The following is a 192,829-nucleotide window of genomic DNA, read 5'->3' on the forward strand; positions in this document are numbered from 1 at the left end:
CGCTACGGCACGCCTGAACACTGGGTGAAGATCAACAACAAGCTGCGGTTGCTCGGTGAAGAAGACAAGCGCATCCATTTCTGGATCGTCAGTGACGATCCACGCTTTGAATACGGCGATCCCGATGCGCAGATCCGCACCTTTGCCCAAGGCCCCCTGGGTAAGCGCGACCTGACCTTGCCCCATCGGCACTACCCGGTGAAAGTGCTGGTGAGCCAGTTCCCGGCCAAGGACCAGCGTCCGCCGCTGCGCTTCATGATCGGCATCGACACCCAGACCTTCTACCAGACCCAGCATCGCCTGTTGGTGGCGCTGGTGAGCCTGGCGATTGTCGGTGTGCTCCTGGCTTCGTTGCTGGGCTACTGGGTCGCGCGCATCGGCCTCAAGCCGCTGATCAAGCTGTCCGATGAAGCCCGGCGCCTGGCCCCGCCCCGCCTGTCCGGGCGCTTGCAGCTATCGCCCTTGCCGCCGGAGCTGAGCCAGTTCGTCAGTTCCTTCAACGCCACCCTCGACCGGGTCGAACAGGCTTATTCGCGGCTGGAATCGTTCAATGCCGACGTCGCCCATGAATTACGCTCGCCCCTGACCAACCTGATCGGCCAGACCCAAGTGGCACTGACCCGGGGACGCTCGGCCGAACACTACTTCGAAGTACTGCAATCGAATCTCGAGGAGTTGGAGCGGCTGCGCTCGATCATCAACGACATGCTGTTCCTGGCCAGCGCAGACCAGGGCAGCAAGGCCACCAAGCTGACCAGCACCTCCCTGGCCGGCGAGGTGGCGACCACCCTCGACTACCTGGACTTCATTCTGGAAGATGCCCAGGTCCAGGTCCGGGTCAGCGGTGACGCCCAGGCCAGCATCGAGATCGCCCACCTGCGTCGGGCGCTGATCAACCTGCTGAGCAACGCCGTGCAGCACACCGCGCCAGGGCAAGTGATCGACGTGCGCATCGAAGCCCTTGGCGACCAGATCAGCCTCGCCGTCACCAATCCCGGCGAGCCGATTGCCGGCGAGCATCTGCCACGCCTGTTCGAACGCTTCTATCGCGTCGATGCCTCGCGCAGCAACAGTGGCGCCAACCATGGGCTGGGGCTGGCCATCGTCAAGGCCATTGCTCTGATGCATGGTGGCGATGTGTTTGTGCACAGCGACCAAGGCGCCAACACGTTCGGGATCCGCTTGCCAGCCTGAGACAGCCACAAGGCTCGATCTTTTCCTGCGTTGAATGCTGGGCGAAAGCCAACTCGATCAAAATCGACAGATCGCAGCCTTCGGCAGCTCCTACCCATTTATTGCGCAAACACTGATTGCCCGCCCTCACCGATCCAAGCACAATCAGCAAAAGGCCAGCATCTGGTTCATTGCCGGTTTGCAATCCTTTGGGACGGATCCCAGCCACATGACAATGCAGACATCGGACCCATGAGCGCGCGCAGTGCGACACCTGGCAACACCCCGCCTTCGATACGTTCCGAACGGGTACTCGTACTGGCCAGTTCGCTGGTTGTCGTTGCTATCCTGAGCATCGTGACTTTTCTGCTGATCCGCGAACATGCCGCCGCACAACAGGCAGCGACACGTGCGGCGACCAATATCGTGCAACTGATTGACGCCGATGTGTTGCGTAACGTGGAGCTCTACGACCTGTCGTTGCAAGGTCTGGTCGCTGCCGCCAAACGTGACGACCTGGAAGACGTTTCACCAGCGATTCGCCATCTGGCACTGTTCGACCGCGCCACCGCCGCCCCCTACAAAGGCGATATCCTGCTGCTGGACAAACGCGGCGATGTGATCGCTGACTCCGCCTCGATCACACCGCGCAAAGGCAACTATGCCGATCGGGAGTATTTCCAGTCCCATGTCCAAGATCCAAGCCCGGACATGATGATCAGCCGCCCGTTCCGCTCCAGAAGTCATGCGCAGGACTGGCGCATCAGTTTCAGCTATCGACTTAGCGACGAACGAGGCGAGTTCATGGGCGTGGCCGAGGCCGCGATGCGCCTAAATTACTTCAACCAATTGTTCAAGAGTCTGAACATCGGTCATGGCGGTACGGTCAACCTGGTCAGCCGCGACGGTATCCTCCTGGCACAAGAGCCCCCCTTGGCCGAAGACCTGACAGGCAAGGACTTCAGTCACCGACCGAATTTCATGCGGATCCTGCGCGAAGGCAATGGCAGTTTCACCAGCGTTTCCGGCCAGGATCAGAAGCCGCGCCTGTATACCTTTTCCCAAGTGGGCAACTTGCCTTTGATTGTCGTGGTGGCGCTCTCCTCTCAAGAGGTGTTCGCGTCATGGCAACGCACGGCATTGTTGGTCAGTGGCGCTACCGGCGCGCTGTGCATCGGTTTGCTCTGGCTCACCTGGCTGCTGCGCCGCGAATTGCGACGCCGCTACAGAGCTGAACGGGAATTGGCTCAACTGGCATCCGTCGACTCCCTTACAGGACTGGCCAACCGACGAACACTGGACGAGACGTTGCAACAGGAATGGCTGCGCGCCCAACGTTCGGGACAACCGTTGTCTGTCTTGATGATCGATGCGGATCACTTCAAGGCGTTCAATGATCGCCATGGTCATCAACGGGGTGACGAGGCCCTGCGAGCCTTGGCACAGTTGATCAGCAAACATGTTCGTCGCCCCGCCGACCTGGCGGCGCGCTACGGTGGTGAAGAGTTCTCGGTGGTGCTGCCGGAAACCACCACCGCCGGTGCATTCACCATGGCCCAGAACATTCGCGACGCGGTTGAACAGTTGCCACCGGTGATCGAGGGGGGAGCGCCGATGACGGTGAGTATCGGCATCGCCACTTGGGTAAACGGGCCGTATGGCGAGCTCCAGCAACTTTTGTTCGCCGCGGACAAGGCGCTGTACCAGGCTAAGGCCAGTGGGCGAAATCGTGTGGTTTGTGCGATGTGACGCTTTCCCTGTGGCTGTTCACTTAGTGTGTATATCCGTTGCTGCGATAACGGCTGCTGGCGGTTCCGCTCTTACAGCGGGTCACTTTCGAAAAGCGCGAAAGTAACCAAAGCGCTCCTGCCCCACCACTTGGTGCCTCGCCTAGGCTCGGCATGCCTGAACGAAGGCATTGCTCCGTGGGCCGCCGCGAAGGGCCATCCATGGCCCAGCGCGGCTATCCCGGCATCCATGCCGGGTTGCCCACTGCGCAATACCTTCGTTCAGCCAGCGTGGTTAACGGGGCGCCCGAGATCAACGTCCGCCACGAGGCGGCCTGATAGCCGACCTGGTTCTTGATGGGGACCGTATTTCTCCTGTGGGAGCGGGCTTGCTCGCGAAAGCAGTATCACAGTCGATGAAGATGTTGGATGTGCTGACCCCTTCGCGAGCAAGCCCGCTCCCACAGGGGGGCTGTGTTGGATATGAATTTTGTGTCCGCTGAAGATTGACTGTGGGAGCGAGCCTGCTCGCGATGGCGGTGGTTCAGTCACAGGGATGTTGGGCTTACTGGCCTCATCGCGAGCAGCCTCGCTCCCACAGGGGGGCTGTGTTGGATATGAATTTTGTGTCCACTGAAGATTGAATGTGGCAGCGAGCCTGCTCGCGATGGCGGTGGTTCAGTCACAGGGATGTTGGGCTTACTGGCCTCATCGCGAGCAGGCTCGCTCCCACAGGGGGGCTGTGTTGGGCATAAGTTTTGTGTTCACTGAAGATTGAATGTGGGAGCGGGCTTGCTCGCGAAGGCGGTGTATCAGCTTGCGGTGATGTTGGATGTGCTGGCCCCATCGCGAGCAAGCTTTGCTCCCACAGATCTGACAGGTGTATGACCAGGAGAGCCAGGTCGGCTGTTAGGCCGCCTCGCGGTGGACGTTGATCTCGGGCGCCCCGTTAACCACGCTGGCCGAACGCAGGCATTGCGCAGTGGGCAACCCGGCATGGATGCCGGGTTAGCCGCGCTGGGCCATGGATGGCCCTTCGCGGCGGGCCCACGGAGCAATGCCTTCGTTCAGGCATGCCGAGCCTAGGCGAGGCACCGAGTGGTGGGGCAAGAGCGTTTTGGTTACTTTTGACTGGGCCGGCTCCCGGGCTCTTCAAAAGTGACCCGCTGTAAGAGCGGAACCATAAGCCGCCGTTACCGCAGCAATGGATATACACACCAAAAAAAGCGCCCATAAAAAAAGGCCACCCAAAGGCAGCCTTCAAAAACTAGAGAGGTTTTTTGCTTACACGGCCGCAACAGGACGCATGTAAGAGATTGGCGCGGTGCTGGCGTCTTCGAACGTCACGACTTCCCAAGCATCTTTCTGCTCAATCAACTTGCGCAGCAGCTGGTTGTTCAGTGCATGGCCGGACTTGAAGCCCTTGAACTCACCAATCAGGCTATTGCCCAGCAGGTAGAGGTCGCCGATTGCATCGAGGATCTTGTGTTTGACGAATTCGTCTTCATAGCGAAGGCCGTCTTCGTTCAAGACACCATCGGAATCGACCACGATCGCGTTTTCAACACTGCCGCCGAGTGCGAGGTTGTGCTTGCGCAGGTACTCGATGTCACTCATGAAACCAAAGGTACGGGCGCGGCTGACTTCTTTTACGAACGAAGTGCTGGAAAAATCCACGCTTGCACTCTGGGTGCGGTCACGGAAAACCGGGTGATCGAAATCGATCTCGAAGCTCACCTTGAAACCTTCGAAAGGGACGAAAGTGGCGCGCTTGTCGCCATCTTCCACTGTCACTTCCCGCAAGATGCGGATGAACTTCTTGGCCGCGTCCTGTTCTTCCAGGCCAGCCGATTGAATCAGGAATACGAAGGGTCCGGCACTGCCATCCATGATCGGGACTTCGGACGCGGAGAGCTCGACGTAGGCGTTATCGATGCCCAGGCCAGCCATGGCCGAGAGCAAATGCTCCACCGTGTCCACTTTGGTGTCACCGTTGACCAGTGTGGTCGACATAGTGGTTTCACCAACGTTTTCCGCGCGAGCAGGAATCTGCACCACAGGGTCGAGGTCGGCACGACAAAACACAATGCCGGTATCGATAGGCGCGGGCTTGAGGGTCAGGTAGACCTTCTCGCCGGAGTGCAAGCCGACACCTGTGGCACGGATAATATTCTTCAGGGTGCGTTGTTTAATCATGGCATGGGCCGCTTCAGCGCAAATTGCGAACTGGTATCAACAAAGGCTGGCGATGATAGCAGACCAGACCTTTGCTGAACACCAATCACCCGTATCCCCCTGATACATTTCATCAATCGGCCTGACGACGCAGGAAAGCCGGGATGTCCAGGTAATCCAGATCGTCTTGCGGATTCATCTTCGCGGCAGTCGCAGCACCGGCCTGGGCCTGGTTGCGCATGACGGTCGGACGGTCCAGGTCACGGTAGTTCACCGCAGGTGCTTCCTGACGCGAAGCCACTTGTTGTTGCGGTTGCGAAGCCATGGAAGTGTGAACGGTGTTGTCGATGACCTTCACAGGCTTCTCGATTTTCGCGCCCAGACCCGTGGCAACCACGGTAACGTGCAACTCGTCGCGCATGTCCGGATCGATAACGGTACCGACCTTGACCATCGCGTGCTCGGAAGCGAAGGCTTCGATGATGCTACCCACGTCGGAGTACTCACCCAGGGACAGGTCAGGACCGGCGGTGATGTTCACCAGGATGCCGCGTGCACCTTGCAGGTTCACGTCTTCGAGCAACGGGTTGCGGATGGCCGCTTCGGTGGCCTCGCGTGCACGGTTCGGACCGCTGGCGCAGCCAGTGCCCATCATTGCCATGCCCATTTCGCTCATGACAGTCCGTACGTCGGCAAAGTCGACGTTGATCATGCCCGGACGCTTGATGATGTCGGAGATACCGCGAACGGCACCGGCCAGTACATCGTCAGCCTTGGCGAAAGCCGACAGCAGGCTTGCGTCTTTACCGAGGATGGTCAGCAGCTTCTCGTTGGGAATGGTGATCAACGAGTCGACGCTTTCAGACAGCAGACGGATACCTTCGTCGGCGATCTGCATACGCTTGCGGCCTTCGAAAGGGAACGGACGAGTCACCACCGCAACGGTGAGGATCCCCATTTCCTTGGCCACTTCGGCAATGATTGGCGCCGCACCGGTACCGGTGCCGCCGCCCATGCCCGTGGTAATGAACACCATGTTGGTGCCTTGCAGGACTTCTGCGATGCGCTCACGGTCTTCGAGAGCGGCCTGACGACCGACCTCAGGGTTGGCGCCGGCGCCCAGGCCTTTGGTCACGCCAGTGCCCAATTGCAGGATGGTCCGCGCGCCGATGGATTTCAGCGCCTGGGCATCAGTGTTGGCGCAGATGAATTCAACGCCTTCAATGTTGCTCTTGACCATGTGGTTGACAGCGTTGCCGCCGCCACCGCCGACACCGATTACTTTGATAACCGGGCTAGCGGGGATGTTGTCTACGAGTTCGAACATTTTCCCTCTCCTTTCATTCTCTAGTTTTTTCGCCTACTGCGTTTGCTGCGTCTTCCCGCGCCAAGCCTGAAACTTGCCGCTTGAAGCTTTGAAACTGTTTAAAAATTGCCTTTGACCCAAGCCTGGAGCCGCTCGAACAGCGGAGCCTTCGGCTCGTCGCTGCTGTAGCTGTCGCGGCTGCCAATGCCCGAAAACGAAATCCCGTCGGACTGTTTCTGCAAGCCGTACATCAACAGGCCCACGCCAGTGGAATAGATCGGGTTGCGGACCACGTCATCCAGGCCCTTGACGCCATGGGGCACGCCCAGGCGCACCGGCATGTGGAAAATCTCTTCGGCCAGCTCGACCGCGCCTTCCATCTTCGACGTACCGCCGGTCAGCACGATGCCGGCCGGGATCAGGTCTTCGTAGCCACTGCGACGCAGTTCGGCCTGGATCAGCGTGAACAGCTCGTCGTAACGCGGCTCGACCACTTCGGCCAGGGCCTGGCGCGACAGTTCGCGCGGTGGACGGTCGCCGACGCTTGGCACCTTGATGGTTTCGCCGGCACCGGCCAGCTTCGCCAGGGCGCAGGCGTAACGGATCTTGATTTCTTCGGCGTACTGGGTCGGGGTGCGCAACGCCATGGCGATGTCGTTGGTCACCTGGTCACCGGCAATCGGGATCACCGCCGTGTGGCGGATCGCGCCTTCGGTGAAGATCGCGATGTCGGTGGTGCCGCCGCCGATGTCCACCAGGCACACGCCCAGCTCTTTCTCGTCGTCGGTCAGCACCGAGTAGGCCGAAGCCAGTTGCTCGAGGATGATGTCGTCGATTTCCAGGCCGCAGCGGCGCACGCATTTCTCGATGTTCTGCGCAGCGTTCACCGCACAGGTCACCACGTGGACCTTGGCTTCCAGGCGCACGCCGGACATGCCCAGGGGCTCACGCACGCCTTCCTGGTTATCGATCACGTAATCCTGCGGCAGGGTGTGCAGCACACGCTGGTCGGCCGGAATCGCCACGGCCTGGGCCGCATCGAGCACGCGCTCAAGGTCGGCGGAGCTGACTTCACGATCACGAATCGCCACGATGCCGTGGGAGTTCAGGCTGCGGATGTGATTGCCCGCCACGCCGACGAACGCCGAGTGGATCCGGCAACCGGCCATCAGCTGCGCCTCTTCGATGGCGCGCTGGATCGATTGCACGGTGGACTCGATGTTCACCACCACGCCTTTTTTCAAGCCGCGGGACGGGTGTGTACCGATCCCGACGATGACCAGCGTGCCGTCGTCCGCGACTTCGCCTACCAGCGCCACCACCTTGGAAGTGCCGATATCAAGACCGACGATCATTTTCCCGCTTTGCACGTTTGCCATGGGTCCTGCCTCTTCTTAATTCTTCGCGACGGCGGGTTCGGCCGTCGTGGGCGCTACAGGTTCCCGCCAGCCAACAGCCAGGCCGTTGGCGTAGCGCAGATCGATGCGCGCAATGTTCGTAATCTGTTCTTTGAGCGTCTTGTCATAGATGGCGATGAAGCGGCGCATCTTTTCCACCAGGTTGCCGCGACCGAGCAACAGCTCGATGCCCGGCCCCGAGCTGCCCGCGCCAGTGGTCAGGAACCAACTGCCGCGCTCACGCAATTCCAGGCGCGCGATGGAGAAGCCCAACGGCCGCAACATCTGGCTCAACACCTGGTACTGCTGCATCACTTTCTGCTGGGCCCGCTGTGGGCCGAACAGTTGTGGCAAATGTTCATAGTTGGCCAGTTCCCGCGGCGTAAACGCCTGGCCCTGGTTGTTCAACAACGACTCGTCGCCCCAACGGGCCACCGGCAATTGTTCTTCCAGGCGGATCGACACCTGGTCAGGCCACACCCGCCGGACTTCGGCGTGGGCGATCCAAGGCATCTGTTCCAGCTCCGTGCGCATGCCCGCCAGGTCGATGGTGAAGAAACTCGACGCGACGAACGGGGCAATCCGCTGCTGCACGGCCTGCTGGCTGATGTAGCTCAGGTCACCCTGGACGTTGATCCGGGCGATCGGTCGGTCGGCATAAGGCAGCAACCGTTGCGCGCCTTCATACGTACCGAACCCCAGCGCCACCAGCAGCACAGGCCAGAACAAGCTCTTGAGAAAACCAAAATTGGCTTTCGGCAAGCGCGCCGACATCGGCTCTTTGGCCACCATTCGGCTGGCACCCCGCGGCACCGGCTTGCGACCGGGTGCGGATGGCTGATGACGAAGCGATGCGCCTTGCATGGCTTAACCTCTTGGCTCTTGATGGCCGACGCTGGCGGCCAGGATCGACAGCACCAGTTGCTGGAAATCCAGACCGGCGGCACGGGCCGCCATCGGCACCAGGCTGTGGTCGGTCATGCCCGGCGCGGTGTTGACTTCCAGGAACCAGAACTGCCCATCGGCGTCCTGCATCACGTCTGCCCGGCCCCAACCGGCGATACCCAGCGCCTCACAGGCCTTGGCCGTGAGGTCCATCAGTTGTTTTTCCTTGGCGGCGTCCAGCCCGCAGGGAATGCGGTACTGGGTATCGTTGGCGACGTACTTGGCGTCGTAGTCGTAGAACGTGTGGGGCGTGCCCAGCGCAATCGGGGGCAACACCTGGTCACGCAGGGTGGCGATGGTGAACTCGGGACCGGAAATCCATTGCTCGACCAACACTTGCGAATCGTAGGAACTGGCGTCTTTCCATGCCGCGGTCAACTCAGGCAGCGAATTCACTTTCGCCATGCCGATACTTGAACCTTCATGGGCCGGTTTGACGATCAAAGGGAAGCCCAGTTCCGTGGCCGCCGAAATACAATCGGCCTCGGACGCCAGCACGGCGTGGCGTGGCGTCGGAATGCCGAGGCTGTGCCAGACCTGCTTGGTGCGTAGCTTGTCCATCGCCAGGGCGGAGGCCAGGATGCCGCTGCCGGTGTAGGGAATGCCCAGGCATTCGAGCAGGCCTTGCATGCTGCCGTCTTCGCCACCGCGACCGTGCAGGATGATGAACGCGCGGTCGATCTTTTCGCTCAGCAGGCGCTGCAGGAAATCATCGCCCACGTCGATGCCGAATGCGTCGACACCGGCGTCTTGCAGGGCTTGCAGCACGGCGTTGCCGGACTTGAGGGACACCTCGCGCTCGGCGCTCTTGCCACCGAACAGCACGGCAACGCGGCCGAAGGCTTTCGGATCAAGGGTCGAGACCAGGTTGGCGTAGGCAGCAGTCATTTCAGTTTCCCCTCGCTGGCGGCCACGATTGCCCCGGCGAATAACGGACTGTTCAACAGTTTCGGGGCCAGGCCTCCGATGTCACCGGCACCCTGGCACAGCAGGATGTCGCCGGCGCGCAGCAGCGGCTTGACCAGCGGCGCGAGGTCCACGCCGCGTTCGATGTAGATCGGGTCCAACTGGCCGCGCTGGCGAATGCTGTGGCACAGCTGGCGGCTGTCGGCTCCCGGGATCGGCTCTTCACCGGCCGGATAGACTTCCATCAACAGCAGCACGTTGGCGTCGGCCAGCACCTGGACGAAATCGTCATACAGGTCGCGGGTGCGGCTGTAGCGGTGCGGCTGGTAGACCATCACCAGGCGGCGTTCCGGCCAGCCACCGCGCACGGCCTTGATCACTGCGGCGACTTCAGTCGGGTGGTGGCCGTAGTCGTCCACCAGCATCACGTTGCCGCCGTCCACCGGCAGTTCGCCGTAGACCTGGAAGCGTCGGCCCACACCCTGGAAGCCGGACAGGCCCTGGACGATGGCTTCATCGCTGACGCCTTCGTCGGTGGCGATGCAGATGGTCGCCAAGGCGTTCAGCACGTTGTGGTTGCCGGGCATGTTCACCGACACGTCCAACGGTTCGCGATCCGGGCGCAACACGGTGAAGAACGTCTGCATGCCCTGCTGGCGCACGTTGATGGCGCGTACGTCGGCGTCTTCGCCAAAGCCGTAGGTCACGGTCGGACGCTTGATCAGTGGCAAGATTTCGCGCACCACCGGATCGTCCAGGCACACCACCGCCAAACCGTAGAACGGCAGGTTGTGCAGGAACTCGACGAAGGTTTTCTTCAGTTTGTTGAAGTCACCGTCGTAGGTCGCCATGTGGTCGGCGTCGATGTTGGTGACCACGGCCACCAGCGGTTGCAGGTGCAGGAAACTCGCATCGCTCTCGTCGGCTTCGGCGATCAGGTAGCGGCTGGTGCCCAACTGGGCATTGGTGCCCGCGGCATTCAGACGGCCACCGATCACGAACGTCGGGTCCAGGCCACCGGCCGCGAACACCGAGGCGATCAGGCTGGTGGTGGTGGTCTTGCCGTGGGTACCGGCGACGGCGATGCCGTGGCGATAGCGCATCAGCTCAGCCAGCATCTCGGCCCGTGGTACCACGGGGATACGGCGCTCCAGGGCAGTGGCGACTTCCGGGTTGGAAGTGTTCACGGCACTGGAAACCACCAGCACGTCGGCATTGGCGGCGTTCTCGGCACGGTGGCCGATAAAGATCTGCGCGCCGAAGGACTCCAGGCGCTCGGTGACCGGGGAGGCCTTCAGGTCGGAACCCGAGACCTGGTAACCCAGGTTCAGCAGCACCTCGGCGATCCCGCACATGCCCACGCCGCCGATACCGACGAAGTGGATGCGGCGGATACGGCGCATTTCCGGTTGCGGCATGGCTTTGCGATTTTCAACCATGGGCCACCTCCAGGCAGGTATCGACCACTTGGGCCGTGGCATCGGGTTTGGCCAGCCGGCGTGCGGCGCGGGCCATGTCTTCAAGTCGTTGCGGCTGCATCAAAACCTCTGTCAGGCGGGCGGCAAGATCCGCGGCGCCAGTCGTTCTTTGCGGCATCAGGAAGGCAGCGCCTTCACGGGCCAAATAATCGGCGTTACGGGTCTGGTGATCGTCAATGGCGTGAGGCAAAGGCACGAGCATCGAGGGCAGACCGGCGGCAGCCAGTTCACTGACGGTCAGCGCGCCTGCGCGGCAGACCACCAGGTCGGCCCAGCCATAGGCTTGGGCCATGTCGTTGATGAAGGGCTGCACTTGCGCCTCGACGCCGGCGGCGCGGTAGCGCTCGGCAGTCACTTCATCGTGTTGTTTGCCGGCCTGGTGAAACACTTCCGGGCGCAGTTCAGGGGCGACCTGCGACAGGGCTTCGGGCAGCAATTTGTTCAACGGTTCTGCCCCCAGGCTTCCGCCCAGGACCAGCAAACGCGCCTTGCGTCCAGCCAGGGCTGGGCGCGGTGTATCGAAAAACAGCTCGGCACGCACCGGATTACCGGTGGTGCGGCGGCTGCCCGACAGGGTAAAGGTGTCGGGAAAGGCTTCACAGACCCGGGCGGCCAACGGCACCAGTAACCGATTGGCGGTACCGGCCACGGCGTTCTGCTCGTGGACGATCACCGGCACACCGGCCAGTTTTGCCGCAACGCCGCCAGGACCGGTCACATAACCACCAAAGCCCACCACGCACACCGGCCGCAAGCGACGGATGATCGCCCGTGCCTGCCAGATCGACTTGAGCAGCATCAGCGGCGCCTTGAGCAACGACAGCTTGCCCTTGCCCCGCAGGCCGCTGGCGTTGATCCGGTGCAGTTCGAGGCCAGCGCCAGGGACCAGTTCGTTCTCGATCCCCCGCGGCGTGCCCAGCCAATGCACGGTGTAGCCGCGTGCCTGGAACTCCCGGGCACAGGCCAGCGCCGGGAAGACATGCCCGCCGGTGCCGCCGGCCATGATCAGCACGTTAGCGCCCATGAGTCGGCTCCTCGGCGAAGTCGCTCTCCTGGAATTCCATCTCTTCGCTGCCCAAGTGGGTTCGACTCTCCCATTCGATGCGCAGCAACAGCCCGAGGCAGGCACAGCAGATCACCAGGGAACTGCCGCCATAACTGAGGAACGGCAGCGTCAGGCCCTTGGTCGGCAACAGGCCTACGTTCACGCCGATGTTGATCAGGAACTGGCCGATCCACAGGAACGACAGGCCATACGCCACGTAGGCGGCAAAGAACTGCTTGGCCTTCTCGGCCCACAAGCCGATGTACATTCCGCGTACGCAGACGAACACGAACAAGGCAACGGTGCACAAGGAGCCCACCACCCCCAGCTCTTCGGCCAGGACCGAGAACACGAAGTCGGTGTGGGCTTCCGGCAGGTAGAACTGCTTCTGCACGCTGTTGCCCAGGCCCACGCCCAGCCATTCGCCGCGACCGAAGGCAATCAGTGCCTGGGTCAATTGATAGCCGGAACCGAACTGGTCGGCCCACGGATCGGTAAAGGTGATCAGGCGCGCCATCCGATACGGTTGTGCCTGTACCAGCACCGTCACAGCCCCCACCGCCAGCGCGACCATCAGGGTAAAACGGAACAGCCCGACGCCACCCAGGAACAACATGGCCGCCGCCGCGCCCATCATCACCACCGTGGCGCCGAAGTCCGGCTCCATCAGCAGCAGGCCCGCCATCGGCAGCAACACGATGAACGGCTTGAAGAAACCCATCCAGCTCTCGCGCACTTCCTTCTGGCGACGCACCAGATAGCCGGCGAGGTAGATCACCACGAAGACCTTGGCGATCTCCGACGGCTGGACGTTGAAGAAGCTGAAGCCGATCCAGCGCATGGAGCCGTTGACCTCGCGGCCAATACCCGGCACCAGTACCATCACCAACAGGCCGAAGGCACCGAGCAGCATCAGCCAGCCGAGGCGTTGCCAGGTGGCGATCGGCACCATCATGGTGACGATGCAAGCGCCCAGGCCGATCACCAGGTAAATCAGGTGGCGGATCATGTGGTAAAGGGTGTTGCCCGACTGCACGGCGGCCACTTCCGACGACGCGGAGGTGATCATCACCAGGCCCAGGCCCAGCAAGGCCAGGCAACCGACTAGCATCGGGAAATCCAGGTCGATGCCACGCCCGGTAATCAACGGCGACGGATACGGCTTGATGATATTCATCAGGCTCATGCCAAGTCCTCCGCGGCCCGGGCGAACAACTGCCCGCGCTCTTCGTAGTTCTTGAACATGTCGAAACTGGCGCAGGCCGGTGACAGCAGCACCGCATCGCCCGGGTGTGCGAGTGCGCGGCATTGCTGCACCGCCTCGTCCAGCGAACCAACGCGAACCAGCGGCACCGCATCACCGAGGGCCTGGGCGATCAGTTCGCGGTCACGGCCCATCAGCACCACGGCACGGCAGTTGGCCGCCACCGGGTCGCGCAGGTCCTTGAAGTCGGCGCCCTTGCCGTCGCCGCCGGCGATCAGCACGAGCTTGCCTTCGATGTCCGCACCCAGCCCTTCGATGGCCGCCAGTGCGGCACCGACGTTGGTGGCCTTGGAGTCGTTGTACCAGGCCACGCCGTCCAGATCGCGCACCCACTGGCAGCGGTGTTCGAGACCGGCAAACGTGCGCAGGGCCGAGAGCATGGCGTCGAACGGCAGGCCGACCGCATGCCCCAGGGCCAACGCGGCCAGGGCATTGGCCTGGTTGTGGGCGCCACGAATCTTCAGTTCGCGCACCGGCATCAGGTTCTGGAATTCGAAGGCCAGGTATTTCTCGCCATTCTCTTCACGCAGCCCGAAGCCTTTGAAATCCGGTACGCCCAGACCGAAGGACCAGCACGGCATGCCCTCGCCCAGCAACGGACGGGTCAGGGCGTCCTGACGGTTGAACACCACTTGCCGGGCACCGCGGAAGATCCGGTGCTTGGCCAGGTGATACGCCGGCAGGCCGCTGTAGCGGTCCATGTGGTCTTCGCTGACGTTGAGCACGGTGGCCACTTCGGCGCCCAGGTGGTCGGTGGTCTCGAGCTGGAAGCTCGACAGTTCCATCACGTACAGCTCGACCTCGTCGCTGAGCAGGTCCAGCGCCGGGGTACCCAGGTTGCCGCCTACGGCGACGCGCTTGCCGGCCGCAGCGGCCATCTCGCCGACCAGGGTGGTGACGGTGCTCTTGGCATTGGAACCGCTGATGGCAACGATCGGCGCCTTGGCGTTACGCGCGAACAACTCGATGTCGCCGGACAATTTCACGCCACGGGCAGCGGCAGCCTGCAGGGCCGGAGTCGCCAGGGCCAGGCCGGGGCTCACGTAGAGCTCATCGGCGCGGCACAGGAACTCGACGTCCAGCTCGCCACAACGCACGTCCACCTGCGGATAGTCACGGCGCAGCGTGGCCAGCTCAGGCGGATTTTCCCGCGTATCGGCCACGGCAAACGACACGCCCCGGTTCGCCAGGAAGCGAACCAGGGACATGCCGCTCTTGCCGAGGCCGACAACGATGCGGAAGTGGTCAGAAGCGATCAGGGACACTCGTTCTACCTCAGCTTCAGGGTGGCAAGGCCGACCAGGACCAGAATCACGGTGATGATCCAGAAACGGACGATCACACGCGGCTCGGGCCAGCCCTTGAGTTCAAAGTGGTGGTGGATCGGCGCCATGCGGAATACGCGGCGGCCGGTCAATTTAAAGGACGCAACCTGAATGACGACTGACAGGGTCTCCATCACGAACACGCCGCCCATGATGAACAGGACGATTTCCTGGCGAACGATCACAGCGATGGTGCCCAGGGCCGCGCCCAGCGCCAGCGCGCCGACGTCGCCCATGAAGACTTGCGCCGGATAGGTGTTGAACCACAGGAAGCCCAGGCCGGCACCGATCAGCGCTCCGCAGAACACGATCAGCTCGCCCGCCCCCGGCACATAAGGGATCAGCAGGTATTCAGCGAATTTCACGTTACCCGACAGGTAGCAGAAGATCCCCAGCGCACCGCCGACCATCACCGTCGGCATGATCGCCAGGCCGTCGAGTCCGTCGGTGAGGTTGACCGCGTTGCTCGAACCGACGATCACCAGGTAGGTCAGCACGATGAAACCTGCGCCCAGCGGGATGCTGTAGTCCTTGAGCATCGGCAGGATCAGGGTGGTCTCCACCGGTGAGGCGGCGGTCATATAAAGGAAGATCGCCGCGCCGAGGCCGAATACCGACTGCCAGAAATACTTCCAGCGACTTGGCAGCCCACGGGAGTTCTTCTCGATGACCTTGCGATAGTCGTCGACCCAGCCGATGGCGCCGAATAACAAGGTCACGAGCAGCACGACCCAGACATACCGGTTCGCCAGGTCGGCCCAGAGCAAGGTGCTGATGCCGATGGACGAAAGGATCAGCGCGCCGCCCATGGTCGGGGTGCCGGATTTGGACAGGTGCGATTGCGGACCGTCGTTACGAACCGACTGGCCGATTTGCAGGTTCTGCAGGGTGCGGATCATCCACGGGCCCAGGAACAGCGACAACGACAACGCGGTCAGCACACCCAGGATCCCGCGCAGGGTCAGGTACTGGAAGACCGCGAAGCCTTTGTGAAACTGTTGCAGGTACTCCGCTAGCAGCAGCAGCATTAATGTTTCTCCGTGGAGGCGCCGCACAGCGCCGCGACGATGTTTTCCATCGCTGCGCTGCGTGAGCCCTTGATCAATAAGGTGGTGTTCGGGTCCTGCTCGGCGCCCAGGGCCTGGATCAGTTCGGCCTGAGTGGTGAAATGCCGTGCGTGCTCGCCAAACGCGGCGACTGCATGGGCCATCATCGGGCCGACCGCATACAGCGCGTCGACCTTGCCGCGCGCATAGGCACCGACGTCGTGATGCCCCTGTTGCGCCCACTCGCCCAGTTCACCGATATCCCCCAGCACCAATACGGTACGGCCGGAGAAACCGGCGAGGATATCCACGGCCGCGCACATGGACGACGGGTTGGCGTTATAGGTGTCGTCGATCACGCGCATGCCATTGCTGGCCAGTTGCGCGACGGAGCGCCCCTTGACGGGCTGCACGGCGTTCAACCCGGCGACGATGCCCGGCAGCGACACACCCAGCGCATAGGCGGCAGCCGCCGCGGCCAGGGCGTTGGCAACGTTATGGGTGCCGAGCAGGTTCAATTGCACCCGCTCGGCGCCATCCGGGCTGTGCAGGTTAAAGGCCGGGCAACCGCGAGCGTCGCGGTCCAGGTCACTGGCGTAGAAATTCGCGGCGAGGTTGCTCAGGGCAAAGGTCAGCACCTTGCGCTCGCCTGCCCGGGTCTTCCAGATTTCGAAAGCCTTGTCGTCGAGATTCAGCACGGCGACGCCATCGGCATCCAGCCCCTCGATGATCTCGCCCTTGGCCTCGACAATTTTTTCCGGGCCGCCGAACTCACCGACGTGGGCGGTCCCGGCATTGTTGAGTACCGCCACGTGGGGCTTGGTCATGCCCACGGTATAAGCGATCTCGCCGAGCCGCGAAGCCCCCAGCTCGATGACGGCGGCGCTGTGTTCCGGCGCCAGCTCCAGCAGGGTCAGCGGCACGCCGAGGTCGTTGTTCAGGTTGCCACGGGTCGCCAGCACCGGACCGCGGGTGCGCAGGATACTGGCAAGCATTTCCTTGACCGTGGTCTTGCCGCTGGAGCCGGTGATGGCCGCGACCGGGTTGCCATACGCCGCGCGGTTCAGCGCACCGAGCTGACCCAGGGCCTGGCGAGTGTCGTTGACAAGCAATTGCGGCAGCGTGCTGTTGCTCACTTCGCGCTCGACCAGGGCCGCGACCGCACCTTTGCCCGCGACTTCGTTCAAGTAATCGTGACCATCGAAACGCGGCCCAGCCAGGGCGACAAACAATTGCCCCGGCGTGATCGCCCGACTGTCGATGCTGACGCCGTTGAAGGTGGCGTCCGCGGCGATGAGGCGCGCATTCAGGGCGTTGGTCAGTTCGCTGAGTTTCAGGGCTTTAAGCATGGGCCACCTCCCACGCGGTCAGGGCGTGATCGGCTTCCACCAGATCGGAAAAAGCATGGCGTTCGCCGTTGATTTCCTGATAGTCCTCGTGGCCCTTGCCGGCCAGGACGATGACATCGTCCGCCGAGGCGCTGGCGATCAACTGGGCAATGGCCTGGCCGCGACCGGCAACGAAGGTGACGTTGTCCACAGCGGTAAAACCGGCGCGGATGTCGTCGAAAATCCGCTGTGGGTCTTCGGTACGAGGGTTGTCGTCGGTGACCAGCACGCCGTCTGCCAGCCGCTCCACGACTTCGGCCATCAATGGGCGTTTGCCGCGATCACGATCGCCACCGCAGCCGAACAGGCACAGCAACTTGCCCTTGGCGTGAGGACGCAGGGCCGTGAGAACCTTTTCCAACGCGTCTGGGGTATGGGCGTAATCGACCACCACCAGTGGTTGAATCCCACCGCCCAAACGCTGCATGCGACCGGCCGGGCCCTCGAGCTTCGGCAAGACCTTGAGAATTTCGTCCAGTGCGTAGTCCAGGCCGAGCAAGGCGCCGATGGCCGCCAATACGTTGCTCAGGTTGAAACGGCCGAGCAAGGTGCTGCGCAAATGGTGTTCGCCCTGGGGCGTGACCAGTGTGGCGCGCACGCCTTCGTCATTGAATTGCGCCTGGCGTACATAAAGGTAGGCGCTGGCATCTTCCAGGCTGTAGGTGATCAACCGCGACTCGCGTTTTTCGGCAGCCAGTTGCCGACCAAATTCGTCATCAAGATTGATGACCCGGCACTTCAGGTCATTCCAGGCAAACAGCCTGGCCTTGGCTTCGCCGTAGGCCTGCATGGTGCCGTGGTAATCCAGATGATCCCGGGACAGGTTGGTCAACACCGCGACATCGAACGCCAGGGCGGTCACACGGCCCTGATCCAAACCGTGGGAAGAGACTTCCATCGCAACGGCCTTGGCACCGGCCTTTTTCAGGTCCGCCAGGGTCGCTTGCACGGCAATCGGGTTCGGCGTGGTGTGCAGGCCACTTTCCAGTGCGCCATGGAAGCCGTTGCCCAAGGTGCCGACAATGCCGCAATGCTGGCCGAGCAGGTCCAGGGCCTGGGCCACCAGTTGGGTCACGCTGGTCTTGCCGTTGGTGCCGGTCACGCCCACCAGGTTCAGGTGGCGGCTCGGGTCGCCATAAAAACGCCCGGCAATGTCCGACAGCTGCGCCGCCAGGCCCTTGACCGGAATCAGCGGAACGTCGGTGATCGGCAACACGGTCGCGCCGTGCACTTCATACGCCACGGCAGCCGCGCCACGCTTCAGGGCGTCGGCGATATGGTCGCGACCATCGAAACGCGCACCCGGCACCGCCAGGAACAAGTCCCCGGCACGTACATTGCGGCTGTCCAGGGCCAGTTCGCGGATCAACAGATCGTGACCGGCGTGGGCAAAAATCTTGTTCAGGCTCAGGGACATCAGCCACGCCCTCCTTCGGCTTTCAGGGGAACGACCGGTGCGGTATTGGCCTGCTGGGTCGGTGGCAGGTTGTCCGGGGTAATGTTCATCAGGCGCAGGGTGCCGGACATCACTTTGCTGAACACCGGCGCCGAGACCAGGCCACCGAAGTAGCCCGCCTTGCTCGGTTCGTCGATGACCACCACGATGGCGTAGCGCGGGTCGCTCATTGGGCCGAAGCCGGCAAACAGCGAACGGTAGGAATTCTCGGCATAGCCTTTGGTGCCCACCGAGGTTTTACGGGCCGTACCCGATTTGCCTGCCACGTGATAGGCCGGGACCTGGGCGCGATAGACACCGCGCGGCGCTTCGATCACTTGTTGCAGCATGCCCTGCATGGTCTTGGCGACATTCTCCGGGATCACCTGGGTGGTCTGCGGCGCCTTGTCGGTCTTGATCAGGGTCAGCGGTGCCATCCGCCCGTTGTTCGCCAGCGCGGAAAACGCGTGGACCAACTGAATCGCGGTCACGGAAACACCGTAGCCGTAGGACAACGTGGCGGTTTCAGCCTTGCGCCAGTCGCGGTAGTTCGGCAGGTTACCGACACGCTCGCCCGGGAAGCCCAGGCCGGTGTCCTGGCCGAGGCCGATTTTCTGGGCCAGGCGATAGATCGTCTCACCGCCGATATCGAAGGCAATCTTGCTCATGCCGACGTTACTGGAATTGATCAGGATGCCGGTCAGGTCGAGCACAGGGCCTTCGGTCTTGGACACGTCACGAATGGTGTACTTGCCGATCTGCAGGGTGCCCGGATACACCTCGACGGTGTCGCTCGGTTTCCAGCGCCCGGTTTCCAGGGCCGCGGCCATGGACACGGCTTTCATGGTCGAACCGGGCTCGAACACGTCGATCATCGCGCGGTTGCGCATCATCGCCGGTTGCAGGTTGCGACGGTTGTTCGGGTTGTAGGTCGGCTGGTTGACCATCGCCAGGATCTCGCCGGTCTTCACGTCCATGATCACCAGGCTGCCGGCCTTGGCACCGTTCTCGACGATGGCATTGCGCAGTTCACGGTTGGCCAGGTATTGCAGGCGCAGGTCAATGGACAACGCCAAGGGCTTTCCGGCCTTGGCGTTTTTGGTGACTTGGACATCCTTGATCAGCCTGCCGCGCCGATCCTTGATGACCTGGCGCTTGCCGGCGACCCCGGCGAGCCATTCGTCATAGGCCAGTTCGACACCTTCGCGCCCTCGGTCATCAATGTCGGTAAATCCGACCATATGGGCCGTGACTTCACCGGCCGGGTAGAAACGCCGGAACTCTTCGATGCCGTAGACACCAGGCACTTTCAGATCGAGTACGCTCTGGCCTTGCTCGGGCGTCAACCCGCGCACCAGATAAATGAATTCCTTGCTGGCCTGGGCTTCGAGGCGCTCGGCCAGGGCCTTGGGATCCTGCCCGAGGGCAGCGGCCAGTGCTGGCCATTTTTCCTTGGCCTGCTGCATTTCCTTGGCGTTGGCCCACAAGGTGGTCACCGGGGTGCTCACGGCCAGGGGTTCGCCATTGCGGTCGGTGATCAAGCCACGGTGAGCCGGGATCGGAATATGCCGCACACTGCGGGCATCGCCCTGCCCCTTGAGGAAATCACGGTCGACGACCTGCAGGTCAATGATGCGCCATGAAATCGCCGCCACCATGATCCCGAGCAAGCCCAGGACCAGACGGAACCGCCACGGGAACAGCGCCCCTTCGAGTTTCATCATGGCGCCACCATCTGCACTTCGGCGGCGCCGGGAATGCGCATTTTCAGCTGCTCGGTGGCCAAGACTTCGATACGGCTATGGGCGGTCCAGGTGCTCTGCTCCAGGATCAACCGGCCCCACTCGGCCTGCGCCTTGTCGCGCACGCTCAGTTCGTTGTAGAGGGTATTGAGAAGCTGCCGGTTCCAGTGCGCGCTATAGGACACGGCGATGGCCGACACGAGCACGCCGATAAACAGCAGCAGCATGAAAAAGCTGCCGCCGGGCAGTGGCTTGGCGAAGAGCTTGCTCACCGCAACTTCTCCGCGACACGCATGACGGCGCTGCGGGCACGTGGGTTGGCCTTGAGTTCAGCCTCGGAGGCGAACTGCGCTTTGCCATGGATCTTGATTTTTGGCACGAAGGCTTCGAAACGCACCGGCAGGTTGCGCGGCAGGTTATCGGCTTCGCCCTTGGTAAGCTTGCGCATGAACAGCTTGACGATGCGGTCTTCCAGGGAATGGAAGCTGATCACCACCAGCCGACCGCCGATCTCCAGCGCATCAAGCGCCGCCTCAAGACCGACTTCGAGATCGCCCAACTCGTTATTGACGTGGATGCGCAAGCCCTGGAAAGCACGGGTCGCCGGGTTCTTGCCCTTTTCCCAGGCCGGATTGGCAACCTTCAGCACCTCGGCCAGGTCGCCGGTACGCTCGAATGGCTTGATATCGCGGCGTTCGACCACGGCACGGGCCATGCGGCCGGAGAAACGCTCTTCGCCGTACTCCTTGAAGACACGGGCGATTTCTTCCACCGGCGCGGTGTTGACGAATTCGGCGGCGCTGATGCCACGGGACGGGTCCATGCGCATGTCCAGCGGGCCGTCATTAAGAAAACTGAAGCCGCGCTCCGGGTCGTCCAGTTGCGGCGAAGACACGCCCAGGTCAAGCAGCACGCCACTGACCTTGCCGGCCAGGCCACGCTCGGCAACTTCCGAACCCAGCTCGGCAAAGCTGCGCTGCACAACGACAAAGCGGCCGTCTTCGGCCGCCAGCGCTTGCCCGGTGGCAATCGCTTGAGGATCCTTGTCGAACCCCAGCAACCGGCCGCCCGGACCGAGCTTGCTGAGAATCAACCGGCTATGTCCGCCACGCCCGAACGTGCCGTCCAGATAGCAGCCATCAGGACGTACGGCGAGAGCCTCGACGGCTTCGTCAAGCAGTACGGTGATGTGGTTAAAGCCGCTATCAATAGTCACAGGATCAAATCACGCAGTTCATCAGGCATGGCGCCCGGTTGTTGAATAGCAGCGAGGTCAGCGGCGGAAACCGCATTCCAGGCATCTTCGTCCCACAGCTGGAACTTGTTCAGTTGGCCCACCAGCATCGCGCGCTTGTCCAGCTTGGCGTATTCGCGCAGGCGCGGCGGCACCAGGAAACGACCGCTGCCATCGAGCTCGAGGTCGACGGCATTACCGATCAGCAAGCGTTGCAAACGGCGGTTTTCTTCACGCAGCGAAGGCAGTGCGCGCAGTTTGGTTTCGATGATTTCCCACTCATCGAGAGGGTAAACACACAAACATGGGTCAACGGCGTCGATCGTGACGATTAACTGCCCAGAACTTCGCGAAACGAGCTCGTCACGATACCGGCTCGGCATGGCGAGACGGCCTTTTGCATCGAGACTGATAGCGTTAGCTCCGCGAAACACGTCTGCGTTTCTCCACTTTTTGGCGTTTTACCTTCAAAAAAACCCACTTCATGCCACTTTCCGCCACTTGCGCACACTATAGGAATGCGCCTACCGCACCGTCAAGGCGCGGATTGAAGGAAAAGCCTTATAGATCGGAGATTTAGGAGCGTTTCAGGAGGGGTAACAAGAATCTGACGTAGGAAAATTCACCTCAACCCGAGGAAGCACAGGAGGCTGCGCGCACAAGTTAAAGTGATTTGTTAAGAGTAAGATTTTTTTGGTATTAGGAACTGCGTCTGCCAGTGATTCCGGCAGGGAGGGAAAAAGGTGGAGAGTCGATCTGTAAGCCGGGTTCTGTCTTGAACAGTCATTCGTCTACGATGGCCATCACTGGACATCTTTAGCAACCTACCCGGTCCCAGCGCGGGCCACGCCTTGGGACCCTATTTGGTCTTGCTCCAAGTGGGGTTTACCTAGCCACGAACTGTTGCCAGACGTGCGGTGCGCTCTTACCGCACCTTTTCACCCTTACCGGCGCCGAAGCGCTTAGGCGGTTATTTTCTGTGGCACTTTCCGTAGGCTCACGCCTCCCAGGCATTACCTGGCACTTCGCCCTATGGAGCCCGGACTTTCCTCCCCCCCCTAATTCTCATAGAGGGCAGCGACTGTCCGATCGACTCTCCGCCGCGAAGGTTAACGGTAGAGCGCTTGAAGAACAAGCGCTAAAAGCCCCGGGCCAGCACCGTGTCCCGGTTTCACTGGTCTTTCTGTTTTTCCAGTGCGATCTGATACAGCACATTCTTGCGCTCGCCGGTGATCTGCGCCGCAAGGGCGGCGGCGCGCTTGAGGGGCATTTCCTCGAGCAGCAGATTCAGGACGCGCATCGCTTCGCTGCTGACAGCGTCTTCACTTTCCGGGGCTGTCCACCCGGCCACCAGCACGACACACTCGCCGCGCTGCTGGTTGCTGTCGCTTTCGACAAACGCCCGCAGCTCGGCCAACGGCAAGCCCTTGAGGGTTTCGAAGGTCTTGGTCAACTCACGAGCCAACAGCGCCGGGCGCTCGGCGCCGAACACCAGCTCCATGTCCTGCAGGCATTCCAGGATGCGGTGCGGCGCCTCATAGAAGATCAGCGTGCGCGGCTCTTCCTTTATAGCCTCCAGGCGCGCCCGCCGCCCCACCGCCTTGGCCGGCAGGAAACCTTCGAAGATGAAACGGTCCGACGGCAAGCCTGCCGCCGACAGTGCCGCGATCAATGCACAAGCCCCCGGCACCGGCACCACGCTGATGCCCGCCGCACGGGCCTGGCGCACCAAATGATAGCCAGGATCGGAAATCAGCGGCGTACCCGCATCGGAAATCAGCGCGACGTTATCGCCCGCCAGCAGCCGGGTAATGAAACGACTGCCTTCGTCCCGCTCATTGTGCTCATGACAGGCCGCCAACGGCGTGGAGATGCCAAAATGCTGCAGCAGGCGCTGGGAGTGGCGCGTGTCTTCAGCTGCGATCAGCGCAACCTCCTGCAGGATTTTCAGCGCCCGGGCACTGATATCGTCCAGGTTGCCGATGGGCGTCGCCACCACATAAAGCGAGCCGGCAGCGGAATTCAAAGCACCTGGAGCAGTCAAAACGCGCACCTCATGATCGGTAAAAACCGCCATTGTAGCCTGTAGCGGCGGTCTCAGTTGCTCACATCAGCCATTGTGGCGAGGGGATTTATCCCCGCTGGGCGACGTTTCGCTAAATCCCCTCGCCACAGATTGAGTGCCGCCACCTAAGTGAACGACGTCTTTTGTGCTGCGCCGCACTCTTTGAAATACCTAAATTGATCGATTCACACCACTAACATCGCGCCCCGGCCAGTGCTTGGGTACAATTCGACGCTTATTTGATCTCGTATCAGGAACACTTACATGATCGCTTGCCTGCGGCTGCTCTCCGCCCTCTGCCTCGCTGCCCTCCTGGCGGCCTGCGCCAGCTCGCCCTCGTCCAGCCTTGGCGAACTCCCACGCACCCCGGATGCCAGTATCGAGCAGTTGCTCGAACAGGCCACTCAAAGCAAAAATCCGGAAAAAGCCGCCCTGCTGCGCCTGAGCGCTGCTGACCTGGCCTACCGCCAGGGCAATGCCGGCCAGTCCGCACAGATCCTGCAACAAGTGCCGATGGAGCAACTCAAGCCCGGCCAGCAGATTTTCGCCAGCACGCTGTCGGCTGAACTGGCGATGACCCGCAACCAGCCCAAGGCGGCACTGACCGCCCTGAGCCACCCAAGCCTGCAACACCTGAGCGAAATGCCGGTGGAGCAGCAGGTCCGTACCGGTACCATCCGCGCCCGCGCCCTGGAGGCCGATGGCCAGACCCTGGCCGCCGCCAAGGAGCGCATTTTCATCGCGCCCCTGCTGGAAAACGACGCTGCGGCAAAAAACCACGAAGCCATCTGGTCGCTGATCGCCTCGCTGCCCACCGACCAGTTGCAGCCAAGCTCCAACGACGACCTAGGCGGTTGGCTGAGCCTGGCCCAGGCCGTCAAGACCGCCGGCACCCTGGAACAACAGCAGGCGGCCATCGACCACTGGCGCGAACAGAACCCGAAGCACCCCGCCGCCCTGCAACTGCCGACACCCCTGGTCAAGCTCAAGGAACTGGCGAGCCAGCCGCTGAACAAGATCGCCCTGCTGCTGCCACAGAATGGCCCGTTGGCTGCGGTTGCCAAGGCCTTGCGCGAGGGCTTCATGGCCGCGCACTACCAGGCCCAGCAGGCCGGGCAGAAGCCGCCAAGCATCCAGTTCTACGACAGCTCCAGCCTGACCTCCATGGACGAGTTCTATCGCAAGGCCCAGGCCGATGGCGTGCAACTGGTAGTCGGACCGCTGGAAAAACCACTGGTCAAGCAGATCAGTACTCGCCCGCAACTGCCGATCACTACCCTGGCGCTGAACTACAGCGAAGGCGAGCAAGGGCCACCGCAACTGTTCCAGTTCGGCCTGGCACCGGAGGATGAAGCTCGCGAAGTCTCCCGCCGCGCCCGCGCCGATGGCCTGCATCGCGCCGCCGTCATGGTACCGAAGGGTGAATGGGGCGATCGCGTACTCAAAGCCTTCAGCCAGGACTGGCAGGCCAATGGCGGCACCATCATCGCAATCGAACGGGTCGACCAACCGGTCCAACTGGCCCAGCAGATCGCCGACATGTTCCAACTGCGCCAGAGCGAAGGTCGCGCCAAGAGCCTGCAAAGCACCGTTGGCACCACGGTCGCGGCCCAGCCGTCCCGTCGCCAGGACATCGAGTTCATCTTCCTGGCATCGACGCCGCAACAGGCCCAGCAGATCAAGCCGACCCTGAACTTCCAGTACGCTGGCGACGTGCCGGTCTACGCGACGTCTTCAGTGTTCAGCGCCAGCGGCGACCAGAATCAATATAACGACATGAGCGGTATCCGCTTCTGCGAAACCCCGTGGCTGCTCGACGCCAATGACCCGCTGCGCAAGCAGGTCACCGCCCAGTGGCCCCAGGCGGGCGGCAGCCTGGGTCGGTTGTACGCGATGGGTGCAGACGCCTATCGCCTGGCGCCGCGCCTGGGTCAGCTCAAGACGTTGCCGGACAGCCGAATCGAAGGCCTGTCGGGCAGCCTGGCAGTGTCTCCAACCCAGCGCGTACAGCGTCAACTGCCATGGGCCGAGTTCGTCAACGGCCAGGTGCAGCGGCTGCCGGATACCCAGCGCTGATGCCTGACCGATCACGCCAGCAAAGCGGACGGGATGCCGAGGGCCAGGCCCTCGCGCATCTCCAGCAACATGGCCTGCGGCTGGTGGCGCAGAACTGGTTGTGTAAACGCGGCGAGCTTGATCTGGTCATGCTTGACGGCGATACAGTAGTATTCGTCGAAGTCCGCTACAGAAAAAATACTCAATGGGGTGGCGCGCTCGACAGCATTGACGAGCGCAAGCGCCAGAAGCTGATTTTCGCCGCACAGTATTTTCTGCAACGCGAGTCTCGCTGGGCCGATCATCCCTGCCGCTTCGACGTGGTTGCCATCGACAGCAACGCCGCTCAGTTGAACTGGCTGCAGAACGCTTTCGACAGTTGAGCGCCCATACCGAGCCGGACACCTTCACCTAACTTTTTTGCTCTTTGCTTTGCGCGCCGCACATGTTTGTGCCGATAAGCCGCGCTACTTAAGGTCACACAGATGGACATGCAATCGCGAATTCGCCAGCTTTTTCAGGCCAGTATCGACACCAAGCAACAGGCGATGGACGTACTTGCACCGCACATCGAGCAAGCCAGCCAAGTGATGGTCAACGCCTTGCTCAACGAGGGCAAGATGCTTTCGTGCGGCAACGGCGGTTCGGCCGGCGACGCACAGCACTTCTCCTCGGAACTGCTCAACCGCTTCGAGCGCGAGCGCCCGAGCCTGCCAGCGATCGCCCTGACCACCGACAGCTCGACGATCACCTCAATCGCCAACGACTACAGCTACAACGAAATTTTCTCCAAACAGATCCGCGCCCTGGGCCAACCCGGCGATGTACTGCTGGCGATTTCCACCAGCGGCAACTCGGCCAATATTATTCAAGCGATCCAGGCCGCACATGATCGCGAAATGATTGTCGTAGCATTGACCGGTCGTGACGGCGGCGGCATGGCGTCCCTGCTCTTGCCAGAAGACGTCGAGATCCGCGTACCGGCCAATGTCACCGCACGTATCCAGGAAGTCCACCTGCTGGCGATCCACTGCCTTTGCGACTTGATCGACAGCCAACTGTTCGGGAGTGAAGAATGACCCCTAATCGCCTAGGCCTACTGGCCCTGACCCTGTGCCTCGGCATCAGCGGCTGCACATCGGTGGTTAACGCCAGCCGGGAAAAGCCGATTGAAGATGACCGCGGCACCCGCACCTTCGGCAGCAAGATCGACGACTCCCTGATTGAAACCAAGGTAGGCGTGAACATCGCCAAGGCCGACCCGGACCTGGACAACAACTCGCACATCGTCGTCACCAGCTTCAACGGCGTCGTACTGCTGGCCGGCCAGACCCCACGTGCCGACCTGAAGGCCAAGGCCGAACAGGAAGCCAGCGCCGTGCAACGGGTCAAGACCGTGCATAACGAACTGCAGGTCCTGCAACCCTCCTCGCTGCTGGCGCGCCAGAACGACGCCTGGCTGACCACCAAGATCAAGACCCAGATGCTCACTGACGCCAGCATTCCCGGCTCGCGCATCAAGGTTGTGACTGAGAATGGCATTGTCTATTTGCTGGGGTTGTTGACCAAGAAAGAGGCTGCGCAGGCGACCAACTTGGTGCAGGGTGTGTCTGGGGTGCAGAAAATCGTCAAGTTGTTTGAGTACATTGACTGATTTTTGAACTTCAGTTGCTCAAGAAAAACGGCGCTTCTTCTGAGACCGGGGGCGCCGTTTTTTTTGCTTCTTTTTTGGTGGGATCGATGTGTATATCCGTTGCTGCGGTAACGGCGGCTTAGGGTTCCGCTCTTACAGCGGGTCACTTTTGAAAAGCGCAAAAGTAACCAAAACGCTCCTGCCCCACCACTCGGCACCTCGCCCAGGCTCGGTGTGCCCTCACTCCGGCATTGCTCCGTGGGCCCGCAGCGAAGGGCCATCCATGGCCCAGCGCGGCTATCCCGGCATCCATGCCGGGATGCCCACTCCACAACACCTCCGTTCAGCCATCGTGGTTAACGGGGCGCCGAGATCAACGTCCACCGCGAGGCGGCCTAGTAGCCGACCTGGTTCTTGATGAGACCGCGTGCCTCCTGTGGGAATGAGGGTGGTGGGAGCGAGCTTGCTCGCGATGGCGGTGGTTCAGTCACATGGATGCTGGGCATGCCGGCCTCATCGCGAGCAAGCTCGCTCCCACAGGGGGGGCTGTGCTGGGTATAAATTTTGTGTCCGCTGGAGATTGAATGTGGGAGCGAGCTTGCTCGCGAAGGCGATGTGTCAGCTTGCGGTGATGTTGGATGTGCCGGCCTCTTCGCGAGCAAGCTTTGCTCCCACAGATCTAACGGGTGTACGACCGGGAGAGTCAGGTCGGCTGTTAGGCCGCCTCGCGGTGGACGTTGATCTCGGCGCCCCGTTAACCACGCTGGCCGAACGCAGGCATTGCGCAGTGGGCATCCCGGCATGGATGCCGGGATAGCCGCGCTGGGCCATGGATGGCCCTTCGCGGCGGGCCCACGGAGCAATGCCGGAGTGAGGGCACACCGAGCCTAGGCGAGGTGCCGAGTGGTGGGGCAGAAGCGCTTTGGTTACTTTCGCGCTTTTCGAAAGTGACTCGCCGTAAGGGCGAAACCGCCAGTAGCCGTTACCGCAGAAACGGATATACACACCAACCATGAAACAAAAAAAATGCCCACATCTCACGATACGGGCATTTTCTTAACCAAGTCACCAAGCTTTCAAACAGCCTGTATCTGGCACATATCTACCTACTTCACCACTTTCAAACTCGGCCGCCCGCTAGGACGCGGCGGCTCGTCATCCGGTGGTGGCAGATCATCATCCGGCTCGAACTCTTCCTCGCCATCGAGCGGCGCTTCCAGCTCAAACACCATGCCCTGGCCATTCTCCCGGGCATAAATCCCCAGGATCGCAGCAATAGGCACGTACAAAGTGTGCGGCACACCACCGAAGCGCCCTTCGAAGCTGACAGCATCATTATCCATGTGCAAGTGACGCACAGCGGCCGGCGACACGTTCAAGACAATTTGCCCGTCATTGGCAAAACCCTGCGGCACCTGCACCGACGGAAACTCGGCGTTGACCAGCATGTGCGGGGTGCAATCGTTGTCCACAATCCACTCGTAGAGCGCGCGGACCAGATAAGGTCGACTGGAGTTCATAGCGGCTCCCTAAGCCTTAGCGCATGTCACGTTCGACGCCAGACAGACTCGCCTGGAAAGCCTCACGCGCGAATTGGCGCTCCATATAATCAAGCAGCGGCTTGGCAGGCCGCGGCAGTTCGATACCCAGAATCGGCAAACGCCAGAGTATGGGCAATAGGCAGCAATCCACCAGACTTTGTTCCTCACTGAGGAAAAACGGCTTATCGACGAACAGTGGCGATACGCCTGTCAGGCTTTCACGCAATTCCTTGCGCGCGACGACCCGCGCCGGCTCCTTGGTCCGAGAATCCAGGATCAGATCCACCAACCCGCACCAGTCACGCTGGATGCGATGGATCAGCAAACGGCTGTTGGCACGCGCGACAGGGTACACCGGCAGTAAAGGTGGATGCGGATAACGCTCATCCAGATATTCCATCACCACGGTCGACTCCCACAACGCCAGGTCACGATCGACCAGCGTGGGCAGGCTGCCGTAAGGGTTCACCTCGATCAGCTTCGGCGGCTGACGACCCGCTTCAACGTAAATGATCTCGGCGCTGACACCCTTCTCTGCCAGTACGATGCGTACCCGGTGGGAATAGTGGTCGGCGGGGTCGGAGTAACAGGCCAACCGATTGGTCACGCCCATGGCGATCCTCCTCGCTTGTTGAAATTATCGAAAAACGGAAAAACGAGCGCGCCCAGAGGGCGTCTCCTGTAACACCTGGCGGGCCAGGCTCGTTACATTTCTAGAGACGCCCTTGGGCGCGCACGATTAACAGCAACGGCTTACAGCTTTATCAATGCACGTCTTTCCAGTATTCACGCTTGAGCAGGTAAGCGAATACGAAGAAGAACGCCAGGTACAGCAATACATAGGTACCGATGCGCTGATGCTCCAGCTTCACCGGGTTGGCCGAGTAGGCCAGGAAGGTCACCAGGTTCTTGACCTTCTCATCGAACTGCTCCGGGGTCAGGCTACCGGTGTTCGGCAATACAGTCAGCTGGTCGCAGGCTTCATGCGTCAAAGCGGTGCCGGTCAGCGGATCGAATTGCTTTTTACCGTCCTCAACGATCTGAACCTGTTTGCAGCCTACCACCTGGCGACCCTGGAGGCCGACCAGAACGTTAGGCATGCCGACGTTCGGGAAGACCTTGTTATTCACGCCCCATGGACGCGCAGGATCTTCGTAGAACGAACGCAGGTAACCATAAAGCCAGTCAGTCCCACGCACACGAGCGACCAGGGTCAGGTCCGGCGGCGCCGCACCGAACCAGGTCTTGGCGTCCGCAGGCTGCATGCCGATGGTCATGTGATCGCCCAGCTTGGCACCGGTGAACACCACTTTCTCGAGCATCAGCTCATGAGGAATGCCCAAGTCATCGGCAACGCGCTCGTAGCGCTGGAACTTGGCACTGTGGCAACCCATGCAGTAGTTGGCGAACGTACGTGCGCCGTCCTGCATGGCAGCTTTGTCGGAAACGTCGATGTCGACTTTTTCCAGCTCCGGACCAGCAGAGGTAGAAGCAAAGGACAGTGCAGGCATAGCCGCGAGAATCAGTACAGCAAATAGCTTTTTCATCAGCCAGTCACCCTTTCCGGAACCGGTTTGGTCTTCTCGAGCCTGGTGTAGAACGGCATCAGAATGAAGTAGGCAAAGTACAGGAAGGTGCAAACCTGCGACAGCAACGTGCGTCCCGGCGTCGGCGCCAGTACGCCCAGCACGCCGAGGATCACGAACGAGATGCAGAACACCACGAGCCAGATCTTGCTCAGCCAGCCCTTGTAGCGCATCGACTTGACGGGGCTGCGATCCAGCCACGGCAGGACGAACAGCACAGCGATGGCCGCGCCCATGGCGATAACGCCCAGCAGCTTGTCCGGGATCGCCCGCAGGATCGCGTAGAACGGCGTGAAGTACCAGACCGGGGCAATGTGCTCAGGGGTCTTGAAGGCGTTCGCCTGCTCGAAGTTCGGCTTCTCGAGGAAATAACCACCCATTTCCGGGAAGAAGAACACGATGGAGCAGAAGATGAACAGGAAGACCACCACGCCGACGATATCTTTCACGGTGTAGTACGGGTGGAAGGCGATGCCATCCAGCGGTACGCCGTTCTCGTCCTTGTGCTTCTTGATGTCCACGCCATCCGGGTTGTTCGAGCCGACTTCGTGCAAGGCCAGGATGTGCAACACCACCAGGCCGAGGATCACGATCGGCAGCGCGACCACGTGAAGGGCGAAGAAGCGGTTCAGGGTAATGCCCGAGATCAGGTAGTCACCACGAATCCACTGGGTCAGGTCGTCACCGATGACCGGGATCGCACCGAACAGCGAGATGATCACCTGGGCACCCCAGTAGGACATCTGGCCCCACGGCAGCAGGTAGCCCATGAAGGCCTCGGCCATCAGCGCCAGGTAGATCAGCATGCCGAAGACCCACACCAGCTCACGAGGCTTCTGGTACGAACCGTAGAGCAGGCCACGGAACATGTGCAGATAGACCACGATGAAGAACGCCGAAGCGCCAGTGGAGTGCAGCAGACGCAGGATCGAGCCGTACTCGACGTCGCGCATGATGTATTCGACGGAAGCAAACGCTTCTTCCGCCGACGGGGTGTAGCTCATGGTCAGCCAGACACCGGTAACGATCTGGTTGACCAGAACGAGCAGCGCCAGGGAGCCAAAGAAGTAGAAGAAGTTGAAGTTCTTCGGAGCGTAATACTTGCTGAGATGGTCTTCCCACATTTTGGTCGCGGGAAAGCGCGCATCAACCCAATCCATGAATTTGCTCATCACGCTTTCTCCGTATCGACGCCGATGACAATGATGTCGTCGGTCTCATAGGAATGCGGGGGAACTGGCAGGTTCAGAGGTGCAGGCTGCGACTTGTAGACGCGACCAGCCAGGTCGTAGTGGGAGCCGTGGCAAGGGCAGAAATAACCACCGACCCAGTCCTTGCCCAGATCGGCAGGAGCCACTTCAGGACGGAACGTTGGCGAGCAACCCAGGTGCGTACAGATCCCGATCAGCAGCAAAACCTCTGGCTTGATCGAACGCGTTTCAGGATTGACGTATTCCGGTTGGACCGAGTTCTTGGAGGAAGGATCGGACAACTGACCCTCGATCTTTTTCAGATTCCCCAGGATTTCCTCTGTACGGCGGACGATGAACACCGGCTGGCCGCGCCATTCAGCAATCATCTGCTGGCCTGGCTCGATCTTGCTGACATTCACTTTCACCGGTGCACCTGCGGCTTTCGCCTTGGCACTGGGAAACCATGACCCCACGAACGGGACCGCAGCCCCCACCGCTCCTGCAGCACCCACCACGGATGTGGCTGCTACCAGGAAGCGACGCCGGCCTGCATTCACGCCGTCATTGCTCATTCAGTCCTCTCCCATCAGCTTTGTGGCCTGTTAGATCAGGCGTCTACTAAGTAAAAATCTGAACTTATAAAAATTTTGCCGAATGGTAATGAAAAGCCCCAATTCTGACAAGGTAATTACCATGCGGCCAAACCGCCAAGCCTTGTAGTATAGGGGCTCTACGAATGTGGCAAGTTGTCACAGAGCAATTCTTTTGCCCATAAAAAAACGCCCAGCTCCGTGAGGAACTGGGCGCCTTTTGAAAGCGGAAGCGAAATTAACGCTTCGAGTACTGCGGACGCTTACGCGCTTTACGCAGACCGACTTTCTTACGTTCAACTTCGCGAGCATCGCGAGTTACGAAGCCGGCTTTGCGCAGAGCACCACGCAGAGTCTCGTCGTAATCCATCAGGGCGCGAGTGATGCCGTGGCGGATTGCGCCAGCTTGACCACTTACACCACCACCGATAACAGTGACGTAGATGTCGAATTTTTCGACGGTCTCGGTCAGTTCCAGCGGCTGACGAACTACCATGCGGGCAGTTTCGCGGCCGAAGAAGTTATCCAGGGAGCGGTTGTTGATGGAGATGTTACCAGTGCCCGGACGCAGGAAAACGCGTGCGGTTGCAGTCTTGCGACGGCCAGTGCCGTAATTTTGAGTCGCCGACATAATGAACTATTCCGTTAAAACTTCAGTTCTTGGGGCTGCTGAGCAGTATGAGGGTGAGCAGCGCCCGCATAAACCTTCAGCTTACGATACATGTCGCGACCCAGTGGGTTCTTAGGCAGCATGCCTTTAACCGCGGTCTCGATCACGCGCTCAGGGGCTTTGGCGATCAGCTTTTCAAAGTTGATCGACTTGATGCCGCCAGGAAAACCGGAGTGGGAGTAGTACATTTTGTCAGTGGTTTTAGCGCCAGTAACACGTACTTGCTCAGCGTTGATCACGACGATGTAGTCACCGGTGTCAACGTGAGGGGTGTACTCAGGCTTGTGCTTGCCACGCAGACGGCTCGCGATTTCGGTGGCCAGACGACCCAGGGTCTGACCAGCAGCGTCGACGACAAACCAGTCGCGCTTTACTGTTTCCGGTTTAGCAGTAAAAGTTTTCATTCTTTATAGCCTCAGGGGCCGCCCTGTAAATTAGACGGCGGATCTTACTGAATAGTGCGTACTTTGACAAGTCAAAGGCAGCCGGATACAGACGCTTTCGGGGGCTCGGGTCGGCGCGTCCGTTCAACGGCAAGATTCTTCGGCGGCGGCGCATCACTTCCACTGCAGAAAGAGGTGCGCAATTATGCAGATTGCGAAAAATATTTCAACCTGCTTTTATGATTGTTTTGCCCAAGGAGCTCCCGATGGACTATCGCCCGCTAGGCCGTACCGATCTGAACGTGAGTGCCCTGTGCCTCGGAACCATGACCTGGGGTGAGCAGAACAGCGAGGCCGAGGCCTTCGCCCAGATCGAACGCGCCAAGGCTGCCGGCATCAATTTCATCGACACCGCCGAGATGTACCCGGTGCCACCCAAGGCCGAAACCTACGCCACCACCGAGCGCTACATCGGCAATTACTTCAAGAGTCGCGGCGACCGTGCCGACTGGATCCTGGCGAGCAAGATCGCCGGCCCCGGCAATACCATCGACTACATCCGCGACAAGAACCTCAAGCACAACCGCCGCCACATCGTCGAAGCCGTGGACGCCAGCCTCAAGCGCCTGCAGACCGACTGGATCGATCTTTACCAGTTGCATTGGCCGGAGCGCAGCACCAACTTCTTTGGGCAACTGGGCTACCAGCACAAGGCCGACGAAACGTTCACCCCCCTGGAGGAAACCCTCGAAGCCCTGGACGAACAGGTTCGCGCCGGCAAGATCCGCCATATCGGCCTGTCCAACGAAACGCCGTGGGGCACCATGAAATTCCTCGCCCTGGCCGAGGCCCGTGGCTGGCCGCGGGCGGTGTCGATCCAGAACCCGTACAACCTGCTCAACCGCAGCTTCGAGATCGGCCTGTCGGAAATCGCCATTCGCGAGCAATGCGGCTTGCTGGCTTATTCGCCCCTGGCGTTCGGCTTTCTGTCGGGAAAATACGAAAACGGCGCACGGCCAGCCAAGGGCCGCCTGACGCTGTACAGCCGCTTCATGCGCTACTTCAACCCACAATCGGAAGCAGCATGCAGCCGGTATGTGGCCCTGGCCCGCGAACATGGCCTGGACCCGGCGCAGATGGCCCTGGCGTTCGTCACCCGGCAGCCGTTCGTGACCAGCAACATCATTGGCGCCACCACGCTGGAGCAACTGGACAGCAACATCGCCAGTTTCGAGCTGAAACTGTCGGATGAAGTGCTGGCGGGGATCGAGGCGATTCACAAGGATCAGCCGAACCCGGCGCCTTGATCCATAGGCCTCATCGCGAGCAAGCTCGCTCCCACATGGGTTCGATGTTGATCACAAAATAGCGATCGGACACAAATCCCCAGTGGGAGCGAGCTTGCTCGCGATAGCGGACCCAAGCTCACCACTGCATCAAAGCGACCGCGCAATGATCTCCTTCATGATCTCATTGGTCCCGGCATAGATCCGCTGCACCCGCGCATCCGCCCAAGCCCGGGCAATCGGGTATTCCCACATGAAGCCGTAGCCGCCATGCAACTGCACGCATTCGTCGAGCACCTTGCATTGCAGGTCAGTGCCCCAGTACTTGGCCATCGCCGCCGTCGGCACGTCCAGCTTGCCTTGCAGGTGCAATTCCAGGCAACGGTCGACGAAGACCCGGCCAATCTGGATTTCGGTGGCCATTTCCGCAAGCTTGAAGCGGGTGTTCTGGAAGTCCGCGATGGCTTTGCCGAACGCCTTGCGCTCGCGGGTGTAGTCCAGGGTCCATTGCAGCGCCGCTTCGGCCGAAGCCAGGCCGCCGATGGCGACGGTCAGACGCTCCTGGGGCAGCTCCTGCATCAAGTAGGCGAAGCCCATGCCGGCCTGCCCCAACAGGTTCTCCTTCGGCACGCGGACATCCTGGAAGAACAATTCCGACGTGTCCTGGGCCTTCATTCCGACTTTTTCCAGGCGCTTGCCCTTTTCAAAGCCCGGCGTGCCCGCCTCCACCAGGAACAGGCTGGTGCCCTTGGCGCCGGCCTTCGGATCGGTCTTGGCGACCACGATCACCAGGTCTGCCAGGAAACCATTGGTGATGAAGGTCTTCGAGCCGTTGATGACATATTCATCACCGTCCAGCACCGCCGTGGTCTTCACCCCTTGCAGGTCGGAACCAGCGCCCGGCTCGGTCATGGCGATGGCCGTGACCATTTCGCCGGACACCAGTTTCGGCAGGTACTTGTGTTTCAGCGCTTCACTGCCGTAATGCAGGATATACGGCGCAACAATGTCGGAATGCAGCGAGAAGCCGATCCCCGTCAGCCCCAGGCGCCCGATCTCCTCGATCACCACCGTGCTGTAGAGAAAATCTGCGTCCAGCCCCCCATAGGCTTCTGGAAGGTGCGAGCACAACATGCCCGCCTCCCCCGCTTTGTTCCAGAGTTGGCGATCGACATGCCCCTGTTTTTCCCACTGGCTGTGGTACGGCACGGCTTCTTTTTCGAGGAAGGTTCGTACGCTGTCGCGAAACAATTCGTGCTCGGGACTGAACAGTGTTCTTGGGATCATGGCGCACCTTTGGTTATTGTTGGGCGTGGTTATCCGACAGAGCCTAAGCCTGCGGGGTACGACAGGACACTGGACACATCCGACAAAAAATAAGACGATCCAGCCGTCTGTTGACCACTTTCCCCTATAAAAATAAAGATGAACTATGTCTATGCACGCCTCCACGCCCTTGCGGCGCGTCAGCATCCTGGCAGTCGACCGGGTCTTCGCCTCCACCCTCATGCAAGCCAAGGATTTTTTCCACCTGGCCAGCCTGCGCTATGGCAAACAACTGGGCCACGGCCTGACCCCGGCGTTTGAAACCCGGCTGGTCAGCCCCGATGGCAAACCGGTGAACAGCTTCAGCGACGTGATCATGCCGGTGGACGGTGGCCTGGAAAATACCGACGTCATCATCCTGCCGGCCTTCTGGGATGATTTCACCACCCTCTGCCAACGTTATCCCCAGGTCCTGCCCTGGCTGCGCGAACAACACGCGCGCGGCGCAGTACTCTGCGGCGAAGCCACCGGGGTATTCTGGCTGGCCGAGGCCGGGCTGCTCGATGGCAAGGAAGCCACCACCTACTGGCGTTTCTTCAACGCCTTCAAGGAACGCTTCCCCCAGGTATACCTGAACCAGGACAAGCACCTGACCGACGCCGACAACCTGTTCTGCGCTGGCGGCACGACCTCAGCCTGCGACCTCTACATTTACCTCATTGAACGCTTCTGCGGCGCCAACGTGGCCCAGGCCGTGGCGCGGGATATCCTGTATGAAGTGCAACGCAGCTATTCGCCTGGGCGGATCGGCTTCGGCGGACAGAAACTGCACCAGGACGTGATCATCCTGCAGATCCAGCAATGGCTCGAAGAGCACTTCGCCGATAAATTCCGCTTCGAGGACGTTGCCCGGGAACATGGCATGAGCATCCGCAATTTCATGCGCCGCTTCCAGACCGCCACGGGCGACAAACCGCTGCATTACCTGCAACGGCTGCGAATCGAAACCGCCAAGGGCCTGCTCTCCGGCAGCCGCAAGAGCATCAAGACCATCAGCTATGAAGTCGGCTACGACGACGCGAGCTTTTTCGCCCGGCTGTTCCGGCAACATACCGACCTGTCGCCGAACCAGTATCGACAGCAGTTTCAGCAGGCGGCGTAGCCCGAGGTCATGGCAAAAACCCACTGTGGGAGCTTGCTCGCGATGGCGGTGGTTCAGCAGCACTGATATTGACTGACACGACGCCATCGCGAGCAAGCTCGCTCCCACAGGGTCAGGTGGCGAAATCAGCAAATACAAAAGGCCTGCAATCGCAGGCCTTTTTTGTGTTTCGAATCCCCTACGGCTTATGCGCCCGCGCCAGGAATTCGTGGGACTGCATTTCCAGCAAGCGACTCAAGGTCCGCTGGAATTCGAAGGTCAAGCGACCGCCGGTGTAGAGGTCCTTGAGTTCGACTTCGGCCGAAATGATCAGCTTCACGTTACGGTCGTAGAACTCGTCGACCATATTGATGAAGCGACGGGCGATGTCGTCGGTGGTGACGCTCATCTGCTCGACGTTGCTCAGCAGCACGGCGTGGAAGATCTTGCCCAGTTCGATGTAGTCGTTCTGGCTGCGTGGGCCGTCGCACAGTTCGCGGAAGTCGAACCAGGCCACGTCATCGCACGTACGCACGGCGCGGATTTCGCGATTTTCGATGACCAATACATCATTTTCCACGGCCTGGGTGCATTCCGGCGTCAGGGCGCGAAAGCTCTTGCGCAGGCTCTCTTGGGCAGCGGCATCCAGTGGAAAGTGGAACAGCTCCGCTTGTTCGAGGTGACGCAGGCGGTAGTCGACGCCGCTGTCGACGTTGACGATTTCAGTGTGCTCTTTGATCAGCGCGATGGCCGGCAGGAAACGCGCCCGCTGCAGGCCGTCCTTGTACAGGCCGTCCGGCACGATGTTCGAGGTCGCGACCAGGGTCACGCCGTTCTTGAACAGCTCTTCCATCAAGGTGCCGAGGATCATGGCGTCGGTGATGTCGGAAACGAAGAACTCATCGAAGCAGATCACCCGGGTCTCGTCGGAGAACCGCTTGGCGATGATGGTCAGCGGGTTCTTCTCGCCGCCCAGGGTTTTCATTTCCTCGTGCACGCGCTTCATGAAGCGGTGGAAGTGCGTCCGTGTCTTCTCCTTGAACGGCAACGCTTCGAAGAAGGTGTCCACCAGGTAGGTCTTGCCACGGCCCACGCCGCCCCAGAAATACAGGCCCTTGACCGGAGCCTGGTCTTTTTTGCCGAACAGTTTGCCCAACAGGCCGGGCTTGTTGTTCGCCGCCGCGACCAGGTCGTCGTACAGGCGCTGCAAATGCCGCACCGCCGTTTCCTGGGCTGCGTCGTGGAAGAACTCCGGGCGTTTCAGATCAGCTTGATATCGTTCTAGGGGCGTCATATTCGTTAGCAAGGCAACAAAAACGGGCCGTCACTGTAGCGACGGCCCAGAGGAATGGCAATCGGCCCTTATTCGGGCCGATGGTCGGGTGACGTGCCGGGATCAGTCCTGGGCAGGGGTCAAGGCAACGCGCAACGCATCGACGGCGGCATCCCGCGCGGCGCTGTCGGCGAAAGCCGGGCTGTTCGCCACGCACTCGCCGTCGAGCCAAACGCTGAACCCCAGGTCGTCGCTTCGTACATCCAGCGGCTGGCCGGCTTGCAATTGCTTGGTAACCTGGCCGGCAGCCTTGCCATCGGCAAAGTTGCGCGACAGCAACAATTGCTCGCCGTCGGCGGACAGCAGTCGGAAGCGGAAACTGCCGTCGTCTTCGCGGAAGCTGACAAAGCGTGCAGCCTTGGCGGCTTTCTTCTTGGTGCTGGCGGCCACCTGGACCTGGCTGACAAACGAACGCAGGCCAACAGCCTCGCGCAGCTCGTTGAGGAACGGCGTTGCCACGGCCCGGGCTTTTTTCGCGCCCAGTTGCAGGATGTCTTCAAGGTCCGACGGACGCTCGATGAACTGGTGATAACGCTCACGCGCTTCACCCAGCTCGCTGTCGAGCAACTGGAACAGACGGTTCTTGGCTTCGCCCCAACCCAGGCCTTGCAGCAGTTCGCTGCGGAACTCCGCGGACTGTTCGGCAGTGGCGAAGGCCTGGAACAGGGTGAACAGGTGCGAATTGTCCGGATCCTTGGCTTCGCCCGGGGCACGGGAGTCGGTAACGATTCGCGAAATCGCGTCCTTCATGTCCTTGGCGCTGCTGAACAACGGGATGGTGTTGTCGTAGCTCTTGGACATCTTGCGGCCATCGAGGCCCGGCAGCGTGGCGACGCTTTCCTCGATCAGCGCCTCGGGCATGGTGAAGAACTCCTTGCCCTGGCCGAACAGGTGGTTGAAGCGCTGGCCGATGTCGCGGGCCATTTCCACGTGCTGGATCTGGTCGCGACCGACCGGCACCTTGTGGGCGTTGAACATCAGGATGTCGGCGGCCATCAACACCGGGTAGCTGTACAGCCCCATGGTGATGCCGGCGTCCGGGTCTTCACCGGCCTCGACGTTCTTGTCCACCGACGCCTTGTAGGCGTGGGCACGGTTGAGCAGGCCCTTGGCGGCGACGCAGGTCAGCAGCCAGGTCAGCTCCGGGATCTCGGGAATATCGGACTGGCGATAGAACGTCACGCGGTCCACATCCAGGCCGCCGGCCAGCCACGTGGCGGCGATTTCCAGGCGCGAACGCTGGATACGCAGCGGGTTATCGCACTTGATCAGGGCGTGGTAGTCGGCCAGGAAGTAGAACGAATCGGCGTTGCTGTCGCGGCTGGCGAGGATCGCCGGACGGATGGCGCCGGCATAGTTGCCCAGGTGCGGGGTGCCGGTGGTGGTGATGCCGGTCAGGATACGGGTACGCGTCGTCATGGGTTATCGCTTGTCAGACTGCTGTCAATTCGAGAGGCGCGGCAGGATCAGATCCTTGAGATCGGTCAGCTTGCCATGAAAAAAGTGTCCGCATTCTGCCACTTTCAGCAGCTCATGGGGGCGTTGGAGCGTGTCGGACCATTCGTAAACCAGCTGCGGATCGACCACTTCGTCGGTTTCCGGCTGGATCACGGTCAACTCGCCGCTCATCGGCAAGGGCGACTGCTCGTCCAGGCGCATCACCGCCGGGGCCACCATGAACAGGTGCTTGACCGGCTGGCCCTGGGCTTCCAGGCGCCCGCCCAGACTGGCGGCGACAAAACCGCCGAAGGAAAAACCGAACAGGGTCAGCGGCAATTGCGGGTATTTTTCCCGCAGCCATTGGGCGACAGCCTGGGCGTCGTCCACTTCGCCGGTGCCCATGTCATGAGTGCCGGCACTGGCACCCACGCCACGATAATTGAAACGCAACGTAACCAGGCCAGCATCGCGGGCAGTGCGTTGCAGGGTCGAGACCACTTTGTTGAGCATGGTCCCGCCCTGCACCGGGTTCGGGTGGCAGATCAGCGCCAGGCCACGGGGAGCCTCGCTGTCCAGGTACAAGGCTTCCAGTTGGCCCACAGGGCCATCGATGACTACAGGGGTTTCGCGCATAAGCAAGGGAAAGAACTCCGTGACCTCGAATTGGGTCGACTCGTCTAGCTAAAGTCTGTGCCTGGCATGATTGCGATGTTCTTCGCGGTATACAGCGCAGGTCCGAGCCGTTAACGTAAAGCAAAGCCGTTTATAGAGGAAGGACTCGTGGAACACTCGCTCTTAGTTTGGCTGTTGCCGACTCTTGCCCTGGTTGCCGGTGTCGCCATTGGATTCCTGCTTGCCCGACTGCTGCCCAACGCGGTGCCCAACAGCACGCAACGTCAGCTGGACGACATTCAGGAACGTTTCGACAGTTATCAGAATGAAGTGGTCACCCACTTCAACAGCACCGCGTCCCTGGTGAAAAAACTCACCCAGAGCTACCAGGAAGTCCAGGATCACTTGTCCGAGGGTGCCAATCGCCTGGCCCTGGACGAGCAGACTCGCCAACGCCTGTTGGCCGCCCTGCAAGCCGATTCGGCACAGACGCCACGGGAACGCCTGACCCCGCCAAAGGATCAGGAACCGCCCCGGGACTACGCCCCCAAGGCCCCGAATTCACCCGGCATGCTCGATGAGCATTACGGTTTGAAGAAGTAATCGCCAGGCAACACCTAAAAGCCCGCCCGATCACATGATCGGGCGGGCTTTTTATTGACTCAGGAGAATCCCCCCTGTGGGAGCTTGCTCGCGATGACGCTAGCACATCCAACATCGCCGGTTCAGACACACCGCTATCGCGAGCAGGCTCGCTCCCACATTTAAAGCAGGCTTAAGCCAACACTTCACCCGCCACCTGATCGATAGCCCCTTTGGTGATGTCGACGATCAGGTCCGCATCCTCGCGGGTCAGGATCAATGGTGGGGCGAAGCCCAGGATGTCGCCGTGTGGCATGGCGCGGGCGATCATGCCGCGTTCCAGGCAGGCGGCCGAGACCTTCGGGCCGACTTTGAGTGCAGGGTCGAACGCCGTGCGCTGTTCACGGTCGGCCATGAACTCCACCGCCGCCAGCATGCCGTCACCACGCACCTCGCCCACCAACGGATGACCTTCAAGGGTTTCACGCAGGCGACGATTCAGGTAGCCACCCACATCCTCGGCGTTGGCCGTGAGGTTTTCCCGTTCAAGAATGTCGAGGTTCGCCAGTGCCGCCGCGGCGCAAATCGGGTGCCCGGAATAGGTCCAGCCATGGCCCATGGCGCCTTCGGCCTGGGAGGCTTTTTCAATCACGCTCCAGACCTTTTCCCCGATGATCACTGCCGACAAGGGTGCATAGGCACTGGTCAGGCCTTTGGCGGTGGTGATCAGGTCCGGCTTCATGCCGTAACGCTGGCTGCCCATCTTCGAACCCAGGCGGCCGAACGCGCAGACCACTTCATCGGCAATCAGCAGCACGTCGTATTTTTTCAGCACGGCCTGGATCGCATCCCAATAACCGGCGGGCGGAACGATGATGCCCCCGGTGCCCATCAACGGCTCGCCAATGAACGCCGCCACGGTGTCCGGGCCTTCGGCGAGGATCATTTTTTCCAATTCATCGGCGCAATAGCGCACGAAGGCCGCTTCATCCATGCCCGCCGGGGCCTTGCGATACCAGTGCGGACACACCGTGTGCTTGACCCCTTCCACCGGCAGGTCGAAATGCTGGTGAAAGGTCGCAAGCCCCGTGAGGCTTCCGGTCATGATGCCCGAGCCATGGTAGCCACGGTCCCGTGAAATGATTTTCTTCTTCAGCGGCCGGCCCAATACGTTGTTGTAGTAGCGCACCAGCTTGACCTGGGTTTCGTTGGCATCGGAGCCGGACAAACCGTAATAGACCTTCTTCATCCCTTCCGGCGCCCAGTCCATGATGCGGCTGGACAGCTCGATGATCGCCTCGCTCGAATGGCCGACGTAGGTGTGGTAGTAGGCCAGTTCCTTGGCCTGTTTATAGATGGCGTCGGCCACCTCGGTGCGCCCATAACCGATGTTCACGCAGTAGAGGCCGGCAAAGGCATCGATGAACTCACGGCCTTCATGGTCGCGAATGCGAATGCCTGACGCACTCTTGATGATCCGGCCCTTGAGCGCGCCACTGGCGTGGTCGTGGGCGTGGGTCGAGGGGTGCATGAAATGCGCACGGTCTTGTTCGAACAGCGTGTTGAGTTCTTGGCTCATGCGGGCTCTCCTGGGAACTGGCCTTGATGGTGCAGGCAAAAATATTTGGTTTCGACAAAGGGCTCGAAGCCCTCGCTGCCACCCTCGCGACCGAGGCCCGAGGCTTTCATGCCACCGAAGGGAATCGGGTGGCCGGTGAACTTGACGCCGTTGACCGCGACCATGGCGTGATCGAGACGGCGGATCAGCGGATAAATGAGGTCCAGGCGGTTGGAACAAATATAGGCCGCCAACCCATACTCGGTGTCGTTGGCCATTTCGATGGCTTCGTCCAGGGTGTCGAACGGCATCACCCCGGCAATGGGCGCGAAGTTTTCTTCACGGTAGATGCGCATCTGCGGCGTGACGTCGGCCAGCACCGTGGGCTGATAAAACAATCCGCCCAAGGCATGGGCCTCACCGCCCACCAAGCGTTGAGCGCCAAGGGCCAGGGCATCGGCGACACGGTCAGCGGTCGCATCGAATGCCGCCTGATGCATCAACGGCCCGACCTCCACGTCCTGCTCCTGTTGATCGACCATGGCCGGCCCGACGCGCAAGGCGCGCACCGCGGCGGCGAAACGACTGAGAAACGCCTGGTAAACAGGGCGCTGGACCATGATCCGGTTAGCAGCACAACAGTCCTGGCCCGAGGTCTGGAATTTCGCCTCCACGGCGACTTTCACCGCCAAGGCCAGGTCGGCATCGGCGCAGACAATGAACGGTGCGTTGCCGCCCAACTCCAGCGCGACTTTCTTCACGTCATGGGCCGCCGCTTGCAGCACCAATTTGCCGACCCGGGTCGAGCCGGTGAAGCTCACCGAGCGTACGCGACGATCCTTGACCAGGGTTTCCATGGCCATTTGCGGCTCGCCCAATACCACGTTGAACACCCCGGCAGGAAAGCCTGCCTCTTCGGCCAGTTGCGCCAGGGCCAAGGCCGAGTAAGGCGTTTCGTGGGCCGGTTTGATCACCACGCTGCAACCGGCGGCCAGGGCAGCGGCGGCCTTGCGGGTGATCATCGCCGACGGGAAATTCCACGGCGTGAGCAGCGCGCAGACGCCCACTGGTTCCTTGATCGTACCCAGGTGTGCATTCGGGATATGGCTGGGAATGTTCTGACCGTACAGGCGCCGGGCTTCCTCGGCAAACCACGGGATGAAGCTGGCAGCGTAGGCGATTTCGCCACGGGACTCGGCCAACGGCTTGCCCTGTTCCAGGCTGAGAATGCGCGCGAGGTCTTCGCTGTGTTCGGTAATCAACGCCGCCCAGCGCCGCAGGATCGCGCCGCGAGTCTCCAGGCTCTGCTCGCGCCACGCCGGGAAGGCGCGATGCGCAGCGTCCACCGCCGCGACGATCTGCGGCTGATCCAGCATCGGCACATGGCCGATGACGGTGCGGGTGGCCGGGTTATGCACGGCCACACTGTGGCCGCTGTCGCTGTGGACCCAATGGCCGTCGATGTAGCAAAGCGCTTTGAACAGCAGCGGATGTTGGTAAGGCATGACGTTCACTCCAGAGCGTGTGCGTGAATCCATGCTAGGGCAGCGATGCTTGGGAAATTGGGGGTTTACCGTGGGTCAAACCCTGGTTTTTTTCTGAATCGAGGGCGGCAAACCGGGTTTTCTGCGGTGCTCAGGATGGTTCGGCCAGCTCCGCCGGCAAGGCACCGGCGGTCTTGATGGTCTTGGTAACGATGTAGGTGAAGTAGCGTTCGATACCGAGGTCTTCCAGCAGCAGCTGGTCGACGAAACGCTGGTAGGCATCGACGTCCGGCGCCTGGATCATCGCCAGGTAATCCACACCGCCGCCGGTGGCGTAACAGAACGCCACTTCTGGCGCGGCGATCATGCGCTGCTCGAAACGGCGCATGTCCTGGGCGGTGTGCCGGGCCAGGGTGATTTCCACCAGCACCTGCTGACGCTTGAACACAGCGCCCCAATCGATCTGCGCCCGATAGCCGATGATCAGGCCCGCCGCTTCGAGCTTGCGCACCCGCTCCCAGGCCGGGGTCACCGACAGGTTGATGGCCTCGGCCAGGCTCGACTTGGTCATCCGCCCGTCCTCGGCGAGGATCTGCAGGATTTTGAGGTCGTAGCGATCGAGCTTGTGCATGGGCCGGGGCTCTCCAGGCAATTCAGATATCACACCGCTTCCTGTGGCGAGGGAGCTTGCTCCCGCTGGGCCGCGCAGCGGCCCCAATCTCGGTTCCGTATTGGCGCAAGCCAAAAGCGACGACTGCTTCGCAGCCGAGCGGGAGCAAGCTCCCTCGCCACAGGGTGGTGTGTCAGTTGAGGGGCGGTATCAAGCCAACACATCCGCAATCACCGCCAAGGTATCGCCACACTGCACCAACCCGGGAAAGTGCCGGGCCGCCAGCAGGCCGCTGCGTGCGGCGCGGTATTCGACCGGGGCGACGCCGCTGCGAGTGGCGTCGTAGATGCGCGCCACCACTTCGCCCCGGGTCACGTGTTCCCCCAGGTCGCGGCACATTTCCAGCAAGCCGTCGTGTTCGCTGGCGATGAAACAACTGGCGTCCGGCATGTCGAGCACCAGCGAGGGCTGCAACTCGATCGTGCCCCGCAGGATGCCAGCGTGGATCAACAGGTTGCGCACCCCACGCTCGGCAATCGCCACGCTGCGGGCGGTCGACGAACCGCCGCCGCCCAGTTCGGTGGTGACGAACACCTTGCCTTGGGATTCGGCCGCCGTGTCGTACATCGCCCCGGCGTCCAGCTCCAGCATGCGCATGCAATACGGCGCGTTGAACGCCAGCATCCCGGCCTCGCAGCGCGCTTGCTGCTGTTTGTCCGGCAATACGTGGCAAGCGGCAAACGGCAGGAAATCCAGGGTCCGCCCGCCGGAATGAATGTCCAGGACAATGTCAGCCAAGGGCAGCAGAGTGCGATTGAAATAGTCGGCGATTTTCTCGGTAACGGTGCCGTCCGGCCTGCCGGGAAAACTGCGGTTCAGGTTGCCCTTGTCGATGGGCGAAGTCCGGCGTCCGGCGTGGAAGGCCGGGGTGTTCATGAACGGCACGATGATCACCCGCCCGCTCACGTCTTCAGCCGTCAGTTGCTGCGCCAGTTTGCTCAGGGCTACTGGGCCTTCGTATTCATCGCCGTGATTGCCACCGCTGAGCAGCGCCGTCGGACCGATGCCGCGCTGGATGACCGTGATGGGAATCATCACCGCGCCCCAGGCCGAATCGTCCCGCGAATACGGCAGTTTGAGAAAGCCGTGCTGCACGCCCTCGCGGGTGAAGTCAACCGTGGCGCTGATGGGATTATTGGGCAGATCGGGCATGGCTCAATCCTTCACGAACAATTGACGAGGCACGTCGCACAGCGTCTCGACGCCGGTCTCGGTGATCAGGATGCTCTCGGTGATTTCCAGGCCCCAATCGTCCATCCACAGCCCCGGCATGAAGTGGAAGGTCATGCCCGGCTGCAACACGCTGTTGTCGCCAGGACGCAGGCTCATGGTGCGCTCGCCCCAATCCGGCGGATAACTGATCCCGATGGGGTAGCCGCAACGGCTGTCCTTGTGAATGCCGAATTTCTCCAGCACCTTGAAAAACGCCACGGCGATGTCGCCGGTGGTGTTGCCCGGCTTAGCTGCGTCCAGGCCGGCGGCGATGCCCTCGACCACGGCTTTTTCGCCATCGAGGAAATGTTGCGGCGGCTTGCCCAGGTAAATGGTGCGCGACAACGGGCAGTGGTAACGCTTGTAGCAACCGGCGATTTCAAAGAAGGTGCCGGCGCCCTTTTCGAAGGGTGAATCATCCCAGGTCAGGTGCGGCGCACTGGCGTCGGCCCCGGTGGGCAACAGCGGCACGATGGCCGGGTAGTCGCCGCCATGGCCGTCGGCACCGAGGATGCCGCTGCTGTAGATCTCGGCCACCAGTTCGTTCTTGCGCATGCCCGGTTCGATGCGTTCCAGGATCCGGCTGTGCATGTTCTCGACGATGCGCGCGGCGATGCGCATGTAGGCGATTTCCTGGGGCGACTTGACCGCTCGCTGCCAGTTCACCAGGCCCACCGCGTCAACCAGTCTTGCCTGGGGCAAATGCTTTTGCAGCGACAGGTACGCAGCGGCGCTGAAGTAATAGTTGTCCATCTCCACGCCGATGGTCAGCGCGCCCCAGCCACGGGCGATGATCACCTCCCGGGACAGGTAGTCCATGGGGTGGCGCTCGCGGGACTGCACGTAGATGTCCGGGTAACCGACGATATTATCGGCCTGCATGAACACCGTGCGTTTGGCACCGTTGGCGTCCTGGCCGCGACCGAACCACACGGGCTCGCCCTCGAGCGCCAGCAGCACGCACTGGTGCACGTAGAACGACCACCCGTCATAGCCGGTGAGCCAGGCCATGTTCGACGGATCGGTGACCAGCAGCAGCTCCAGGCCCTGGGCCTGCATGGCCGCGCGAACCTTCGCCAGGCGTTGGGTGTATTCCTCCCGCTGAAACGGAAGATTGACGACGATCTCAGACATCCACCTGCCCTCTGTTCAATGACTTGTGCGAAAAATGATCTAGCGGCCGAACGCAAACCCCTTGCCCGCCGCCCGTGCCCGCTCGAACGCCAGGTTGGCGATGGCGGTGTCCTGGGCGCCGGTGCCGGTCAGGTCGCAAAGCGTCACTTGCGTCGCATCGGAACGCCCCAGCCGCTGCCCCGACAACACCTGACCCAACTCCGTCAACGCCAGTTCATCGCGAACGGTGCCGGCCACCAGGGCGTGGTGCAGCTCGCCGAGCACGCGGGTCTGGCTCAGGCGATCGGCGACATAGCAGTCGACGGCCGCCAGGGCTTGCGGGGAAATTTCATTCTTGTGTTCCGCATCCGAGCCCATCGCCGTGATGTGCAGGCCAGGATGCAAATGGCGGGCTTGGATCAACGGCTCGCGACTGGGTGTGCAGGTGATGGCGATATCCACGCCTTCCAGGGCATCGTCAAGGGAGGCGCATGGCGTGACGGCAAGCCCGGTGTCACGCGCCAGCTCCTGACTGAACGCCTTGGCCTTTTGCGCATCGCGCGCCCAGACCCGCACCTCGTCGATGGGCCGCACCAGGCGCAGTGCCTGAAGTTGCAACGCCGCCTGCTCGCCGGCACCGATCAGCGCGACGCTGCGGCTCTCCTCGCGAGACAGGCAACGCGCTGCCACCGCCCCCGCCGCAGCGGTGCGCACGGCGGTGAGGTAACCGTTGTCCAGCAGCAGGGCTTCCAGCAGGCCGGTGCGTGCCGAGAGCAGCATCATCATGCCGTTGAGACTGGGCAGGCCAAGCTTGGGGTTATCGAAAAAACCCGGGCTGACCTTGATGGCGAAGCGCTCCAGGCCCGGCAGGTAAGCGGTCTTCACATCCACTTCACCGTTGTACTCGGGAATGTCCAACCGCAGGATCGGCGGCATCGCCACGGCGGCGGTGGCCAGCAGTACGAAGGCCTGTTCGATGGCGTCGATGCTGGCCAGATCGAGGGCCACGCAACTGCGCAGGTCGGCTTCGCTCAATAGGGTGACTTCACTCATGACAGGCTCCGTTAGGGATTATCAGGCGTTGGCGCCAGCGATCACGCGGGCATGGTGTGCGGTGTCGACGTTGCGCCCGCTGACCACCAGGACAATGGGGCCGCGCGGCTCGACCAGGCCGTCGAGCAGCGCCGCGATGCCCACCACGGCAGCGCCTTCGAGCACCAGGCGTTCGTGGTGATAGGCGTGGCGGATGGCATTGGCGATAGAGACTTCCGAAAGCAGGTGTACGTCGTCGCTCAGTTGCCGGGTCATGGCGAAGGTGTAGCGGTTGTCCAGGCCGATGCCGCCACCGAGGGAGTCGGCCAGCGTCGGCAGTTCTTCGATGTCCACGGGCTTCCCGGCGGCGAGGCTGGCGTGCATCGCGGCACCGCGGGCCATGCTGATGCCGTGGACTTGAATCGCTGGATTGGCACTTTTGAGGGCCAGGGCAACTCCGGCGAACAGGCCGCCACCGGACAACGGCACCAGGACCTGGGCCACCTCCGGTTGCTGCTCGAGGATCTCCAGGCCGAGGGTGCCCTGCCCGGCGATGATCGCCGGGTGATCGAAGGGCGGCAAAAAGGTCGCGCCCTGCTCCCGGGCGATGCGCTCGGCCTCGCGCTGGGCATCGTCCTGGGACTGGCCGACGATGCACACCTCAGCGCCGAGGTCGCGAATCGCCTGCACCTTGTTGGCCGGCACCAGATGCGACAGGCAGACAATCGCCCTGACGCCCTGCTGTGACGCGGCATGGGCCAGCGCTCGGCCATGATTACCGGTCGACGCGGTGACCACGCCCCGGGCCTTTTGCTCGGGACTGAGTTGCGCGACGGCATTGCTCGCCCCGCGTAGCTTGAAGCTGCCGGTGATTTGCAGGGCCTCAAGCTTGAGGTACACCGCCACGCCCATCAACCGCGACAAACTCGGGGAATGCTCCATGGGCGTACGCCGCACCTGCGACTCGATGCGCTGGCGAGCGAGGTAAATGTCCTGAAGCTGCAACCCTGTCATGACTGCGTCCCGAGCGGATGTGTTGGGCGCAGTCTAAGAGGGCTGGATTGTGGTGATGAATGTACTAGGGCAATTTAGTGATGAAGTTCCAAAGTCACCACAAATCCCTTGTGGGAGCGAGCTTGCTCGCGATGGGGCCCTCACATTCAACATCTTTGCTGACTGCCGCACCGCTATCGCGAGCAAGCTCGCTCCCACAGGGAATGGTGTGGTGCATCAGAAATCATGAATCTGCGGGTACTGATTGAAGATCTGCCGCATGCCGATCAGCGCATGGCGCATTTCTTCGTCGCTGCATTCGGCGCCGACGCAGACCCGCACCGCGCGGGGCCTGGGGGTGCCGCGGACGGTGAAAGGGTCGGGCGAGGTCACGGCGATGTGCTTGTGCCGCAGCGCCCGCACCAGGCTGTCCACTTCCCAATGGGATGGAATCCCGATCCAGGCATTCAAGGCATGAGGGTGCTGGCCCAGCAGATGCTCGCCCATGTACTCGGTGACCATCGCCTGGCGCCCGGCCAGCAGTTGGCGTTGCAACTGCAGCAGCGACTCGGCACGGCCATCACGAATCCAGCGGGTGGCGATCTCCGAGACCATGGGCGTGGCCATCCAACTGTTGACCCGCAGGATGCTCTCGGTGCGCAAGGCCAGGCGCTTGGGCACCACCAGGTAGCCGGTACGCAAGCCCGTGAGGACCGACTTGGTCATGCTCGTGCAATAGAACGACAGCTCCGGCAGGTAATGGCTGATGGGCGGCGCCCGGCGCTCGTCCAGCAGCGGGCCGTACACATCGTCCTCGATAATGTGCACCCCGAAGCGTCGGGCGATCTCGGCGATTTCCCGCCGACGCGCGTCGGGCATCAGGCTGGTGGTGGGGTTGTTCAGGTTCGGTGTGCACACCAGCGCCGTGATGCGCTCGTTGCTGCACATGTCTTCGAAATGTTCGGGGTCGATGCCATAGCGGTCCATCTCCAGGCCCTTGAGGGTGAAGCCCAGCACCTGGGAATTGCCGATCACGCCGTGGTCGGTCAAGCCTTCGCAGAGCACCACGTCGTCGGGGCCCGCCAGCGAAGCGAGGGCCAGGAAAATCCCGTGGGCCGCGCCGTTGGTGATCAGCACATCGTTACGGTCGACTTTCAGCCCTTGCCGACCGATCCACTGCGCCGCCGCTTCGCGATGGGATTCGAAACCGGCGATGGGGCGAAACGCATGAATCCACGGCTGGTCTTCTTCAGTGCTCAGCGCCGCGCAGGTATCACGCCAGGCCTGATCATGCTCGCGGGTGTGCAGGATGCGGGTGATGGAAAAATCCACCAGCGCCCGCTCGGGGCTGTCGAGAATGTACGTCGCCACCCGGTCGCTCATGCGCCGCGAGACAAAACTGCCACGCCCGACCTCGCAGCGCACCAGTCCCTGGCGCTCCAACTCCTTATAGGCGTTGGTGACGGTCTGCACGCTGATGCCCATGGCGTCGGCCACCTGCCGTTGCGGCGGCAGGCGCTGGTCATTGGCCAGGCTGCCCTGCTCGATATCGTCGGCGATGGCCTGCACCAGAATCTTGTATTTGGATTCACCACTGCGGGCGAGGTCCAAGGCTGACTTCCACTTATCCATAACAGCTGCAACCGGCGTGTGTAGGGGTGCGCACAGCATTGCGCGGCCATCGCGGCAAAGCAATTGTCCTAGTGCAATGCAATCGATGCCGGGGCTTTTGTATGCTCGGTCCAAGGTCGTCACCCAGGCGGGCTCATCGCCCTGACAAAAAGCCGGATCGACCTGTACCGGCACCGTTCCCGATTCCAGGCCACGCCCGGATCCGCCGCTGTACGCTTTGCTCTTGTAACACTGCCTCCTACCACAGAGCCGTCAAACGACGGATCCACAAGAAACAGGAGATTTTATCGATGAGCAATTTTCTTCCCCGCACCTGCGCGCCCTTGCGTCGGCTCTTGTTGACCTGTGCCGTACTGGGCCTGGCCGGCGGCGTTCAAGCGGCCACCCTGGACACCATCAAAAGCACCAGCAGCATCCGGATCGGCTACGCCAACGAAACCCCGTTTGCCTTCACCGAAACCGACGGCACCGTCACCGGTGAGTCGCCGGAGATTGCCAAGATCATCTTCGCCAAGATGGGCATCAAGCAAGTCAATGGCGTGCTCACCGAATGGGGCTCATTGATTCCAGGCCTGCGCGCAGGTCGTTTCGACGTGATCGCCGCCGGCATGTACATCACCCCGGCGCGCTGCAAGCAAGTGTTGTTCACCGATCCGCAGTACCAGTTGCCCGATGCCTTGCTCGTGGCCAAGGGCAACCCGAAAAAACTCCACAGCTATGAAGACATCGCCAAGCAACCGGATGTGAAACTGGCAATCATGGCCGGCACGGTGAACCTGGCTTATGCCCGCGATTCCGGGGTCAAGGACGACCAGATCCTCCAGGTCCCCGACACCACCGCGCAATTGCAAGCCGTGCGTGCCGGACGCGCGGACGCTGCCGTCGGCACCCAACTGACCATGAAAGGCCTGGCCAGCAAGGGTGGCGACAAGGTGGAGGCAATGACCGAATTCAAGGACGACCCGTCCCACATCGGCTATGGCGCCCTGGCCTTCCGCCCCGAAGACAAAGACTTGCGCGATGCGGTCAATGCCGAGTTGAAAAAGTGGCTGGGCTCCGAAGAGCATCTCAAGACGGTTGCGCCATTCGGGTTCGACAAATCCAACGTAACCAGCAAGACCGCAGCCGAGCTCTGCGCTCAGTAGTCGCCAACAACTGGCGTGCCGAAACGGGCATGACGCGCGGTGCGTGATGCCTGTTCCCTGCTTCACCGGACATTGGGTTGAACCATGGGCGAATTACTTCCGTTATTGATACAAGGGGCCTGGGTCACGCTCCAGGTGACCTTCTTCGGCTCGCTGCTGGCCATCGTCGCGGCGGTGCTGGCAGCCCTCGGGCGACTCTCGCCGTGGCGAGCGTTGCGCTGGTTTTCCATCACCTACATCGAAGTGTTCCGTGGCACCTCGCTGCTGGTGCAGTTGTTCTGGCTGTTCTTCGTGCTGCCGCTGCCCCCCTTCAACGTTGAGCTGAGTCCATACGCCGTTGCGATTGTCGGCCTGGGCCTGCACATAGGCGCTTACGGGGCCGAGGTGATGCGCGGCGCCATCAGTTCAGTCGCCAAGGGCCAATACGAAGCCTGCACGGCGTTGAATTTCAGCGGCTTCACCCGCTTCAAGCGGATCATCCTGCCGCAGGCGTTGCTGGCGGCAATCCCACCGGGCACCAACCTGTTGATCGAGCTGCTGAAGAACACCTCGCTGGTGTCGCTGATCACCTTGTCGGACCTGAGCTTCCGGGCGCGGCAGTTGGATCAGGCGACCTTCCAGACCCTGGAGATCTTCAGCCTGGCCCTGGTGATGTATTTCATCCTCGCCCAGGCCATCAACTTCGGCATGCGCCACGTCGAACGACGACTGAGCCGGGGCCGGATGCGTGGAGGTCTGTCATGACGCTGTTCGATTGGTCCTACGCCGCACAAATCCTGCCGGACCTGCTGCGGGCATCGCTCAACACCGTGGGCATTACCCTGATCGGCTTCCTGATCGCGATTGTCCTGGGGCTGTTCCTGGCGATTGGCCGGCGCAGTCGCAAATTCTGGCTGTCGTGGCCGGCCACGGCGGTGATCGAGTTCATCCGCAGCACACCGCTGCTGATCCAGGTGTATTTCCTCTACTACGTACTGCCCAACTACGGCTTGAGCCTGACAGCCATGCAAGTCGGCATCCTCGGCATCGGCCTGCACTACGCCTGCTACATCGCCGAGGTCTATCGCAGTGGTCTCGACGCGGTGCCGCGGGCGCAGTGGGAAGCGGTGACGGCGTTGAACATCGCGCCGTACGACGCCTATCGCAACATCATCCTGCCCCAGGCGCTGCGTCCGATCGTACCGCCCCTGGGCAACTACCTGGTGGCAATGCTCAAGGACACGCCGGTGCTGTCGGCGATCACCGTGGTGGAAATCATGCAGCAGGCCAAGAACATCGGTTCCGAGAACTTTCGTTATCTGGAACCGATCACCATGGTCGGCCTGTTCTTCCTCGCCCTGAGCCTTGCCCTGGCTTATCTGGTACGGCGCCTTGAAACGCGCATGGAGCTACGCTAATGACTTTACCCCTGTCCACGCCCACCGATTTGTCCCGGCGCAGCACGCTGGCGTCGCAGCAGGAGGCCCCGGCCATGCAGATTCCGACACCGTCCCGGCCGATTGTGAGTTTCCAGGACGTGACCAAAAGCTATGGCAGTTTCACGGTGCTCGACCATCTGAACCTGGATGTCGCCCCCGGTGAAAAGGTCGCGATCATCGGCCCCAGCGGCTCGGGCAAGTCCACGCTGCTGCGGGTGTTGATGACCCTGGAAGGCATCGACCAGGGCCAGATTCGCGTCGAGGACGATTCCCTGACCCACATGCCCAACCGCAACGGCGTGCTGGTGCCGGCCAACGACCGACACATCCGCCGGGTGCGCGGCAAGATCGGCATGGTGTTCCAGAGTTTCAACCTGTTCCCCCACATGACCGCGCTGCAGAACGTGATCGAAGCGCCGGTGCAGGTGCTGGGCATGAACCCGAAAGAAGCCCGGGAGCGCGCCGCCGACCTGCTGGAACTGGTGGGGCTGGGCAACAAGCTCGACCATTACCCGTCGCAGTTGTCCGGCGGCCAGCAACAGCGGGTGGCGATAGCCCGGGCCCTGGCGATGCGGCCCAAGGTGATGCTGTTTGACGAAGTGACCTCGGCGCTCGACCCGGAGCTGTGCGGCGAGGTGCTGAACGTGATCCGCAAACTGGGGGCCGAACACAACCTGACGATGCTGATGGTGACCCACCAGATGGGTTTCGCCCGGGAGTTCGCCGACCGGGTGTGCTTCTTCTACAAAGGGCAGATCCACGAACAGGGCACCCCGGCGCAGATCTTCGAGCATCCGCAGCAGGAGCGTACGTGTGCGTTTCTCAGTGCGGTGAAAGAGGCGAATTGACCGCCATGTGAACACCTTTGTGGCGAGGAGACTTGTGGGAGCAAGGCTTGCCCGCGATGAAGGCGATGCGGTCTTTCAGAAAATCGAGGCGCCTGTTTCGCGAGCAAGCTTTGCTCCCACAAATTCCCTCACCACAAAGGGCGGCATCAGGCGGATAGAAACTGACAACCACAAAAAAAACGGGGGCCCTGTTTCCAGAGCCCCCGTTTCATTTACCGCCCAGCCGTTATGGGTACTGCTGGTAAGTCTGACCCTGCTGCGGTGCCTGCTGGTACTGCTGGCCGGGAATGGCCTTGAGGTTGACCTCGACACGACGGTTTTGCGCACGACCATTGACGTCGGCGTTGCTGGCCACCGGGTTGTCCGGGCCGGCGCCACGGGCCGAGAGATTGGCACCGCTCACGCCCTGGGATGTCAGGTAGGTCGCCACGCTCTGCGCACGACGCTGGGACAGGTCCATGTTGTGCTGGCGGCTGCCGGTGCTGTCGGTGTAGCCGACGATTTCGATCTGGTTCTGGTTGAACTCCTTGAGGGAGTTGGCCAGGTTGTTCAGCGGCTGGTAGAAGCTGGAGGCGATGTTCGCCGAGTCGGTGGCGAAGGTGATGTTGCCCGGCATGATCAGCTTGATCTGGTCGCCCTGACGCTGCACTTCAACGCCGGTATTGGCCATGCTCGCGCGCAGCTTCTTTTCCTGCTGGTCGGCGTAGTAGCCGTAACCGGCCGCGGAAGCCCCCACTACCGCTGCACCGATCAACGCACCCTTGCCACGGTTATCGTGACCGATGGCCGCACCAGCCAACGCCCCCGCCAGTGCACCGAGGCCGCCGTACTTGGCGGTTTTGCTCATGCCCGACGATTCGGTAGAGGCCTGGCCCTGGTTGTCATAGGGGTTAGGCGACGCACAGCCGGACAACAGGGCCACGGCAGTTGCGACAACGATCAAGCGACGCGAGGTGAACATGAAGATGCTCCTGGGTTTTCAGTCTGAATGCCAAAGTGTAGGCAATCGACTCTGGCAGGCGTTGGAACACGGCAATCGTTAAAAATTCCGTCGCGCTGCGTTGCGCTTCGCCCAACTGACCGATAAAAAACGGCATCCGGGCGAACGCCCCTCACCCCTGCGCCAGACAGCGACTCACGCCCCGGACAATCATCTCCACTTCCCGCCCATCGATCGTCAACGGCGGCAGCAGGCGGATGGTCTGGCCCCGAGTGATATTGATCAGCAGGCCGTGATCCCGGGCGGCGCAAAGGGCCAGGTCGCGGACCGGTTGCTTGAGTTCGATGCCGATCATCAAGCCCTGGCCGCGAATCGCCAAGACATTCGGATTGTCCGCCAACTCGGCCCGCAGCCGGTTCAGCAACTGTTCGCCCTGATGCCTGGCATTGTCCACCAGCGCTTGTTGCTCAATGATCTCCAGCACCGTGCAACCGACCCGACAGGCCAGCGGATTACCGCCAAAGGTGCTGCCATGGCTGCCAGGGGTAAACAGCTCGGCAGCCTTGCCCCGTGCCAGGCAGGCCCCAATGGGCACGCCGTTGCCCAGGCCTTTGGCGAGGGTCATGACGTCCGGCACGATGCCCTCGTGCTGGAACGCGAACCATTGGCCGGTACGACCGATACCGGTCTGAATCTCGTCGAGCATCAACAGCCAGGCGCGCCGGCTGCACAACTGCCGCAAGGCCTTGAGGTAACCCGGCGGGGCGATTTGCACACCGCTCTCGCCCTGGATCGGCTCCACCAGTACCGCGACGATGCGCTCGGCATGAGCCTGCTGGATCGCTTCCAACGCCGCGAGATCGCCGAACGGCACCTTGATGAAATCACCCGGCAAGCGGTTGTAGCCCAGCCGCACGGACGGACCGTCACTGGCGCACATCGTGCCCAATGTGCGCCCGTGGAACGCATTGTCCATGACCACCACCAACGGCTGCTCGATGCCCTTGTGCCAACCATAGAGGCGTGCCAGTTTCAGTGCGGTTTCGTTGGCCTCGGCGCCTGAGTTGTTGAAAAACGCCCGCTCCAGCCCCGACAGCTGAGTGAGCTTTTGCGCCAGGCGTTGCTGCCAATCGATTCTGTACAGGTTGGACGTGTGCAACAGCAGGCCGGCCTGCTCGCTGATGGCGGCCACCAACCGCGGGTGGGAGTGGCCGACATTGGTCACCGCCACGCCCGCCACCGCATCGAGGTATTCGCGGCCGTCCTGGTCCCACAGACGCGTCCCCAAGCCATGGGTGAAACTCAGCGCCAGGGGTTGATAAGTGGTCATCAGGCAGGCAGCGGTCATGGCATCAAGCTCCATTGAGTGGGTTTTTTCCAGTATGGTTAGCCACCAAGACTGGATAAACGCTGATTTACTTCAATCATTTAAAAGCTGAGCTTGATAATGGACTTGTTCCAGGCAATGACCGTTTACGTGAAGGTGGTGGAAGCCGGAAGCCTGACGGCCGCGGCCCAGGCGTGCGAAATGTCCACCACCATGGTGGGCAATCATCTTCGGGCGCTGGAGCAACGTCTCGGCGTGCGCCTGATCAACCGTACGACGCGGCGCCAGCGCCTGACCGAGTTCGGCTCGGCCTACTACCAACGCTGCCTGGAAGTACTGGGGCTGGTGGCCGACTCCGAACGCCTGGCCGAACAGACCCAGGGCGAACCCAGCGGCACCCTGCGTATCACCGCGCCACTGACCTTCGGCTCCGAACGCCTCGCGCCGGCCCTGGCCGAATTCAGCCAGCGCTTCGCCCAGGTCAAGCTCGACGTGGTGCTGACCAACCAGCGGCTGGACCTGCTCGAACATGGATTCGACGTCGCTATCCGCCTCGGCCATCCCGACCCGAAACTGATTGCCCGGCCGTTGCTGGACTACACCCTGACCATCTGCGCCTCCCCTGCCTACCTGGCTCGGCGCGGCACACCGGAAAAACCTGCGGACCTGCAGCAGCACGACTGCCTGTCGTTCGCCTATTCGGCAGCAGACGAATGGCGCTTCGCCCAGGATCATTGGCCGATCAACGGCCCGGAAGGCGAGATCAAGGTCCCGGTGAACGGGCCGATGCTGATCAACAGCTCCTCGGGCCTGCATCGCGCCGCCTTGGCCGGGATGGGCGTGGTGATGCTGCCCGATGCGCTGGTGGCCCAGGACCTGAAGGATGGACACCTGGTGACGTTGTTGCAGGGATACCAGTTGCCCCATCGCCCAATGAGCCTGATGTACGCGCAGGATCGCTACCGTTTGCCGAAACTGCGCAGTTTTGTCGAGTTCGCGCTGGAGAAATGGGGCAAACCCCCAACCCCAGCCGAATGATGTTGTGGACAAGCCCTTGTGCCCTGGCTTGGCTGGACGTCGCTACCCCGCTAGTGACCCCGCCCCCCATCAGCTACTCTTCCTCCTTGGACGAGCATTTTGATATCAAGGCTGATTGAGGAAACGACGATGGGAGATGCCTCGAACATCGACATGCTGCGGTTCGACCTGTCCGATCTGGACGAAGGCGTACTGCACACCATTCTGGAACTGGTCAGCGATGGCATCTGGGACTGGAATGCCAACACCGGCTTCGTCTACCGCAACCCCGGCTGGTACACGATGCTTGGCTACCTGCCTCATTCACTGGACAACACCGTGCTGACCTGGGAGAGCGTGATCCACCCAGATGACTATCCACGGGTCATGGCGTTGTTCGACGACTATCTGGAACAACGATCCCACGCCTACCAAGCCGAATACCGCTGCCGCACCTACGACGGTTCCTACATCTGGATCGAGGACCGCGGCTATGTGATCGCCCGCAACCCGGACGGCACGGTGGCGCGCATGATCGGCGCCCATCGCAGCATCGATGACAAGAAACGTCTATTCGAACAGCTGGAGCGGCGCAACAAATCCCTGGAAGCCATCATCGAAGAACGCACCTGCGAACTGTCCCGGGTCAACCATCAGTTACAGATCCAGCTCGACGAGAACCGCAGGCTTGCCGAAACCGATGCCCTGACCCGGGTCGCCAACCGTTATCGCCTGGACCAGGCGCTGCCGCTGGCCTGTGAGCGCGCACAGCGTTTCCGCGAGCCGTTATCACTGATCGCCATGGACGTCGACGACTTCAAGGACATCAATGATCGTTACGGCCACGCCTTCGGCGATGCGACGCTGGTGCAAGTGGTGCAGAGCGTCAAGCGCTGCGAGCGCGACGGCGATTTACTGGTGCGCTGGGGCGGCGACGAATTCATCATGATCTTGCCCAACACCACCCTGGCCGACGCTCGCCTGCTGGCGGAAAGCATTCGCCGGGGCCTGTCCGACCTGCTGCCGGTGGGCGACTTCCAGATCACCATGAGTTTTGGCGTGGTGCAGCGGTTCGAGGATGAACAGCAAGCGGCATTGCTGCACCGGGCGGACCAGGCGCTGTATCGCTCCAAGATGTCGGGCAAGAATGTGATTTGTGAATGAGCTCCGACCGTGACAACACCGCCCGCGTCCAATAGATTAGGCGACCGGAAAAAAGCTCAATGCCTTTCTCGCCTCATCCCGCTAACAGAAGTAGTGAAATTTCAATGTCCGATTCCAACACCGCTGAATCCGTAGTCACCCTGTCGTCCAAAGCGGAATACGAAAACTCCATCAATCTTTCACAGCATCTGCCCCAGGCCAAAACCATCAGCGAAATGGTCCTCGATGCGTTCCAGTCGAACCGCGAAAGCGACCAGATCCGTGAACTGCGCAACGCCATACGCCAGGCTCACGATGCCTTCGACGACGACAAGGCCTACGAACTGATGGGCCAGCTCAAACAACTCAAGGACGCTGAAGCCGCCGATTTCGCGGCCCTGGAAGACCTGAGCAGCCGCTTCCCGATCAGCCGCATCCTCTCCAGCTACAAGGACGACCCGTCGTTCCAGGAGCTGGTCTACGGCCTGGCCCTGAAAGTGCTGAACCAGACCCACCAGGCCATCAGCAACCCGAGCGGCAGCAAGGGCAAGGCCTCGCGGGCCAAGAAGGAAGCCGAAGTGTTTGTCATCAGCAAGGACGGCATCAGCGTCACCCTGCCCCTGCGCGCACCACGCTCCAAGCCGAACGTCGACCGCGAGGCCTTCGAGTTCCTGGGCTTCAACTTCGTCGGCGAAGGCGACGAGGCCGAGCTGGAAAGCGAAACCTTCCTGGACAACGACGGCACCGAACAGCCGGCCACCCGCAAAGGCATCGTCACCGCCCTGCAACAGCAAAAGGCATTCGACGGCTACAGCATCGCCCAGCAATAAGCCCATGTGGGAGCGAGCTTGCTCGCGATCGATCGTCCCCACGCTCCGCGTGGGAATGACTCCTCGGATGCTCCGCGTTCGGCTCTTGAGGGACGCAGAGCGTCCCAGGCTGCATTCCCACGCGGAGCGTAGGAACGATCCTCCGGGCAGTGGCCATTAAAAAGCCCCGCGCTTCTCTCGAAGGCGGGGCTGGTTTCATGGATAAGAGCTGATCAAACAGCACCAAGCCGTTCGACCATATCTGGAAACTTCTCGACCAGTTTGATCAACAAAGCCGCCTGGGCGTTAGGCTTGGATTTTTCCTGCTCCCAGTTCCTGAGTGTACCTGGACTGGTCCTGATGCTCTTGGCGAAAACGGCTTGAGACATGTGGAGCTTGTCGCGCAACGCCACGATTTCCTGGGCAGACACCTCGGGAACCGGTTTGTCTTCAATCGATATCTGGCGAAGGGTAATCTTGCCCTCCCGGTGAGCGGCCATCTCCTCGACGCCTTGCATCATCTCGGCAAACAGATCGCGCTTTTTCATAAGGTACCTCGTACTTTCAACTCAGCTTCTATGGCGCGCTTGAGCGTTTTCTCTTGCTCGGAAGTCAGGTTTTCCAGCTCATCCTTGTCATATATCGCAAACATCCAGAACTGACGATCGTTCATGAGCCAATAGTAAATAACGCGCAACCCGCCTCGCTTCCCTTTACCACGACGTTCATCAAACCAGCGCAGCTTACGAAAGCCGCCGGTACGTGGCATGACGTCACCAACCTCTGGATGCTGCAGCATATAGGACTGAAGCAGGCGATACTCATCATCAGTCAGGTAATGGCCAACCGTGTCGGTGAATGTAGTCGTTTCAAAAAATAGGGTACGCATGGCAGAAACTATAGGCAAATTGCGCATAGTTCAACAAACCATAATCTATTGCGACGAATGACAGCCAATCCACACCTCACCTCAACAAAAAGCCCCGCGCTTCTCTCGAAGGCGGGGCTTTTTTTGCAGCGTCTGAAGCTTAAGGCGCGTAGGTCAGCAGCAGCTCACTCGGCACTTTGAAGTCCAGGGACATCATGACGCTCAGGGCGGTGATGGTGAAGATCGAGAACACGAACAGCTTGCGTGCCCAGACCGTGTCATCCACCGCCTTGTAGCCGGTCCAGGCCATGTACAGCCAGTACATGCCCATGGCAGCGGCGACGGCGAGGTAGCTCATGCCGGCGTAGCCGCTGAAGGTCAGCATCAAGGTCGCCACCAGGAAGGCCAGGATGTAGAGCAGGATGTGCTTCTTGGCCACCCGGATACCGCGCTTGACCGGCAGCACCGGAATCGAAGCCGCCAGGTAGTCGTTGAAGCGGAAGATCGCGATGGCATAGGAATGCGGCATCTGCCACAGGCTGAACATCACCAGCAGCGTTAGCGCCGCCATGTCGAAGCTGTTGCTCACCGCTACGTAGCCGATCACTGGCGGCATCGCCCCCGACAGGCTGCCCACCAGCGTGCCGTGGACCGACTTGCGCTTGAGGTACAGGCTGTAGAGGCCGACGTAGATGACAAAACCGATCACCGCGAACAGCGCCGCCAACGGGTTGGCCACCCAATACAGCAGCGCCACGCCGGCCACGCCCAGCACCGTGGCGAATGCCAGGGCCAGTTGCACCGGAATCAGGCCCTGGACCAGCGCCCGATTCTTGGTGCGTTCCATCTTGATATCGATGTCACGGTCGATGCAGTTGTTGAACACGCAACCGGACGCCACCACCAGGGAAGTGCCGATCATCGCCGCCAGGAAGATGGCCAGATCGACATGCCCTTTCGAGGCCAGGAAAAACCCGCCTGCCACAGAAAGCACGTTACCGAAAATGATCCCCGGCTTGGTGATTTGGATAAAGTGCTTCAGGGACATCCGGACTTTCCTCAGTGCGCCATCATGTTGGTGTGGATGCTGAACATGATCCACAACGACAGGCCGACCAGCAGGACAATCACGATCGCGGCAAAGACAAACGCGACCACGTTGTTACGTTGGGCGGCGGAGCGATCCAGGTGCAGGAAGTACACCAGGTGCACCAGTACCTGAACCACGGCGAAGATCAGGATGATCCACAGGGTCAGGCTCTTGGGCAGCGACGGGTACATCACCAGGCCGAACGGGATGACGGTCAGGATCACCGACAGGATGAAGCCGATGGCGTAGGACTTGACGCTGCCGTGGCCGGCGTCATGGCCATCATGGGAATGTGCGTTAGCCATTTACAGGGTCCCCATCAGATAAACAACGGTGAATACGCAGATCCACACCACGTCCAGGAAGTGCCAGAACAGGCTCAGGCAGCTCAGGCGCGTCTTGTTGGTGGCAGTCAGGCCGTTTTTATGGACCTGGTACATCATGATCGCCATCCAGATCAGGCCGCTGGTCACGTGCAGGCCGTGGGTGCCGACCAGGGTGAAGAACCCGGACAGGAAGCCGCTGCGGCTTGGACCGTAGCCTTCGGCGATCAGGATATGGAACTCGTTGATCTCCATGGCGATAAAGCCGGCGCCCAGCAGGAAGGTCATGGCCAACCAGCCCAGCACCTGGGTTTTCTTGCCCTTGAACAACGCCAGCATGGCGAAGCCGTAGGTGATCGAGCTGAACAGCAGCAGCGCGGTTTCGCCCAGTACGTACGGCAGTTCAAAGATGTCGTGGCCCGACGGGCCACCGGCAACGTTGTTTACCAGCACCGCGTACACCGCGAAGATCGACGCAAACAGAATGCAGTCGGTCATCAGGTAGAGCCAGAAACCGAATACGGTCATCTCGCCCGAGTCGTGGTGATGGTCATCGTGCCCATGGTCATGACCATGGGCGTGTCCAACAGTGGTCACTAAATTCGACATGGTTTAAGCCTGTTCCAACGAGGTTTCAACACGGGTGGCGGTGGCGGGGACTTTCCCGGCCGCTACCAGGCGCTTGTGCTGCTCGGCTTCGATGCGCTCGATGACATCCACCGGCACCATGTAGCCCTGATCGTCACGGGCGGCATGGATAGTGAAGTACACGACAGTGCCAACCAGGCTGGCGATGGCCAGCCACCAGATGTGCCAGATCATTGCGAAACCGAACACGGTCAGCAGCGCGCCCATGACCACACCGGTAGCAGTGTTGTTGGGCATGTGGATCGGCTCGTACTTGGCCGGAGCCTGGTACGCAGTGCCGGCTTCCTTGGCTTCGGTGAACGGGTCGATGACGTCTGCCTTGGGCAGCACGGCGAAGTTGTAGAACGGCGGTGGCGAAGAGGTCGACCATTCCAGGGTGTGGGCATTCCACGGGTCGCCGTGTTCGCACATGTTCTCTGGCTTGTTGCGATCGCGCACGCTGACGTACAACTGGATCAACTGGCAGGCGATACCGACAGCGATCATCACCGCACCGAACATGGCGACGTACAGGTACGGCACCCACTCAGGGTTGGTGGTGGCGTTCAAGCGACGGGTCATGCCCATGAAGCCCAGTGCATAGAGCGGCATGAACGCGACGAAGAAGCCCGAGATCCAGAACCAGAACGCTGCCTTGCCCCAACCTTCGTGCAGCTTGAAGCCGAACGCTTTCGGGAAGTAGAAGGCGAAGCCGGCGATATAGCCAAACACCGCACCGCCGATGATCACGTTATGGAAGTGCGCGATCACGAACAGGCTGTTGTGCAGCACGAAGTCCGCACCCGGGATGGCCAGCAGTACGCCGGTCATGCCGCCGATGGCAAAGGTCACCATGAAACCCAGGGTCCACAGCACGTGGCTGGTGAAACGCAGGCGGCCCTGGTAAATGGTGAACAACCAGTTGAACAGCTTCACCCCGGTCGGGATCGAGATCAGCATGGTCGCCAGGCCGAAGAAGGCGTTGACGCTGGCCCCCGAGCCCATGGTGAAGAAGTGGTGCAGCCAGACCATGAAGCCCAGCACCGAGATCGCGCCGCTGGCGTAGATCATCGAGTGGTGGCCGAACAGTTTCTTGCCGGAGAAGGTCGAGATGACTTCAGAGAAAATCCCGAACGCCGGCAGGATCAGGATGTACACCTCAGGGTGACCCCAGGCCCAGAACAGGTTCACGTACATCATTGGATTGCCACCAAGTTCATTGGTGAAAATGTGGAAATCCATGTAGCGGTCAAGCGTCAGCAGGGCCAGGGTAGCGGTCAGGATCGGGAACGAAGCGACGATCAGGACGTTGGCCCAGGTGCAGGTCCAGGTGAAGATCGGCATGTCCATCAGCTTCATGCCCGGGGTACGCATTTTCAGCACGGTGGCGAGGAAGTTGACCCCCGTCAGCGTTGTCCCCAATCCAGATAGCTGTAGCGCCCAGATGTAGTAGTCCATGCCCACGCCCGGACTGTATTGCAGGCCCGACAGCGGTGGATAGGCAACCCAGCCGGTCTTGGCGAATTCGCCAACGCCCAGGGACAGGTTGATCAGCACCACGCCGGACACCAGCAGCCAGAAGCTCAGGGAGTTCAGGAACGGATAGGCAACGTCACGGGCGCCGATCTGCAGCGGCACTGCAAGGTTCATCAGGCCGGTGAAGAATGGCATCGCCATGAAGATGATCATGATCACACCGTGGGCGGTGAAGATCTGGTCATAGTGTTCAGGCGGCAGGTAGCCAGGCGAACCCTCGGTGGCCATGGCCAGCTGGGTACGCATCATGATGGCGTCGGCAAAACCGCGCAGCAGCATGACCATGGCGACGATGATGTACATCACGCCGATTTTCTTGTGGTCGACCGACGTCAGCCACTCGGTCCACAGGTAGGTCCACTTCTTGAAGTAAGTGATTCCCGCGAACAGCGCCAGGCCGCCGAGTGCGATGATGGCGAGGGTCACCATGACAATCGGCTCGTGGAACGGGATCGCTTCCCAACTTAATTTACCAAACATCGTTTACTCCTCTGCCCCGGCAGCTGAATGCGAGCTCATGTCCATCCCTTCCATGTTGTGAGCCACTTCCTTCTCTTTCTTCTCGTGGTGCATCGGCTTGCCCGGATTCATCCCTTCATACTTGTCGATGATGGTCTGGAACAGGTTCGGCGTGACCGACGAGTAGAGTTCGACTGGGTTGTTCTGGCTCGGCTTGGAAAGGGCTTCGTATTCAGCTTTTTCAAGCTGTTTAGGTGCCTTCTTCACATCGTTGACCCAGGCGTCGAAATCTTCCTGGGTCGTGGCGATTGCTTTGAACTTCATGCCGGTAAAGCCCGCGCCGCTGTAGTTGGCGGAGATACCGTCGAGTTCGGCGTTCTGGTTGGCGATCAGGTGCAGCTTGGTCTGCATGCCCGCCATCGCGTAGATCTGGCCACCCAGGCCCGGGATGAAGAACGAGTTCATCACGGTGTCGGAAGTGACCTTGAAGTTGATCGGCGTATGAGCCGGGAACACGATCTTGTTGACCGTGGCAATGCCTTGTTCCGGATAGATGAACAGCCACTTCCAGTCCATGGAGACCACTTCAATGGTGATCGGCTTGACATCGGACTCCAGCGGACGATACGGGTCCAGGGCGTGGGTCGACTTGTAGGTGATGTAACCCAGGGCAATGATGATCAGCACCGGAATGGTCCACACCGCCACTTCGATCTTGGTCGAATGCGACCACTTCGGCGTGTAGGTGGCCTGGGTATTGGTTGCGCGGTACTTCCAGGCGAACAGGAAGGTCATGACGATGACCGGCACAACGACCAGCAACATCAGCAGCGTGGCGGTGATGATCAGGTTTCGTTCATCCAGGCCGACCTGGCCCTTGGGATCGAGCAAGGTCATGTTGCAGCCTCCCAGCAGCAACGTGCCGAGCAGCGGCAACAAGCCTAGTAATCGGGGGTACCTGTTTTTACTCATCTCACGACCTCTAAAGCAGCTTGCGCAATGCAGTTGGGTTTTGATCGCCAACACTTCACCCTGCCAAGGGTTGGCATTTTCTTGGATTGAATAAGGGCTGCCCGTCGAACGTCAGAGGCTGTTCGACACATCCTGGGCCAGCAGTGAGTTCTTATTCGTTGGTCAAAGGCCTAGTTCAAGCCCAATTCCATTTGGTGCGGGTAGTTGGAGGCACCGACACCTTGGGGTCGCATGGGGCGCTGGCGCCCTTCGACCACTCTCGTGCTCAAGCTTGAGCCGGGTCGGAAAATCGGTGCGGGCGATTGTAGTGAGCTGAGGCGCTGTAGACCATGTCTCATCCCGAAATAATTTTTATCCGATCCGGCAACAATCTTTCGCCGATATTGCAACAAGCCAGCATGTTATCGAAATTCATTCTCAACAAGAACCCCAAAAAACGTAGGGCTACTACGCCCGATTTAGACAGCTCGGGGGGATCGAGAGGAGGTTTTTTACCCGGCAAGCGCCCAGTTTTCGGGGCCTCTGGCGCCTGACGCTTCGCTGTTAAAAATGCCTGCTGCAGGCGATACGCAGGTTGCGAAACCAGACGGTTTTTTATTACAGGAAGCAGCGCCTGATCGCCCTCGAAAAGGCTGAGCGACTCAAGATATGTGACAACATGTCGCACATTGTCGCAGCCTATTCTTGCCTCGGATCAAGGACGATCCGACTCCAGAGTGAAACGTAAAACGCCCCGGTTCTCCAGAAGAGAAACCGGGGCGTTTGATCAAGGTGTTTTAGCGAAGCTGTTTGCGGTTACGTGACACCAGCAATGGCACCAGCACCACGGTCAAGACGAAGGCCACCAGTGCCCACTGCGCCAGGGACAGACCCAGGATCGGTGGGTAGGGGGTGGAGCAAAAGCCATCGACCTGGAACCCCAGCGGGAAAATCTTTGCCAGCGGCAGGTCATCGACAATCGGTTGCAACACATCGATGCCGCAACTGACCGCAGGGAAGAACTGGGTGTACACGTGATGCCCGGCCACACCGGCACCGGCCAGGGCGCTGAGCACCACCAGGCCTTCGAAGATCGTCAGGCTGCGACGGGTGCGCATGGCGGCACCGATGAAGGCGAAGATCGCGATCAGCAACAGCGCATAGCGTTGCAGGATACACAGCGGGCACGGCGCCTCACCGAGGGCCACCTGCATGTACAGCGCACCGCCGATCAGCGCCAGGCAGATCAGCCCCAGTAGCACCAGATAGCGCCGCTCACGGCCTAAGCGCATCATTTCCTCACTCATTGCGTTTCCCTTTGTCTGCATGGATCGACGCGCAGCGCGGCGACACTCGCGCGCGGTCGGATGCCCGAAGTCTACACGCAGACCATGACAGTGAACGAGCAGCGGGCGTCGACATTGAAAGGGAAATAGAGCGCAAGAAGGTTAAGTGCGGATTAATTCTGGTCAGTTGGACCCGGGATGGACCTGCCGCCGCCATCGCGAGCAGGCTCGCTCCCACAGTTTTTTTGCGGTGTTCACAGGAATCGTGTCCACAGCAAACCCCTTGTGGGAGCGAGCCCGATCGCGATGAGACCAACCCGGTTTCCCGAGTTGGCCGCGACCTTATTCCAGCGCCGCCGCCGGCCCGAAGAACTCGTAGCGGCTCTGCTGGTCCGGCACGCCCAAGGCCTTGAGGTGGCGCTTGACGGCGCCCATGAAGCCCTTCGGCCCGAGGAAATAGGCGTCCAGGTCACGTTGCTGTGGCAGCCATTGCGCCAGTTGCTCCTGGCTCAACAGCCCCACCTTGTCGGCCGCCGGGCTCAAGCCGTCGTCTTCGTCGTAGCAGTAGAAGCGCTTGAGCTGCGGATGCCGCTTGGCCAGGTCATCGATCCAGTCGCGGAAGGCATGGGCACGGCCGTTGCGCGCGCAGTGAATGAAATGCACCGGCCGCTCGGTTTGCAGCGCCGCCTGCAACATGGACAGGGTCGGGGTGATGCCGACGCCACCACTGATCAGCACCAACGGTTTGTCGCTGGCCGTCAGGTAGAAATCCCCGCACGGCGGGAACAACTGGATGCGGCTGCCGACCTCGAAATGATGATGCAGGTGATTGGACACCCGCCCGCCCGGCTCGCGCTTGACGCTGATACGGTATTGACCATTGTCCGCCAGGGCCGACAATGAATAGTTGCGGCGCACTTCCTCGCCATCGAGCATGAGCTTCATGCCGATGTACTGGCCCGGCTCGGCCAACAGGATCGGGCCCTTGTCCGCCGGTTCAAAGTAAAACGAAGTGATCTCCGAGCTTTCCTGGACCTTGGCCGTCAGGATGAATTCACGCTCGCCACGCCAGCCGCCCGGGGCCTCGGCCTTTTTGTCGTACATGCCGGCTTCGGCGCCGATCAGGATATCGGCCAACTGGTTGTAGGCTGCGCCCCACGCTGCAATCACTTCGGGCGTGGCGATCTCTGTGCCCAGCACTTCGGCGATTGCCCGCAGCAGGCACGAACCGACAATCGGGTAATGTTCCGGCAGGATTTGCAGGGCAACGTGCTTGTTGACGATCTTCGCCACCAGGTCGCCCAATTGATCGAGCTGGTCAATGTGCCGCGCATACATCAACACACCGTTGGCCAAGGCCCGCGGTTGATCGCCACTGGCCTGGTGCGCCTGGTTGAACAGCGGGCGCACCTGCGGGTATTCGGACAGCATCATGCGATAGAAGTGAGTGATCAGCGCCTCACCACCGCTTTCAAGCAACGGAACGGTGGAGCGAATGATGGCGCGTTCTTCTCGACTGAGCATAGGGTGACTCCTGGCGTATGACCGATAACAGTTAGGCAAGTCTTATCAGTTTCCATGCCATAAATTTTTATCTTAAATATCAGCTAGTTAAAAACAATGTAGTCATATCGACACGGCCCACTTTATAGTCGTTACGACTACACGGAGTCATTATGACCGCAACCACCCTGCTGACCTCCCTGCTGCCACTGGTGGCCGATCTGTCCCGCGAACTGCCTGAAGGCGAACGTTATCGGCGCCTGCTTGGCACCTTGCGAGCCCTGCTGCCGTGCGATGCGGCGGCGTTGTTGCGCCTGGACGGCGACTGCCTGGTGCCGCTCGCCGTGGATGGCCTGAGCACCGATACACTGGGCCGGCGATTCCGGGTCAGCGAACACCCGCGCTTCGAAGCGCTGCTGGCCAACCCACAACCCACCCGTTTCGCCGCCGACAGCGGCCTGCCCGATCCGTACGACGGACTGGTCGAGGGGCTCGCCGAGCATCTGGAGGTTCACGACTGCATGGGCTGCCCGCTGTTCGTCGACGAACGGCCCTGGGGCCTGCTGACCCTGGATTCGCTGGATCCGGAGCGCTTCGAGCCCATCGACCTGAGTGCCCTGCAAGCCTTCGCCAGCCTCGCCGCCGCCACGGTCAGCGCCGCCGAGCGCATCGAACGCCTGGCCTTGAAGGCCGAGGACGAGCACCGCCGCGCCGAGGTCTATCGCCAGGCCAGCGGCCAGCAACCTCGCGACATGGTCGGCCAGAGCAAGGCCCACAAGCGCTTGGTGGAAGAGATCGCGCTGGTGGGCGGCAGCGACCTGACGGTACTGATCACCGGCGAAACCGGCGTAGGCAAGGAACTGGTCGCCCAGGCCATCCATGCCGCGTCGAAACGTGCCGAGCAGCCACTCATCAGCCTCAATTGCGCCGCCCTGCCCGATACGCTGGTGGAAAGTGAACTCTTCGGCCATGTACGCGGCGCCTTCACCGGGGCCACGAACGACCGGCACGGCAAGTTCGAACTGGCCGACGGTGGCACTCTGTTCCTCGACGAAGTGGGTGAATTATCCCTGACCGTCCAGGCCAAGTTGCTGCGCGTGCTGCAGAGCGGCCAACTGCAACGCCTGGGCTCGGACAAGGAACACCGGGTCGATGTGCGCCTGATCGCGGCCACCAATCGCGACCTGGCCGAAGAAGTGCGCAACGGCCGTTATCGGGCCGACTTCTACCACCGCTTGAGTGTGTACCCGCTGCAGGTGCCGGCACTGCGTGATCGCGGGCGGGACGTGCTGCTGCTCAGTGGGTTCTTCCTGGAACACAATCGTTCGCGCATGGGCCTGGGCAGCCTGCGCCTGACCAGCGACGCCCAGGCCGCGCTGCTGGCCTACGACTGGCCGGGCAATGTGCGCGAACTGGAACACCTGATCGGCCGTAGCGCCTTGAAGGCCTTGGGCCGGTGCGCGACGCGCCCGAAAATCCTCAGCCTCAGCGCCCAGGACCTGGATTTGCCCCAGGCCCCTTTGGACAGCCCCGCACCTTCGTCCATCAACCCGACACCGACCGCGCAGGGCGTAACGGGGGACTTGCGCGAAGCGGTGGACGAGTTCCAGCGCACGCTGATCGCTGCCTGCCTGGAGCGTCACCAACACAACTGGGCCAGCGCCGCCCGGGAGCTGGGGCTGGACCGGGCGAACCTGGGGCGGATGGCCCGGCGGTTGGGGCTAAAATAGAAACCTGTGGGTTGGCACACTCAAAGGAAATTTGAGCAAGTGAATTGGGTTACCGACGGCTTTCGCCCTAAAGCCTGTCCCCAACGAGTCGATAACCCAATATCACAAGCTGTTCTGGCGATCGGTATGCTCGCCCCACCTTTTTCCACAGAAGGTTTTTATGTCTTCCAACAAAGCCCGCGCAGATTCACTTTCGCTTCTGCTGTTTACCTTGCGCAGCGGCAAGCTGATGGCAATCAACCTGCTCAAGGTCAGTGAAATCATTCCCTGCCCACCGTTGACCAAGCTGCCGGAGTCGCATCCGCACGTCAAAGGCATCGCCACCCTGCGCGGGACATCGTTGTCGGTGATCGACCTGAGCCGCGCCATTGGCGAGCGGCCGCTGGAAGACCCGGATGGCGGCTGCCTGATCGTCACCGACGTCAGCCGCTCCAAACAGGGCCTGCATGTGCAGGCGGTAAGCAAGATCGTGCATTGCCTGACCACCGACATCAAACCGCCGCCCTACGGCTCCGGCGGTGTGCGTTCGTACATCACCGGCGTGACCTCGGTGGACGGCACGCTGGTGCAGGTCCTGGACATCGAAAAGGTCATCCACGGCATCGCACCGGCACAGATCGAAACCGCGCCGACCGAACTGAGCATGGAAGACGCCGAGGTACTGGGCAACGCACGGATCCTGGTGGTCGACGACAGCCAGGTCGCGCTGCAGCAATCGGTGCACACCCTGCGCAACCTCGGCCTGCAATGCCACACCGCCCGCAGTGCCAAGGAAGCCATCGAGTGTCTGCTGGACCTGCAAGGCACGGCCGAACAGATCAACCTGATCGTCTCGGACATCGAGATGTCGGAGATGGACGGGTACGCCCTCACCCGGACCCTGCGCGAAACACCGGACTTCGCCCACCTCTACGTGTTGCTGCACACCTCGCTGGACAGCGCCATGAACAGCGAAAAAGCCCGGCTGGCCGGCGCCAACGGCGTGCTCACCAAGTTCTCTTCACCGGAACTGACCAAGTGCTTGATCACAGCGGCCAAGGCCGTTGCCGAGCAAGGTCACTGAGTCATATCGGTTGCTCGCTTCTGCGTTCCAGCGCGGGAGCGATCACCGTCCGACAACCTCAGGCATACTCTTGTCCTGGCTTCCCGGAACAAGGCGCCCTGATGAAAAACCGTCTATTGATTCTCCTTGGCCTCACTGTCCTGGCCTCCCAGGCTCATGCCTCCAGCCCGGACGCCTGGGCCACCCACGACAAAGCCGTGCTGGCCAGTTGCATCAAGGCCAGCGGTTTGAAGAGTGCCGAGCCGGTGGGTAGCGCCGCTCAATTCGACGACCGGGTCGGCTACACCGCGCTGTTGCTACAAGGCCAATATCCGCAGAAACACATGAAAGGGGCGATCGGCACCGAGTTGTGTCTCTACCGCCAAAAAACCAAAACCGCCTACGTGACCGAGTGGGACTCGATCCGCCCTGCCGCTACCGACCGGTGAGTGGCGCATAACTTGCTTCGCACGGTCCATCACGGCGTTTTTCTGTCGCCGTCCCCAGCTTTCTGCGACCGGGCGCTCAATGAACACAACGTTTTCCTGTGTAGGGTGCGGCAAATGCTGCACCGATCACCATGTTCCCCTGACCCTCGACGAGGCCCGGATGTGGGCTGGCGACGGCGGCCAGGTGATTGTCCTGGTGGAAGCCTTCCTGCCCAACGGCCTCGGCCTGCCGGCAGGGCAACGCGAGCATGCCGAGCGCCGCTCGGCGGTGGTCCACAGCGGCAGCACCGAGGCCCTGGTGGCGATCACCTTTGCCGCCTACAACGTCGGCCGTTGTCGCAATCTTGACGAAGAAAACCTGTGCCGCATCTATGAGCGCCGCCCCTTGGTGTGCCGCATCTATCCGATGGAAATCAACCCGCACATCCCCCTCAATATCGCCGTCAAGGAATGCCCGCCTGAGTCGTGGGAAACCGGACCACAACTGATACTCGGCGGTGAACTGGTCGACCAGGAACTGGTCCGGTTGATCGAGCGTTCACGCCAGGCCGACCGTGAGGAAATCGCCATCAAGGACCGCATTTGCGCCGCCCTGGGCATCCGCACCACCGCGCTCAAAGGCGACGGCTTCACCGCGTACCTGCCGGACATGAGCGCATTCGTGGCCGCCCTCGATCAGGCGCGCCTGCAACCTGCGCAACAACACATCAGTGAGTGGCAGTTCCATCTGTCTGGCGATGATATAGCCAGCCAGGTATCGGCCAGCGGCGCGCGGGTGGTCACTGAAGCGCCGGTCAATTACGCCTTTATTTCACTGCGGGCGGCGTAAGAATTTTTAGTGGTTACAAAATCTGAGCCCACCACAAATCAAATGTGGGAGCGGGCTTGTTCGCGAAAGCGGTCTGGCATTCAAAATCAATGCAAGCTGACCCGACGCCTTCGCGAGCAAGCCCGCTCCCACAGGTGGCGTTTGCGATATCCCAATCAAACTCCCCCTCGCCTAACCCTCGCCAGGAATGTTAGCGTGCTTGGTATCTTCTCCCCGACGAGCCTTGCACGATGAAAAAAACCGTACTTGCCTTCAGCCGTATCACGCCCCAGTTGGTCGAGCGCCTGCAACAGGACTTCGACGTGATCGTGCCGAGCCCGTCCAAGGGCGATATCAACGCACAGTTCAACGAAGCCCTGCCCCACGCCCACGGGCTGATCGGGGTCGGTCGCAAGCTGGGGCGCGAGCAGCTGCAAGGCGCGACGAACCTGCAAGTGGTGTCCAGTGTGTCGGTGGGCTACGACAACTATGACCTGGCCTACTTCAATGAGCGCGGGATCATGCTCACCAACACCCCCGACGTGCTCACCGAAAGCACCGCCGACCTGGCCTTCGCCCTGCTGATGAGCAGCGCCCGGCGCGTGGCCGAACTGGACGCCTGGACCAAGGCCGGGCAATGGCAGGCGACGGTCGGCCCGCAACTGTTTGGCAGCGATGTACATGGCAAGACCCTGGGTATCGTCGGCATGGGTAACATCGGTGCGGCCATTGCCCGGCGTGGCCGGCTGGGGTTCAACATGCCGATCCTCTACAGTGGCAACAGCCGCAAGACCGATCTGGAAAACCAATTGGGCGCACAATTTCGCTCGTTGGATCAACTGCTGGCCGAAGCCGACTTCGTCTGCCTCGTGGTGCCGCTGAGCGAGAAAACCCGCCATCTGATCGGTCAGCGTGAACTGGGCCTGATGAAATCGAGTGCCATCCTGGTCAACATTTCCCGTGGCCCGGTGGTGGATGAGCCGGCACTGATCGAAGCCCTGCAGAACAATCGCATCCGCGGCGCCGGGCTGGATGTCTACGAGAAAGAACCGTTGGCCGAATCGCCGCTGTTCCAGCTGAAAAACGCCGTTACCCTGCCCCATATCGGCTCGGCCACCCACGAAACCCGTGAGGCCATGGCCAATCTTGCCGTGGAGAACTTGCGCAGCGCTTTGCTGGGCGAGCGACCGAAGAACCTGGTCAACCCGCAAGTCTGGAAGTAAACCCTTTGGCCGGCCCGCCTGAGCGGGCCGGCCAGCGCTGTCATTTCAACGTGCGCCCAAGGCGGTCTTCATGGGCTGCGACCGGGGCTTGCGAAACACCAGCACGTTCCCCAGCATCACCAGCACCAACCCCATCAATGCCGGCGCCGTCCACTGGTAGCCCTCGGCAAACGCCGAGACGTTCAACGCCACCACCGGGAACAGGACCGTGCAATACGCCGCCCGCTCTGGCCCCATGCGCCCCACCAGCGTCAGGTAGGCGGTAAAGCCGATCACCGAGCCTGGAATCACCAGGTACAACAGCGAGCCGATGTAGCGCGTGTTCCATTCCATGTCGAACGGGATACCTTGGAACACACACCACACCGCCAACATCGCCGCGCCATAGGCCATGCCCCAGGCGTTGGTGGTCAACGGTTTGAGACCGGCTTTCTGTTGCAGACTCGAGAGCATGTTGCCCGCCGAGAAACACAAGGTGCCCAGCAACGCCAGCGCCAAGCCAAGCAAGGTTTGCGGGCTGGCGCTGTGGCCGGCCAGTTCCGGCCAGAACAGCAGCGCCAGCCCCGAAAGCCCCAGGGCGCCGCCCAACAGCACGTTGCGCGCGATCCGCTGCCCGAAGAACACGCGGGCATTGAGGGCGTTCCAGAGCGTGGCGGTGGAAAACACCACGGCGACCAACCCACTGGGAATCCATTGGCTGGCGGTCAGGAAGCACATGAAGTTGATGCAGAACAGGCACAGGCCCTGGGCAACGCAAATCAAATGGCCGCGCCGGTTCATCGCCTGCAAGCGCCGGCTGAGCAAGAGCATCGCGAACAGGATCAACGCCGCGAGGCCAAAGCGATAAACGATCGAAACCGGGATGGCGACCACGCCCAATTGCAATTTCAGGGCAATCCAGGTGGTGCCCCAGATGAGCACGGTGAGCAGGTACAACGAGAGGTTCATGACGGCGACTCCTGGCAATGGCCCCCAGTGTCACGCCGCCATTGACCCGGCGCTTGCATAAACTTGCGGTTTTTTCGGCAGGCTGGCTGGCGTGGATCGGCCGACGGAGTAGGATGCAAGCGTTGGAGAACCGATCATGTCCACACTGCAAACCCTGCAAGTCTTTCAAGCCCTCAACAGCTCGCCCAATGCTCGCCTGGAGCACAGCGCCGAGCTCGGGGACGGCTTGGCGGCCGCTTTGTGGAGCAATCACCACGACGCCCAGGACTACGAGGCGCCGACCCACCATACGCTGTCATGCTACATCGCTGGCGGCACCGGTACGTTTCGCCGCGAGCGACCCGATACCACGGGCGCGCCGGGCAAACTGTGCGTACTGCCCGCCGGACATCAATCGGCCTGGGTCATCAACGGCGACATTCGCCTTGCCCACCTGTATTTCAGCGCTGAACAATTCGCCCTGGGGTGCGTCACGCTACTGGATCGCGAACCCCGGCAGTTGCAACTGCACGAAGAGACGTTCCTCGACGACCCGCAACAGGCACAGCGCTTTCACCAATTGATCAACCTGAACTGGAATGAGCCCGCCGAGCGCCTGCTCTGCACCAGCCTGGCCCATGACCTGCTCGGGCATCTGCTGCTCAGCCAGGTCAGCCCGCGACAAGGGCTTCGCTTGAAGGGCGGACTAGCCCCTCATCAGCGGCGAATGCTGAGGGATTACATAGAAAGTCATCTGGCGGAAGCCATCAGCCTTGGGCAACTGGCGGCGCTGTGTGCATTGTCCGAATACCACTTCGCCCGGATGTTCCGCGAAAGTTTCGGATTGCCACCGCATCAGTACGTGCTGGCACGACGGCTTGCCCTGGCGCGGCATTTGTTACGCAGCACTTCACAACCGTTGGGCGACGTGGCACTGGCCTGCGGATTTGCCAGCGCCAGTCATTTCACCAACCGTTTTCGCCAGGCCTTGGGCGCGAATCCCGGGGAGTATCGGCTGGCGTTCTTGCGCTAGACGCCACCCTGCGCCGGTCAAATGAAACAACCAGGCACTCATCCCGATTGCCGTAGCCCCTGCCGCGCCCCTACAATGCGAACAATTCTTGTTCTCTAGCACAGCTCATCGCTGTCGGGATGCTCCTCGTTGCCGCCTGCACACACCGTCGAAGTGCTCTACAACGCCCATAAAAGCTGGCTCAACGGCTGGTTGCGACGCAGGCTCGGCTGCCCCGAAAGCGCCGCCGACCTGGCACAGGACACGTTTGTACGGGTACTGACCGCGCACGATCCACAACCGATCCTCGAACCTCGGGCTTTTCTCACCACCATCGCCAAGCGTGTGTTGTTCAACCACTACCGTCGCCAGGACCTGGAGCGGACCTACCTCGATGCACTTGCCCAACTGCCCGAGCAAGTGGCTCCGTCGGAAGAGGAACGGGCGATCATCCTGCAAACCCTGCTGGAGCTCGATCAATTGCTCGATGGCCTGCCGCGTGTGGTCAAGCGGGCGTTTTTGCTGGCCCAGGTCGACGGCCTGACCTACAACGAGATCGCCCGCGAATTGGGTATTTCATTGGCGACGGTCAAGCGTCATCTGAACAAGGCAGCGATGCGCTGCTACTTCGCCTTGTGAGCCCGCCGATGCACAGCGCGCCGAATGTCAGCGCGCAAGTCGCGGAACAAGCCGTGCACTGGTTTCTGGAGATGCAGCAAGGCCCTCTCGATACGCGCCAGCAGCAAGCCTGGGAGCAGTGGCTCAATGCTCATAGCGAACATCGCCGGGCCTGGGAGCATATCCAGCGGGTCAATCAGCGGCTGCGCAGTGTGTCCTCTCCGTTAGCTCATGCGACCCTCAATGCACCGAAGTCCGCTGCTCGGCGTCGGGCACTCAAGATGTTGCTGGTGCTTGGCGCTGGCTCAGCGTTGACCTGGGGCCTGCGTGAACGCCAATTGCTGCCACCCTTGATGGCCGATTTTCGCAGCCCGGTGGGCGAACGGCGGCGCCTGACGCTGGATGACGGCAGCCAGTTGCAGCTCAACAGTGGCAGCGCGGTAGACATCCGCTTCGACGCTCAGCGTCGCTTGATCCGCCTGCTGGAGGGGGAATTGTTGTTGACGGCTGCCCGGGCCCCTCGGCCCCTGCAAGTGCTGACCGCCCATGGGCTGCTGGAAAGCCGCAATGCCCGATTCAACGTACGCGAGTATCCGGGCCACACCCAGGTGGCAGTGTTTGAAGGCGAAGTAGACATTCATAACCGACACGGCCCGGCATTGTTGCTGGCGACATCACGGCAATTGAGCCTTGGCATCAACGGCGCCGGGCCCGCCACGGCGCTGGATGCCAATAGCGGCGCCTGGACGGAAGGCATGCTGATAGCAGCGCACATGCGCCTGGCGGATTTTCTCGACGAGCTCGGCCGCTACCGACGCGGCCAATTGCGCTGCGACGAAGCGGTTGCCAACCTTCTGGTCTCTGGCACTTATCCGTTGGACAACAGCGAACGAATCCTCGATCTGCTGGAAGTCAGCCTGCCAGTAACAGTGCGCCGCTTTACCCGCTATTGGGTCTCGGTCGAGGCTCGCGCTTGAACCTTGGCCGCCCACCTGAAAAAAGTGATGCGCCAGTGAGCCGTTTTCCACACCTCGGGTGACAGAGAAGGAAAGCACTTCGATACAACCTTCTCGGGATTCTCATCCATGTCGCAGCAATCCACCCGTCTCACCCCGCTCGCCCGTACCGCGCGTCAATTGCTCCTGGGGGCCAGCTTGAGTTTCGTCGCACTGCCTCCCGCGCAGGCGGCAGATGCCAAGGCCTATCACATCGCGCCGTCGTCACTGGAAAATGCCCTCAATCAGTTCGGACGCGAGGCCGGGGTGTTGATTTCCTTCGGCTCGCAGACGACCGCAGGCCTGCAAAGTCGCGGTCTGGAAGGCAACTACAGCCCGGAGCAAGGGCTGAGCGCGCTGCTCGAAGGCACAGGCCTGCAAGCCCGGCCCGAGGGAGACAACGCCTTCAGCCTGCAACCGGCCGCCAGCACCGCGCTGGAAATCGGCACCACCACCGTGGTCGGTGACTGGCTCGGCGATGCTGCGCAAGCCAATGTATTCGAACACCCCGGAGCCCGTGACGTCATCCGTCGTGAGACGTTCGAACGCCAGGGCGCGACCCAGGCGCGGGATGTGCTCAATCGCATTCCCGGCGTCAACGCACCGGAAAACAACGGAACTGGCAGCCATGACATGGCGCTGAACTTTGGTATCCGCGGGCTCAATCCACGCCTGGCCTCACGCTCCACGGTGCTGATGGACGGCATCCCGGTGCCTTTCGCACCGTACGGCCAACCACAGCTATCGTTCGCGCCGGTCAGCATGGGCAACATGGATGCGGTGGATGTCGTGCGCGGCGGCGGCGCGGTGCGCTACGGTCCGCAGAACGTCGGCGGCGTGGTCAACTTCGTGACGCGGGCGATTCCCGATACGCCGACGGTAAAGGGCGGTTTCCAGACCGAGACCAGCCCGTCCTCCAGCCATGACGGCTTCAAGACGTCCTCCAACCTGCTGGCCGGCGGCACCGCCGACAACGGCCTTGGCGGCGCCCTGTTGTACTCCGGCACCCGCGGCGGCGACTGGCGCGAACACAGCGACACGCAAATTGACGACCTGATCCTCAAGGGCAATTACCAGCTGGACGAGGCCAACAGTTTCAACGCCATGGCCCAGTACTACGAAGGTGAAGCCGACATGCCCGGCGGTCTGAATGTGGCCGACTACGACGCCAACCCGTATCAATCCACGCGTCCGAACGACCGCTTCTGGGGGCGTCGCACCCTGGTCAATTTCGGGTACCGCTACCAACAGGACCGTCGAGAATTCACCGCCAGCACCTTCTTCACCAAGACCTTGCGCAGCGGCTACCTGGACCAGGGCACCTTCCTGTCCCTGTCGCCGCGCGAATATTGGGTCCGCGGCCTGGAAACCCGTTTCGCCCAGGGTTTTGACATTGGTCCGACCAGCCATGAGGTTGGCGTCGGCTATCGCTACATCAACGAGGCCGGCCACGAACTGCGTTACCGCACGCCGATCGCCAGCAACGAATTGCCGACAACCTCCAGCCGCAACGATCGTGATACGCGTGGCGGCACTGAGGCCAACGCATTTTTCATCGATGACCGGATCGACATCGGCAAATGGACCATAACGCCGGGTGTTCGCTACGAAATGATCGAATCGCAGCAGACGAACAATTTGACGAATGTGAAGTACAAGGGCGACTACAACACTGCCCTGCCAGCACTGAACGTACTGTATCACCTGACCGACGAGTGGAATCTGTATGCCAATACCGAAGGTTCGTTCGGCAGTGTGCAGTACAGCCAGATGCCCAACCGTGTCAGCAGCGGCGAAGTGAAGCCGGAAAAGGCCCGCACCTGGGAACTGGGCACCCGCTATGACAATGGCAACCTGCGGGCGGAAATCGGCGCGTTTCTGATCAACTTCGACAACCAGTACGAAAGCAACCAGACCAACGACTCGGTGATCGCCCGAGGCGAGACCCGCCACCAGGGCATCGAAACCAGCATCAATTACGCCCTCGACGACCTGAGCCCGGCGCTGGCCGGTTTTGACGTGTATGCCACCTATGCTTTCGTCGATGCCACCATTCGTGAAGATGGACCGAACAAAGGCAACCGTGTGCCATTCTCCTCGAAGCACAAAGGCACACTGGGCGTGGGTTACACGGACGGGCCGTGGAAGCTGAACCTGGACAGCACCTATCAGAGCGCGCAGTTTGCCGACAACGCCAATACCCGCGCCGAAAGCGCCGACGGCAGTACCGGCAATATCCCAGGCTATATGCTGTTCAGCAGCCGCGCCGCCTATGATTTCGGCCCGAAACTGTCGGACCTGAACGTGGCTGTGGGCTTGAAGAACATCTTCAATACCCAGTACTTCACCCGTTCGTTCGATGACAACAACCGGGGCAAGTATGTCGGTGAGCCGCGCACGTTGTATGTGCAGACATCCGTGGCCTTCTGATTCAGGACCACGTAGGACCGCTGAAACAAGACGGGCCTGCGATTGCAGGCCCGTCTGTTCGGTGAGTAAGTTTAAGTGATCGCGCTTAGCCGTTGAGTGCGGCCCGTTCGTTCTCCAGGAATTCTTCTTCCAGCATGGCATCAGCCAGGGCAATCGACTCGGTCGGACCGTTGACGGCGGCGCGCTTGACGCGCAGTTTGCCAAACAAATGCTCCAGGGCATTTTCAAGTTTGCTCGCCGCGCCTTCGATCGCCAGTTCCAGCGATTCGGCCTTGTGCGTCACGGAAATAGGCTGATGGCCCTTCGGCCGTGCTTCAAGCTGGCAACGCAGATCATGGGGACCGGGCTTGTCGCCGTTCTCGTCCCGCAAATGAACCTCGACCCGTGTCAGGTCCTCTTCATAACGTTCGAGCGTGCTTTCGATGGTAGTACGTACCCACTCCTCCAGTCGGATGCTGCTTTGAATATGGTTATCGCTGTTGACTTGGATTTGCATAGTTCATCCCTTATTTCAGCTAGCTCGCCGGGGGCCGTCGACGTTGATGCAACGGCCCCTTGAATACAGAGTCGGGCTGGCGGAAGAACAATTCAACCCCTGGAAAAAGATAAATATTCATACGCAAATAAAGCCAGACAACGGGCAAAAGCGCTGTTAATGTCGGGAGTTGCCCCTGCCCTGCCTACCCAGCTCAAATCGTCGCCCCCGCCTGCACCGTCAACGAACATCCGCGCGTTATTGCCCCGAAACGGGCAGCGGCCATAGCCGCATTCCAGAGCGTCCGGCGCTTAGGCTCCGGGATCATTGTCCGACAGTTTTTCCGGCATGCCACTTGCTAACTCCCTGTAGGAGCTGCAGCAGGCTGCGATCTTTTGATCCTGAGGCCTGCCTGGCCCCCAGGAATCTTGAGATGAACACGATCATGGAATGGCCGATGGTCTGGTGTTGCGAACTAATCCCGATCACGGCCGGTCAACAACTGCACGTTCAATCAGGCGGTGACGCATCATGGACAACCCTTTTCAGATCATTACCGACGCTTTTGCGCCGCATTATCAAATCAACCTGAGTATCCAGGGCCTGGATGGCAGCATCATGCTGACGCTGTCCAAGAGCGGGCGCGTCGTCGCCAAACGCATGATCAGCGCCCAGCAGCGCAACGACCCGGAGCGGCTCAAGCGCCTGGTGCAAAGCATTCAGTTCGGGATCGCCATCGAGCAGGGCCACAGTGCCGTGGCCATCCTCGAAGCCATGACTGGCGGTGACAACATCAAGCTGCCACCACCGCACGCCCAGGGGCCGGCGTCCTCGGCCGTCGGGATTTAGATTTCTCCTTTCTCCACTTCGGCATGCTCGCTGGTACCCGCGCCGACCTTGCGGTGCGGGTGCTCGATCTTCACCGAAGGGAACTGCGACGAAGCGTAGCGCACCACCAGGATCGAAAACGCCAGCAGCAAGATGCCACCGCACAGGTAGATGATCCCCAGGTCTGGCGGACTGTGGTGGGAGACGTTGGAAATCAGCAACCGCGTCAGCGCCGTGATTGCCACGTAGATCAGAAACCGTACCGGCATGTGGTTGGTCTTGAAGTAGATACCGACCATCGCCCCCAATTCCAGATAGATAAACAGCAGCAGAATGTCATCGATCTTGATGTGTCCTGCTTCGATCATCTGCAAGAATTCCATCACCGCCGCCCACGCGGTCACCGCACCGATGGCGAACAGCGCCAGGTAGTGGAAGGTCTCGACGAACAGGTTTCCCAGGGACTCGGCCAGTTGATGAACGTTCTGGCGCAGGTTCTCGGCCCAGTTGATTTTCACGATGTAGTTTCCTTAGGTCGACTCGACCGGATGATGCGGGTTGGACGTGACGGTTGTTCTGCATGCAGAAAAAAGGCCAGCGACTGAGGGTGAGATGGCGATAGGCTGGTATCCGGCACTTTGGAGAGTTTCATACGGCCTGATCGCGAGCAAGCTTTGCCCCCACACAAGCTTTGCCCTCACATGCCGAAATCGGTCTACATTAAAAAGCCACTATCCAAAGCTGGAGGATTCGCTTATTCTTTTGCCTGTATATAAATACAGTAGTCACAAAGACAACCAATGTGAAGGCATGTGAGGTGGTGAATGGCCGTCGAAGTGGTATACCGCAGCAGCCGAGATCTGGAGCGCTTGTTCATGGATAAAGCCGAAGCTGACCGTCATGACAAAATGCTGGAACTCGCCGAATTGCTGGCAGAGGTGTTGCAAAAAGCCGTTCCATCGCTGAGCGAGAAACAGGTCGAGGAGGCCGGGATCTACATGGCGAAGAATCGTGATGTGTTCGCCAAGGCATTCAAGAGCCAACCGGACGCCTTATCCGAACTGCTCAATCCGTCGGACGAATAACTAAAAAAGATCGCAGCCTTCGGCAGCGCCTACACCACGTAGGCGCTGCCGAAGGCTGCGATCTTTTTCAGTAATAACGACGTGGGTCTGAATCGATCAGGCTGGCCAGCTTGGTCAGGGCGAACCGCAGTTCGTCCTGGCTGGTGGGGGACATCAACACCAGCCGCACGCACCGAGTGGTACCTGAACGCTCAGCCTGGAACTGGGTGCCGCTGAGCACCAGTACGCCGTTGGCCCGGGCGAGCATGGTGAACTCGTCGCTGGTCCATGGCTCCGGCAGCGTCAACCAGACGTGATAGGAATATGGCTGGGTCTTGAGCTCGAAATTGGCAAAGATTTCCCGGGCAATGGCTTGCCGCCCCGCCGCCTCGTTGCGCTGGATGCGGATCAGTTTCTTGTCCAGGCCTTCGGTAATTACATTGCTGGCCAACTGTGCGGTCAACGGCGACGGCATCCAGACACTGCTGCGCACCATCGAGGTCAGGCGCGACAGCAATTTAGGCGGGCTGTAGATGTAACCGACGCGAAGCGCCGGCATGACCGATTTCGACAGGCTGGTCAGGTACACCGAACGGTCCGGCGCAAAAGCCGACAGTGGCTTGATCGACGGATCGGTGGCCAGAAAGCCATAGATGTCATCGTCCAGGATGATGAAGTCGAACTCCTCGGCAAGCGCGGCGATCTGGGCCCGACGTTTCTGCGACATGATCGCCGCCGTCGGGTTCTGGCAGGTCGCCACGCAGACCAGCATCGCCGGCTTCTCGCGCAGGCACAGTTCGCGCAAGGCTTCCGGAATGATGCCCTCGTCATCCATCGGCACGCCACGCAGGCGGCGCTCCAGGCCATGGGCCAGGGAAATGATGCCGGGGTAGCAAAGCGCTTCGCAGAGCACCAGGTCGCCAGCGTTGGTCAGGGCGCTCATCGCGACCATCAAGCCATGCTGGGCCCCTGCGGTGATCACCACTTGCTGCCATTGCGCGTCGGGCAATGAATGACGCAACCATTGCGCCCCCGCCTCGCGATGCGCCGGGTGCCCGCCATCCGGCGCGTAATCCAGTGCGCGCGCGAAATCGGTGCTTTTTGCCATGCCCACCAGCGCGCCGCGCAACCAGTACTCCAGGGTTTCGCTGTAGGGCTTGATGATCGAAAGATCGAGCAGTTCGGATTGCCCCAGGTTCAGCGGCGCGGAGGCGCTGTTGCTGGCCGGCAGTTCCAGTTGCTTCTGGTTGAGCACGTACGTGCCACGTCCCACTTCCCCCTGCACCAACCGACGCCGATGAGCCTCGCTATAGGCCCGGCTGATGGTGCCCGGCGTGACATTCAAGGTGGTGGCCAGCTCCCGCAAGGTCGGCAGGCGATCGCCCTCGTTCAGCACGCCGTTGTTGATATCGCGCGCCAACGCATCGGCAATCGACAAATACATCGGCTGGCTGAACTCGCTTAGCTGGGGAACCCACATGAATGATCACTGCCCATCGTAGAAATGATGAATATCCGAGCATATCACATGGAGGTTAGGCAACTAATAATTCGACACAATCGACACATTGAATCGATTGATACGATTATTGAATCGTTTCTCAATGCGACATGAAGAAATCTTTACAAGAAATAATATTATTAAAAATCAAATAGTTAATTCATAAAAACCACAAAAACAGCCCGCCATGGCAGAAAAATATCTCGTAACAATCCCGCTCCCTATTGAATCAACTCAATTCATTCAAATACACTGATCTGGAATCGAAGCAATCGACTCAATCATTCACTGCGCGCTCCTGTCGCGCCAAGTCGAGACATCATGGACACATTCAGAAAGGATCTATCCCTGTCGGCGGTCATCGCGGGCTTCATCGCCGTGATCATTTCCTATGCCGGCCCGCTCATCATCGTGTTCCAGGCAGCCAAGGAAGCGCACCTGCCCGACGACGTGGTGTCTTCATGGATCTGGGCCATTTCCATCGGCAGCGGGATTACCGGCCTGTTCCTGAGCTGGCGCCTGCGTGTTCCGGTCATCACCGCGTGGTCGACACCGGGTGCAGCGTTACTGGTGTCGATGCTGCCCACCGTGACCCTGCCCCAGGCCATCGGTGCCTATGTGGTGGCGTCGGTGATCATCACGCTGGTCGGTTTGTCCGGCGCGTTCGACAAGCTGATGAGCCGCCTGCCCAAGGCCATTGCCGCCGCGATGCTCGCCGGGATCCTGTTCCGCTTCGGTGCCGAGCTGTTCACCTCGATCAAGCTGCAGCCGGCATTGGTGTTGGCGATGATCGCGGCATACCTGATCTTCAAGCGCTTTTCGCCACGCTACGCGATCCTGTCGGTGCTGATCGTCGGTTGCGCGGTGGCCGCCTCGTTCGGTGAACTCAATAGCACCTCGATCACCATCGCCGTGGCCCAGCCGGTCTTCATCGCCCCTGAATGGAACTGGCACGCAATCATCAACATCGGCCTGCCACTGGCGCTGGTGACCTTGACCGGCCAGTACGTGCCAGGCATGGCCGTGTTGCGCACCTCGGGCTACAACACGCCAGCGCGCTCGATCATTTCAGTCACCGCGATTGGCTCGATCCTGATGGCCCCGTTCGGTTCCCACGGTTTGAACCTGGCGGCCATTACCGCAGCGATCTGCACTGGCCGCGAAGCCCACGAAGACCGCGATAAACGCTACATGGCCGGGATCGCTTGCGGGGTGTTCTACATTCTGATGGGTACCTTTGGCGCCACCCTGGCCTCGGTGTTCTCCGCACTGCCGAAAGAATTGATCGCATCCCTCGCCGGCCTCGCCTTGTTTGGCGCGATCAGTGCCGGGCTGACCGGCGCCATGGCTGACGAGAAACAACGCGAAGCTGCCCTGATCACCTTTCTGGTGACAGCTTCGGGCATGAGCTTCCTCGGCCTGGCCGCCGCATTCTGGGGCCTGATCTTCGGCCTCGTGGCGCACTTCGTGCTGACCTACACCCGCGAACGCAAAGTCGCCGTTATCGCCGAGGGCAGCCGACCATGATCGCTCGATGCAACCAATCGAACGCCTGCCATCCACCAGCCTGACCGACTCGACTGAAGCCAGCCACGGGTGTTGCCACATTACGTGACTGCGCCACTGGCCGAAGCACTTACCCAAGGAATCACACCATGAGCCTGCACAATTTCGACCCCGCCATTGCCCGCCTGATCGACCGCGAGCGCAACCGCCAGGAAACCCACCTGGAGCTGATCGCTTCGGAAAACTATGTCAGCGAGGAAGTGCTCCAGGCCCAGGGTTCCGTGCTCACCAACAAATACGCCGAAGGCTATCCGGGCAAGCGTTACTACGGCGGCTGCAAGGTCGTCGATGAAATCGAGAACCTGGCCATCGAACGCGCTCGCAAGTTGTTCAACTGCGAATACGCCAACGTGCAGCCGCACTCCGGCTCCCAGGCCAACCAGGCGGTTTTCCTGGCGGTACTTGAACCCGGCGACACCATCCTGGGCATGTCCCTGGCCCATGGCGGCCACCTGACCCACGGCGCCTCGGTGAATTTTTCCGGCAAGATCTACCGGGCATTTTCCTATGGCCTGGACACGGAAACCGAAACCCTCGACTACGAAGAAATGGAAGCCCTGGCCAGGGAACACCGGCCGAAGATGATCATCGCCGGGGCCTCAGCCTATTCGCGGACCATCGACTTCCAGCGCTTTCGCAAGATCTGCGATGAAATCGGCGCCTACCTGATGGTGGACATGGCGCACTACGCCGGGTTGATCGCTGCTGGCGTGTACCCGTCGCCGGTTGGCATCGCCGACTTCATCACCTCTACCACCCACAAGACCTTGCGCGGCCCGCGCGGCGGTCTGATCCTGGCCAAGGCGCAATATGCCGCCCTGCTCGACAAGACGATTTTCCCGGTGTACCAGGGCGGCCCGCTGATGCACGTCATCGCCGCCAAGGCCGTGGCATTCAACGAAGCCTTGAGCGACGGGTTCAAGCATTACCAGCAGCGGGTGATCGACAACGCCCGCGTCATGGCCGACGTCCTGACCCGACGCGGCTTGCGGGTGGTGTCCGGCGGTACCGACTGCCACATGTTCCTGCTCGATCTGCGCTCGATGAACATCACCGGCAAAGACGCCGAGGCGCTGCTGGAAAGTGCCCACATCACCCTGAACAAAAACGCGATCCCCAACGATCCGCAGAAACCGGCCATCACCAGCGGCATTCGCATCGGCACGCCGGCACTGACCACGCGCGGCTTTGGCGAAGCGGAATGTGCCGAAGTGGCGAACTTGATCGCCGACCTGCTGGAACAGCCGGACAACGCGGCGTGTCTGGAAAACACCCGACGCCGAGTGATGCATCTGTGCGAGTGCTTTCCGGTGTATCTGTTGAGGTAATTGCAGCTGTGGGAGCAAAGCTTGCTCGCGATGAACGATGACTCGGTTAGCCTGAACAGTCGCGGCGCCTGCATCGCGGGCAAGCCTTGCTCCCACAGATAGGCTGCTTCACTGCTACCCATTACTTCCTTTTGATTTTCAGCGGTACAACAAACGCTCCGCCAGCTCATCGGCCACCCGGGCCGGTGAGCGCTTCTCCGCCTGGGCATGGGCAAAGACTTCCGTGAGCCGGGCACCGATCTTCGACAAATGCGCAGTGATCGTCGACAGTTCTTCGCCGCGATGCTTCAGCGCGACGTAGATCAGCCCGCCGGAGTTGATCACGTAATCCGGCGCATAGAGAATTCCACGTCTTTCCAACTGGTCGGCCACTTGCAGGTTGCTCAACTGATTATGGGCCGAGCCGGCAACGGCCGAGCAGCGCAGTTGCGCCACGCTTTGGCTGTTGAGCACCCCACCCAGCCCGCAGGGGGCAAGGATGTCGCAGGGCGTGCTGAGCAACGCGTCGTTGGCGATCGGATGGGCGCCCAGTTGCTCCATCGCCAATTGCACCTTGCCGGGATCGATGTCACTGACCAGCAGTTCGGCACCCGCCGCGTGCAGTTGTTCGGCCAGGGCATAACCGACATTGCCCAGGCCTTGGATCGCTACCCGCAGGCTTTCGAGGTTATCGCTGCCCAGACGGGCCATGGCGGTGGCACGGATACCGGCAAAAACCCCCATTGCCGCATGGGGCGCGGGGTCTCCCGAGGCCGTGGTACTGGTGACATGACGAGTCTGCTGGGCGATGCAATCCATGTCGGCCACCGACGTGCCGCTGTCGATGGCCGTGATGTAGCGCCCGTCCAATTGCTCGATACAACGGCCGAAGGCTTCGAACAGCGCCGCCCGACTCTCGACATGGGCCGGACGCATGATCACCGCCACCCCGCCGCCCACGGGCAAGCCGGCCAGCGCCGCCTTGTAGCTCATGCCCTGGGCCAGGCGCACGGCATCGACCACGGCACTTTCGTCGTCGGGGTAGGCAAGGTAACGACAGCCCCCCAGGGCGGGCCCCGGACGACTGCAATGAATGGCAATCACCGCCTTCAACCCGGTTGCCGGGTCTACGCTTAGGTGCAGCGATTCAAGGCGGGAGCTTTGCATGAGAGCAAACATCGAAAGGCTCCCGAATCACTTTTGTTTGTTTCGCCAGTATAGGCGTGCAGTCGAAATTTGCTGGAGCACGCAGGAATAAGTCGCCGGGGTGGTCAGTCTTTTTCGGCATAACCTGTTACAGCCTCTTTCCGAGACTGGACGAAAATCCATGGCAGGGCTAAAACGGGAGCATAGCCCGGAGAGTTTGATGAAACCGCGCCAAGCCTTTTTTGATTGTCTGCACCGCTCGCCACCGGCGCTGTTCGAAGCGGCGCTGTGGATCGCTGCCGAACATGATCGCGAAGTCGACGTACCGGCCTTGCTGAAGGATTTCAAGGAGCTGCAACAGCGGGTCAGCCATGGCCTGCCGATGCTGCCTGTCAGCGAACTGGGCCAGCCCTTGCTGCGACGGCTCAATGACTTGGGCTTCGCCCAGGACGACTTCACGCCTCTGCGACCACGAGCGGCGTTGCTGGACAAAGTCCTGGCACGCAAACGCGGGCAACCCCTGGCCCTCGGCCTGATTGCCCTGGAACTGGCCCGAGGCCTGGAAATTCCGATGGTCGGTGTCAATTTCCCCGGGCATTTCCTGTTGAAGGTACCCGGTGCCGATCACCTGCTCGATCCGTGCGGTGGCCGCCGGTTGTACCCCAATGACTGCCGGGAACTGCTACAGCGCCAATACGGCGCGAACATGCCGCTCAAGGCTGAGCACCTGGTCAACGCCGAGCCGATGCAGATGCTGCAGCGCCTGTCGCGCAACCTGCGTCAACTGCATCTGGCGAACGACGATTACATCGCGGCCCTGATCGACGCCGAACGGGTACTGGAACTGGGCAACGCCAGCGCCGCCGACTACCTGGCCCGCGCCAGCCTGTATCAGCGACTCGATTGCCCCAACGCCGAACGCTTCGACCTGGAGCATGCCCTGATGCTCAGCGACGATCCGATCCAGCGGATCCGGCTGACGGAGCGGCTGGGGCATTTGCCGCCGAATTCGGTTGTGCATTGAGCGGTTGCAGGTGGTTAAATCGCTATCGCGAGCAAGCTCGCTCCCACAGTTGATCGCATTGAACTCAGGTTTTGTGCTTGTCACAGTCCAATGTGGGAGCGAGCTTGCTCGCGATAGCGGTGCAACGGCCTACATCAATGTCAGGCCGGGGTATCCGGCTGCTTCGCCGGGTGCGCCTGCTGGAACGCCACATGCCCGGTCGCCAAGGCCGCGACGCGACGGATCCGCGGATACGCCAGCAACGAAACATTGAACCGCTCGGCGGCGTACAACTGCGGGATCAGGTACACATCCGCCAGCCCCGGCACTGCACCGAAGCAATAGCCGTCGTCGCCAATCAACTGCTCCACCGCCGCCAACCCCTGGCTGATCCACTGCCCGATCCACTCCGTCACCTGCGTTTCATCGTGGCCCCACTGCCGCAGTTTGTTGAGCACGCTGACATTGTGCAGGGGGTGAATGTCGCAACCGATCAGCGCGGCGACGCCACGCTCATGGGCGCGCACCGCCAGGTCTGTGCTGAGCAGCGGCACCTGTGGATAACGTTCCTCCAGGTATTCGATGATGGCGGGCGATTGCACCAGCAGCGCGCCCTCATCGGTACGCAACGCCGGCACCCGGCCCTGGGGGTTGATCGCCAGGTAGGCCGGCTGGCGATGCTCGCCCCCAGGCGCAGCGATCAGGTTGACGGGCAAGGCCTGATAATCCAGGCCCTTGAGCGCCAACGCAATGCGCACCCGATAGGACGAGGTGGAGCGGTAATAGGTATAGAGTTCCATGCGCTGCCCCTCAACGCGCCGGCAGGATCTTGCCCCGGCACTCGCCGAAGCCGATGGACGCGAAACCCTCGCGGCGGCAACGGGCCCGCAAGATGATTTCGTCACCGTCCTCGAGGAATCGGCGCACTTCGCCAGACGCCAGTTCGATCGGTTTTTTACCGCCTTCGGTGATTTCCAGCAGGCTGCCGAATTGATGGCTTTCAGGGCCCGACAAGGTGCCCGAGCCAAACAGGTCGCCGGCCTGCAACTGGCAACCGTTGACACTGTGGTGCGCAACCATTTGAGCCACGGTCCAGTACATGTACTGGGTGTTGCTCAGGGTCAGGCGCTGGGCCGGCAGGTTTTGCTCGCCCATGGCCTCGGTCAGCAACAGGACTTCCAGTTCGATGTCGAAGGCACCGCCGGCCTGGTCACGCTTGTCCAGCAGATACGGCAGCGGTTGCGGATCGCCTTCCGGGCGTGCCGGTTGCGGGCGACGGAACGGTTCCAGGGCCTCAGCCGTCACCACCCATGGCGAAATACTGGTCAGGAAACTCTTCGACAGAAATGGTCCCAAGGGCTGGTATTCCCACGCCTGGATATCCCGGGCCGACCAGTCGTTGAGCAGGCAGAACCCGCCGATGTGCTCGGCGGCATCGCCGATGGGGATCGGTTCGCCCAGGGCATTGCCCTTGCCGATCCAGATGCCCAGTTCCAGCTCATAGTCCAGCCGCGCACACGGGCCGAAGGTCGGCTCGGCCTGGCCCGCTGGCAGGGTCTGGCCCTTGGGACGGCGCACGTCGGTGCCGGACGGGCGAATGGTCGAGGCGCGACCGTGGTAACCGATAGGGACGTATTTGTAGTTGGGCAGCAACGGATTGTCGGGGCGGAACAGCTTGCCGACATTCTGCGCGTGCTCGATACCGACGTAGAAGTCGGTGTAGTCGTTGATCCTGGCCGGCAAGTGCATCTGGCAGTCGGTCGCAAGGAGCAGCAATTTCGCGCCCTGGGCTTCGACCTTGCCCCTCAGGGGACTGTCCTCGCGCAGCAGTTCCAGCAGTCGTTCACGCAGGGCAACCCGGGCGCCTCGGCCCAGGTCGAAAAACCCATTCAACTGGCCGTCGGCCATGGCCTCGACAGCTTGGCGTGCCGCGCCGTCAAACAAGCCCGCGTGCAGCGCCGCCTGCAGATCGAAAATCCGCTCGCCAATCGCCACGCCGCTACGCAGGGCACCGCCATCGACACTGAAGATACCCAATGGCAGGTTCTGCAACGGGAAGTCCGCATGGCCGTTGGCACAGGCGACCCAGCTACGGGCAGGGGAAAGTTGAGTCATGGGTTATCTCCGGGTCGGGTCGAACGTGACAGGCAGCGAGGCCCAACATGCATCGTAGTCGGTTTGCAGTTGCGGGCAGTCCAGGGCGAAACGGCTGGGACGCAACACCTGGCTGGTCTCGAACATGAACGCCATGGTGTTGTCGATTTTCGCCGGCTGAAGATCGGCGTTGATCGCCTTGGTACAGGTCTCGCCGTCCGGGCCATGGGCACTCATGCAGCTGTGCAAGGACGCGCCGCCCGGCAGGAAACCTTCGGCCTTGGCATCGTAGGCGCCCTGGATCAGGCCCATGAATTCGTTCATCAGGTTGCGGTGGAACCACGGTGGACGGAAGGTTTTTTCCGCCACCATCCAGCGTGGCGGGAAGATCACGAAATCGAGGTTGGCCAGGCCGTGGACGCTGGTGGGCGAGGTCAACACGGTGAAAATCGACGGGTCCGGGTGATCGAAGCTGACCGTGCCAATGGTGTTGAAGCGGCGCAGATCATATTTATACGGCACGTTGTTGCCATGCCAGGCCACCACGTCGAGGGGCGAATGATCCAGCTCGCAACCCCACAACTCACCGAGGAATTTCTGCACCAGCGGGGTCGGTTGCGCGAGGTTTTCGTAATGGGCGACCGGCGTCAGGAAGTCCCGCGGGTTCGCCAGGCCATTGCTGCCGATTGGCCCCAGGTCCGGCAGGCGTAGCGGCGCGCCATGGTTTTCGGCGAGGTAACCCCGGGCCTGCGGGTCGAGCAGTTCAATGCGGAATTTCAGGCCCCGGGGCAGCACGACGATTTCCAGCGGTGCCAGTTCCAGCACGCCCAACTCGGTGGCGATCCGCAGCCGTCCCAGTTGCGGCACGATCAGCCACTCACCGTCGGCATTGAAAAATACTCGGTCCATGGAGCGGTTGGCCCGGTACTGATAAAGGCTGATGCCGGCCGGTTTGTCCGCACCGGCATTGGCCGCCATGCACACCAGCCCGTCGATGAAATCGGTGGGCTCGGCGGGGATCTCCAGCGGGTTCCAACGCAGGCGATTGGGCGTGACGTCGCCCAATGGGCCGCCCGCCAATTGCCGTTCGAGCTTGGTGAAGGCCGGATGATTGGCCGACGGCCGGATGCGATACATCCAGGTACGCCGCGCTTCACTGCGAGCCATGGTGAACGCCGTGCCGGAGAACAACTCGGCATAGAGACCGTACGGGGCTTTCTGTGGCGAGTTCTGGCCGACGGGCAGTGCGCCAGGCAATGCCTCGCTGGCAAATTCGTTGCCCAAGCCTGATTGGTAAGCCAGGTCCGACGCTGGGGAATCGAGGTTCATGGAGCCCTCCTGGAATGCGGCCCGTCACTCAACGGAGTGGTTGAGGCGCACCGGGTTATTTTTATCGTAATTCAATTACGCATAACGTAATTTGCTCGACAGCGACCGTCAAGCTATAAAGACGCCCATTCGCCTCTGGACCCTGCGCCTCCATGGAAACCCCGCTCAGCAACGGTAAACAGAAAGTTCGCTCGGCCGAAGTCGGCACCGACATCCTCAAGGCCCTGGCCGAACTGTCGCCCTCCACGTCGCTGTCGCGGCTGGCCGAACACGTGCAAATGCCGGCGAGCAAGGTTCATCGGTATCTGCAGGCCTTGATCGCCAGCGGGTTTGCCGAGCAGAACGCCGCCACCAACCACTATGGCCTGGGCCGCGAGGCCCTGCGCGTAGGCCTGGCTGCGCTCAACGGCATGGACGTGCTGCAAGTGGCCGCCCTGCCCCTGGCCGAACTGCGCGACGACTTGAACGAAACCTGCTTCCTGGCGGTGTGGGGCAACCATGGTGCGACCGTGGTGCGCATCGAACCCGCCGTGCGGGCCGTGACCGTGGTGACGCAACTGGGCTCGGTATTGCCACTGCTCAGCTCGTCCACCGGGCTGGTATTCAGCGCTTATCTGCCGGCTCGCGAGACCATCGGCTTGCGCGAGCAGGAAGTACAAGGCACCGAGCGCCACGCCCTCGCCGACGACCGCGTCTATGCCGCCCTGTGCGAGCAGATCCGCAGTCGCGGCCTGCACCATGTGCATGGCTTGCTGATGCCGGGGGTGGATGCCTTGTCCGCTCCGGTATTCAATGCCGTCGGCGAGGTGAAGGCCGTGATGACCATCGTTGGTCCGACCTCGCTGTTCCATGCCGACGAAAACGGCCCGGCGGCGCAACGCCTGTTGGCGGCGACCCGGGCCGTGAGTTGGCGGATGGGGTATGAAGCGAGTCCAGGATCAGCCCAGTAAATCCGGGACAATCCTGATCACTAAATCATTGAGATGAGGGTGATAAGTTGCCGATGGGGACATTAGCCCATCACCCCCATGACCTTGGCTTTTGCCACCGCCTGCGTACGCCGCTGCACGCCCAACTTGCTGTGGATTCGCCGCGAATGGGTTTTCACCGTGTGCAACGATATGAACAGCTTTTCGGCAATCTGTTGGTTTGAATGACCTTGCGCAATCAGCTCCAGGACCTCCAGTTCGCGATGACTGAGCAAGGTGTCCTCGGCGCAGGCAGGCAGCTCGACCGGCTCTGCCGATTGTGCCCAGCGCACCAGCTCGGGCTGGCGCAAGCGCAGCTCGCACAAGGCTTGCTGGGCCCGCCAGCAAGTGACTCGCTGGAGCCCCTCTTGCAGGAGTGTCCGGGCCTGGGAACGATCGCCGGACAACCAGACAACCTCCGTCAACACCAGGTGCAGTTCGGTTTCCAGGCTGTGCATTTCACTCTGCTGTGCCCGGGTGATCATGGCTTGCAGGCACGCCTGCGGCTCCTGTGCCCGTTGCAGGTAGACCTCGGCCAGCACCAGCAGGTATTCAAGCCGCGCAATCAACTCCAGGGTCGCGGGAGGCGCGTGCTTGGCCTGCGGCCCGCGAAAATGGCGCAAGACGCGGGTCAAGGCTTCATGGGCCAGTTCCGCCCGCCCCTGTTGCAACCAGAACTGGCAGCTGGTTTGCAGCAACACGCCACGGTAAACGGTGTCGGGGATGTGCCGCTGCTGCATGATCCGCTCGGCATCGCGCAGCTGCATGAAGGCCTCGCCATAGTCGCCCTGGTTGGCAGCCAGGCTGGCTTTGCCGAGAAATCCGTAGAGCACCTGTTTGTCCAGGCTGTGCAGGCCCGTTTCCAGACCCGTTTGAAACTGCTCGGCGGCCCGTTCCTCGAAGCCCATGCGCAATGCCAGGCGCCCGCGCCGCAGGGCAATACGTCCCAACAACGGGGAAAAATCCTGGCCCGGTTTATCCAGCAGCGCCTGAACGGCGGCCAGCAGATGATCTGCTCGGTGAGGCGCGCCACGTTGCTCCAGGACTTGGGCGTGGTCCAGTTCCAGCAATCCTTCGAATACCAGCGAGCCTTGCGCACGCGCCAGGCACAGTGCCTGGCGGTTGATCCATTGCGCAGAGGCCAGTTCGCCTGCAAGCAGCGCCTGCTGCGTCAGCCCTCCCAGGCACAGCACCCGCTGGGCCCAGGCGTCGGGGTCCAGACTGGCCTGGGCCTGGAGAAAATGCTCGCGCGCCGGTTCACCATTGCCCGAGAGGTGCAACAACCAGCCCTGCAAGACCAGCCACCTGGCCAGCACCTGCCGCTGCCGACAGGCCGAAGGCTGCGGCAGGAACCGGGCCAGTTGCTCAATGCATGTCGATGCCTCGTCGAAGCGTCCGGCGAACAACAGCGCAGCGGTGACCAACCCCACCGATTGCGGCGTACCGAGGGTCAGCGCTTCGCCTTGTTGATCGTGCAAGCCCAGCAACAGCACCACGTTGCGGCGCTGCAAGACGTGCTCGAAGCTCAGATGCTGCAAGAAACTCACGGCAGTCTCGAACTCCTCGGCCAACATGGCTTGCTCGAACGCCATTTGCCAGTCCTGCTCGGCAGCAAACCACTGACAGGCCCGTCGATGCCAGGAACGTCCCTGGGACCAGGGCTCTTCGCGTACCAGTCGGGCCAGGGCCGGGAAGATCTGCAACCAGTCCGAGGTCTGCTCCCACGGCTCGATGAAACACCCCAGCTCCAGCAACAGCGGCAGGCATTGCGCGCCCACGGTGTCGCCGAACAGGTGCTCACACAACCGGGCATTGAAGCGCGGCAGATGCGCCAGTACACGCCAGGCCTGCGCCAGATCCGGGGTCAGGGTGCTGAACAGTTCGTACTCCAAGTAGTCGAGCAAGGTCCCCGGCCGTCCTGGCGTCGCATGACTGCGCGCCCATTCGCAGCGCGAAAGCAAGGTGATGCGCACCCCGGCACACCAGCCACCGTTGCGCTGAATCACCTCGCGGGCGGTGCGGGCAGCCTGGGGGCCGGGCAGATGACGAAGCAGTGGCTGGATATCGTCAGGGGTGAAGAACAACGCCTGCGCATCAAACTCGTGCAGCTCGTCATCAAGCAACAGCCGCGGCCAGTTGCAGTGGGGACGGCGGCGGCCATTCAACCACAGGTGCAACGCCGGACTGCTGGTGTTCAACAGACGGTCGAGCAACTGGTCCAGTTCGGGATTCGGCGCCCGGCAGTAATCATCCAGGAACAACCATGTGGGGGTTTGCAAACGCGCCAGGTGGGCCAGCAGTCCCGCTTCGTCCAGCAGGGGCAGCCCGAGGGCCTGCGCCAGGTGCTCGCACATTTGCGCCGCGCTCAACGCCGCGCCCCCCAGTGGCAACCAATGCAGCCGACAGTCGGTGGGGGCCTGCAGGAAGCACTCGGCGAACAACGCACTCTTGCCACTGCCCGCTGGCGCGCAGAGCAGTTTTACCCGCGCTTCGGACGTCAGCAGCGGCTCACTCAGGGACCGCCGAGGCAGATGCGTCGAGGACAGGCGCGGCAGCAATCCTGGACGGTCTGGACACGGGGTCATGGCGGTCATGGGGGGAAATCCTGTTTATTGTTATCTCACCACCCTAGTCCTGTGTCGCCGAGCTTTGGAGAAGTATTCAGCGCGCTGATTGGCGCCCATAAAAAAACGACCGGCAGGAGCGCTGCCGGTCGATCACGATTATCAAGTCAGGCACAACCTTGCGGGGAAAGGATTCTCTGTGGGAGCAAGGCTTGCCCGCGATGAACGATAACGCGGGCAAGCTTTCAGACCGCGGGGCGGCCATCGGGGCAAGCCTTGCTCCCACAGATAAATCCCTTCGCCACAGTTATCTTTCCAACAGCCAGACTTATCGAACCCCCTCCGAACGCAGCGCCGCCGGCGTGTAGTCGGCTGCCTTGGCTTCGAAACCGTATTGGTAGCTGTGTTTCTCTTCGTTCTTCATCCCCAACGCAATGTAGCGACCGGCGATGATGTCGTAGAGCGCCTCGAGGGTGTAGCCCGGGTTCTGATGGTCATAGTAGAACTGGGCATGACCTTCGGCCACCCGCCACAGTTGGCCGCGACCGTCGTAGTGATCCACCAGCGCCGCCTGCCAGCTGTCCTCGTCGAAGTACATGTGGCGCTTGGCATAAATGTGCCGCTCGCTTGGCTTGACCGTACCTTCCACTTCCCAGACCCGGTGCAATTCATAACGGGTCAGGTCCTGGTTGATGTGGCCGGCCTTGACCACATCGTCGTACTTGAGGCTTGGCGAATCGAGCTTGTAGCTGTTGTACGGGATGTACATTTCCTTCTTGCCGATCAGCTTCCAGTCGTAACGGTCCGGCGCGCCGGAAAACAGGTCGAAGTTGTCGGAGGTGCGCAACCCGTCGGCGGCGGTGCCCGGGCCGTCGTAGGCCACTTGCGGGGCGCGACGCACACGGCGTTGGCCGGCGTTGTAGATCCAGGCCAGACGCGGTTCCTTCACTTGGTCGAGGGTCTCATGCACCAGCAGCACGTTACCGGCCAGTCGTGCCGGAGCGGTGACCGACTGCTTGAAATAGGTCAGCACGTTGCTGGCCTTTTCCGGGTCGGCGTCCTTGATCAGGAACGGCACGGCGATTTCTTCTTCGAAGCGGATCGGCGTGAAGCTGCCATTGGTTTGCGGCGTGACCTGGGTGATGACCCGGCGCAGGTTGCCACCGTGATAACGGGTGACGTGGTTCCACAGCACTTCCACGCCGTTCTTCGGAATCGGAAAGGCGTAGTAGCGGTTGCCGGTGAAATTGGACAGGCCGTTACCGTCGTTGATGGACGTGACGTTGAGGGCGCTACGCTTGGCCGACTCGTAGATTTCCGGCGGCAGGCCAACGCTTCGATGGGTCGGGTAGACCGGGATCTTGTAGGTTTGCGGGTAGCGCTTGAACATCGCGACCTGGCCTTCGGACAGCTTGTCCTTGTACTTGTCCACGGTCGCGGCGGTAATGGTGAACAGCGGTTTTTCATTGGCGAACGGGTCAGCCAAAAAGCCCTTGCTGTCCACGGCCCCGGCGTTTTTCGCAATGCCGCCGGTCCAGGCCGGAATCGAGCCATCGGCATTGCCGGCTTTTTCCGCGCCCAACGGCGTCAGGCTGGTGCCCAGTTTGTTCGCTTCATCCGGCGAGACCGCCGCCATCACGTTCACGGCCAGCAGGCTCAAGGCCAGGGCACCGCATTGCAGGATCATCTTGCGCATTGGGTTTTCCTTGTCAGCCAGATCAGAAGTTCACGCCGAAGCTCAACGCGAGAAAGTCGCGGTCTTCGAGAACGTTGTAATCGCCGCCAAAAAAGTCGGTGTAGCTGAGGCTGGCGGTGTAGGTGTTGCGGTAATCGGCATCGACACCGAGGCTGACGGCCTTGGCGCCTTCGTTGAACAAGCCGTTGGGTCCGTAGCCAGCCACGTCATGGGACCAGGACACGTTGGGCTTGAAGTTCACCCCGCCGATAACGTTGGAGTAGTCGAGAATCGCCCGGGCACGATAGCCCCAGGAGGTAGAAGTGACGAAGCCATCGGTGTCGCCGTTGAAGCCGTACTGGCCGTAGACCGAATCGCGGCCGTAACGCAGCTTGTCCTTGGATTCCAGGCCACCGACATGCACCACCGCCGCCTCGCCCACCAGGGTCAGGCGATCGGCACCCAGCACCTGATCGAAGAAGTGCGTCAGGGTGCTCTGGACCTGGGTCACTTCCTTGCGCCGGTAACCGGTGTTATCCGCACCCGGCGTGGTCGCAATAGGCGACGCCGCGCCACCGGCAATCGGGTTGACCAGGGCCAGGGTCAGGTCGTTGGTATTGACCTGCACAGGTGCGTTGGGGCGGTAGCTGACTTCCCCGGTCCACGCGGTACCGGTGGGCAACGTCGTGGAGAAACTGGCGCCGTACAGGCGGATATCTTCCGGGTATTCAAGGTAATACTGACCGCGTCCCAGCATCACGCTTTGCGCCAGGCCCGCACCGCTGCCGGGGGCCAGGCCGTTGGCGATCGCGACCATTCCCGGCAACGCCGCCAGAGTCGAGAGTCCCGCCGTGGTGGTCCCGACGGTAGGCGTACGGCTGTGGTAGTTCATGAAGTACAGGCCGTACTCGGTGTCATCGCCGAGCCAACGCAACGCCGTGCCCCACTGGCCGGAATCGCGGGCGTCGCGGTCGCCGCCACGAGGAATGATCACTCCTTCGCTGGAGACCTGGATCTCCTGGCCGAATGCCTGGGTCAATGGCACGAACGGCGCAATCGCCGGGCTGCCCACGGTGTAGCCACTGGTGCAGCCATCGGCCACCACGTCATTGCCGAAGAACGTACCGCAGTTATCAACAACCGTCTGGTCCCACTCCAGTTGGTAGAACCCTTCGATGGTCAGCTTGTCAGTCAAACCCTGGGAGGCGAACAGCATGTTCACCGGGATCAGGCCTTCCTTGATCTCCGCACCGGGGCGACGGAACGCGGACACGTCCACCGGGTTGATGCTGTTGATGGAGTTGCCGATGAAGGTACTTTCCCCCCAACTGACCACCTGCTTACCGGCGCGCACAGTGCCCGGCAAATCGGCGATGGAATAGTTGTGATAGACGAAGGCATCGAGAATCTGCGCCCCCGAGGACTTGGCGCCTTCCTTGCGATTGCTGTCGCTGATGTCCTTGAACGGACGGCTCTCGTCCTTGAGTTCGAAGTCATACCAGTACTTGCCGCGCACGAACACGCCGGTATCGCCGTACTTGAGTTCGAGGTCGTGCAGGCCTTTGAAGATTTTGGAAAAGGTCTCGCCTTTCTTGAAGTTCTGCCGCCCATCGTCACCGGTGGAGGACTGGCCCGTACCGCCGTTGACCGTGCCGATCAGGTCCTTGTCGGCGTCGCGCATGCCCCAGCTCGCGCCCACGGACAGCGACGAATCGAACTGACCCTCGATCTCGCCAATGTTGAATGAAACGGCCTGCGCCTGGGCACAGCAACCCAAGGCCACCGCGACGGCCAGCGCCTGCGGCTTGAAGATGGCGCGCATTGTTATTGTTGTCATGCGTCTTCCCCGGTGAGTGACAGAGGCTTCACCCTACTGCCGCACGCCATGGGCGATAAGCGCACCAAGGAGGTATTCGCGCTGTACCTAAAAAGGATTACAGCCCATGCGGCGTGGGCCTTTGCGCCGTGCATGGATGGACTGGATGATGAGCTATCAGCGCCGCGCATACTCATGCCCGGCCTTCGACTGTTACGCGCCCTGCAACGGTGCATGTCCGGATCCGGGCTGTTTCCCGCAAGGCTCGATGCCTATGCTGGCCGGGCTTTCAGGGCAGCGGGCCTGCAAGCACAAGCCTCATGGCATCCCTCATGCCTGGCACACCGTCTTCGGATGGATTGGTGTATCGGTCCATCATCCCGTGTTTACCGACGTTGGTTTGTAGCTCCTTTGCAACGTCACGCTTAGGCCGCTGCTTTTTGCAGCGGCCTTTTTTATGTGGTTTATTTTCCCCGGATGAGTTTTTCAGGCTGTTGTTTAGTTATCCAAGAATCGCTTCTACCTTCTTACTTCTATGAACAGTTAATTCCTAGACATCCAAATGCCTGCTCCTACAACAAAGCAGGAAACTCACTACAAGCCCATGAAAAATCCACTGATAGGCTGAAAGTCAGGCCCAGCATTCTGCTTCGACTTTAACTCAGTGAACTTTCCATGATGCCAATCAACTACAACAGCTATCGATCAAAAAAAGCCCACAACAGCCGAATTCGTTTCCTGGTTTTCCATTACACCGCGGCTAACTTCTCATCCTCCGCCAACGCGTTGACCGGCGCCTCCGTCAGCGCCCATTACCTGATTCCGGACATCACCGATCCCAGTTATCTGGACGCCGGTTTCAACGACCAGCAGATTTTCAACCTGGTGGACGAAAACCAGCGTGCCTGGCACGCCGGGGTGAGCAGTTGGGGTGGTCGAACCAATCTGAACGACACTTCGATTGGCATTGAAATCGTCAATCACGCCACCGATAACCAAGGGCAGTTCAGCTTCCCGCCGTATCAATCCCGGCAGATCGAGGCGATCGAAGTCCTGGCGCTGGACATCCTCAAGCGTTATCCCGATATCAGCCCCGTCAATGTGCTGGGTCATTCGGACATTGCCGCCGGCAGAAAAAGCGACCCGGGCCCGATGTTTCCCTGGCAGGCGTTGTACGCCAAAGGCATCGGCGCCTGGTCTGATGAGTCCACGCAGAAGGCGTACAGGGAGGTGTACCAAGGCAACGGATTGCCGACTCGTGAACAACAAATTGGGCTGTTCAAGAAGTATGGCTATGACACGTCGGCCGCCACGACAGACACAGGTTTTCAGCGCCTGGTGCGCGCCTTCCAGCTGCACTTCCGTCCGGCCAGATATGACGGAGTGATGGATATCGAAACCGCCGCGAACCTGGCGGCCCTGGTGCAAAAATATTTTCCATGAGCACGGTTACCGCAGCGGGCGACAACCGGCCCAGGTAATGAGGCTTAAATGGCGTGGCGTTGCAGGTTCTCCATCATTTCTTTCAAGGCTTCCAGATTGTCGTTCGGGTGTACCGCGTTCTCGAAGTCGCAGATCTGCTGCCAATGGGCGGCGACGTCTTCGGGCGAAAAACCTTGGCGCGGATCAAAGCCCGCCCCCAGGCTGCGCTCCCAGCGCACCTTGCCCATCCAGCCGCCGCCCACTTCGAACAAGCCGGAGGTTTCCTGGCAATTCTCACTGGCCAGGTACACCACCAACGGGCTGACGAGTTCGGGCTTGAGTTGTTCGAACACCTGCGGCGGGATCAGGCCTTCGGTCATGCGGGTGCCACCGGTAGGGGCGATGGCATTGACCAGGATGTTGTTCTTGCGGCCTTCGATGGCCAGGGTCCGAGTCAAACCATAGAGGCCGAGCTTGGCCATGCCGTAGTTGGATTGGCCGAAGTTGCCGTAGATGCCCGAGGTGGAAGCGGTGAAGATCACCCGCCCGTAGTTTTGCTCACGCAGGTGCGGCCACGCGGCCCGGGTGACCTTGTAGGCGCCCTCGACGTGGACGCGGTAGACCAGGTCCCAATCGGCGTCGTCCATTTTGTGGAACGTCTTGTCCCGCAGGATCCCGGCGTTGTTGACCACCACATCGACGCGACCGAACGCGTCGAGGGCATTTTGTACCAGCTTGTCGCCGTCGGTCACCGAGTCGTGGTTGGCCTCGGCGATGCCGCCCGCCTCGCGGATTTCGGCGACCACCCGGTCTGCTGCCGAGGCGTTGGCCCCTTCCCCTTGGGCCGAGCCGCCAAGGTCGTTGACCAGCACTTTCGCGCCTTGCTTGGCGAACAGCAGCGCATGGGCGCGTCCCAGGCCACCGCCGGCTCCCGTGACGATCACGACTTTATCTTCGAAGCGCACAGACTCACTCATGGCAGAACTCCAGCAGGCGATAGGACGATGGGCACGAGTGTCCGGCACAAGTCTGCCGGTCACAATCAACACGGTTGCAAGTGAATGGTGACCGATAAGGTGAGGGGATGATGCAGGCCCAAGCCACAGCGGCATATTCGATTTTCCTGCTGGCAGAGGCACCGCTATCGCGAGCAGGCTCGCTCCCACAGGGGGATTTTTGTCGCCCACAAACTCTGTATTCACAATCGATCTACTGTGGGAGCGAGCGATAGCGGTCTTTCAGTCAGGATAGATGCTGGATGTGCTGACGCCTTCGCGAGCAAGCTCGCTCCCACAAGGTATCGTCATGAACAGGCCATTTGTCTGTGCGGCGCGGCGATGGCTTCGCGAAACGCCAGGTAATGCTTGAGCACCTGCACGGGTGCCTCGATGTGCGGGTAATGACCGATATCGGGCAACAACACCGTGTCAGGGTTTGGGATCAGGGCCTCGTAGCGCGCCACCATGTGTTCACCGGAAATCGGGTCGAGCGCGCCGTCGATCACCCGCAACGGCACGTCGCCGCGCTGCATCGCCTGCACCCAGCGATCACGCTGCACACGGCGTTCGGGAATATAGGCGATGAGCTTGTGCATGATCCTCGGACCGTGATGGGCTTGCACCAGGCTCCAGAAATCATCCAACTCGCTTTCAGTGGGGGTGGTCCTGGGGCCGAAAATCTGCCGAAAGCTGCTGACCAGGCTTTCCCGGGAGAACGCCCGCCCCAACAGCCACCCCAGAGGGCTGAGCAAGAGTTTCTGGGCCCAGACCGGGCGGTGAGTTTCCGGGAACAGGCCGCCATTGAGAAAGACGCAACTGGCGAGATGGATGCGCGCTTCGTAATGCCGCGCCAGCAGTTCCTGGGCCACGCTGTCGCCGTAATCGTGGGCCAACACATGCAGCGCGCCCCGCACATTCAGGTGCGCCAGCAAGGCCTGCTGCAAATCGGCTTGCTCCAGCAGGCTGTAGACGTGATCCGTCGGTTTGGCGGAGTCGCCGAAACCGAGCATGTCACACGCGATCACCCGGTAGCGTTGCGCCAACGGTTGCCACAGGTAATGCCAATCCCAACTGGCAGTGGGGAAACCGTGGATCAGCAGCAGCGGCTCGCCCTGCCCCGCCACCCAGTAACGAATGGCATGGCCACGGAACATGAAGATCTGGCTGCGCTGGCGCCAGATACGCAGGGGAATCTGGGCCAGGGCCATCAACTTCTATACCCGGCATCTTGTTGATCAAGCTTGCGCAATAACGCCGGCCAGGCCAACGCGCCGCCCATGCCCTGGGCGCTTTTGGTCACCCCGGCGATCATCGCCCGGGCGCCAGCCAGGATCTGCGGCTCGATGGCAATCAGTTCGGCCCCGCCGCTCTGCGCCAGGACCTGGATGTCACAGGCCCGTTGAAAGGTGAACATCATCAGGAAGGTATCGGCGATCGTCCCGCCGCAGGTCAGCAAGCCATGGTTATGCAGCATCAGGAAGTTGCTCTCGCCCAGGTCCGCCTGCAAGCGAGCCTTTTCTTCGTGATTCAAGGCCACCCCTTCGTAGGCGTGATAGGCCAGGCTCGACAGCACGAACAGCGATTGCTGGCTGATCGGCAGCACCCCCTGCTTCTGGGCCGATACCGCCACGCCAGCGGCGGTGTGGGTGTGCAGCACACAGGCCACATCATGGCGCACCTCATGCACCGCGCTGTGGATGGTGTAGCCGGCCGGGTTGATCTCGTAGGGACTGTCCATCAACTTGTTGCCGGCCTGATCGACCTTGACCAGGCTCGAGGCGGTGATTTCATGGAACATCATCCCGAACGGGTTGATCAGGAAATCCTCGGTACCGGGAACCTTTGCGGAAATATGGGTGAAGATCAGGTCATCCCAGCCATGCAGCGCGACAAGCCGATAACAGGCGGCAAGGTCCACGCGGGTTTGCCATTCGGCCGCACTGACCTGATCCTTGATGCTGAGTGTCGTTTGGATGGGCGCTACGCTCACGGCTCTGACCTCCTGGTTTCTTGTTATAGGTTTCGATCGAAACTTCGTACGCAAGAAAATCAGTCTAGTCAGCTCTTTCAGGGGCGGTAGTTGCATTGGCAGCCAGCTTACTGGCCGAACGAGTCAGCGCATCCGCTTCAAGGGCGCAACGTGTCGATCAACTCAGCGAGCCATGGCTCGGCGTCGGTTTCCGGTGTGACACTCTCGCTGGCATCCAGGCGCAGCATCGGCAGCACCTCGCGCACGCCCAATTCGGCGAACAGCTCGCACATCTGCTCGCCGCCGGCGCAGAAGGTATCCCCATAGCTGGCGTCGCCCAGGCCGATCACCGCGCCAGGCAAACCGCGAAAGAACCCTGGCAACTGGTCGCGGATGACCGAATACAACGGCATCAAATTGTCCGGCAACTCACCCATGCCGGTGGTGGAAGTCACTGCCAGCAGGGCCTCTGGTGCGAATGCCTGCACATCCGCCAGGGTCGCACGCGGGTCGTGCCAAGCTTCAAAGCCTGCCTCGCGAAGCAGTTTGGCGGCGTGCCGGGCGACTTCTTCGGCGGTGCCATACACCGAGCCGGAAAGGATGGCGACTTTCATCAATCTGATCCTGAACCTGAAAAAAGAGCCAGGATAGTAACAGTTGCACCTGCCAGGCTGCGAATGGCTCTCGACAACCCTAATGGCCAGTGGACAGCCTATCGATTTCTTTTAGAATGCTGCTCCAACAAGGACGTTTCAAAGGGCTCTCTCCATGATCAACGCTCAACTGATGCAACTGGTCATCAATGCTTCGAACGACGGGATTGTCATCGCCGAAAAAGAAGGCGAAGACAATATCCTGATCTACGTGAACCCGGCCTTCGAACGATTGACCGGTTATCACCGTGACGAAATCCTTTATCAGGATTGCCGGTTCCTGCAATCGGGTGATCGGGACCAGGCCTCGCTGGAGCCCATCCGCCAGGCCTTGAAAGAGGGCGGCGCCTGTCGTGAGGTGCTGCGCAACTACCGCAAGGACGGCACGCCGTTCTGGAATGAGTTGTCCTTGTCCACGGTAAAAAACCAGGCTGACGGGCATACCTATTTCGTGGGTGTGCAAAAAGACGTCACGACCCAGGTCAAGGCTCAACAACGCGTCGCCCAGCTGGAAAAGGAGCTGGCCGAAGCGCGGGAGACAATTGCCCGGCTCGAAGCGACGAACGGTTCAAACAAAACCACGAATTAATGGTCAGTCACTACAATCACCAGTGAACACGTAAATTATCATTTCGAGCAGATCATGCAGCGCGATGCCCTCCTGACGCAGGATGAACTGGATTTCATCCGGACCATGCAACACAACCCGCAGTTGAACGAGCGGGATGTCACGTCGAGCTTGCTGGTAAACGGTGGGTCGCAGATCCGTGACTTGCTGACACGTCTGGCGGCAAATGAGCAGGTTACGCTGCAAGCCAATTTCGAAAACCAGCAAATGACCTTTCCGCTGCATCTGGTGGAAGACGAATTCCATGCGATGCACCTGCGCCTGGGTGTGCCAAGCATCTACGAGGACGGACCGAAGATACGCCCCTGGCGCCTGACGCTCGAAGAGCCGGTGGCGCTGGAAAATATCAAGGGTCAACCGGGACCGCTGTGGGTCCACGAAGTCTCCTGCAAAGGCGTATTGCTGGAGAACCGCAGTCGGACCAAACCGCCAAAGCAGTTTGCCTTGTGGTTCAGCCCATCAGGCTACGAGAGAATTTCGTTGCGAGGCACCTTCGAACGGGAAACCGATCGCGGCCTGTTTGCCTACCACCTGAGCCAGAATGACCAGGACGAGACGGAGCGCCTGCGCCAGTACATCCTGCAGCAACATCGCCTGACCCATCCGACCATGCACCTCTGATTTAGGTATCCAGGTTGCCTGCCAGAAATTGACGCAGGCGCTGGCGCATCACTGTCCCCTCACTCCCCAGACAACCGATCGACGATCCAACCAGGCTCTCCTGTGCCAGATCGGATGCTTCACCGGCCAGCATCAACGGGCAATCCAGGCTCATTGCCAACTTCCCCAAGCGTTTAGGTAGATCGGCCGCTGGCGCATGATTGGAAACCAGCACCAATGCCACCGGCTGGATCTTCTGGCACACCAGGGTCAGTTCCTCGAACGGCAGGCCGATCGACAACAGCCTGACGCCCACTTCCGCCTTTGACAGGAGCAGCCCTGTAACCAGCAACTCCAGTTCATGGCAATGATCGGCAATCGCGCAGACCAGGACACGCGGCGACGCACCTTCGCGCTTGAGCAAAAGCCGCTGGATGATGCGCGAACGCAGGAAACCATCGAGAAACACCCATTCGCTGGCTTGCCCGAAAGCCTGCTGGCGTTGCAATAGCTGTCGCCAAAGCGGCATCAGGATGTCCTGGAAGACGATTGGCACGGTATAGGTGGAAAAGACCTGCCCGTAGACGCGATCCAACTCCACATCGTCAAAGTTGCTAACCGCATCCGCCACCTGCTGTTGCCAGCGAGCATGATCGGCCCTGATCAGATCGGATGAAATCAGCGTGGAGACCGGTTGCACCGACTCGGTCTTCGCCAGGATCTTTCCCACTTTGCTGACGGCCACCCCGCGCTCTATCCACGCCAGGATGCTGCGCACCTTTTCAATATCGCCCAACGAATACAGACGATGCCCGCTTTCGGTGCGGGTGGGCTGGATCAAACCGTAGCGCCGCTCCCAGGCGCGCAGGGTCACGGGGTTAACGCCGGTCATGCGCGCGACTTCGCGAATGGGAAACAGGTCTTCCCGCTTCAAGGCACCTGATGCCTGGAAAACGAAGCCATCCTCTGTGATTACACTCATTTTGGCAGACAATTCCGGCTGGCAAATTGGATCCTAGTTTACCCCTCCCAGGACATGTCATGACAAGGATAAACGTACTCGGTGTGCGGTTTTGTTGTTTTACGCACAATCAGGAATAATCCTTGCCTGTTTTTTGGCGACCAGACGCTACCCACCACCCCGGGGCGTCCCCAGCGAACCTCCTACCCGGAGTGCCGCGCCTGTCTTTCGGAGATACATAATGTCTACCTCACCCGTCACCCTGATGGTCGCCCGCCGCGTCGCCAATGGACGCTATCAGGATCTGATCGCCTGGTTGCGCGAAGGCGAACAACTGGCAACCGACTTTCCCGGCTACCTGGGTTCGGGCGTGCTCGCACCACCGCCCGAGGACGATGAATTCCAGATCATCTTCCGTTTTGCCGACGAGCAGACGCTGCACGCCTGGGAACACTCGGCCTCCCGCACGGCCTGGCTGGGACGGGGCAGCGATCTGTTTGCCCATCCCTCCGAACACCGGGTGCGTGGCATCGATGGCTGGTTCGGCGCAGTCGGTCAGCGTCCGCCACGTTGGAAACAGGCCGTGGCCATCTGGCTGGCGTTTTTTCCCGTCTCGCTGTTGTTCAATTTCCTCTTGGGGCCGCTGCTGAGCGAACTGGGCCTGTTGAGCCGGGTGTTCATCAGCACGCTGATCCTGACGCCACTGATGGTCTACCTGTTTATCCCGATGTCGACCCATCTGCTGGCGAACTGGCTCAACGGCGCGCCACAGCGAACGTTGCCGGCTACGCAGAATCATTGATGTCGCCAGCTTCAACATTGATCCCCGTGGGAGCCTCAAACCTGTGGGAGCGAGCTTGCTCGCGATGAGGCAGGTACATCCACACCAGGTATTGCCTGTCAGTCCGCTATCGCGAGCAAGCTCGCTCCCACAGGGAAGCTCTGGATTCACCTTTGGACATAGGAGGCGCCCCGCGTCGCTGTTATAGTTTTGCTCTTGCCGTGAACCGAGCCGTCCTATGTCCAGCGCCACCGCTCCGATCCTGATCACTGGCGCAGCCCAGCGCGTCGGCCTGCATTGCGCCCGGCGATTGCTGGAAGACGGGCAACCGGTGATCGCGACCTATCGCACCGAACGCCCAGGCGTGCAAACGTTGCGGGACCTGGGCGCGGTCATGCTGTTTGCCGACTTCTCCAGCGAAGCGGGGATCCTGGCCTTTATCGAACAACTCAAGCAGCACACCGACCGGCTGCGGGCCATCGTGCACAACGCCTCGGCCTGGCTGGCCGAGGGCCCAGGCAGCGAAGCCGCGGCCTTCAACGCCATGTTCGGCGTGCACATGCTTGCGCCCTACCTGATCAACCTGCACTGCGCCGAGCTGCTGCAGCGTTCAGCCCCGGCGGATATCGTGCACATCAGCGATGATGTGACCCGCAAGGGCAGCGCCCGGCATATCGCCTATTGCGCCACCAAGGCTGGCCTGGAAAGTCTTACCCTGTCGTTCGCGGCGAAGTTCGCCCCGGCGATCAAGGTCAACGGCATCGCCCCAGCCCTGCTACTGTTCAACCCCGAAGACGACGCGGCTTACCGCGCCAAGGCCCTGGCCAAGTCCGCGCTGGGCATCGAACCCGGCAGCGAAGTGATCTACCAGAGCCTGCGTTATCTGCTGGACAACCCTTATGTCACCGGCACGACCCTGACCGTCAACGGCGGGCGGCACGTCAAATAGCTTTGTTTCGAGGATGCACCATGACGCTATCCCTGCCCCAGAACTACCGCGAGATCCTTATAGGCCTGGGGGAAAACCCCGAACGCGAGGGTCTGCTCGATACCCCGGTCCGTGCCGCCAAGGCCATGCAGTACCTCTGCCATGGCTATGAACAAAGCGTCGAGCAGATCGTCAATGGCGCGCTGTTCGCCTCTGACAGCGATGAAATGGTGATCGTCGCCGACATCGAACTTTATTCACTCTGCGAGCATCACCTGTTGCCCTTCATTGGCAAGGCCCATGTGGCTTATATTCCTACGGGCAAGGTCCTGGGGCTGTCGAAGATCGCCCGGCTGGTGGACATGTTCGCCCGCCGCCTGCAAATCCAGGAGAACCTGACCCGGCAAATCGCCGACGCGGTGCAGCAGGTCACCCAGGCCGCTGGCGTGGCGGTGGTGATCGAGGCCCAGCACATGTGCATGATGATGCGCGGTGTCGAAAAACAGAACTCGACCATGAACACCTCGGTGATGCTCGGCGCTTTTCGCGATTCCAGCACCACGCGCCAGGAGTTCCTGCAATTGATTCGACGGAGCAATTAAATGCCACAACTTCAGCCAGCCATGGCACGCATCAAGGTCAAGGACCTGCGCCTGCGCACCTTCATCGGCATCAACGAGGATGAAATCCTCAACAAGCAGGATGTGTTGATCAACCTGACCATCCTCTACGCCGCCCAGGAAGCAGTACGCGACAACGACATCGACCACGCGCTGAACTACCGCACCATCACCAAGGCGATCATCGCCCACGTGGAAGGCAACCGCTTCGCCCTGCTCGAACGCCTGACCCAGGAATTGCTCGACCTGGTCATGGCCAACGAATCGGTGCTGTACGCCGAAGTCGAAGTCGACAAGCCCCACGCCTTGCGATTTGCCGAGTCAGTGTCGATTACCCTTGCGGCAAGCCGGGCGGCTTCGTAGCCGCTACACGCGTCAAGCGGTAAACTTCAAGCCTGATCAACGCCATCCAATTTGCAGCTCGAAGCCCGCCGCTTGTCGCTGCCCGTCAGGGAACACCATGAACGACCAACAACGCCTCGAACTCGAAGCCGCCGCTTTCCGTCGGCTGGTTGCCCACCTGGACAGCCGCAAGGATGTGCAGAACATCGACCTGATGAACCTCTCCGGTTTCTGCCGCAACTGCCTGTCCAAGTGGTACAAGGCCGCCGCCGATGAGCGCCAGATCGAGGTCAGCCTCGACGACGCCCGCGAAGTGGTCTACGGCATGCCGTACGCCGAGTGGAAAGCCCAATACCAGAAAGAAGCCAGCGCCGAACAACAGGCGGCGTTCGCCAAAGGAAAACCCGATGCCTGATCTCAATTCCCTGCGTATCCGCCTCAAGAGTGGCGAACATGCCTTCGCCGACACCCTGGCCTTCATCGCCGCCGGTTACGACTACCAGCCCCAGGCCTTCAACAACGGTGGCGTGCAAAACGCCGCCGGGCAGAACGAAGGTTCGTGCAAGACCCTGGGCCTGGCGCTGCTCGAAGGCTTGAGCGATGAAGAAGCGCTCCTGGCGTTCGGCGAACATTACCGTTCGGTGCTGGCCACACCCGAAGGCAGCGATCACGGCAATATCCGCGCGCTGATGGCCCATGGGCTGGCCGGTGTGACGTTCGAGGCACAGCCGCTGCAGCGGCGCTGATCCACAAATTCTTGCAGCCCTCTTCTGTGGCGAGGGCATTCATCTGTGGGAGCATGGCTTGCCCGCGATGGGCGCGCCGAGGTTTAACAGCCGAACCGCGTTATCGTTCATCGCGGGCAAGCCATGCTCCCACAGGTCTTCCTCCCGCAAATAAATCCTTCCGCCCCACATCCCGACTTTTAAGATTGACCCGGCAACTTTATTTCGTTTGCCGGGCCCCTCTGCTCGCGGCTTAGATAACGGAAATTTCTCCATTGTCCGAGCCGTCATCCATGAGCAGCGAAACCATCAGCCAATCGATCTCCATCGTGCATCCCGTCAGCCTCAGCCACGGCAAGAATGCCGAGGTTTGGGACACCGACGGTAAACGCTACATCGATTTCGTCGGCGGCATCGGTGTGTTGAACCTCGGCCATTGCCATCCGCGCATTGTCGAGGCAATCCGTGAACAGGCCACCCGGCTGACGCACTACGCATTCAATGCCGCGCCCCACGCCCCCTACATTGAATTGATGGAACGCCTGGCGGCGTTTGTCCCGGTGGATTATCCGGTCAGCGGCATGCTCACCAACAGTGGCGCCGAAGCGGCGGAGAACGCCTTGAAGATCGTACGCGGCGCCACGGGCCGTACCGCCGTGATCGCGTTTGATGGCGCCTTTCACGGCCGCACCCTGGCGACCCTCAACCTCAACGGCAAGGTCGCGCCTTACAAACAGAAGGTTGGCGTACTGCCCGGACCGGTGTATCACCTGCCGTACCCCAGCAAGGACAACGGCGTCACCGGCGAAGAAGCCTTGAAGGCCATGGAGCGGCTGTTCAGCGTCGAGATCGACGTGAATGATGTGGCCTGTTTCATTGTCGAGCCGGTGCAGGGCGAGGCCGGCTTCCTGGCGATGGACGCGCCCTTCGCCCAGGCCCTGCGACAGTTCTGCGACGACAAGGGGATTGTACTGATCGCCGATGAGATCCAGTCCGGCTTCGGCCGCACCGGCCAGCGCTTTGCCTTCTCGCGACTGGGCATCGAGCCCGACCTGATTTTGCTGGGTAAAAGCATTGCCGGCGGCGTGCCCTTGGGTGCGGTGGTGGGACGCAAGGCGCTGCTGGACAATCTGCCCAAGGGCGGCCTCGGTGGCACCTACTCGGGCAATCCCATCGCCTGCGCCGCCGCCCTGGCGACCCTGGATGAAATGACCGACGCCAACCTGCACGCCTGGGGCTCACAACAGGAGGAGGCGATCGTCAGCCGCTACCAATCCTGGCGCAGCCGTGGGCTGACGCCCTATCTGGGCCGCCTGACCGGTATCGGCGCGATGCGCGGTATCGAGCTGACCCACGCCGACGGCACCCCAGCCTCGGCACAACTGACGCAACTGCTGGCCCTGGCGCTGGAATCGGGTTTGCTGCTGATGCCCAGCGGAAAATCGCGGCACATCGTTCGATTGCTGGCGCCGTTGACGACCGAGCCGGCCGTGTTGGAGGAAGGCTTGGATATCCTGGAGGCGTGCTTGGCGAAGCTGGCCTGAACACGGTCCTCCTGACCGCACAGAACCCTGTGGGAGCGAGCTTGCTCGCGATAGCGTCAGGTCAGCCAACATCGATGTTGACTGATACACCGCCATCGCGAGCAAGCTCGCTCCCACAGGGGTTCAGCAGCAGGTATCCAGGCATGAAAAAACCGGCCGAAGCCGGTTTTTTTGTACCCGAGGAATCAGAACGAAGCGTTCTGCAGGCCATCCAGGTAGCGCTCGGTGTCCAGGGCTGCCATGCAACCGGCACCGGCCGAGGTGATCGCCTGGCGGTAGACGTGGTCGGCCACGTCGCCGGCCGCGAAGATACCTTCGACGCTGGTGGCAGTGGCGTTGCCGTCGCGGCCGCCCTTGACCACCAGGTAGCCGTCCTTGAGTTCCAGTTGGCCTTCGAACAGCGAGGTGTTCGGGGTGTGGCCGATGGCGATGAAGACGCCGTCAACCTTGATCTCGTCGAAGCTGCCGTCGTTGTTCTTCAGGCGGGCACCGGTCACGCCCATGTTGTCGCCCAGCACTTCGTCCAGGGTCGCGTTGAGCTTGAGGATGATCTTGCCTTCGGCGACGCGGGCATTGAGCTTGTCGATCAGGATCTTCTCGGCGCGGAAAGTCTCGCGACGGTGGATCAGGGTGACCGTGCTGGCGATGTTGGCCAGGTACAGCGCTTCCTCGACCGCGGTGTTGCCGCCGCCGACCACCGCCACTGGCTTGTTGCGGTAGAAGAAACCGTCGCAGGTGGCGCAGGCGGAAACACCTTTGCCCATGAAGGCTTCTTCCGACGGCAGGCCCAGGTAACGAGCGCTGGCGCCGGTAGCAATGATCAAGGCATCGCAGGTGTAGGTCGCGCTGTCGCCGGTCAGGGTGTATGGCTTGGCGGCGAAATCCACGGCATTGATGTGGTCGAAAACGATCTCGGTCTCGAAGCGCTCGGCGTGTTCCTTCATGCGCTCCATCAAGGCCGGGCCGGTCAGGCCATGGACGTCGCCCGGCCAGTTGTCGACTTCGGTGGTGGTGGTCAATTGGCCGCCGGCCTGCATGCCGGTGATCAGCAGTGGCTTGAGGTTGGCACGGGCCGCATAAACCGCAGCGCTGTAACCGGCAGGGCCGGAACCGAGAATAATCACTCGCGAATGACGCACTTCAGACATGACCTGCTCCTGTTGACCGGACCTTGCGGGCCGGAACGCCGGGTGAGCGGCGCGAATAAAAAAGGACCGTTGACGCACTTGGGGAAGGCTTGGGTTCGACAGTCCTGGAAAAGAATGGGTGCAGCGTATCGAGGGAGCGAAGATTAAGGAAATACGGTTTAACAATCCAGCTCATAGGTGAGCTCTATCCCCAGCGGTCCTTTCAATAGGCGTCTTCGCCTCAAGAAACGTTGTTACACGCCATGTCGCCGCTTTCCCGGGCAGGGCAAAGCCGGTAAGGTCGGCGCGTTCACCTTCGCTCGGAGTCACCTATGCCCGCCCCCGTCCTGTCCGGCCCGCAATATTTGCGAGAAGGCCTCAAGCTGGTCTTGAGCCCGGGCCTGCGCCTCTTCGTACTCTTGCCCCTGGCGATCAACCTGGTGCTGTTCGTCGGATTGATTTACCTGGCCGGCCATCAGTTCAGCCTGTGGGTCGATACGCTGATGCCGTCGCTGCCAGACTGGCTCAGTTTCCTCAGCTATGTGCTCTGGCCACTGTTCGTGGTGCTCGTCGTGCTGATGGTGTTTTTCACCTTCACCATGCTCGCCAACGTCATCGCCGCACCGTTCAACGGCTTTCTCGCGGAAAAAGTCGAAGTGGTCATCCGTGGCACCGACGACTTCCCGGCCTTCAGTTGGGCCGAGTTGATCGCCATGGTCCCGCGGACCCTCGGCCGGGAAGCACGCAAGCTCGGCTATTTCCTGCCCCGTGCCCTGGGGCTGTTCGTGCTGTCGTTCATCCCCGTGGTCAATCTGGTGGCGGCACCGCTGTGGCTGCTGTTCGGCGTGTGGATGATGGCAATCCAGTACATCGACTACCCGGCGGACAACCACAAGCTGGGCTGGAACGAGATGCTCGCCTGGCTGCGGGAAAAACGCTGGCAGAGCCTGGGCTTTGGCGGCAGCGTGTACCTGGTGCTGCTGATCCCGGTGGTGAACATCCTGATGATGCCGGCAGCGGTGGCCGGGGCGACGTTGTTCTGGGTCCGTGAGCAAGGCGCCGAGACCGCGTTGGCCCGTCAGGGCTGAGCCGGTCACAAATCCATCATCTTGTCGTCACAATGACGAAATGGCCCCGGTCGACACTGGGGTCATGACCACACCTCTGCACATTACCCTGATCACCGAAACCTTCCCGCCGGAAATCAATGGCGTGGCCAATACCCTGGGCCGCCTGTACGACGGCTTGCGCGCCCGTGGGCATCAAGTCGAGCTGATACGGCCGCGCCAGGTCGACGACCAACGCCAGGCCGGTGACGAGCAGTTGCTGCTGTGCCGGGGCTGGCCGCTACCGGGCTATCCGGGTTTGCAGTGGGGCCAGGCGTCCATGCATAAACTGCTCAGGCGCTGGAAACGCCAGCGTCCGGACGTGCTGTACATCGCCACAGAAGGACCGCTGGGTCTGTCGGCACTGCGCGCGGCCCGACGCCTGGGCATCTCGGTAGTCAGCGGCTTCCACACCAATTTCCAGCAATACACCCAACAGTACGGCCTCGGGCTGTTGAGTCGCGTGCTCACCCATTACCTGCGCTGGTTTCACAACCGCTCCAACCTGACCCTGGTGCCCAGCGTCAGCCAGCGCCTGGAACTGGAGCGACGACATTTCGAGCGCGTGGCGCTGCTGTCGCGCGGCGTGGACAGCCAGCTGTTTCATCCGGTCAAGCGCTCGGCGAGCCTGCGTGAGGCGTGGGGCCTGGGCGACGATGACATCGCCGTGATCCACGTCGGACGCCTGGCTCCGGAGAAAAACCTCGGGCTGCTCAAGCGCAGTTTCGCCACGCTGTGCAGCGCTTTCCCAGGGCGACGGATGAAACTGGTGGTGATCGGCGACGGCCCGCAGCGCTCCGCGCTGGAACAGGAACTGCCCGAAGCGATCTTTTGTGGCTCGCAACGCGGCGAGGCGCTGGCCAGCCATTATGCGTCCGGGGATGTGTTTGTCTTTCCGAGCCTGACCGAAACCTTCGGCAATGTGGTGTTGGAAGCGCTGGCGTCCGGGCTGGGTGTGGTGGCCTACGATCAGGCTGCGGCGGCGCAACATATTCGCCACGGCTACAACGGCGTGCTGGCAATGCCAGGGGACGAGGACGCGTTCTGCGATGCCGCCCGTTGGCTACTGGAAGAGCGCGAGACCTTGCGTTGCGTGAGGCTCAATGCGCGCCAGCATGCCAGTCGCCAGGGCTGGGCGTCGGTGATCGAGCAGTTCGAGGCGCAGTTGCGAGGGGTTTGTGTGGGTGAGCAGGTGATGCCTGCTGCGCCGACGGTGCGCTGAATCTTCAGAGAAGCTGAGGCCGCCATCGCGAGCAAGCTCGCTCCCACATTCGGTCCCCAGGGAACACATATCTTGTGTTCAACCCAGATCCACTGTGGGAGCGAGCTTGCTCGCGATGGCGTCGAATCAGCCGCCGCTTAAACCAGGGTCATCAACGCCTCGCGACTGAACGGCAAGATCTCCTGCTCCCGCCCTTCACGGACTTTCTGCGCCCAGTCCGGATCCACCAGCAGCGCACGCCCCACCGCCACCAGGTCGAACTCGTCGTTGTTCAAGCGCTCCAGCAGTTTCTCCAGGCTGGCCGGTTGCGCGACTTTGTCGGTGTTGACCATGAACTGCAGGAACTCGCCATCCAGGCCGACGCTGCCGACGGTGATGGTCGGTTTGCCGGTGAGCTTGCGGGTCCAGCCGGCCAGGTTCAGCTCGGAGCCTTCGAACTCCGGCTCCCAAAAGCGCCGTGTCGAGCAGTGGAAAATATCCACGCCGGCGTCAGACAATGGCTTGAGGAATTCTCCCAGGGCTTCAGGGGTCTGCACCAGACGCGCGGTGTAGTCCTGCTGTTTCCATTGGGAGAAGCGGAAAATGATCGGGAAACCTTCGCCCACCGCCGCGCGCACGGCACGGATCAATTCGATCGCAAAGCGCGAGCGGTTGGCCAGGCTGCCGCCGTAACCGTCGGTGCGCTGGTTGCTGCCTTCCCAGAAGAACTGGTCCACCAGGTAGCCGTGGGCGCCGTGGATTTCCACTCCGTCCATGCCGATGCTTTGTGCGTCTTTTGCCGCCTGGGCGAACGCGGCGATGACGTCGTCAATGTCCGCCTGGGTCATGCCGTGGACCACCACCTGGCCGTCCTTGAGTTTTTCGCTCGGGCCATAGCCCGGCACGCTGGCGTCCGGCTCGGTGCCGATGCGTCGCACACTGCCCACATGCCAAAGCTGTGGAACGATCTTGCCGCCTTCGGCGTGTACCGCATCAACCACGTTCTTCCAGCCGGCCAGAGCGGCGTCGCCATAGAAATGCGGCACGTTCGGGTAGCCGTTGGAGGCCTTGTGCCCAACCGTCGTGCCCTCGGTGATGATCAGGCCGACCCCGGCCGCCGCACGGCGACGGTAATACTCGATGACCTTGGCATTGGGCACACCGCCCGGCGAAAAGGAACGGGTCATTGGCGCCATCACCACCCGGGTCGGCAACTCGAGCGCGCCGAGGTGGAAAGGTTTGAACAGGGCTTTTGCAGGCATGAGGCACTCCACGGGACGAAGTCACAGGTCGGATATGACGACGATAATATGGAGCATGGTAAGCGCTGGGTAGCACTATTGATTTGAATGATTAAGGATCAAAAGGGAGTGATGCGTACCGCAGCCTCGAGCACGCCCCTGTGGCGAGGGAGCTTGCTCCCGCTCGGTTGCGCAGCAACCGCAAAAAAACCAGGGCCGCTTCGCAGCCCAGCGGGAGCAAGCTCCCTCGCCACAAAGGGATCGCTACAAATTCTTGGGATCAAGCCAGCGCTTTTTCGATCGCCTGGATCACGGCAGGATCATCCGGCGCCGTACGCGGTGAGAAACGCGCCAGGACCCGACCGTCCTTGCCGAGCAGGAATTTTTCGAAGTTCCAGGTAATGTCCCCGGGAAACTCGGCCCCCTCGCCCGCCAGCAGGCGGTACAACTGGTGACGCTCATGACCGTTCACGTCCAGCTTGCTGGACAGCGGGAAGGTCACGCCATAGTTGAGGCTGCAAAAATCCTGGATTTCCTGCTCGGTCCCCGGCTCTTGCCCGGCGAACTGATTGCAGGGCAGGCCCAGTACGCTGAACCCCTTGGCCTTGTATTGCTGATAAAGATTTTCCAGCGCCGCGTACTGAGGTGTCAGGCCACATTTGGAGGCGACGTTGACCACCAGCACGACTTGCCCCTTGAACGGCGCCAGAGCAAGCTCCTGACCATCCAGGGCTTTGAGTTTAAGGTCGTGGAAAGCACTCATGACGAACTCCAGGTTTGCGGATCTTTTCGAAACAGCCATGGTTGATGCTAACAGCAACCGACTAAAAAGGCGCCGTATGGCGCCTTTCCAGTTCACTGGTCATTTGAGCGTAGCGCACAAATCAGTGGTGATGGCCGCCTTCGCCATGGACGTGACCATGGGCAATTTCTTCTTGGCTGGCGTCACGAATGTCGACGATCTTGACCTTGAAGTTCAAGCGCTGGCCGGCCAACGGGTGGTTGCCGTCAACGGTGACGTCGTCGCCTTCCAGGTCGCGGATGGTGACGATCTGCATCTGGCCATCGGGGGCAGAAGCGTGGAACTGCATGCCCACTTCCAGCTCATCGACGCCTTCGAACATGCTGCGGCTCAGGGTGCTGACCAGTTCGGCGGAGTATTCACCGTAAGCGTCTTCCGGCTCGACGGTAACGTTCAGGTCGTCACCGACCGTTTTGCCTTCCAGGGCTTTTTCCAAGCCCTGGATGATGTTGCCTGCGCCATGCAGGTAGACCAGCGGAGCGCCGCCGGCAGAGCTGTCGATGACCTCACCAGCGTCGTTGGTCAGGGTATAGTCGATGGAGACAGCCTTATTGGCGGCGATCAGCATGGGGCGAGACCTTTTGCATAAGAATGAAGAACGGACAAGTCTAAACAAGGATTTGCCCGAAAGCGAACGGAACCCGGACAAACGGGCCTGTTCGAACAGACCGACGGTCACCGGTTTCTATCAGGACGAGGACGGGCACTGGGTGGCCGAGCTGTCCTGTGGCCATACCCAGCATCTGCGCCACCAGCCGCCATGGCAGTCCCGCGCCTGGGTGCTGGACCCGGCGCAACGTATTGAAAAAATAGGCCAGCCCTTTGATTGCGGCTGGTGCGCTCAAGGCCCGGTTAGCGATAACCTTGGCAACTGAATTGTGGGTAGATGACCAGTCATAGGTCACGCCATCGGCCCCCCTAGAGAATCCGCATGCAAACTTTTTTTATCGCGCCCACCGATTTTGGTGTGGGCCTGACCTCCATCAGCCTCGGGCTGGTGCGTACCCTTGAACGGGCCGGGCTGAAAGTCGGCTTTTTCAAACCCATTGCCCAACCTCACCCCGGCGACACCGGGCCGGAACGTTCCACCGAACTGGTGGCCCGCACCCATGGCCTCAAGCCGCCGCAGCCCCTGGGCCTGGCGCACGTCGAGCGCATGCTCGGCGACGGCCAGCTTGATGAGCTGCTGGAAGAAATCATCACCCTTTACCAGCAAGCGGCCATCGGCAAGGACGTGCTGGTCGTCGAAGGCATGGTCCCGACCCGCAATGCCAGCTACGCCGCCCGGGTCAACCTGCACCTGGCCAAGAGCCTGGACGCCGAGGTCATCCTGGTGTCGGCGCCGGAAAACGAAGTACTGACCGAACTGTCTGGCCGGGTAGAGTTGCAGGCGCAGTTGTTTGGCGGCCCGAAGGACCCGAAAGTTCTCGGGGTGATCCTGAACAAGGTCCGCACCGACGAAAGCATGGAGGCGTTTTCCGCACGGCTCAAGGAGCACTCGCCCTTGCTGCGCAGCGGCGATTTCCGCCTGCTCGGTTGCATCCCGTTTCGCCCCGAACTCAACGCCCCGCGCACCCGCGACGTGGCCGACCTGATGGGCGCGCAGGTGCTCAATGCCGGCGACTACGAAACCCGGCGCATGAGCAACATCATCATTTGCGCCCGCACCATGCGCAACACCGTGGAACTGCTCAAACCCGGCGTGCTGGTGGTGACCCCCGGCGATCGTGACGACATCATCCTCGCCGTGAGCCTGGCGGCGATCAACGGCGTGCCACTGGCCGGCCTGCTGTTGACCAGCGACACCCTGCCCGACCCGCGCATCATGGATTTGTGTCGCGGCGCCTTGCAGGCGGGGTTGCCGGTGCTGTCGGTGAGCACCGGCTCCTATGACACTGCCAACCTGCTCAACGGTTTGAACAAGGAAATCCCCATTGATGACCGCGAACGTGCGGAGATCATCACCGATTTTGTCGCCAGTCATCTGGACGCCAGATGGCTGCACCAGCGCTGCGGCACGCCACGGGAAATGCGCCTGTCGCCAGCGGTGTTCCGCTATCAGTTGATCCAACGCGCCCAGGCCGCCAACAAACGCATTGTGCTGCCCGAAGGCAGCGAACCGTTGACCGTCCAGGCCGCCGCCATTTGCCAGGCCCGGGGCATTGCCCGCTGCGTGTTGCTGGCAAAACCGGCCGACGTCGAGGCAGTGGCCCGCGCCCAAGGTATCGAACTGCCACCGGGCCTGGAGATTCTCGATCCGGATTCGATTCGCGAGCGTTATGTCGAACCGATGGTGAGGTTGCGCAAGAGCAAAAGCCTGAACGCGCCGATGGCCGAGCAGCAACTGGAAGACACCGTGGTCATCGGCACCATGATGCTGGCCCTGGATGAAGTGGACGGGCTGGTATCCGGGGTCATCCATTCCACCGCCAACACCATCCGCCCGGCGCTGCAACTGATCAAGACCGCGCCAGGATGCTCGCTGGTGTCCTCGGTGTTTTTCATGCTGTTTCCCGAAGAAGTGCTGGTCTACGGCGACTGCGTGATGAACCCGCACCCCAGCGCTGCGGAACTGGCGGAAATCGCCCTGCAAAGTGCCGACTCGGCCGCCGCGTTCGGCATCACGCCGCGAGTGGCGATGCTCAGCTACTCCAGCGGTGAATCGGCCAGTGGCGAAGAAGTGGAAAAAGTTCGCGAAGCCACCCTGCTGGCCCACGAGGCCCAGCACGGCCTGTTGATCGATGGTCCGTTGCAATACGACGCCGCCGCCAACGAAACCGTGGCACGGCAATTGGCGCCCAACAGCCAGGTGGCCGGCCGGGCGACGGTGTTCATCTTCCCGGACCTCAACACCGGCAACACCACCCACAAGGCCGTGCAGCGCAGCGCCGATTGCGTCAGCCTCGGGCCGATGCTGCAAGGCTTGCGCAAACCGGTAAATGACTTGCCCCGCGGCGCCCAGGTCGACGACATCGTGTACACCATCGCCCTGACCGCGATCCAAGCCGCCAACCGACCTTTGGACATTTAAATGCTGGACTTCTTGCCTGCCCCCTTGCGCGGCGTCATTGCCTCGCTGCTGTTGGCGCTGAACACCATCGCCTGCTGCACGCCGCTGTTCATCGTGGCGATTTTCAAGCTGTTGCTGCCCTTCCCCACCGCCCAGCGCTTCACCGACTGGCTGATGGGGCACATCCACGAGGCCTGGATCAGCAACAACAAGGCCTGGATGAACCTGCTGCGTCGTACCCGCTGGCACCTCAGCGGCCTGGAGGGCCTGGACTACCAGCATTCGTACCTGATCACCAGCAACCACCAGAGCTGGGTCGACATCATGGTGTTGCAGTACGTGCTGAACCGACGCATCCGGCCGTTGAAGTTCTTTCTCAAGCAGGAACTGATCTGGGTGCCGGTGATCGGCCTGGCCTGGTGGGCGCTGGGCTTCCCGTTCATGAAGCGCTACTCCAAGGCTTACCTGGAAAAACACCCGGAAAAGAAAGGCAAGGACTTGGAAACCACCCGCAAGACCTGCGCGAAGTTTCGCGACAACCCTGTGGGCATTTTCAACTTCGTCGAAGGCACGCGCTTCACCGACAGCAAGCATGCCCAGCAGCAGTCACCGTTTCGCTACCTGCTCAAGCCCAAGGCCGGCGGCATCGCGTTTGTACTGGATGCCATGGGTGAGCAACTGGAATCGATCATCAACGTGACCATTCATTATCCGGGCGGTCGTCCGGGGTATTGGGATTTGCTCTGCGGCAACGTTGGAGAGGTGGTGGTGCATTTCCAGGAACTGAAGATCCCAGCGCAGTTCATTGGCAAGAACTACGACCAGGACGGCGTGTATCGCCTGGAGTTCCAGGGCTGGATCAACCAGTTGTGGCAGGACAAGGATGCGTTGCTTGCGCAGATGCATCGGGAGTATCCCTGCAAGTCTTGAGGCGCCTGTACTGGCCTCATCGCGAGCAAGCTCGCTCCCACATTTGCTCCACCGCTGACCATTGTGGGAGCGAGCTTGCTCGCGATAGCGTCCTTCAAGACAACAAAAAGCCCGCAGATGATCACTCATCTGCGGGCTTTTTGTTACAGCGACTTGCCTTAGATCGCCCCACGCTTGCGCAGCAGATCCAGCACCTGCTTGACGCTCTCTTCCAACGTCAGCGCCTGGGTGTCGATCACCAGGTCGGCATCCAGCGGCACGTCATACGCGAAGGACTCACCCGGGATGTTGTCGCCGGCGGCGGCATACAGCCCTTGCGGATCACGCTGGGCGCACACCGCTGGCGAGGCCTGGACGTAGACCGTCAGCAGACGCTCCTTGCCGATCAGGTCCTTCGCCTGCTCACGCCCTTCGGCATTCGGCGCAACGAACGCGGCGAGGGTCAGCAGGCCGGCTTCGTTGAACTGACGGGCGACATGAGCCGCCCGGCGCCAGTTCTCGGTACGCCCGGCGCGATCCTGCGGCAAGCCCTTGTTCAGGTCATGGCGCAGGTTCTGGCCATCGAGGACAAAGACCGCACGGCCCGAGTCGAACAACTTGCGCTCGACCGCATAGGCCAGCGTGCTTTTGCCAGCGCCCGACAGGCCACTGAACAGGACCGTGGCCGGTTGTTGGCCGAAGCGCTGGGCGCGTTCTTCCACCGACACATGGGCCAGTTTGCCGTGGTGCGTGCTGCTGCCGTGAGCCAGCGGCTGGGCGACGATCATGCCGGCACCGACCGTGCCGTTGGTCAGGCGATCGATGACGATGAACGCACCAGTGGTGCGGTTGCTCTCGTAACCGTCCAAGGCGATCGGCGCATCCAGGGCGATCTTCACCTTGCCGATTTCGTTGAGCTGCAATGCGCTGGCCGGACCTTCTTCAAGGGTGTTCACATCCACCTTGTTGACGATGCTGGCAATCGAGCCCGGCACGTAGCTGGTGGCGCGCTTGATGTCGTATTTCTTGCCCGGCAGCATCGGTTCTTCGGCCATCCACACCAGCATCGCTTCGAAGCTGTCGGTGACCGGCGGCACGTTGTCGGCATGCACCAGCAGGTCGCCACGGGAGATGTCGATTTCGTCTTCCATGGTCAGCGTTACCGCCTGGCCAGGACCTGCATGTTCCAACTCGCCTTCGAAGGTGACGATGGATTTCACGCGGCTGCTCTTGCCCGACGGCAGCACCACCACTTCGTCGCCCTTGTGCACGATGCCGCTGGCAAGGGTGCCGGCGAAACCGCGGAAGTTCAGGTTCGGACGGTTGACGTACTGCACCGGGAAACGCAGGTCGGTGAAGTTACGGTCGCCCGCCACTTCCACGGTCTCGAGGATTTCCATCAGTGACTGGCCGGTGTACCACGGCGAACGCTCGGACTTGTTCACCACGTTGTCGCCCTTGAGGGCAGACATCGGCACGAAGTGCATGGTAGTGGGTTTCATCTTCAAGCCTTCGGCGAACTTCAGGTAGTCGGCCTTGATCGACTCGAACACGCCCTGGTCGAAGTCCTTGAGGTCCATCTTGTTGATGGCCACGACGATGTGCTTGATGCCCAGCAACGAGGCGATGAAGCTGTGGCGACGGGTCTGGGTCTGCACGCCGTAGCGCGCGTCCACCAGGATGATCGCCAGGTCACAGGTGGAGGCACCGGTGGCCATGTTGCGGGTGTACTGCTCATGGCCGGGGGTATCGGCGATGATGAATTTACGCTTGGCGGTGGAGAAATAGCGGTAGGCGACATCGATGGTGATGCCTTGCTCGCGCTCGGCCTGCAGGCCGTCGACCAGCAACGCCAGGTCGATATCGTCACCGGTGGTGCCGACTTTCTTCGAATCGCGGGTGATGGCTTCCAGGTGATCTTCGTAGATCATCTTGGAGTCGTGCAGCAGGCGCCCGATCAGGGTGCTCTTGCCGTCGTCGACGTTACCGCAGGTCAAAAAGCGCAGCAGCTCTTTACGCTCGTGCTGGCCCAGGTAGGCGAGGATGTCCTCGCTGATCAAATCAGATTGATGCGACATGACAGCCCCTTAGAAATAACCTTGACGTTTTTTATCTTCCATCGAGCCTGCGCCATCGTGGTCGATGACCCGGCCCTGGCGCTCGGAAGTTCGCGTCAGGAGCATTTCCTGGATGATGTCCGTCAGGCTTTCGGCCTCGGACTCCACCGCGCCCGTCAACGGGTAGCAGCCAAGGGTACGGAAACGCACTTTCTTCTTGACGATACGGGCTTTGTCTTCGTCGGACAGGTGCTCGAGGATGCGCTCGTCGTCAATCATGATCAGCGTGCCGTTCTTCTCGATCACTTCACGCTCGGCGGCAAAGTACAGCGGCACGATCGGGATGCCTTCAAGGTAGATGTACTGCCAGATGTCCAGCTCGGTCCAGTTCGACAGCGGGAATACCCGGATCGACTCGCCTTTGTTGACCTTGCCGTTGTAGACGTTCCACAACTCCGGGCGCTGGTTCTTCGGGTCCCAGCGGTGCTTGCTGTCGCGGAACGAGTACACGCGCTCCTTGGCGCGGGATTTCTCTTCATCGCGACGGGCACCGCCGAACGCGGCGTCGAAACCATATTTGTCCAAGGCCTGCTTGAGGCCTTCGGTCTTCATGATGTCAGTGTGCTTGGCACTGCCGTGGGTGAATGGGTTGATGCCCTGCGCCACGCCGTCCGGGTTCACATGGGTGATCAAATCCAGGCCCAGTTCCTCGACCATGCGGTCGCGGAACTTGTACATTTCCTGGAATTTCCAGCGGGTGTCGACGTGCATCACCGGAAACGGCAGCTTGCCGGGGAAGAACGCCTTGCGTGCCAGGTGCAGCATCACGGCGGAGTCTTTACCGATGGAGTACAGCATCACCGGGTTATCGAACTCGGCGGCCACCTCGCGGATGATGTGGATGCTTTCCGCCTCCAGCTGTTTCAGATGCGTCAGTTTGTCGACCATGGCTACTCACGAAAACTTTCTTATGAACGGCCAGCGGGCCGTGTTCGAGCGGGGAATCCTAGCACAGCGACCTCTTCTAATCAGGGCGCCAACTAGATCGAAACAGCATATGGATATGCCCAGTGGTTCGGGCATTGCGGTGAGTTCTGGGGGAGCCAGTGAACTCTGTGGGAGCAAAGCTTTTTTTTGTGGGAGGCAGTGAACCCTGTGGGAGCAAAGCTTGCTCGCGATGACGTCGGCACAAGCAACGCCGCTATCGCGAGCAAGCTTTGCTCCCACAGGCTCGTTCCCATAAGGGTTCATCAGTGAATCAGATGGGATTCGGGCAATCGATGAAGATGTGCTCCAGGGCAAAGCGTCGCGCCAGATAATCACCCAGCGCCTGGACGCCATAGCGCTCGGTGGCATGATGCCCGGCGGCGATGAAGCTGATGCCGTTTTCCCGCGCGCTGTGGAACGTCTGCTCCGACGCCTCGCCGCTGAGGTACAGGTCGACGCCGGCCAGCACCGCCTGATCGATATAGCCCTGGCCACCACCGGTGCACCAACCGACCCGGCGGATCATCTGCTCGCCTTCGATCAACAACGGCTCTCGCCCCATGACTTCCTGGACCTTGCGCGCGAAATCCCGCGCCGTCATCGGTTCGGACAGGGAGCCGACCATGCCGACGATCTTGGGGTTGTCCGGATCCAGCGGTCCCTCGACGGTGATGTCCAACTGGCGGGCCAACTGCACGTTATTGCCCACCTCAGGGTGCAAGTCCAAAGGCAAGTGATAGGCCAGCAGGCTGATGTCATGCTTGAGCAACGTCTTGAGGCGACGCTGTTTCATGCCGGTGATGCAAGGGTTTTCGCCCTTCCAGAAGTAACCGTGATGCACCAGCACCAGATCAGCCTCGGCCTCGACGGCAGCGTCGAGCAACGCCTGGCTGGCGGTGACGCCGCTGACGATGCGCATCACCTGGGGCGCACCTTCGACCTGCAGGCCATTAGGGCAATAATCGGCAATCCGGCTGCTGGCCAGGTAACGGTCCGCTTCTTCAACCAGGGTGTTCAGGGCTACGGCCATGAAAAGACTCCTAAATATCCCGTTCAGAGGCGCGCGCGGCCTCGTATAATGCGCGACATTATGGGCGGTCTCATACCGCCTGCAACCTTTGTAGGACGTGCTTAATGCTCAAGGCGCTGCGTTTTTCCGGCTGGCCGCTGTTGGCCGGCGTGCTTGTCGCTCTACTGATTATCCAGCGCTACCCGGAATGGGTGGGCCTGCCGAGCCTCGACGTCAACTTGCAGCAGGCGCCGCAAACCAAGGCGGTGCAACAGGGTCCGGTGTCCTATGCCGACGCCGTGACCACCGCCGCGCCAGCCGTGGTGAACCTGTACACCACCAAGGTCATCAACAAACCCAGCCATCCGTTGTTCGAAGACCCGCAATTCCGGCGCTTCTTCGGCGACAACTCGCCCAAGCAGAAGCGCATGGAGTCGAGCCTGGGGTCGGGCGTGATCATGAGCCCGGAAGGTTATATTTTGACCAACAACCACGTCACCAGCGGTGCCGACCAGATAGTGGTGGCCCTCAAGGACGGCCGCGAAACCCTGGCCCGGGTGATCGGCAGCGACCCGGAAACCGACCTCGCGGTGCTGAAGATCGACCTCAAGAACCTCCCGGCCATCACCATCGGCCGCTCCGACAGCATCCGCATCGGCGACGTGACCCTGGCCATCGGCAACCCGTTCGGCGTCGGCCAGACCGTGACCATGGGCATCATCAGCGCCACCGGGCGCAATCAGTTGGGCCTGAACAACTACGAGGATTTCATCCAGACCGACGCCGCGATCAACCCCGGCAACTCCGGCGGCGCGCTGGTGGATGCCAACGGCAACCTCACCGGGATCAACACGGCGATCTTCTCCAAGTCCGGCGGCAGCCAGGGCATCGGTTTCGCCATTCCGGTGAAGCTGGCGATGGAGGTGATGAAGTCGATCATCGAACACGGCCAAGTGATTCGCGGCTGGCTGGGCATTGAAGTCCAACCGCTGACCCAGGAACTGGCGGAGTCCTTCGGCTTGTCCGGGCGGCCCGGCATCGTGGTGGCGGGGATTTTCCGCGACGGCCCGGCGCAGAAGGCCGGCCTGCAACTGGGCGATGTGATCCTGAGCATCGATGGCGAGCCGGCCGGCGATGGCCGCCGCTCGATGAACCAGGTGGCGCGGATCAAGCCCACCGACAAGGTGACGATCCAGGTCATGCGCAACGGCAAGGAGCTCAAGCTCACCGCTGAAATCGGCCTGCGCCCACCGCCGGCGCCGGTGGTGCTCAAGGAAGAGCAGTAAGCCGCGTCATAGCCGACTAGCGCGAATCGATCGTTCCCACGCTCCTGCGTGGGAATGTCGCCTGGGACGCTCTGCGTTCCACTGCTGGAAGTGACGCAGAGCGTCACGGTATGCATTCCCACGCAGAGCGTGGGGACGATCATCTCATCCTGACTCACCTGAAAATACAGATAGCATAAATTCTCATTAGTAGTGTTATATTGTTTCAATACTAAAAATTGGAACAACATAACATGTCATCCCTGAAACGGATTTCCGTTGCCAGTCTCGCCCTGGGCTTGCTCGCCGATCCCGCCTACGCCGAAGAAAGCCAACCCCTGGAACTGGACGCCATCACCGTGACGTCCGACTACGAATCCGCCACCGGGCCTGTCACAGGCTATCGCGCCACCCGCTCTGCCAGTGCCACCAAAACCGACACGGCCTTGCGCGACATCCCGCAATCGATCAGCGTGATTCCCGCCAGCGTGCTCAAGGACCTGGGCAGCACCAACGTCGAACGGGCATTGGAATACGCCGGCGGTGTATCGAAGCAGAACAATTTCGGTGGCCTGACGCTCTACGAATACAGCGTGCGCGGCTTCACCACATCGGAGTTCTACAAGGACGGCTTCAGCGCCAACCGCGGTTATCCGAGTACCCCGGACGCGGCGAACATCGAACGCATCGAAGTGCTCAAGGGCCCGGCAGCCAGCCTGTATGGCCGGGGCGATCCCGGCGGTACGGTGAACATAGTCACCAAGAAACCCCAGCCCGAAGCCTTCACCACCTTGCAAACCAGCGCCGGCAGCTGGGATCGCTACCGCACCGCGCTGGACGTCAACACGCCACTGGACACCGAAGGCAACCTGTTGTCGCGGGTCAACCTGGCGGTCGAGGATAATCACAGCTTTCGCGATCACGTCGACAGCAAGCGCGTCTTCGTCGCGCCTTCCATCAGTTGGCAATTGAGCCCTGACACCCGGTTACTGGTGGAAAGCGAAATCGTGCGCCACAGCTCGACGTTCGACCGAGGCATCGTCGCCCCGAACAATCGCTGGAGCGGCGTTTCCCGCTCGACCTTTTTGGGCGAGCCCAACGACGGCGACATCGACAATCACAACAACATGCTCCAGGCCGCCCTCGAACATCAGCTCAACGACACCTGGCAGCTGCGCCTGGCCAGCCATTACAAGCAGGGTGAACTCTGGGGCTTCGCCTCCGAAGCGCGCCCGCTGAACGCCGATGGCCACACGGTGGACCGCCGCTATCGCGAGCGCGACAACGATTGGCACGACAGCATCACCCAGTTGGAATTGCGTGGTCTGTTCGACCTCGGCCCGTGGCAGCACGAACTGCTGATCGGCAGTGAATACGAGGATTACCGCAAGAACGAGCGCGTGACCAACATCGCCGGCGCTTACCCCATCGACATCTATCAGCCGGTCTACGGCCAGCCGAAACCCAATGGCGATCGTACCGGCACGGATTTTTTCGAGCGTGTGCAAAGCCGCGCATTGAACCTGCAGGACCAGATCGTCTTCACCGACAAGTTGCGGGGCATGCTCGGGGTGCGCTATGAGCATTTCGAGCAGAGCATCGACGATCACACCCGCAATCGCACCAACCGCCAACGCCACGATGCCCTGACGCAGCGGGCCGGCCTGCTGTATCAACTGACGCCCGAGGTTGGCCTGTTCGCCAACGCCTCCACCTCGTTCAAACCCAACAATGGCCTGGATGCCGGCGGTAAATCCTTCGACCCCGAAGAAGGCGTCGGCTATGAAGTGGGGATCAAGAGCGAATTGTTCGACGATCGCCTGAGCACCACCCTGGCGGCGTTCCATATAGAAAAGGAAAACGTCCTGGCCCAGATCGCCGGGACTGATTTCTACAGTGCCATGGGTAAGGCCCGCAGCCAGGGCATCGACCTGCAATTCACCGGGCAGGTGACCGACGCGGTGCGGGTAATCGGCGCCTATGCCTACATCGATGCCGAAGTGACCAAGGGTGACCAGGAAATTCCCACCGGCAGCCGGATCCTCGGCGTCGCCAAACACAGCGCCAGCCTGCTGGGGGTCTACGAATTCCAGGACGGCCACCTGCGCGATTCGGATGTCGGCGCGGCGTTCACGTACGTCGGCGATCGCTCGGGCGAAGCCGGCAAGGATTTCGAACTCCCGGCTTATCACACCGTGGACCTGCTGGCCCATTACAAAGCCAGCGATGACGTCACCGTGGGCCTGAACCTGAACAACGTCTTCGACGAAAAATACTACGAGCGCTCCTACAGCAACTACTGGGTTACCCCCGGCGATCCGCGCAACTTCACTGTCAGCCTCACCCTCGATCTATAAAGGAAGTCAGCATGAAATACCCCAAGACCTTCGCCCTGCTCGGCCTGCTCCTGGCCACACAAGCCTCGGCCCATGGCCTGTGGACCGAACAGCGTCGCGGCAACATCGAAGTGATCTACGGCCACGGCGCCGAAGACAATGCCTTCAAGGCGCAGAAAGTCAGCGGCGCCTGGGCCTATGACCTGGGCGGCAAGATGATCCCGGTCACGGTAGAGCGCCTGCAGGACCACGCCCGCCTGCAACCGCTCAAGCCGCCCGCGGTGCTGGCCGTGGCGCTGGACAACGGCATGTGGTCCCAAACGGCCGACAAGAAGTGGATCAACGAAGGCCGCAGCAAAGTGTCCGGGGCGATCGAGTCGACCCACACGTTCAAGTACAGCCTGGCGATCTATGAGCCGGGGGCGAAACTGCCGGCGCTGGCACCGATCAAGTTCGTGATCCTGCCGGAAGTCGACCCGCTGACCGTTGGCCCGGGCCAGTCATTGCCGGTACGGGTGCTGCTGGATGGCAAACCGGTGGCCGGTGTGAAACTGGTGGGCGACTACCGCAGCGCACCGAACACCGTATCGACTGAAACCGACGCAGAAGGCCGGGCCAAGGTGCTGGTGCGCAACGAAGGCTTGAATGTGATCGCGGCGCAAATGGAAATTGCCCTCAAGGACAACAAGGACGTGGCCACCCGCGGCGTGTTCACCTCGTTGACCTTCCTGGGCGAACCGCATCACGAGTAACGCCCAAAATCTATTGTGGGAGCGAGCTTGCTCGCGATGACGGCAGATCAGCCAGCATCGAGGTTGACTGACATGACGCCATCGCGAGCAAGCTCGCTCCCACAGGGGATAGGCGGTGAACACATTTTTTGTGAACACCCGCAGCCTATTGCGGGAGCGAGCCTGCTCGCGATGAGGCTGGTACAAGCGCCGCAAAACTCAAGCTGGGGTCAAGCACTCCGGCCCATTGAGTTTCGGATCATTGACCATGTTGGCCAACACCCGCTCGCGCAATGGCGCCGGCTCGCTTGCCAGCAGCCCTTGCAAGGCATGCAGCGGTGTCTCGGGGTCGAGCCACAGGCGCTGGCCTTCTTCGTCCAGGATCAACGGCCGGCGCTGGCCCGCTGCCGGCTGGGTAATGACCGCCGTGCTCAGCCACACCTGTTCCTGTACCGGATACGCCTCCCAGATCGCGGCAAAAAACAGCGATGAACCCTCTCCCGGCGTCAGCCAGTACGGACGCTTGCGCGTGCCACCGCGCCACTCATAGAAACCATTGGCCGGCAGCAGGCAGCGGCGCAGACGCAAGGCCTCGCGGAACATCGGCTGCTCGGCCACGGTTTCGGCCCGGGCGTGTGCTGGCGTGCGGGACAGGTCGGTCAGCCACGGCGGCGTCAGGCCCCAGCGCGCCCGGGCCAGTTCGCGCTGGCCCTCGGCGCCGGCCCGCAGGATCAACACCGAATCGTTGGGCGAAATATTCCATTGGGCCTTCTGATCGGCGGGAAAGCCGGGCAAGGCCGCGAAGGTGGGGTTCCAGCGAAACAGGGCATAACGTCCACACATGGGGCAACACGACTCTTGATCGAACGAACGAACGCCAGCCTAACAGACCAGCGTGCCAGGGTAGCTGTCCGGTTCATCGCCGGGCAGCGGCAGCGCGGCATTGTACGCGGCGATCAACTCCCGGGCGTATTGCGCCTGATCGTCTTCCACCGCCAGCCCGAGCAATCCATACATCGGCAGTTCCCCCGCGCCACCGACCAGATCCCGCCCCACCAGGTGCGCCGTGATGCCCTCACTGGCAAGCATCCCCTGCAGCAACTCGCCTTCCATCAGGTTTTCCAGCTCGTAGATTCGCTGCATCGGTGTTGCCCCCGTCAGTCGTTTTCGCTGAAGACCTCGAGATGCCATTCCTCACCATGTACCTGCAGGACAAAGGTGATTGGCCGGCAACACACCTGACAATCCTCGATGTAGGTCTGGTCGCCGCCGGACAAGTCCACGGATGTCTCAACTTCCTCCCCGCAATAGGGACATTCATAACGAGCGCTTTCCAGCATCGCGGTCTCCCAGGTGACTTGTGCGTATAATCGCCGGTCTATTTGCAGGGCTATTTTTGTCTGGCTTATCTTCCAGGCCGTGCCCTGTCGGTTTTTCGATCGAACCTTTACTTACCCTAGCCGTTTCCTACAAGAGAGCATGATGGGCGAATTCGATGCCATCCGACCTTACGACGACAGCGAAGTCCCAGCGGTGCTGGCACGACTGCTTGGCGACAAGGCGTTTCTAGATATCCTCACCCACTTCCGCTTCCCACGCCTGGCCGGCGCCTTCGGCTGGATGCTCAAACCCCTTATAGCGCAAAGATTGCGCCGTGAGTTCGCCGGAGTGACATCGGTCGCCACGTTGCAGGACAAGGTGGAGTTCTACGTCGACCACACCATCGAGCGCGCCACCGATGGCGTGACCTATACCGGGGTGGAGCAATTCAAGTCCGGCAGTGCGTACCTGTTCATCGCCAACCACCGCGATATCGTGATGGACCCGGCCTTCGTCAACTATGCCGTGTACCACGCCGGCCTGCCGACCCCGCGCATCGCCATTGGCGACAACCTGCTGCAAAAGCCTTTTGTCAGCGACCTGATGCGCCTGAACAAGAGCTTCATCGTGCACCGCTCCATCACCGGCCGGCGGGAAAAAATGGCGGCGTACCAGTTGTTGTCGGCGTACATCAACCATTCGATCCGCCACGACTGCGCCTCGATCTGGATCGCCCAGGCCGAAGGGCGGGCCAAGGACGGTGACGACCGGACCGAATCGGCGATCCTCAAGATGTTCCACATGAGCCGCAAGGACGAGCCGTTCGGCGAGGTGATCCAGTCACTGAATCTCACACCGGTGTCGATCAGCTACGAATACGACCCGTGCGACCAGGCCAAGGCCCGCGAGTTGTACATCCGCGCCACCACCGGCACCTACACCAAGGCACCGGGCGAGGACGACGTGAGCATCGCCAAGGGCATCACCGGCTACAAGGGCCGGGTCCACGTGAACTTCGCCGCGCCCATCACCGAGCTGTTCGAGGACACCAAGCAATTGGCCCAGGAAATGGATCGGCAGATTCTCGGCGGCTACCGCCTGTTCCCAGTGCACTACCTGGCTTATGCCCAATGGGCCGACGCCGACCCGCAGTTGCAGGTGCCCACGGCGGCCGAGGTGTTTGGCGCCGAAGAGCTGGCCAAGGCCCAGGAAGAATGGCAACGCCGGCTGGACGCTTGCCCGCCGGAACACCGGCCGTTCCTGGTGCTGCAATACGCAACGCCGGTGCGCAATCAGTATCGGGTCAAGGCGGGGTTGGCGCTTTAAGCGATAGGTTTGAGGACACGGGTTCCCTGTGGCGAGGGAGCTTGCTGTGGCGAGGGGATTTATCCCCGCTGGGCTGCGTAGCAGCCCCGAGATCTCGGGCTAGCCCAAGGGCTTGCGAGTGCTACGCACTCGAGCGGGGATAAATCCCCTCGCCACAAAGAAGTACACTCGACACGGATTGCTTCATCAGAACTGCGTACTGATCCACGACACCAGCAACGCCAGCGCCAGGCAACCAAAGCCAAACCGGTAGAAAAACCGGTTCATCCGCTGAGTGGCCAGATCCAGCAGCGCTTCAAATCGTTCGTTGCCATCGCGATTGCGTGCTTCAAGGCAGGCCCGTGCCCGTTGTTCACGACGGCGCGTCGCATGCAGCACCCAGCCGCCCGGGCAGGCAAACAGCAACGCGAGCAGGTTGATCAGTTTGGCGGGGTGGGCGGCGAACAACGAAAGCAGATGCGACGACATTACGAACCTCAAGCGAAAAACGGACAGGGCACGTCCGTGGCCTACGAACAGGGCGCGGATTCTACCGAAAGCCTGCCGCCCTGCGCCGCTTTTTCCGACCAGTAACGATCCCGCCGCAACGCTGGGTTCTTTTGTGGCGAGGGAGCAAGCCCAGGGTTAATTTCACCCGTCACGGTTTCGTCATCTGATTAGGCCACTCTGTCGCCCTTCAAACCTGCACGGAACCCGTCATGCTGCACGCCGAAAACCAGGATCGCCTCTATCTCATCAGCCCAAGCGACGAACAACAGAACCTCGTCGGCAGCCTGTCCTTCAACGTGCAGGACCGACATTGGCTGGTGTATTGCGCCCTCGGCGGCCATCAACATGCCGACCTGCCGGAGACAGACCTGCTGACCGGGATCAGTGTGCTGGAGTTCTATTCCCAGGCAGCCTGAGAATCTCGCCCATAAAAAAACCCTGTGGGAGCAAGCTCCCACAGGGTTTATGAGGCCTTGTTACTTACTCAGCCAGCACCTGGCCAATGGTCGGGTCCTTGAACAGCCGGGTCAGGGCATCGCTCAAGACGTCGCTGACCAGTTTGGTGTTGGTGTCCTGGTTAGGCGCCATGCCGAAGCGCTGGTCCAGGGAAGCACCGTAACGACCGCTGTAGCGGCGGTTGGCGTTCTGCACGTCGGAGCGGAAGGTCGCGCCGATGGTGGCTTCGGTCACGTACATGCCTTCCTTGGGCGACTGGTACTTGAGCTCGGCCAGGGTCACCGTCAGTTGCGGTGCATTCAAGGCATTGGCGGTCGGCGTAAAGCCCAGCAAACGCACGGCGGCTTCAGCCTGGGCCTGCAGCTTGGGCAGGATCTGCGCGCCCTGCACCGTGATCACACTGGTTTCCGGATACAGCCCACCACGGGTGCCGAGCGTCGGCGACGGACGACCGTCCACCACCCGCACCACCACCGGCTGGCCACGACCCACAGGCGCCAGTTGGGCATTGAGCTTGGGCTCCGGGTTAAGTTGTTGCGGGCTGTGGGCGCAACCGACGAGGGTCAGACTGGTCACAGCGATCAAACCGAACAACAGGCGTTGCAACATGCTCTTCTCTCCAGAATCGGGCACAAACAGGCCGGCAGTATAGCGGTGCGCCATCGCGGTGAACTAGAGACTTGCGATGAATACTGAAATGTCTGACACGGGCCGTGGTTGCCGGTTCCTGTCACCCCACTGTCATGGTCCTTACACCGGCATGTCATGCCCCGCTGTCAGGCTTATCCCAAGCTCCCTGACCCGGTATTCGATCATGCGCTTCCTTATTTCCCTGTTTACCCCGCGCCCTCATCACCGCAGCTTCGCCCTGCTCGATCGCAACGGCCGTTGCCAGGCGTTCAAGCAGTGCAGCCTGCAACCCATGGGCGAAGGCTGGGTGGAAATCGACGAGATCCGTCTCAACTGGCTGCACCAGCCATTGCCAGCCAGCGCCCGCGTGCAACCGCTTCGTGCCCGCGCACGCAACCGGCAGCTGTTGACCATCTGACCGGACGGCTAATAAAAGTCATTAAACACGACCATTTCCCTGCGTTTCTTCGATACAATCTCCCCCCGATTATAAGGACGTCTCCTGATCGGGCCTCGCAACACCGCTGATGCGCTGGTATTGGCACCCCGCAACGCCCACAGAGAGCCGCCCACACAGATCGAGTGAAGCTGGCGCGCTTGCTGTTCCTCCAGGCAAATCACCACTTTTCGCGAATCTGCAGAGCTGTCATTACGCTCGGTCACTGAGCTGTCTGCCCGTTTTGCCTGTCATGTACTACATGGGGGCAACCAAACCGGGCGCAGTGCCAGGCTGGGACAGCCCTTTTTTGAGGTTCACGTCTTCAAAAGAGCGTGAAAAAACGGGTTTTCACAACTTCACGAGAGTGTGGCGAGCAAATGAATAGTTTTGCGTCTGAACAAGCACCATTAGCGTCTGAAACAGCCCAACGACACAGGACCGGATATCGCTCAAGAACCGGCGCCTGAAGCCTGTCCGCTACGGATTTGGTTGCACGAACGGATGTCTCGGCCATAAGTCGAATTGCCTGCCCGGCGCTTAAATGAGTTCATGTGACTCTTGAGGCCAGGCTGCATGCATCCGCAGTAGGTGCGAAAAATTGCGAAGATTCGGACATGGCGATCCTGGCCATGGATAACTGGGGCGCAACTGACCTGCCCCGCCTCTCTTGGCCGCTATGCCGACAATTTGGTGCTGCAGATTTTGGAGACGCGTTAAATGGCGCATAACGAAGCAGTCGATGTAGTTCTGGTAGGGGCCGGTATCATGAGTGCCACCCTGGCCGTACTGCTCAAGGAGCTCGACCCCGCGATCTCGCTGGAAGTCGTCGAGCTGATGGATTCCGGTGCCGCGGAGAGTTCCAACCCGTGGAACAACGCCGGTACCGGCCACGCCGGGCTGTGTGAGCTCAATTACACGCCCCAGGCGGCCGACGGCAATGTCGACATCAAGAAAGCCGTGCACATCAATACCCAGTTCGAGGTGTCGAAGCAGTTCTGGACGTACCTGACCAAAAAAGGCACGTTCGGCTCCTCCAAGTCCTTCATCGCCCCGGTGCCACACCTGAGCTTCGTGCAAGGCGAGAACGGCGTGTCGTTCCTGAAGAAGCGCTTCGAGCTGATGCACCAGCATCACGCCTTCGCCGACATGGAATACACCGAGGACAAGGCCCGGATGGCCGAGTGGATGCCGCTGATGATGCCTGGTCGGCCGGCCGATGAGGTCATCGCCGCCACCCGTGTCATGAACGGTACCGACGTCAACTTCGGCGCCCTGACCAACCAGTTGCTCAAGCACCTGACCAGCGCCCCGGACACCCAGGTCAAATACTGCAAGCGCGTCACCGGCCTCAAGCGCAACGGCAGTGGCTGGACCGTGAGCATCAAGGACGTCAATTCCGGCAGCAGCCGCGATGTCGACGCCAAGTTCGTGTTCCTCGGTGCCGGCGGTGCGGCGTTGCCGCTGCTGCAAGCCTCGGGCATCGAGGAAAGCAAGGGCTTCGGCGGCTTCCCGGTCAGCGGCCAGTGGCTGCGTTGCGACAACCCGGAAGTGGTCAAGCACCACCAGGCCAAGGTCTACAGCCAGGCCGCCGTGGGCTCGCCGCCGATGTCGGTGCCGCACCTGGACACCCGTGTGGTCGATGGCAAGAAATCCCTGCTGTTCGGGCCGTACGCCGGTTTCACCACCAAGTTCCTCAAGCACGGCTCGATCATGGATCTACCGCTGTCGGTACGCGCCGGCAACATCGGCCCGATGCTGGCCGTGGCCCGGGACAACATGGACCTGACCAAGTACCTGATCAGCGAAGTGATGCAGTCCATGGAACAGCGCCTGGAATCCCTGCGTCGCTTCTACCCCGAGGCGAAAGCCGAGGACTGGCGCCTGGAAGTGGCCGGCCAACGGGTGCAGATCATCAAGAAAGACCCGAAGAAAGGTGGCGTCCTGCAGTTCGGCACCGAACTGGTGGCGGCCAAGGACGGCAGCCTCGCCGCCCTGCTCGGCGCATCTCCAGGTGCTTCGGTGACCGTGTCGATCATGCTGGAACTGATCGAGCGCTGCTTCCCGGACAAAGCCAAGGGCGAGTGGGCTGCCAAGCTCGCAGAAATCTTCCCGGCCCGGGAAAAAGTGCTGGAAACCGACGCTGCGCTGTATCGCAAGATCAATGCGCAGAACAACATCGCGCTGGAGCTGGTTGAAGAAAGCAGCGAGACCCAAAGCTACGCTTGATTTGATCGCATAAAAAAACGCCCCGTTCTCCATGAGAGCGGGGCGTTTTTTATGGGTGACGCTTTCGTGGCGAGGGAGCTTGCTCCCGCTGGCCTGCGAAGCAGGCCCAGGATCAATCAGCCACGCGCCTTCTCGATCAATTCGATGTAATCCTCAGCATTACGCTGGTCGCGAACCAGCGCGACGAAATCGTTGCCGTGCTCATCCTTGCCATTGAGGTCATGGCCGGCCTCGACGAAGAACGTCAGGAAACGCTCGAAATCGTCGACCCGCAGGCCACGGTAGGCCTTGATCAGTTTGTGCAGCGACGGCGAAGTGGCATCGACCGGTTCGAAATTGAGGAACAGCTTGATCTGTTCATCGCCAATCTCGTCGCCAATCACTTGTTTCTTGTCTTTACGCATTGCCGGCTCCAGCTCGCACAGTTCACGGGGCGGGCAGTTTACCCCCGGCAGGCCCCGGGGCTCAACGCAGGCGTTCGGCACCGGTGTGCAGGTCGGCCCAGATATGGCCGTTGGCGTAGGTGAGAAACTGCACATAGACCGTGTTGTTGCGCAGCAGATCGATGACCACCCGGTACTGGGCCTGTGGATAAGACAGCGTCAGGGTCTTGCTCGCCTCGTCGAAGACCGGTTTCTTCAGGCTTTTGCTTTCGCCGTCGAAGTTGAGGATCACCTGGTTGATGGTCGCCCCTTTGTTCATCGGCTTGCCCTTGAGACGGACCAGCAAGGGTGAAGTGACCGGAATCGGTTGCTGGTTGGACTGACGCTGGTTACCCAGTACCACCGAATACTCGGTCACTTGCAGTAACTGCTGCTGTTCAGGCTGTTCCTGGCGCACCATCAGGTCATCAGGCGGCAGGAACTGACTGTGCATCGGCGCAGCCACGACCGCCAAGGGCAGGCTGGAGATCAACAGCAAAGTGGCGCAGCGGCGGATCGATACACGCATGACAAGCTCCAGGGTCTTGGCCGGGCACTCTAGCATGAGCCTGAGCGGTAAAAATAACGATCCAGATCAATACATCCGCGCAACGAGCACGGCATACTCAAAGAGCCATCAGCCCCGGTCTACCGACGCATGATCGTTCCCACGCTCCTGCGTGGGAATGCATCCAGTGACGCTCCGCGTCACATGGGGCGCGGAGCGTCCAGGGCGGCATTCCCACGCGGAGCGTGGGAACGATCTGTACAGGGCCAGTGCAGCCCCCCCTTGCGAGGAGTATTCATGTCTTTCTCCGCCCCACCGTTGTTTGCCGCCTGGCGCCAAACCTGGCGCGCCGGTTACACCCTTGAGCGCCTGCGTGGCGACCTGGTGGCCGGGCTGACCGTCGGCATCATCGCCATCCCACTGGCCATGGCCCTGGCGATTGCCGTTGGTGTCCCGCCGCAACATGGCTTGTACACGGTATTGGTGGCCGCACCCTTGATCGCCCTCACCGGCGGCTCGCGCTTCAACGTCAGCGGGCCGACAGCGGCGTTCGTGGTGATCTTGCTGCCCATCACCCAACAATACGGCCTCGGCGGTCTGTTGTTGTGCACCATGCTCGCCGGCCTGATTCTCATCACCCTGGGGTTGATGCGCGCCGGACGGCTGATCCAATACATCCCCTACCCGGTGATCCTCGGCTTTACCGCCGGGATCGGCGTGGTCATCGCCACCTTGCAACTCAAGGATCTGCTGGGGCTGACCACCGTCGGGCAAGCCAAGCACTACATCGAACAGTTGGGCGAACTGATCGTGGCACTGCCCAGTGCCCGACTCGGCGATGGCATCATCGGCGTCACGTGCCTGGCGGTGTTGATTGCCTGGCCACGTTGGGTACCGCGAGTTCCCGGGCATTTGGTTGCCTTGCTGGTCGGGGCCCTACTGGGACTGGCGCTGGAGCACGGCGGTTGGCCGGTGGCGACATTGGGTGAGCGTTTCAGCTACGTGGTCGATGGCATCAGCCATCCCGGCATCCCGCCGTTTTTACCGAGCTTCGAGTGGCCATGGAACCTGCCAGATGGCCAAGGCCATCCCCTGACGCTTTCCTATGACCTGATCCGCCAACTGCTGGGCCCGGCCTTCGCCATTGCCATGCTTGGCGCCATCGAATCGCTGCTGTGCGCCGTGGTAGCGGATGGCATGACCGGCAGCAAGCACGACCCCAATGCCGAGCTGATCGGCCAAGGCCTGGGCAACGTCGTGGCGCCGCTGTTTGGCGGTATCACCGCCACGGCGGCCATTGCCCGCAGTGCGACCAATGTGCGCAGCGGCGCCTCTTCACCGCTGGCCGCGATCATTCACAGCCTTGTGGTGCTGCTGGCGATGGTGCTGCTGGCGCCACTGTTCAGCTACCTGCCCATGGCTGCCCTGGCGGCGCTACTGGTGATAGTGGCCTGGAACATGAGCGAAGCCGGACACGTGCTGCATACCTTGCGCATCGCCCCGCGCAGCGACGTACTGGTGCTGCTGACCTGCCTTAGCCTGACCGTCCTGTTCGACATGGTCATGGCCGTCGCCGTCGGCCTGCTGCTGGCCGCCGGGCTGTTCATCAAGCGTATGAGCGAACTGACCGACAGCGCCGAATTGCCCCGTCACTTCCACCAGGCCCTGTTGGACATGCCCGAGCATGTGCGTTGCTACGGGATTCGCGGACCGCTGTTCTTCGGCGCGGCGGAAAAAGCCCTGGATGTGCTGCGCAAGTTCGATCCGGGGGTCCGGGTGGTGGTCGTGGAAATGAGCGCCGTGCCCATGCTGGACATGACCGCGCTGGCCGCGTTCGAAAACATCCTGAAGGATTACCGCAAGCAGGGCATCGGCCTGATCCTGGTCGCGACGGCGCCAAGGGTACGCCTGAAACTGCGCCGCGCCGGCATTCATCGCGAGCAGCGGCAATTGGCGTATGTGCAGACCCTGGAGCAGGCACGGGTCAAGAGCGAGCAATGGCTGGCTGCTGGCAGCACCGCTCATTCAAGGCTGGCTTGATCTGTAGTGAGGGTGCAGCTGAATTCATGTGGCGAACTGGGCGCGCATCCAGGCATGGTATTGCGCCACGCCGGCCTCGCCTTCACGGGGCGCCCAGTGGGCCAGTTCGCCCTCGCCCACGGGCCGGTAGGGGCCGGCCTTGCATTCGAACATCAGGCTGTCGGCTTCCAGCACCACCAATCCGTGATACACACCGGCCGGCAGGTCAACGCCGAGGCAATCGCCACCGGCCTGCAGGATGCGCTTGTCTACCACCGCGCCGGTTTCATCGAAGATCAATATCCCCAACCGGCCCTTGAGCACCAGCAAGGTTTCCGCCTTGTCGGCGCTCAGGTGGCGGTGCGGCGGGATGTAGGTCGAAGGCTGCAGCCCCACCGCCATGCGGTGGCACGGCTCATCCATCTCATGGAAGTTATGATGCTGCCGCCCACGAGGACTGGCCGCAGATTTTTCGGCCAAGTCATCGAACAGTGCATGATCCAGAAAGCTTGGCCGAGTCATCGATTACATGCCCTTGACGGCGAAAATGCCATTGGCGTTGCGCCAGTAACCTTTGTAGTCCATGCCGTAACCGAAGATGTAGCGGTCGATGCACGGAAGGCCGACGAAATCGGCTTTCAAGTCCGGACGGGCCTTGCGGTCGTGGTCCTTGTCGATCAGCACGGCGGTGTGCACGGCGCGGGCACCGGCGTGTTTGCAGAAGTCGATGATCGCGCCCAGGGTGTGACCTTCGTCGAGAATGTCGTCGATGATCAGCACGTCGCGGTCGATGAACGAGACTTCCGGCTTGGCTTTCCAGAACAGGTCGCCGCCGCTGGTTTCGTTGCGATAACGCGTCGCGTGCAAGTAGGACGCTTCCAGGGGGAAGTTCAGGTAGGTCAGCAGCTTGCCGGAGAAAATCAACCCGCCGTTCATGACGCAGAACACCACCGGGTTGGCCTCGGCCAATTGATCGTTGATTTGCGCACCGACACGGGCGATGGCCGCTTCGACTTCGGCTTCGGTGTACAGGCAGTCAGCCTCTCGCATGATTTGACGGATATGCTCGAGATCAGCGGACATGTCGCTCTCCAGGGGTAGCGGATCGGAAAAACCGGCAAAGGTACGCACCCCGCCCGGCCAGATCAAGCGTTTGTGGACTAACGTTCTGTATTGTCTATAGGACAACACCCTCGGATAGATTAATCTAGGCCGGTTTTTTTGCCCGCCGCCGGAGCCTTCCCCATGCCCATCCTCGAGATCCGCCATCCGCTGATCAGACACAAACTCGGCCTGATGCGCCGCGCCGACATTAGCACGAAGAACTTCCGTGAACTCGCCCAGGAAGTCGGCGCCCTGCTCACCTACGAGGCCACCAAGGACCTGCCGCTGGAGTCCTATGAAATCGACGGCTGGGCCGGTACGGTCCAGGTCGAGAAAATCGCCGGCAAGAAGATCACCGTGGTGCCGATCCTGCGCGCCGGCATCGGCATGCTCGAGGGCGTGCTGAGCCTGATCCCGGGGGCCAAGGTCAGCGCTGTGGGCGTGGCTCGCAACGAGCAGACCCTGCAGGCGCACACCTACCTGGAAAAACTGGTGCCGGAAATCGACGAGCGCCTGGCGATGATCATCGACCCGATGCTCGCCACCGGCAGTTCCATGGTCGCCACCATCGACCTGTTGAAAAAGGCCGGTTGCCGGGACATCCGCGCCATGGTGCTGGTCGCGGCCCCCGAAGGCATCAAGGCCGTGCACGATGCCCACCCGGATGTGACCATCTACACCGCGTCCATCGATCAGAAACTCAACGAACACGGCTACATCATCCCGGGCCTGGGCGATGCCGGCGACAAGATCTTCGGCACCAAGCAGAAGGACGCTTGAGCATGCAGGATGAGTTCAACGATCCGCTCTGGCGCCAGGTGCTGTCCGGCGCGCAGATGCTGTTCGTCGCCTTCGGCGCGCTGGTACTGATGCCGCTGATCACTGGGCTGGACCCTAACGTGGCGCTGTTCACGGCCGGCCTGGGAACGATCCTGTTCCAAATCGTCACCGGGCGCCAGGTGCCGGTGTTCCTGGCCTCGAGCTTTGCCTTCATCACCCCGATCATCCTCGCCAAGGGCCAGTTCGGCCTGGCTGCGACCATGGGCGGCGTGATGGCGGCAGGTTTCGTCTACACCTTTCTTGGCCTGGCGGTGAAGATCAAGGGCACCGGGTTCATCGACCGGCTGCTGCCGCCGGTGGTGATTGGTCCGGTGATCATTTCCATCGGCCTGGCCATGGCGCCGATTGCCGCCAACATGGCGATGGGCAAGGCCGGCGACGGCAGCGAGCTGATTCATTATCAAACCGCGATGCTGATTTCGATGCCGGCCCTGCTCACCACCCTCATCGTGGCGGTGTTCGGCAAAGGCATTTTCCGCCTGGTGCCGATCATTTCCGGCGTGCTGGTGGGCTTTGCCATGGCGTTTTTCTTCGGGGTCGTGGACACCGCGAAAATCGCCGCTGCACCCTGGTTCGCCCTGCCGGCCTTCACCGCGCCGGAATTCAACTGGCAGGCAATCCTGTTCATCGTGCCGGTGGCGCTGGCACCGGCCATCGAGCACATCGGCGGCGTGATTGCCGTGGGCAGCGTGACCGGTCGTGACTACCTGAAAAAACCCGGTCTGCACCGCACCCTGCTCGGTGACGGCATTGCCACCACCGCCGCCGGCCTGTTCGGCGGCCCGCCCAACACCACCTACGCCGAGGTGACCGGCGCGGTGATGCTGACCAAGAACTACAACCCGAAGATCATGACCTGGGCGGCGATCTTTGCCATCAGCCTGGCATTCATCGGCAAGTTCGGCGCGCTGCTGCAAAGCATCCCGGTGCCGGTGATGGGCGGGATCCTGTGCCTGTTGTTCGGTTCGATTGCGGCGGTGGGCATGAACACCTTGATCCGCCACAAGATCGACCTGGGCGAGGCGCGCAATCTGGTGATCGTTTCGGTGACGCTGGTGTTCGGCATCGGCGGCGTGCTGGTGGGCACCGGCACTGGCCCGGACGACTTCGGCCTCAAAGGCATCGCGCTGTGCGCGGTGGTGGCGATTGCGTTGAACCTGCTGCTGCCGGGCAATGATGGCTGGAAGCAGAAGAAGGCGGATGAACCGCTGCTGTAGATTCACCGCCTGCACTATTGTCATCGCGGGCAAGCCTTGCTCCCACAGGTTTTGAGTGGACCATGCTTGAGTGGTCAAGACAAAATCTGTGGGAGCAAGGCTTGCCCGCGATGCTTTTCGAGGTTTACAGAGCTATCGGCGCCCGTTCGCAGAGGGTACTCAACGCCTGCGCCCACTGCGGCTCATCATTAAGGCAAGGCACCAGCACCAACTCCTCCCCCCCTGCCTCGCGGAACTGCTCACGGCCGCGATCGCCGATTTCCTCCAGGGTTTCAATGCAGTCGGCCACGAACGCCGGGCACATCACCAAGATTTTCTTCACGCCGCTTTTGGCCAGTTCCTCCAGGCGTGCTTCGGTATAGGGTTCGATCCATTTGGCCCGGCCCAATCGCGACTGGAACGACACCGACCACTGGCCGTCCTTGAGCCCCATGCGCTGGGCGAACAGCTCGGCGGTGCGAATGCATTGCGCGCGGTAACAGGTCGCCATGACCTCCGGCGGCGCGTTCCTGCAGCAGTCGGCATCCTTGAAGCAATGAAACCCCGTGGGGTCGAGCTTGGTCAGGTGCCGCTCCGGCAAGCCGTGGAAACTCAACAACAGATGATCGTGCTCCTGCATAAGGTACGGCTTGGCGCTGGCCACCAGGGCGTCGAGGTATTCGGGCTGATCGTAGAACGGCTGGAGAATCGAGAACTGCACATCGAGTTTCTTTTCCCGCACGACCCGCTTGGCCTCCTCGATCACGGTGGTCACGGTGCTGTCGGCGAACTGCGGGTACAACGGCGCCAATGTGATTTTTTTATGACCCTGACTCGCCAGCCGCACCAGCGCCGATTCAATGGACGGCTCGCCATAACGCATCGCCAGTTCCACTGGGCCCTGGGTCCACTGCGCGGTCATGGCCTGTTGCAACCGACGACTGAGCACCACCAGCGGCGAACCCTCCTCCCACCAGATCGAGGCATAGGCATGGGCCGACTGCTCGGGACGCTTGATCAGGATCAGCGACACCAGCAAGCGCCGCACCGGCCATGGCAGGTCGATGACATACGGGTCCATCAGGAATTGATTGAGGTAGCGGCGCACATCGGCCACCGAAGTGGAGGCAGGCGAACCCAGATTCACCAGAAGCAACGCGTGATCGGTCATGCAACGTCCTATTTCAAAGGCGGCTGGACAAGTCTTCCAGGGCCGCAGGCAAATCAGTGAAGCGGAATGTGAAACCCGCCGCCTGCAATCGGGCCGGCGTGGCGCGCTGGCCGCCGAGCAACAACAAGGACAATTCCCCCAGCGCGACTTTCAACGCAAGTTCCGGCATCGGCACCACGGCTGGCCGATGTAATACATGCCCCAGGGCCTTGGCAAAATCGCGGTTGCGTACCGGGTTCGGAGCGCACGCATTATAAGGACCGCTGGCCTCAAAGCGGTGTAGAAGAAAATCAATCAGGGCGATTTGATCGTCAATATGAATCCACGGCATCCACTGCCGACCATTGCCGATACGCCCGCCCAGCGCCAGTTTGAATGGCAACAGCAACCGCGACAAAAAGCCGCCCTCGGCAGACAGGACCAGGCCGGTACGAACCAGCACCACGCGTATCCCCAACGCCTCGGCCCGTTGCGCGGTTTCTTCCCAGGCAATGCACAACTGGCTGGCGAAATCTTCGCTCACCGGCCCCGACTCCTCGGTCAACTCACGCTCGCCACCGTCGCCATACCAGCCCACCGCGGAACCGGAAATCAATACCTGCGGTTTCTGCTCGCAACGCTCCAGCCACGCCAGCAGAACTTCCGTCAACGTGATGCGACTGCTCCACAACAACATCTTGCGTTTGTGGCTCCAGGGCCGATCGGCAATCGGCGCTCCTGCGAGGTTGACCACCGCGTCCACCGACTCGACAATTTCATCAAGCTTGGCAACGCCTCGCACATCTGCCCCACAGATTTTCGCCACTTCTTCGGGTCGACGACTCCATACCGTCAAGCGATGTCCCTGCCCCAACCAGAGGCGGCAGAGCTGACGTCCGATCAAACCAGTACCGCCGGTCAGCAATATGTGCATGAGATGTTCCTCGCATCGCGTTTTACCCGGCCCATTAGTCTATTTTTATAAGCAGGGATTTTTCGTATCGGACAGGGTCTGTGTTTAACAATAGGACAACCTGTCCAAACGCGAACGGTAAAACTTATACCAAAAACCCGAATTGTACAGGTTTAAACGACGGCGTAGTCTGTACAGAAAGGTAAACGAGGCCCTCATGACTGTACCTATCGCAATCATCGGCACCGGCATCGCCGGACTTTCAGCCGCCCAGGCCCTGACGGAGGCCGGGCACATCGTTCAACTCTTCGATAAAAGCCACGGCAGCGGCGGACGCATGTCGAGCAAGCGCAGCGACGCCGGCGCATTGGACATGGGCGCGCAATACTTCACCGCCCGCGACCGCCGCTTTGTCACGGAAGTCCAGCGCTGGCAAGCCAACGGCTGGGCGGCGGAATGGAACCCGCAACTCTACAACTTCCAGAACGGACAACTGAGCCCATCGCCGGACGAACAGACCCGCTGGGTCGGCACGCCGCGCATGAGCGCCATCACCCGCGCCTTGCTCGACAAGTTGCAGGTGCAGTTTGCCTGCCGGATCACCGAAGTCTACCGCGGCCAGGAGCATTGGCATTTGCAGGACGCGGAAGGTTTCACCCACGGCCCCTTCGGCCAAGTGGTGATCGCCACGCCCGCGCCCCAGGCCACCGCATTGCTGGCGGCCGTACCGAAGCTGGCCGCAGTGGCCGCCGGCGTGAAGATGGACCCGACCTGGGCCGTGGCGCTGGCCTTCGAAGCACCACTGGATACGCCCATGGAAGGCTGCTTCGTACAGGACAGCCCCTTGGACTGGCTGGCGCGCAACCGCAGCAAACCGGGACGCGACAGCAAGCTCGACACTTGGGTCCTGCACGCCACCAGCGACTGGAGCCGGCAGCACATCGACCTGTCCAAGGAAGCGGTGATCGAGCACCTGCATGGCGCCTTCGCCGAACTGCTGCACAGTGCGATGCCTGCACCGAGCTTCAGCGTGGCCCATCGCTGGCTCTACGCCCGCCCCGCCGGCAGCCACGAATGGGGCGCGCTGGCCGATGCCGACCTGGGCCTGTATGTGTGCGGCGACTGGTGCCTGTCCGGCCGGGTCGAAGGCGCATGGCTCAGCGGCCAGGAAGCTGCCCGCCGCCTGCATGCAAGCCTGCAGTAGATCCCATCACCCATCGCCCTTCGCTGCTGTCGAAAGAGACAGCAGCCTGCCTGCGACACAGATTGACGTCGCCTCGCCCCACAAATCCGGTTGACTTGTGCACGTTCGGACCTATGATGAAAATATTGTACAGAAATACAAACCTGTACAAGATTTAGCAATCAGAGGTCGCCCATGCCCAGCACAGCCATCGCCAAACCCAGAATCGCCATTAGCGCCTGCCTGATGGGTGCTGAAGTTCGCTTTAACGGCGGGCACAAACAATCGCAGTTGTGCAGCCACACCCTCGTCGACTATTTTGATTTCGTGCCGGTGTGCCCCGAAGTTGCCATCGGCCTGGGTATCCCCCGGGAGCCGATTCGCCTGGTGGGCAACCCCGAACACCCCGAGGCGCTCGGCACGGTGAATCGCGACCTCAACGTGACCCGGGCACTGGCCGACTACGGGCAGCAAATGGCTGGGGAACTGGATGACATCTGCGGCTACATCTTCATGCAGAAATCGCCGTCCTGCGGACTGGAGCGGGTCAAGGTCTACGACCACAACGGCGTGACCCAGGACGGCGGTGGCCGCGGCATCTATGCCCAGGCCTTCTGCGAACGCCACCCCGACCTGCCGGTGGAGGAAGACGGCCGTCTCAACGATCCGGTGCTGCGCGAGAACTTCCTGACCCGGGTATTTGCCTATGCCGCCTGGCAATCCTTGCGTCGCCAAGGCTTGACCCGTCGCGACCTGATCGAATTCCACTCGCGCTACAAATACCTGCTGATGGCCCACAACCCGGTGCAGTACAAGGCCCTGGGCAACTTGCTGGGCAACATGGGCAAGGCCGACCCCAATGAGCTGGGCCCACGTTATTTCAGTGCATTGATGGCGGCCTTGAAGAAATGCGCCACCCGCCGCACCCACACCAATGTGCTGCAACACCTGAGCGGTTACCTCAAGCGCGCCATCGACGCCGAGGACAAACAGGAGGTGCAGCATCTGATCGGGCAATATCGCCTCGGCATCGTGCCCTTGGTGGTGCCACTGACGTTGCTCAAGCATCACTTGCGCCAGCACCCCGATCCCTACCTGGCGCAGCAGGTCTACCTGCAACCGCACCCGGAAAACCTCAGTTTGCGAAACGCTATTTGATGAGGAACGAACCCGATTCCAGTGCCAGCGAAGACCTGGGGGCCGATTTTGCCAAGGCCTTGGCGCAAGGCTGGCTGCCCATACGCGAGGTCGCCCGGCAAACCGGTGTCAACGCCGTCACGCTGCGAGCCTGGGAGCGCCGCTATGGCCTGATCGTGCCGCACCGCACACCCAAGGGCCACCGACTGTTCAACGCCGAGCATGTGCAACGGATCCTGAGCATTCTCACCTGGATCGACCGTGGCGTTGCGGTGAGCAAGATCAAGCCGTTGCTGGACACGCCGCAGCCACCGAGCGAACCCACCCAGGTGCCGGAGAATGACTGGCAACGTCAGCGCCACGCCCTGATGCTGGCGGTGACGCAACTGGCCGAGCGCCAGATCGATGACCTGGTCAACCAGGCGATGGCGCTGTACCCGCCCTGGACCGTGTGCGAGCAGTTGCTCTTGCCGTTGCTGGCCGAGCTGCACCTGCGCTGGCAAGGCCAGTTCGGCGCGCAACTGGAACGGGTCTTCCTGTACTCGTGGCTGCGCAGCAAGTTCGGCAGCCGGATCTACCACAACAACCGCCAGTTGCGCGGCGCGCCACTGTTACTGGTCAATCATTCGGACTCGCCCCAGGAGCCGCACCTGTGGCTCACTGCCTGGCTGGCCAGCAGCGCCGACTGCCCGGTGGAAGTGTTCGACAGCCCGCTACCGGCGGGTGAACTGGCCCTGGCGGTCGAACGCCTCAAGGCCCGCGGCGTCCTGCTGTATTCCAGTCACGCCCTCAACCTGTCCCAACTGCCCAGGCTGCTGGGCGCAATTGATTGCCCAATCATCATCGCCGGCCCCGCAGCGTCGATCCACCAGGCCAGGTTATCCACAGGCGTTGCGATGATTGACGTCTCCTGGGCCGAAGACCCGTTATCGGCTCAGCGCGAACTGAGCCGCCGAGAACTCCTTTAGATGGAAGACAGCATGCAACTGATCTGGCTGCGCAGCGACTTGCGCCTGCACGACAACACCGCTCTTGCGGCGGCCGCAGCCCAAGGACCCTGCGTGGCGGTGTACCTGACCAGCCCCGAACAATGGCGCGCCCATGATGACGCACCGTGCAAGATCGATTTCTGGTTGCGCAACCTCGGCGCGTTGAGCGCGGCCCTGGACGAATTGAACATCCCACTGCTGATCCGCGCCGCAGCGCATTGGCACCAGGCCCCACACGTACTGCTAAAGCTTTGTCGAGAACTGAATGTCGGCGCCGTGCATGTCAACGAAGAGTACGGCCTGAATGAAACGCGACGCGACGCCGAGGCCGCCCGCGCATTGAATGACCAGGGCATTGAGTTTCACAGTCACCTCGACCAATTGCTGTTCAAGCCCGGCAGCGTGCTGACCAAGACCGGCAACTATTTCCAAGTGTTCAGCCAGTTCCGCAAGGTCTGCTACAGCCGTCTGCATTTCTCATTGCCGAGCCTGGTCGCCACACCGGTCCGGCAGGCTCCCACCGGCATTACCCGCGACCCGGTGCCGACGCAAGTCGATGGGTTCGCACCGCCCAGCGAAGCGCTACGAGCGCTCTGGCCTGCCGGGGAAACCGAAGCCCGGCGGCGCCTGGACACCTTTGTCGACCAGCACATCGACGATTACCAAGGCGAGCGGGACTTTCCCGCCAAGCCCGGCACCAGCCAGCTATCGGCCTATCTGGTGGCTGGGGTGGTGTCACCGCGTCAGTGCCTGCACGCCGCGCTGCAAGCCAACCAAGGTGAATTCGAAAGCGGAAGTGCCGGTGTTGTGACCTGGATCAATGAATTGCTCTGGCGTGAGTTCTATAAACACATTCTCGTGGGCTATCCACGCGTGTCGCGCCATCGCGCGTTCCGCCCCGAAACCGAGGCGCTGGCCTGGCGCAAAGCCCCCGCAGAACTGGAGGCCTGGAAACAAGCGCGCACCGGCCTGCCGATTATCGATGCGGCCATGCGTCAGTTGCTGGAGACCGGCTGGATGCACAACCGCTTGCGGATGGTCGTCGCCATGTTCCTGACCAAGAACCTGTTGATCGATTGGCGCGAAGGTGAGCGCTTTTTCATGCAGCACCTGATCGACGGCGACCTGGCCGCCAACAATGGCGGCTGGCAGTGGAGCGCCTCCACCGGCACCGATTCGGCACCCTGGTTCCGCATCTTCAACCCGTTGAGCCAGTCGGAAAAATTTGACCGCGAGGGCCTGTTCATCAAACGCTGGCTACCTGAACTGAACGATCTGGACAGGCAACAGGTCCATAGCCCAAATACCCAGGGCGGCTTGTTTGGCGCCGTGGATTATCCGGCACCGATTGTCGACTTGAGCCAATCCAGGGCCCGTGCGCTGGCAGCATTCAGAAACCTGCCGGCGCGACAGGACGCAGCCTTTGAAGGCATGGGCGATTAGCGAACATGAAATTGCCAGCCTGCGGGATGCATTGTTTACCCGATAACATATAGTCTTACTAGTCGTACGGACTCTACTGAAAAAGCTACGAATCAGTGCGCAGTCCAATCGAAAGGAGTAGGGAATGGGTCTAAGACTGCCACGGCGCTATTGGCTCACCGGGGCTGGCAACGGAATCGGCGCTTCGTTGGCTGAAGCGATACTGCAGACGGGTGCATACCTGGCCGTCAGTTCGCGCTCGGCCCGATCGTGCGAAACCCTTTCGGTACGTTATCCAGGACAAGTGCTGAGCGTGCCCGGCAATTTGACCGACAGCCAGGCCGTGCGCGAAGTCGGCGAACAGATCGCCCGGCAATGGGGCGCCCTGGATCAGGTGATCGTCAATGCCGGGACCGCTGAGTACATTGACGGGCAGCCCGCTGATCACTCATTGATCGAGCATATCGTGCGCAGCAATCTGCTGGCCGCCAGCTTCTGCATCGAAATGGCCTTGCCTTTGTTGCGCGCCGGGACCGAACCTCATCTGGTGGGTATTGCCAGCCCGGCGACCTATCTGCCGCCTTCGCAAATCGAAGCGGGTGGCCGCGGGATGCGTCATCTGATCGACTCGGCTCGGGCAGAACTGGCGTGCACGGGTGTTGATGTGACGTTGGTACACCCGGGGTACGATGGCCCATCGCTGGGGCCTGACGGTTGTTTTCCAACGCCGACCCACTGGTCGGCGGATGAAGCGGCGCAGCATGTGCTCGATCATCTGGTCGAACGCCCCAGGGAAGTCGCGCTCCCCATCGCGTCCATGAGCGCACTCTGGCCTTTACCTTCGTCGACCGAAACCATGCAGCCCGATATCGACGCATGCCAGGCAAAAAATGGCTATCCGATCAAGGGCCAACCCTGAGCCGCCGATTGCCTTACACTGCGCGCCATGAAAACCATCCCCCTCCATGAAATCCCGGCACCGGCTGTCACGTGTTCGACGTGCGCGGCGTGCTGCTGCCAGTTGGAAGTGATGCTGATCACCGACACCGGGGTCCCGGAGCGCTTTATCGACACCGACGATTGGGGTGGAGAGGTGATGCTGCGGCTTGATGACGGTTGGTGCGCGGCCCTGGATCGCAACAGCATGATGTGCACCATCTACGAAAAGCGTCCGCTGATCTGCCGCGAGTTCGAGATGGGCGCGCCGGAATGCCTGGAAGAACGCCAAGGGATTGCGACGGCGTATCGGTAAAGAATGGTCTGACAGACCTGATTTATTGTGGGAGCGAGCCTGCTCGCGAAAGCGGTAGATCAGGCAACATCGTATTGGCTGCCCCACCGCTTCGCGAGCAAGCTCGCTCCCACAGTTCTCAAGCTGTTTTTTTACAGCGGCATCGTGTAGTGCAGCGCGTAGCTTTCCACACCGTCGTTAGTCGACTTGATGCCGGCGTTGGAGTAATGAGTGGCGCGAATGCCCACTTCATGTCCACCGTTGAAGCGCAGGCCGAAGCCAATGCGATCTTCGAACTGGAAGGCCGTACCGAGCTTGTTGTCTTCGACTTCGGTATTGGCAAACAACGCCACGCCGATACCTGCCTCGATGTAAGGCTTCACGTTCTGACCGGAAAATTCATACACAAACACAGGCGAGAACGACAGGCTGTGATTGCTGGATGTCTCGTCCCCTTCCCAATAGGTATAGGCGCCGCTCCAGTAGCCGGTCAGGCGACCGACATCACTTTGCAGCCAACTCTTGTCCCAGTCGAATTGCATGCCCAGGCGATAGGTCATGGTCGAATCGCTGGTCTGGCCAACCCCGAACTCCACACCCGCTGCTTGCGCAGTGTAAGTGTGCCCCAGCAATGCAGCCGCAAACGCGGCAAAGCAGAATAAGCGCTTCATTAGAAACATCCTTTTCCGAACAGACTTAGTTGATTTTGTTACAAACAGACAAAGCTATAGAAATCCGCGCTAAAACAGAAGTTCAGAACGTTTAATGCAATTTTCACGTTTTTTTACAGATCGAAGCTTCGCACAACGCCGGACGAATGCCATAGCATCGGTAGGATTTTTCTTAAATGTATCGGGTCTGCACTCGTCCAGAAGTGCGTTTCGCTGGCAGGCCCTTCAGCCAACAACCCTCGCTCCGCCAGGAGGCGCTGAAGTTGCCGGGCCACGGCGGCACCGGTATCGATCAGGCTGATGTGCTCCGGAATCATCTGCGCGAGCAATGGCTTGAGGAACGGATAGTGCGTGCAACCCAGGATCAGCGTATCGCAGCCGGCGGCCAGCAAGGGGTCGACGTAATGTTGCAGCAGTTGGTACAAGGCCGGGCTGTGCAGGTCACCCGCTTCGATCAGTTCCACCAACCCCGGACATGGTTGCGTGATGACCCGCACATCGGTGGCGAAACGGTCGAGCAAAGCGGCGAACTTGGCGCTCTGCAAGGTGCCCGTGGTGGCGAGCACACCGACGATACCGCTGCGGGTCGCGGCGGCCGCCGGCTTGACCGCCGGCTCCATGCCGACGATGGGCCAATGGGGAAAATCACGGCGTAGATCGGCAACTGCGGCGACCGTTGCGGTGTTGCAGGCCACGACCAGTGCCTTGGCCCCCTGGCCCAGGAGAAAGTCGGCAATGATCGCGCAGCGTTGGCGGATGTATTCCGGGGTCTTCTCGCCGTAGGGAATATGCCCACAGTCAGCCACATACAACAGCGACTCATTGGGCAGCAGCTGACGAATTTCCCCCAGCACCGACAACCCGCCGACACCCGAGTCGAGCACACCGACCGGCGCTTCACTCATGTTGACCACCACAGACGCTGCAACCTGGATCACGCTTGACCCGCAGTTCACGGAATCGCGTACCCAAGGCATCGATCAACAGCAGGCGCCCCACCAGCGGTTCACCGAAACCGGCGAGCAACTTCAAGGCTTCAAGGGCTTGCAGGCTGCCCACCAACCCCACCAGCGGCCCGATCACACCGGCTTCGCTGCAGGTCAGTTCGGCTTCGCTGCCGTGGCCGTAGAGGCAGTGGTAGCAAGGGCTTTCGGGGCGGCGTGGGTCGAACACCGACAACTGCCCTTCCAGGCGAATCGCCGCGCCACTGACCAGCGGTTTACCCGCCGCGACACAGGCTGCGTTCACCGCTTCGCGGGTCGAAAAATTGTCGGAGCAGTCAAGCACCACATCCACCGCCGCGACCGCCGCGGCCAGGCTGTCTTCGTCCATGGCCGCCCGGTGAGGCACCAGTCGAACCTCAGGGTTGATCGCCCCCAGGCGTCGCATCGCCGAATCGACCTTGCTCAGGCCGACGCTGTCGGTGTCGTGAATGATCTGGCGTTGCAGGTTGGTCAGGTCGACGGTGTCGAAATCCGCCAGGTGCATCTCGCCTACCCCAGCGGCGGCCAGGTACAACGCCACCGGGGCACCGAGCCCGCCAAGGCCGATGATCAGCACGCGGCTTTGCTTGAGCCGCAATTGGCCGTCGATGTCGACGTGCTGCAAGAGAATCTGCCGGCTGTAGCGCAACAGCTCCTGATCGTTCAGCACGGCCGGCACCCCAGGCTGATGCGCTCATGGCCGCCCAGGTCCTTGCGGCTGTGGACGTCAGCAAAACCTTGGAGGCGCAGCAAATCGCGCACCGCCTCGGCCTGATCGTAACCGTGTTCGAGCATCAGCCAGCCGCCCGGCTCGAGGTGAGCCGGGGCCTGGGCAACGATCTGGCGCAGATCATCAAGCCCGTCCGGCCCGGCAACCAGGGCACTGGCCGGCTCGAAACGCACGTCGCCCTCGATCAGGTGCGGATCGCTGGCCGCGATGTACGGCGGGTTGCTGATGATCAACTCGAAACGCTCGTCTTCCAGCGCACTGAACCAGTGGCTGCTCAGCACCGTGACGTTGCGCAGGTCCAGACGCTGACGATTGCGTTCGGCCAGGGCCACGGCCTCCAGCACCCGGTCGACCGCCGTGACTTTCCAGGCCGGGCGCTCACTGGCCAATGCCAGGGCAATCGCGCCGCTGCCGGTGCCCAGGTCCAGGACCCGGGCCGGTGTCGCCGGCAACAACGCCAGCGCGGTCTCCACCAGCAGCTCGGTGTCGGGACGCGGGATCAGGGTATGGGGTGCGACTTCCAGATCGAGTTTCCAGAAACCCTGCTGCCCGAGGATGTACGCCACCGGCTCGCCGGAACGACGTCGCCGCAGGTATTCGGAGAACAGCAACGCTGCCTCGCTGGGCACGATCCGCTCGGGCCAGGTGTGCAGGAAGCTGCGGGACTTGCCCAGCGCAGCGGCCAGCAACAATTCGGCGTCCAGCCGTGAGGTGGGCGAATCCGGCAACTCGGCAGCGCGTAACAGACTGGCGATGATGGTCATTTGTTCACCTGTGCTTACTCGCCAATCGCCGCCAACTGGTCGGCCTGGTATTCGGCCAGCAACGGCTCGATCACCGCATCGACACCACCGGCAAGGATCTCGTCCAGGGAATACAGGGTCAGGTTGACGCGATGGTCGGTGACCCGGCCCTGGGCGAAGTTGTAGGTACGGATCCGCTCGGAACGATCGCCCGAGCCCACCAGCAACTTGCGTTCGCTGGCGATGGCATTGGCGGCGGCGCTGGTCTGCTGGTCGTTGAGCTTGGCCGACAACCAGGCCATCGCCCGCGCGCGGTTCTTGTGCTGGGAACGTTCTTCCTGGCACTCGACCACGATGCCCGAGGGCAAGTGCGTGATACGGATCGCCGAGTCAGTCTTGTTGACGTGCTGGCCGCCCGCGCCGGAGGAACGATAAGTGTCGACCCGCAGGTCCGCCGGGTTGATCTCGATGGCTTCCTGCTCGTCCGGCTCGGGCAATACCGCCACGGTGCAGGCCGAGGTGTGGATGCGCCCTTGGGACTCGGTAGCCGGCACGCGTTGCACGCGGTGGGCGCCGGATTCGAATTTCAGCTTGCCGTAGACATTATCGCCTTCGACCCGGGCGATGACTTCTTTATAGCCGCCGTGTTCGCCTTCGTTCTCCGAGAGAATCTCCACTCGCCAACCACGACGTTCGGCGTAACGCGAATACATGCGAAACAGATCGCCGGAAAAAATCGCCGCCTCATCGCCGCCGGTACCGGCACGGATCTCAAGAAACACATTGCGCCCGTCATTCGGGTCCTTGGGCAGCAGCATGCGTTGCAGGCTGCTTTCCAGTTCAACCAGTTGATCCTTGGCTTCGCGGACTTCCTCCACGGCCATTTCGCGCATGTCCGGGTCGCTGTCCTTGAGCAGCGCCTGGGCGCCTTCGAGATCGCCCTGCACTTTGAGCAACTGTTTATAGGTGGCGACAATCGGCTCGACTTCCGCGTATTCCTTGGAGTAGGTGCGGAATTTGTTCTGGTCGGAAATGACTTCGCCGTCGCCCAGCAAGGCGGTCAGTTCTTCGAAACGGTCCTGGAGGATGTCCAGTTTGTTGAGCAGTGACGCTTTCATTGCGGTTTTTTATCCGAAAAGCTATCCGGTGAGCCCTCACCGAGGGCAAAGAGTTCCTGGGCCATGGCCAGCGCATCGAGGCGGCCTTCGGCGGTCAGCTTCTTGAGCTGGACACTGGGGGCGTGGAGCAATTTGTTGGTCAGGCCGCGGGCCAGTTGCACCAGCACCTCCTCGGCGCTGCCGCCGTTGGCCAGCAGGCGCTGGGCTTTTTGCAGCTCCTCGTCGCGCAGGCGTTCGCTTTGCTGACGATAGGCCTTGAGTACATCCACCGCCGCCAGCTCGCGCAGGCGCACCATGAAGTCGTCGGCGCCGACGGTAATCATCTCTTCGGCCGCCTGGGCCGCGCCCTGCCGGCTCTTGAGGTTCTCGGCGACCACCTCGTGCAGGTCGTCGACGCTGTAGAGATAAACGTCGTCCAGCTCGCCGACTTCCGGCTCGATGTCCCGGGGAACGGCAATGTCCACCATGAAAATCGGCTTGTGCTTGCGCAGCTTCAGGGCACTTTCCACGGCGCCCTTGCCCAGGATCGGCAACTGGCTGGCGGTGGAACTGATGACGATGTCGCTGTGCACCAGTTCCGCGGGAATGTCCGACAGCAGCACCGCATGGGCGCCGAACTGCTCGGCCAGGGTACTGGCCCGTTCCAGGGTCCGGTTGGCGACAACAATGCGCTTGACCCCAAGGTCGTGGAGATGGCGGGCGACCAGGGTGATGGTCTCGCCAGCGCCGATCAGCAGCGCCTGGCTGCGTTGCAAATCACTGAAAATCTGTTTCGCCAGGCTGACCGCGGCAAACGCCACGGACACCGGGTTCTCACCGATGGCGGTGTCGGTGCGTACCTGCTTGGCGGCGTTGAACGTCGCCTGGAACAGGCGCCCCAGCAGCGGTCCGACGGTGCCGGCCTCGCGGGCCACGGCGTAGGCCGACTTCATCTGGCCGAGAATCTGCGGCTCGCCCAACACCAGCGAGTCGAGCCCCGAGGCGACGCGCATCATGTGACGAACGGCCGCATCGTCTTCGTGCACATAAGCACTGGCGCGCAGTTCTTCAAAGCTCAGGTTGTGGTATTCGGCCAGCCAGCGCAGGACTGAATCGGCCGAAACGTGATCCTGTTCTATATATAGCTCGCTGCGATTGCAGGTGGAGAGGATCGCAGCTTCGCGACTGTCGGTGAGTCGGCAGAGCTGCTGCAAGGCCTCAACCAGCTGCTCAGGCGTAAAGGCCACGCGCTCGCGGACGTCTACTGAAGCAGTCTTGTGGTTAATACCGAGTGCAAGGAAGGCCATTCAAGGTCGCTGATGGTGACGTGAAGCCGGCAATTGTCCTACTTCGTCAGATTCAGAACAACCACTCGATCTCTATCGCCCTGCCCAGGGTTGTAAATCGACGGGGCGGTTATGTTTGACCGAAGGCTTGTGTCATGATGATCCGACCGCAGGTTAGTCGTCCTCTTCCTATATGAATAGATCTTCCGCGTTGCTCCTCGCCCTTGCCTTGCTCAGCGGCTGCCAGTCCATGGCCCCCGTTTCGACGGACGGTACGCCGCCCGTCGAAGACAGCGTGCAGGCTCCTGAAAAACCCAAGGTCTACGGCTCGTTCAGCGAAGAAACCATCTTCAGCCTGTTGAGCGCCGAACTGGCAGGCCAGCGCAATCGCTTCGACATTGCGCTGGACAACTATGTGACCCAGGCCATCAACACCCAGGACCCGGGCATCTCCGAGCGGGCATTTCGCATTGCCGAATACCTGGGCGCCGACCAGCCCGCGCTGGATACCGCGTTGATCTGGGCGAGGAACGCCCCGGACGACCTCGAAGCGCAGCGCGCCGCCGCCGTGCAACTGGCCCGGGCCGGGCGCTATGACGACTCCATGATGTATATGGAGAAAGTCCTGCTGGGCAAGGGCGACACTCATTTCGATTTCCTGGCGCTGTCCGCTGCCGATACCGACCAGGAAACCCGCAACGGCCTGATGAAAAGCTTCGATCGCCTGTTGCAGCGCCACCCGAACAACGGCCAGCTGATTTTCGGCAAGGCCCTGCTGCTGCAACAGGACGGTGACACCCAGGGCGCCCTCACCCTGCTGGAAGACAACCCACCGGAAGCTGGCGAAGTGGCGCCGATCCTCCTGCGCGCTCGCCTGCTGCAAGGCTTGAACCGTGGCGACGAAGCGCTGCCGCTGCTGGAAAAAAGCATCAAGAAGTACCCGGACGACAAACGCCTGCGCCTCACCTACGCCCGCATGCTGGTGGAAAACAACCGCATGGACGACGCCAAGGTGGAGTTCTCCAGCCTGGTCCAGCAATACCCGGAAGACGACGACTTGCGCTACTCCCTGGCGCTGGTCTGCCTGGAAGCCAAGGCCTGGGAAGAGGCCAAGGGTTACCTGGAAGACCTGATCGCCCGGGAAAGCCACGTCGACTCGGCCCACCTGAACCTGGGTCGCATCGCCGAGGAACGCAACGACCCCGAGAGCGCACTGATCGAGTACGCCCAGGTTGGCCCGGGCAACGACTACCTGCCGGCACAGTTGCGCCAGGCCGATATCCTGATCAGCAATGGCAAGACCGCCGATGCCCAGAGCCGCCTCGCCGTACAGCGCGACTCCCAACCGGACTACGGCATCCAGCTGTACCTGATCGAAGCCGAAACCCTGTCGGCCAACAACCAGGGCGACAAGGCCTGGAACGTGCTGCAACAAGCCTTGAAGCAGTACCCGGACGATCTGAACCTGCTGTATACCCGCGCCATGCTGGCAGAGAAGCGCAACGACCTGGCCCAGATGGAAAAGGACCTGCGCCTGATCATCCAGCGTGACCCGGACAACGCCATGGCCCTCAACGCCCTGGGCTATACGCTGTCGGATCGCACCACCCGCTATGACGAAGCCAAGCTGCTGATCGAACAGGCCCACCAGATCAATCCGGAAGACCCGGCGGTGCTCGACAGCCTTGGCTGGGTGAATTACCGCCTGGGCAATCTCGACGAAGCCGAACGCCTGTTGCGCCAGGCCCTGGAGCGCTTTCCCGACCAGGAAGTCGCCGCCCACCTGGGTGAGGTCCTGTGGGCCAACGGCAAACAACGCGAAGCCCGGCAGATCTGGAGCCGATTCCTCAAGGATCAGCCTGACAGCCCTATCTTGCGCAGCACCATCAAACGCCTGACCGGATCCGAGACTCTTTAAGATTATGTTTTTGCGCCATCTCATCGTTTTCAGCTTCATTGCCCTGCTCGCCGGTTGCGCGGGCTTCGGCGCCCGTGAATCCGTCCAGGGCCAGGGCAACCAGGCCCAATGGCGCGAGCACAAGCAACAACTGAGCAGCCTCGACGGCTGGCAGATCGACGGCAAGATCGGCATCCGCGCCCCGAAAGACTCCGGCAGCGGCACGCTGTTCTGGCTGCAGCGCCAGGACTACTACGACATTCGCCTGTCGGGCCCACTGGGTCGCGGTGCGGCCCGCCTGACCGGTCGGCCGGGCCAGGTATCGCTGGAAGTCGCCAACCAGGGACGCTACGAGGCGCCCACGCCCGAAGCACTGCTGGAAGAACAAATGGGCTGGAAGCTGCCGGTTTCCCACCTGACCTGGTGGGTTCGCGGGCTGCCGGCACCGGACAGTAAAAGTCGCCTGACCCTCGATGCCGACAGCCGCCTGTCCAACCTCGAACAGGATGACTGGCAGATCGAATACCTCAGCTATGCCCAGCAGAACGGCTATTGGCTGCCCGAACGCATCAAGCTGCACGGTAGCAACCTCGACGTCACGCTGGTGATCAAGCAATGGCAGCCGCGCAAGCTGGGGCAATGACATGAGCGCTGCACGCCTGACCCTGCCCTCCCCGGCCAAGCTCAACCTGATGCTGCACATCCTCGGCCGTCGCCCGGACGGCTACCACGAGTTGCAGACGATTTTTCAGTTCCTGGACTATGGCGACGAAATCACCTTTGCCGTGCGCGACGACGGCGTGATTCGCCTGCACACCGAATTCGAAGGCGTTCCCCACGACAGCAACCTGATCGTCAAGGCCGCGAAAAAACTCCAGGCGCAATCCGGTTGTCCATTGGGCGTCGATATCTGGATCGAAAAAATCCTGCCCATGGGCGGCGGCATCGGTGGCGGCAGCTCGAATGCGGCAACGACTTTATTGGGCCTCAACCATTTGTGGCAGCTGGGCTGGGACGTGGATCGCCTGGCGGCCCTGGGCCTGACACTGGGCGCCGACGTGCCGGTTTTCGTGCGTGGCCACGCCGCTTTCGCCGAGGGCGTAGGGGAAAAACTCACCCCGGTGGAACCCGAAGAACCCTGGTACTTGGTGCTGGTGCCGCAAGTATCTGTAAGTACAGCAGAAATTTTTTCAGATCCACTGTTGACACGTAACTCTCCTCCCATTAAAGTGCGCCCCGTTCCCAAGGGAAACAGTCGAAATGACTGCTTACCGGTGGTAGCAAGGCGTTATCCAGATGTTCGTAACGCTTTGAATTTGTTAGGTAAATTTACCGAAGCAAAACTCACCGGAACTGGAAGTTGTGTGTTTGGGGGCTTCCCAAGCAAAGCTGAAGCTGATAAAGTCTCGGCCCTTCTGACAGAGACCCTTACAGGGTTTGTAGCAAAAGGAAGCAACGTTTCGATGTTGCATCGCAAGCTGCAAGACCTGCTCTAAAAGGAATCGAGTGCTGGGCACTCGCAGCAACAGATACAGGGGCGTCGCCAAGCGGTAAGGCAGCAGGTTTTGATCCTGCCATGCGTTGGTTCGAATCCAGCCGCCCCTGCCATTTTCCTATACTCATCCAGGTATACCCTCAGCCTTCAGGTACTGCGCGTGTCCAAGATGATGGTCTTTACGGGGAACGCTAACCCCGATCTGGCTCGGCGTGTCGTACGTCAGCTGCATATCCCTCTCGGTGACATTTCTGTCGGTAAGTTCTCCGACGGCGAAATCACTGCCGAGATCAATGAAAACGTTCGCGGTAAAGACGTTTTCATTATTCAGCCGACTTGCGCTCCGACCAACGATAACCTGATGGAACTCGTCGTGATGGCTGATGCCTTCCGTCGCTCCTCGGCTACTCGTATCACTGCTGTTATTCCTTACTTTGGTTATGCCCGTCAGGATCGCCGTCCGCGTTCCGCACGTGTGGCGATCAGCGCGAAAGTCGTGGCTGATATGCTGACCGTAGTCGGCATCGACCGTGTCCTCACGGTTGATTTGCATGCTGACCAGATTCAGGGGTTCTTCGATATTCCCGTGGATAACATCTACGGTTCCCCGGTCCTGGTGGATGATATTGAAGATCAGCGCTTCGAAAACCTCATGATCGTGTCCCCGGACATTGGCGGCGTCGTGCGTGCACGGGCGGTTGCCAAATCCCTGGGCGTTGATCTGGGTATCATCGACAAACGCCGTGAGAAAGCCAATCACTCCGAAGTGATGCATATCATCGGCGACGTCGAAGGGCGTACCTGTATTCTGGTCGATGACATGGTCGATACCGCCGGCACCCTGTGCCACGCGGCCAAGGCCCTGAAAGAGCATGGCGCTGCCAAGGTCTTTGCCTACTGCACACACCCTGTGCTGTCGGGTCGAGCGATCGAGAACATTGAAAATTCCGTGCTGGACGAGCTGGTGGTTACCAATACCATCCCGCTGTCCGCTGCAGCACAAGCCTGTGCGCGTATCCGCCAACTGGATATCGCACCGGTTGTTGCCGAAGCGGTTCGCCGCATCAGCAACGAAGAATCGATCAGTGCGATGTTCCGCTAAGGGCCCTGCCCTTCCCAGGACATCTCGTTGACGAAAAGCGCCCCGCCCCGGCATCACCTGTCGGGGCGGGGCTTTTTTGCCCATATCGCCTTAAGCGCTGGTCGCAAGCGCTGGGGTGAATGTGGTTACTTTGGAGATACAACATGAACGATTTTACTCTGAATGCTGAAGTGCGTTCCGACCTGGGGAAAGGTGCGAGCCGCCGCCTGCGTCGTCTCGCAAGCCTGGTTCCAGCTGTAGTCTACGGTGGCGAAAAAGCCCCTGAGTCCATCAGCATGCTGGCCAAAGAAGTTGCCAAACTGCTCGAAAACGAAGCGGCCTACAGCCACATCATCGAGCTGAACATTGGTGGCACCAAGCAAAACGTCGTGATCAAAGCCCTGCAGCGTCACCCGGCCAAAGGCCACGTGATGCACGCCGACTTCGTACGCGTAGTAGCTGGCCAGAAACTGACCGCTATCGTGCCTGTACACTTCGTTGGCGAAGCTGCTCCGATCAAGAAAGGCGGCGAAATTTCGCACGTTGTTTCGGAAATCGAAGTGACCTGCCTGCCGAAAGACCTGCCTGAATTCATCGAAGTCGACCTGGCTGACGCCGAAGTCGGCACGATCATTCACCTGTCCGACCTCAAGGCTCCTAAAGGCGTTGAGTTTGTTGCTCTGGCACACGGCGATGACAAGGCTGTTGCCAACGTCCACGCTCCACGTGTTGCTCCAGAAGCCACTGAAGAAGGCGCTGCAGAGTAATTTCACTCTGTCGCCGGAGTGACCGGAAACATCGCGGACTGGAACGTAGCGAGACAGCGGGCGAGAACGCGAAGTTTACTTAACGGTAAATCCGCCATTTTTGTCCACTGTCGCAACACCGCCTGATTGCGACATTGTTACCCACACTCCAGTAAGGGCCCCTATCGTGACTGCCATTAAACTGATCGTTGGCCTGGGAAATCCAGGCGCTGAATACGAACAGACCCGGCATAACGCAGGGGCCCTTTTTGTTGAGCGCATCGCGCACGCACAAGGCGTCAGCCTGGCGGCCGATCGCAAGTATTTCGGCCTGACCGGTCGCTTCTCGCACCAGGGTCAGGATGTTCGCCTGTTGATTCCCACCACCTACATGAACCGCAGCGGCCAGGCCGTGGCGGCATTGGCCGGTTTCTTTCGCATCAAGCCTGAAGAAATCCTGGTGGCCCACGACGAACTCGACCTGCCTCCAGGCGTTGCCAAGCTCAAGCAAGGCGGCGGCCATGGCGGTCACAACGGGTTGCGCGACATCATCGCGCAACTGGGTAATCAGAATACCTTTCACCGCCTGCGGCTCGGCATCGGCCACCCGGGCGTTGCCAGTATGGTTTCAAACTTTGTCCTGGGTCGTGCGCCTCGCGCCGAACAGGAAAAACTCGATGCCAGCATCGACTTTGCCCTCGGCGTGCTGCCGGATATCCTCGCCGGTGAATGGAACCGCGCGATGAAAAACCTGCACAGCCAGAAGGCCTGACACTTATCCGAGGGGAAACACCATGGGATTCAATTGCGGCATCGTCGGCCTGCCTAACGTCGGCAAGTCCACCCTGTTCAACGCCCTGACCAAATCCGGTATCGCGGCTGAGAACTTCCCCTTCTGCACCATCGAGCCGAACACCGGCATCGTGCCGATGCCCGACCCACGCCTGGACGCCCTGGCGGCCATCGTGATCCCGGAGCGCGTGCTGCCGACCACCATGGAGTTCGTCGACATCGCCGGTCTGGTGGCCGGGGCTTCGAAAGGTGAAGGCCTGGGCAACAAGTTCCTGGCCAACATCCGCGAAACCGATGCCATCGCCCACGTGGTCCGCTGCTTCGAAGACGAGAACGTGATTCACGTCTCCAACAGCGTCGACCCGAAACGCGATATCGAAATCATCGACCTGGAACTGATCTTCGCCGACCTCGACAGCTGCGAGAAGCAACTGCAGAAAGTCGCTCGCAATGCCAAGGGCGGCGACAAAGACGCCGTCGCCCAGAAAGCCCTGCTCGAGCAGTTGATCGCCCACTTCACCTTGGGCAAGCCGGCACGCAGCCTGATCAAGAACATGGGTGCCGATGAGAAGCAGATCGTTCGTGGCTTCCACCTGCTGACCACCAAGCCGGTCATGTACATTGCCAACGTTGCCGAAGACGGCTTCGAGAACAACCCGCTGCTGGACGTGGTAAAAGCTATCGCCGCAGAAGAAGGCGCGATCGTGGTACCGGTCTGCAACAAGATCGAAGCGGAAATCGCCGAGCTTGAAGACGGCGAAGAGAAGGACATGTTCCTGGAGGCCCTGGGCCTGGAAGAGCCTGGCCTGAATCGCGTGATCCGCGCGGGTTATGAAATGCTCAACCTGCAGACGTACTTCACCGCTGGCGTAAAAGAAGTCCGCGCCTGGACCGTTCGCGTCGGGGCTACCGCGCCACAAGCCGCGGCCGTGATCCATACCGACTTCGAAAAAGGCTTCATCCGCGCCGAAGTCATCGCCTATGACGATTTCATCCAGTACAAGGGCGAAGCGGGTGCCAAGGAGGCTGGTAAATGGCGTCTGGAAGGCAAGGAGTACATCGTCAAGGACGGTGATGTGATGCACTTCCGCTTTAACGTCTAAGTTGTCGCTGGTGTTGCGGGTGATTGCTTAGGGGTGGTGTGCATATCCATTGCTGCGGTTACGGCCACTTACGGTTCCGCTCTTACAGCGGGTCACTTTCGAAAAGCGCGAAAGTAACCAAAGCGCTTTATGCCCCACCACTCGGTGCCTCGCCTAGGCTCGGCATGCCTGAACGAAGGCATTGCTCCGTGGGCCGCCGCGAAGGGCCATCCATGGCCCAGCGCGGCTAACCCGGCATCCATGCCGGGTTGCCCACTGCGCAATACCTTCGTTCAGCCAGCGTGGTTTAACGGGGCGCCCCAGATCAAAATCAAAATCAAAATCAAAATCGAGGCGGCCTGACAGCCGACCTGGCTTTTTTGCGAACGCGTTTTTCCTGTGGGAGCGAGCCTGCTCGCGAAGGCGGTTTCACAGCCAATGAAGATATTGGATGTGCCGGCCTCTTCGCGAGCAAGCTCGCTCCCACAGTGGTTTTGTGTTGGACATAAACTTTTTGTTCACTGGAGATTGAATGTGGGAGCGAGCTTGCTCGCGATAGCGGTGGTGCAGCTACATAAATGCTGGATGTGCCGCGCTTTTGCTTTGCTTTGGCTTTTGATCTCGGGCGCCCCGTTAAACCACGCTGGCCGAACGCAGGTATTGCGCAGTGGGCATCCCGGCATGGATGCCGGGATAGCCGCGCTGGGCCATGGATGGCCCTTCGCGGCGGGCCCACGGAGCAATGCCTTCGTTCGGGCACACCGAGCCTAGGCGAGGTACCAAGTGGTGGGGCAGAAGCGTTTTGCTTACTTTTGACTGGGCCGGCTTCCGGGCTTCTCAAAAGTGAGCCGCTGTAAGAGCGGAACCATAAGCCGCCGTAACCGCAGAAACGGATATACACACCACCCCAAACCGTTTCTATCGCACTCAATAGATCAACAGCAGCCCAAAAATCATCGGCTCTTTGAAATCACACCACCCATATACTGATTCAAATCGCGAAAATCCTTAACACTCCAAGAATGCGGCGATAGCTTCACACCATTCTCTCGCAAGGTCCTCGGAATCAAATCCCCATTGGGTCGAAGTATGATCGACGACACAATGACACCCGGATAATCACTCAGTCGCTTCTTGAAAGCGGCAGTTGTAAGGTCAGGCGTAGGAGGATTGCTTTTATGAGCCAACGGCCCTGTCCCCTTGATATCTACTCCGTGACACATGGAACATCTCTGTAAATAGAGATTTTTCCCATTGGCATTATCCGCAAAGGATAGTGATGTTTGAATGAGCGATAAAAACCCTAGCGAAGCGATGACTAATATTTTCATTATGCTTTCGGCACATGCCAATTTTTATGGGCGCAACTCCCTGTGGGAGCGAACTCATTCCCACAGGTTTTAGATGCCGGGATTTTTGTCCGCTCGCACAATCCGGCTAGAACAGGTAGCCCATGTAGATCGCCGCGCCACCACCAGCCTGCAAGCCAGCGTTCACACCCGCCATGACCACTGCGCCCTTGGCCGAGCGCGCCAGTTGCCGGTTGACCGTGGTCGAAGCTATGAGCGAGGTTGCCGGGTTGGAGCTCAGGGCCACTGACAGCGCCAGCAACTTGGGATCGAGCCCGAACAGCAGGGCCGTGGCCGAACCGCCGATCCCCAGGCCCACACCCACTTCGGTATACATGCAAGGGCCGGTGATGTCGTCACTGGTCAGGTCGCGATCGACCAGGGCGTCGCTGACAAACACCTTGCCGGTACTGGGAAACGCCTCTGCCGCGCCGGCCGCAGCCACACCCTTGCCCTTGATCTGGATATTGATCTTGCCGAAGCGCGGCAGCCTTGCGCCAAACCCGACACCCACGCCGACCCCGCCATAGCGGTAGCTGACGTCTTCGCCTTGGGGCGAGCGCAGGGTAATCGAGCCGCCACTGCCCGCCACCATGACCACGGTCAGGCCACCGCCGCTGGCGGTCTGGTACTGCCAGCGACTTTCATTGACCGGCAGAGGGATGTTGTAGCTCATACGTTCAAAGTCCTTTATGTGAATGAACCGCATCGCGACCGCGTTGACGGGTGGCTTTCAGCAGGCCGACCAGGGTGAACACCAGGCCGATAAAACCCAGTACCCCGGAAGTGCCCCACAGTGCCGCCGGGGCATCAACGATGGCGCTGGTCGTCGGCTGCTCGGGCAGGTAATGCACCCGCACCGGCTGGTCCTTCTGATAGCCGAAGATAAAGCCGCCTTGAGGGTAGGAAATTTTTTCACCGCTGACGGTGGTGAAGGCGATCTCAGGATGCGAACCACCGGCATTCAAGTGGCTGACGATGCCATCGGCGGTCTGTGCCCGGGCGAGGAAGTCGCGGCGGTCGAGTGTGAGATTGACGGCAATGCCCAGCAAAACAATGCCAATCAGGGCAAAAAGCAGGCCCAGCAGTATCGTCCCGATGCGTGACGGGGTGTCGTTAGCCATAGCTTGTCCCGGTATTCATCCATGAAAGAAGGCGGCGAGGATAACAAAAAGCCTGCTATGCCGTAATGCTGTTCATTTGACGCTTGTGATCGTCATGGCGAGGGAGCATGTTCCCTCGCCACGCAATCCCATTAGCCTCTTTTGACCTTGAAGCGTCCCAATACCCGCTGCATCAGCGAGGCTCGCTCCGAAAGGTCCTTGGCCGCCACGGCGCACTCTTGCGAGTTCGACTGGTTTTTCTGCGTCACTTCGTCGATCTGCTCAAGCCCGATGCTGGCCTGCTGCAAGCCTGAAGCCTGCTCGCTGGAGGCCTGGTAGATCAGCGAAACCAGGCTCGACACCGCGCCGGTTCCACTGACGATGTTCTTCAGTGATTCGGCGGTCCGGCCGGCGATGATCATGCCGCGCTGGGTCTTGCTCGAGGAATCGGCGATCAACGCGGCAGTCTGCTGGGCGGCCTCGGCACTGCGGGCGGCCAGGCTACGCACTTCGTCGGCCACCACGGCAAAACCGCGCCCAAGCTCACCAGCCCGGGCAGCTTCGATCGCCGCGTTCAAGGCCAGCAGGTTGGTTTGTGCGGCAATGTTGTCGATGGTGGTGATGATCGCCGTGATGTCCTTGCCCGAGTTGTCGATTTCGGCCATGGCGGCAATCAGTTCGCTCATCAATTTGTCGCTTTCCCCGGCATCGGCCCGCGAGGCCTGGGATTGCTCGTCGGCTTTCTTGGCGTTGGCGGCATTGTCCCGGGTCTGGGCGGCCATCTGCGTCATCACCGCGCTGATTTCGGTGATGGACGAGGCGGAATTGGAGGCCCCGTCGGAGAGTGACTGACTCAAGTCGGTGACTTGCGCCGAGCTGCCGGTGATCTGGGTGGCGCTGATTTGAACCTCGGAAATCAGCTGGTTCAGGTTGCTGACCATCTTCTCCAATGACTTGCCAAGGGTGTCATGGGGCGAAGACAAGCGGACCTCCAGGTCCAGGTCACCTTCGGAAATGCGCTCGGCCACCCGCACCTGCCGTTGCAGGCTTTCAGACATGTCGTTGAGGGCGGCAGACAACTGCCCAACCTCATCCTCGGATTTCTGCACCAGGCGACGAGAGAAATCGCCCAGGCTGATGGTCGCTGCCAAGGCGGCGGCTTCGCGAATCGGCCCAACGATTTTTGCCGCGGCATACCACAGGGCGGCCAGGGCCAACAACGAAATGACCAACCCTACCGATACCTGCCAGATGCTGTTGTTGAGGCTGCGCGCCTGCAGCTCCTGCTCCAGGGCGATGGCCTGGCTCATGACCACAGCCTTGGGCAGGCGAATCAACACCGCCCAGGGCTTGCCCGTGCGACCGAGCGCAATGGGCATCAGCACTTCGATGTTCTGTGTTTGCGCATTGAGCAGGCCATCACTCCGACCGCCCTGGATATCACTGAGCACTTTTTCCCAGGATTCAGGCAGCAAGGCCTTGATCGGCTGGCCAATCAGGTCGGTCCGCTGGCTATCCGCGACCACCAAGCCCTGGTTACTCAAGATCGAAACCGTGCCTTTGCCGCCGTAGAGATCGGCAGACATTTGTTCGCTGAGTTTCTGGATAAATGCGATATCGAAGTCAGCCCCGACCACACCGTAGAACTTGCCGTTGGACACGATGGGCACCGACAAGGTGGTCAGCCAGACGTTTTTCCCCTGGACCACATAAGGAATGGGGTCGAGCACGCTTTCCTTCAGGGTGTCGCGCGGGCCGCTATACCAACCGCCCTTGGGCACACCGTTGGGATGACGGTCCGGGGAGTCATACTCGACCAATGGCTGCACCGCGACGTGGCCATCGGCGCTGCGCGTCCAGTAAGGCGTGAAGCGCCCGGTCAGCGGGTTATTGCCATCCTCTGCATTGCGGAACGCCGGATCCTGCCCATCCAACGCATTCGGTTCCCAGCAGGAATAGGTGCCGTTGAAGTCCGGGTTATCCTTGAGGACGCTGAGCAGTACGCTGTTGATCTGTTCCCGGCCCAATGCCAGGGGGCTTTGCGAAACCTTGCTGGCGGCAAAGGCATTGGCCATGGTGCGAGCCGCATCCAGCGCGTTCTGCAACTTGGCCTGGATGGCGTTGGCCCGGGATTCGGCCAGGTTCTGGATTTCCCGGATGGTTGATTTTTCAACCAGTGCGCTGACCTCGGTCGAGACATATTGCTCGTTGGCCCGGGCGCTGAAGAGCCCGTAGACAATCAGGCTGATGGATGAAACAAACAGGCATACGCCTGCCGTGACACAAATGCGTGCCTGCAATGACTTGAACTTCATATCATTCCCCGCCTGATTCTATTTATGGCCAACGTCAAAAGACGGCAGCATCTAACGTGTGCACGACACGGCATAACAATCGATCACGGCTGCTACGCCGCCCCTAAGGCAAACACCTTGGAAGAACTTGGCGATACAGCTCTCTATAAGAATTTCAATATGGCAGGTGGGGGGCGCAACCCCTGTCCGCCCGCAGCGCAGAAGAGGTCATCAAACCAAGAACCGAAGGCCTTATGTCCGGGACAATAAGGGCGATAGGTGGAAAGAATGTGAAAGCCTGCTTTTCCAGTCACCACAGGGGTCACCCTTGAATAATGCTGCAGATTCCCTTCTAACCATTAACCACAACAGCAAATTAACACGACCAACCTTTATACAAATACCCACTTAAGGCTTATACAAACCAGTACTTTAGTCGCAACAGCGACGTACTCATCAAGTACAAGATTCACAGCGCTTCAAGTTGGGACTGACTCTTTGCCCGGCACGGGTCACCACCCCGCAAAAGGGGGAAGCTCAGGCAAGATATGAGCGCCGGACTACACTCTATGCGCGTCCTGCAAGGCACAACGCTCAAACGCCTTCTTCCGCATGGATAGGGAGATTCTCATGCACAGTCTCGCAAACTACGGATATACGAAGAGACCCGCCCCCGCCCCCGCCATTCGTGCCGTGCTGCCAGCCACTGGCGACATTGAACGGCACCCTCCTGGCTGAGCATTCCCTCGGCCACCTCAAGTCCGGGAGCAGTTGATTCGCTCCGGGACCTGTTCGCGACCCAACACTTGAAAAGACTTCCCGATCAATTGCATCGGCGTAGCAGGCACAGGCGCGCCGGATTCGTGGGAGCGCAGCCGTGCCCATGCACTGCGCTCACTCACCTCCGAAAACAACCGCAAGGCGTCCAACCAATGTCGTGAAAAGGAGATCAACATGAACAACCTGAGCGATATAACGCTGGCAACATCCACCAACCCCAGCACCTTCCTCACGGTCCCGCTCGGCGAGCCGGTCCAGGCTGACAACGGCAACATTCCGCCCGGCACGCGGATGCTGCCCGGCCAATGGGCGGCAGCGGCCGGCAACGGCTATGTGTTGCTGCTGCAGCCTGATGGCAACCTGGTGCTGTACCAGGTCGTCACAGGTCCCGTGGCGGCCAACAGCTCGTTCACCGGTAGCGCGATCTGGGCCACAGGCACCAACAACGGTGCCTACTTCGATGTCCAGACCGATGGCAACCTGGTCCTGGGTACCAGCGATGGCAACGTGGCATGGTCGCCCTACACCAACGGCATCGAGCCTCAGGAACTGCTCGTCCAGACCGACGGCAACCTCGTGCTGTACAACACCCTCAACCAAGCCTGCTGGGCCTCGAGCAGCAATCATTATCAGGTTTGGCCACCGACTCGCTGGGTCAATGTGCAAAGCAGCCTCGTCGCGCCCGTGAAAGGCGAGCCCCATGTACTCACCGCCAGTTCCGACGGTATGACGTTGAGCCCCTTCGTGGCCGGTTCGCCCAACCAGATCTGGCAAGTCACCGCCGATGGACGCCTACTCAGCGGCCTGCTCGACGGTTTGGTGTTGACTCAGGATGCCGGCAGCAATACGGCTATCAACACCACACAGAGCGTACCCGTCCCGGTCGAGCAGACCTGGCTCTGGGGAACGGGACTCGGCCCCACGGCCATCCAGAACAGCGCTTCGAACCAGTATCTGAGTGTCGATATCGCGGGGGGCTCGGTACAGATGCAAGACACCGACACCTCGAGCCAATGGTACTTCATGCCTACCACGCCCCTGGACAGCATCATGGCCTTGCCGGCGTCCGACCCGGCCTTCCCGGCCTTTACGCCTGACCAACAGGCTGTCTATGACTGGATCAACAACAAACTGGCGGCCATGAACAATCAGCCCCATTTGATCCTGCGCGAGCAGTACACCAATGGCGCCAGCACCCTGGACACTTACCGGCAAGACATGCTCGGCCTGGACTACAACGCGTTCCCAGCGCAAGTCTGGCACCCCGTAGTGGACCAGTTGAAGTTGGAGCTCAGCGCAGCGAGCGCCGTCAACAGCCTGTTCGCCTGCTATACCAGCTTCCACTCCCTGTTGTTCGAGGACCAGGGAGCGCTGCTCTCCGAACTGGGCCTGGATGCCGGCTTCGAGGACGGTGACTCGACCAATATCGGCGGCATCATCCTGGCGGTGCTCTCGGGGGTCATCTACACCGTGCTCTCGGCTGAAACGATGGAAGGCGAGATCAATTATTTCGCCGTCGCGGCCAACGTTCTCCAGAGCGGCATCAATGTGGCGGTCGCGGCCCAGAGTTCGAGTGTTTCTCCCAGCCTGTTCCAGGTAGCCTATGCCGACCTGTGGGGACAATTGAGCACTACCTTCGAAGGGTTGCTGGACACTTTCGGCACCATGGAATCCACGATCCTGACCGACTGGGCCAAGCTGAAGATCACCTATACGCTGATCGCTTCCACTGCGCCCGACGGATTGTTCTGGAACTCCGGTGAAACTGGAAATATGGTGAAAGCCGCCAAGCAGGGTTACGTGCTGTCGGTGATGCAGATGCTGCTGCCGGCCAAATACCAGATCTACCAATACCTGGACGTCAATAACAACCCCATCGACGGTGTGCCCGCCTACGCGCAGTACATCGCACCCGCGATCGACGGGACCTACTTCAAATACTGGATCGCCGATTCGACGGACTGGTCAATCTATCCGGAAGAAATCGCGCTCACCCAGGTCTGGGACAACGGCGGCTCGAAGGACGACTTCTTTAACAGCAGTAACGGTTGGGCGTTCGCCACGACGCGGCCCTACACCTACGGCGGCAATGACGCCAATTACCTGGTCATCGCGCTTACCAACCTGAGCCCGAACACGCTGGTGGCCACGGTGTTCAATCCGTCCCCCACTTCCGCCGGGCCGTCCCCACAGACCCTGTATCCCTACGAGACCGTGTTGATCGTGGCCGAAGCAGCATTTCCTGGTGGCGTAGCAATCACTCTCTCGATCTTCGACCCTTCCCGTGGCAACTACTTCGACGAGCCAATCGCCTCGTTCGATGCCTTTCAGGATTACTCTGGGTTCGCGGCCGGTAATGTACGCACCGCCAACGCCACGACAGCGGGTGACTACCAACTGTCGACACCGCTGTGCAACACGGGCGGGTTCAGGCAATACCCCGGCGCGATCCAGGCCAGTATCTACCGTCCTTGAGGGGTGAATCGCCGGCATGAGGAGCGGGCGCTCCGCTCGAAGAAAAAGCCGTGTTGATCGGCGGGCTTGCTCCGAAGGCGTTGGGTCGGTTTGCATTGATACAGGATGTGCCGACGCCTTCGCGAGCAAGCTCGCTCCCACAGGTTTTTGTGTCGTGTGCAGATGGCCGAGAACACCCACCACCCCATGTGGGAGCGGGCTTGCTCGCGAAGGCGTCGGCTCAGCTACATGGATCTTCTCGCCTCAAGCCTTTCGAGTCCTCGGCAAGAAAATCGCCAACACCCCGAACAATGGCAGGAACGAGCACAACCAGTACACATACTCGATGCCACGGATGTCCGCCAGGTGCCCCAATAGCGCGGCGCCAATCCCGCCGAAACCGAACATCAGCCCGAAGAACACGCCAGCGATCATCCCGACATTGCCCGGTACCAGTTCCTGGGCATACACCACGATGGCCGAGAACGCCGAGGCCAGGATGAAGCCGATGACCACGCTGAGGATGCTGGTCCACAACAGGTCGACATGAGGCAGGATCAGGGTGAACGGTGCCACGCCGAGGATCGAGAACCAGATCACCGCCTTGCGCCCGATCCTGTCACCAATCGGTCCGCCAAAGAAGGTCCCCGCCGCCACTGCCCCGAGAAACAGGAACAGGTGCAATTGCGAAGAGGCCACCGACAGGTCGAACTTCTCGATCAGGTAGAAGGTGAAGTAGCTGGTGAAACTGGCCATGTAGAAATACTTGGAAAACACCAGCAGCCCCAGCACCACCAGCGCACTCAAGACTCGGCCCTTGGATAGACCATGCGTAGCCGCCTGACCTTGCTTGAGCTTGAACAAGTTCAGGTGGTTGGCGTACCAACGGCTGATGCGGTACAGCACGAACAGCGCAAACAGGGCGAACAACCCGAACCAGGCGACATGGCCTTGCCCATAGGGAATGATGATCGCCGCCGCCAGCAGCGGGCCGAAGGCTGAGCCGGCGTTACCGCCCACCTGGAACGTCGATTGCGCCAGCCCGTAGCGACCGCCCGAGGCCAATCGCGCCACCCGCGACGCTTCCGGGTGAAAGGTCGACGAGCCGATGCCGATCAATGCCGCCGCCAACAGGATCAAGGCAAAACTGCCGACCATGGACATCATCACAATGCCGATCAACGTGCACACCGTCCCGGCCGGCAGCAGCCAGGGCTTGGGGTGCCGGTCCGTGTGATAACCGACCCAAGGCTGCAACAATGAGGCGGTCAACTGGAACGTCAAGGTGATCAGGCCAACCTGAGTGAACGTCAGGCCATAGCTGTCCTTGAGCATTGGATAAATCGAGGGCAGCACGGCCTGGATCAAGTCGTTGATCAGATGCGCCAGCGCCACGGCGCCGATAATCCGCATGACCAACGGACTGCTTTGCGCAGTGGCGGCAACGGCTGGGATCTCGGCCTGGGTATTGCTGATAGCCATGGGAGTTTCCATACGACAGAGGGTGCACACGGGCAGGTGCGTCAATGTGCCATTTTTCGGTGCAGCAAGGCTATCCCCTTAGCTAGCTATCGAAGTCGAAAAATTGTCGAAATCCAAGGTGATAGCTCAACGCCATGGTCTGAATCTTGCCTTGTTAATGGCCTACAACGCGGCTCCTTACAAAGGGGACCGAGAATGGGAAGTTTCGCTACAGAGCTGGCCTACCGAGCCGATTTGGACAAACTTTCGAGGCCTTTTAAAAGGGCACCTGTTTCGGCACTTGTGTAGAAAACGCACAAAAATAGTGCAAGGGTGTTCAGGGGAGTATGGGCATGCAGGCTTTTTTATCACCAGGCATCAGGTTGTTGGGGCATTTCGGCTTCGCCCGCAAATTCCAATTGCTGTTCCTGCTTTTTATCCTGCCGCTCATGGGCAGCCTGTGGCTCATCGGCCAGGACTATCGCGACAAACTCAGCCTGATTTCCGGGGAACGCGCCGGGGTGCGCCAATTGCTGGCCCTGGATAACCTGGACAACCTGCTCACCGCCCAGCGCAACCGCGCAGCCCGCTGGCGCGCTACCGAGACCAATCGGCAGCCGACACCGGCGACTCTGGCCGCCATGGCGGCGTACGATGCCGTGCAACCGGCCCTCAACCAAGCCGCCAGCGACCTGGCCAACACGCTGCAAACCGAAGGGGCCGAAGCCGATACCCTCGCCCGCTATCAAACCCTGCAAACCAGCCTCAACGGTCTGGATTCGAAAAGCCTGGGCAGCGTGGGCTGGTGGCCAGATGGTTACGACCGCTTCACCGCCGCCCTCAGCGCCCTGCAAGCCTTGCGCGAGCAGATGGTCATGGACAACCGCCTGACCCTCGCTTCCTGGCTGGAGACGTATCTGCTGACCCAGATCTCCACCCAACAGACGCCAGACCTGATCGAACGGGTCGGCCGCCTTGCAAGCGTCGGCCAGGCCTCCGTGGTATCAGGCCAGTTCACCTTGCAGAGTCGCCTGCAACTGCGAGACCTGCGCAGCCGTATCGGCGACGCCCGGGACCAACTGGTCAAGACCGGAGCACTGCTGGAAACCCGCCTGCCCAGCGAATTGCAAACCTGGGCCGGACAATTCCAAGGCAGCCTCAAGCACTTGGATGCCGGCCTGAAAGTGCTGGATGACGGCGTGTTCGGCGGTTCCATCAATCTCAAGCCCGAAGACTTCGAGAAACACATGGATGCCCTTCTCGTCGATCTGGCGACCCTACGGCAACAGTCACTGGTGGCACTGGATACGCGGCTGGACCACTACCACGGTTCGGCGATTCGCCAGTTCACCCTGGTCGCGACGGTACTGGGCTGCCTGCTGCTGGCGGCGCTGTATCTTTTTGTTTGTCTGCAAGCGTCGATCCGGCGCAGCGCCAGCGGCATCACCCTGCTGGCCGAAGCCCTGCGCGACGGCAATCTCAGCCTGCAAGTGCCAGTGCAAGGGCGCGATGAACTGGCGGCCATCAGCACCGCCCTCAACGTCGCCGTCGTGCAATTGCGCAACAGCCTGCTGGGGGTGGACCACGAGACATTGCAGTTGAGCAACGCTGTACGCACCCTCAATACCCACTCCAGCGGCGCCCTGGGCGAAGTCGAAGCCCAGCAGATGCAGATCAGCCAGATCGCCGCCGCCGCGACACAACTGGCCGCCACCTCCCAGGGCGTGGCAAAGAGTTGTGAACAGGCCTCCGATAGCGCCCAGCAGACCCGGCGTATCGCCACCGACAGCAGCCGTGACAGCCAACGCACCACGGCGAGCATCCAGCAACTGAACCAGCGCCTCAACGAAACCGCCGCCGCACTGGGACGGGTCAGCGAACAGGGACAACAGATCCAACTGGTGGTCGATACCATTCGCGGCGTGGCCGAGCAGACCAATCTTTTGGCCCTCAATGCCGCCATCGAAGCCGCTCGCGCCGGGGAACAGGGCCGTGGTTTCGCGGTAGTGGCCGACGAGGTGCGCAGCCTGTCGCAACGTACCCAATCCTCCACGCAGCAGATTGCCGCCACCGTCGACAGCCTGCGCGCCACGGTCAACGAAGCCGTCAGCCTGATGGAAGCTGCCTGCGGCCAGGCCCAGACCGATGCCCAAGCAGTCACCGGCCTTGGCGAACGGCTGGGGGAAATTGCCAGCGCGGTGCAAAGCGTCACCGACACCCTGGCGCAAATCGCCACCGCCGTGGATGAGCAAGCCAGCACCGCCGACGAGGTCAGCGGCAATATCCAGCAGGTCGACCAGGCAGCGATGCGTTTGCTTGAAGGCGCAAGGGCCGTGAACCTGGCGGCGGATACCCTGAGCCAGGGAAGCCAGGCCTTGAGTGCCAACACAGGGAGATTTCAGCTCGGTTGATAGCGATTTGCAGCGAGGATTGTTAAGCGGTTGAAAGCGCAGAGAAATATTTCAGATTTACGCTTGACACATCTTCGTTACCGGCGAATAATGCGCGCCACTTGGCTACATAGCTCAGTTGGTTAGAGCATAGCATTCATAATGCTGGGGTCCGGGGTTCAAGTCCCTGTGTAGCCACCAAGTACTAAAAACGGCCTATCGAAAGATAGGCCGTTTTTTTATGCCCGGAGAAAAGTGCCTGTCCTCTCAGGATTTGGTTGCCCCCTGTGGCGAGAGGGCTTGCTGATTTGCGCCACACGCCTCGCATCGCTACAGTCGATCTCCATACCCCAGGCCCACGGATGGAGCGACACGTGCTTATAGACCTGAAACCTAACCTTCATCGCCTGTCAGCCGTTTCGTTGCTGGCTGTCGCGCTAACGCTTAGCGCCTGTAAGGCCCCGCCCTCCTCCACTGTCACACCGGCACTACCTTCCCCGCCGGAAATCACGTCCGGCTACCGCTCCGATGTACAGACCCGTTACGCCGACAAGCACATGGCGGCCGCGGCCAACCCGTTGGCGGCCGAGGCCGGGCGGGAGATGTTGCGACGTGGCGGCTCGGCCATCGACGCGGCAATTGCGATGCAAGCGGTGCTGACGCTGGTGGAACCGCAATCTTCAGGCATCGGCGGCGGCGCGTTCATTGTGCTGTGGGATGGCAAGGCCGTGCGCACCTATGACGGTCGCGAAACAGCACCGGCCGGCGCCACCGAAAGACTTTTCCTGCAAGCCGACGGCAAACCCATGCCGTTTACCGCCGCCCAGATCGGCGGCCGTTCCGTTGGCACCCCGGGGGTGTTGCGCGGACTGGAACTGGCCCATCGCAAACATGGCCGTCTCGAATGGGCGAGGCTGTTCGAGCCGGCCATCGCGCTGGCGGAGCAGGGCTTCGCGATCTCCCCCAGGCTGCACGCCTTGATCGCGTCCGACCCGTCGTTGCCGGGCTCGCCCGACATGGCGGCGTACTTTCTCAATGCCGATGGCAGCCCGAAGGCCGTCGGCACCGTGCTGAAAAACCCGGCATTGGCAGGCGTGCTCAAGCGCATCGCCAACGAAGGCCCCGATGTTTTGTACAAAGGGCCGGTTGCCGAGGAGATCGTCGCCAAGGTGCAGGGTCACGCCAACCCCGGCAGTCTTTCGCTGAACGACCTCCAAGGCTACACCGCACGGGAGCGGCCCGCGTTATGCACCGACTACAAGCGCTGGCAAATCTGCGGCATGCCACCACCGTCTTCGGGCGGGGTTGCCGTGGCGCAGATCCTCGGGACGTTGCAGGCCCTGGAACAGCGCGACAGCAACGCGGCCCTCGCCCCCTTGAAACCCCTCAAGACCGCTAAACCCGCCGGCATTGAACCCTCCCCCGAAGCGGTGCACCTGATCGCCGAAGCCGAGCGCCTGGCCTACGCCGACCGCGCCCAATACATTGCCGACCCGAATTTTGTAGCCGTGCCGCTCAAAGGGCTGGTCGATCAAGGTTACCTTGCCAGCCGAGCCAGCCTGATCGGCCCTCGTAGCATGGGCGTCGCCAAGCCCGGGACACCGCCGGGCATTCAGGTGGCCTATGCGCCGGACCGTTCGCCGCTGCGCATTTCCACCTCGCAAGTGGTGGCGGTGGATGACCAGGGTGGTGCGGTGTCCATGACCACCACGGTGGAGTCGGCGTTCGGCTCGCACTTGATGGTCCAGGGTTTCATGCTCAACAACCAGATGACCGATTTCTCGTTCATCCCTGAAGAAAACGGGCAAAAAGTCGCCAACCGCGTCGAACCCGGCAAACGCCCGCGCTCCTCCATGGCGCCGACGCTGATCTTCGATCATCAGGGTAGGCTGCTGGCCGCTGTCGGCTCCCCCGGCGGCTCGCAAATCATCGAATACGTCGCCAAGTCAGTGATCGGATTGCTCGACTGGAACCTGGACCCACAAACCGCCATCAATCTCCCCAACTTCGGCAGCCGCAACGGCCCCACCGAACTGGAAAAAGGGCAGTTCAGTCCGATGCTGATCCAGGCGTTGAAAGACAAAGGCCATGCGGTGAGCGAGATCGACATGAACAGCGGCACCCAGGCGATCGTCCGGATGCGTGATGCGCAAGGGAAAACTTCATTGGCCGGCGGCGCGGACCCGCGGCGCGAAGGCGCCGCGCTGGGGGATTGAGCGCTCGTAGATCAGGTTGAGTCAGCGTGCCAGGATGTTGAATGAGTGGCCGCCATCGCGAGCAAGCTCGCTCCCACAGGGGGATGGCGGCGAACACAATATCAAGGCTATTCAGGGAGAACTGTGGGAGCGAGCCTGCTCGCGATGGCGGCGGCTCGCTCAGCAGTTTTCCTCAGGTCGATAGCTGGTTGGCAAACTGACTCACCGCATCGACCACTTTCTTCGCCCCGTCCTGGATCTCGACAATCACCGTCCCCGCCTCGGCGGCCAGGGCCAGGCCGTGTTCGGCCTGGTGCTGGCCGTCGGTCATCAGTGCCACGGCGTTGCGGGCCATGTCCTGGTTCTGGCGGACCACGCCAACGATTTCATCGGTCGCCTGGCTGGTGCGCGATGCCAGTTGTCGCACTTCATCGGCCACCACCGCAAAGCCACGGCCTTGCTCACCGGCACGGGCCGCTTCGATCGCGGCGTTGAGCGCCAGCAGGTTGGTTTGTTCGGCGATGCCGCTGATGGTCTTGACGATGGTACCGATCACCAGGGATTGCTCATTCAGCGCCTCGATGCCTTCGCCAGCGGTTTGCATGTGCCGGGCCAGGTCGCGCATCACGTCCACGGCCTGGGTCACCACCGTCGTGCCGCGCTGGGCACTGCTATCGGTCTGCAACGAGGTGCTATAGGCGATGCTGGCCGCCTCGGCGACGGCTTTTTCCTGGTTGACCTGGTCGGTGATGTTGGTGGCGAACTTGACCACTTTATACAGCCGCTCGTTGGCATCGAGCACCGGGTTGTAGGAAGCTTCCAACCAGACCTCACGACCACTGCTATCGAGACGCTTGAAGCGGCCAGCCACAAATTCACCACTGTTCAAGCGCTTCCAGAACTGCTCGTAGGCCGCGCTGTTGTATTCCTCAGGTTCACAAAACGTGCGGTGGTGCTTGCCCTTGACCTGCGCAAGGCTGTAACCCATGGCGTTGAGGAAGCGATCATTGGCCGTCAGTACATGACCACCCAAGTCGAATTCGATCACCGCCGTTGAACGCACCAACGCGCCGATGAGGTTTTCATGCTCGCGGGAAGCCTCGATGGTGCGGGTCAGGTCATTGGAATACATCGAAAAATAGCGGATCCGCCCATCGGCACTCCGCACGGGCTGGAGGATCGAACGCAGCCAGGCTTCCTGGCCATTGCCTCGCAGCAGGCGCACGGCACCGGAAAAGTGTTCGCCACGGGTCAGTGCCGACTTGAAACGGACCTGGAACTCATTGGTTTTCAAATACCCGGGAACCAGCTCATCCACAGGCCGGCCAATCAAGTCCTGGCTCTTGTAACGCATCTCGTCGAGGAAGTTCTGATTGACCGATTGAATCCGTCCATCGGCATCCAGGGTGAGGCCAAGCATTTCGCGATCCAGGCTTTCCTTGACTTGCACAAGACTGGACAGTTCTTGGCGAAGAGCCAGTAGCTCCTGCTTCAGGCGGTTGTTGAACATGGGCAGCTCCGACAGCAGAAGAATTAAATGGCTGTTCCCTTGCCATCGGCCCGGCGATTTTTTTCTAAAGAGCGCCCCGAGCCCCTATCGAAAATATTCCAGGGCGCCCGCGAACCCGATGAGCCTCCCATGGTCACTGGATTGTTCTACTGTTGCGCCTGACCTTTGAAGCCTTGCCGCCATCAATACCCATAACCATAAAAACGAGGTAATTGCCGTGACCACTGACATCGAAGACAGCCGTTCCGCCCGCTTCGCCTTGCGCTGTTCCAGTTTCGCCGAGCGCTGGTTCCCCGATTCCTGGGTCTTTGCCGCGCTGGCAGTGCTGGTGGTCGCCGTGGCGACGCAATTCATCGGCGCCACACCCACGGCGGCGGCCATGGCGTTCGGCGACGGCTTCTGGAGCCTGATCCCGTTCACCATGCAAATGGCCTTCGTGGTAATCGGCGGATACGTGGTCGCCAGTTCACCACCGGCCGTCAAATTGATTGACCGCCTGGCACGTATTCCGACCAACGGCCGCTCCGCCGTGGCGTGGGTGGCACTGATTTCCATGGTCGCATCGCTGCTCAACTGGGGCCTGTCGTTGGTGTTTGGCGGTTTGCTGGTGCGCGCCCTCGCCCGACGCACCGACCTGAAGATGGATTACCGCGCCGCCGGCGCCGCCGCGTACTTGGGCCTGGGCGCAGTGTGGGCCCTGGGGTTGTCTTCGTCGGCGGCGCAATTGCAGGCCAACCCGGCCAGCCTGCCGCCCTCGATCCTGTCGATTACTGGCGTCATTCCTTTCACCCAGACGATTTTCCTCTGGCAGTCTGGCGTGATGCTGCTGGCGCTGATCGTGATCTCGTTGATTGTCGCCTACGCCACCGCTCCCGGGCCGAACAGTGCCCGTGACGCCGCCGCTTGTGGTATCGACCCCAGTTTCAGCATGCCGGCGTTGCAGCCCCGTACCCGCCCAGGGGAATGGCTGGAGCACAGTCCGCTGCTGACCATTGCGCTGGTGCTGCTGGCGGCCGGCTGGCTGTTCCATGAGTTTTCGACCAAGCCTGCGATCAGTGCCATTTCCGGGCTCAACACGTATAACTTCCTGTTCATCATGCTGGGCGCCTTGCTGCACTGGCGACCGCGCAGTTTTCTCGACGCCGTGGCCCGCGCGGTGCCGACCACCACGGGCGTGTTGATCCAGTTTCCGCTTTACGGCTCGATCGCCGCGCTGCTGACCACGGTCAAAGGCAGCGATGCCCAGACCCTGGCCCACCACATCTCGACCTTTTTCGTACAAATCGCCTCCCATGACACCTACGCCCTGTTGATGGGCGTCTATTCGGCGGTACTGGGCTTTTTCATTCCTTCTGGCGGCGGCAAGTGGATCATTGAAGCGCCCTACGTCATGCAGGTGGCCAATGACCTGAACTATCACCTGGGCTGGGCGGTGCAGATCTATAACGCCGCCGAAGCGCTGCCCAACCTTATCAATCCGTTCTACATGCTGCCGCTGCTGGGGGTCTTGGGGCTGAAGGCCAGGGACCTGATCGGCTTTTCCTTCGTGCAGCTGCTGGTGCATACGCCGTTGGTGCTGGCGCTGCTATGGGCGCTGGGGACAACATTGAGTTATTTGCCGCCCGTGATGCCATAAAGCCATAAAAAAGGGCCGATATTTCCATCGGCCCACTTCTTCTTCGGCTCGGTCTGTTTCAGTATGGATGCGCCCTGCTTTTGAGGGTCCCTCACGCTGAAAAGGATCTGAGCATGTTCAAACTCGCCGTACTTCCTCTTGCCGTCCTCACCCTGAGCGCCACCGTCCAAGCCGCCGACACGACCAACATCGACGTACAACTGGGCAGCACCGAGCGCGTCACCCGCCTCTTTGCCTACCCCAACAACTGCAACGTCATTTGTTTTCGCGACTGGACCCTGGAACAAACCGTCGAGCATTACCTGACCCAAAGCGTGCAGCGTGACGGCTACACCACGGCCAAGGTCGAGGTCAAAATCGACAACGACAAGGTCTATGCCAGCATCAATGGGGTACCGAAGAGCTACGGCCAACCGCTCAAGGCCCTGCTCGACGCCGGTGACCTGGCGTACAACGGCGCCTCCAAACTCAACAGCGACAAGAAATGGTCCTACAACTGGTACCTGTTCCTGCCGCTGGGCATGGCCCTGGAAAACCGCAAGAGTGTCGAGTTGCTGCACTTCCCGCCGGATTACTCCCTGACCCAGGCCCAGGACTATCTGGAGTCGGCGACCACCGATCGTTGGGCCACGCTGCTGACCGTCAACGGCATTGCGGTTGAACAGACACCGGCCTACCAGACCATCATCGACATCGCGCCCATCGCAGCGCCGTCCAATGCTGGCAGCACATTGGAGGGACTCTATAGCTACTTCAACGATTACCAAACCACCATGGTCACACAGGTCACCCAAACCGCCAGCGGCGCCGCGTTGCCGATGGTGGCCTTCGGAGCGCCCGTTCGGAACTGGATCAAGACCCAGTACGGCCAGACCGTGAATGTGCTCAGCCTGGCGACCATCACAACCGGCAGCGGGGTCAAGGTTCCGGTCCTGGGCTCCAACCATCCGAGCTACATCTGGTACGCCGCCGACAAGGACAGCTACGACGGTGACGAAGCCAAGGCGGATGCCGCCGGCCTGAAAGTCATGGGCCAGGACCTGAGTGCTTCATGCTGGCAGGCCGGCATGGGCAGCAAGCCGGGCACCGACCCGAGCACTCTGCTGAACCAGTGCACCCAGACCTGGCAAGTCACGCAAAAGGAAAAGACCTGCGAGTTGTTCTACACCTCCATTCGCAACTTGACGCCGGCTGATGCAGCGAAAAAATGCGAAACGCCGGCGATCAAGTCGCAACTTCCGCAACTGAAGGTGCCCATGCCGCTGCCTGCCGAGGCGGTCTAAACCTTGAGGCGCTTTCCCGCGTAGGCTGGCGCTGACGCGGGAAAGCGCCTTTGACACCTGTCAGAGTCGACAGTAGATGCCGCTCCCGACTTGGGCGAAGCTATCAAGGTTTTTTCAACGACCGCCGGCAGGATCGCCAGCGCCAGCAAGTCGAGTGTTTAGCACCGACAAGGACTGTCATGACCACGTTCATTACAGATCGCGCCTGTTCTCAGCATCGGGACTGCATCTACCCGGAAAAACAACTCAGCACCCGCCTGGGCTACCCCTCGGTGCACGACTTCGAAGTGCATCACACGACCGACGGCCGCGGCAACGGCATCATCGCCCGTAAACCATTCGCTCCCATGACGAGGATGTGCAGGGTTTCGGGGCTGCTGGTCAGCCGACGGCGCCTGCACACGCTGCAGATCCTGCCGGACGTGCACATGTATGACCCGCGCTTCGCCGGATTGCTGCTGCATTCCTGCAACCCGAATGTCTTCCTCGACATGAGCGAACTGTGGCTGTGGTCACTGGCCTGTATCGATGAAGGTGACTGCCTGACGATGGACTACGCCAGTACCGAACAGAAACTGTATCGACAGTTCGCCTGCCGGTGCGGTTCATACAACTGTCATGGCTGGATTACCGGCTATGACGAACCGCCCAATGAGCAGGGAATGAAGTTTCTACGGCACTGGCGCCGTCAATGTCACCGCGACTGACGAACCGGGCTCAAGGCGCGTCGACCGGACGCAGCCGATACTGCGGCGGCAATTGCTCGAAACCGCTGATCGTGGTGTCCAGGCTCTTCCAGCGTCCGTCCTTGATGCCGTAGATGCAGCCATGGATCGACAGTTTCTGCCCGCGGTGCCAGGCGTTCTGCACGATGCTGGTATGGCCGACGTTGGCCACCTGCTGGATCACGTTCAGCTCGCACAGGCGGTCGACACGCTCCTCCTCGGTCGGCAATTGGCCCAACGCCTCGCGATGCTCGTAGTACAGGTCGCGAATCGAGCGCAGCCAGCCGTCGATCAGGCCCAGTTGCCGGTCCTGCATCGAGGCACGCACACCGCCACAGCCGTAATGGCCGGTGACCAGGATGTGTTTGACCTTGAGCACGTCCACCGCGTACTGGATCACCGACAGGCAGTTGAGGTCCGTGTGCAGCACTACGTTGGCCACGTTGCGGTGTACGAACAGATCGCCCGGCAGCATGCCGACGATCTCGTTGGCCGGCACCCGCGCATCGGAACAGCCGATCCACAGGTATTCCGGGGTTTGCTGACGAGCCAGCTTGGAGAAGAAGTCAGGATCTTCCTGCTTGATCGCATCGGCCCAACGCGCGTTGTTATCAATCAGATCTTGTAATTCGTTCATGCTGTCTAGCCTCGATTGAGAGTGCGCAACTGTGACAGACGACCGCCGGTCGAGGTCACGTCGGCGATGCATTGGAATTCCTGGATGCGCTGCCGGTCGACACCAGTAAGGCCCACAGTATGAGGAATTGCCATGAATGATTCACGACGCCCCTTCGATGCGACGCAACCGGAACCCATCGACGACAACGAAGATCGCATGGGCTCGATGCATGAGTTGGAATTCGACGACGAGCAGCCCAGCGCGAAAATCGGCGACGAATTGCCGCAAGGCGAACGCGAACAGCTGATGCCTCGTGAACGCGTCCGTGAAGCGGGCATGACCGGCGCCTCGACGGATGATCACCAGCCGACCGATGACGACATGAGCCCGGAAACCCTCATTCGCGAAGACGGCGCCCGAGATGCCCGTGAGGCCGGCGGCGACGAGCAGGCTGACTGGGACCTGAGTGTGGTGGATGAAAACGATATTGGCGGAGGCGATGGGCTGGACGAAGCGGAAATGGCGGATATCGATCCGCTGGATGGCAAGCGTTGACCCTACAATCGCCATCGCGAGCAAGCTCGCTCCCACAGTGGTTTTGTGTTTGATCACACACTTGATGCACACCGCCAAGCCCCTGTGGGAGCGAGCTTGCTCGCGATAGCGGTGGATCAGTTTGCATCAATGTCGAATGTTCCGCCGTCTTCGCGAGCAAGCTCGCTCCCACAGGGGGGCGCGGCGCTTCAGTCCACCAAGGTACACGCCATGACCACCGCATCCTCACGCCCGCCCACTGCCGGGTAGTAATCCCGGCGCCGGCCAATTTCATTGAAACCATAGCGCTCATACAGCCGGAACGCCGTGCGGTTGCTGTCGCGCACTTCCAGGAAGCATTCCCGGGCCTCGGCCTTGTAGGCAATCGACATCAAGTGTTCCAACAGGCGCAAGCCCAGACCACGACCCTGGTTTTCCGGTTTGACGGTGATGTTGAGCAGGTGCGCCTCATCCAGGATGATCTGCACCACGCCATGGCCCACTTGCTGCTGGCCTTCGAACATCAGCCATATCTGGTATTTACCCAGCCCGTCGAGAAATATCCCCCGGGTCCAGGGGTGGCTGTAGGCGGCGTATTCGATTTTCAGTACAGCGTCGAGGTCCGCCTCGGTCATCGGGCGGAACGATACAGCGTCACTCATTCGATTCTTTCCAGCGCGCCATCAGCCGGCGCATGGCTTGCCAGACATCAGCCTTGCGCTGTGGCGTTTCCATTAACAGTTCCAACCCGGGCAACGCCCAGGCCGAGCCCAGGCCTTCGACCTGCAGTTCACGATTGAACGCCTCGGCATCCGCCTCGCCGGCAAACTTCACCGCCGGCAGGCCGATCAGCCACAGGCACACGCAGGGCTCGTCTTCGAGGCGCGCCGAAACGAAGCCCTGGACGAAATCCCGCGCCGCTTCGGGCCCCTGGTCCATGGTGCCGCGCGACAACAGCGGCCAGCGCACCGGTTCGCCAATGATCTGCGGGCTATCCGGTAGACCGGCGGCGCGCAGCATGTCCTTGAGCAGCAGATAGGCTGGATCACGGCTTTGAAACGGCTCGCCCGTGGGCAATTCCACCAACAGCAGGCAACGCCCGGCCCGCAGCAGTTGCAGGGCGAAACGCGGCGGCGCGACGTAGGGAGCCTTGGGCGGCGCCTCGACAACCTCTTCCACCGGTTTGGCGTTGGTACGGGTCGAGGCCAGGCTTGGACGCGGCACTTCGATTTTCGGCCGCTCGGCCACGGGCGCCACCGGCTCGGCGACCGTCTTGGCCACAGGCGCGGTCACGACCGGCGCGATGTACTCGGGCTCGGGCGTTTCCAGCAGCTCGGGCCGCGACGGGGCGGCGAACGGCAATTCGGTACGCGGCAGCCAGTTGACCACCTGCATGGCGGTCAGATAGGCGCGGCGACGGGACTCGATAAGCAAGGGTCGGCCACTTGTGGATAACTGAAAGTGGGAGGGATTCTACCGCCCTTCGGCGCGGATCGCTTCCCTGTTGAGCCAATAGTTGATCGATAGCAAACGACAGTCCGTCCAAGGGGTGAATCGCAAGCGGCTCGATGCAGTACAATCGCCGCTTTTAATTGCCAACCCGACGGCCATTGCGATGATCGAACCCAAGCGCGTCTTGCGCGCCCTCGCTGAACACTGGGCATTGCTGGAACCTTTGTGCGAGCACTTCGACCAGGGCACCCTGAGCCTCAACGAATTGCGTTCACAGCTGGCCGCCCAACAGCTGGACAGCACGCCCCAGGACATCACCAGCCTGCTGGATGTGTGGATCCGCCTGGACATTCTCGTACCGGTGGCGAAAAGCCCGAACCGCTTCGAGCTCAACGCCCAGATCCATGACTTCCTCGCCTACCTGCGCCGCGAGCACCGCCTGGGCCTGTGCCTGGAGATCGAAGCCTACCTGCGTCACCTCGAGCGCCTGGCCGGCTACATCCAGGACGCCTTCGACATTCGCGACGGCAACGACCTGGCTCGCCAACTGCGCCTGCTGGACATGCGCGTGCGCGATGTGCTCAAGAAACTCGCCAACGACGAACAGGCCCTGGTGGCCGTGGCCGAGCGGGCCAAGACCAGCGACCGGCAGATCCCGCTGCGCCAGCGTTACGCCGAAGTGCTGGCGACCTGGGACGAATACGTCGAGCCGATGATCCAACTGGTGAATGCCGACGGCGCCTTCGAGCAAGGCGTGCGCAAGGTCGAGAACGTGCTGTTGCGCATGCTCACCGAACAGCAGCGCCTCGGCCATCTGGTGGACGACGACATGCTGCTGCGCACCCACGCGCGCATCCTCGAGATGCAGACCAGCGCCCAGCTGACCCTGCGGCATGCCCGTGAACTGCTCCTGCCGCTGCGCGAAGAGGCTCGCCGCCACAACGCCGTGACCCGTGGCGCCGCCCTGGCCCTGGCCGCCATTCGCCGCAAAGGCATCGATGCCGTGCCGCAGGCCGCCATGCCGATGTTCACCCGGCCGCAAAGCACCTTCCTGGGCAGCGCCAGCCAGGTCGAAGCCTACGTCTATGCGCTGGCCCGTTTCGAACCGAAACCGGCGCGCTTCCCCAAGTCCCACAAGACCCACAAGGGCGGCGAAGCACCGCGCGCGCCACGCACCGTGCGCGAGATGGTCGAGCGTTGCGAAGACGCCCTGCCGATGCCGGACCTGATGACCTGGCTGCTGGAACAGGAACCGGACGGCGCCACCGACGAATTGCTGTACTGGTTCTCGCGGCTGTCGCGGGAAAAACGCTTCAAGCGCGAGCGCCTGGAGCGCCGCGATTATCACACTCACGAGCATCAGGTCAGCCTGCGCTCCTTCGCCCTGCTCTCGGCCGGCGACACCGCCGCCGAGGATTCTGCGAGCATCCCCCATGCATCTTGATCTATCCGAACTGTCCCAGCTGGCGCCGATCTTCCGCGAGCTGTTCAAGGGCTATCACGTCAGCCGCCGCGACCCGGAGCTGTACGCGCAACTGTCGAACTTCCAGGACCAGTACCGCACGCTGTTCAAGGCCCTGGGCTTCGAACTGGTGTGCGACACCCGTGGCTTCTATTACTTCGTGCCGGACCTGGCCGCCGCGGCAGTGAACAAGACCGCCCAGCGCCTGGCCCTGTTCACCTTCATTCTGGTGGAGCACCTGGCCGACCAGGGCCGCGACCCGATTGCCGTGCTCGACGGCGGCAGCCTGGGCCGCGATGAGCTGCCTTCGCTGCTGGAAAAGTACCGCGACCTGTTCATCCAGGCCGAAGTACAGACCCAGGAAGAACTGGAAGAAAAAATCATGCGGCGCATGACTCAACTGGGTTTTGCCAGCGAAGAAAACGGCGTGTATCGCTTCCTGCCGCCGATGCATCGGTTCCTCGACGTGTGCCTGTCGGTCCAGCAGGACCGCGACCTGGCCGCCAGCCTGCACAGCGTGCTGCCGTTGCCGGTGCCCGTGCTGATCGACGAAGACAGCGACGAAAAACTGCTGCAGACCGATGATCCGCTGGACCTCAGCGAATTTGAAGGTGAGAGCGAAGAAGACGCACTGGCCCGCGCCATTGCCGAAGAACAGGAGACCGACGCATGAGCAAGGAACGCTACGGCATCCGCCGCTTTGCCCTTTTGAACACCGCCGGCTACAGCCTCGGTCTGTTCCCGCTGGAAGAACCGCTGTCGGTGTACGGCGCGAACAACCTCGGTAAATCCGCCTCGATCAACGCCTTGCAGTTCCCGATCCTGGCGCGCATGTCGGACATGAGCTTCGGCAAGTACAGCCTGGAGCAATCCCGGCGCTTCTACTTTGCCTCGGACACCAGCTACATCCTGGTGGAAGTCGCCCTGCCCCACGGCCCGCACGTAATTGGCGTGGTCGGTCGCGGCCCTGGCGGCGGTTTCGGTCACCAGTTCTTTGCCTACGCTGGCAAACTGGACCTGGCCCACTATCAGAAAAATGACACCTGCCTGCGTCAGAAAGAGCTGTTCACCAACCTGGAGCGCGAAGGCCTGAAAGCCTACGAACTCAAGCCGGATGAACTGCGACGCCTGCTGGTGGGTGGCCACACCTCGATCCCGCTGGACCTGACGCTGATCCCGCTACGCTCCACCAGCGAACAAAGCCTCAAGACCTTCCGCGCGCTGTTCATCAACCTGCTGCACATGCGCGAAATCACCGCAGCCAAGCTCAAGCAACTGTTCCTCGACGCGTTCGAACACAGCCTGCGCTCCGGTAGCGTGGACTACATCGCCGCGTGCGAAGAAGCCTTCCGCGACGTACGCCGCATGGAGCAGGACTACAACTCCCTGGTGGCGGCCGGCCCGCTGGTGGAAGCCCTGGCCAATGGCGTGAAGCAGCGCGATATCCTGCGCGGCAAATTGCATCGTCTCTCGCCGTTGCTCGATTCGTTGCTCGGCACCTGGTCGGACTACGCCAGTGCGCGCAAGGAAGAGCTGACCATCCAGGCCGAACACTACCGCAACGAGCAGGACTCGCTGCAGAACGACCAGCGCGGCGGCACTCAGGAGCTGATGCGCCTGGAGCGGGAAATCAGTGGCATCCAGCGCTGGATCGGCGAGCTGTCGGTACTCAAGAACCGCTTTGCCCTGGTGGATGACGTCAAGGTCCTGGAGCAGCAACTGCTCGCCGCCAAGGACGCCCACGACGAACTGGCCGGCGCCCTGGCCCAGTCCCGGCAGTTCAGCGCCGAGGACCTGGAAGAGCGCCTGCGCGACCTGGAAAAACGCCTGAAGTCGGTCAAGCAGCAACTCGATCACGCCGACAACAACAGCTACGCCCGTCTGCGGGAAGAGTTCTCGCAGCAGGACGTCGAACGCCTGATGCGCCTGTTCAACAGCGCCCTGTTCAGCCTGCCACTGGGCGAACACGGCATCGCGCTGGACGAGAACGGCGAGTGGGTCAAATCCATGGAGCTGATCCTCGACGGCTTCAAGGGCGAGCGTTTCGAAGTGCCGGGCCTGTCCATCGACCTGTCCCACATCGAGCCACCTGCCCTGCAAGCCCTGGCCGACCGAGCCGCGCTGCGCGACCAGAAAGAGCGCCTGGAAAAAGAACTCAAGCAGCTCAAGACCCAGCAAGCCGTGGCCGCCGACCGCGCCGCGAGCAAAACCCAGACCGAGGCGCTGTACCAGCAGGTTCTGGATGCGCAGAAAGCCCTGGAAGACTTCCGTCGCAGCCAGACCCTGAGTGCAGAGGAAGGCGAGAAGCTCGAGCAACTGGCGCAGATGGAAGCCGCTCAGGACGAACTCAAGCGCTCCAGCGATGCCTTCACCGAGCGCGTCCAGCAGCTGTCCGCCAAGTTGCAGTTGGTGGGCCGGCAGATCGCCGACATGGAAGCCAAGCAACGCACCCTCGACGACGCCCTGCGCCGTCGTCAATTGCTGCCGGCAGACCTGCCGTTCGGCACGCCGTTCATGGACCCTGTCGACGACTCCATGGACAACCTGCTGCCGCTGCTCAATGACTACCAGGACAGCTGGCAAGGGCTGCTGCGGGTCGACGGCCAGATCGAAGCGCTGTATGCCCAGGTGCGCCTCAAGGGCGTGGCCAAGTTCGACAGCGAAGACGACATGGAGCGACGCCTGCAACTGCTGATCAACGCCTATGCCCACCGCACCGACGAAGCGCTGACCCTGGGCAAGGCGCGCCGTGCGGCGGTAACCGACATCGCCCGGACCCTGCGCAACATCCGCAGCGACTACGACAGCCTCGAGCACCAACTGGCGCTGTTCAACCGCGAGATCAACAAGCGCCAGGTGTCCAACCTGCAGAGCTTCCGGATCGTCCTGGCGCCGAACAAGGAAGCGCTCAAGCACATCGACCAGATCATCCACAGTGCCGGCCAGTACGAAGAAGGCGAGACGCTGTCGGTGTTCGACCTCAGCCAGAGCGCCGAGCAGGACAACAAGAACGAAGAAGCCAAGGAATACCTGGCGCGGCTGGTGGCGGCGAACCACAACCAGCTCGGCCTCAAGGATCTGTTCGAGCTGGCGTTCGAGATCACCAAGGTCAACGGTCAGCCCGTGATCCACACCGACATCGACGGCGCGGCGTCCAACGGCACCACCATGACCATCAAGGCGCTGACCAACATGTACTTGTTGCTGCACTTGATGGACCGCGAACAGGCCGGCCGCGTGCGCCTGCCGTACTACCTGGACGAAGCCGCGGACATCGACGAGAAAAACCAGGCCGCCCTGCTGGAAACCAGCCTGCAACTGGGCTTCGTGCCGATCCTGGCCAGTGTGAAACCGCAAGTCTGCGCCAGTGTCGCCATCGACCTGGAAGGCGGCAGCGGTCCGAACGGCATCTACATCGACGAAGCGGACTGGAAATACATCCGTCGTCACGATGCGGTGAAGGCCACGGTGAATGTCCAGGCCGACGAACCGGAGCTGGATCCGGTGTGAGGTGAATAGCCGGGCATGAAAAAGGCCGCAGTCCAAATGGATCGCGGCCTTTTTTTATTGCGCTAGTTCTTGAGTTTTCAGGGCACCTGATGGCCTCATCGCGAGCAAGCTCGCTCCCACAGGGGACGCAGGATCGCTCATCCAAAGCATTCCAAGGTGGGAGCGAGCTTGCTCGCGATGGCGTCAGGGCAGACTAACGCCACTCCAATCACTTACCCAGACTGATCTTCGGCGCCCAGGTCAGCCACTCATCTTCAAACTTATCGAACAGCGGGAAAGTCTGCTCCGGTCGAGCTGGATTGCCCATTCGTTCGCCATCCGGCGTTGCGAACGCAATGCCGCCCTGGATAAGCGTTTCAAGGGACTCGGTTCTCACCGTCGCGCCCTTGAACAGACCGAAGTCCAGACCGAAGCCACTGCTATTCCAGAAGCGTGTGCCGCTGCGCACCAGTGGCGCATATTTGGGCTCGATCAAGATATGGATCAGCACTCGGTCTGCGGTCTGGCCCAATTCATAACCAGTAACCTTGCCCACCGTAATCTCGCGATAGGTCACCGGCACACCGGTCTTCAACGAACCACGGCGGGCCGCGCTCAGCACCAGGCTCAATCCCGCTTCGGGCACCGCACTTTCCGGTGGGTTGGCCAGGGCCACGAAGCTTTTCTGCGGCCCGAGGTTTTTCGCCGAAGGCTGCACCTCAATGTATTGGCCGGTTACCAGGGTTTCCAGGTTGGAGGTCTTCATCAACCCCAACTCCGGCTTGACCACCCAGAACCGGGACCCGACCCGGGCGATGCGCTCGGGCACTTCGGTGATACGCGCCGTGAGCAGCACCGATTGCATATCGGCGCTGAGATCGACATCCTCGATCTTGCCCACATCCAGCCCTTTGAAACGGATCGGCGTACCGCTGCGCAAACCATCGGCGCGGTCGACCTTGATCGTCACCACGGTGCCGCGCTGTTGTGCCGCTTCATGATCGGCAAACAGGCGGAAACGCGGGATGCGTCTTTTCAGCGGCACATTGGGTTCCGGAGTTTCGAAGGCAATCCCGCCGGCCATCAGGCTTTGCAGGGACTCGCTCTTGACCTGGATCCCGCCCGTCAAACCTCCCGTAAGGGTGATGCCACTGGCGTTCCAGAAACGTGTAGAGCCGTTGACCAGCCCTTCGTATTCTTTCTCGATGTGCACACCAATGATCAGTTGCTTCTTCTTGCGGGAAAACTGGTAGCTCTGCACCGACCCGACCTTGACCTGCTTGTAGAGGATCGGACTGCCGACTTCCAGGGAACCGAGGTTTTCGGTCAGCAGGACCAAGTGCAAGCCCGGTGAACGCAAGTCCAGCGGCGGCGCCTTTGCCCTGGCTTCGTACTCGCGCTGCGGCGCGCCGCCCTTGTCACCCGGTCGCACGGCAATGTAGTTGCCCTTGACCAACGCTTCCAGACCGGTGATCCCCGCCAGGGAAATCGACGGCTTGACGACCCAGAACTGCGTGCCGGTTACCAGGTAATCTTCGGCCAAGGGATCCAGGGTCAATTCAGCCGTGGCGCTGGACAGGTCCGGATCGACCTTGAGGGTCTTCAGGCTGCCGACCTGGATGCCTTTGTACATGACCGGTGTACGACCGGCCTGCAAGCCCTCGAAATCACTGAGCTTGACCTTCACCCGAATGCCCGCCGCAGCGGCGTCAAAGTCTTCGTAAAGACGGAACGGCAGGCTTGGGTCCGTCGGCGGGCTGTCCTTGCGGCTTTCCGGCGTGGCAAAGGCAATCCCTCCGGCCACGATGCTGGCCAGGGACTCGCTGCGCACTTTGACGCCCGAGAGGTTGGCATCGATGCTGATGCCACTGGCGTTCCAGAAACGCGTGTGTTTACGCACCAGGCTGGCATAGGTCGGTTCGATGAAGATTTTGATCTCGACCTTGCTCTGATCCTCGGACAACAGGTAGCTCTTCACCTGACCGACCTGGATCTGTTTGTAGAACACCGGGCTGCCGCGGTTCAGCGAACCCAATCGATCAGCCTTGAGGGTCAGGTGCAAACCCGGTTTGGCGTCCGACAGTGGAGGCTCTTCGACCAGTGCCTTGAATTTACGGGTCGATTCGCCTTCACCCGGGCTGATAGCTACGTAGTTACCCGATACCAGGGTTTCCAGGCCGGTGATACCGGCCAGGCTCACGCTCGGCTTGACCAGCCAGAAACGTGTTCCGGTCTTGAGGTATTGCTCGACGTCCTTGTTCATCTCGACCGTCGCGACCACTCCCTTGGAGCTGCCTTCGTCATCGAGTGTAAGGGCCGTCACTTTGCCGACCGGCATCCCTTTGTAGACGACTTCGGTTTTGTTGACCTGGATGCCTTCACCACTCTCAAAGCGCACATTGATCTCGATTCCGGTCTCGTTATAAGCCCGCCAGCCGAGCCAGCCGCCGATGATCAAGGCAATCAGCGGCAGGACCCAGATGGCCGACCAGTTCGAAGCCGGTCGGGTTTTAGCGGTAGGCAAATCAGTCATGGTCGTCATCCGACTCCGTGTTATCCCAAATCAGTCGGGGATCGAAGGTTACTGCGGCAATCATTGTCAAAATCACTACGCTGGCGAAAGCAATCGCGCCAAGACCGGCTTCGACACTGGCGAGCCGCCCAAAATTCACCACCGCCACCAGAATGGCGATCACGAAAATATCGAGCATCGACCAACGACCAATGAACTCGATGAAACGGTACATAAGGATGCGTTGCCGCGCCGACATGGGCTGGTGCCGCTGCACGGAAAACAGTAACAAGGCGATACCCACCAGCTTGAAAGTGGGCACCAGGATACTGGCGATGAACACCACGGCGGCAATAGGAATCATGCCGTGTTGTACCAACTCGATGACGCCGGACATGATAGTACTCGGAGCGCCTTGGCCCAGCGAGTTGATGGTCATGATCGGCAACATGTTGGCCGGAATATAAAGAACCGCGGCGGTGATCAACAATGCCCAGGTCCGCATCAAGCTGTTCGGGCGCCGAGGGTGAACCAGCGCGCCGCAGCGAGTACAGGTTTGGTTGTCGGCTTCAGCATCCTGCCGATTCAACTCATGGCATTCCGCACAGATCAGAATGCCTGCATCAATCGCCCGCATGGGCATCTTCTCCTGATAACGCCTGCCAGATCTGATGCGGTGACATCACCACCTCCAACCAGACCTGGACCAGCAACAAACTGATGAAGCACACCAGGCCAAGGCCTATGGTCATGGCCGCCATATCTGCCAACTTGACGATGGCCACCAGCACGCCCATGAGGTAGACCTCAAGCATCCCCCAGTCTCGTAAATGGTGATAAATGCGGTAGAGCAACAAACCGTAGCTACGGCCAACGTCCAAGCGAATGGTCAGCAGCACAGCCAACTGGCAAAGCAACTTGAGTAGCGGAATACCCATGCTGCACAGGAACACCACCGCCGATACACCTTGCATACCGGTATCGAACAGACCGACCACGCCACTCCAAACGGTGTCCTGGGAGGACTGCCCGAGCAGATTGAGTTGCATGATGGGTAAGAAGTTGGCCGGCACATATAACAGCAGGGCGGCGATAACCAAGGCAAGACTGCGTTCGACTACATTGTGCCGGTGAGCATAGAGCTCATAGCCACAGCGGGGGCACTCGGCTTTTTCACCATGGGCCAGCTGAGGCTTGCGCATCAACAGGTCGCACTCATGACACGCCACCAGACCGCTCAGGGGCAGATCTGACAACCTATCAATGTCTGACGGATCGGGCATAAACAGCTCTGGCTCAGCTAAAGTGGGGCTATTCTAGTGCTCCAGCTCGGAAATAACTGTGCAAATTTATCACGAGCTTTCGCAGACTTTCCTAGGGACAAAAACAAAACCCCTACCTGCATCAGCAGATAGGGGTTTCGGAATTTAATCTTGACGATGACCTACTCTCACATGGGGAAACCCCACACTACCATCGGCGATGCATCGTTTCACTGCTGAGTTCGGGA

The 192,829-nt window shown here is 61.0% G+C and carries 182 protein-coding genes, 2 tRNA genes, 1 rRNA gene, 1 other RNA gene and 2 pseudogenes (1 of these 188 running past the window's edge); 82 read left to right on the forward strand and 106 right to left on the reverse strand.

Going from position 1 to position 192,829, the window contains the following annotated elements:
* The 3 genes from Q7F16_RS17750 to Q7F16_RS17760 form a co-directional block, all read left to right on the forward strand.
* Positions 1–1,194: the 3' portion of a heavy metal sensor histidine kinase gene (locus tag Q7F16_RS17750; RefSeq protein ID WP_046064892.1), read on the forward strand. It extends 174 nt beyond the left edge of the window; 1,194 of the gene's 1,368 nt are visible here — the last part of the coding sequence; its start codon lies beyond the left edge, outside the window; its stop codon occupies positions 1,192–1,194.
* A 231-nt stretch (positions 1,195–1,425) separates the two neighbouring features.
* Entirely contained in the window at positions 1,426–2,922 is a 1,497-nt protein-coding gene (locus Q7F16_RS17755; RefSeq protein WP_046064894.1) for a sensor domain-containing diguanylate cyclase, read from the forward strand.
* A 152-nt stretch (positions 2,923–3,074) separates the two neighbouring features.
* Complete coding sequence (locus tag Q7F16_RS17760; protein ID WP_162486707.1) at positions 3,075–3,239, forward strand: hypothetical protein; 165 nt, start codon at positions 3,075–3,077, stop codon at positions 3,237–3,239.
* A 945-nt stretch (positions 3,240–4,184) separates the two neighbouring features.
* Here the strand turns inward: Q7F16_RS17760 and lpxC are convergent.
* The 18 genes from lpxC to rsmI all read right to left on the reverse strand — a co-directional run bounded on the left by lpxC (position 4,185) and on the right by rsmI (position 23,663).
* Positions 4,185–5,096: a UDP-3-O-acyl-N-acetylglucosamine deacetylase gene (gene lpxC, locus Q7F16_RS17765; protein ID WP_003178240.1), complete on the reverse strand. Its 912-nt coding sequence runs from the start codon at positions 5,094–5,096 to the stop codon at positions 4,185–4,187.
* Between the two features lie 112 nt (positions 5,097–5,208).
* Positions 5,209–6,402, reverse strand: coding sequence for a cell division protein FtsZ (gene ftsZ, locus Q7F16_RS17770; protein WP_014340060.1), 1,194 nt, complete (start codon positions 6,400–6,402; stop codon positions 5,209–5,211).
* 98 nt (positions 6,403–6,500) lie between these two features.
* Positions 6,501–7,760, reverse strand: a complete 1,260-nt coding sequence (gene ftsA / locus Q7F16_RS17775) for a cell division protein FtsA (RefSeq protein ID WP_003205342.1) — start codon at positions 7,758–7,760, stop codon at positions 6,501–6,503.
* Positions 7,761–7,775: 15 nt separating this feature from the next.
* Entirely contained in the window at positions 7,776–8,642 is an 867-nt protein-coding gene (locus Q7F16_RS17780) for a cell division protein FtsQ/DivIB (protein WP_018606096.1), read from the reverse strand.
* A 3-nt stretch (positions 8,643–8,645) separates the two neighbouring features.
* On the reverse strand, positions 8,646–9,611 hold the full coding sequence (locus Q7F16_RS17785) for a D-alanine--D-alanine ligase (RefSeq protein ID WP_409556133.1): 966 nt from the start codon (positions 9,609–9,611) through the stop codon (positions 8,646–8,648).
* Positions 9,608–11,068: a UDP-N-acetylmuramate--L-alanine ligase gene (murC, locus tag Q7F16_RS17790; RefSeq protein ID WP_014340063.1), complete on the reverse strand. Its 1,461-nt coding sequence runs from the start codon at positions 11,066–11,068 to the stop codon at positions 9,608–9,610. The genes Q7F16_RS17785 and murC overlap by 4 nt, the downstream gene beginning before the upstream one ends.
* A complete protein-coding gene (gene murG, locus Q7F16_RS17795; RefSeq protein ID WP_046063615.1) occupies positions 11,061–12,131 on the reverse strand; it encodes an undecaprenyldiphospho-muramoylpentapeptide beta-N-acetylglucosaminyltransferase in 1,071 nt (356 codons plus the stop codon). The genes murC and murG overlap by 8 nt, the downstream gene beginning before the upstream one ends.
* On the reverse strand, positions 12,121–13,338 hold the full coding sequence (gene ftsW / locus Q7F16_RS17800) for a putative lipid II flippase FtsW (protein ID WP_046063614.1): 1,218 nt from the start codon (positions 13,336–13,338) through the stop codon (positions 12,121–12,123). The genes murG and ftsW overlap by 11 nt, the downstream gene beginning before the upstream one ends.
* Positions 13,335–14,681, reverse strand: coding sequence for a UDP-N-acetylmuramoyl-L-alanine--D-glutamate ligase (gene murD, locus Q7F16_RS17805; protein ID WP_014340066.1), 1,347 nt, complete (start codon positions 14,679–14,681; stop codon positions 13,335–13,337). The genes ftsW and murD overlap by 4 nt, the downstream gene beginning before the upstream one ends.
* 5 nt (positions 14,682–14,686) lie before the next feature.
* Positions 14,687–15,769 carry a phospho-N-acetylmuramoyl-pentapeptide-transferase gene (gene mraY / locus Q7F16_RS17810; protein WP_014340067.1) on the reverse strand — a complete coding sequence of 361 codons (1,083 nt, stop codon included), beginning with the start codon at positions 15,767–15,769 and terminating at the stop codon, positions 14,687–14,689.
* Positions 15,769–17,136: a UDP-N-acetylmuramoyl-tripeptide--D-alanyl-D-alanine ligase gene (locus tag Q7F16_RS17815; RefSeq protein WP_409556134.1), complete on the reverse strand. Its 1,368-nt coding sequence runs from the start codon at positions 17,134–17,136 to the stop codon at positions 15,769–15,771. The genes mraY and Q7F16_RS17815 overlap by 1 nt, the downstream gene beginning before the upstream one ends.
* On the reverse strand, positions 17,129–18,592 hold the full coding sequence (locus Q7F16_RS17820) for a UDP-N-acetylmuramoyl-L-alanyl-D-glutamate--2,6-diaminopimelate ligase (protein WP_079302570.1): 1,464 nt from the start codon (positions 18,590–18,592) through the stop codon (positions 17,129–17,131). The genes Q7F16_RS17815 and Q7F16_RS17820 overlap by 8 nt, the downstream gene beginning before the upstream one ends.
* Positions 18,592–20,331: a peptidoglycan D,D-transpeptidase FtsI family protein gene (locus tag Q7F16_RS17825; RefSeq protein ID WP_200899352.1), complete on the reverse strand. Its 1,740-nt coding sequence runs from the start codon at positions 20,329–20,331 to the stop codon at positions 18,592–18,594. Before Q7F16_RS17825 ends, Q7F16_RS17820 begins: the two co-directional genes overlap by 1 nt.
* Positions 20,331–20,624, reverse strand: a complete 294-nt coding sequence (gene ftsL, locus Q7F16_RS17830) for a cell division protein FtsL (protein WP_003178214.1) — start codon at positions 20,622–20,624, stop codon at positions 20,331–20,333. Before ftsL ends, Q7F16_RS17825 begins: the two co-directional genes overlap by 1 nt.
* Positions 20,621–21,568 carry a 16S rRNA (cytosine(1402)-N(4))-methyltransferase RsmH gene (gene rsmH, locus Q7F16_RS17835; protein WP_014340071.1) on the reverse strand — a complete coding sequence of 316 codons (948 nt, stop codon included), beginning with the start codon at positions 21,566–21,568 and terminating at the stop codon, positions 20,621–20,623. The genes ftsL and rsmH overlap by 4 nt, the downstream gene beginning before the upstream one ends.
* Positions 21,565–22,020 (reverse strand): division/cell wall cluster transcriptional repressor MraZ, encoded by a 456-nt coding sequence (mraZ, locus tag Q7F16_RS17840; RefSeq protein WP_003205355.1) that lies wholly within the window; start codon positions 22,018–22,020, stop codon positions 21,565–21,567. The genes rsmH and mraZ overlap by 4 nt, the downstream gene beginning before the upstream one ends.
* 309 nt (positions 22,021–22,329) lie before the next feature.
* An RNA gene (rnpB, locus tag Q7F16_RS17845) (RNase P RNA component class A) lies at positions 22,330–22,683 on the reverse strand.
* Between the two features lie 74 nt (positions 22,684–22,757).
* Positions 22,758–23,663 carry a 16S rRNA (cytidine(1402)-2'-O)-methyltransferase gene (gene rsmI, locus Q7F16_RS17850; protein WP_046063610.1) on the reverse strand — a complete coding sequence of 302 codons (906 nt, stop codon included), beginning with the start codon at positions 23,661–23,663 and terminating at the stop codon, positions 22,758–22,760.
* Positions 23,664–23,915: 252 nt separating this feature from the next.
* Here rsmI and Q7F16_RS17855 point away from each other — a divergent pair, with 252 nt between their 5' ends.
* From Q7F16_RS17855 to Q7F16_RS17870, 4 genes are all read left to right on the forward strand, one after another.
* Entirely contained in the window at positions 23,916–25,727 is a 1,812-nt protein-coding gene (locus tag Q7F16_RS17855; RefSeq protein ID WP_046063609.1) for a penicillin-binding protein activator, read from the forward strand.
* On the forward strand, positions 25,727–26,089 hold the full coding sequence (locus Q7F16_RS17860) for a YraN family protein (protein ID WP_409556135.1): 363 nt from the start codon (positions 25,727–25,729) through the stop codon (positions 26,087–26,089). The genes Q7F16_RS17855 and Q7F16_RS17860 overlap by 1 nt, the downstream gene beginning before the upstream one ends.
* A gap of 102 nt (positions 26,090–26,191) precedes the next feature.
* On the forward strand, positions 26,192–26,785 hold the full coding sequence (locus Q7F16_RS17865; RefSeq protein WP_007904374.1) for a phosphoheptose isomerase: 594 nt from the start codon (positions 26,192–26,194) through the stop codon (positions 26,783–26,785).
* Positions 26,782–27,360, forward strand: a complete 579-nt coding sequence (locus tag Q7F16_RS17870) for a BON domain-containing protein (protein WP_003178201.1) — start codon at positions 26,782–26,784, stop codon at positions 27,358–27,360. Before Q7F16_RS17865 ends, Q7F16_RS17870 begins: the two co-directional genes overlap by 4 nt.
* Before the next feature lie 1,085 nt (positions 27,361–28,445).
* Here the strand turns inward: Q7F16_RS17870 and Q7F16_RS17875 are convergent.
* The 7 genes from Q7F16_RS17875 to rplM all read right to left on the reverse strand — a co-directional run bounded on the left by Q7F16_RS17875 (position 28,446) and on the right by rplM (position 33,323).
* The gene (locus Q7F16_RS17875) at positions 28,446–28,859 is read right to left on the reverse strand and encodes a ClpXP protease specificity-enhancing factor (RefSeq protein ID WP_003205360.1); all 414 of its coding nucleotides are present in this window, start codon (positions 28,857–28,859) and stop codon (positions 28,446–28,448) included.
* Between the two features lie 16 nt (positions 28,860–28,875).
* Positions 28,876–29,493 (reverse strand): glutathione S-transferase N-terminal domain-containing protein, encoded by a 618-nt coding sequence (locus Q7F16_RS17880; RefSeq protein WP_003178195.1) that lies wholly within the window; start codon positions 29,491–29,493, stop codon positions 28,876–28,878.
* A gap of 151 nt (positions 29,494–29,644) precedes the next feature.
* Complete coding sequence (locus Q7F16_RS17885; RefSeq protein ID WP_014340077.1) at positions 29,645–30,427, reverse strand: cytochrome c1; 783 nt, start codon at positions 30,425–30,427, stop codon at positions 29,645–29,647.
* Complete coding sequence (locus tag Q7F16_RS17890; protein WP_046063607.1) at positions 30,427–31,638, reverse strand: cytochrome b; 1,212 nt, start codon at positions 31,636–31,638, stop codon at positions 30,427–30,429. The genes Q7F16_RS17885 and Q7F16_RS17890 overlap by 1 nt, the downstream gene beginning before the upstream one ends.
* A complete protein-coding gene (gene petA / locus Q7F16_RS17895; protein WP_003205363.1) occupies positions 31,638–32,231 on the reverse strand; it encodes a ubiquinol-cytochrome c reductase iron-sulfur subunit in 594 nt (197 codons plus the stop codon). The genes Q7F16_RS17890 and petA overlap by 1 nt, the downstream gene beginning before the upstream one ends.
* A 256-nt stretch (positions 32,232–32,487) precedes the next feature.
* Complete coding sequence (gene rpsI / locus Q7F16_RS17900; RefSeq protein WP_003205364.1) at positions 32,488–32,880, reverse strand: 30S ribosomal protein S9; 393 nt, start codon at positions 32,878–32,880, stop codon at positions 32,488–32,490.
* A gap of 14 nt (positions 32,881–32,894) precedes the next feature.
* Positions 32,895–33,323 (reverse strand): 50S ribosomal protein L13, encoded by a 429-nt coding sequence (rplM, locus tag Q7F16_RS17905; protein WP_003205365.1) that lies wholly within the window; start codon positions 33,321–33,323, stop codon positions 32,895–32,897.
* 245 nt (positions 33,324–33,568) lie between these two features.
* Here rplM and Q7F16_RS17910 point away from each other — a divergent pair, with 245 nt between their 5' ends.
* Entirely contained in the window at positions 33,569–34,609 is a 1,041-nt protein-coding gene (locus Q7F16_RS17910) for an NADP(H)-dependent aldo-keto reductase (protein ID WP_018604268.1), read from the forward strand.
* Positions 34,610–34,738: 129 nt separating this feature from the next.
* Here the strand turns inward: Q7F16_RS17910 and Q7F16_RS17915 are convergent, their stop codons facing one another.
* Positions 34,739–35,875 (reverse strand): acyl-CoA dehydrogenase family protein, encoded by a 1,137-nt coding sequence (locus tag Q7F16_RS17915; RefSeq protein WP_207281020.1) that lies wholly within the window; start codon positions 35,873–35,875, stop codon positions 34,739–34,741.
* A gap of 244 nt (positions 35,876–36,119) precedes the next feature.
* Between Q7F16_RS17915 and Q7F16_RS17920 the strand changes: the two genes are divergently transcribed.
* On the forward strand, positions 36,120–37,016 hold the full coding sequence (locus Q7F16_RS17920; protein WP_172436044.1) for a GlxA family transcriptional regulator: 897 nt from the start codon (positions 36,120–36,122) through the stop codon (positions 37,014–37,016).
* Positions 37,017–37,194: 178 nt separating this feature from the next.
* Here the strand turns inward: Q7F16_RS17920 and zapE are convergent, their stop codons facing one another.
* The 3 genes from zapE to Q7F16_RS17935 form a co-directional block, all read right to left on the reverse strand.
* On the reverse strand, positions 37,195–38,289 hold the full coding sequence (gene zapE / locus Q7F16_RS17925; protein WP_041476132.1) for a cell division protein ZapE: 1,095 nt from the start codon (positions 38,287–38,289) through the stop codon (positions 37,195–37,197).
* Between the two features lie 102 nt (positions 38,290–38,391).
* Positions 38,392–39,747, reverse strand: a complete 1,356-nt coding sequence (locus Q7F16_RS17930) for a tryptophan--tRNA ligase (protein ID WP_014340083.1) — start codon at positions 39,745–39,747, stop codon at positions 38,392–38,394.
* Positions 39,748–39,771: 24 nt separating this feature from the next.
* Positions 39,772–40,401, reverse strand: a complete 630-nt coding sequence (locus Q7F16_RS17935; RefSeq protein WP_014340084.1) for an alpha/beta hydrolase — start codon at positions 40,399–40,401, stop codon at positions 39,772–39,774.
* 147 nt (positions 40,402–40,548) lie between these two features.
* Here Q7F16_RS17935 and Q7F16_RS17940 point away from each other — a divergent pair, with 147 nt between their 5' ends.
* A complete protein-coding gene (locus tag Q7F16_RS17940) occupies positions 40,549–40,983 on the forward strand; it encodes a YhcB family protein (RefSeq protein ID WP_014340085.1) in 435 nt (144 codons plus the stop codon).
* A gap of 172 nt (positions 40,984–41,155) precedes the next feature.
* Here Q7F16_RS17940 and Q7F16_RS17945 read toward each other — a convergent pair whose 3' ends face one another.
* The 8 genes from Q7F16_RS17945 to ehuR all read right to left on the reverse strand — a co-directional run bounded on the left by Q7F16_RS17945 (position 41,156) and on the right by ehuR (position 50,656).
* Positions 41,156–42,541 (reverse strand): aspartate aminotransferase family protein, encoded by a 1,386-nt coding sequence (locus Q7F16_RS17945; protein WP_014340086.1) that lies wholly within the window; start codon positions 42,539–42,541, stop codon positions 41,156–41,158.
* A complete protein-coding gene (locus Q7F16_RS17950) occupies positions 42,538–44,025 on the reverse strand; it encodes an NAD-dependent succinate-semialdehyde dehydrogenase (protein WP_014340087.1) in 1,488 nt (495 codons plus the stop codon). Before Q7F16_RS17950 ends, Q7F16_RS17945 begins: the two co-directional genes overlap by 4 nt.
* 130 nt (positions 44,026–44,155) lie before the next feature.
* Complete coding sequence (locus Q7F16_RS17955; protein ID WP_014340088.1) at positions 44,156–44,635, reverse strand: Lrp/AsnC family transcriptional regulator; 480 nt, start codon at positions 44,633–44,635, stop codon at positions 44,156–44,158.
* 189 nt (positions 44,636–44,824) lie between these two features.
* Complete coding sequence (gene doeB, locus Q7F16_RS17960) at positions 44,825–45,826, reverse strand: N(2)-acetyl-L-2,4-diaminobutanoate deacetylase DoeB (protein WP_409556136.1); 1,002 nt, start codon at positions 45,824–45,826, stop codon at positions 44,825–44,827.
* A gap of 3 nt (positions 45,827–45,829) precedes the next feature.
* Positions 45,830–47,020, reverse strand: a complete 1,191-nt coding sequence (doeA, locus tag Q7F16_RS17965; RefSeq protein WP_409556137.1) for an ectoine hydrolase DoeA — start codon at positions 47,018–47,020, stop codon at positions 45,830–45,832.
* A 39-nt stretch (positions 47,021–47,059) separates the two neighbouring features.
* On the reverse strand, positions 47,060–48,052 hold the full coding sequence (locus tag Q7F16_RS17970; protein WP_079302586.1) for a cyclodeaminase: 993 nt from the start codon (positions 48,050–48,052) through the stop codon (positions 47,060–47,062).
* A gap of 21 nt (positions 48,053–48,073) precedes the next feature.
* Positions 48,074–49,045: a hydroxyectoine utilization dehydratase EutB gene (eutB, locus tag Q7F16_RS17975; RefSeq protein WP_409556138.1), complete on the reverse strand. Its 972-nt coding sequence runs from the start codon at positions 49,043–49,045 to the stop codon at positions 48,074–48,076.
* Positions 49,046–49,261: 216 nt separating this feature from the next.
* Positions 49,262–50,656, reverse strand: a complete 1,395-nt coding sequence (ehuR, locus tag Q7F16_RS17980) for a MocR-like ectoine utilization transcription factor EhuR (protein WP_041476133.1) — start codon at positions 50,654–50,656, stop codon at positions 49,262–49,264.
* Between the two features lie 290 nt (positions 50,657–50,946).
* Here ehuR and ehuB point away from each other — a divergent pair, with 290 nt between their 5' ends.
* The 4 genes from ehuB to ehuA all read left to right on the forward strand — a co-directional run bounded on the left by ehuB (position 50,947) and on the right by ehuA (position 54,067).
* Positions 50,947–51,801, forward strand: a complete 855-nt coding sequence (gene ehuB, locus Q7F16_RS17985; protein ID WP_014340094.1) for an ectoine/hydroxyectoine ABC transporter substrate-binding protein EhuB — start codon at positions 50,947–50,949, stop codon at positions 51,799–51,801.
* Between the two features lie 84 nt (positions 51,802–51,885).
* On the forward strand, positions 51,886–52,545 hold the full coding sequence (ehuC, locus tag Q7F16_RS17990) for an ectoine/hydroxyectoine ABC transporter permease subunit EhuC (protein WP_204127525.1): 660 nt from the start codon (positions 51,886–51,888) through the stop codon (positions 52,543–52,545).
* The gene (ehuD, locus tag Q7F16_RS17995) at positions 52,542–53,198 is read left to right on the forward strand and encodes an ectoine/hydroxyectoine ABC transporter permease subunit EhuD (RefSeq protein WP_003205383.1); all 657 of its coding nucleotides are present in this window, start codon (positions 52,542–52,544) and stop codon (positions 53,196–53,198) included. Before ehuC ends, ehuD begins: the two co-directional genes overlap by 4 nt.
* Positions 53,198–54,067, forward strand: a complete 870-nt coding sequence (ehuA, locus tag Q7F16_RS18000) for an ectoine/hydroxyectoine ABC transporter ATP-binding protein EhuA (protein WP_014340096.1) — start codon at positions 53,198–53,200, stop codon at positions 54,065–54,067. The genes ehuD and ehuA overlap by 1 nt, the downstream gene beginning before the upstream one ends.
* A 226-nt stretch (positions 54,068–54,293) precedes the next feature.
* Here ehuA and Q7F16_RS18005 read toward each other — a convergent pair whose 3' ends face one another.
* Positions 54,294–55,028 carry an OmpA family protein gene (locus tag Q7F16_RS18005; protein WP_014340097.1) on the reverse strand — a complete coding sequence of 245 codons (735 nt, stop codon included), beginning with the start codon at positions 55,026–55,028 and terminating at the stop codon, positions 54,294–54,296.
* 151 nt (positions 55,029–55,179) lie between these two features.
* Complete coding sequence (locus Q7F16_RS18010; RefSeq protein ID WP_041476134.1) at positions 55,180–56,355, reverse strand: aspartate aminotransferase family protein; 1,176 nt, start codon at positions 56,353–56,355, stop codon at positions 55,180–55,182.
* Between the two features lie 99 nt (positions 56,356–56,454).
* Between Q7F16_RS18010 and Q7F16_RS18015 the strand changes: the two genes are divergently transcribed.
* From Q7F16_RS18015 to Q7F16_RS18025, 3 genes are all read left to right on the forward strand, one after another.
* Positions 56,455–57,372 carry a LysR family transcriptional regulator gene (locus Q7F16_RS18015; protein WP_014340099.1) on the forward strand — a complete coding sequence of 306 codons (918 nt, stop codon included), beginning with the start codon at positions 56,455–56,457 and terminating at the stop codon, positions 57,370–57,372.
* A gap of 129 nt (positions 57,373–57,501) precedes the next feature.
* The gene (locus tag Q7F16_RS18020) at positions 57,502–58,515 is read left to right on the forward strand and encodes a sensor domain-containing diguanylate cyclase (RefSeq protein WP_014340100.1); all 1,014 of its coding nucleotides are present in this window, start codon (positions 57,502–57,504) and stop codon (positions 58,513–58,515) included.
* Positions 58,516–58,619: 104 nt separating this feature from the next.
* Positions 58,620–59,324, forward strand: coding sequence for a hypothetical protein (locus Q7F16_RS18025; protein WP_014340101.1), 705 nt, complete (start codon positions 58,620–58,622; stop codon positions 59,322–59,324).
* 212 nt (positions 59,325–59,536) lie between these two features.
* On the opposite strand, the gene Q7F16_RS18030 is transcribed toward Q7F16_RS18025, so the two are convergent.
* The 10 genes from Q7F16_RS18030 to hmpA form a co-directional block, all read right to left on the reverse strand.
* The gene (locus Q7F16_RS18030) at positions 59,537–59,851 is read right to left on the reverse strand and encodes a helix-turn-helix domain-containing protein (RefSeq protein ID WP_003205391.1); all 315 of its coding nucleotides are present in this window, start codon (positions 59,849–59,851) and stop codon (positions 59,537–59,539) included.
* The gene (locus tag Q7F16_RS18035; protein WP_013694185.1) at positions 59,848–60,192 is read right to left on the reverse strand and encodes a hypothetical protein; all 345 of its coding nucleotides are present in this window, start codon (positions 60,190–60,192) and stop codon (positions 59,848–59,850) included. Before Q7F16_RS18035 ends, Q7F16_RS18030 begins: the two co-directional genes overlap by 4 nt.
* A gap of 139 nt (positions 60,193–60,331) precedes the next feature.
* Complete coding sequence (cyoE, locus tag Q7F16_RS18040) at positions 60,332–61,219, reverse strand: heme o synthase (protein ID WP_003178131.1); 888 nt, start codon at positions 61,217–61,219, stop codon at positions 60,332–60,334.
* Positions 61,220–61,230: 11 nt separating this feature from the next.
* Positions 61,231–61,566 carry a cytochrome o ubiquinol oxidase subunit IV gene (cyoD, locus tag Q7F16_RS18045; RefSeq protein WP_014340102.1) on the reverse strand — a complete coding sequence of 112 codons (336 nt, stop codon included), beginning with the start codon at positions 61,564–61,566 and terminating at the stop codon, positions 61,231–61,233.
* Positions 61,567–62,193: a cytochrome o ubiquinol oxidase subunit III gene (locus Q7F16_RS18050; RefSeq protein WP_014340103.1), complete on the reverse strand. Its 627-nt coding sequence runs from the start codon at positions 62,191–62,193 to the stop codon at positions 61,567–61,569.
* 3 nt (positions 62,194–62,196) lie between these two features.
* Positions 62,197–64,227: a cytochrome o ubiquinol oxidase subunit I gene (gene cyoB / locus Q7F16_RS18055; protein WP_014340104.1), complete on the reverse strand. Its 2,031-nt coding sequence runs from the start codon at positions 64,225–64,227 to the stop codon at positions 62,197–62,199.
* Positions 64,228–64,230: 3 nt separating this feature from the next.
* Positions 64,231–65,178 (reverse strand): ubiquinol oxidase subunit II, encoded by a 948-nt coding sequence (gene cyoA, locus Q7F16_RS18060; RefSeq protein ID WP_041476135.1) that lies wholly within the window; start codon positions 65,176–65,178, stop codon positions 64,231–64,233.
* A gap of 334 nt (positions 65,179–65,512) precedes the next feature.
* Positions 65,513–65,845: a hypothetical protein gene (locus Q7F16_RS18065; protein WP_409556139.1), complete on the reverse strand. Its 333-nt coding sequence runs from the start codon at positions 65,843–65,845 to the stop codon at positions 65,513–65,515.
* A 109-nt stretch (positions 65,846–65,954) separates the two neighbouring features.
* A complete protein-coding gene (locus tag Q7F16_RS18070; protein ID WP_014340106.1) occupies positions 65,955–66,464 on the reverse strand; it encodes a disulfide bond formation protein B in 510 nt (169 codons plus the stop codon).
* A 321-nt stretch (positions 66,465–66,785) separates the two neighbouring features.
* Complete coding sequence (hmpA, locus tag Q7F16_RS18075) at positions 66,786–67,967, reverse strand: NO-inducible flavohemoprotein (protein WP_409556140.1); 1,182 nt, start codon at positions 67,965–67,967, stop codon at positions 66,786–66,788.
* A 152-nt stretch (positions 67,968–68,119) separates the two neighbouring features.
* Here hmpA and norR point away from each other — a divergent pair, with 152 nt between their 5' ends.
* The 5 genes from norR (at position 68,120) to Q7F16_RS18100 (ending at position 73,198) form a co-directional block, all read left to right on the forward strand.
* Complete coding sequence (gene norR, locus Q7F16_RS18080; RefSeq protein ID WP_409556141.1) at positions 68,120–69,676, forward strand: nitric oxide reductase transcriptional regulator NorR; 1,557 nt, start codon at positions 68,120–68,122, stop codon at positions 69,674–69,676.
* Between the two features lie 160 nt (positions 69,677–69,836).
* Entirely contained in the window at positions 69,837–70,739 is a 903-nt protein-coding gene (locus Q7F16_RS18085) for a chemotaxis protein CheV (RefSeq protein WP_014340109.1), read from the forward strand.
* Positions 70,740–70,840: 101 nt separating this feature from the next.
* Entirely contained in the window at positions 70,841–71,167 is a 327-nt protein-coding gene (locus Q7F16_RS18090) for a hypothetical protein (protein WP_046063585.1), read from the forward strand.
* 79 nt (positions 71,168–71,246) lie between these two features.
* Positions 71,247–71,996 carry a YkgJ family cysteine cluster protein gene (locus Q7F16_RS18095; protein WP_046063584.1) on the forward strand — a complete coding sequence of 250 codons (750 nt, stop codon included), beginning with the start codon at positions 71,247–71,249 and terminating at the stop codon, positions 71,994–71,996.
* Positions 71,997–72,226: 230 nt separating this feature from the next.
* Positions 72,227–73,198 carry a 2-hydroxyacid dehydrogenase gene (locus Q7F16_RS18100; RefSeq protein WP_046063583.1) on the forward strand — a complete coding sequence of 324 codons (972 nt, stop codon included), beginning with the start codon at positions 72,227–72,229 and terminating at the stop codon, positions 73,196–73,198.
* Between the two features lie 45 nt (positions 73,199–73,243).
* On the opposite strand, the gene Q7F16_RS18105 is transcribed toward Q7F16_RS18100, so the two are convergent.
* On the reverse strand, positions 73,244–74,146 hold the full coding sequence (locus tag Q7F16_RS18105) for a DMT family transporter (RefSeq protein ID WP_204127520.1): 903 nt from the start codon (positions 74,144–74,146) through the stop codon (positions 73,244–73,246).
* A gap of 136 nt (positions 74,147–74,282) precedes the next feature.
* Here Q7F16_RS18105 and Q7F16_RS18110 point away from each other — a divergent pair, with 136 nt between their 5' ends.
* From Q7F16_RS18110 to fecA, 4 genes are all read left to right on the forward strand, one after another.
* Entirely contained in the window at positions 74,283–75,158 is an 876-nt protein-coding gene (locus Q7F16_RS18110; protein WP_409556142.1) for a helix-turn-helix domain-containing protein, read from the forward strand.
* A gap of 129 nt (positions 75,159–75,287) precedes the next feature.
* The gene (locus Q7F16_RS18115; protein WP_409556143.1) at positions 75,288–75,776 is read left to right on the forward strand and encodes a sigma-70 family RNA polymerase sigma factor; all 489 of its coding nucleotides are present in this window, start codon (positions 75,288–75,290) and stop codon (positions 75,774–75,776) included.
* Between the two features lie 8 nt (positions 75,777–75,784).
* Positions 75,785–76,732: a FecR domain-containing protein gene (locus tag Q7F16_RS18120; protein ID WP_204127519.1), complete on the forward strand. Its 948-nt coding sequence runs from the start codon at positions 75,785–75,787 to the stop codon at positions 76,730–76,732.
* A gap of 108 nt (positions 76,733–76,840) precedes the next feature.
* Complete coding sequence (gene fecA, locus Q7F16_RS18125) at positions 76,841–79,180, forward strand: TonB-dependent Fe(3+) dicitrate receptor FecA (protein WP_014340117.1); 2,340 nt, start codon at positions 76,841–76,843, stop codon at positions 79,178–79,180.
* 85 nt (positions 79,181–79,265) lie between these two features.
* Here the strand turns inward: fecA and Q7F16_RS18130 are convergent, their stop codons facing one another.
* On the reverse strand, positions 79,266–79,676 hold the full coding sequence (locus Q7F16_RS18130) for an HPF/RaiA family ribosome-associated protein (RefSeq protein WP_014340118.1): 411 nt from the start codon (positions 79,674–79,676) through the stop codon (positions 79,266–79,268).
* A 510-nt stretch (positions 79,677–80,186) separates the two neighbouring features.
* Here Q7F16_RS18130 and Q7F16_RS18135 point away from each other — a divergent pair.
* The gene (locus Q7F16_RS18135) at positions 80,187–80,504 is read left to right on the forward strand and encodes a DUF3509 domain-containing protein (protein WP_014340119.1); all 318 of its coding nucleotides are present in this window, start codon (positions 80,187–80,189) and stop codon (positions 80,502–80,504) included.
* Here Q7F16_RS18135 and Q7F16_RS18140 read toward each other — a convergent pair.
* On the reverse strand, positions 80,501–81,001 hold the full coding sequence (locus Q7F16_RS18140; RefSeq protein WP_014340120.1) for a phosphate-starvation-inducible protein PsiE: 501 nt from the start codon (positions 80,999–81,001) through the stop codon (positions 80,501–80,503). The two genes, Q7F16_RS18135 and Q7F16_RS18140, sit on opposite strands and share 4 nt — an antisense overlap.
* Before the next feature lie 306 nt (positions 81,002–81,307).
* Here Q7F16_RS18140 and Q7F16_RS18145 point away from each other — a divergent pair, with 306 nt between their 5' ends.
* Positions 81,308–81,568, forward strand: coding sequence for a YebG family protein (locus tag Q7F16_RS18145; protein WP_014340121.1), 261 nt, complete (start codon positions 81,308–81,310; stop codon positions 81,566–81,568).
* 67 nt (positions 81,569–81,635) lie between these two features.
* Here the strand turns inward: Q7F16_RS18145 and Q7F16_RS18150 are convergent, their stop codons facing one another.
* Positions 81,636–83,027 carry an aminotransferase-like domain-containing protein gene (locus Q7F16_RS18150; protein ID WP_003205412.1) on the reverse strand — a complete coding sequence of 464 codons (1,392 nt, stop codon included), beginning with the start codon at positions 83,025–83,027 and terminating at the stop codon, positions 81,636–81,638.
* Between the two features lie 342 nt (positions 83,028–83,369).
* Here Q7F16_RS18150 and Q7F16_RS18155 point away from each other — a divergent pair, with 342 nt between their 5' ends.
* Both Q7F16_RS18155 and glyA read left to right on the forward strand, forming a co-directional pair.
* The gene (locus Q7F16_RS18155) at positions 83,370–84,575 is read left to right on the forward strand and encodes a benzoate/H(+) symporter BenE family transporter (protein WP_409556144.1); all 1,206 of its coding nucleotides are present in this window, start codon (positions 83,370–83,372) and stop codon (positions 84,573–84,575) included.
* Between the two features lie 128 nt (positions 84,576–84,703).
* The gene (gene glyA, locus Q7F16_RS18160; RefSeq protein WP_409556145.1) at positions 84,704–85,942 is read left to right on the forward strand and encodes a serine hydroxymethyltransferase; all 1,239 of its coding nucleotides are present in this window, start codon (positions 84,704–84,706) and stop codon (positions 85,940–85,942) included.
* 138 nt (positions 85,943–86,080) lie between these two features.
* On the opposite strand, the gene Q7F16_RS18165 is transcribed toward glyA, so the two are convergent.
* Positions 86,081–87,100: a Glu/Leu/Phe/Val dehydrogenase family protein gene (locus tag Q7F16_RS18165; protein ID WP_018604214.1), complete on the reverse strand. Its 1,020-nt coding sequence runs from the start codon at positions 87,098–87,100 to the stop codon at positions 86,081–86,083.
* A 187-nt stretch (positions 87,101–87,287) separates the two neighbouring features.
* Here Q7F16_RS18165 and Q7F16_RS18170 point away from each other — a divergent pair, with 187 nt between their 5' ends.
* Positions 87,288–88,091: a SirB1 family protein gene (locus tag Q7F16_RS18170; RefSeq protein ID WP_014340129.1), complete on the forward strand. Its 804-nt coding sequence runs from the start codon at positions 87,288–87,290 to the stop codon at positions 88,089–88,091.
* Positions 88,092–88,231: 140 nt separating this feature from the next.
* Here Q7F16_RS18170 and maiA read toward each other — a convergent pair whose 3' ends face one another.
* From maiA to hmgA, 3 genes are read right to left on the reverse strand one after another with little or no spacing between them, the layout of a single operon-like run.
* Positions 88,232–88,870 carry a maleylacetoacetate isomerase gene (gene maiA, locus Q7F16_RS18175; protein WP_046063574.1) on the reverse strand — a complete coding sequence of 213 codons (639 nt, stop codon included), beginning with the start codon at positions 88,868–88,870 and terminating at the stop codon, positions 88,232–88,234.
* A 10-nt stretch (positions 88,871–88,880) separates the two neighbouring features.
* Complete coding sequence (gene fahA / locus Q7F16_RS18180) at positions 88,881–90,185, reverse strand: fumarylacetoacetase (RefSeq protein WP_409556146.1); 1,305 nt, start codon at positions 90,183–90,185, stop codon at positions 88,881–88,883.
* 3 nt (positions 90,186–90,188) lie between these two features.
* Positions 90,189–91,493 carry a homogentisate 1,2-dioxygenase gene (gene hmgA / locus Q7F16_RS18185; protein ID WP_409556147.1) on the reverse strand — a complete coding sequence of 435 codons (1,305 nt, stop codon included), beginning with the start codon at positions 91,491–91,493 and terminating at the stop codon, positions 90,189–90,191.
* Between the two features lie 152 nt (positions 91,494–91,645).
* Between hmgA and Q7F16_RS18190 the strand changes: the two genes are divergently transcribed.
* Positions 91,646–92,443 carry an IclR family transcriptional regulator gene (locus Q7F16_RS18190; RefSeq protein WP_046063571.1) on the forward strand — a complete coding sequence of 266 codons (798 nt, stop codon included), beginning with the start codon at positions 91,646–91,648 and terminating at the stop codon, positions 92,441–92,443.
* A 62-nt stretch (positions 92,444–92,505) separates the two neighbouring features.
* Here the strand turns inward: Q7F16_RS18190 and Q7F16_RS18195 are convergent, their stop codons facing one another.
* The 3 genes from Q7F16_RS18195 to Q7F16_RS18205 form a co-directional block, all read right to left on the reverse strand.
* Positions 92,506–95,055, reverse strand: coding sequence for a helix-turn-helix transcriptional regulator (locus Q7F16_RS18195; protein ID WP_409556148.1), 2,550 nt, complete (start codon positions 95,053–95,055; stop codon positions 92,506–92,508).
* A gap of 298 nt (positions 95,056–95,353) precedes the next feature.
* Positions 95,354–96,721: a DUF1329 domain-containing protein gene (locus Q7F16_RS18200; protein ID WP_046063569.1), complete on the reverse strand. Its 1,368-nt coding sequence runs from the start codon at positions 96,719–96,721 to the stop codon at positions 95,354–95,356.
* Between the two features lie 22 nt (positions 96,722–96,743).
* On the reverse strand, positions 96,744–98,537 hold the full coding sequence (locus Q7F16_RS18205; RefSeq protein ID WP_046063568.1) for a DUF1302 domain-containing protein: 1,794 nt from the start codon (positions 98,535–98,537) through the stop codon (positions 96,744–96,746).
* 654 nt (positions 98,538–99,191) lie between these two features.
* Between Q7F16_RS18205 and Q7F16_RS18210 the strand changes: the two genes are divergently transcribed.
* Positions 99,192–99,959, forward strand: a complete 768-nt coding sequence (locus Q7F16_RS18210) for an N-acetylmuramoyl-L-alanine amidase (protein WP_409556149.1) — start codon at positions 99,192–99,194, stop codon at positions 99,957–99,959.
* Positions 99,960–100,003: 44 nt separating this feature from the next.
* Here Q7F16_RS18210 and Q7F16_RS18215 read toward each other — a convergent pair whose 3' ends face one another.
* The 4 genes from Q7F16_RS18215 to Q7F16_RS18230 form a co-directional block, all read right to left on the reverse strand.
* On the reverse strand, positions 100,004–100,915 hold the full coding sequence (locus tag Q7F16_RS18215) for an SDR family oxidoreductase (RefSeq protein WP_079302608.1): 912 nt from the start codon (positions 100,913–100,915) through the stop codon (positions 100,004–100,006).
* A gap of 326 nt (positions 100,916–101,241) precedes the next feature.
* Positions 101,242–102,144 carry an alpha/beta fold hydrolase gene (locus Q7F16_RS18220; RefSeq protein ID WP_053189839.1) on the reverse strand — a complete coding sequence of 301 codons (903 nt, stop codon included), beginning with the start codon at positions 102,142–102,144 and terminating at the stop codon, positions 101,242–101,244.
* On the reverse strand, positions 102,144–102,926 hold the full coding sequence (locus Q7F16_RS18225; protein ID WP_367860119.1) for a class II aldolase/adducin family protein: 783 nt from the start codon (positions 102,924–102,926) through the stop codon (positions 102,144–102,146). The genes Q7F16_RS18220 and Q7F16_RS18225 overlap by 1 nt, the downstream gene beginning before the upstream one ends.
* 137 nt (positions 102,927–103,063) lie before the next feature.
* Positions 103,064–103,519: a flavodoxin gene (locus Q7F16_RS18230; RefSeq protein ID WP_046063564.1), complete on the reverse strand. Its 456-nt coding sequence runs from the start codon at positions 103,517–103,519 to the stop codon at positions 103,064–103,066.
* 154 nt (positions 103,520–103,673) lie between these two features.
* Here Q7F16_RS18230 and Q7F16_RS18235 point away from each other — a divergent pair, with 154 nt between their 5' ends.
* The gene (locus Q7F16_RS18235) at positions 103,674–104,147 is read left to right on the forward strand and encodes a PAS domain-containing protein (protein WP_079302610.1); all 474 of its coding nucleotides are present in this window, start codon (positions 103,674–103,676) and stop codon (positions 104,145–104,147) included.
* Between the two features lie 54 nt (positions 104,148–104,201).
* A complete protein-coding gene (locus Q7F16_RS18240; RefSeq protein WP_014340144.1) occupies positions 104,202–104,807 on the forward strand; it encodes a hypothetical protein in 606 nt (201 codons plus the stop codon).
* 1 nt (position 104,808) lies between these two features.
* Here Q7F16_RS18240 and Q7F16_RS18245 read toward each other — a convergent pair whose 3' ends face one another.
* Positions 104,809–105,768, reverse strand: coding sequence for a MerR family transcriptional regulator (locus Q7F16_RS18245; RefSeq protein WP_046063562.1), 960 nt, complete (start codon positions 105,766–105,768; stop codon positions 104,809–104,811).
* 220 nt (positions 105,769–105,988) lie between these two features.
* On the opposite strand from Q7F16_RS18245, the gene Q7F16_RS18250 reads away from it, so the two are divergent.
* From Q7F16_RS18250 to Q7F16_RS18280, 7 genes are all read left to right on the forward strand, one after another.
* On the forward strand, positions 105,989–106,549 hold the full coding sequence (locus Q7F16_RS18250; RefSeq protein ID WP_024616612.1) for an antibiotic biosynthesis monooxygenase: 561 nt from the start codon (positions 105,989–105,991) through the stop codon (positions 106,547–106,549).
* A gap of 217 nt (positions 106,550–106,766) precedes the next feature.
* On the forward strand, positions 106,767–107,477 hold the full coding sequence (folM, locus tag Q7F16_RS18255) for a dihydromonapterin reductase (RefSeq protein ID WP_409556150.1): 711 nt from the start codon (positions 106,767–106,769) through the stop codon (positions 107,475–107,477).
* Between the two features lie 20 nt (positions 107,478–107,497).
* Entirely contained in the window at positions 107,498–108,058 is a 561-nt protein-coding gene (gene folE / locus Q7F16_RS18260; RefSeq protein ID WP_003205453.1) for a GTP cyclohydrolase I FolE, read from the forward strand.
* Positions 108,059–108,439 (forward strand): dihydroneopterin triphosphate 2'-epimerase, encoded by a 381-nt coding sequence (folX, locus tag Q7F16_RS18265; RefSeq protein WP_014340149.1) that lies wholly within the window; start codon positions 108,059–108,061, stop codon positions 108,437–108,439.
* Between the two features lie 97 nt (positions 108,440–108,536).
* Complete coding sequence (locus tag Q7F16_RS18270) at positions 108,537–108,833, forward strand: DUF1244 domain-containing protein (RefSeq protein WP_046063559.1); 297 nt, start codon at positions 108,537–108,539, stop codon at positions 108,831–108,833.
* A complete protein-coding gene (locus Q7F16_RS18275; protein ID WP_409556151.1) occupies positions 108,826–109,164 on the forward strand; it encodes a HopJ type III effector protein in 339 nt (112 codons plus the stop codon). Before Q7F16_RS18270 ends, Q7F16_RS18275 begins: the two co-directional genes overlap by 8 nt.
* Positions 109,165–109,436: 272 nt before the next feature.
* Complete coding sequence (locus Q7F16_RS18280) at positions 109,437–110,687, forward strand: 2-aminoadipate transaminase (protein ID WP_409556152.1); 1,251 nt, start codon at positions 109,437–109,439, stop codon at positions 110,685–110,687.
* A gap of 185 nt (positions 110,688–110,872) precedes the next feature.
* Here the strand turns inward: Q7F16_RS18280 and trxB are convergent, their stop codons facing one another.
* Entirely contained in the window at positions 110,873–111,835 is a 963-nt protein-coding gene (gene trxB / locus Q7F16_RS18285; RefSeq protein WP_003205459.1) for a thioredoxin-disulfide reductase, read from the reverse strand.
* Between the two features lie 311 nt (positions 111,836–112,146).
* Here trxB and cysZ point away from each other — a divergent pair, with 311 nt between their 5' ends.
* Entirely contained in the window at positions 112,147–112,902 is a 756-nt protein-coding gene (gene cysZ / locus Q7F16_RS18290; protein ID WP_046063556.1) for a sulfate transporter CysZ, read from the forward strand.
* Between the two features lie 40 nt (positions 112,903–112,942).
* Positions 112,943–114,142, forward strand: coding sequence for a glycosyltransferase family 4 protein (locus tag Q7F16_RS18295; protein WP_409556153.1), 1,200 nt, complete (start codon positions 112,943–112,945; stop codon positions 114,140–114,142).
* 137 nt (positions 114,143–114,279) lie between these two features.
* Here the strand turns inward: Q7F16_RS18295 and Q7F16_RS18300 are convergent, their stop codons facing one another.
* The 3 genes from Q7F16_RS18300 to Q7F16_RS18310 form a co-directional block, all read right to left on the reverse strand.
* Entirely contained in the window at positions 114,280–115,383 is a 1,104-nt protein-coding gene (locus Q7F16_RS18300) for an NADH:flavin oxidoreductase (protein WP_409556154.1), read from the reverse strand.
* 259 nt (positions 115,384–115,642) lie between these two features.
* A complete protein-coding gene (locus tag Q7F16_RS18305) occupies positions 115,643–116,125 on the reverse strand; it encodes a glutathione peroxidase (RefSeq protein ID WP_079302616.1) in 483 nt (160 codons plus the stop codon).
* A gap of 121 nt (positions 116,126–116,246) precedes the next feature.
* Positions 116,247–116,732, reverse strand: coding sequence for an FKBP-type peptidyl-prolyl cis-trans isomerase (locus Q7F16_RS18310; RefSeq protein ID WP_003205467.1), 486 nt, complete (start codon positions 116,730–116,732; stop codon positions 116,247–116,249).
* On the opposite strand from Q7F16_RS18310, the gene Q7F16_RS18315 reads away from it, so the two are divergent.
* The 3 genes from Q7F16_RS18315 to Q7F16_RS18325 are packed head-to-tail and all read left to right on the forward strand — an operon-like array spanning position 116,701 to position 120,104.
* Complete coding sequence (locus Q7F16_RS18315) at positions 116,701–117,039, forward strand: DUF3565 domain-containing protein (protein ID WP_409556155.1); 339 nt, start codon at positions 116,701–116,703, stop codon at positions 117,037–117,039. The genes Q7F16_RS18310 and Q7F16_RS18315 overlap by 32 nt on opposite strands.
* Positions 117,040–117,095: 56 nt before the next feature.
* Positions 117,096–119,195, forward strand: coding sequence for a phosphate acetyltransferase (gene pta / locus Q7F16_RS18320; RefSeq protein ID WP_046063552.1), 2,100 nt, complete (start codon positions 117,096–117,098; stop codon positions 119,193–119,195).
* On the forward strand, positions 119,196–120,104 hold the full coding sequence (locus Q7F16_RS18325) for an acyltransferase (protein WP_046063551.1): 909 nt from the start codon (positions 119,196–119,198) through the stop codon (positions 120,102–120,104).
* A 158-nt stretch (positions 120,105–120,262) separates the two neighbouring features.
* On the opposite strand, the gene cysN is transcribed toward Q7F16_RS18325, so the two are convergent.
* The 3 genes from cysN to Q7F16_RS18340 form a co-directional block, all read right to left on the reverse strand.
* On the reverse strand, positions 120,263–122,161 hold the full coding sequence (gene cysN, locus Q7F16_RS18330) for a sulfate adenylyltransferase subunit CysN (RefSeq protein WP_046063550.1): 1,899 nt from the start codon (positions 122,159–122,161) through the stop codon (positions 120,263–120,265).
* Between the two features lie 9 nt (positions 122,162–122,170).
* Positions 122,171–123,088 (reverse strand): sulfate adenylyltransferase subunit CysD, encoded by a 918-nt coding sequence (gene cysD / locus Q7F16_RS18335; RefSeq protein ID WP_003178041.1) that lies wholly within the window; start codon positions 123,086–123,088, stop codon positions 122,171–122,173.
* A 310-nt stretch (positions 123,089–123,398) separates the two neighbouring features.
* Entirely contained in the window at positions 123,399–124,157 is a 759-nt protein-coding gene (locus Q7F16_RS18340; RefSeq protein ID WP_409556156.1) for a Nif3-like dinuclear metal center hexameric protein, read from the reverse strand.
* Positions 124,158–124,261: 104 nt separating this feature from the next.
* Between Q7F16_RS18340 and algW the strand changes: the two genes are divergently transcribed.
* The 3 genes from algW (at position 124,262) to Q7F16_RS18355 (ending at position 128,489) form a co-directional block, all read left to right on the forward strand.
* Complete coding sequence (algW, locus tag Q7F16_RS18345) at positions 124,262–125,422, forward strand: Do family serine endopeptidase AlgW (RefSeq protein ID WP_014340162.1); 1,161 nt, start codon at positions 124,262–124,264, stop codon at positions 125,420–125,422.
* A gap of 233 nt (positions 125,423–125,655) precedes the next feature.
* Positions 125,656–127,758 (forward strand): TonB-dependent siderophore receptor, encoded by a 2,103-nt coding sequence (locus Q7F16_RS18350; RefSeq protein WP_409556157.1) that lies wholly within the window; start codon positions 125,656–125,658, stop codon positions 127,756–127,758.
* 11 nt (positions 127,759–127,769) lie between these two features.
* Positions 127,770–128,489 (forward strand): DUF4198 domain-containing protein, encoded by a 720-nt coding sequence (locus tag Q7F16_RS18355; protein ID WP_409556158.1) that lies wholly within the window; start codon positions 127,770–127,772, stop codon positions 128,487–128,489.
* 198 nt (positions 128,490–128,687) lie between these two features.
* On the opposite strand, the gene Q7F16_RS18360 is transcribed toward Q7F16_RS18355, so the two are convergent.
* The 3 genes from Q7F16_RS18360 to Q7F16_RS18370 are packed head-to-tail and all read right to left on the reverse strand — an operon-like array spanning position 128,688 to position 129,808.
* The gene (locus Q7F16_RS18360) at positions 128,688–129,311 is read right to left on the reverse strand and encodes an SOS response-associated peptidase (RefSeq protein ID WP_046063546.1); all 624 of its coding nucleotides are present in this window, start codon (positions 129,309–129,311) and stop codon (positions 128,688–128,690) included.
* A 39-nt stretch (positions 129,312–129,350) separates the two neighbouring features.
* Positions 129,351–129,611, reverse strand: coding sequence for a putative signal transducing protein (locus tag Q7F16_RS18365; protein ID WP_014340166.1), 261 nt, complete (start codon positions 129,609–129,611; stop codon positions 129,351–129,353).
* A gap of 14 nt (positions 129,612–129,625) precedes the next feature.
* A complete protein-coding gene (locus Q7F16_RS18370) occupies positions 129,626–129,808 on the reverse strand; it encodes a CPXCG motif-containing cysteine-rich protein (RefSeq protein ID WP_041476139.1) in 183 nt (60 codons plus the stop codon).
* Between the two features lie 139 nt (positions 129,809–129,947).
* Here Q7F16_RS18370 and Q7F16_RS18375 point away from each other — a divergent pair, with 139 nt between their 5' ends.
* The gene (locus Q7F16_RS18375) at positions 129,948–131,114 is read left to right on the forward strand and encodes a 1-acyl-sn-glycerol-3-phosphate acyltransferase (protein WP_046063544.1); all 1,167 of its coding nucleotides are present in this window, start codon (positions 129,948–129,950) and stop codon (positions 131,112–131,114) included.
* Between the two features lie 186 nt (positions 131,115–131,300).
* Here the strand turns inward: Q7F16_RS18375 and Q7F16_RS18380 are convergent, their stop codons facing one another.
* Positions 131,301–131,582, reverse strand: a complete 282-nt coding sequence (locus Q7F16_RS18380; protein ID WP_014340169.1) for a hypothetical protein — start codon at positions 131,580–131,582, stop codon at positions 131,301–131,303.
* A gap of 230 nt (positions 131,583–131,812) precedes the next feature.
* Between Q7F16_RS18380 and Q7F16_RS18385 the strand changes: the two genes are divergently transcribed.
* Positions 131,813–132,019 carry a hypothetical protein gene (locus tag Q7F16_RS18385; protein ID WP_046063543.1) on the forward strand — a complete coding sequence of 69 codons (207 nt, stop codon included), beginning with the start codon at positions 131,813–131,815 and terminating at the stop codon, positions 132,017–132,019.
* Between the two features lie 64 nt (positions 132,020–132,083).
* Here Q7F16_RS18385 and Q7F16_RS18390 read toward each other — a convergent pair whose 3' ends face one another.
* Positions 132,084–132,668, reverse strand: a complete 585-nt coding sequence (locus Q7F16_RS18390; RefSeq protein ID WP_003205489.1) for a YajG family lipoprotein — start codon at positions 132,666–132,668, stop codon at positions 132,084–132,086.
* 205 nt (positions 132,669–132,873) lie between these two features.
* Here Q7F16_RS18390 and Q7F16_RS18395 point away from each other — a divergent pair, with 205 nt between their 5' ends.
* Together Q7F16_RS18395 and mqo are read left to right on the forward strand one after the other, a co-directional pair.
* On the forward strand, positions 132,874–133,107 hold the full coding sequence (locus Q7F16_RS18395) for a hypothetical protein (protein ID WP_014340171.1): 234 nt from the start codon (positions 132,874–132,876) through the stop codon (positions 133,105–133,107).
* A 738-nt stretch (positions 133,108–133,845) separates the two neighbouring features.
* On the forward strand, positions 133,846–135,354 hold the full coding sequence (mqo, locus tag Q7F16_RS18400) for a malate dehydrogenase (quinone) (RefSeq protein ID WP_046063542.1): 1,509 nt from the start codon (positions 133,846–133,848) through the stop codon (positions 135,352–135,354).
* A gap of 116 nt (positions 135,355–135,470) precedes the next feature.
* Here mqo and Q7F16_RS18405 read toward each other — a convergent pair whose 3' ends face one another.
* Complete coding sequence (locus Q7F16_RS18405; protein WP_014340173.1) at positions 135,471–135,758, reverse strand: PA4642 family protein; 288 nt, start codon at positions 135,756–135,758, stop codon at positions 135,471–135,473.
* A gap of 61 nt (positions 135,759–135,819) precedes the next feature.
* Positions 135,820–136,305: a hypothetical protein gene (locus tag Q7F16_RS18410; RefSeq protein ID WP_409556159.1), complete on the reverse strand. Its 486-nt coding sequence runs from the start codon at positions 136,303–136,305 to the stop codon at positions 135,820–135,822.
* A 276-nt stretch (positions 136,306–136,581) separates the two neighbouring features.
* Here Q7F16_RS18410 and dauA point away from each other — a divergent pair, with 276 nt between their 5' ends.
* A complete protein-coding gene (gene dauA / locus Q7F16_RS18415; protein WP_046063541.1) occupies positions 136,582–138,324 on the forward strand; it encodes a C4-dicarboxylic acid transporter DauA in 1,743 nt (580 codons plus the stop codon).
* A 24-nt stretch (positions 138,325–138,348) separates the two neighbouring features.
* On the opposite strand, the gene Q7F16_RS18420 is transcribed toward dauA, so the two are convergent.
* Both Q7F16_RS18420 and Q7F16_RS18425 read right to left on the reverse strand, forming a co-directional pair.
* A complete protein-coding gene (locus Q7F16_RS18420; protein WP_079302624.1) occupies positions 138,349–138,825 on the reverse strand; it encodes a WbuC family cupin fold metalloprotein in 477 nt (158 codons plus the stop codon).
* 3 nt (positions 138,826–138,828) lie between these two features.
* Positions 138,829–139,386, reverse strand: coding sequence for a hypoxanthine-guanine phosphoribosyltransferase (locus tag Q7F16_RS18425; RefSeq protein ID WP_018606488.1), 558 nt, complete (start codon positions 139,384–139,386; stop codon positions 138,829–138,831).
* 162 nt (positions 139,387–139,548) lie between these two features.
* Here Q7F16_RS18425 and upp point away from each other — a divergent pair, with 162 nt between their 5' ends.
* Both upp and Q7F16_RS18435 read left to right on the forward strand, forming a co-directional pair.
* A complete protein-coding gene (gene upp / locus Q7F16_RS18430; protein WP_018606486.1) occupies positions 139,549–140,187 on the forward strand; it encodes a uracil phosphoribosyltransferase in 639 nt (212 codons plus the stop codon).
* A 2-nt stretch (positions 140,188–140,189) separates the two neighbouring features.
* Positions 140,190–141,464, forward strand: a complete 1,275-nt coding sequence (locus tag Q7F16_RS18435) for a uracil-xanthine permease family protein (protein WP_046063539.1) — start codon at positions 140,190–140,192, stop codon at positions 141,462–141,464.
* 124 nt (positions 141,465–141,588) lie between these two features.
* Here Q7F16_RS18435 and hemH read toward each other — a convergent pair whose 3' ends face one another.
* Together hemH and Q7F16_RS18445 are read right to left on the reverse strand one after the other, a co-directional pair.
* A complete protein-coding gene (gene hemH / locus Q7F16_RS18440) occupies positions 141,589–142,614 on the reverse strand; it encodes a ferrochelatase (RefSeq protein WP_046063538.1) in 1,026 nt (341 codons plus the stop codon).
* A gap of 13 nt (positions 142,615–142,627) precedes the next feature.
* Complete coding sequence (locus Q7F16_RS18445) at positions 142,628–143,527, reverse strand: TIGR01777 family oxidoreductase (protein WP_014340181.1); 900 nt, start codon at positions 143,525–143,527, stop codon at positions 142,628–142,630.
* Positions 143,528–143,723: 196 nt separating this feature from the next.
* Here Q7F16_RS18445 and Q7F16_RS18450 point away from each other — a divergent pair, with 196 nt between their 5' ends.
* The 6 genes from Q7F16_RS18450 to Q7F16_RS18475 all read left to right on the forward strand — a co-directional run bounded on the left by Q7F16_RS18450 (position 143,724) and on the right by Q7F16_RS18475 (position 149,489).
* On the forward strand, positions 143,724–144,710 hold the full coding sequence (locus tag Q7F16_RS18450; RefSeq protein WP_014340182.1) for an NAD(P)/FAD-dependent oxidoreductase: 987 nt from the start codon (positions 143,724–143,726) through the stop codon (positions 144,708–144,710).
* Between the two features lie 174 nt (positions 144,711–144,884).
* On the forward strand, positions 144,885–145,847 hold the full coding sequence (locus tag Q7F16_RS18455) for a YbgA family protein (protein ID WP_046063537.1): 963 nt from the start codon (positions 144,885–144,887) through the stop codon (positions 145,845–145,847).
* Positions 145,847–146,794 carry a MerR family transcriptional regulator gene (locus Q7F16_RS18460; RefSeq protein WP_409556160.1) on the forward strand — a complete coding sequence of 316 codons (948 nt, stop codon included), beginning with the start codon at positions 145,847–145,849 and terminating at the stop codon, positions 146,792–146,794. The genes Q7F16_RS18455 and Q7F16_RS18460 overlap by 1 nt, the downstream gene beginning before the upstream one ends.
* Before the next feature lie 12 nt (positions 146,795–146,806).
* Positions 146,807–148,258 (forward strand): deoxyribodipyrimidine photo-lyase, encoded by a 1,452-nt coding sequence (phrB, locus tag Q7F16_RS18465; protein ID WP_095974937.1) that lies wholly within the window; start codon positions 146,807–146,809, stop codon positions 148,256–148,258.
* A 124-nt stretch (positions 148,259–148,382) separates the two neighbouring features.
* Positions 148,383–149,156 (forward strand): SDR family NAD(P)-dependent oxidoreductase, encoded by a 774-nt coding sequence (locus Q7F16_RS18470; RefSeq protein ID WP_409556161.1) that lies wholly within the window; start codon positions 148,383–148,385, stop codon positions 149,154–149,156.
* Between the two features lie 27 nt (positions 149,157–149,183).
* Complete coding sequence (locus Q7F16_RS18475; protein WP_041476142.1) at positions 149,184–149,489, forward strand: YkgJ family cysteine cluster protein; 306 nt, start codon at positions 149,184–149,186, stop codon at positions 149,487–149,489.
* 131 nt (positions 149,490–149,620) lie between these two features.
* Here the strand turns inward: Q7F16_RS18475 and Q7F16_RS18480 are convergent, their stop codons facing one another.
* From Q7F16_RS18480 to hemA, 6 genes are all read right to left on the reverse strand, one after another.
* Complete coding sequence (locus tag Q7F16_RS18480; RefSeq protein ID WP_014340188.1) at positions 149,621–150,139, reverse strand: acyloxyacyl hydrolase; 519 nt, start codon at positions 150,137–150,139, stop codon at positions 149,621–149,623.
* A gap of 113 nt (positions 150,140–150,252) precedes the next feature.
* Positions 150,253–151,044 (reverse strand): glutamate racemase, encoded by a 792-nt coding sequence (gene murI / locus Q7F16_RS18485; RefSeq protein WP_095962302.1) that lies wholly within the window; start codon positions 151,042–151,044, stop codon positions 150,253–150,255.
* Positions 151,037–151,792: a molybdopterin-synthase adenylyltransferase MoeB gene (locus Q7F16_RS18490; RefSeq protein WP_003205517.1), complete on the reverse strand. Its 756-nt coding sequence runs from the start codon at positions 151,790–151,792 to the stop codon at positions 151,037–151,039. The genes murI and Q7F16_RS18490 overlap by 8 nt, the downstream gene beginning before the upstream one ends.
* Positions 151,786–152,616: a peptide chain release factor N(5)-glutamine methyltransferase gene (gene prmC, locus Q7F16_RS18495; RefSeq protein WP_079302632.1), complete on the reverse strand. Its 831-nt coding sequence runs from the start codon at positions 152,614–152,616 to the stop codon at positions 151,786–151,788. Before prmC ends, Q7F16_RS18490 begins: the two co-directional genes overlap by 7 nt.
* A 14-nt stretch (positions 152,617–152,630) precedes the next feature.
* The gene (gene prfA / locus Q7F16_RS18500) at positions 152,631–153,713 is read right to left on the reverse strand and encodes a peptide chain release factor 1 (protein WP_003205519.1); all 1,083 of its coding nucleotides are present in this window, start codon (positions 153,711–153,713) and stop codon (positions 152,631–152,633) included.
* Positions 153,710–154,999: a glutamyl-tRNA reductase gene (gene hemA / locus Q7F16_RS18505; RefSeq protein ID WP_014340192.1), complete on the reverse strand. Its 1,290-nt coding sequence runs from the start codon at positions 154,997–154,999 to the stop codon at positions 153,710–153,712. The genes prfA and hemA overlap by 4 nt, the downstream gene beginning before the upstream one ends.
* Positions 155,000–155,171: 172 nt before the next feature.
* On the opposite strand from hemA, the gene Q7F16_RS18510 reads away from it, so the two are divergent.
* The 8 genes from Q7F16_RS18510 (at position 155,172) to ychF (ending at position 162,092) form a co-directional block, all read left to right on the forward strand.
* Positions 155,172–156,896: a tetratricopeptide repeat protein gene (locus Q7F16_RS18510; protein ID WP_014340193.1), complete on the forward strand. Its 1,725-nt coding sequence runs from the start codon at positions 155,172–155,174 to the stop codon at positions 156,894–156,896.
* Positions 156,897–156,900: 4 nt separating this feature from the next.
* The gene (lolB, locus tag Q7F16_RS18515) at positions 156,901–157,518 is read left to right on the forward strand and encodes a lipoprotein insertase outer membrane protein LolB (protein ID WP_018606458.1); all 618 of its coding nucleotides are present in this window, start codon (positions 156,901–156,903) and stop codon (positions 157,516–157,518) included.
* A gap of 1 nt (position 157,519) precedes the next feature.
* Positions 157,520–158,371, forward strand: a complete 852-nt coding sequence (gene ispE / locus Q7F16_RS18520) for a 4-(cytidine 5'-diphospho)-2-C-methyl-D-erythritol kinase (RefSeq protein WP_046063530.1) — start codon at positions 157,520–157,522, stop codon at positions 158,369–158,371.
* A 37-nt stretch (positions 158,372–158,408) separates the two neighbouring features.
* Positions 158,409–158,483: transfer RNA gene (locus Q7F16_RS18525), tRNA-Gln, on the forward strand.
* A 47-nt stretch (positions 158,484–158,530) separates the two neighbouring features.
* The gene (locus Q7F16_RS18530) at positions 158,531–159,472 is read left to right on the forward strand and encodes a ribose-phosphate pyrophosphokinase (protein ID WP_003171603.1); all 942 of its coding nucleotides are present in this window, start codon (positions 158,531–158,533) and stop codon (positions 159,470–159,472) included.
* Positions 159,473–159,615: 143 nt separating this feature from the next.
* On the forward strand, positions 159,616–160,218 hold the full coding sequence (locus Q7F16_RS18535; RefSeq protein ID WP_018606432.1) for a 50S ribosomal protein L25/general stress protein Ctc: 603 nt from the start codon (positions 159,616–159,618) through the stop codon (positions 160,216–160,218).
* Positions 160,219–160,384: 166 nt separating this feature from the next.
* Positions 160,385–160,969 carry an aminoacyl-tRNA hydrolase gene (gene pth, locus Q7F16_RS18540; protein WP_003185374.1) on the forward strand — a complete coding sequence of 195 codons (585 nt, stop codon included), beginning with the start codon at positions 160,385–160,387 and terminating at the stop codon, positions 160,967–160,969.
* Between the two features lie 22 nt (positions 160,970–160,991).
* A complete protein-coding gene (gene ychF / locus Q7F16_RS18545) occupies positions 160,992–162,092 on the forward strand; it encodes a redox-regulated ATPase YchF (protein ID WP_409556162.1) in 1,101 nt (366 codons plus the stop codon).
* 612 nt (positions 162,093–162,704) lie between these two features.
* On the opposite strand, the gene Q7F16_RS18550 is transcribed toward ychF, so the two are convergent.
* From Q7F16_RS18550 to Q7F16_RS18575, 6 genes and pseudogenes are all read right to left on the reverse strand, one after another.
* Entirely contained in the window at positions 162,705–162,854 is a 150-nt protein-coding gene (locus Q7F16_RS18550) for a nucleoid-structuring protein H-NS (protein WP_409556163.1), read from the reverse strand.
* 170 nt (positions 162,855–163,024) lie between these two features.
* Positions 163,025–163,402 carry a c-type cytochrome gene (locus tag Q7F16_RS18555; RefSeq protein ID WP_095963350.1) on the reverse strand — a complete coding sequence of 126 codons (378 nt, stop codon included), beginning with the start codon at positions 163,400–163,402 and terminating at the stop codon, positions 163,025–163,027.
* Between the two features lie 106 nt (positions 163,403–163,508).
* Positions 163,509–164,096, reverse strand: coding sequence for a hypothetical protein (locus tag Q7F16_RS18560; protein ID WP_409556164.1), 588 nt, complete (start codon positions 164,094–164,096; stop codon positions 163,509–163,511).
* Positions 164,097–164,100: 4 nt separating this feature from the next.
* On the reverse strand, positions 164,101–164,544 hold the full coding sequence (locus Q7F16_RS18565; RefSeq protein WP_046063528.1) for a DUF3592 domain-containing protein: 444 nt from the start codon (positions 164,542–164,544) through the stop codon (positions 164,101–164,103).
* Between the two features lie 131 nt (positions 164,545–164,675).
* Positions 164,676–165,581 (reverse strand): methyl-accepting chemotaxis protein, encoded by a 906-nt coding sequence (locus Q7F16_RS18570; RefSeq protein WP_373419653.1) that lies wholly within the window; start codon positions 165,579–165,581, stop codon positions 164,676–164,678.
* Positions 165,576–166,838, reverse strand: a pseudogene (locus tag Q7F16_RS18575) (PDC sensor domain-containing protein); the annotation flags it as partial. The pseudogene Q7F16_RS18575 and the gene Q7F16_RS18570, both read right to left, overlap by 6 nt.
* A 933-nt stretch (positions 166,839–167,771) precedes the next feature.
* On the opposite strand from Q7F16_RS18575, the gene Q7F16_RS18580 reads away from it, so the two are divergent.
* Positions 167,772–170,072, forward strand: a complete 2,301-nt coding sequence (locus tag Q7F16_RS18580; RefSeq protein ID WP_409556165.1) for a hypothetical protein — start codon at positions 167,772–167,774, stop codon at positions 170,070–170,072.
* 243 nt (positions 170,073–170,315) lie between these two features.
* Here the strand turns inward: Q7F16_RS18580 and Q7F16_RS18585 are convergent, their stop codons facing one another.
* Entirely contained in the window at positions 170,316–171,533 is a 1,218-nt protein-coding gene (locus Q7F16_RS18585; RefSeq protein ID WP_409556166.1) for an MFS transporter, read from the reverse strand.
* 332 nt (positions 171,534–171,865) lie between these two features.
* On the opposite strand from Q7F16_RS18585, the gene Q7F16_RS18590 reads away from it, so the two are divergent.
* The 3 genes from Q7F16_RS18590 to ggt all read left to right on the forward strand — a co-directional run bounded on the left by Q7F16_RS18590 (position 171,866) and on the right by ggt (position 176,118).
* Positions 171,866–173,923, forward strand: a complete 2,058-nt coding sequence (locus tag Q7F16_RS18590) for a methyl-accepting chemotaxis protein (protein WP_079301795.1) — start codon at positions 171,866–171,868, stop codon at positions 173,921–173,923.
* A 103-nt stretch (positions 173,924–174,026) separates the two neighbouring features.
* Positions 174,027–174,103 (forward strand) — tRNA-Met (locus tag Q7F16_RS18595).
* 161 nt (positions 174,104–174,264) lie between these two features.
* Complete coding sequence (gene ggt, locus Q7F16_RS18600; protein WP_409556167.1) at positions 174,265–176,118, forward strand: gamma-glutamyltransferase; 1,854 nt, start codon at positions 174,265–174,267, stop codon at positions 176,116–176,118.
* Between the two features lie 172 nt (positions 176,119–176,290).
* On the opposite strand, the gene Q7F16_RS18605 is transcribed toward ggt, so the two are convergent.
* Both Q7F16_RS18605 and Q7F16_RS18610 read right to left on the reverse strand, forming a co-directional pair.
* On the reverse strand, positions 176,291–176,722 hold the full coding sequence (locus tag Q7F16_RS18605) for a methyl-accepting chemotaxis protein (protein WP_370873836.1): 432 nt from the start codon (positions 176,720–176,722) through the stop codon (positions 176,291–176,293).
* A 108-nt stretch (positions 176,723–176,830) separates the two neighbouring features.
* Positions 176,831–177,607: pseudogene (locus tag Q7F16_RS18610) on the reverse strand (PAS domain-containing protein); the annotation flags it as partial.
* A 217-nt stretch (positions 177,608–177,824) separates the two neighbouring features.
* On the opposite strand from Q7F16_RS18610, the gene Q7F16_RS18615 reads away from it, so the two are divergent.
* The 3 genes from Q7F16_RS18615 (at position 177,825) to Q7F16_RS18625 (ending at position 181,233) form a co-directional block, all read left to right on the forward strand.
* Entirely contained in the window at positions 177,825–179,243 is a 1,419-nt protein-coding gene (locus tag Q7F16_RS18615) for a short-chain fatty acid transporter (protein ID WP_024618910.1), read from the forward strand.
* A gap of 113 nt (positions 179,244–179,356) precedes the next feature.
* Positions 179,357–180,526, forward strand: coding sequence for a hypothetical protein (locus Q7F16_RS18620; protein ID WP_186652073.1), 1,170 nt, complete (start codon positions 179,357–179,359; stop codon positions 180,524–180,526).
* 179 nt (positions 180,527–180,705) lie between these two features.
* Positions 180,706–181,233, forward strand: a complete 528-nt coding sequence (locus Q7F16_RS18625; protein ID WP_046063524.1) for a lysine methyltransferase — start codon at positions 180,706–180,708, stop codon at positions 181,231–181,233.
* A 10-nt stretch (positions 181,234–181,243) separates the two neighbouring features.
* On the opposite strand, the gene can is transcribed toward Q7F16_RS18625, so the two are convergent.
* On the reverse strand, positions 181,244–181,888 hold the full coding sequence (can, locus tag Q7F16_RS18630) for a carbonate dehydratase (RefSeq protein ID WP_003205581.1): 645 nt from the start codon (positions 181,886–181,888) through the stop codon (positions 181,244–181,246).
* A gap of 5 nt (positions 181,889–181,893) precedes the next feature.
* Positions 181,894–182,022 (reverse strand): hypothetical protein, encoded by a 129-nt coding sequence (locus Q7F16_RS18635; protein ID WP_256365268.1) that lies wholly within the window; start codon positions 182,020–182,022, stop codon positions 181,894–181,896.
* Here Q7F16_RS18635 and Q7F16_RS18640 point away from each other — a divergent pair.
* Positions 182,021–182,425 carry a hypothetical protein gene (locus Q7F16_RS18640; RefSeq protein ID WP_046063523.1) on the forward strand — a complete coding sequence of 135 codons (405 nt, stop codon included), beginning with the start codon at positions 182,021–182,023 and terminating at the stop codon, positions 182,423–182,425. The two genes, Q7F16_RS18635 and Q7F16_RS18640, sit on opposite strands and share 2 nt — an antisense overlap.
* 188 nt (positions 182,426–182,613) lie before the next feature.
* Here the strand turns inward: Q7F16_RS18640 and rimI are convergent, their stop codons facing one another.
* Together rimI and Q7F16_RS18650 are read right to left on the reverse strand one after the other, a co-directional pair.
* Positions 182,614–183,066 (reverse strand): ribosomal protein S18-alanine N-acetyltransferase, encoded by a 453-nt coding sequence (gene rimI, locus Q7F16_RS18645; RefSeq protein WP_003205585.1) that lies wholly within the window; start codon positions 183,064–183,066, stop codon positions 182,614–182,616.
* Positions 183,059–183,838, reverse strand: coding sequence for a hypothetical protein (locus Q7F16_RS18650; protein WP_018604593.1), 780 nt, complete (start codon positions 183,836–183,838; stop codon positions 183,059–183,061). The genes rimI and Q7F16_RS18650 overlap by 8 nt, the downstream gene beginning before the upstream one ends.
* Positions 183,839–184,019: 181 nt before the next feature.
* Between Q7F16_RS18650 and mksB the strand changes: the two genes are divergently transcribed.
* From mksB to mksF, 3 genes are read left to right on the forward strand one after another with little or no spacing between them, the layout of a single operon-like run.
* Complete coding sequence (gene mksB, locus Q7F16_RS18655; protein WP_041476417.1) at positions 184,020–185,300, forward strand: Mks condensin complex protein MksB; 1,281 nt, start codon at positions 184,020–184,022, stop codon at positions 185,298–185,300.
* Positions 185,290–185,991, forward strand: a complete 702-nt coding sequence (gene mksE / locus Q7F16_RS18660) for an Mks condensin complex protein MksE (protein ID WP_003205590.1) — start codon at positions 185,290–185,292, stop codon at positions 185,989–185,991. The genes mksB and mksE overlap by 11 nt, the downstream gene beginning before the upstream one ends.
* Complete coding sequence (gene mksF, locus Q7F16_RS18665) at positions 185,988–188,828, forward strand: Mks condensin complex protein MksF (protein ID WP_409556168.1); 2,841 nt, start codon at positions 185,988–185,990, stop codon at positions 188,826–188,828. Before mksE ends, mksF begins: the two co-directional genes overlap by 4 nt.
* A gap of 208 nt (positions 188,829–189,036) precedes the next feature.
* Here the strand turns inward: mksF and Q7F16_RS18670 are convergent, their stop codons facing one another.
* The 4 genes from Q7F16_RS18670 to rrf form a co-directional block, all read right to left on the reverse strand.
* The gene (locus Q7F16_RS18670; RefSeq protein ID WP_046063616.1) at positions 189,037–191,340 is read right to left on the reverse strand and encodes a PqiB family protein; all 2,304 of its coding nucleotides are present in this window, start codon (positions 191,338–191,340) and stop codon (positions 189,037–189,039) included.
* A complete protein-coding gene (locus tag Q7F16_RS18675; protein ID WP_014340220.1) occupies positions 191,333–191,956 on the reverse strand; it encodes a paraquat-inducible protein A in 624 nt (207 codons plus the stop codon). Before Q7F16_RS18675 ends, Q7F16_RS18670 begins: the two co-directional genes overlap by 8 nt.
* Positions 191,943–192,602 (reverse strand): paraquat-inducible protein A, encoded by a 660-nt coding sequence (locus Q7F16_RS18680; protein ID WP_014340221.1) that lies wholly within the window; start codon positions 192,600–192,602, stop codon positions 191,943–191,945. The genes Q7F16_RS18675 and Q7F16_RS18680 overlap by 14 nt, the downstream gene beginning before the upstream one ends.
* 148 nt (positions 192,603–192,750) lie before the next feature.
* Positions 192,751–192,829: ribosomal RNA gene (gene rrf, locus Q7F16_RS18685) — 5S ribosomal RNA — on the reverse strand; the annotation flags it as partial.

Origin of the sequence: Pseudomonas sp. Lb2C2 (assembly GCF_052112205.1) — a bacterium.
GTDB classification, from domain to species: domain Bacteria; phylum Pseudomonadota; class Gammaproteobacteria; order Pseudomonadales; family Pseudomonadaceae; genus Aquipseudomonas; species Aquipseudomonas kilonensis.

Bases quoted from the DNA above. Each gene is read 5' to 3' on its own strand.
- ggt (WP_409556167.1), top strand. From the start codon at position 174,265: ATGGAGCGACACGTGCTTATAGACCTGAAACCTAACCTTCATCGCCTG.
- hemA (WP_014340192.1), bottom strand. From the start codon at position 154,999: ATGGCCTTCCTTGCACTCGGTATTAACCACAAGACTGCTTCAGTAGAC.
- ispE (WP_046063530.1), top strand. From the start codon at position 157,520: ATGAGCGCTGCACGCCTGACCCTGCCCTCCCCGGCCAAGCTCAACCTG.
- Q7F16_RS18085 (WP_014340109.1), top strand. From the start codon at position 69,837: ATGTCTTCCAACAAAGCCCGCGCAGATTCACTTTCGCTTCTGCTGTTT.
- Q7F16_RS18390 (WP_003205489.1), bottom strand. From the start codon at position 132,668: ATGTTGCAACGCCTGTTGTTCGGTTTGATCGCTGTGACCAGTCTGACC.
- ychF (WP_409556162.1), top strand. From the start codon at position 160,992: ATGGGATTCAATTGCGGCATCGTCGGCCTGCCTAACGTCGGCAAGTCC.
- Q7F16_RS18605 (WP_370873836.1), bottom strand. From the start codon at position 176,722: ATGCGCGACCTGGCCCGGCACATGCAAACCGCTGGCGAAGGCATCGAG.
- Q7F16_RS18220 (WP_053189839.1), bottom strand. From the start codon at position 102,144: ATGGCCCTGGCCCAGATTCCCCTGCGTATCTGGCGCCAGCGCAGCCAG.
- Q7F16_RS17785 (WP_409556133.1), bottom strand. From the start codon at position 9,611: ATGACTGCTGCCTACGCCAACCTGGTCTCGACCCTTGATCCGAAAGCC.
- mraY (WP_014340067.1), bottom strand. From the start codon at position 15,769: ATGCTGCTGCTGCTAGCGGAGTACCTGCAACAGTTTCACAAAGGCTTC.
- Q7F16_RS18510 (WP_014340193.1), top strand. From the start codon at position 155,172: ATGAATAGATCTTCCGCGTTGCTCCTCGCCCTTGCCTTGCTCAGCGGC.
- Q7F16_RS18385 (WP_046063543.1), top strand. From the start codon at position 131,813: ATGCTGCACGCCGAAAACCAGGATCGCCTCTATCTCATCAGCCCAAGC.
- cyoA (WP_041476135.1), bottom strand. From the start codon at position 65,178: ATGAGTAAAAACAGGTACCCCCGATTACTAGGCTTGTTGCCGCTGCTC.
- Q7F16_RS18145 (WP_014340121.1), top strand. From the start codon at position 81,308: ATGGCCGTCGAAGTGGTATACCGCAGCAGCCGAGATCTGGAGCGCTTG.
- Q7F16_RS17950 (WP_014340087.1), bottom strand. From the start codon at position 44,025: ATGCCTTACCAACATCCGCTGCTGTTCAAAGCGCTTTGCTACATCGAC.
- Q7F16_RS18425 (WP_018606488.1), bottom strand. From the start codon at position 139,386: ATGTCCGCTGATCTCGAGCATATCCGTCAAATCATGCGAGAGGCTGAC.
- murI (WP_095962302.1), bottom strand. From the start codon at position 151,044: ATGAGTGAAGCGCCGGTCGGTGTGCTCGACTCGGGTGTCGGCGGGTTG.
- Q7F16_RS18235 (WP_079302610.1), top strand. From the start codon at position 103,674: ATGATCAACGCTCAACTGATGCAACTGGTCATCAATGCTTCGAACGAC.
- Q7F16_RS18360 (WP_046063546.1), bottom strand. From the start codon at position 129,311: ATGTGTGGACGTTATGCCCTGTTTCGCTGGAACCCCACCTTCGCGGCC.
- lpxC (WP_003178240.1), bottom strand. From the start codon at position 5,096: ATGATTAAACAACGCACCCTGAAGAATATTATCCGTGCCACAGGTGTC.
- Q7F16_RS18470 (WP_409556161.1), top strand. From the start codon at position 148,383: ATGGGTCTAAGACTGCCACGGCGCTATTGGCTCACCGGGGCTGGCAAC.
- Q7F16_RS18480 (WP_014340188.1), bottom strand. From the start codon at position 150,139: ATGAAGCGCTTATTCTGCTTTGCCGCGTTTGCGGCTGCATTGCTGGGG.
- mksE (WP_003205590.1), top strand. From the start codon at position 185,290: ATGCATCTTGATCTATCCGAACTGTCCCAGCTGGCGCCGATCTTCCGC.
- doeA (WP_409556137.1), bottom strand. From the start codon at position 47,020: ATGTCTGAGATCGTCGTCAATCTTCCGTTTCAGCGGGAGGAATACACC.
- Q7F16_RS17755 (WP_046064894.1), top strand. From the start codon at position 1,426: ATGAGCGCGCGCAGTGCGACACCTGGCAACACCCCGCCTTCGATACGT.
- Q7F16_RS18455 (WP_046063537.1), top strand. From the start codon at position 144,885: ATGCCCAGCACAGCCATCGCCAAACCCAGAATCGCCATTAGCGCCTGC.
- mksB (WP_041476417.1), top strand. From the start codon at position 184,020: ATGATCGAACCCAAGCGCGTCTTGCGCGCCCTCGCTGAACACTGGGCA.
- phrB (WP_095974937.1), top strand. From the start codon at position 146,807: ATGCAACTGATCTGGCTGCGCAGCGACTTGCGCCTGCACGACAACACC.
- Q7F16_RS17935 (WP_014340084.1), bottom strand. From the start codon at position 40,401: ATGCGCGAAACCCCTGTAGTCATCGATGGCCCTGTGGGCCAACTGGAA.
- Q7F16_RS18105 (WP_204127520.1), bottom strand. From the start codon at position 74,146: ATGAACCTCTCGTTGTACCTGCTCACCGTGCTCATCTGGGGCACCACC.
- Q7F16_RS18625 (WP_046063524.1), top strand. From the start codon at position 180,706: ATGACCACGTTCATTACAGATCGCGCCTGTTCTCAGCATCGGGACTGC.
- Q7F16_RS18190 (WP_046063571.1), top strand. From the start codon at position 91,646: ATGGAAACCCCGCTCAGCAACGGTAAACAGAAAGTTCGCTCGGCCGAA.
- ehuB (WP_014340094.1), top strand. From the start codon at position 50,947: ATGAGCAATTTTCTTCCCCGCACCTGCGCGCCCTTGCGTCGGCTCTTG.
- ehuD (WP_003205383.1), top strand. From the start codon at position 52,542: ATGACGCTGTTCGATTGGTCCTACGCCGCACAAATCCTGCCGGACCTG.
- Q7F16_RS18570 (WP_373419653.1), bottom strand. From the start codon at position 165,581: ATGTCTGAAAGCCTGCAACGGCAGGTGCGGGTGGCCGAGCGCATTTCC.
- cysD (WP_003178041.1), bottom strand. From the start codon at position 123,088: ATGGTCGACAAACTGACGCATCTGAAACAGCTGGAGGCGGAAAGCATC.
- upp (WP_018606486.1), top strand. From the start codon at position 139,549: ATGCCCATCCTCGAGATCCGCCATCCGCTGATCAGACACAAACTCGGC.
- Q7F16_RS17970 (WP_079302586.1), bottom strand. From the start codon at position 48,052: ATGAGTGAAGTCACCCTATTGAGCGAAGCCGACCTGCGCAGTTGCGTG.
- rpsI (WP_003205364.1), bottom strand. From the start codon at position 32,880: ATGTCGGCGACTCAAAATTACGGCACTGGCCGTCGCAAGACTGCAACC.
- cyoE (WP_003178131.1), bottom strand. From the start codon at position 61,219: ATGTCCCTGAAGCACTTTATCCAAATCACCAAGCCGGGGATCATTTTC.
- Q7F16_RS18245 (WP_046063562.1), bottom strand. From the start codon at position 105,768: ATGAGTGTAATCACAGAGGATGGCTTCGTTTTCCAGGCATCAGGTGCC.
- Q7F16_RS18640 (WP_046063523.1), top strand. From the start codon at position 182,021: ATGAATGATTCACGACGCCCCTTCGATGCGACGCAACCGGAACCCATC.
- Q7F16_RS18005 (WP_014340097.1), bottom strand. From the start codon at position 55,028: ATGTTCACCTCGCGTCGCTTGATCGTTGTCGCAACTGCCGTGGCCCTG.
- Q7F16_RS18370 (WP_041476139.1), bottom strand. From the start codon at position 129,808: ATGCTGGAAAGCGCTCGTTATGAATGTCCCTATTGCGGGGAGGAAGTT.
- Q7F16_RS18560 (WP_409556164.1), bottom strand. From the start codon at position 164,096: ATGAGCTACAACATCCCTCTGCCGGTCAATGAAAGTCGCTGGCAGTAC.
- murC (WP_014340063.1), bottom strand. From the start codon at position 11,068: ATGGTTGAAAATCGCAAAGCCATGCCGCAACCGGAAATGCGCCGTATC.
- prfA (WP_003205519.1), bottom strand. From the start codon at position 153,713: ATGAAAGCGTCACTGCTCAACAAACTGGACATCCTCCAGGACCGTTTC.
- Q7F16_RS17955 (WP_014340088.1), bottom strand. From the start codon at position 44,635: ATGCACAAGCTCGATCGCTACGACCTCAAAATCCTGCAGATCCTCGCC.
- Q7F16_RS17820 (WP_079302570.1), bottom strand. From the start codon at position 18,592: ATGTCCCTGAGCCTGAACAAGATTTTTGCCCACGCCGGTCACGATCTG.
- cyoB (WP_014340104.1), bottom strand. From the start codon at position 64,227: ATGTTTGGTAAATTAAGTTGGGAAGCGATCCCGTTCCACGAGCCGATT.
- Q7F16_RS18015 (WP_014340099.1), top strand. From the start codon at position 56,455: ATGGACTTGTTCCAGGCAATGACCGTTTACGTGAAGGTGGTGGAAGCC.
- Q7F16_RS18205 (WP_046063568.1), bottom strand. From the start codon at position 98,537: ATGACAACAATAACAATGCGCGCCATCTTCAAGCCGCAGGCGCTGGCC.
- algW (WP_014340162.1), top strand. From the start codon at position 124,262: ATGCTCAAGGCGCTGCGTTTTTCCGGCTGGCCGCTGTTGGCCGGCGTG.
- trxB (WP_003205459.1), bottom strand. From the start codon at position 111,835: ATGTCTGAAGTGCGTCATTCGCGAGTGATTATTCTCGGTTCCGGCCCT.
- folM (WP_409556150.1), top strand. From the start codon at position 106,767: ATGTCCAGCGCCACCGCTCCGATCCTGATCACTGGCGCAGCCCAGCGC.
- Q7F16_RS18555 (WP_095963350.1), bottom strand. From the start codon at position 163,402: ATGAAAATATTAGTCATCGCTTCGCTAGGGTTTTTATCGCTCATTCAA.
- ftsA (WP_003205342.1), bottom strand. From the start codon at position 7,760: ATGGCAAACGTGCAAAGCGGGAAAATGATCGTCGGTCTTGATATCGGC.
- norR (WP_409556141.1), top strand. From the start codon at position 68,120: ATGACCGCAACCACCCTGCTGACCTCCCTGCTGCCACTGGTGGCCGAT.
- Q7F16_RS18395 (WP_014340171.1), top strand. From the start codon at position 132,874: ATGCGCTTCCTTATTTCCCTGTTTACCCCGCGCCCTCATCACCGCAGC.
- hmgA (WP_409556147.1), bottom strand. From the start codon at position 91,493: ATGAACCTCGATTCCCCAGCGTCGGACCTGGCTTACCAATCAGGCTTG.
- lolB (WP_018606458.1), top strand. From the start codon at position 156,901: ATGTTTTTGCGCCATCTCATCGTTTTCAGCTTCATTGCCCTGCTCGCC.
- Q7F16_RS18315 (WP_409556155.1), top strand. From the start codon at position 116,701: ATGGAGACAGCCTTATTGGCGGCGATCAGCATGGGGCGAGACCTTTTG.
- prmC (WP_079302632.1), bottom strand. From the start codon at position 152,616: ATGACCATCATCGCCAGTCTGTTACGCGCTGCCGAGTTGCCGGATTCG.
- Q7F16_RS18090 (WP_046063585.1), top strand. From the start codon at position 70,841: ATGAAAAACCGTCTATTGATTCTCCTTGGCCTCACTGTCCTGGCCTCC.
- Q7F16_RS18025 (WP_014340101.1), top strand. From the start codon at position 58,620: ATGTCCGATTCCAACACCGCTGAATCCGTAGTCACCCTGTCGTCCAAA.
- Q7F16_RS18155 (WP_409556144.1), top strand. From the start codon at position 83,370: ATGGACACATTCAGAAAGGATCTATCCCTGTCGGCGGTCATCGCGGGC.
- ehuA (WP_014340096.1), top strand. From the start codon at position 53,198: ATGACTTTACCCCTGTCCACGCCCACCGATTTGTCCCGGCGCAGCACG.
- Q7F16_RS18300 (WP_409556154.1), bottom strand. From the start codon at position 115,383: ATGCCTGCAAAAGCCCTGTTCAAACCTTTCCACCTCGGCGCGCTCGAG.
- Q7F16_RS18475 (WP_041476142.1), top strand. From the start codon at position 149,184: ATGAAAACCATCCCCCTCCATGAAATCCCGGCACCGGCTGTCACGTGT.
- Q7F16_RS18365 (WP_014340166.1), bottom strand. From the start codon at position 129,611: ATGCAGCGAATCTACGAGCTGGAAAACCTGATGGAAGGCGAGTTGCTG.
- Q7F16_RS18120 (WP_204127519.1), top strand. From the start codon at position 75,785: ATGCACAGCGCGCCGAATGTCAGCGCGCAAGTCGCGGAACAAGCCGTG.
- Q7F16_RS18535 (WP_018606432.1), top strand. From the start codon at position 159,616: ATGAACGATTTTACTCTGAATGCTGAAGTGCGTTCCGACCTGGGGAAA.
- Q7F16_RS18250 (WP_024616612.1), top strand. From the start codon at position 105,989: ATGTCTACCTCACCCGTCACCCTGATGGTCGCCCGCCGCGTCGCCAAT.
- Q7F16_RS17880 (WP_003178195.1), bottom strand. From the start codon at position 29,493: ATGGGCGTGACCAATCGGTTGGCCTGTTACTCCGACCCCGCCGACCAC.
- ehuC (WP_204127525.1), top strand. From the start codon at position 51,886: ATGGGCGAATTACTTCCGTTATTGATACAAGGGGCCTGGGTCACGCTC.
- fahA (WP_409556146.1), bottom strand. From the start codon at position 90,185: ATGACTCAACTTTCCCCTGCCCGTAGCTGGGTCGCCTGTGCCAACGGC.
- ehuR (WP_041476133.1), bottom strand. From the start codon at position 50,656: ATGGATAAGTGGAAGTCAGCCTTGGACCTCGCCCGCAGTGGTGAATCC.
- Q7F16_RS17945 (WP_014340086.1), bottom strand. From the start codon at position 42,541: ATGAGCCAAGAACTCAACACGCTGTTCGAACAAGACCGTGCGCATTTC.
- Q7F16_RS18210 (WP_409556149.1), top strand. From the start codon at position 99,192: ATGATGCCAATCAACTACAACAGCTATCGATCAAAAAAAGCCCACAAC.
- cyoD (WP_014340102.1), bottom strand. From the start codon at position 61,566: ATGGCTAACGCACATTCCCATGATGGCCATGACGCCGGCCACGGCAGC.
- rsmI (WP_046063610.1), bottom strand. From the start codon at position 23,663: ATGGCGGTTTTTACCGATCATGAGGTGCGCGTTTTGACTGCTCCAGGT.
- dauA (WP_046063541.1), top strand. From the start codon at position 136,582: ATGTCTTTCTCCGCCCCACCGTTGTTTGCCGCCTGGCGCCAAACCTGG.
- Q7F16_RS17915 (WP_207281020.1), bottom strand. From the start codon at position 35,875: ATGATCCCAAGAACACTGTTCAGTCCCGAGCACGAATTGTTTCGCGAC.
- Q7F16_RS18165 (WP_018604214.1), bottom strand. From the start codon at position 87,100: ATGTTTGCTCTCATGCAAAGCTCCCGCCTTGAATCGCTGCACCTAAGC.
- mksF (WP_409556168.1), top strand. From the start codon at position 185,988: ATGAGCAAGGAACGCTACGGCATCCGCCGCTTTGCCCTTTTGAACACC.
- Q7F16_RS18280 (WP_409556152.1), top strand. From the start codon at position 109,437: ATGAGCAGCGAAACCATCAGCCAATCGATCTCCATCGTGCATCCCGTC.
- zapE (WP_041476132.1), bottom strand. From the start codon at position 38,289: ATGACGCCCCTAGAACGATATCAAGCTGATCTGAAACGCCCGGAGTTC.
- Q7F16_RS17815 (WP_409556134.1), bottom strand. From the start codon at position 17,136: ATGCTTAAAGCCCTGAAACTCAGCGAACTGACCAACGCCCTGAATGCG.
- Q7F16_RS17780 (WP_018606096.1), bottom strand. From the start codon at position 8,642: ATGCAAGGCGCATCGCTTCGTCATCAGCCATCCGCACCCGGTCGCAAG.
- Q7F16_RS18310 (WP_003205467.1), bottom strand. From the start codon at position 116,732: ATGCTGATCGCCGCCAATAAGGCTGTCTCCATCGACTATACCCTGACC.
- Q7F16_RS17885 (WP_014340077.1), bottom strand. From the start codon at position 30,427: ATGAAAAAGCTATTTGCTGTACTGATTCTCGCGGCTATGCCTGCACTG.
- Q7F16_RS18375 (WP_046063544.1), top strand. From the start codon at position 129,948: ATGATGGGCGAATTCGATGCCATCCGACCTTACGACGACAGCGAAGTC.
- Q7F16_RS18620 (WP_186652073.1), top strand. From the start codon at position 179,357: ATGTTCAAACTCGCCGTACTTCCTCTTGCCGTCCTCACCCTGAGCGCC.
- Q7F16_RS18680 (WP_014340221.1), bottom strand. From the start codon at position 192,602: ATGCCCGATCCGTCAGACATTGATAGGTTGTCAGATCTGCCCCTGAGC.
- Q7F16_RS18420 (WP_079302624.1), bottom strand. From the start codon at position 138,825: ATGACTCGGCCAAGCTTTCTGGATCATGCACTGTTCGATGACTTGGCC.
- Q7F16_RS18675 (WP_014340220.1), bottom strand. From the start codon at position 191,956: ATGCGGGCGATTGATGCAGGCATTCTGATCTGTGCGGAATGCCATGAG.
- Q7F16_RS18095 (WP_046063584.1), top strand. From the start codon at position 71,247: ATGAACACAACGTTTTCCTGTGTAGGGTGCGGCAAATGCTGCACCGAT.
- Q7F16_RS18580 (WP_409556165.1), top strand. From the start codon at position 167,772: ATGAACAACCTGAGCGATATAACGCTGGCAACATCCACCAACCCCAGC.
- Q7F16_RS18100 (WP_046063583.1), top strand. From the start codon at position 72,227: ATGAAAAAAACCGTACTTGCCTTCAGCCGTATCACGCCCCAGTTGGTC.
- mqo (WP_046063542.1), top strand. From the start codon at position 133,846: ATGGCGCATAACGAAGCAGTCGATGTAGTTCTGGTAGGGGCCGGTATC.
- folX (WP_014340149.1), top strand. From the start codon at position 108,059: ATGCCACAACTTCAGCCAGCCATGGCACGCATCAAGGTCAAGGACCTG.
- hmpA (WP_409556140.1), bottom strand. From the start codon at position 67,967: ATGCTCAGTCGAGAAGAACGCGCCATCATTCGCTCCACCGTTCCGTTG.
- Q7F16_RS18275 (WP_409556151.1), top strand. From the start codon at position 108,826: ATGCCTGATCTCAATTCCCTGCGTATCCGCCTCAAGAGTGGCGAACAT.
- Q7F16_RS18010 (WP_041476134.1), bottom strand. From the start codon at position 56,355: ATGACCGCTGCCTGCCTGATGACCACTTATCAACCCCTGGCGCTGAGT.
- Q7F16_RS18200 (WP_046063569.1), bottom strand. From the start codon at position 96,721: ATGCGCAAGATGATCCTGCAATGCGGTGCCCTGGCCTTGAGCCTGCTG.
- pta (WP_046063552.1), top strand. From the start codon at position 117,096: ATGCAAACTTTTTTTATCGCGCCCACCGATTTTGGTGTGGGCCTGACC.
- Q7F16_RS18565 (WP_046063528.1), bottom strand. From the start codon at position 164,544: ATGGCTAACGACACCCCGTCACGCATCGGGACGATACTGCTGGGCCTG.
- Q7F16_RS18380 (WP_014340169.1), bottom strand. From the start codon at position 131,582: ATGTCGTCGCATCTGCTTTCGTTGTTCGCCGCCCACCCCGCCAAACTG.
- Q7F16_RS18230 (WP_046063564.1), bottom strand. From the start codon at position 103,519: ATGAAAGTCGCCATCCTTTCCGGCTCGGTGTATGGCACCGCCGAAGAA.
- Q7F16_RS18050 (WP_014340103.1), bottom strand. From the start codon at position 62,193: ATGTCGAATTTAGTGACCACTGTTGGACACGCCCATGGTCATGACCAT.
- Q7F16_RS18070 (WP_014340106.1), bottom strand. From the start codon at position 66,464: ATGAGTGAGGAAATGATGCGCTTAGGCCGTGAGCGGCGCTATCTGGTG.
- Q7F16_RS18130 (WP_014340118.1), bottom strand. From the start codon at position 79,676: ATGCAAATCCAAGTCAACAGCGATAACCATATTCAAAGCAGCATCCGA.
- murG (WP_046063615.1), bottom strand. From the start codon at position 12,131: ATGGGCGCTAACGTGCTGATCATGGCCGGCGGCACCGGCGGGCATGTC.
- Q7F16_RS18020 (WP_014340100.1), top strand. From the start codon at position 57,502: ATGGGAGATGCCTCGAACATCGACATGCTGCGGTTCGACCTGTCCGAT.
- rplM (WP_003205365.1), bottom strand. From the start codon at position 33,323: ATGAAAACTTTTACTGCTAAACCGGAAACAGTAAAGCGCGACTGGTTT.
- Q7F16_RS18410 (WP_409556159.1), bottom strand. From the start codon at position 136,305: ATGCGTGTATCGATCCGCCGCTGCGCCACTTTGCTGTTGATCTCCAGC.
- Q7F16_RS18450 (WP_014340182.1), top strand. From the start codon at position 143,724: ATGACTGTACCTATCGCAATCATCGGCACCGGCATCGCCGGACTTTCA.
- Q7F16_RS18460 (WP_409556160.1), top strand. From the start codon at position 145,847: ATGAGGAACGAACCCGATTCCAGTGCCAGCGAAGACCTGGGGGCCGAT.
- cysN (WP_046063550.1), bottom strand. From the start codon at position 122,161: ATGTCGCATCAATCTGATTTGATCAGCGAGGACATCCTCGCCTACCTG.
- ftsZ (WP_014340060.1), bottom strand. From the start codon at position 6,402: ATGTTCGAACTCGTAGACAACATCCCCGCTAGCCCGGTTATCAAAGTA.
- Q7F16_RS18030 (WP_003205391.1), bottom strand. From the start codon at position 59,851: ATGAAAAAGCGCGATCTGTTTGCCGAGATGATGCAAGGCGTCGAGGAG.
- Q7F16_RS17875 (WP_003205360.1), bottom strand. From the start codon at position 28,859: ATGAACTCCAGTCGACCTTATCTGGTCCGCGCGCTCTACGAGTGGATT.
- hemH (WP_046063538.1), bottom strand. From the start codon at position 142,614: ATGACCGATCACGCGTTGCTTCTGGTGAATCTGGGTTCGCCTGCCTCC.
- maiA (WP_046063574.1), bottom strand. From the start codon at position 88,870: ATGGAACTCTATACCTATTACCGCTCCACCTCGTCCTATCGGGTGCGC.
- Q7F16_RS17825 (WP_200899352.1), bottom strand. From the start codon at position 20,331: ATGAAACTCGAAGGGGCGCTGTTCCCGTGGCGGTTCCGTCTGGTCCTG.
- Q7F16_RS18435 (WP_046063539.1), top strand. From the start codon at position 140,190: ATGCAGGATGAGTTCAACGATCCGCTCTGGCGCCAGGTGCTGTCCGGC.
- Q7F16_RS17760 (WP_162486707.1), top strand. From the start codon at position 3,075: ATGCCTGAACGAAGGCATTGCTCCGTGGGCCGCCGCGAAGGGCCATCC.
- eutB (WP_409556138.1), bottom strand. From the start codon at position 49,045: ATGACAGGGTTGCAGCTTCAGGACATTTACCTCGCTCGCCAGCGCATC.
- Q7F16_RS17860 (WP_409556135.1), top strand. From the start codon at position 25,727: ATGCCTGACCGATCACGCCAGCAAAGCGGACGGGATGCCGAGGGCCAG.
- Q7F16_RS18340 (WP_409556156.1), bottom strand. From the start codon at position 124,157: ATGGCCGTAGCCCTGAACACCCTGGTTGAAGAAGCGGACCGTTACCTG.
- Q7F16_RS18240 (WP_014340144.1), top strand. From the start codon at position 104,202: ATGCAGCGCGATGCCCTCCTGACGCAGGATGAACTGGATTTCATCCGG.
- Q7F16_RS18215 (WP_079302608.1), bottom strand. From the start codon at position 100,915: ATGAGTGAGTCTGTGCGCTTCGAAGATAAAGTCGTGATCGTCACGGGA.
- fecA (WP_014340117.1), top strand. From the start codon at position 76,841: ATGTCGCAGCAATCCACCCGTCTCACCCCGCTCGCCCGTACCGCGCGT.
- Q7F16_RS18035 (WP_013694185.1), bottom strand. From the start codon at position 60,192: ATGCGTACCCTATTTTTTGAAACGACTACATTCACCGACACGGTTGGC.
- Q7F16_RS17910 (WP_018604268.1), top strand. From the start codon at position 33,569: ATGGACTATCGCCCGCTAGGCCGTACCGATCTGAACGTGAGTGCCCTG.
- Q7F16_RS18195 (WP_409556148.1), bottom strand. From the start codon at position 95,055: ATGACCGCCATGACCCCGTGTCCAGACCGTCCAGGATTGCTGCCGCGC.
- Q7F16_RS18670 (WP_046063616.1), bottom strand. From the start codon at position 191,340: ATGACTGATTTGCCTACCGCTAAAACCCGACCGGCTTCGAACTGGTCG.
- Q7F16_RS18635 (WP_256365268.1), bottom strand. From the start codon at position 182,022: ATGGCAATTCCTCATACTGTGGGCCTTACTGGTGTCGACCGGCAGCGC.
- Q7F16_RS17870 (WP_003178201.1), top strand. From the start codon at position 26,782: ATGACCCCTAATCGCCTAGGCCTACTGGCCCTGACCCTGTGCCTCGGC.
- Q7F16_RS17890 (WP_046063607.1), bottom strand. From the start codon at position 31,638: ATGAGCAAATTCATGGATTGGGTTGATGCGCGCTTTCCCGCGACCAAA.
- doeB (WP_409556136.1), bottom strand. From the start codon at position 45,826: ATGCCCGATCTGCCCAATAATCCCATCAGCGCCACGGTTGACTTCACC.
- ftsW (WP_046063614.1), bottom strand. From the start codon at position 13,338: ATGAGCCTGATGAATATCATCAAGCCGTATCCGTCGCCGTTGATTACC.
- Q7F16_RS18305 (WP_079302616.1), bottom strand. From the start codon at position 116,125: ATGAGTGCTTTCCACGACCTTAAACTCAAAGCCCTGGATGGTCAGGAG.
- cysZ (WP_046063556.1), top strand. From the start codon at position 112,147: ATGCCCGCCCCCGTCCTGTCCGGCCCGCAATATTTGCGAGAAGGCCTC.
- Q7F16_RS18585 (WP_409556166.1), bottom strand. From the start codon at position 171,533: ATGGCTATCAGCAATACCCAGGCCGAGATCCCAGCCGTTGCCGCCACT.
- Q7F16_RS18445 (WP_014340181.1), bottom strand. From the start codon at position 143,527: ATGCACATATTGCTGACCGGCGGTACTGGTTTGATCGGACGTCAGCTC.
- Q7F16_RS18295 (WP_409556153.1), top strand. From the start codon at position 112,943: ATGGCCCCGGTCGACACTGGGGTCATGACCACACCTCTGCACATTACC.
- Q7F16_RS18170 (WP_014340129.1), top strand. From the start codon at position 87,288: ATGAAACCGCGCCAAGCCTTTTTTGATTGTCTGCACCGCTCGCCACCG.
- Q7F16_RS18110 (WP_409556142.1), top strand. From the start codon at position 74,283: ATGTCCACACTGCAAACCCTGCAAGTCTTTCAAGCCCTCAACAGCTCG.
- Q7F16_RS18270 (WP_046063559.1), top strand. From the start codon at position 108,537: ATGAACGACCAACAACGCCTCGAACTCGAAGCCGCCGCTTTCCGTCGG.
- Q7F16_RS18325 (WP_046063551.1), top strand. From the start codon at position 119,196: ATGCTGGACTTCTTGCCTGCCCCCTTGCGCGGCGTCATTGCCTCGCTG.
- can (WP_003205581.1), bottom strand. From the start codon at position 181,888: ATGAACGAATTACAAGATCTGATTGATAACAACGCGCGTTGGGCCGAT.
- petA (WP_003205363.1), bottom strand. From the start codon at position 32,231: ATGAGCAATGACGGCGTGAATGCAGGCCGGCGTCGCTTCCTGGTAGCA.
- Q7F16_RS17855 (WP_046063609.1), top strand. From the start codon at position 23,916: ATGATCGCTTGCCTGCGGCTGCTCTCCGCCCTCTGCCTCGCTGCCCTC.
- Q7F16_RS18590 (WP_079301795.1), top strand. From the start codon at position 171,866: ATGCAGGCTTTTTTATCACCAGGCATCAGGTTGTTGGGGCATTTCGGC.
- Q7F16_RS18150 (WP_003205412.1), bottom strand. From the start codon at position 83,027: ATGTGGGTTCCCCAGCTAAGCGAGTTCAGCCAGCCGATGTATTTGTCG.
- folE (WP_003205453.1), top strand. From the start codon at position 107,498: ATGACGCTATCCCTGCCCCAGAACTACCGCGAGATCCTTATAGGCCTG.
- Q7F16_RS17865 (WP_007904374.1), top strand. From the start codon at position 26,192: ATGGACATGCAATCGCGAATTCGCCAGCTTTTTCAGGCCAGTATCGAC.
- glyA (WP_409556145.1), top strand. From the start codon at position 84,704: ATGAGCCTGCACAATTTCGACCCCGCCATTGCCCGCCTGATCGACCGC.
- Q7F16_RS18355 (WP_409556158.1), top strand. From the start codon at position 127,770: ATGAAATACCCCAAGACCTTCGCCCTGCTCGGCCTGCTCCTGGCCACA.
- Q7F16_RS17930 (WP_014340083.1), bottom strand. From the start codon at position 39,747: ATGACGACGCGTACCCGTATCCTGACCGGCATCACCACCACCGGCACC.
- Q7F16_RS18350 (WP_409556157.1), top strand. From the start codon at position 125,656: ATGTCATCCCTGAAACGGATTTCCGTTGCCAGTCTCGCCCTGGGCTTG.
- Q7F16_RS18405 (WP_014340173.1), bottom strand. From the start codon at position 135,758: ATGCGTAAAGACAAGAAACAAGTGATTGGCGACGAGATTGGCGATGAA.
- rimI (WP_003205585.1), bottom strand. From the start codon at position 183,066: ATGAGTGACGCTGTATCGTTCCGCCCGATGACCGAGGCGGACCTCGAC.
- Q7F16_RS18135 (WP_014340119.1), top strand. From the start codon at position 80,187: ATGGACAACCCTTTTCAGATCATTACCGACGCTTTTGCGCCGCATTAT.